The sequence below is a fragment of the Mucilaginibacter sediminis genome (assembly GCF_051903035.1).
Classification (GTDB): Bacteria; Bacteroidota; Bacteroidia; order Sphingobacteriales; family Sphingobacteriaceae; genus Mucilaginibacter.
Map to the genome: position 1 here is coordinate 6,110,252 of NZ_CP170602.1, position 230,686 is coordinate 6,340,937.

General features: G+C 43.6%; 194 protein-coding genes, 2 tRNA genes and 1 pseudogene (2 of these 197 cut by a window edge). 119 read left to right on the plus strand and 78 right to left on the minus strand.

The genetic code is table 11. The annotated features are described in order from the left end of the window. Positions 1 to 573, minus strand: the 5' portion of a protein-coding gene (locus ACFGVS_RS25285) for a SusC/RagA family TonB-linked outer membrane protein (protein WP_274209744.1). The gene continues 2,385 nt to the left of window position 1, outside the view; only the first 573 of its 2,958 coding nucleotides appear in the window; its start codon is at positions 571 to 573; its stop codon lies beyond the left edge, outside the window. A 316-nt stretch (positions 574 to 889) separates the two neighbouring features. On the opposite strand from ACFGVS_RS25285, the gene ACFGVS_RS25290 reads away from it, so the two are divergent. Next, positions 890 to 2,629 carry a tetratricopeptide repeat protein gene (locus ACFGVS_RS25290; RefSeq protein WP_439696038.1) on the plus strand — a complete coding sequence of 580 codons (1,740 nt, stop codon included), beginning with the start codon at positions 890 to 892 and terminating at the stop codon, positions 2,627 to 2,629. Positions 2,630 to 2,639: 10 nt separating this feature from the next. After that, positions 2,640 to 3,137, plus strand: coding sequence for a hypothetical protein (locus tag ACFGVS_RS25295; protein WP_274209742.1), 498 nt, complete (start codon positions 2,640 to 2,642; stop codon positions 3,135 to 3,137). Positions 3,138 to 3,153: 16 nt separating this feature from the next. Here the strand turns inward: ACFGVS_RS25295 and ACFGVS_RS25300 are convergent, their stop codons facing one another. Continuing rightward, positions 3,154 to 4,782: a DUF6377 domain-containing protein gene (locus ACFGVS_RS25300; protein ID WP_274209741.1), complete on the minus strand. Its 1,629-nt coding sequence runs from the start codon at positions 4,780 to 4,782 to the stop codon at positions 3,154 to 3,156. Between the two features lie 162 nt (positions 4,783 to 4,944). Here ACFGVS_RS25300 and ACFGVS_RS25305 point away from each other — a divergent pair, with 162 nt between their 5' ends. Further along, positions 4,945 to 5,796: a helix-turn-helix domain-containing protein gene (locus ACFGVS_RS25305; RefSeq protein WP_274209740.1), complete on the plus strand. Its 852-nt coding sequence runs from the start codon at positions 4,945 to 4,947 to the stop codon at positions 5,794 to 5,796. A 76-nt stretch (positions 5,797 to 5,872) separates the two neighbouring features. Then, on the plus strand, positions 5,873 to 6,583 hold the full coding sequence (locus ACFGVS_RS25310; RefSeq protein ID WP_274209739.1) for a siderophore-interacting protein: 711 nt from the start codon (positions 5,873 to 5,875) through the stop codon (positions 6,581 to 6,583). Here the strand turns inward: ACFGVS_RS25310 and ACFGVS_RS25315 are convergent. Next, complete coding sequence (locus ACFGVS_RS25315; protein ID WP_439696039.1) at positions 6,558 to 8,057, minus strand: PLP-dependent aminotransferase family protein; 1,500 nt, start codon at positions 8,055 to 8,057, stop codon at positions 6,558 to 6,560. The two genes, ACFGVS_RS25310 and ACFGVS_RS25315, sit on opposite strands and share 26 nt — an antisense overlap. An 82-nt stretch (positions 8,058 to 8,139) precedes the next feature. On the opposite strand from ACFGVS_RS25315, the gene ACFGVS_RS25320 reads away from it, so the two are divergent. Continuing rightward, the gene (locus tag ACFGVS_RS25320) at positions 8,140 to 8,586 is read left to right on the plus strand and encodes a DoxX family membrane protein (protein WP_439696040.1); all 447 of its coding nucleotides are present in this window, start codon (positions 8,140 to 8,142) and stop codon (positions 8,584 to 8,586) included. 7 nt (positions 8,587 to 8,593) lie between these two features. Then, complete coding sequence (locus ACFGVS_RS25325) at positions 8,594 to 9,589, plus strand: EamA family transporter (protein ID WP_439696041.1); 996 nt, start codon at positions 8,594 to 8,596, stop codon at positions 9,587 to 9,589. A 188-nt stretch (positions 9,590 to 9,777) separates the two neighbouring features. Here the strand turns inward: ACFGVS_RS25325 and ACFGVS_RS25330 are convergent, their stop codons facing one another. The 5 genes from ACFGVS_RS25330 to ACFGVS_RS25350 all read right to left on the minus strand — a co-directional run bounded on the left by ACFGVS_RS25330 (position 9,778) and on the right by ACFGVS_RS25350 (position 14,799). Continuing rightward, positions 9,778 to 10,569 carry a (Fe-S)-binding protein gene (locus ACFGVS_RS25330; protein WP_439696042.1) on the minus strand — a complete coding sequence of 264 codons (792 nt, stop codon included), beginning with the start codon at positions 10,567 to 10,569 and terminating at the stop codon, positions 9,778 to 9,780. A gap of 10 nt (positions 10,570 to 10,579) precedes the next feature. Next, positions 10,580 to 11,026 (minus strand): DUF2750 domain-containing protein, encoded by a 447-nt coding sequence (locus ACFGVS_RS25335; protein ID WP_439696043.1) that lies wholly within the window; start codon positions 11,024 to 11,026, stop codon positions 10,580 to 10,582. A 24-nt stretch (positions 11,027 to 11,050) separates the two neighbouring features. Further along, a complete protein-coding gene (locus ACFGVS_RS25340; RefSeq protein ID WP_439696044.1) occupies positions 11,051 to 12,352 on the minus strand; it encodes a 4Fe-4S dicluster domain-containing protein in 1,302 nt (433 codons plus the stop codon). Between the two features lie 63 nt (positions 12,353 to 12,415). Beyond that, on the minus strand, positions 12,416 to 14,137 hold the full coding sequence (locus tag ACFGVS_RS25345; protein WP_439696045.1) for a M28 family peptidase: 1,722 nt from the start codon (positions 14,135 to 14,137) through the stop codon (positions 12,416 to 12,418). Positions 14,138 to 14,244: 107 nt separating this feature from the next. After that, on the minus strand, positions 14,245 to 14,799 hold the full coding sequence (locus tag ACFGVS_RS25350; protein WP_439696046.1) for a hypothetical protein: 555 nt from the start codon (positions 14,797 to 14,799) through the stop codon (positions 14,245 to 14,247). 212 nt (positions 14,800 to 15,011) lie between these two features. Here ACFGVS_RS25350 and ACFGVS_RS25355 point away from each other — a divergent pair, with 212 nt between their 5' ends. The 3 genes from ACFGVS_RS25355 (at position 15,012) to ACFGVS_RS25365 (ending at position 22,999) form a co-directional block, all read left to right on the plus strand. Next, positions 15,012 to 15,869 carry a universal stress protein gene (locus tag ACFGVS_RS25355; protein ID WP_439696047.1) on the plus strand — a complete coding sequence of 286 codons (858 nt, stop codon included), beginning with the start codon at positions 15,012 to 15,014 and terminating at the stop codon, positions 15,867 to 15,869. 150 nt (positions 15,870 to 16,019) lie between these two features. Further along, the gene (locus tag ACFGVS_RS25360; RefSeq protein WP_439696048.1) at positions 16,020 to 18,554 is read left to right on the plus strand and encodes a cation-translocating P-type ATPase; all 2,535 of its coding nucleotides are present in this window, start codon (positions 16,020 to 16,022) and stop codon (positions 18,552 to 18,554) included. Between the two features lie 290 nt (positions 18,555 to 18,844). Next, positions 18,845 to 22,999, plus strand: a complete 4,155-nt coding sequence (locus tag ACFGVS_RS25365) for a two-component regulator propeller domain-containing protein (RefSeq protein ID WP_439696049.1) — start codon at positions 18,845 to 18,847, stop codon at positions 22,997 to 22,999. 375 nt (positions 23,000 to 23,374) lie between these two features. Here ACFGVS_RS25365 and ACFGVS_RS25370 read toward each other — a convergent pair whose 3' ends face one another. After that, positions 23,375 to 23,773, minus strand: a complete 399-nt coding sequence (locus ACFGVS_RS25370) for a response regulator (protein WP_439696050.1) — start codon at positions 23,771 to 23,773, stop codon at positions 23,375 to 23,377. 362 nt (positions 23,774 to 24,135) lie between these two features. Here ACFGVS_RS25370 and gldG point away from each other — a divergent pair, with 362 nt between their 5' ends. The 6 genes from gldG (at position 24,136) to ACFGVS_RS25400 (ending at position 32,806) form a co-directional block, all read left to right on the plus strand. Next, the gene (gldG, locus tag ACFGVS_RS25375) at positions 24,136 to 26,541 is read left to right on the plus strand and encodes a gliding motility-associated ABC transporter substrate-binding protein GldG (RefSeq protein WP_439696051.1); all 2,406 of its coding nucleotides are present in this window, start codon (positions 24,136 to 24,138) and stop codon (positions 26,539 to 26,541) included. A gap of 33 nt (positions 26,542 to 26,574) precedes the next feature. Further along, a complete protein-coding gene (gene dnaN / locus ACFGVS_RS25380; RefSeq protein WP_090652439.1) occupies positions 26,575 to 27,699 on the plus strand; it encodes a DNA polymerase III subunit beta in 1,125 nt (374 codons plus the stop codon). Positions 27,700 to 28,212: 513 nt separating this feature from the next. Next, positions 28,213 to 28,935, plus strand: a complete 723-nt coding sequence (locus ACFGVS_RS25385; RefSeq protein ID WP_274209726.1) for a DUF4397 domain-containing protein — start codon at positions 28,213 to 28,215, stop codon at positions 28,933 to 28,935. A 4-nt stretch (positions 28,936 to 28,939) separates the two neighbouring features. After that, on the plus strand, positions 28,940 to 29,683 hold the full coding sequence (locus ACFGVS_RS25390) for a DUF4397 domain-containing protein (protein WP_274209725.1): 744 nt from the start codon (positions 28,940 to 28,942) through the stop codon (positions 29,681 to 29,683). A 416-nt stretch (positions 29,684 to 30,099) separates the two neighbouring features. Beyond that, on the plus strand, positions 30,100 to 31,965 hold the full coding sequence (locus ACFGVS_RS25395) for a CocE/NonD family hydrolase (RefSeq protein WP_439696053.1): 1,866 nt from the start codon (positions 30,100 to 30,102) through the stop codon (positions 31,963 to 31,965). 421 nt (positions 31,966 to 32,386) lie between these two features. Further along, positions 32,387 to 32,806 (plus strand): hypothetical protein, encoded by a 420-nt coding sequence (locus ACFGVS_RS25400; protein WP_439696054.1) that lies wholly within the window; start codon positions 32,387 to 32,389, stop codon positions 32,804 to 32,806. 42 nt (positions 32,807 to 32,848) lie between these two features. Here the strand turns inward: ACFGVS_RS25400 and ACFGVS_RS25405 are convergent, their stop codons facing one another. Continuing rightward, complete coding sequence (locus tag ACFGVS_RS25405) at positions 32,849 to 34,159, minus strand: polysaccharide deacetylase family protein (RefSeq protein ID WP_439696055.1); 1,311 nt, start codon at positions 34,157 to 34,159, stop codon at positions 32,849 to 32,851. Positions 34,160 to 34,329: 170 nt separating this feature from the next. On the opposite strand from ACFGVS_RS25405, the gene ACFGVS_RS25410 reads away from it, so the two are divergent. From ACFGVS_RS25410 to ACFGVS_RS25420, 3 genes are all read left to right on the plus strand, one after another. Next, positions 34,330 to 36,798 (plus strand): TonB-dependent siderophore receptor, encoded by a 2,469-nt coding sequence (locus tag ACFGVS_RS25410; RefSeq protein ID WP_439696056.1) that lies wholly within the window; start codon positions 34,330 to 34,332, stop codon positions 36,796 to 36,798. Positions 36,799 to 36,865: 67 nt separating this feature from the next. Then, positions 36,866 to 38,077: a PepSY-associated TM helix domain-containing protein gene (locus tag ACFGVS_RS25415; RefSeq protein ID WP_439696057.1), complete on the plus strand. Its 1,212-nt coding sequence runs from the start codon at positions 36,866 to 36,868 to the stop codon at positions 38,075 to 38,077. 46 nt (positions 38,078 to 38,123) lie between these two features. Continuing rightward, a complete protein-coding gene (locus tag ACFGVS_RS25420; protein ID WP_439696058.1) occupies positions 38,124 to 38,849 on the plus strand; it encodes a copper homeostasis protein CutC in 726 nt (241 codons plus the stop codon). A 36-nt stretch (positions 38,850 to 38,885) separates the two neighbouring features. Here ACFGVS_RS25420 and ACFGVS_RS25425 read toward each other — a convergent pair whose 3' ends face one another. Together ACFGVS_RS25425 and ACFGVS_RS25430 are read right to left on the minus strand one after the other, a co-directional pair. Further along, positions 38,886 to 39,218, minus strand: coding sequence for a hypothetical protein (locus ACFGVS_RS25425; protein ID WP_439696059.1), 333 nt, complete (start codon positions 39,216 to 39,218; stop codon positions 38,886 to 38,888). Beyond that, complete coding sequence (locus ACFGVS_RS25430) at positions 39,208 to 39,411, minus strand: hypothetical protein (RefSeq protein ID WP_439696060.1); 204 nt, start codon at positions 39,409 to 39,411, stop codon at positions 39,208 to 39,210. Before ACFGVS_RS25430 ends, ACFGVS_RS25425 begins: the two co-directional genes overlap by 11 nt. Positions 39,412 to 39,598: 187 nt before the next feature. Between ACFGVS_RS25430 and mraZ the strand changes: the two genes are divergently transcribed. The 16 genes from mraZ to ACFGVS_RS25510 all read left to right on the plus strand — a co-directional run bounded on the left by mraZ (position 39,599) and on the right by ACFGVS_RS25510 (position 58,022). Further along, positions 39,599 to 40,063, plus strand: coding sequence for a division/cell wall cluster transcriptional repressor MraZ (gene mraZ / locus ACFGVS_RS25435; RefSeq protein ID WP_090652428.1), 465 nt, complete (start codon positions 39,599 to 39,601; stop codon positions 40,061 to 40,063). Next, on the plus strand, positions 40,056 to 40,958 hold the full coding sequence (gene rsmH / locus ACFGVS_RS25440) for a 16S rRNA (cytosine(1402)-N(4))-methyltransferase RsmH (RefSeq protein WP_439696061.1): 903 nt from the start codon (positions 40,056 to 40,058) through the stop codon (positions 40,956 to 40,958). The genes mraZ and rsmH overlap by 8 nt, the downstream gene beginning before the upstream one ends. Then, positions 40,955 to 41,371: an FtsL-like putative cell division protein gene (locus ACFGVS_RS25445; protein WP_439696062.1), complete on the plus strand. Its 417-nt coding sequence runs from the start codon at positions 40,955 to 40,957 to the stop codon at positions 41,369 to 41,371. Before rsmH ends, ACFGVS_RS25445 begins: the two co-directional genes overlap by 4 nt. Then, the gene (locus tag ACFGVS_RS25450; RefSeq protein WP_369829652.1) at positions 41,358 to 43,472 is read left to right on the plus strand and encodes a penicillin-binding protein; all 2,115 of its coding nucleotides are present in this window, start codon (positions 41,358 to 41,360) and stop codon (positions 43,470 to 43,472) included. The genes ACFGVS_RS25445 and ACFGVS_RS25450 overlap by 14 nt, the downstream gene beginning before the upstream one ends. Next, on the plus strand, positions 43,469 to 44,929 hold the full coding sequence (locus ACFGVS_RS25455) for a UDP-N-acetylmuramoyl-L-alanyl-D-glutamate--2,6-diaminopimelate ligase (protein ID WP_090652424.1): 1,461 nt from the start codon (positions 43,469 to 43,471) through the stop codon (positions 44,927 to 44,929). Before ACFGVS_RS25450 ends, ACFGVS_RS25455 begins: the two co-directional genes overlap by 4 nt. Before the next feature lie 111 nt (positions 44,930 to 45,040). Continuing rightward, positions 45,041 to 45,385, plus strand: a complete 345-nt coding sequence (locus ACFGVS_RS25460) for a four helix bundle protein (RefSeq protein WP_090652423.1) — start codon at positions 45,041 to 45,043, stop codon at positions 45,383 to 45,385. 116 nt (positions 45,386 to 45,501) lie between these two features. After that, complete coding sequence (mraY, locus tag ACFGVS_RS25465; protein ID WP_439696064.1) at positions 45,502 to 46,743, plus strand: phospho-N-acetylmuramoyl-pentapeptide-transferase; 1,242 nt, start codon at positions 45,502 to 45,504, stop codon at positions 46,741 to 46,743. A gap of 106 nt (positions 46,744 to 46,849) precedes the next feature. Beyond that, on the plus strand, positions 46,850 to 48,226 hold the full coding sequence (gene murD / locus ACFGVS_RS25470) for a UDP-N-acetylmuramoyl-L-alanine--D-glutamate ligase (RefSeq protein ID WP_439696065.1): 1,377 nt from the start codon (positions 46,850 to 46,852) through the stop codon (positions 48,224 to 48,226). A gap of 111 nt (positions 48,227 to 48,337) precedes the next feature. Beyond that, positions 48,338 to 49,483, plus strand: coding sequence for an FtsW/RodA/SpoVE family cell cycle protein (locus tag ACFGVS_RS25475; protein WP_274209713.1), 1,146 nt, complete (start codon positions 48,338 to 48,340; stop codon positions 49,481 to 49,483). A gap of 126 nt (positions 49,484 to 49,609) precedes the next feature. Beyond that, the gene (gene murG / locus ACFGVS_RS25480; RefSeq protein WP_439696066.1) at positions 49,610 to 50,707 is read left to right on the plus strand and encodes an undecaprenyldiphospho-muramoylpentapeptide beta-N-acetylglucosaminyltransferase; all 1,098 of its coding nucleotides are present in this window, start codon (positions 49,610 to 49,612) and stop codon (positions 50,705 to 50,707) included. A gap of 63 nt (positions 50,708 to 50,770) precedes the next feature. Then, positions 50,771 to 52,129 (plus strand): UDP-N-acetylmuramate--L-alanine ligase, encoded by a 1,359-nt coding sequence (gene murC, locus ACFGVS_RS25485; protein WP_439696068.1) that lies wholly within the window; start codon positions 50,771 to 50,773, stop codon positions 52,127 to 52,129. Beyond that, entirely contained in the window at positions 52,122 to 52,982 is an 861-nt protein-coding gene (locus ACFGVS_RS25490) for a cell division protein FtsQ/DivIB (RefSeq protein ID WP_439696069.1), read from the plus strand. Before murC ends, ACFGVS_RS25490 begins: the two co-directional genes overlap by 8 nt. A gap of 1 nt (position 52,983) precedes the next feature. Further along, positions 52,984 to 54,324, plus strand: a complete 1,341-nt coding sequence (ftsA, locus tag ACFGVS_RS25495) for a cell division protein FtsA (protein ID WP_090652416.1) — start codon at positions 52,984 to 52,986, stop codon at positions 54,322 to 54,324. A gap of 127 nt (positions 54,325 to 54,451) precedes the next feature. Then, positions 54,452 to 56,062, plus strand: a complete 1,611-nt coding sequence (gene ftsZ, locus ACFGVS_RS25500; protein WP_090652415.1) for a cell division protein FtsZ — start codon at positions 54,452 to 54,454, stop codon at positions 56,060 to 56,062. Positions 56,063 to 56,312: 250 nt separating this feature from the next. Then, positions 56,313 to 57,557 carry an aminotransferase class I/II-fold pyridoxal phosphate-dependent enzyme gene (locus ACFGVS_RS25505; RefSeq protein ID WP_090652414.1) on the plus strand — a complete coding sequence of 415 codons (1,245 nt, stop codon included), beginning with the start codon at positions 56,313 to 56,315 and terminating at the stop codon, positions 57,555 to 57,557. A 225-nt stretch (positions 57,558 to 57,782) separates the two neighbouring features. Further along, complete coding sequence (locus ACFGVS_RS25510) at positions 57,783 to 58,022, plus strand: hypothetical protein (protein ID WP_439696071.1); 240 nt, start codon at positions 57,783 to 57,785, stop codon at positions 58,020 to 58,022. Between the two features lie 97 nt (positions 58,023 to 58,119). Here ACFGVS_RS25510 and ACFGVS_RS25515 read toward each other — a convergent pair whose 3' ends face one another. Further along, entirely contained in the window at positions 58,120 to 58,743 is a 624-nt protein-coding gene (locus tag ACFGVS_RS25515; RefSeq protein WP_090652413.1) for a LysE family transporter, read from the minus strand. A 153-nt stretch (positions 58,744 to 58,896) separates the two neighbouring features. Between ACFGVS_RS25515 and ACFGVS_RS25520 the strand changes: the two genes are divergently transcribed. The 3 genes from ACFGVS_RS25520 to ACFGVS_RS25530 are packed head-to-tail and all read left to right on the plus strand — an operon-like array spanning position 58,897 to position 62,714. Further along, positions 58,897 to 59,823 carry a cobalamin-binding protein gene (locus tag ACFGVS_RS25520; RefSeq protein WP_439696073.1) on the plus strand — a complete coding sequence of 309 codons (927 nt, stop codon included), beginning with the start codon at positions 58,897 to 58,899 and terminating at the stop codon, positions 59,821 to 59,823. A 37-nt stretch (positions 59,824 to 59,860) separates the two neighbouring features. Continuing rightward, complete coding sequence (locus tag ACFGVS_RS25525; protein ID WP_439696075.1) at positions 59,861 to 60,076, plus strand: hypothetical protein; 216 nt, start codon at positions 59,861 to 59,863, stop codon at positions 60,074 to 60,076. A gap of 58 nt (positions 60,077 to 60,134) precedes the next feature. Beyond that, on the plus strand, positions 60,135 to 62,714 hold the full coding sequence (locus ACFGVS_RS25530) for a family 20 glycosylhydrolase (RefSeq protein WP_439696076.1): 2,580 nt from the start codon (positions 60,135 to 60,137) through the stop codon (positions 62,712 to 62,714). 105 nt (positions 62,715 to 62,819) lie between these two features. Here ACFGVS_RS25530 and ACFGVS_RS25535 read toward each other — a convergent pair whose 3' ends face one another. Further along, positions 62,820 to 63,656: a sulfite exporter TauE/SafE family protein gene (locus ACFGVS_RS25535; RefSeq protein ID WP_090652409.1), complete on the minus strand. Its 837-nt coding sequence runs from the start codon at positions 63,654 to 63,656 to the stop codon at positions 62,820 to 62,822. Between the two features lie 261 nt (positions 63,657 to 63,917). Between ACFGVS_RS25535 and ACFGVS_RS25540 the strand changes: the two genes are divergently transcribed. The 3 genes from ACFGVS_RS25540 (at position 63,918) to ACFGVS_RS25550 (ending at position 68,729) form a co-directional block, all read left to right on the plus strand. Next, positions 63,918 to 65,291: a M16 family metallopeptidase gene (locus ACFGVS_RS25540; RefSeq protein WP_274209707.1), complete on the plus strand. Its 1,374-nt coding sequence runs from the start codon at positions 63,918 to 63,920 to the stop codon at positions 65,289 to 65,291. 90 nt (positions 65,292 to 65,381) lie between these two features. Further along, positions 65,382 to 66,686: a M16 family metallopeptidase gene (locus ACFGVS_RS25545; protein ID WP_439696079.1), complete on the plus strand. Its 1,305-nt coding sequence runs from the start codon at positions 65,382 to 65,384 to the stop codon at positions 66,684 to 66,686. Positions 66,687 to 66,881: 195 nt separating this feature from the next. Continuing rightward, positions 66,882 to 68,729, plus strand: coding sequence for a UbiD family decarboxylase (locus ACFGVS_RS25550; protein WP_439696081.1), 1,848 nt, complete (start codon positions 66,882 to 66,884; stop codon positions 68,727 to 68,729). Between the two features lie 89 nt (positions 68,730 to 68,818). Here ACFGVS_RS25550 and ACFGVS_RS25555 read toward each other — a convergent pair whose 3' ends face one another. From ACFGVS_RS25555 to ACFGVS_RS25565, 3 genes are all read right to left on the minus strand, one after another. Continuing rightward, positions 68,819 to 69,565 carry a DUF72 domain-containing protein gene (locus ACFGVS_RS25555; RefSeq protein ID WP_439696083.1) on the minus strand — a complete coding sequence of 249 codons (747 nt, stop codon included), beginning with the start codon at positions 69,563 to 69,565 and terminating at the stop codon, positions 68,819 to 68,821. Between the two features lie 373 nt (positions 69,566 to 69,938). Then, complete coding sequence (gene mmuM, locus ACFGVS_RS25560) at positions 69,939 to 70,865, minus strand: homocysteine S-methyltransferase (RefSeq protein WP_439696084.1); 927 nt, start codon at positions 70,863 to 70,865, stop codon at positions 69,939 to 69,941. Between the two features lie 208 nt (positions 70,866 to 71,073). Further along, entirely contained in the window at positions 71,074 to 71,406 is a 333-nt protein-coding gene (locus tag ACFGVS_RS25565; protein WP_439696085.1) for a hypothetical protein, read from the minus strand. Positions 71,407 to 71,560: 154 nt separating this feature from the next. Between ACFGVS_RS25565 and ACFGVS_RS25570 the strand changes: the two genes are divergently transcribed. From ACFGVS_RS25570 to ACFGVS_RS25580, 3 genes are all read left to right on the plus strand, one after another. Further along, positions 71,561 to 72,862: a hypothetical protein gene (locus tag ACFGVS_RS25570; protein WP_439696086.1), complete on the plus strand. Its 1,302-nt coding sequence runs from the start codon at positions 71,561 to 71,563 to the stop codon at positions 72,860 to 72,862. Between the two features lie 215 nt (positions 72,863 to 73,077). After that, positions 73,078 to 75,558 carry an AsmA family protein gene (locus ACFGVS_RS25575; RefSeq protein WP_439696087.1) on the plus strand — a complete coding sequence of 827 codons (2,481 nt, stop codon included), beginning with the start codon at positions 73,078 to 73,080 and terminating at the stop codon, positions 75,556 to 75,558. A gap of 341 nt (positions 75,559 to 75,899) precedes the next feature. After that, positions 75,900 to 76,760: a sigma-70 family RNA polymerase sigma factor gene (locus ACFGVS_RS25580; protein WP_090652399.1), complete on the plus strand. Its 861-nt coding sequence runs from the start codon at positions 75,900 to 75,902 to the stop codon at positions 76,758 to 76,760. Between the two features lie 247 nt (positions 76,761 to 77,007). Here the strand turns inward: ACFGVS_RS25580 and ACFGVS_RS25585 are convergent, their stop codons facing one another. Together ACFGVS_RS25585 and ACFGVS_RS25590 are read right to left on the minus strand one after the other, a co-directional pair. Beyond that, positions 77,008 to 77,199: a cold-shock protein gene (locus ACFGVS_RS25585; protein ID WP_090652398.1), complete on the minus strand. Its 192-nt coding sequence runs from the start codon at positions 77,197 to 77,199 to the stop codon at positions 77,008 to 77,010. A gap of 149 nt (positions 77,200 to 77,348) precedes the next feature. After that, complete coding sequence (locus ACFGVS_RS25590) at positions 77,349 to 79,292, minus strand: alpha-amylase family glycosyl hydrolase (protein ID WP_439696088.1); 1,944 nt, start codon at positions 79,290 to 79,292, stop codon at positions 77,349 to 77,351. 396 nt (positions 79,293 to 79,688) lie between these two features. On the opposite strand from ACFGVS_RS25590, the gene ACFGVS_RS25595 reads away from it, so the two are divergent. After that, positions 79,689 to 81,869, plus strand: a complete 2,181-nt coding sequence (locus tag ACFGVS_RS25595; RefSeq protein WP_439696090.1) for a TonB-dependent receptor family protein — start codon at positions 79,689 to 79,691, stop codon at positions 81,867 to 81,869. Between the two features lie 56 nt (positions 81,870 to 81,925). Here the strand turns inward: ACFGVS_RS25595 and ACFGVS_RS25600 are convergent, their stop codons facing one another. Further along, positions 81,926 to 82,294 carry a response regulator gene (locus tag ACFGVS_RS25600; protein ID WP_090652395.1) on the minus strand — a complete coding sequence of 123 codons (369 nt, stop codon included), beginning with the start codon at positions 82,292 to 82,294 and terminating at the stop codon, positions 81,926 to 81,928. 169 nt (positions 82,295 to 82,463) lie between these two features. Continuing rightward, complete coding sequence (locus ACFGVS_RS25605; RefSeq protein ID WP_439696092.1) at positions 82,464 to 83,036, minus strand: thymidine kinase; 573 nt, start codon at positions 83,034 to 83,036, stop codon at positions 82,464 to 82,466. Positions 83,037 to 83,291: 255 nt separating this feature from the next. Between ACFGVS_RS25605 and ACFGVS_RS25610 the strand changes: the two genes are divergently transcribed. The 3 genes from ACFGVS_RS25610 to ACFGVS_RS25620 are packed head-to-tail and all read left to right on the plus strand — an operon-like array spanning position 83,292 to position 84,987. Continuing rightward, entirely contained in the window at positions 83,292 to 84,299 is a 1,008-nt protein-coding gene (locus ACFGVS_RS25610) for a hypothetical protein (protein WP_439696094.1), read from the plus strand. 24 nt (positions 84,300 to 84,323) lie between these two features. Further along, positions 84,324 to 84,704, plus strand: a complete 381-nt coding sequence (locus ACFGVS_RS25615; RefSeq protein ID WP_439696096.1) for a DUF1634 domain-containing protein — start codon at positions 84,324 to 84,326, stop codon at positions 84,702 to 84,704. Positions 84,705 to 84,756: 52 nt separating this feature from the next. Continuing rightward, entirely contained in the window at positions 84,757 to 84,987 is a 231-nt protein-coding gene (locus tag ACFGVS_RS25620; RefSeq protein ID WP_274209691.1) for a KTSC domain-containing protein, read from the plus strand. 116 nt (positions 84,988 to 85,103) lie between these two features. Here the strand turns inward: ACFGVS_RS25620 and ACFGVS_RS25625 are convergent, their stop codons facing one another. After that, positions 85,104 to 87,542 carry a TonB-dependent receptor domain-containing protein gene (locus ACFGVS_RS25625; RefSeq protein ID WP_439696097.1) on the minus strand — a complete coding sequence of 813 codons (2,439 nt, stop codon included), beginning with the start codon at positions 87,540 to 87,542 and terminating at the stop codon, positions 85,104 to 85,106. Positions 87,543 to 87,819: 277 nt separating this feature from the next. Here ACFGVS_RS25625 and ACFGVS_RS25630 point away from each other — a divergent pair, with 277 nt between their 5' ends. After that, positions 87,820 to 89,139 carry a serine aminopeptidase domain-containing protein gene (locus ACFGVS_RS25630; RefSeq protein ID WP_439696099.1) on the plus strand — a complete coding sequence of 440 codons (1,320 nt, stop codon included), beginning with the start codon at positions 87,820 to 87,822 and terminating at the stop codon, positions 89,137 to 89,139. A gap of 93 nt (positions 89,140 to 89,232) precedes the next feature. On the opposite strand, the gene ACFGVS_RS25635 is transcribed toward ACFGVS_RS25630, so the two are convergent. Then, positions 89,233 to 89,730 carry a DinB family protein gene (locus ACFGVS_RS25635; RefSeq protein WP_439696100.1) on the minus strand — a complete coding sequence of 166 codons (498 nt, stop codon included), beginning with the start codon at positions 89,728 to 89,730 and terminating at the stop codon, positions 89,233 to 89,235. Positions 89,731 to 89,790: 60 nt separating this feature from the next. On the opposite strand from ACFGVS_RS25635, the gene ACFGVS_RS25640 reads away from it, so the two are divergent. Continuing rightward, the gene (locus ACFGVS_RS25640) at positions 89,791 to 91,575 is read left to right on the plus strand and encodes a DUF885 domain-containing protein (RefSeq protein WP_439696102.1); all 1,785 of its coding nucleotides are present in this window, start codon (positions 89,791 to 89,793) and stop codon (positions 91,573 to 91,575) included. A gap of 306 nt (positions 91,576 to 91,881) precedes the next feature. Here ACFGVS_RS25640 and ACFGVS_RS25645 read toward each other — a convergent pair whose 3' ends face one another. After that, positions 91,882 to 92,130, minus strand: a complete 249-nt coding sequence (locus tag ACFGVS_RS25645; RefSeq protein WP_090652387.1) for a hypothetical protein — start codon at positions 92,128 to 92,130, stop codon at positions 91,882 to 91,884. 152 nt (positions 92,131 to 92,282) lie between these two features. On the opposite strand from ACFGVS_RS25645, the gene ACFGVS_RS25650 reads away from it, so the two are divergent. From ACFGVS_RS25650 to ACFGVS_RS25660, 3 genes are all read left to right on the plus strand, one after another. Beyond that, on the plus strand, positions 92,283 to 93,188 hold the full coding sequence (locus ACFGVS_RS25650) for a DUF6263 family protein (protein WP_274209686.1): 906 nt from the start codon (positions 92,283 to 92,285) through the stop codon (positions 93,186 to 93,188). 121 nt (positions 93,189 to 93,309) lie between these two features. Beyond that, positions 93,310 to 95,325 (plus strand): NAD-dependent DNA ligase LigA, encoded by a 2,016-nt coding sequence (gene ligA / locus ACFGVS_RS25655; RefSeq protein ID WP_439696104.1) that lies wholly within the window; start codon positions 93,310 to 93,312, stop codon positions 95,323 to 95,325. A gap of 520 nt (positions 95,326 to 95,845) precedes the next feature. Beyond that, positions 95,846 to 96,826: a type I phosphomannose isomerase catalytic subunit gene (locus tag ACFGVS_RS25660; RefSeq protein WP_439696105.1), complete on the plus strand. Its 981-nt coding sequence runs from the start codon at positions 95,846 to 95,848 to the stop codon at positions 96,824 to 96,826. Positions 96,827 to 96,944: 118 nt separating this feature from the next. Here ACFGVS_RS25660 and ACFGVS_RS25665 read toward each other — a convergent pair whose 3' ends face one another. The 5 genes from ACFGVS_RS25665 to ACFGVS_RS25685 form a co-directional block, all read right to left on the minus strand. Further along, entirely contained in the window at positions 96,945 to 97,391 is a 447-nt protein-coding gene (locus tag ACFGVS_RS25665) for a response regulator (protein ID WP_439696107.1), read from the minus strand. Between the two features lie 16 nt (positions 97,392 to 97,407). Then, positions 97,408 to 98,889 carry a PAS domain-containing sensor histidine kinase gene (locus tag ACFGVS_RS25670; protein WP_439696108.1) on the minus strand — a complete coding sequence of 494 codons (1,482 nt, stop codon included), beginning with the start codon at positions 98,887 to 98,889 and terminating at the stop codon, positions 97,408 to 97,410. Positions 98,890 to 99,302: 413 nt separating this feature from the next. After that, positions 99,303 to 99,986, minus strand: coding sequence for a DNA alkylation repair protein (locus ACFGVS_RS25675; RefSeq protein ID WP_439696110.1), 684 nt, complete (start codon positions 99,984 to 99,986; stop codon positions 99,303 to 99,305). Between the two features lie 4 nt (positions 99,987 to 99,990). Then, positions 99,991 to 100,455 (minus strand): YciI family protein, encoded by a 465-nt coding sequence (locus ACFGVS_RS25680; protein ID WP_439696111.1) that lies wholly within the window; start codon positions 100,453 to 100,455, stop codon positions 99,991 to 99,993. Positions 100,456 to 100,762: 307 nt separating this feature from the next. Further along, on the minus strand, positions 100,763 to 100,945 hold the full coding sequence (locus ACFGVS_RS25685; RefSeq protein ID WP_439696113.1) for a hypothetical protein: 183 nt from the start codon (positions 100,943 to 100,945) through the stop codon (positions 100,763 to 100,765). Positions 100,946 to 101,247: 302 nt separating this feature from the next. Between ACFGVS_RS25685 and ACFGVS_RS25690 the strand changes: the two genes are divergently transcribed. Then, complete coding sequence (locus ACFGVS_RS25690; RefSeq protein ID WP_439696114.1) at positions 101,248 to 101,793, plus strand: pyridoxamine 5'-phosphate oxidase family protein; 546 nt, start codon at positions 101,248 to 101,250, stop codon at positions 101,791 to 101,793. Here the strand turns inward: ACFGVS_RS25690 and ACFGVS_RS25695 are convergent, their stop codons facing one another. Next, on the minus strand, positions 101,794 to 102,141 hold the full coding sequence (locus tag ACFGVS_RS25695; RefSeq protein ID WP_439696116.1) for a hypothetical protein: 348 nt from the start codon (positions 102,139 to 102,141) through the stop codon (positions 101,794 to 101,796). Between the two features lie 185 nt (positions 102,142 to 102,326). Between ACFGVS_RS25695 and ACFGVS_RS25700 the strand changes: the two genes are divergently transcribed. From ACFGVS_RS25700 to ACFGVS_RS25715, 4 genes are all read left to right on the plus strand, one after another. Continuing rightward, complete coding sequence (locus ACFGVS_RS25700; RefSeq protein ID WP_439696118.1) at positions 102,327 to 102,746, plus strand: pentapeptide repeat-containing protein; 420 nt, start codon at positions 102,327 to 102,329, stop codon at positions 102,744 to 102,746. Positions 102,747 to 103,110: 364 nt separating this feature from the next. Then, positions 103,111 to 103,470, plus strand: coding sequence for a hypothetical protein (locus ACFGVS_RS25705; RefSeq protein WP_439696119.1), 360 nt, complete (start codon positions 103,111 to 103,113; stop codon positions 103,468 to 103,470). 271 nt (positions 103,471 to 103,741) lie between these two features. Continuing rightward, complete coding sequence (locus ACFGVS_RS25710; RefSeq protein ID WP_439696121.1) at positions 103,742 to 104,119, plus strand: chorismate mutase; 378 nt, start codon at positions 103,742 to 103,744, stop codon at positions 104,117 to 104,119. A 297-nt stretch (positions 104,120 to 104,416) separates the two neighbouring features. Beyond that, positions 104,417 to 105,877, plus strand: coding sequence for a glycoside hydrolase family 30 protein (locus ACFGVS_RS25715; protein WP_439696122.1), 1,461 nt, complete (start codon positions 104,417 to 104,419; stop codon positions 105,875 to 105,877). A gap of 148 nt (positions 105,878 to 106,025) precedes the next feature. Here ACFGVS_RS25715 and purU read toward each other — a convergent pair whose 3' ends face one another. Then, positions 106,026 to 106,853, minus strand: a complete 828-nt coding sequence (gene purU, locus ACFGVS_RS25720; RefSeq protein ID WP_439696124.1) for a formyltetrahydrofolate deformylase — start codon at positions 106,851 to 106,853, stop codon at positions 106,026 to 106,028. Positions 106,854 to 106,982: 129 nt separating this feature from the next. On the opposite strand from purU, the gene ACFGVS_RS25725 reads away from it, so the two are divergent. Next, positions 106,983 to 107,399, plus strand: a complete 417-nt coding sequence (locus ACFGVS_RS25725) for a hypothetical protein (RefSeq protein ID WP_439696126.1) — start codon at positions 106,983 to 106,985, stop codon at positions 107,397 to 107,399. A gap of 125 nt (positions 107,400 to 107,524) precedes the next feature. Here ACFGVS_RS25725 and ACFGVS_RS25730 read toward each other — a convergent pair whose 3' ends face one another. After that, on the minus strand, positions 107,525 to 107,887 hold the full coding sequence (locus ACFGVS_RS25730; protein ID WP_439696127.1) for a hypothetical protein: 363 nt from the start codon (positions 107,885 to 107,887) through the stop codon (positions 107,525 to 107,527). Between the two features lie 126 nt (positions 107,888 to 108,013). On the opposite strand from ACFGVS_RS25730, the gene ACFGVS_RS25735 reads away from it, so the two are divergent. Together ACFGVS_RS25735 and ACFGVS_RS25740 are read left to right on the plus strand one after the other, a co-directional pair. After that, complete coding sequence (locus tag ACFGVS_RS25735; RefSeq protein WP_439696129.1) at positions 108,014 to 108,508, plus strand: TspO/MBR family protein; 495 nt, start codon at positions 108,014 to 108,016, stop codon at positions 108,506 to 108,508. Positions 108,509 to 108,560: 52 nt separating this feature from the next. After that, entirely contained in the window at positions 108,561 to 109,094 is a 534-nt protein-coding gene (locus ACFGVS_RS25740; RefSeq protein WP_090652364.1) for a hypothetical protein, read from the plus strand. 243 nt (positions 109,095 to 109,337) lie between these two features. Here the strand turns inward: ACFGVS_RS25740 and ACFGVS_RS25745 are convergent, their stop codons facing one another. Further along, complete coding sequence (locus ACFGVS_RS25745; protein ID WP_439696131.1) at positions 109,338 to 111,746, minus strand: BamA/TamA family outer membrane protein; 2,409 nt, start codon at positions 111,744 to 111,746, stop codon at positions 109,338 to 109,340. Between ACFGVS_RS25745 and ACFGVS_RS25750 the strand changes: the two genes are divergently transcribed. The 3 genes from ACFGVS_RS25750 (at position 111,737) to ACFGVS_RS25760 (ending at position 112,814) form a co-directional block, all read left to right on the plus strand. Beyond that, the gene (locus ACFGVS_RS25750; protein ID WP_439696133.1) at positions 111,737 to 112,486 is read left to right on the plus strand and encodes a TrmH family RNA methyltransferase; all 750 of its coding nucleotides are present in this window, start codon (positions 111,737 to 111,739) and stop codon (positions 112,484 to 112,486) included. The genes ACFGVS_RS25745 and ACFGVS_RS25750 overlap by 10 nt on opposite strands. Positions 112,487 to 112,536: 50 nt before the next feature. Then, positions 112,537 to 112,607, plus strand: a tRNA-Cys gene (locus ACFGVS_RS25755). Between the two features lie 33 nt (positions 112,608 to 112,640). Then, positions 112,641 to 112,814, plus strand: a complete 174-nt coding sequence (locus tag ACFGVS_RS25760) for a spore protein (RefSeq protein ID WP_090652361.1) — start codon at positions 112,641 to 112,643, stop codon at positions 112,812 to 112,814. Between the two features lie 178 nt (positions 112,815 to 112,992). Here the strand turns inward: ACFGVS_RS25760 and ACFGVS_RS25765 are convergent, their stop codons facing one another. Continuing rightward, complete coding sequence (locus ACFGVS_RS25765) at positions 112,993 to 114,048, minus strand: quinone-dependent dihydroorotate dehydrogenase (protein WP_439696135.1); 1,056 nt, start codon at positions 114,046 to 114,048, stop codon at positions 112,993 to 112,995. Between the two features lie 168 nt (positions 114,049 to 114,216). On the opposite strand from ACFGVS_RS25765, the gene ACFGVS_RS25770 reads away from it, so the two are divergent. From ACFGVS_RS25770 to ACFGVS_RS25790, 5 genes are all read left to right on the plus strand, one after another. Further along, a complete protein-coding gene (locus tag ACFGVS_RS25770; RefSeq protein WP_090652359.1) occupies positions 114,217 to 114,987 on the plus strand; it encodes an SGNH/GDSL hydrolase family protein in 771 nt (256 codons plus the stop codon). Positions 114,988 to 115,199: 212 nt separating this feature from the next. After that, positions 115,200 to 117,122, plus strand: a complete 1,923-nt coding sequence (abc-f, locus tag ACFGVS_RS25775) for a ribosomal protection-like ABC-F family protein (protein WP_439696137.1) — start codon at positions 115,200 to 115,202, stop codon at positions 117,120 to 117,122. Positions 117,123 to 117,247: 125 nt separating this feature from the next. Then, positions 117,248 to 118,609, plus strand: coding sequence for a DUF5103 domain-containing protein (locus ACFGVS_RS25780; protein ID WP_439696139.1), 1,362 nt, complete (start codon positions 117,248 to 117,250; stop codon positions 118,607 to 118,609). A gap of 317 nt (positions 118,610 to 118,926) precedes the next feature. Further along, entirely contained in the window at positions 118,927 to 121,359 is a 2,433-nt protein-coding gene (gene galB, locus ACFGVS_RS25785) for a beta-galactosidase GalB (protein ID WP_439696141.1), read from the plus strand. A gap of 150 nt (positions 121,360 to 121,509) precedes the next feature. Next, complete coding sequence (locus ACFGVS_RS25790; RefSeq protein ID WP_439696143.1) at positions 121,510 to 122,607, plus strand: AI-2E family transporter; 1,098 nt, start codon at positions 121,510 to 121,512, stop codon at positions 122,605 to 122,607. Between the two features lie 124 nt (positions 122,608 to 122,731). Here the strand turns inward: ACFGVS_RS25790 and ACFGVS_RS25795 are convergent, their stop codons facing one another. The 4 genes from ACFGVS_RS25795 to ACFGVS_RS25810 all read right to left on the minus strand — a co-directional run bounded on the left by ACFGVS_RS25795 (position 122,732) and on the right by ACFGVS_RS25810 (position 126,808). Continuing rightward, complete coding sequence (locus ACFGVS_RS25795; protein WP_439696145.1) at positions 122,732 to 124,069, minus strand: M16 family metallopeptidase; 1,338 nt, start codon at positions 124,067 to 124,069, stop codon at positions 122,732 to 122,734. A gap of 16 nt (positions 124,070 to 124,085) precedes the next feature. Further along, positions 124,086 to 125,465, minus strand: coding sequence for a M16 family metallopeptidase (locus ACFGVS_RS25800; RefSeq protein ID WP_439696147.1), 1,380 nt, complete (start codon positions 125,463 to 125,465; stop codon positions 124,086 to 124,088). Between the two features lie 120 nt (positions 125,466 to 125,585). After that, positions 125,586 to 126,284, minus strand: coding sequence for a hypothetical protein (locus ACFGVS_RS25805; protein ID WP_274209653.1), 699 nt, complete (start codon positions 126,282 to 126,284; stop codon positions 125,586 to 125,588). A 158-nt stretch (positions 126,285 to 126,442) separates the two neighbouring features. Then, positions 126,443 to 126,808 (minus strand): iron chaperone, encoded by a 366-nt coding sequence (locus tag ACFGVS_RS25810; protein ID WP_274209651.1) that lies wholly within the window; start codon positions 126,806 to 126,808, stop codon positions 126,443 to 126,445. A gap of 293 nt (positions 126,809 to 127,101) precedes the next feature. Between ACFGVS_RS25810 and ACFGVS_RS25815 the strand changes: the two genes are divergently transcribed. After that, positions 127,102 to 127,174, plus strand: a tRNA-Phe gene (locus tag ACFGVS_RS25815). A 586-nt stretch (positions 127,175 to 127,760) separates the two neighbouring features. Here ACFGVS_RS25815 and ACFGVS_RS25820 read toward each other — a convergent pair. Further along, positions 127,761 to 128,180: a winged helix-turn-helix transcriptional regulator gene (locus tag ACFGVS_RS25820; RefSeq protein ID WP_439696150.1), complete on the minus strand. Its 420-nt coding sequence runs from the start codon at positions 128,178 to 128,180 to the stop codon at positions 127,761 to 127,763. A 392-nt stretch (positions 128,181 to 128,572) separates the two neighbouring features. On the opposite strand from ACFGVS_RS25820, the gene ACFGVS_RS25825 reads away from it, so the two are divergent. Then, complete coding sequence (locus ACFGVS_RS25825) at positions 128,573 to 129,577, plus strand: NADP-dependent oxidoreductase (protein ID WP_439696152.1); 1,005 nt, start codon at positions 128,573 to 128,575, stop codon at positions 129,575 to 129,577. 64 nt (positions 129,578 to 129,641) lie between these two features. Here ACFGVS_RS25825 and ACFGVS_RS25830 read toward each other — a convergent pair whose 3' ends face one another. Further along, on the minus strand, positions 129,642 to 129,830 hold the full coding sequence (locus ACFGVS_RS25830) for a hypothetical protein (protein WP_439696154.1): 189 nt from the start codon (positions 129,828 to 129,830) through the stop codon (positions 129,642 to 129,644). Positions 129,831 to 130,725: 895 nt separating this feature from the next. Between ACFGVS_RS25830 and ACFGVS_RS25835 the strand changes: the two genes are divergently transcribed. Further along, complete coding sequence (locus ACFGVS_RS25835) at positions 130,726 to 133,875, plus strand: GH92 family glycosyl hydrolase (protein ID WP_439696156.1); 3,150 nt, start codon at positions 130,726 to 130,728, stop codon at positions 133,873 to 133,875. 530 nt (positions 133,876 to 134,405) lie between these two features. On the opposite strand, the gene ACFGVS_RS25840 is transcribed toward ACFGVS_RS25835, so the two are convergent. The 4 genes from ACFGVS_RS25840 to ACFGVS_RS25855 form a co-directional block, all read right to left on the minus strand. Further along, complete coding sequence (locus ACFGVS_RS25840) at positions 134,406 to 136,679, minus strand: GH92 family glycosyl hydrolase (RefSeq protein ID WP_439696158.1); 2,274 nt, start codon at positions 136,677 to 136,679, stop codon at positions 134,406 to 134,408. Between the two features lie 309 nt (positions 136,680 to 136,988). Beyond that, on the minus strand, positions 136,989 to 138,398 hold the full coding sequence (locus tag ACFGVS_RS25845) for a sugar porter family MFS transporter (RefSeq protein WP_439696160.1): 1,410 nt from the start codon (positions 138,396 to 138,398) through the stop codon (positions 136,989 to 136,991). A gap of 46 nt (positions 138,399 to 138,444) precedes the next feature. Then, positions 138,445 to 140,256, minus strand: coding sequence for a class I mannose-6-phosphate isomerase (locus ACFGVS_RS25850; RefSeq protein ID WP_439696162.1), 1,812 nt, complete (start codon positions 140,254 to 140,256; stop codon positions 138,445 to 138,447). 80 nt (positions 140,257 to 140,336) lie between these two features. Then, positions 140,337 to 141,071, minus strand: coding sequence for a GntR family transcriptional regulator (locus ACFGVS_RS25855; protein ID WP_274209623.1), 735 nt, complete (start codon positions 141,069 to 141,071; stop codon positions 140,337 to 140,339). Positions 141,072 to 141,361: 290 nt separating this feature from the next. Between ACFGVS_RS25855 and ACFGVS_RS25860 the strand changes: the two genes are divergently transcribed. The 5 genes from ACFGVS_RS25860 to ACFGVS_RS25880 all read left to right on the plus strand — a co-directional run bounded on the left by ACFGVS_RS25860 (position 141,362) and on the right by ACFGVS_RS25880 (position 151,016). Continuing rightward, positions 141,362 to 142,660, plus strand: a complete 1,299-nt coding sequence (locus ACFGVS_RS25860; RefSeq protein WP_439696164.1) for a hypothetical protein — start codon at positions 141,362 to 141,364, stop codon at positions 142,658 to 142,660. Positions 142,661 to 143,446: 786 nt separating this feature from the next. After that, complete coding sequence (locus ACFGVS_RS25865; protein WP_439696166.1) at positions 143,447 to 146,593, plus strand: SusC/RagA family TonB-linked outer membrane protein; 3,147 nt, start codon at positions 143,447 to 143,449, stop codon at positions 146,591 to 146,593. Positions 146,594 to 146,615: 22 nt separating this feature from the next. Beyond that, entirely contained in the window at positions 146,616 to 148,559 is a 1,944-nt protein-coding gene (locus ACFGVS_RS25870; protein WP_439696169.1) for a RagB/SusD family nutrient uptake outer membrane protein, read from the plus strand. Positions 148,560 to 148,612: 53 nt separating this feature from the next. Beyond that, entirely contained in the window at positions 148,613 to 149,782 is a 1,170-nt protein-coding gene (locus ACFGVS_RS25875) for a DUF5000 domain-containing lipoprotein (protein WP_177183905.1), read from the plus strand. A gap of 25 nt (positions 149,783 to 149,807) precedes the next feature. Next, the gene (locus tag ACFGVS_RS25880; protein ID WP_439696171.1) at positions 149,808 to 151,016 is read left to right on the plus strand and encodes a DUF4998 domain-containing protein; all 1,209 of its coding nucleotides are present in this window, start codon (positions 149,808 to 149,810) and stop codon (positions 151,014 to 151,016) included. A gap of 136 nt (positions 151,017 to 151,152) precedes the next feature. On the opposite strand, the gene ACFGVS_RS25885 is transcribed toward ACFGVS_RS25880, so the two are convergent. Next, complete coding sequence (locus ACFGVS_RS25885; RefSeq protein ID WP_439696173.1) at positions 151,153 to 151,635, minus strand: hypothetical protein; 483 nt, start codon at positions 151,633 to 151,635, stop codon at positions 151,153 to 151,155. A gap of 45 nt (positions 151,636 to 151,680) precedes the next feature. Between ACFGVS_RS25885 and ACFGVS_RS25890 the strand changes: the two genes are divergently transcribed. Continuing rightward, positions 151,681 to 152,166, plus strand: coding sequence for an ABC transporter ATPase (locus ACFGVS_RS25890; protein ID WP_090652337.1), 486 nt, complete (start codon positions 151,681 to 151,683; stop codon positions 152,164 to 152,166). A 53-nt stretch (positions 152,167 to 152,219) separates the two neighbouring features. Here ACFGVS_RS25890 and ACFGVS_RS25895 read toward each other — a convergent pair whose 3' ends face one another. After that, complete coding sequence (locus ACFGVS_RS25895) at positions 152,220 to 153,305, minus strand: alpha/beta hydrolase-fold protein (RefSeq protein ID WP_439696174.1); 1,086 nt, start codon at positions 153,303 to 153,305, stop codon at positions 152,220 to 152,222. A 111-nt stretch (positions 153,306 to 153,416) separates the two neighbouring features. Between ACFGVS_RS25895 and ACFGVS_RS25900 the strand changes: the two genes are divergently transcribed. Both ACFGVS_RS25900 and ACFGVS_RS25905 read left to right on the plus strand, forming a co-directional pair. Beyond that, positions 153,417 to 154,028 (plus strand): YdeI/OmpD-associated family protein, encoded by a 612-nt coding sequence (locus ACFGVS_RS25900; protein ID WP_439696175.1) that lies wholly within the window; start codon positions 153,417 to 153,419, stop codon positions 154,026 to 154,028. Positions 154,029 to 154,081: 53 nt separating this feature from the next. Next, on the plus strand, positions 154,082 to 154,471 hold the full coding sequence (locus tag ACFGVS_RS25905; RefSeq protein WP_439696176.1) for a hypothetical protein: 390 nt from the start codon (positions 154,082 to 154,084) through the stop codon (positions 154,469 to 154,471). A gap of 106 nt (positions 154,472 to 154,577) precedes the next feature. Here ACFGVS_RS25905 and mtgA read toward each other — a convergent pair whose 3' ends face one another. From mtgA to rpsF, 4 genes are all read right to left on the minus strand, one after another. Then, the gene (gene mtgA, locus ACFGVS_RS25910; protein ID WP_439696177.1) at positions 154,578 to 155,342 is read right to left on the minus strand and encodes a monofunctional biosynthetic peptidoglycan transglycosylase; all 765 of its coding nucleotides are present in this window, start codon (positions 155,340 to 155,342) and stop codon (positions 154,578 to 154,580) included. A 166-nt stretch (positions 155,343 to 155,508) separates the two neighbouring features. Beyond that, a complete protein-coding gene (gene rplI, locus ACFGVS_RS25915; RefSeq protein WP_090652334.1) occupies positions 155,509 to 155,952 on the minus strand; it encodes a 50S ribosomal protein L9 in 444 nt (147 codons plus the stop codon). Between the two features lie 15 nt (positions 155,953 to 155,967). Next, positions 155,968 to 156,231: a 30S ribosomal protein S18 gene (gene rpsR / locus ACFGVS_RS25920; protein WP_022833472.1), complete on the minus strand. Its 264-nt coding sequence runs from the start codon at positions 156,229 to 156,231 to the stop codon at positions 155,968 to 155,970. Next, the gene (gene rpsF / locus ACFGVS_RS25925) at positions 156,231 to 156,596 is read right to left on the minus strand and encodes a 30S ribosomal protein S6 (RefSeq protein WP_090652333.1); all 366 of its coding nucleotides are present in this window, start codon (positions 156,594 to 156,596) and stop codon (positions 156,231 to 156,233) included. The genes rpsR and rpsF overlap by 1 nt, the downstream gene beginning before the upstream one ends. Positions 156,597 to 156,726: 130 nt before the next feature. Here rpsF and ACFGVS_RS25930 point away from each other — a divergent pair, with 130 nt between their 5' ends. Then, positions 156,727 to 157,344, plus strand: a complete 618-nt coding sequence (locus ACFGVS_RS25930; protein ID WP_439696178.1) for a hypothetical protein — start codon at positions 156,727 to 156,729, stop codon at positions 157,342 to 157,344. Between the two features lie 68 nt (positions 157,345 to 157,412). Then, a complete protein-coding gene (locus tag ACFGVS_RS25935; RefSeq protein WP_439696179.1) occupies positions 157,413 to 157,661 on the plus strand; it encodes a hypothetical protein in 249 nt (82 codons plus the stop codon). Between the two features lie 15 nt (positions 157,662 to 157,676). On the opposite strand, the gene ACFGVS_RS25940 is transcribed toward ACFGVS_RS25935, so the two are convergent. Together ACFGVS_RS25940 and ACFGVS_RS25945 are read right to left on the minus strand one after the other, a co-directional pair. Next, positions 157,677 to 158,804 carry a hypothetical protein gene (locus ACFGVS_RS25940; RefSeq protein WP_439696180.1) on the minus strand — a complete coding sequence of 376 codons (1,128 nt, stop codon included), beginning with the start codon at positions 158,802 to 158,804 and terminating at the stop codon, positions 157,677 to 157,679. A gap of 32 nt (positions 158,805 to 158,836) precedes the next feature. Continuing rightward, positions 158,837 to 159,427, minus strand: coding sequence for a Uma2 family endonuclease (locus ACFGVS_RS25945; RefSeq protein ID WP_439696181.1), 591 nt, complete (start codon positions 159,425 to 159,427; stop codon positions 158,837 to 158,839). Between the two features lie 120 nt (positions 159,428 to 159,547). Between ACFGVS_RS25945 and ACFGVS_RS25950 the strand changes: the two genes are divergently transcribed. Continuing rightward, the gene (locus tag ACFGVS_RS25950; RefSeq protein ID WP_090652330.1) at positions 159,548 to 161,335 is read left to right on the plus strand and encodes a DNA polymerase III subunit gamma/tau; all 1,788 of its coding nucleotides are present in this window, start codon (positions 159,548 to 159,550) and stop codon (positions 161,333 to 161,335) included. 86 nt (positions 161,336 to 161,421) lie between these two features. On the opposite strand, the gene ACFGVS_RS25955 is transcribed toward ACFGVS_RS25950, so the two are convergent. Together ACFGVS_RS25955 and ACFGVS_RS25960 are read right to left on the minus strand one after the other, a co-directional pair. After that, positions 161,422 to 161,859 carry a hypothetical protein gene (locus tag ACFGVS_RS25955; RefSeq protein ID WP_439696182.1) on the minus strand — a complete coding sequence of 146 codons (438 nt, stop codon included), beginning with the start codon at positions 161,857 to 161,859 and terminating at the stop codon, positions 161,422 to 161,424. Between the two features lie 116 nt (positions 161,860 to 161,975). Continuing rightward, positions 161,976 to 162,680 (minus strand): hypothetical protein, encoded by a 705-nt coding sequence (locus tag ACFGVS_RS25960; RefSeq protein WP_090652328.1) that lies wholly within the window; start codon positions 162,678 to 162,680, stop codon positions 161,976 to 161,978. Positions 162,681 to 162,890: 210 nt separating this feature from the next. Between ACFGVS_RS25960 and ACFGVS_RS25965 the strand changes: the two genes are divergently transcribed. The 4 genes from ACFGVS_RS25965 to ACFGVS_RS25980 all read left to right on the plus strand — a co-directional run bounded on the left by ACFGVS_RS25965 (position 162,891) and on the right by ACFGVS_RS25980 (position 169,046). Further along, a complete protein-coding gene (locus tag ACFGVS_RS25965) occupies positions 162,891 to 164,120 on the plus strand; it encodes an NADP-dependent isocitrate dehydrogenase (RefSeq protein ID WP_090652327.1) in 1,230 nt (409 codons plus the stop codon). Between the two features lie 584 nt (positions 164,121 to 164,704). After that, positions 164,705 to 167,158, plus strand: coding sequence for a DUF5686 and carboxypeptidase regulatory-like domain-containing protein (locus ACFGVS_RS25970; protein ID WP_439696183.1), 2,454 nt, complete (start codon positions 164,705 to 164,707; stop codon positions 167,156 to 167,158). A gap of 109 nt (positions 167,159 to 167,267) precedes the next feature. Then, positions 167,268 to 168,146, plus strand: a complete 879-nt coding sequence (gene dapA / locus ACFGVS_RS25975; RefSeq protein WP_439696184.1) for a 4-hydroxy-tetrahydrodipicolinate synthase — start codon at positions 167,268 to 167,270, stop codon at positions 168,144 to 168,146. Between the two features lie 102 nt (positions 168,147 to 168,248). Further along, positions 168,249 to 169,046, plus strand: coding sequence for a Fic family protein (locus ACFGVS_RS25980; RefSeq protein WP_274209605.1), 798 nt, complete (start codon positions 168,249 to 168,251; stop codon positions 169,044 to 169,046). A 69-nt stretch (positions 169,047 to 169,115) separates the two neighbouring features. On the opposite strand, the gene ACFGVS_RS25985 is transcribed toward ACFGVS_RS25980, so the two are convergent. Beyond that, on the minus strand, positions 169,116 to 169,295 hold the full coding sequence (locus ACFGVS_RS25985; protein ID WP_090652322.1) for a histone H1: 180 nt from the start codon (positions 169,293 to 169,295) through the stop codon (positions 169,116 to 169,118). Between the two features lie 688 nt (positions 169,296 to 169,983). Here ACFGVS_RS25985 and ACFGVS_RS25990 point away from each other — a divergent pair. The 3 genes from ACFGVS_RS25990 (at position 169,984) to ACFGVS_RS26000 (ending at position 172,036) form a co-directional block, all read left to right on the plus strand. After that, positions 169,984 to 170,565 (plus strand): Crp/Fnr family transcriptional regulator, encoded by a 582-nt coding sequence (locus ACFGVS_RS25990; RefSeq protein WP_439696185.1) that lies wholly within the window; start codon positions 169,984 to 169,986, stop codon positions 170,563 to 170,565. A 293-nt stretch (positions 170,566 to 170,858) separates the two neighbouring features. Further along, positions 170,859 to 171,275, plus strand: a complete 417-nt coding sequence (locus ACFGVS_RS25995) for an ABA4-like family protein (RefSeq protein ID WP_439696186.1) — start codon at positions 170,859 to 170,861, stop codon at positions 171,273 to 171,275. Next, on the plus strand, positions 171,272 to 172,036 hold the full coding sequence (locus ACFGVS_RS26000) for a hypothetical protein (RefSeq protein WP_439696187.1): 765 nt from the start codon (positions 171,272 to 171,274) through the stop codon (positions 172,034 to 172,036). The genes ACFGVS_RS25995 and ACFGVS_RS26000 overlap by 4 nt, the downstream gene beginning before the upstream one ends. A 101-nt stretch (positions 172,037 to 172,137) precedes the next feature. On the opposite strand, the gene ACFGVS_RS26005 is transcribed toward ACFGVS_RS26000, so the two are convergent. From ACFGVS_RS26005 to ACFGVS_RS26030, 6 genes are all read right to left on the minus strand, one after another. Next, positions 172,138 to 173,577, minus strand: a complete 1,440-nt coding sequence (locus ACFGVS_RS26005; RefSeq protein WP_439696188.1) for a glycoside hydrolase family 125 protein — start codon at positions 173,575 to 173,577, stop codon at positions 172,138 to 172,140. A 310-nt stretch (positions 173,578 to 173,887) separates the two neighbouring features. After that, positions 173,888 to 174,838, minus strand: coding sequence for a sterol desaturase family protein (locus tag ACFGVS_RS26010; RefSeq protein ID WP_439696189.1), 951 nt, complete (start codon positions 174,836 to 174,838; stop codon positions 173,888 to 173,890). After that, positions 174,822 to 175,025, minus strand: a complete 204-nt coding sequence (locus ACFGVS_RS26015; protein ID WP_439696190.1) for a hypothetical protein — start codon at positions 175,023 to 175,025, stop codon at positions 174,822 to 174,824. Before ACFGVS_RS26015 ends, ACFGVS_RS26010 begins: the two co-directional genes overlap by 17 nt. 3 nt (positions 175,026 to 175,028) lie before the next feature. Then, the gene (locus tag ACFGVS_RS26020; RefSeq protein ID WP_274209600.1) at positions 175,029 to 175,196 is read right to left on the minus strand and encodes a hypothetical protein; all 168 of its coding nucleotides are present in this window, start codon (positions 175,194 to 175,196) and stop codon (positions 175,029 to 175,031) included. A gap of 125 nt (positions 175,197 to 175,321) precedes the next feature. Continuing rightward, on the minus strand, positions 175,322 to 176,797 hold the full coding sequence (locus ACFGVS_RS26025; RefSeq protein ID WP_439696191.1) for a RagB/SusD family nutrient uptake outer membrane protein: 1,476 nt from the start codon (positions 176,795 to 176,797) through the stop codon (positions 175,322 to 175,324). Positions 176,798 to 176,808: 11 nt separating this feature from the next. Next, entirely contained in the window at positions 176,809 to 179,943 is a 3,135-nt protein-coding gene (locus ACFGVS_RS26030) for a SusC/RagA family TonB-linked outer membrane protein (RefSeq protein WP_439696192.1), read from the minus strand. A 557-nt stretch (positions 179,944 to 180,500) separates the two neighbouring features. Between ACFGVS_RS26030 and ACFGVS_RS26035 the strand changes: the two genes are divergently transcribed. Then, complete coding sequence (locus ACFGVS_RS26035) at positions 180,501 to 181,061, plus strand: NUDIX domain-containing protein (RefSeq protein ID WP_439696193.1); 561 nt, start codon at positions 180,501 to 180,503, stop codon at positions 181,059 to 181,061. 39 nt (positions 181,062 to 181,100) lie between these two features. Next, positions 181,101 to 181,832 carry a lysophospholipid acyltransferase family protein gene (locus tag ACFGVS_RS26040; RefSeq protein ID WP_439696194.1) on the plus strand — a complete coding sequence of 244 codons (732 nt, stop codon included), beginning with the start codon at positions 181,101 to 181,103 and terminating at the stop codon, positions 181,830 to 181,832. An 85-nt stretch (positions 181,833 to 181,917) separates the two neighbouring features. Here the strand turns inward: ACFGVS_RS26040 and ACFGVS_RS26045 are convergent, their stop codons facing one another. Continuing rightward, positions 181,918 to 182,106, minus strand: a complete 189-nt coding sequence (locus ACFGVS_RS26045; protein ID WP_439696195.1) for a hypothetical protein — start codon at positions 182,104 to 182,106, stop codon at positions 181,918 to 181,920. Positions 182,107 to 182,248: 142 nt separating this feature from the next. Between ACFGVS_RS26045 and ACFGVS_RS26050 the strand changes: the two genes are divergently transcribed. The 3 genes from ACFGVS_RS26050 to ACFGVS_RS26060 all read left to right on the plus strand — a co-directional run bounded on the left by ACFGVS_RS26050 (position 182,249) and on the right by ACFGVS_RS26060 (position 184,135). Continuing rightward, the gene (locus tag ACFGVS_RS26050; protein ID WP_090652302.1) at positions 182,249 to 182,722 is read left to right on the plus strand and encodes a ribonuclease H-like YkuK family protein; all 474 of its coding nucleotides are present in this window, start codon (positions 182,249 to 182,251) and stop codon (positions 182,720 to 182,722) included. A 62-nt stretch (positions 182,723 to 182,784) separates the two neighbouring features. Continuing rightward, positions 182,785 to 183,621, plus strand: coding sequence for a sulfurtransferase (locus ACFGVS_RS26055; protein WP_439696196.1), 837 nt, complete (start codon positions 182,785 to 182,787; stop codon positions 183,619 to 183,621). Positions 183,622 to 183,661: 40 nt separating this feature from the next. Beyond that, the gene (locus ACFGVS_RS26060; protein WP_439696197.1) at positions 183,662 to 184,135 is read left to right on the plus strand and encodes an SRPBCC family protein; all 474 of its coding nucleotides are present in this window, start codon (positions 183,662 to 183,664) and stop codon (positions 184,133 to 184,135) included. A 56-nt stretch (positions 184,136 to 184,191) separates the two neighbouring features. Here ACFGVS_RS26060 and ACFGVS_RS26065 read toward each other — a convergent pair whose 3' ends face one another. Then, the gene (locus ACFGVS_RS26065) at positions 184,192 to 184,971 is read right to left on the minus strand and encodes a hypothetical protein (RefSeq protein ID WP_439696198.1); all 780 of its coding nucleotides are present in this window, start codon (positions 184,969 to 184,971) and stop codon (positions 184,192 to 184,194) included. A gap of 98 nt (positions 184,972 to 185,069) precedes the next feature. After that, positions 185,070 to 185,834: a hypothetical protein gene (locus ACFGVS_RS26070; protein ID WP_090652299.1), complete on the minus strand. Its 765-nt coding sequence runs from the start codon at positions 185,832 to 185,834 to the stop codon at positions 185,070 to 185,072. Between the two features lie 957 nt (positions 185,835 to 186,791). Between ACFGVS_RS26070 and ACFGVS_RS26075 the strand changes: the two genes are divergently transcribed. Together ACFGVS_RS26075 and ACFGVS_RS26080 are read left to right on the plus strand one after the other, a co-directional pair. Next, positions 186,792 to 188,105, plus strand: a complete 1,314-nt coding sequence (locus tag ACFGVS_RS26075; RefSeq protein WP_439696199.1) for a hypothetical protein — start codon at positions 186,792 to 186,794, stop codon at positions 188,103 to 188,105. 286 nt (positions 188,106 to 188,391) lie between these two features. Next, positions 188,392 to 188,787, plus strand: a pseudogene (locus ACFGVS_RS26080) (BsuBI/PstI family type II restriction endonuclease); the annotation flags it as partial. A 165-nt stretch (positions 188,788 to 188,952) separates the two neighbouring features. Here the strand turns inward: ACFGVS_RS26080 and ACFGVS_RS26085 are convergent. After that, complete coding sequence (locus ACFGVS_RS26085; protein WP_439696200.1) at positions 188,953 to 189,339, minus strand: hypothetical protein; 387 nt, start codon at positions 189,337 to 189,339, stop codon at positions 188,953 to 188,955. Between the two features lie 661 nt (positions 189,340 to 190,000). After that, the gene (locus tag ACFGVS_RS26090) at positions 190,001 to 191,341 is read right to left on the minus strand and encodes an alpha-L-fucosidase (protein WP_439696201.1); all 1,341 of its coding nucleotides are present in this window, start codon (positions 191,339 to 191,341) and stop codon (positions 190,001 to 190,003) included. Between the two features lie 520 nt (positions 191,342 to 191,861). Between ACFGVS_RS26090 and ACFGVS_RS26095 the strand changes: the two genes are divergently transcribed. Further along, a complete protein-coding gene (locus tag ACFGVS_RS26095) occupies positions 191,862 to 194,240 on the plus strand; it encodes an ABC transporter permease (RefSeq protein WP_439696202.1) in 2,379 nt (792 codons plus the stop codon). Positions 194,241 to 194,419: 179 nt separating this feature from the next. Here the strand turns inward: ACFGVS_RS26095 and ACFGVS_RS26100 are convergent, their stop codons facing one another. Both ACFGVS_RS26100 and ACFGVS_RS26105 read right to left on the minus strand, forming a co-directional pair. Further along, a complete protein-coding gene (locus tag ACFGVS_RS26100) occupies positions 194,420 to 195,523 on the minus strand; it encodes an NADH:flavin oxidoreductase (protein WP_439696203.1) in 1,104 nt (367 codons plus the stop codon). Positions 195,524 to 195,551: 28 nt separating this feature from the next. After that, positions 195,552 to 195,851: an ArsR/SmtB family transcription factor gene (locus tag ACFGVS_RS26105; protein ID WP_439696204.1), complete on the minus strand. Its 300-nt coding sequence runs from the start codon at positions 195,849 to 195,851 to the stop codon at positions 195,552 to 195,554. Positions 195,852 to 196,038: 187 nt separating this feature from the next. Between ACFGVS_RS26105 and ACFGVS_RS26110 the strand changes: the two genes are divergently transcribed. The 3 genes from ACFGVS_RS26110 (at position 196,039) to ACFGVS_RS26120 (ending at position 199,215) form a co-directional block, all read left to right on the plus strand. Next, positions 196,039 to 197,496 carry a serine hydrolase gene (locus tag ACFGVS_RS26110; protein WP_439696205.1) on the plus strand — a complete coding sequence of 486 codons (1,458 nt, stop codon included), beginning with the start codon at positions 196,039 to 196,041 and terminating at the stop codon, positions 197,494 to 197,496. A gap of 1 nt (position 197,497) precedes the next feature. Further along, entirely contained in the window at positions 197,498 to 198,442 is a 945-nt protein-coding gene (locus ACFGVS_RS26115; protein WP_439696206.1) for a hypothetical protein, read from the plus strand. 389 nt (positions 198,443 to 198,831) lie between these two features. Further along, the gene (locus tag ACFGVS_RS26120) at positions 198,832 to 199,215 is read left to right on the plus strand and encodes a hypothetical protein (protein WP_439696207.1); all 384 of its coding nucleotides are present in this window, start codon (positions 198,832 to 198,834) and stop codon (positions 199,213 to 199,215) included. Positions 199,216 to 199,281: 66 nt separating this feature from the next. Here ACFGVS_RS26120 and ACFGVS_RS26125 read toward each other — a convergent pair whose 3' ends face one another. Together ACFGVS_RS26125 and ACFGVS_RS26130 are read right to left on the minus strand one after the other, a co-directional pair. Next, a complete protein-coding gene (locus ACFGVS_RS26125; protein WP_439696208.1) occupies positions 199,282 to 200,451 on the minus strand; it encodes an MFS transporter in 1,170 nt (389 codons plus the stop codon). 6 nt (positions 200,452 to 200,457) lie between these two features. Then, positions 200,458 to 201,207, minus strand: a complete 750-nt coding sequence (locus ACFGVS_RS26130; RefSeq protein ID WP_274209583.1) for a DeoR/GlpR family DNA-binding transcription regulator — start codon at positions 201,205 to 201,207, stop codon at positions 200,458 to 200,460. A 91-nt stretch (positions 201,208 to 201,298) separates the two neighbouring features. Here ACFGVS_RS26130 and ACFGVS_RS26135 point away from each other — a divergent pair, with 91 nt between their 5' ends. Both ACFGVS_RS26135 and ACFGVS_RS26140 read left to right on the plus strand, forming a co-directional pair. After that, positions 201,299 to 201,859, plus strand: a complete 561-nt coding sequence (locus ACFGVS_RS26135) for a 5' nucleotidase, NT5C type (RefSeq protein ID WP_439696209.1) — start codon at positions 201,299 to 201,301, stop codon at positions 201,857 to 201,859. A 431-nt stretch (positions 201,860 to 202,290) separates the two neighbouring features. Further along, positions 202,291 to 202,653: a nuclear transport factor 2 family protein gene (locus tag ACFGVS_RS26140; RefSeq protein WP_439696210.1), complete on the plus strand. Its 363-nt coding sequence runs from the start codon at positions 202,291 to 202,293 to the stop codon at positions 202,651 to 202,653. A 184-nt stretch (positions 202,654 to 202,837) separates the two neighbouring features. On the opposite strand, the gene ACFGVS_RS26145 is transcribed toward ACFGVS_RS26140, so the two are convergent. Further along, positions 202,838 to 203,314: a DUF6702 family protein gene (locus tag ACFGVS_RS26145; RefSeq protein WP_439696211.1), complete on the minus strand. Its 477-nt coding sequence runs from the start codon at positions 203,312 to 203,314 to the stop codon at positions 202,838 to 202,840. A gap of 66 nt (positions 203,315 to 203,380) precedes the next feature. Here ACFGVS_RS26145 and ACFGVS_RS26150 point away from each other — a divergent pair, with 66 nt between their 5' ends. The 3 genes from ACFGVS_RS26150 (at position 203,381) to ACFGVS_RS26160 (ending at position 207,739) form a co-directional block, all read left to right on the plus strand. Next, positions 203,381 to 203,971 (plus strand): HupE/UreJ family protein, encoded by a 591-nt coding sequence (locus ACFGVS_RS26150; protein ID WP_439696212.1) that lies wholly within the window; start codon positions 203,381 to 203,383, stop codon positions 203,969 to 203,971. Continuing rightward, entirely contained in the window at positions 203,968 to 206,304 is a 2,337-nt protein-coding gene (locus ACFGVS_RS26155) for a M1 family metallopeptidase (RefSeq protein WP_439696213.1), read from the plus strand. Before ACFGVS_RS26150 ends, ACFGVS_RS26155 begins: the two co-directional genes overlap by 4 nt. Positions 206,305 to 206,443: 139 nt before the next feature. After that, positions 206,444 to 207,739, plus strand: coding sequence for a hypothetical protein (locus ACFGVS_RS26160; RefSeq protein ID WP_439696214.1), 1,296 nt, complete (start codon positions 206,444 to 206,446; stop codon positions 207,737 to 207,739). A gap of 269 nt (positions 207,740 to 208,008) precedes the next feature. Here ACFGVS_RS26160 and ACFGVS_RS26165 read toward each other — a convergent pair whose 3' ends face one another. Together ACFGVS_RS26165 and ACFGVS_RS26170 are read right to left on the minus strand one after the other, a co-directional pair. Next, complete coding sequence (locus tag ACFGVS_RS26165) at positions 208,009 to 208,536, minus strand: hypothetical protein (RefSeq protein WP_274209576.1); 528 nt, start codon at positions 208,534 to 208,536, stop codon at positions 208,009 to 208,011. An 82-nt stretch (positions 208,537 to 208,618) separates the two neighbouring features. Then, complete coding sequence (locus ACFGVS_RS26170; protein ID WP_439696215.1) at positions 208,619 to 209,788, minus strand: hypothetical protein; 1,170 nt, start codon at positions 209,786 to 209,788, stop codon at positions 208,619 to 208,621. Positions 209,789 to 210,169: 381 nt separating this feature from the next. Between ACFGVS_RS26170 and ACFGVS_RS26175 the strand changes: the two genes are divergently transcribed. Both ACFGVS_RS26175 and ACFGVS_RS26180 read left to right on the plus strand, forming a co-directional pair. Continuing rightward, positions 210,170 to 210,487, plus strand: coding sequence for a hypothetical protein (locus ACFGVS_RS26175; RefSeq protein WP_439696216.1), 318 nt, complete (start codon positions 210,170 to 210,172; stop codon positions 210,485 to 210,487). A 112-nt stretch (positions 210,488 to 210,599) separates the two neighbouring features. Then, the gene (locus tag ACFGVS_RS26180) at positions 210,600 to 212,786 is read left to right on the plus strand and encodes a TonB-dependent receptor (RefSeq protein ID WP_439696217.1); all 2,187 of its coding nucleotides are present in this window, start codon (positions 210,600 to 210,602) and stop codon (positions 212,784 to 212,786) included. Between the two features lie 306 nt (positions 212,787 to 213,092). Here ACFGVS_RS26180 and ACFGVS_RS26185 read toward each other — a convergent pair whose 3' ends face one another. Both ACFGVS_RS26185 and ACFGVS_RS26190 read right to left on the minus strand, forming a co-directional pair. Further along, positions 213,093 to 213,359 carry a putative quinol monooxygenase gene (locus ACFGVS_RS26185; RefSeq protein ID WP_439696218.1) on the minus strand — a complete coding sequence of 89 codons (267 nt, stop codon included), beginning with the start codon at positions 213,357 to 213,359 and terminating at the stop codon, positions 213,093 to 213,095. Beyond that, positions 213,349 to 213,984: an NAD(P)H-dependent oxidoreductase gene (locus ACFGVS_RS26190; RefSeq protein WP_439696219.1), complete on the minus strand. Its 636-nt coding sequence runs from the start codon at positions 213,982 to 213,984 to the stop codon at positions 213,349 to 213,351. Before ACFGVS_RS26190 ends, ACFGVS_RS26185 begins: the two co-directional genes overlap by 11 nt. 99 nt (positions 213,985 to 214,083) lie before the next feature. Between ACFGVS_RS26190 and ACFGVS_RS26195 the strand changes: the two genes are divergently transcribed. After that, the gene (locus ACFGVS_RS26195) at positions 214,084 to 214,980 is read left to right on the plus strand and encodes a LysR family transcriptional regulator (RefSeq protein WP_439696220.1); all 897 of its coding nucleotides are present in this window, start codon (positions 214,084 to 214,086) and stop codon (positions 214,978 to 214,980) included. Between the two features lie 16 nt (positions 214,981 to 214,996). Here ACFGVS_RS26195 and ACFGVS_RS26200 read toward each other — a convergent pair whose 3' ends face one another. From ACFGVS_RS26200 to ACFGVS_RS26210, 3 genes are all read right to left on the minus strand, one after another. Next, positions 214,997 to 215,794, minus strand: a complete 798-nt coding sequence (locus ACFGVS_RS26200; RefSeq protein WP_439696221.1) for a polysaccharide deacetylase family protein — start codon at positions 215,792 to 215,794, stop codon at positions 214,997 to 214,999. Further along, complete coding sequence (locus ACFGVS_RS26205) at positions 215,775 to 216,743, minus strand: glycosyltransferase family 2 protein (RefSeq protein WP_439696222.1); 969 nt, start codon at positions 216,741 to 216,743, stop codon at positions 215,775 to 215,777. Before ACFGVS_RS26205 ends, ACFGVS_RS26200 begins: the two co-directional genes overlap by 20 nt. Before the next feature lie 299 nt (positions 216,744 to 217,042). Next, entirely contained in the window at positions 217,043 to 218,215 is a 1,173-nt protein-coding gene (locus ACFGVS_RS26210; protein ID WP_439696223.1) for a glycosyltransferase family 87 protein, read from the minus strand. A gap of 208 nt (positions 218,216 to 218,423) precedes the next feature. Between ACFGVS_RS26210 and msrA the strand changes: the two genes are divergently transcribed. The 11 genes from msrA to ACFGVS_RS26265 all read left to right on the plus strand — a co-directional run. Then, on the plus strand, positions 218,424 to 218,975 hold the full coding sequence (msrA, locus tag ACFGVS_RS26215) for a peptide-methionine (S)-S-oxide reductase MsrA (RefSeq protein WP_439696224.1): 552 nt from the start codon (positions 218,424 to 218,426) through the stop codon (positions 218,973 to 218,975). Between the two features lie 303 nt (positions 218,976 to 219,278). Further along, positions 219,279 to 220,082, plus strand: coding sequence for a 5'-nucleotidase, lipoprotein e(P4) family (locus ACFGVS_RS26220; protein ID WP_439696225.1), 804 nt, complete (start codon positions 219,279 to 219,281; stop codon positions 220,080 to 220,082). A gap of 76 nt (positions 220,083 to 220,158) precedes the next feature. Next, positions 220,159 to 220,287: a DUF2256 domain-containing protein gene (locus ACFGVS_RS26225; RefSeq protein WP_439696226.1), complete on the plus strand. Its 129-nt coding sequence runs from the start codon at positions 220,159 to 220,161 to the stop codon at positions 220,285 to 220,287. 48 nt (positions 220,288 to 220,335) lie between these two features. Next, positions 220,336 to 221,631, plus strand: coding sequence for a DASH family cryptochrome (locus ACFGVS_RS26230; RefSeq protein ID WP_439696227.1), 1,296 nt, complete (start codon positions 220,336 to 220,338; stop codon positions 221,629 to 221,631). Positions 221,632 to 221,962: 331 nt separating this feature from the next. Continuing rightward, positions 221,963 to 224,791: a 2-oxoglutarate dehydrogenase E1 component gene (locus ACFGVS_RS26235; protein ID WP_439696228.1), complete on the plus strand. Its 2,829-nt coding sequence runs from the start codon at positions 221,963 to 221,965 to the stop codon at positions 224,789 to 224,791. A 115-nt stretch (positions 224,792 to 224,906) separates the two neighbouring features. Beyond that, complete coding sequence (gene odhB / locus ACFGVS_RS26240) at positions 224,907 to 226,508, plus strand: 2-oxoglutarate dehydrogenase complex dihydrolipoyllysine-residue succinyltransferase (RefSeq protein ID WP_439696229.1); 1,602 nt, start codon at positions 224,907 to 224,909, stop codon at positions 226,506 to 226,508. A 437-nt stretch (positions 226,509 to 226,945) separates the two neighbouring features. Next, on the plus strand, positions 226,946 to 227,764 hold the full coding sequence (locus ACFGVS_RS26245) for a hypothetical protein (RefSeq protein WP_439696230.1): 819 nt from the start codon (positions 226,946 to 226,948) through the stop codon (positions 227,762 to 227,764). A 468-nt stretch (positions 227,765 to 228,232) separates the two neighbouring features. Then, positions 228,233 to 228,667: a hypothetical protein gene (locus tag ACFGVS_RS26250; protein ID WP_439696231.1), complete on the plus strand. Its 435-nt coding sequence runs from the start codon at positions 228,233 to 228,235 to the stop codon at positions 228,665 to 228,667. A gap of 77 nt (positions 228,668 to 228,744) precedes the next feature. Next, on the plus strand, positions 228,745 to 229,629 hold the full coding sequence (locus ACFGVS_RS26255; protein WP_439696232.1) for a hypothetical protein: 885 nt from the start codon (positions 228,745 to 228,747) through the stop codon (positions 229,627 to 229,629). Between the two features lie 97 nt (positions 229,630 to 229,726). Further along, positions 229,727 to 230,131, plus strand: coding sequence for a hypothetical protein (locus tag ACFGVS_RS26260; protein ID WP_439696233.1), 405 nt, complete (start codon positions 229,727 to 229,729; stop codon positions 230,129 to 230,131). 145 nt (positions 230,132 to 230,276) lie between these two features. Further along, on the plus strand, positions 230,277 to 230,686 hold the 5' portion of the coding sequence (locus tag ACFGVS_RS26265) for a hypothetical protein (RefSeq protein ID WP_439696234.1). The gene runs 532 nt beyond the window's last position; 410 of the gene's 942 nt are visible here — the first part of the coding sequence; it begins with the start codon at positions 230,277 to 230,279; its stop codon lies beyond the right edge, outside the window.

Below are 230,686 nucleotides of genomic sequence, written 5' to 3' on the forward strand. Positions count from 1 at the left end.
GCCTTGAATGCCGTCAACAACAACCAAAGGATCATTGCCGCCCTGTAACGATGTTAGGCCACGTATGCGCACCGTTGGTGCCACACCGGGTTCGCTGCCTACCTGGGTAATGTTTACGCCTGCTGCTTTGCCGGCAAGTTGTTGTAATGGGTTGGTAACCGACCCCGGATTAAGGTCTTTAGCACCGATGGTTGCAACGGCACCCGTTAAATCAGATTTTTTAACCGTTCCGTAGCCCATAACCACCACTTCGGTTAAAGCCTTTGATGAAGGTACCAGCTGAATAGTGGGATTTTCGTTGGCTTTGATTACCCGCTCCAGCACATCGTAGCCAACAAAAGTAACCTGCACGGTTAATGCCTGTTGCGTATCGCCCGTAAGCGAAAACATACCATTAGCATCTGTTACTGTTGTTTGAGATGCACCCTTAACGTGCACTGTGGCGCCGGGTAATGGCTGGTTAAGATCATCAACCACCTTGCCCCTGAAAGCACCTTTTTGAGCAAACGAAGCTATCGCCGAGATTAAAAGGAGCACAGTCAGGCCGTACTTAAATAAGTAAACTTTTTTCATGTAAAATTGGTTTTAAAAATTGGTTTTTGCAGATGTACCATAGCTGGCAAATCCGAATCAAATAAAAGGAGGGAATTTTGGCTAATCAATAGCCTAAAAGCTCAATATAGAAAATATAGGCGGAATAATATTGTTAATTGATTGATTGTTAGGTACTTTTATTGTTGTTTTAGGAGTTGTAATATAGATTTAATATGGGGCGATATAGACGGGTTTTGAGGAGATGATTGGGGCTGTTGGGGGAAATAGTTGCAAAGCTGCCAATTATTCATCACATAAAAACTTAAATTGCAGTATCTTCAGCAATCCACAACAGATGAAAATAAAAAGAGCCCTGGTCATATGCCCCGCATTGGTCGTTATTTTTTTAACCGGTCAGTCTTTTTATCACCGGTATCAAAAAAAAGTCACAAAAACCGCGTTTTTGTATAAGGCTATTACACGTCCCGTGGTACTTTGCAGCGGCGGGTACAACCTGGCAGATGATTTAAAAGAAATTCCTGCTTTAAATGGCTGGGGAAATTATAAATGGAAAATCACTACCCCGTCTGACAGCGCCCAGTTTTATTTTAACCAGGGCCTGAGCATGTATTACGCTTTTCATTCTATTGAAGCTATAGCGTCATTTACCAAGGCAACCCGGTTTGATCCGGAATGCGCGATGGCCTGGTACGGCAGGTCGCTGGCTATGGGGCCAACCATCAATTACCCTAATGGCTACGCCCCGCCCACCGATGCTTACGAAGCATCAGTAAAAAGCCGCAACTTTGCCAATAAATGCACGCCGTTGGAGCAAGCACTTATTGCGGCAATGCAACAGCGGTATAGTAAAGATACCACCGTCACCGTGTTGCAGTTACGCAGCAATTATGCCAGGGCCATGCAAAAGGTTTACGCCAGCTACCCTAAAAATGCCGAGGTGATAACATTATATGCCGATGCCCTGCTATTGTTACATCCCTGGGATTTATACACCCACGATTTTAACCCCAAACCATGGACGCCGGAGATCCGCGCATTATTGGAGCAGGCTATTGCAATAAGCCCCAAACATCCGGGAGCCAATCATTTTTATATCCATACCATGGAGGCATCGGCCACGCCGCAACTGGCTTTAAAAAGCGCGCATTTGCTGGATACTTTAATGCCGCTGGTATCGCATATTACACACATGCCATCGCATATTTACATCCGTACGGGTAATTACCAGCAAGGTATTGCCAATAATAACGCAGCGGTTGCCGGGTTTAATTATTACGTGGGCCTTTACAACCCGGTGGTTAACGGGGCCGTGTTGTACCAAACGCATAACATTCACCTTAAAGTAAATTGCGCGCAAATGGGCGGTAACTATAAGGCCGCCATTAGCGGTGCCAATGAAGCAAAGGCTACCATTATACCTGATTACCTGGTCGCCAAAGGGGCTGATGGTAATTTTTTCCAATACGTTTATATGCAGCCTGCGCTAACCGATGTGCGCTTTGGCAAATGGGACGATATTTTAAACACCCATGTAGGCGATACTCTTGCCTATGCATCGGTATTGCTTCATTTTGCAAAGGGCATGGCCTGGTGCGGTAAGGGCGATTCACAAAAAGCTGCCTCAGAACTAAAACTGATGGAAGCCGGTTTAACTGATGCATCGTTAAAAGCACCAATAGATAATTTCAGTTCGGCATTTGAGGCCGCCGGCGTCGGCCACCTGATATTGCAAGGCAATATTGCTGCCACGCAAAAAAACTATGGTGCTGCAATCTCCACTTTACAACAAGCAGTTATAGCCGAAGATAAGCTCATTTATAACGAACCCCGCGACTGGCCCTTACCCGCCCGGCATTACCTGGGCAATGTATTGCTAAAAGCAGGTCGTTACAACGAGGCCGTGGCTGTGTTAAATAAAGACCTGCAAATAAACCCCAACAATGGCTGGGCGCTTACAGGCTTGCAATGGGCCTATCAAAATGAGGGGAATGCACTCGCTTTAAACAAAGTAAAACAACGTTTAAAAACCGCCTGGAAAATAAAGGATGTGGAGATAGACAGACCTGTTTTTTAATGCTTCTATAATGAAAATGCTTATCAATTTGACCTTTTTCTTCTTGTTAACCTCTGAGGGCTGTTTTGCACAATCAAAACAAGAGGTCGACAAATTATTGGCTGATATTTATAAAACAGGCAACTCAAAAAATATAATTACCAATGCTTCGGCAAAAAAGTTAAAAGCTTATGGAAGCAAATTGCTGCCCACCATAACAACCTATTTTGGCGACACCTCCACCACCGGTATTCGTTCCGATTGCCAGGACAGATTTTTAAATAAGGGAGAGGTAGCGATTATTATGGCCGACCATATAGAGCCGATGCCTTATTATACAGTAACAGGTATCCAGAATTGCATAATTGAATATTGTAAAGGCAATCCCAACCTTATAGAATATTATTTATGGGCTATAAAACGTGATGGGGTATTGTTATTTCAAAAACGCTATACTATCTGGCTAAGCAGTGCCGACAGGCAAACGTGGCCGCCTTATACTTATAATAAGAAGAGAAATAAAGTTTGAATTTAACAGCTTAAAACTACACCGCCTCTATCGCCATGATATGATCTTCAAACTCATCATTAGCGATAAATGATTTGTTTTTGATACGATTTTTGTAGGAGTAAATGGTATTTACCGAGTAGCCCAGGAGTTTGGCAATCCGGTCGTTATCGTGGATGCCCATGCGGATAAGGGCAAAAATGCGGTGCTCGGTGCTCAACAGCTGCCCATCGGCAATGGCAATTTTATCGTCTTTGTTAAACAGGGCTTCAAACTTTTCGATAAAATCAGGGAAAAGGGAAAGGAAAACCTTATCGAAAGTATGGAACAACTGGTGCCGCTCGTTCTCCAGGTTCAGGCTTTTAATGGCTGCCTGGGCATCTTCGTAGCGTTTGCTGCTCAATTTTTTATCCAGCGATTTCTGGAAGCTTTCCAGCTTATCAATGTAGATGGAATTGATATTGAAGTAATAGCCAATGTATTCGTTTTTGATTTTATTGGCCGTACTTAAATTTCGATTTAATGCTTCCAATGCAACGTTGCTTTCCTGTAACGATACATTGGCCTCCTTGATGAGGTTATCGGCAATGCGTAGTTTTTTAAGCTGGCGGAAGATGATGAAGGCAAACATTACCACAAAAAGCACCAACACCGTAATGATAGAAGCGTAAATAATCAGCGACTTGCGTTGCTGCTCAACCGTACTGATGCGCTGCGCCTCGATAATGGGCAATATACTGCTGATGGCAACCTGCCGGTGGCGTGCCCCATAAAAGGTGGCATCGTCCATAGCTTGTTTGATATAGACGAAGGCGCTGTTCAGGTCGCCTTTTTTATACAGGAAATCGGCCAGTTTATAAATGGCGACTGTTTCTTTAGTGGCCGACTGCAAGTCGGCAATGGCGGCCTGGATCAATAATTGGGTCGATTTGTCCTGCTCACCGAGCACTTCATAAATGTAGCTTAAAGAGCAGGCACTTATGGCAAACTGGTTGGGCGTTAAGTTTTTTAACTTAAGCAGGGCGGTATAATCTTTTACGGCACCGGTATTATCGGCCTTGCGTAAGGCTTGCAGCCCCCTTAATGCATAATAGTTGTAGGTTCCGGGCGAGGCTAATGAAAGGGCCGAATCGATAAACTGGATGCCTTTGGGATTATACATAGCCGAGTAATCGACATTACGGTCAAAATCGGACAAGTCGAAATAGCTGCGTGCTTTCAGGAAGTAATACTCCACCTTATCGTCGGTTGATAGGTATTGCAGGCTGATACCGTTCAGGGTTTCCAGCGTTTCTTTAAACATGCCCGATGAAATGAGCGTAAAGCCCAGTTCCATTTTAGCAAAAGCCATACGGTTAGGGTCGTTTAGTTTGGCGGCGGTTTCCTGTAGCTTTTTGGCGTAGTTATAGGCCGAATCGTAGCTGAAGTTTTTATACTCGTTATATAACTGCTGGTAAATATTATATTTTTTATCCAGATCATTGGCCTGGCTTAGCTGTTTGCCCAGTTCATCAATGCGGTTTGTTTTTTGCTTTACGTATACATCCTTATCGGCCAGTACCGCGTTAAGCTTGGTGAGTAACGAATCGGTAGCAACTGACTGTGCATAGGCCGGCCGGCTTATCGAAACAAATAAGAAAAATAAAAGATATAAGCCTGGCCTCATTTAAAGTAAAGGAAGTAATTGGATGTTCACCACTAAAGATAGGCAAACATATTAAAATATGGCGTATGGTTTTTGGTAAGCGGTGTATTTCGGCTACGCCCACAATTTTTCCACTCCGTCCATACATCCAATCGCAATAAGCCCTAACTTGCCATCCTGAACATGAAAGACATTCCAGTACATCTTTTAAAGGAACGTGCCTCATCGGGCCTGGAGATTAATCGCTTTTTTAAGGGCGATAAACCCAAAGCCGATGAACCCCTGGGTGCTCACCGCGATGATCATTATATATTTTTTGTAATCGAGGGGGGATGGGGATCGCTGATGGTAGACTTTAACGAGATCGTGATACAGGAATCCTGTCTTTACTATGTTTTACCCGGGCAGGTGCACCATCGCATCCAAAACGAAGGCGCTTATGGATGGTTCATAGCGGTGGATACCATGCTGATACCGCCCGATTATCGTAATGTGTTTGAAAATCAATTACTGTTGCAGCAGCCTTATACCTTAAACGACGTGCAAAAACGGCAGTGCGAAAGCTTGCTTAACCTGTTATTTGAGCGGTACCGCGAGGACGAGCAGGCTGTTTTTAATTTATCAGTTGTGCATTCACTGCTGCAATCGTTTTTGGGGATTGCTGCCGGGTGTTTTAGTCAAACGGGTAAACCGGGTATGCTGATGTCGCGCCCGGTGCAGTTGGCTCAGGATTTTAAGAAACTGCTGGTTGAGCATGTGCGTACGCTCAAAAGCCCGTCGGCCTATGCGGCTAAGCTAAATGTATCTGAAACGTACCTGAATGAGGCTTTAAAAAAAGCTACGGGACTGTCGGTAAGTTACTGGATTCAACAGGAAGTTATTTTGGAGGCCAAACGTTTGCTGTATTATAGCCAGTTGAATGTTAAAGAAATTGCGCACGCGCTGGGGTATGAAGACCATGCCTATTTCTCGCGCCTGTTTAAAAAAGCAGAAGGTGTAACGCCACTCGCCTTCAAAGCCGATTACCGCAAATAGTCCAATCATTACCGCAGGTATGCCATTTCATTGGGCATAGATAAGCCTTTTCTTTGTGATAATAATTCTACATCACATGGAAACATCCACTCTACAGAAATTAAAACAAAAAACCGGCAAGCTATTTGAAGGCCGCCTGCAAGCAGGTTATGTTTTGGAAGTAAGGTATTGGGAGCCCTGCACTTTAATTGAGGTTGACCTGCACCTGCCACAAATAGATATGACCGGCTGGACCGAAATTCCTTATATTAAATTTAAGGTAGATAACCTTACTTTCAGAGATTACACCCCATCGGGCTGGGATGCCGAAACCCAAACCTGCACCATTTATGTTGATGCCGCTCATAACGGTCCCGGCAGTAATTGGGCGCGATTGTTAAAAAAGGGCGATAAGGTAAATTATCTTAAAACGGGTACTACTAATCAAAGCCCCGTGGCTACATCGGCAATAGTTGCCCTTGGCGACGAAAGCAGCATGGGGCATTTACTCGCCCTGCAAAAAATGGTGCTGCCCCATACCCGGTTTTCGGGCGGTATTGTAATTGGCAACGAGCATCACCGTAAATTATTCCAGGAATACTTTTGGACGCCGCTGGAGCCAATAGCCCGCCGCGATGTTTATGGCCATCACAGCCTTATTGAATGGGTGCTTGATCAGCGTTATAGTTTAGAGAACACCGTATTTTATTTAGCCGGCAATAATACCATGGTAGCCCAGTTGCGTAAACTGCTCAAAGGGCAGGGGTATCCATCGGCACAAATTAAACTTCAGGGCTTTTGGGGCTGAGCTTTTTAAATACGCCGGCCAGTATTTTTACGGCCGTTTTCAGTTCCTTAGGGTTGAGGGATGCAAAACCTATCCTGACATAGGGATGATTGACGGTGTTATGGTAAAAATAATCGCGGCCGTTATTAATGGTGAGGCCCATAGCCGATGCTCTTTCGGCTACGTCGGCAGGGCTAATGCCATCGGCATACTTAACCCAAACCGCAAAGCCGCCATCGGGAATTTTAAAGCTTAACCAGCTGCCAAGGTGCTCTTTCAGCAGGGCGCAAAGTATATCGCGCCTTTCATGATACAATTTATTGGCCTTTTTAAGGTGACGGCCTATATCGCCATTTTTAAGGAGATTGGCTATGGCTTCTTCCAGCAGGTGCTCGCCCTGGCGGTCAATCATTTTACGTAGCCTGGTGGCCTGCACAACCAGGTTGGCCGGTGCAACCATAAACCCGATGCGAATGCCGGGCGCTATAGTTTTACAAAATGATCCTACGTATATCACGCTGCCATAGTAATCGGCACTGGCCAGGGGCAATATGGGGCTGCTGGCATAATGAAAGTCGTAATCATAATCGTCCTCAATAATGGCAAAGCGGTATTTGCGGGCCAGTTCCAGCAGGCGCATTCTCCTGTCGGCACTTAGGGTAACCGTAGTAGGGCGGTGGTGATGGGGGATAACGTATACCAGTTTTACTTTCTTCTGTTCGCATATCTCTTCTACTGCGTTTAAATCAATACCATGCTCGTCAACCGGTACCAGTTTTAATTTGGCCCCGGTTTGTTCAAATACTTCGTTGGCGCCCGGATATCCGGGGTCCGCGGCAATTACAACATCATTTTTGCTTAGCAGGATCTGGGCTGCCAGGTAAATGGCCATTTGAGCACCCTTGGTAATCAGGATATCATCGGCGCTAACCTGCAGGCCACGGGTTTCGCCCAGGAAACGGGCCAGCTCGGTACGCAGGTTTGCCGAACCTTGCTCGGGGCCGTAGGTTAAATACTTTTGAGTGAAATGGTAGTTGGCAAACCTGCGGTACTCCCGTACCAGTAATTCAACCGGGGCTACGCGGGTATCGGGGAAGCCATCGTCAAATGTTAGCAACCGGGGCTTATCATCGTTAAATAAGCCGGGGTAGGGTATTTTCTCGGCAACATCAAAATGGGTTTTTAAGGGATAAGCATTTTGTTTTACTGTGTTGTTGATTGGCCGGGGCGATACATCGGGCAGGTTTTTGGCTACAAAAAATCCTTTACGCGCGTAAACATCTACCCAGCTTTGGGCATACAACTCGTCATAGGCAGCCACAACTGTTTTTCGGTGAACTTTTAAAGCGGCGGCAAGCAGCCTGCTGCTGGGCAGGGGTGATGCCGGTTTTAATGTACCTTGCCTGATGTGCCCGATAATGCTATTGGTTATCTGCAGATAAACCGCTACCTGTGCATCCTTATCAATAGTAATTAATCCTGTGCTAAACTTCATGCTGGACTATCTTGTTTGTGTTTTCTGGACTATAAAGATAGGCCAACTGATGCGTAATTTTATACCAGTTAATAAAAAAGATATGCAACTTATTAAAAATTATGCTCTTCCGTCTGTCGCTTTGCGTGGTGCTTTGGCTACCAGCTACCTGTGGGAGGTGGCAGATCGCCTTGGTTTTTTTGGCGCCCACGGACGGCCCCATGTAGGCTGGGGCGATTGGCAGCACTTTATGGATTATGCCCGGCAGGTAATGAGCTTTTTGCCTTCGGGAATTATCCCAACACTGGCTGTGATAGCAACCATTGGCGAGGCCGGCGTGGGTTTGTTATTACTCGCGGGTTTGTTTACCCGTACCGCAGCATCACTTAGCTGCCTGCTTAGCCTGGCGTTTGCTTTGGCCATGGCTGTATCCGGCGGTATCGAGTCGCCGGTAGGTTATTCGGTTTTTACAGTGAGCGCGGCAAGCCTGCTGCTGGCCACACTACCCGATTATAAATGGAGCATAGATTCAATAATCAACAAAAACTAAAACTATCATGGCAACAGTTAAACAACAAAAAGCACCTGCGCTATTGGTAATCATAGCATTCGCTACGGTTTATATCGTTTGGGGCTCTACATACTTTTTTATCGGGATGGCGGTACACGGTTTCCCGGCTATGCTGATGGGGGCGCTCAGGTATACTACCGCCGGACTGCTTATGCTGGGCTGGTGCGCTTACAGGGGCGATAAAATATTGGTGAAACGGGATATCATCAATTCGGCTGTTAGCGGTATGCTGATGTTGTTTGCAGCCACCGGCATGGTAATTTGGGTTGAGCAAACTTTGCCCAGCGCAATGGTGGCCATCACGGTATCGGCCAGCCCCATTTGGTTTGTGGTGCTGGACAGGCCGAACTGGCGTGTTAACTTCAAAAGCAAATCGACCATTATCGGGCTAATTGTGGGCTTTGCCGGTGTTGTGCTGCTATTTGGCGAACAGGTAGCCAAAGCCCTTGCCGATAAACATCATACAACCACTTTTTTGGGCGTAGCCCTTTTGATTTTGGGGCCGATAGTATGGTCGGCCGGTTCATTGTATTCCAAACACAACGCAAACAGCGGCCCGGCAAGGTTAAATACAGCCTGGCAAATGATTATTGCCGGTTTGGCTTTTATCCCCGCAGGCATGCTGCATCATGAATTTGATGGTTTTAGTTTGGCGCAGGTACCTGCTTCATCATGGATGGCTATCGCCTACCTCGTTATATTTGGATCTATTGGGGCATTTAGCGCTTACGTTTGGCTGTTGCAGGTAAGGCCGGCTACGCAGGTAAGCACACACTCGTATGTAAACCCGGTTATCGCGGTGCTTTTGGGTGTATTGTTTGCCGGCGAGCAGGTATCTGTTTTACAGGTTGTTGGTTTGGTTATTATCCTCATCAGCGTATTGCTTATTAACCTGGTTAAATACCGTAAAACTGCGCCCCAAAAGAAGGTAGTGCCTATGCCGGGCTTACCAACCGGCGAGTTGCTGGTGAAAGCTTGTTGACGAATAGTCGCTACGCTTGTCATTATTCATTGGTCATTGTCGCTACGCTTGTCATTGGTCATTTCGCTTCGCTGTCATTGGTTATTGTCGGATCTATTTGAAATTTTTAAAACAGTTGTCAGCCAATCAAACTTTTCCCTAAATGACCAATGACCAATGACCAATGACCAATGACCAATGACCAATGACTATAAACCATTTGCCCTTACCGTTATTTCGGCAATATCCAACACCTGGATCTCGTCTTGTTTATCCTGTAGCTTAACACCATCGGTAAGCATGGTCATACAAAAGGGGCAGCCGGCAGCTACAATATTGGCTTTGGCTTCAATTACATCCTGCATGCGTTCAAGGTTGATGTCTTTTTTACCTGGTTCGGGTTCTTTAAACATTTGCGCGCCGCCCGCGCCGCAGCATAAACCATTACTTTTGCAGCGTTTCATTTCAACCAGTTCGGCATCCAGTATTTCCAACGCGGCACGCGGGGCCTCATAAACATTATTTGCCCGGCCTAAGTAACAAGGGTCATGAAAGGTGATCTTTTTACCTTTAAAGCTTTCGCCGCCCTCGGCTTTCAGCTTACCTTCATCAATTAGTTGTTGTATCAGCTGGCTATGGTGTATTACATCATAATTGCCACCCAAACCCGGATATTCGTTCCTGATGGTGTTAAAGCAGTGCGGGCAGCCGGTTACTATTTTTTTGATGTTATAGGCATTAAGCACTTCAATATTGGTCATGGCTTGCATCTGGAACAAAAACTCGTTACCGGCCCGTTTGGCAGGGTCGCCGGTGCAGCTTTCCTCGGTACCCAAAACAGCGAAGCTGATACCGACGTGATGCAGTATTTTACATATATCGCGGGTTATTTTTTGCGCCCGCTCGTCAAAACTACCTGCACAGCCAACCCAGAACAGTATTTCGGGTTCAATGCCGTCGGCGGCCATTTGGGCCATAGTGGGTATTTTGAAGTTTGTCATAAAATCCGGATTATAAGTCGTCGGGCAACTCGTTTATATTGGCTATAAAATCATCTACGCTACTGTAATTTTTAAATACAATTGCTGTGTTGCTGGCTTTTAAAAGGTTAAGAATATCAAGCGCAACCTCCAAAGCGGGGCTTTCTTTCCCAAACATACGGGCATCCCAGTTAGCGCCAACTAATACATTCTCTTCTGCCATTTCTACGCACCAACTCTCTAAAAACTCGGCCAACAGGATTTCGACGGGCAGGTAACGGTTCCAATCGTCGCGGGCGCAGGCCTTAGCATAAGCCCTATCCGACCAAAACGGAATTACACTAATTTCTTCGTCATCGTTTGAATTGGAATTGGCCCATCCTGTTTTACTTTTCAATCCCCATACCGATTTGGTAGCGGCTGCCCTTTCAATAAATGTATTATATTTCAGTTCGATGATTGCGATATCCTGCAGCATGTGTGTATTTAATAAAGCCTGTAATTAATCATTATTTGCCCAGTTCAACCTATCGGCCTGGCTGTATTTCCAGGGGGCCCCGTTATTTTCAACATTGCTAAACATATTGTTCAGGCTTGCCGGTGCCTGTGATTCTTCCATTACCACATAGCGGCGCATTTCCACAATGATCTCCAGTGGATTGATATTTACCGGGCAGGCCTCGGCACAGGCATTGCAGGTAGTACAGGCCCAAAGTTCTTCGCGGGTGATATAATTATCCAGCAGTGATTTGCCATCGTCATGATCCTTGCCGTGTTTATCCAGGTTGTTGCCCACTTCGGTAAGCCTGTCGCGGGTATCCATCATAATTTTACGCGGCGACAGTAGTTTGCCGGTAATATTTGCCGGGCATACTGATGTACACCTGCCGCACTCGGTACAGGTATAGGCCTCCATCAGGTTTTTCCAGGTAAGATCGGTTACATCCTTCGCGCCAAACCTTGCAGGCTCGCCGGTATTTTCCGGAACGAAAGCAGGATCGAGCATGGCCTTAACCTCGTTGGTAACCGATGCCATGTTTGTAAACTTTCCTTTGGTGTTCAGGTTTGAATAATACACATTGGGAAAAGCCAGCAGGATGTGAAAATGCTTGGAGTAGGGCAGGTAATTTAAAAACGCAAGGATACCTATGATATGAAACCACCAGCAGCCTCTTTCCAGCATCACCAATGACGCTGCGCTATCGGGCAATATCGGTGCTATAAGCGAGCTTACCGGGAAACTGCCGGCTTTTACATAATGTTCAAAATGCAATAGCTGCAATTTATAGTCGGCCGCGTTCATGGTTAAAAAAGCGGTCATGAGCAGTATCTCGATGCAAAGGATATAGTTGGCATCCGATTTTGGCCATTGGGTCATCTCGGTGCCCGAAAAGCGCTTCAGGTGCACAATGTTACGCCGGCTCAGGAAAACAATACAGGCAACAAGTACCAATACCGCCAGCACCTCAAAACCGCCTATCAGCAAGCTATACAAGCCGCCCAGCGGGGCTGAAAAAATACGGTGCGACCCAAAAATGCCGTCTATCATAATTTCCAGCACTTCCAGGTTGATGATAACAAAACCTACATAAATAAAAAAATGCATTATGGCAGCTACCGGGCGCTTAACCATTTTGGTTTGCCCAAGCGCTACTTTGGCCATTATTTTCCAGCGGGTTGCCGGCTCGTCGCTGCGGTCAACATCCTTGCCCAATAATATATTGCGCCTTATTTTGCCTGCGTTTTTGGCAAACAGGTAAATGGCGACCCCTAAAATGATGATAAATATAGCCTGTGCAATCATTATGCGTGCATAGTATTTTTATTCAAAGTTAGCTGAATTGTTGAAACGGCAAAATGTTACTTGTTATTTAAGATCGGCATCAATTTCTAAATTTAAATCCATCACTGCCTGCTTTGCTTGCGCTATCCTGTTATTTATTGGCACGGTGCTGCCATCAACGTTAATGTCTGTCATTTTGCTCAAGGCATCGGTATACCATTTTGCCCATACATCAATTTTATGTTTTTCGGAATGGGCAGGTAATCCTCCCTTAATAGCCTGCGCGCTTAAAGCATATTCGTCATTTATCCTGTCGGTCGCGTTTTTTTGCAGCTCGCCAATTAGCATTAACGTAGTCGGTTCATCTGCCGCGGTTAGTGTGTATGCTGTCGCTAACGCGCTTACACCCACATTTTTCATTTCCTGTGCCGAAACCATATTTAACCGGTCGGCATCGGTATGGTAAAATACATCGGTAAAATGCCACATCAATAAACCGGGAATTTTGGCCTGCAAAAATGGGGTATGATCGCTGCCGCCTTCAAAAGGATTGCTTTTTACTACCCAGCCATTATCCCGGCCTTGCTGCATGCAGCGGTTAAGCGTTAAATCATTAAAATAATGCGGAAATAAATCTGATTCCTGCAGGGCCCGGCCGCCCCACTCAGTATGTTTATCTTTACCGCGGGTCCAGATAGCCGAAGGGTCGGGCATTTTTTCAATCAGGAAACTGCCGCCGGTTTTGCTTACATCCTCGCCCACCATATCCAGGCTTAATCCCCATTTAATGCCTTTTGCCCGCAGGGTATCTGCGGTTATATACCTACCTGTCGACACAATTTCATCGCCCCATAAAAACGTGATGGTACGCTTAGGACTGAATTTTTTCTGGGTGACGAGTGTTGCGGTTACCCTTGCCATTTCGGCCAGGGTGCCTACGCCTGTGGCATTATCATTGGCACCGGGCTCCTGTACATGGGCGCTAAACACAAAACGTTCATCGGGTTTAATCGTGCCGCGGGCATTAGCTACAATGGTAAGCTCTTTTGAGGGATATATTTTGGCTTCCACATCAACATGTACTTTAACCGGGCCTTTTTGTAATGCCGCTTTAAGTCTTTCTTTAGCAGCATATGAAAGCAGGATCCCAAATTTCTGACTCAATGAATCCTGGTACCTGATGCCGCCAAACTGGATAGAGTTTACATTTTTTTCGGGTTGAGTATAAGCCGGCATGTTATAACCCATTGCACCGATTGCACCGTTTTTTACCGCAGATGAGTAAAACATGCCCACGTTAGCCTCGGCAAAAACAATTTTACCTTTTATGTCTTTACTGTCAAGGTTTTTCAGATCGGCCCTATCCACAAAAATAACCTGGGCAGTAATACCACCAGGCGGGGTACTTGCCGAATAAATAGCCAGCATGTTGCGGTTGTTAGTAAAGGTAAGTAACGGCTTTTGCTCTCCCTCGATAGTTACTATGGCGTTTACAGGCTCCCATGCGGGGCGTTGCATTTCGCGGGTTTCGATGCGATAGGTTAAGGGGCCATCAGCCTCACCTGTTGCTTCTTTTTTATAGCCGGCCTGCTGTAACGTTTTCTCCACTTCATATATGCTCTCGTTAAAACCCGCATTGCCCGGTAGCCTCCAGCGTTTTTCAACAAATGCTACTGTTTTGTAAGTATTGGCCTCAATAAATGTGCTTCGTAAAAGGGGGTAATAACCATCAATAGTATTTGAACTTTGCGCGTTTGCCACGCTGGCAGATAGTGCAAGCAGCGTTATTAATAACGGTTTAATCATAAGGGCAAGTTAGCGATTGACCGGTATAAAGCAAAATAGTTGGAGGTTGCGGCATGGCAAGTTATTTAAACGGACAGGGATAATTGCCCGGAACAAAGCCTTTCAGCTTACCTTTCTATCAATCGTCCGGTAGTTTTAAATGCCGTCAATAATTTTATATCACCACTGGGGTCACTTAGATTTTTGTCAAAATAATCATACGGTAGCCCTCTTTCAATTTTCAGTATTTTAGAATGGGAAGCAATTATGGTTAGCCACGTGCAGCCAAAGGAAGAAAATACATTCCAGAAATAACCTCCGTAAATCGGCGTTTTATCTACGGTTACAACAAACCGCTGTCCGCAACATAAGGGGATATTTCTGTTCAGCTTTTCCAATTTGCTTTGTGCAGTTGTGTCAAGATGTATGCGGTATATCTTACCCCTGTTATAACGCGTGGCAGTGTCGTTTATGATCTCGTACCCTGTAATTTCGTTATCCGTTATAAATGAATGGGTTATCAGTTTAGCTGTTTTGCAGTCAAAGTAACCGCCGCCGGTTTGCATAGCAGCAGGCTTTTCATCGACCAGGTAAATTTCAATTTTGGGTTTGTGTTGTGCGGATACTAATGATGGTATTAGCGGAAACAGGGTAAAAACTAAAATTCGCCAGGCTGTTGACATTGGTTTTCGGTTATATGCAGTGCTAAGTTACTTGATTTGAATAAGTTTTCAGACAATTTCCAGAATTCATTCTATAGTAGTAACCTCAATATAAATCTCATCCCAAGTCCTTACACAGTATTCATAAAGTGATAGAGATCAGATTTGTTAATGATTTGCATTACAAGTTGCGCTTTTATTTACGCTTATTTTTACTTAATAATTCAGGCGATATGAATAACATCCTCGTGCTTACCGATTTTTCTGAAAATGCAAACCACGCAGCCAAAGCAGCCCCGCCGCTTGCCGCGAAATTGCACAGCGACATAATCATTTTTAATTCCTACTACAACCATCCGGTAATACCAGCTTATGCCGGTGGCCCCTTAGCTGTTGATGAGCTTGTTTTTCGGAAGAAAGACAGTACCTCCGGGCTTCATCAGCTTGCCAGGCAATTGGGCCATTTGCACAACGGCCAGGCTAAAGAAGAATTTAAGCCCCAGATTCACACGCAATGTGGCGAAGGCCCGTTAGGAAACAATCTGGCGGCAATTATCAACGGGAAAAAAACAGCGTTTATAGTAATGGGCGGCAGTTTAAACAGCCCGGTTAATCATCTTTTTTTTGGTAGCGATACTATGGATGTAGTTGACCACGCGCCATGCCCGGTTGTAATTATTCCCCAAGAAGCCACATTGGAAAAGCTAAAGAAGATCACTTTGGCAACCGCATTTGAACCGTTTGATAATTTTGCCATCACCTACCTGGTCAATTTGAGCAAGAAACTGGATTTTGAGTTGGAAATTGTACATATATCGGTGTTTGAAAAATATGAGGATCCTGACAAGGAAAAAGCTTTGTTAAGGCATATCAAAAAGCTCGAAGATTCGGGTATAGTTTATAAACAGATACGCGGGAAAGATGTAATTGAAAGACTGAACCATCTTTGTAAGGAGAATTGGTCAGATATGCTGGCACTGGTTCATTATGAGCATGGTTTTCTTTCCGGTATTTTTAAGAAATCTACAACCGAAAAAGCGCTTGGCCATCAGCACATCCCACTGATGATAATTCCGGCAGATATCCAATAAGTAATGCTTGGCAAATTATGTAATGAAGTACGGTCCTTAGTCGACAGTTTTAAGCCAAAAAGAATAGATTTGACTCAAAGCTTACTACTACTAACTTAACAGTAGTTTGTTTGACGATTGTTTTGCTAACGCCGATTCAAAAGCCCACAAATGAAATTAAATAATCCGGATATAAAAGGACTAAGCGGCAAGGAGGTTATAGAGGCACGGAAAAAATATGGCGTCAATAGCCTTACCTATAAAAAAGAAAACGGTTTTATTGATGCCCTAAAAAGTATTGCAAAGGAGCCAATGGTTATTTTATTATTGGTTACGGCGGCTATTTATTTTATCAGCGGTAAAAATGGCGACGGCTTTTTCCTGGCATCGGCAGTTATATTGGTATCGGGCATTTCGTTATACCAGGATTCGCGGAGCAGGAATGCCCTTGATAAGCTTAAAGATTTCTCGCAGCCAACCTGTAAGGTGATAAGAGACGGTGTTATAGTAGAAATAAAAAGCGAAGACCTGGTTATTGGCGATTGTTTGATTGTTGAAGAGGGTACCGCAGTATCGGCCGATGGCGTAATTATACAATCAAATGATTTTTCGGTAAATGAAAGCATCCTTACCGGCGAATCGCTGCCGGTTTATAAAGATAAATCGTCGACAGATAATACAATTTTGCGAGGTACTACGGTGGCTGGTGGGCTGGCCATAGCAAGGGTAACTGCTATTGGTAATAAAACCCGCCTTGGCGCTATTGGCAAAAGCCTGGAAGCAATTAATGAAGAGAAGACCCCGCTCGAAATTCAGATTAATAATTTTGTAAAAAAAATGGTGATTGCAGGCGCCATTGTTTTCGTTATAGTATGGGCCATTAACTACACACATTCACGCAACCTTACTGATAGCCTGATCAAGGCGCTTACCCTGGCTATGAGCATCCTGCCCGAAGAGATACCTGTCGCCTTTACCTCGTTTATGGCCTTGGGTGCCTGGCGGCTGATGAAAATGGGCATAGTAGTTAAACAAATGAAAACTGTTGAAACGTTGGGCAGCGCATCTGTTATATGTACCGATAAAACCGGTACCATTACCGAAAATAAAATGAGCCTGGCTAAAGTTTTCGCACTCAAATCGGGCAAGGTTAGTGATGCAGGGGGCGCGTACGATGAAGCCGAACGGGAGCTCATCAGGCTGGCGATGTGGGCCAGCGAGCCTGTTCCCTTTGATCCGATGGAAATTGCCTTACATGAGGCGTATGCAAAAAACACCGCAGCCGATGAAAGGCCCCAATATAAAATGGTTCATGAATATCCGCTGGGTGGCAAGCCGCCCATGATGACGCATTTGTTTGAAAACGACAATAAGGAACGGATTATAGCAGCCAAAGGTGCGCCCGAGGCGATAATGAAGATAGCCGGCCTGGCTGAAACCCAAATACAGCTGTTACAAACTACTATTAACACGCTTGCATCCGAAGGTTATCGTATCCTGGCTGTGGCAGAGGCCCATTTTGCCGGAAACGATTTTCCTGCTACGCAACAGGAGTTTGAATTTGGGTTTAAAGGTTTGGTGGCTTTTTATGATCCGCCTAAAAAAAATATAAAAGCGGTACTTGAAACCTTTTATAAAGCAGGTATAACGGTGAAGATTGTAACCGGAGATAATGCCGCCACCACTGCAGCCATTGCCCGGCAAATAGATTTTAAAGGTGCAGATAAATGCATCAGCGGCGACGAACTGATGGACCTGGATAGCGAGCAGCTTGGGCATACTGTTCAAAAGCTAAACATTTTTACCCGGATGTACCCGGAGGCAAAACTCAGGATTATTAACGCATTAAAATCGCAGCGCGAGATAGTAGCGATGACAGGAGATGGCGTAAACGATGGCCCTGCACTTAAAGCCGCGCACATTGGCATAGCCATGGGCAAAAAGGGAACTGAAATTGCCAGGCAGGCCGCGTCGCTTATATTGCTGGAAGATGATTTATCAAAAATGACAGATGCTGTGGCTATGGGCCGCAGGATTTACACTAACCTTAAAAAAGCAATACAGTATATCATCTCTATCCACATACCCATTATACTAACAGTGTTTGTCCCCCTGGCGCTCGGCTGGATATATCCTAACATATTTTCGCCTGTCCATATTATTTTTTTAGAACTGATTATGGGGCCTACCTGTTCAATCATCTACGAAAATGAACCTATGGAAAAAAACACCATGCTGCAGAAACCCCGGCCGTTTACTACTACTTTCTTTAATTGGAAGGAGTTGGCCACCAGCGTTGTGCAGGGGCTAATAATAACCGCCGGAACTTTAGCTACCTATCAATGGGCTGTAAAAGCCGGGTTAAATGAGCCGCAAACCCGAACCATGGTTTTTACCTGCCTTATAGCTGCCAATATATTACTCACGCTGGTAAACCGTTCTTTTTATTATTCGCTTTTTACAACTATAAAGTATAAAAATAATTTGGTGTTGCAGATAATAGGCATAACCATAATTATCACAGGCTTATTGCTTTACATAAAACCTTTATCCCTTTTCTTTGGGTTTGCGTCTTTGAACTTATATCAACTGGCAATTAGCTTTGGAGCCGGATTTTTATCGGTTATCTGGTATGAAATTATTAAGTGGAAAAAGCGGTGCAAAAAACCAATTCAAGTAATAAATCCTCCTCATAACGCATCATGAGCAAATGCGAAATACAGAATGCGAATGCACTCGAAAACAAAGTCTGCAAAAATTAATTTTTTTTTAGCAATAGCCAACATCGACGGTATAACCGGCATGTGATTAAGCCGGTTTATCAGGTCAAAAAATACTCCTTGCTTTGGGCTTGCTGTTATGCCGATCATTGATTTTTACTGGCTTGTCGGGTAAATGTGCCCGGTTTATAGCATGAAACTTGTGGCAAAAAAAATACGTAAAAGTAGTTTCGGCACTGCACAAAATCAAAGTGTACGAACCTAATTACACTATTCGTGGTTACAGCCAAACAGATTATTCATTTATCGATTTGCGCCTTTTTAATTACAGGTGTGCCGCTGGCTTGTTTTGCGCAAAACCAAAGCCTGAAGTTTGACCACATCGGCACCGCCGAAGGGTTATCGCAGGTTGACGTGAGCAGCATTATCCAGGATAGCCGCGGGTTTATGTGGATTGGAACCGGGAATGGTCTTAACCGGTACGATGGTTATAAATTCATCAATTACCGTTTCGACCTGGCTAACAACAGTTCGCTAAGCAATAATGTTATCAGTGACCTGGCAGAAGATAAATCCGGAAATATATGGATAGCCACTAAAGGTGGATTGAATAAGTTTGACAGGGCATCCGGACGCTTTATCAGGTACCTGCATAATGACCATGCCCCGGCGAGTTTGGCTACTGATGTGGTTAACCGGCTAAGCTTTGATAGCGCCGGCAATTTGTGGGTAGCAACCCAAAACGGTGGTCTTGATTACCTCGACGTACATTCAAATAAGTTCAGGCATTACACACATTCCGACGTGGATAGTAATAGCCTGAGCAATAACAATGTATATACAGTTTTTACCGACTCGCACCACAACCTTTGGGTAGGAACGGCTGGCGGGTTAAACCTTTACCGGCCGGCAAGTAATAACTTTTCAAGATTTAAATATTCAAATACTGATGCAGGCACGTCAGGCGATCATATCTTCTGCATCTATGAAGATAGAACCGGCAACTTGTACCTTGGTACTATATCCGAAGGGGTTTTTGTATTTAACCCCGCAAAACATACCCTTAGGCATATAAAAAATAAAGATAGCCTGGGCAATAGCACTTCGATTAACACGGTCAATAGCCTGGGCCAGGATGATAACGGCAATATTTGGATAGGGGCCGAGCATGGTGGGCTTAGTTTGCTGGATGCTTCCGGTAATCTTTATAATTACCAGCATGACGATATTGACAATAACAGTATAAACGGTATCTCCATTAATGCCATCTGTAAAGATAAAAACGGCAATATGTGGCTGGGCGCTTTTGGTGGTGGAATAAATCTTTATAAAAAGGCAACTTCGAGCTTTGCACTTTACCATCACAATTCTTCACCATTAAGCCTCTCGAGCAATTTTGTGCTTGACTTGTTCGAAGATCGTGATAAAAATATATGGGTAGGTACCGATGGCGGCGGTCTTGACCTGTTTAACCGGTCAACCGGATCTTTCAGGCATTATAAACAGCCTCCGGCCGGTAAAAACGGTATTACCGGCAATTATGTGCTAACTACAACCCAACACCCCGATGGAAACCTATGGATTGGCACCTGGGGCGATGGATTCAGTATATTTAATCCCAAAACGGGCATATTCAAAAATTTTAAAGTAACCCCCGCTAAACCGGATGGGCCAGGCGGAAATAACATTTACGCCATACTACATAACAAAGATCAAAACACATGGCTGGGGACATTTAATGACGGGCTTGATTTTTATGACCGTAAAACCGGTAAGTTTAAACATTTCAGGTACGATGCGCATAACCCGCAAAGCATCAGCAGCAACCGCATTTATGATTTGTGCGAAGACCGTAACGGCAACTTATGGATTGGCACATATGATAACGGCCTTGATATGTTAGATAATAAAACAGGCGTTTTTACCCATTTCAGGCACCATGATGGCCAAAACAGCCTGAGCGGTAACACGGTCACGGATGTTTTTTTAGATAGCAAGGGTAAATTATGGCTTTGCACTATTAGCGGCCTTAATTTGTTTGACCCGGTTACTAAGCATTTTACGGTTTTTACCAAAAAAGATGGCCTGGCCAGCGATATTATTTATGCGATAAAAGAGGATGGTGCCGGTAATTTTTGGGTAAGTACCAATAACGGCATATCGATGTACAATCCGGTTGCCCGGTTGTTTAAAAATTATACTACCGAAGATGGCTTGCAGGGCGATGACTTTAAACCGCATTCGGCTTTAAAGACAAACAGTGGCGAGATTTTTTTCGGGGGTATCAACGGCTTTAATGCTTTTTACCCGGCACGGATAGCCCGGCCTGCACCATTTTCGCCGGTGGTAGTAACGTCATTGCTTATTTTTAATAAACCAATAAACACCGTAATAGGCGCTGATAATCTAAACGCGCTGAAGCAGGATATAGCTGATACCAGGAGTATTACTCTATCCTACCGGCAATCTGATATCTCGATGGAATATGCTGCCCTCGACTTTGCTTCTGCCGACAGGAAAAAATACGCCTTTATCCTGCAGAATTATGATACCCAGTGGAGTGAAGTCGGGAGCAGAAATACTGCCTCCTACACCAACCTGCCCGCCGGCGAATACTATTTTAAAATAAAGTACCAGAATAGCGCCGGGCAATGGTCGCCGGTGGCAACCGCACTTAAAATTACTATTGTACCGCCATTTTGGTTAACATGGTGGTTTAAATTGCTTGCCGTTATGTTTTTGGCTTCCGCCATTTACGGGCTTTTCAGGTACCGGTTAAGATCTATCAAACTACGGCAACTGGTGTTGGAGCGGCAGGTACAGGAACGTACCGAGCTGTTGGCCAAAATGACGATTGATGAGCATAAAGCACGCATGGAGGCCGAGCAGGCTAACGCAGCTAAAAGCCTTTTTATGGCTACCATGAGTCACGAGATACGCACCCCGATGAACGGTGTAGTGGGCATGGCCATGCTTTTATCTGGTACGCAACTTACCCCCGAGCAGGAAGAGTATACCGAAACCATTAAAAATTGTGGCGATGCACTGTTATCCGTAATTAACGATATTCTGGATTTTTCGAAAATAGAATCCGGGAAAATGGAGCTGGATGAAAACGATTTCGACCTGAGGAACTGTATTGAGGGTACCCTGGATGTGTTTGCAGGCGGTGCGCTTAAACCCAACCTTGAGTTGCTTTACCAGATTGCACCCGATGTTCCGGCAATTGTTTTTGGCGACGAACTGCGCCTGCGGCAAGTACTGCTAAACCTGGTGAGCAATGCCGTTAAGTTTACCGTACAGGGCGAGATTGTTATTAATGTAAGTATGCTGCCCGGGCACAACCAGGATTTTGCTTTATCGTTTAGCGTGCGCGATACCGGAATTGGAATACCAGCCGAAAAATTAGACAAGCTTTTTCAGGCTTTTTCGCAGGTCGACTCGGGTACAACCCGCAAATACGGTGGGAGCGGGCTGGGCCTTACCATTAGCAAACGGCTGATTGAATTGATGGGCGGCGAAATTAAAGTTGAAAGCGAATTTGGGGAAGGTACTACTTTTTGCTTCCATATTAAATCGGCAAAAGGGCACCAAAGCGGTATGGCCGAACATATGGAAAGCCACACCAGCTTGCAAGGAAAAAATATATTGATTGTTGATGATAATGAAGCAAGCCGCGGGGTATTGCAGGCGCAACTTGCACAATGGGAATTTGCTGCAACGGCGATAGCGTCGGGGAGCGAAGCCCTGGAAATATTGGCTGTGAATGATAAGATTGACCTGGTGTTGGCCGATTTTAATATGCCCGAAATGGATGGCTTTCAGATGGCAAGGCATATACGGGCCAGCTACCCCGCTGTGCGCGTGATTTTGCTTGGGCCTGCAAGTCACGAGCAAAATAAAAAAGAACCTGGTCTTTTTAACGCCGTAATAGCCAAACCTGTTAAATATCATGTGCTCTATAGCGCTATTATTAGCCAGTTAAAAAAGGTTGATGTGGCCCACGAACCCCATGTGCGCGGAAACCTGTTCACTGAAGAATTTGCCAGACAATATCCTATAGATATCCTGATAGCAGAAGATAACCTGATTAATCAGAAATTGGCCATGCGGGTCCTCACAAAAATGGGTTATGCGCCTGATGTGGCACCAAATGGGCTGGCAGCTTTGGATTCGCTTACCCGCAAAAAATATGGGCTGATTTTTATGGACGTTCAGATGCCCGAGATGGATGGGCTGGAGGCCACCAGGCGAATCAGGCTGGGAAATGTTCATCAACCTGTTATAGTGGCAATGACGGCCAATGCCATGCCCGAAGACCGTGGGGCATGCCTTGCCGCCGGCATGGATGATTACCTGAGTAAACCTATAAAAGTGGATGAGATACTATCGGCGATAGAAAAATGGTGGAAAAAAACACAGGATTATTAGGGTTAAGTTGAGCGGAGTGAATAAATAACGTGTTCTGATGATGAAAGTGCTTACGCCGCTCTGGTCAAACGCATCTAAATAGTTGACGGCGATAAGCTGTTAATTAATAATAGCTAAGGGAATAAGCTTATTGCGCGGGGAAGATATAAGCACCAAAAGCTACCTTGTTTTTATTGCCTGATACTGGTTAAATCATCCAGGTACCAAAGGGACTTGTATTGGCCAATAACAGACACAAATATTGGATGCGCCTAAATTTCGTGATTAGTTTAGTGTTAATTATGTTAAAATATAAAGTATTGATTATTAAATATTTATAAAAAATATTTTTGAAATATGTTAAGTTATGTTAACCCAATTAGATGCGTTGCTGTGTTACGCTGCGGAGTACCTTAAATAGGTATCGTTTAAAGTTTGTTTACTAAAAGGTTTTGAAACAAAGGATTTGACGAACGGATAATTTTTTGATCTTGAAAAGTCACTGGGATCAATTGACGATGATACGATGTACACATCAACCGTTTTGTTAAACAGTGGAATTAACTCCTTAAAGTGTTTCAGAAATTCCCATCCGTTAAAATCGGGCATATGAAGATCTAAAAATATCAAATCGGGAAGCTTATCGTTAAAACTGCTGTTTTCTCTAAGCGATTCAATTTGCACCCGGGCATCCGAGCTATGTGAAACATGTTGAAAGAGATTGCCGGAGTCAATCATCCGCTGTAAAATCAGGTGTTCAATCGGGTTATCATCAATTATCAAAAGCCGGCACATAATCTTTTCATTTAGCAGTTGGTATGCAATTTAGGTGCCAATTATAAATCGTTCATTAGTTCACTTGTTCATTGGTCTTGTCTGGTGGTTATTCGTTGACACACTTGCCGAAAGACTTACGAAGTTTTCAAAACTTCGTAAGTCTGTTACAGTCGACTGCTTTTTGCCCGCTATGCCCGCGTTCCAATGAACCAATGAACCAATGAACCAATGAACCAATGAACCAATGAACCAATGAACCAATGAACCAATGAACCAATGAACCAATGAACCAATGAACCAATGAACCAATGAACCAATGAACCTTTCCACTTTAAATATTATTGTTGTAATTTCGGCGTTTCAGCATATTATATACGGCAGTGCTTAGCATCCTCAAAAAAGAAATAACATCATACCTCAGTTCGTTGGTGGCTTACGTTACCATTGGCGTTTTTTTACTGGTTTTGGGTTTGTTCCTTTGGGTATTTCCTGATTCCAGCATCCTGGATTACGGTTATGCCGGCCTCGACAGCCTGTTTAGTACCGCGCCCTACCTGTTCATGTTCCTGATACCGGCCATCACCATGCGTTCGCTGGCCGAAGAACGTAAAGAAGGAACATTTGAACTGCTTTTTACCCGCCCGTTAAAAGATTGGGAAATTGTGTTGGGTAAATACTTTGCCTGCCTGCTCATTGTACTGTTTGCACTACTGCCTACGCTCATTTATTACTACTCGGTAAGTATACTGGGTACGCCACAAGGCAATATTGATACCGGTGCAGTTATAGGCTCGTACATCGGATTGTTCTTGTTGGGGGCAGCGTTCGCCGCTATAGGTTTGTTTGCATCGTCTATCACCAAAAATCAAATTATTGCTTTTACCATTGCAGTTTTCCTGTGTTTCTTTTTTTACAGCGGGTTTGATTCCCTGAGCCAGATGCTATCATTGCAAGATCTTGGCCTGCAAAGCCTGGGTATAACCCAGCACTACCAATCGGTAAGCCGTGGTGTGCTGGATACGCGCGATTTGGTTTACTTTTTATTGGTGGCCAGCGCTTTTATATGGCTTACCTTGTTTATACTGATAAAGCAGCGGCAAAAGCAGCTAAATACAACGGTTATGGTTGGCTTAATATCGGCTTTTATATTAATTGGTATTATAGCGCAGTTTGCCTTTACCCGGTTTGATTTTACTACCGAGAAACGCTTTACCATATCGCCCATCAGCAGGAAAATTATAAACGATTTATCAAAACCGGTAAAAATTACGGTTTACCTGCAGGGCAGTGGTTTGCCTGCCGGGATGAAACGCCTGCAAGGTGCCGCCCGCGATATGATAACCGATTTAAAGGCTTATAGCCATGGCAATATCCAATTTGAATTTGTCGATCTGTTATCAACTATCAAAAAACTGCCCGATGATAAGCAAAAAGAAGCTTATGAGGATTATGAATCTAAAGGGGTGGTAGGCCAAAACATCAGCTTTAAAACTGATGATGGCGTATCGCAAAAGTTAATATTCCCCGAGGCTGTTGTAAAATCGGGCGACAAAGAAGTGGTGGTTAACCTGGTACAAACCCGTATCGGATCATCAGATGAGGAGCAGATCAATATCTCGGTTCAAAACCTGGAGTATACCTTTACATCGGCCATAAAAAAAGCGGTAAGCGGCGGCAAACCGCAGATTGGTTTTACCGAAGGCCATCATGAGCTTACCGATGTGCAGCTGAATGATGCCATGAAATCGCTGTCGGATGGTTTCGAAGTTGGTAGGTTAAACCTGGCTACCATTCCGTTTAAGGCGTTACAAAACATTAAACTATTGGTTATCCCAAAACCCGACCGTAAATTTACCGAACTGGAGAAGTTTAAGCTCGACCAGTACATTATGCGCGGCGGCAAAGTGCTGTGGACGATTGACCAGGTAAGCGCCGAACTGGATAGCCTGCGCGGCCACGGCGGCGAACAAATGTCGTTCCCCAAGCAACTCAACCTGGATGATCAGCTGTTTCGCTACGGAGTGCGCATCAATTATGATTTGATTGCCGATATGAGCTGTTCGCCCATCCCGGTAAGTACCGGCGAGGTTGGCGGCCAGGCGCAAATTCAGATGCTGCCCTGGTTATATTACCCGCTGTTTATGTCCTATTCTAAACACCCGATAGTAAAAAACCTGGATGCCATACACAGTGAATTTGCCAGCACTATTGATTTGCTGGATACCAAAAACGTTAAAAAAACTATCCTGCTGGCATCATCGCCTTACAATAAAAAGATAAGCGCGCCACATATCCTGTCGTTACAGGCGCTGGAGCAGGAGCCAAACCCTAAAGACTTCCAGGGCACGCCCAAAACGGTTGCCGTATTGCTGGAAGGGAAGTTTACATCCGATTGGCGCAACCGTCCGCTGCCCGATAGTTTGGGCGAGACCGTAACCATTATGCCCGAAAGTGTGCCCACCAAAATGGTAGTGATAAGCGATGGCGACATTTTGAAAAATCAGATAGGCAGCGATGGTTCGCCGTATCCGTTAGGTTACGACCATTACACCCAGCAAAGTTACGGCAACAAAAACCTGCTGCTTAATATTGCCGATTACATGACCGACGATTCGGGCCTTATTGCCCTGCGTACCAAAGAGATTAAGATTCGCCTGCTTAACCGTGCCCGCATCCGTAACGAAAAATTGTACTGGCAACTGGTAAATACGGTTGGCCCACTTGCTTTAGTGTTAATATGTGCTATTTTTCAACATTATATCCGCAAGCGGAAGTATGCCCATTAAATTTTATATTTTTGATAGATTAATTAGACCCATATGAGATTTATTGTTTCTACCACAACTTTACTCAAACAACTGCAGGCAGTAAGCGGTGCTTTAAGCAACAGCACTGTTTTGCCTATACTGGAAAACTTTTTGTTCGAGATAAAGGAAGGAAACTTAACCATTTCGGCAACCGACCTGCAAACCAGCATGACCACTTCCTTAACTGTTGAAGCTAAGGAGAATGGCCGTATTGCCATACCATCGCGTATTTTGTTAGAGACCTTAAAATCGTTACCGGAGCAGCCGGTGGCTTTTTCGGTTGATGACCAAACTTTTGCTATCGAAATAAACGCCGGTGATGGTAAATACAAACTAAGCGGCGAGAATGGTGAAGATTTTCCGAAGATCCCTGTTGTCGAAAACGCATCGTCAGTAAACCTGCCGGCATCTGTTTTGGCCGAGGCTATTAATAAAACCATCTTCGCGGTAAGTAACGATGAACTGCGCCCCGCCATGACGGGCGTTTACTGCCAGTTAAGCACACAGCACCTTACTTTTGTAGCTACCGATGCCCACAAGCTGGTACGTTACCGCCGTAAGGATGCCAAAGCTGCAAGCACTACCGCGTTTATATTGCCTAAAAAAGCGCTAACGCTACTAAAATCGGCATTGCCAAACGATGATGTAAACGTATCTGTAGAGTATAACTCAACCAGTGCGTTTTTTAAATTTAACCATATTAACCTTGTTTGTAGGTTAATAGATGAGCGTTATCCTGATTACGAGGCTGTTATTCCTCAGAATAATCCTAATAAATTAACTATCGACAGGCTTACCTTCCTGGGCTCGTTAAACCGTGTGGCTATTTATGCCAACAAAACAACCCACCAGGTAAGGCTTAAAATAAATGGCAGCGAGTTAAACATATCATCAGAAGATATTGACTTTGCAAACGAGGCTCACGAGCGTTTAACCTGCCAGTATGAAGGTGATGACATGGAAATTGGCTTTAACGCAAGATTTTTAATAGAAATGTTGAAGAATTTAAGTTGCGAAGAAGTATCTTTGGAGATGTCGACTCCAAACCGCGCCGGCTTACTGCTGCCACAGGGAGGTGATGAAAATGAAGATGTGCTGATGCTGGTTATGCCGGTGATGCTCAATAGCTATGCTTAAGTGTAAACTTAAATTATAAATCCAAAAACAGAGTCCGGCTTTAAAAACCGGACTTTTTTGTTCGCCACGGATAACAAATGTTTCGGGCGGGAGTTATTAGTGATGGGAATGTAAAAGGGGGGAGTATAGAGGCGAAGACTCACCCCGACGAGGCTCCGCCCGTCTGCCCCTCTCTCCGACTTCGTCGCATAGAGGGGCGAAAAAAAAGAAAATTGGGGTTTACCCTCTTTGCGGCTTTAGCCGGAGAGAGGGTCGGCCAGCGTAGCGTAGCCGGGGTGAGTTGTAGCCGGCGTTCAAACGAATATGTGTGTAAATTACAACACGCCATGACTCGATACGAGGTATCTGTGAACTTTTGTCATACATGACTGATAGATCCTTCGTACCTCAGGATGACGGGAAAATTGGATATATCATGTTACCCCGGCTCTTCCGGTTAAAAAAAGGCCGCAGGCACATGAAAAGAATATTGATAAAACTTAAGACTTACTACTTAAGACTTTTGACGTAACTATGAATACCAGGATAAAGGTTTTGTTTTTTATTGCGGCAGCAGGCGCCTGCTGGGCATCCTGTAAAAAGAGCAACGATGCTCCTGCCAGTACGTCAACGGTTACGGCTTTTGTTGACGTGGTAAATGTATCAAGCGCCAATGTTAATTTTTATATAAACGGTACGCGTTTTAACAATACAACAACTTTTTATCCGGGCGGTTCGCTCGGTTATCTTACCGTGCCTGCCGGTACTAAAAATTACTCATTTAAGGTTGATGGCGCTTCCACGCCGTTTTATAACAAACCTTTCCAGGCCGATTCGGCATCAGACCACACCATATACATAGCCGGCCAAAACAGCGATGATGTATTTAGTACCCTTGATACCCTGGTACTTGATACTGACAGCGCAAAGAAAGCCACATACGCCAGGGTAAGATTTGTGAATGCCTCGGCCAGCGCAGGCAATATGAGTTTTATATTAAGAGGAACTACCGGAACGGTGCCGATAGATACCCCCTGGAAGACAAATATCGCTTTTAAAACGTCGACTGAGTTTACCCGTATTAAACAGGGTGTTCATTACATTGGTATATATCGGGCGGCTTACCCCACTTTACCTAAAGTTGATACAGTAACTTTGACCGCAGGTAAAATTTATACCTTTTATGGGTATGGAACGGCTTTGCCGGCCGGAAACGCTGGTATTCTTGTAGGTTTATTTAATAGTGGCAGTGAATAATAAGATGAATAATAAACATAAAAACGGCTTAATACTATCACTATTTACCGGCGCACCATTGGTGCTGCTGCTTTGCTTTATAGCATCGTGCGGTAAATCAACAAACATAACAGGTACAAATACGCAGTTGCAGGTCATTAATTTAAGTCCGGATGTGCAGCCTTTAAATTTATATCAAAACTCGATTAGGCAAAGCGCAACTGCATATACCTATCCAACCAGCTCGGGTTATTTTACATTGTCTACAATTACACCGCCATTGCAATTCCGTACGGCTACTGCGGCGGCTGTAAATATCCCTTTTGAAATTGATACCGTTTTAAGGAGTAATGTTAAATATACCATTTTTTTAACCGGCTACCTGGCCGATGGTAGTATAAAAAATTCCATATTATCGCTGGATACCGCTACTTTACCGCCAATAGGCAGGGCCAAGGTACGGTTTGCAAATACCTCCCCGTCATCGCCTGGTTTAGATTTAAGGGCCAATGATACGCTGGTAACCAGTACGGCAGGTGTTAAATTTAACACGCTGACACCTTACGTAAACCTGCCCACGGGCAATTATAACTTTACTATAAATGTACACACCACCCCCACAAAAACGGAATACACACTGAGCAATGTTAGTCTGCTGGATGGGCGGGCATACACTATTTATACCCAGGGAATAGTAGGCCGTGCAGACTCAGTTGCCTTTGGCGCGGCGGTGTTAACCAATAACTTGTTGATTAAAACATCCCAGTAGGATAAGGTTACTATTGCGATTGGCTGCCAACTAAGCCCGCAAACGGTAATAAAAGCGGGTATACTATAACCAACGCCGGAAATAGTAGGGGCGTGTTGGTTTTAGAACCAGCCATGTGTTACAAAGCTGAGAAAAATGGAGGACAGACAGGAGCGGGAAATTCGGGATCCAGGCTGGCCATGATATGATCAGGTATCTTAGCTAATCAGCTTATAGTTCCAATAGCCAATTCTAACTTGTTAATTTCAGAAATAGCAAACTTTTTTAGGGTAGTACCGGACGATTATAAATTGACTATCAATTTATAGTCGTTTCATCTTGTTAGCGAATAATCATCAGGTAACGTTTTCGATAGGCAAGCCAATTAGGTTGCCATTTTTGTTTTATTGGCTATTTTTAAGCTTTATTAAGTTGATATGAAAAAATCTCTCCTCATAGCTTTAAGCTTTGTGTTTTTAACTTTTTGTGCTTATGCTCAGCCAAAAGGCCCCGATGCTGATTATATAAAAGCAAATTACACCAAGTACGAATACAATGTGCCCATGCGCGATGGTAAAAAGCTGTTTACATCGGTATATGTACCAAAAGATCAAACCAAAAAGTATCCCATTATGATGGATAGGACGCCATATAGCGTAGCTCCTTATGGTGTTGATGCCTACAGGGGTAGCCTTGGGCCTTCATCGTTATTTGTGCGCGATGGCTATATTTTTGTTTACCAGGACGCTCGTGGCCGTTGGATGAGCGAAGGCATTTTTGAAGAGATGACTCCCGAAAAGGAAGTGCACAAAACCAAAAATGATGTAGATGAAGGTACCGACACCTATGACACCATTGACTGGCTGCTGAAAAACATTAAAAACAACAATGGCAAAGTAGGAGTTTGGGGCATTTCGTACCCCGGGTTTTATACAACGGCTGCATTGTTAAGCCGTCATCCGGCATTGGTGGCTGCATCGCCGCAGGCGCCAATGGCCGATTTGTACCGCGATGATGCTTTTCATAATGGCGCGTTTATGCTTACTGCCAATTTTGGCTTCTACCCGTTTTTTACCAACCGCCAGGATGATAAACCTACACAACGCCGCGGAACCGGTTTTAATGCCGGTACTAATGATGGTTATGCCTTTTTTATGAGAATGGGATCGGTAAAAAACTCAAACACTAAATACTACAAAGACACCATCCGGTTATGGAACGAAATGCTTGACCATCCCAACTATGATCAGCATTGGAAAGATCGTAATGTACTTTACCACTTGCACGATATTAAAACCGCGGTACTGGTTACCGGCGGATGGTATGATGCCGAAGACCTTTACGGCGCTATCAATACCTATAAAACACTGGTTAAAGAAAATCCTAAAACCCCGGTTTACTTTACCATGGGCCCCTGGGTGCATGGTGGCTGGGCCCGTGGCGACGGCGACCATTTAGGCGATATTGGTTTTGGCGGCCCTACAGGTCCGTTTTACCGCGAAAAAATTGAGTTTGCTTTTTTTAGTCATTACCTGAAAGGTACCGAACTGAACCTGGAACCCATTTCGACTTTTGAAACGGGTGTTAACCAATGGAAAACATATAAAACCTGGCCGCCAAAAGAAGCCGTTGATAAAAGCCTTTACCTGCTGCCCGGCGGCAAACTTTCATTTGATGCACCTGGCGCAGGTGATAGTTTTGACGAGTTTGTGTCAGATCCCAACAAACCGGTGCCATTTATCAGTACGATTGAAAACGACATGAAACGTGAGTATATGACCGCCGACCAGCGTTTTGCATCGCAACGCCCTGATGTGCTGACTTACGAAACCGATGTGCTTGACAAAGATGTAACCCTTGCAGGCAACATATGGGCCAACCTTAAAGTATCAACCACCGGTACAGATGCCGATTGGATAGTTAAAGTTATTGACGTATACCCCGACTCGACTAAGAACGACAAGTTTACCGGCAAGGATGTTTACCTGGGCGGCTATCAGCAAATGGTACGCAGCGAGGCAATGCGCGGTAAATTCCGCAATGGTTTTGATAAGCCCGAGCCTTTTGTACCCGGCAAAGTAACCCCTGTTAATTTTGAGTTACAGGATGTATTGCACACCTTTAAAAAAGGCCACCGCCTGATGGTGCAGGTACAAAGCAGTTGGTTTCCGCTTATTGACCGTAATACCCAGCAGTTCCAGGATATTATGAAAGCTAAGGATACAGATTTTAAAAAGGCAACCCACAAGGTTTATACATCTAAAGATGAGCCAAGCTTTTTAAAGGTTAGGGTGATGGAATAATCTATTCGGGGTAATCAGATAAAATAGTGCACTTAACATATCGCATTTAACTCTAACCGAACAAAAATAAGCGGTTAAGCCTTGTGCCTATTGCTTTTAGCTTGCGCATAAGGTAAGGAAAGTGTACCACCCCGTACCAGGGTGTTTCACCCTGTTTCAGGGTGTCTCAGGGCGTTTCAGGGCGTCTCATCTGTACCGGTACACACACCTTGTTGGTTATGCATAATAGCTAAAATAAGTAAAGGCGCCCCGTCTTCAATTAGTATGCATTTGATATAGCCACCTGATTAGTTCGGTTATAAATCAGGGATTGACGGAGTTTAAACTTTAAACAAAAAATGTTCGGTAATTAGTTTTGCGGAAACTGCAAAATTTGTAGCACGTTAGTCCCAAAGGCCGTAGTGATATAAAAACCAATATCATGATCAGGAGAATATTGCTACTACTATTATTTGCTGTATCCTTTACAGCGTGTAACAAAAACCGTCAGCAACCTGCCTGTGCTATTACCACCTGCACCCAGGAATTTGTTAGCGTTGGCGTTCGCTTTGTTGATAAAAACGGCGACGGGGTAACTGTAGAAGACTTTATAGCCAAAAATTTACGTTCCGACTCTGTTATTGTGGCTCCAGGCGTTATTGACCCGGGATTTTCGCCGGCATTTAAAACCATTGCTAATGATAATATTATCGATAAGTTTTCTACCGGTGGCGATAATGTACAAATTACTGCAACAAATCCGTCAAGTCATCAAACTAAAACAGCCATAGTAAAAATTGCAGGCGGATGTGCCTGCCACATCAGCAAGGTTTCGGGGCCTGATACAATAGTTTTCGATTAAGGATATTGGATAGCGGATAAATCCCCGATTGCTTTACCGGGTTTATAATTTTGTTATAATCGCAGGTGTGTTGGCTTTAACCTGGTAAAGCACATAATCGCCCTTTTTATCTCGAATCAACCTAACATCAACAGCCTTGCCGCCTTGCGTTACCTTAGCACTTTTCCACCCGGCAGGTAAATAGGTTTTAAGCGTTAGCGGCATATTGTAAAACCGCTTATCAAGCGGGTGGCTTACTTTAATTATCAGCCTGCCATTTTGCACTCCGGTAGTAAGGTTTGCACTTTGGCGTTCGCGTATGTATTTGGTAACATCGCCAAAGGTGGCAATCCAAAGTTTGTCTTCATGGTTTTTGATGTAGGTAAAATACTCATCCAGCTCGGTAGCAGGTAAGGCCTCCCAGCCAATGCCCTGCACGCCGTGGTGGGTAAGTACCAGCCATGTATCCTGCCTGTTCATGGTGGTATCAACCCAGGCTTTCATCATAGGCAGCGGTGTTTTGGTGGTGGCGCCGCGCTGGTACTGTACATAAGGTTTATCGGTATTGCCGGGCATTTCTTTACTCCCCCTGCTAATCTCTTTCAGCCAGGGTTCGGGCATGCGGTTGCGCAGTGCGGGGTAAACCCTGCTTAGGTACGCTACAGCCCGCTCGTTTTCGGTGCCAAAAGGCCCTTCGGCGCTAAAAGTGTATTGCAGGCCAAGGTTATGCAAAATATCCAGCCGGCTTTTCTCCATCTCATAAAGTATATTGGGCTCGTCGAGCGCGGCCAGGCGCGGGTGGGTAACCATGTGACTGGCAAATTCGTGCCCCTGTGCAGCGTATCGTTTAATTTGCGCCCAGGTTGTGCCGTGAGCATCATTGTACTCGGTGTTATGCTCAATACCTGGTTTAAAATCACCATGGCGCACTTTACTGTATAGCTCATCAATTACCTTATAGGCCGCTTCGGGTTTGTTATCGTCAATTAGCGAACCAGCTTTATAATGATAGTCGAGCGTGCCAATAAGTCCCAGGTGCCCCGCTGCCGATGCACGCTCGTAAAAATTCTCTTTGTTAGTAGGAATTGTTGCGGTTTCGGCAATTATCTGTTTCAAAGGCCTCCCGATAAATTTTGCCTGGTACCCGGAACCGGGTATTTGCCCCGTGATAATAAAAAACGTGCTTTTAATTCCCAGCCTGTTCAAAATAGGCAGCGCCACTTTAAACTGGTTGATGGATCCATCATCCCAGGTGATAGATACCGCGCCATTGCGGCCGTATTGCCATTTGGTTATCTCGGTTTTGCCCGGCTGTGCCTTCAAACAGTTCATAAACAACAGTATGAACAACAAGGGCGCGAAAAGTTTTTTCATTTGGGGGAGGTTTGTATAAGCTAATATATGCAGATGGCGGCTGCCTTTGGTGTTGTAACGAAATAGTTATTCTTTCATTGACTCTTCTTATTTAAACTAATTCCAAATAAAAGTTGTGAATTAAAATTGAGTTGTTATTTTTGCGCTTAATTAGACTTAATCTAAATAGTATGTCAAATCATATACACAACTACCTGCAAAAATTTACCCTCCTCTTTCTTTTCGTATTTATAAATATTTTAACCCTTAAGGCCGATGACGATGGCAATAGCGGCAAAATTAACGGCTTTGTAAAAACGACCGATGGTAAACCTGCTGCATACGTTACCGTAGGTATAAAAGGCTTAAACAAAAGTACCACTACCATTGACGATGGTTCGTTTACGTTTGTTAACCTTAAGCCAGGTGTATATACTTTAGTTGCCAGCTTTATGGGCGCCAAAACCGAACAGCAAACAGTTACTGTTGTGGCTAATCAAACTGCCCAGGTAAGCTTTACTTTAAGCGAAACTTCGGCCCAGCTTGATGAAGTTTTGATTTCATCTACAAAAACCATTAACCGTAAAAAGCTTACTATCGGTAAAATGAACGTAGCGCCTATGGATTTGCCGCAAAGCGTTATGGTTATCAGCAGCAATACGCTTGCCCAGCAGCAATCTATCAGGTTAAGTGATGTAATCAGGAATGTGAATGGTGTTTACTTATACAGTGCCCGTGGCAATACCCAGGAAACTTTTGGTGCACGTGGCTACAATTTTTCCAGCACCAATATGTTTAAAAATGGTTTCCGGGTAAACTCCGGTGTTGTACCTGAAGTGAGTTCGCTTGACAGGATTGAGGTATTAAAGGGCAGCGCGGCTTTATTATATGGCAACGTGGCACCCGGCGGTATTTTAAATATGGTAACTAAAAAACCATTGTTTGAGGCAGGCGGTAAAGTATCTATGACGTATGGCAGCTATGATTTGTACCGCCCCTCGTTTGATGTTTATGGCCCTATCACCTCAAAACTGGCTTACCGCTTAAACGGTACTTACGAAAAAGCAAACAGTTTTCGCGATAATGTAAAATCCGAAAGGGAGTATATTAACCCATCATTCCTGTATAAAATAAGCGACAAAACAACTGTTATTGTAGAGGGCGATTACCTGAACTATGATTTTACGCCTGATTTTGGAACCGGACAAATAAATAATGTAATAGCCAATGTGCCGCGCAACCGCTACCTGGGTGCTTCATGGTCGACAGGTAATACCAAACAGTCAACCGGTACTGTAACCATTAACCATCAAATTAACAGTTTGTGGCAAATAAGCGGCGGCTTAAATTACCAGCATTTTAACAGGCAATACCAAACTACGGAACGTGTACTGCCCGATGCAACCGGCGATTGGGGCCGTACCCTTAACCGCGCAAAAACGCTGGAAGATTATTACACCGGCCAGTTTAATGTTACCGGCCAGTTTAATACAGGCGCCATAAAACATAATATTTTAGTTGGTATTGATGCCGACAGGTACAACAACACGGCTTATACCTACGTGGCCACCATTAATAAGGTATCAAGCTATTGGGATAATGGCACGTCAATAAAACCTGCCGTTTACGATACCATCAATATTTTTAATGTAAATAAATATACCCTGCGCACCGATAAGCCGCAGATGAACCCTTTATACCGTATCCTTACAAAAACAAACCGCTTTGGTGCTTATTTTAATGATTTAATCAGCATATCAGATAAAATTAAGGTGCTTGCAGGTATCCGCTGGTCGTATCAGTATGTAGCGCCGACATCGGTTACCAACTATTATATTTCAAGCCCTGCTTTAGCTGTACAAGCTGCCGGTAAAGAGGATAAGGCATTTTCGCCCCGCGTTGGTATAGTTTATAAGCCGGTGGCCAATACGGCTTTATTTGCAAGTTACTCCAACTCTTTTATCACCAATACGGGTGTAGATGTTAGTAATAAGCCACTTTCGCCATCATTGGTAGATCAGTATGAGGCCGGTGTTAAAAATGATTTTCTGAATGGTAATTTATCAGTAAATGTAACGGCATACCGTATCATTAATAATAACCTGGCCCAAACAGCGCCATTTTTGGCCGATGGTACTACGGTGAACATTAACACCAATATTAAAGAGCTTGTTGGCCAAACCAAAAGCGATGGTGTTGAACTTGATATTGCGGGACACCCGGTAAAAGAGCTTGATTTAATGGCCGGTTACAGCTACACCAACGCGCGTTATTCAAAAACATCAACATCAGTTGGCAGCAATATAGCCGGCCAGCCTTTAATTAACGTACCTAAGCACACCGCCAATGCCAGCGCATTCTACAACTTTTATAACGGCGATTTGAAAGGCTTTAAAGTAGGGGCATCCGTGTATTACCTGGGCAACCGTACAGCGGGTAACGCCAACACGGTTGGGCAAACCCAAACCATATCAAGGCTGGTTAATGTACCGGGCTTTACTACGGTTGATGCCTCGGTTGGTTACTCCTATAAAAAGGTTTCCATCATAGGTAAAATCTCCAATATAGGCAATGTACTTAATTACAATGTGCACGAAAATTACAGCATTAACCCAATAGCGCCAAGGCAGTTTTTAACTACCGTGAGCTATAGTTTTTAATACACTAACATATATTAATAAACAAACCGGGATATGCCATAGCATACCCGGTTTTGTAATGAAAGCCATGAAAGTATTTTTCCGTACCATACACCTTTATTTGAGCCTTGCGGCTGGCATTGTTATTTTTTGCTCATGCCTCACGGGCACTATGCTGGTTTTTGAAAAAGAAATTGAGCATACCCTGCACCCCAAACTTTATTACGTGCAGGCCGCAGCTACACGGGTACCGCTGGAGCAAATGATTAAGGCAGCCCTTAAGCAGGTTCCCAAAGCAAAGCTGGCCTCGGCAATGGTTTATAATGATGCCACCAGAACGGTTGAGATTGGCTTAATTGTACCCGAGAAGAAAGGTAAAAAAGGTAATGCAGCCCAGGCCGAAAAGAGCAGGCCCGCAATGGCACAGGGCGATAAGGATAAAAAAGCTAAAGAGGCCGACCGGGCAAATTTAAGCGTGTTTGTAAACCCCTATACCGGCCAGATAACAGGGCAATACAGCCGCAGGCAATCGTTCCTGTACTCGGCCGAGATGTTTCACCGGTTTTTACTGGCAGGTAAAGATAGCCTGGGCGATTGGGTAGTATCAATCTCGACATTGCTTTTCCTGTTTATATTAATAACCGGGGTAATATTGTGGTGGCCTAAAACTAAAAACATTATGAAGCAGCGGCTAAAAATAAAATGGGGCGGCAGCACCAAACGGCTGGTACATGATTTGCACCTGGTTACCGGCTTTTACACTTCGATATTTTTAATTGTGATTGCGTTAACAGGTTTAATCATGACGTTTAAGCTGGCTAACCAGGCATTATTTGCTATAACCGGTTCAAAGCTGGTAAAAGAGCAGCCCAAAGCTCCGCAATCAAAGTACCAGGCCGGGGCCCAAGCTTTAAAGGTAGATGCAGCATTACAGGCCGTGGCAACACAAACCGCATTGGCAGATTATTATACAGTAAGGGTGCCTAAAGATTCGCTGGCCGTTTACAGCATAAACATTTTACCTAAGGGTGCAGTTGAAACCACCGCCAATACCTATTACGTTGACCAATATAGCGGCGGCATAGCAGGGGCGCAATTGTTTGCCGCCAAAAGTTTAGGCCAGCGGGCAAGGGCTTACGTAAAACCGGTGCATACCGGCTCGGTTTACGGCATGCCAACCAAAATAATCAGTTTTATTGTATGCCTTTTATCGCTCATATTCCCGGTAACAGGGGTAATGATGTGGCTTAACCGTACACGTAAAAAAACTAAAACCTATAGGAAGATGGAATTGGTTTAAATTATTTGATAGTTTGTATGTTTACAGCTTAGCAAAATAATAAAATATGCCTGCCAGGATCCTCGAAGTATGCGCCTTTACTATTCAAACCTGTATTATAGCCGAGCGCGCCGGTGCTGCGCGGGTTGAATTATGTGATAACCCTATTGAAGGCGGTACTACACCGAGCTATGGCACCATAAAACAGGTGCGCGATAAAATAGGGATCGATTTGTTCCCCATCATCAGGCCGCGGTCTGGAAATTACTTTTACAACGAGGATGAATACGCCATTATTAAGCACGATATACAAATTTGCCGTGAGTTGGGCTGCAATGGTATTTCGGTGGGCACACAAACCATAGATGCCGAAATTGATACCGAATGGCTGAAACGCATTGTTGAATGGGCCGGCCCAATGAGCGTTACCTGCAACCGCGCGTTTGATGGTACGCCCGATCCTTTTAAATCATTAGAAGAACTGATAGCCTGCGGATGTAGGCGGGTACTCACCTCCGGCCAAAAAAGCGCGGCGCCCGATGCCGGCCAGTTGTTAGGTGAACTGGTTAAACAAGCCGCCGGCCGCATTACCATTATGCCCGGTGCCGGTGTTAAATCAACCAATCTGCAAAAACTTATAGGCGAAAGTAATGCAACAGAATACCATTCGTCGGCACGCGCAATAGCGCCAAATCCTTTAACTTATATTAATAAAGAGGTAAGCGATTATGGCCATGTTTATATAGCTGATGAGGATGAAGTGAGGGCGATGGTGGCGGTTTTGAAGGGATAAAGATTCTGATTTTGACAAAAAAAGTGCAAGGTACTGTCAAATCTCCTTGAGGAAATTATTGATCTCACTAACAGAAATACTGTCCCTGTCAGCTTTATCATAAATTGACAGAAGATAGATTTTTCCTTCTGATTGGTCGACCGAAATAATATGGGTGATTACTCTTGCTCCACCACTTTTACCTTTGTTTTTTGTTGATATGGCCATTCTTACCTTATAGCAGGAGTTGCCCAGTGGTGTACCCATTTTAGGGTTTTGTAACAGTTGTACTTTTAGGTTTTCTAAATCGGCACGTAACGATTTGTGTTTTTTACTTAATTGTTTAGCTTCCCTTGCGAAATTAGGGATAACTCTGATCTCATAATTCATTTAACAAATCGTCGAAACCTATCGATTCCAGTTTTCCTGATTTTATTGCCTTCATCTCTTTCACGGCTGTCTTTAAACTTTCGGCCATAGACGACTTTTCGTTTACTTTTTTTACGGTAACCCCCAATTCCTTTAAAAGCAACCTGACAGCTTTTTCTTTTTTTTCAGGTACAGTGATTTGTAAAACAGTCATAATCTCGATTTTCTTCTATCAAATTTAACAAAAAATATTAAAAACTAAATGGTTTTAATGCCAATCTGATTTTGTCGCATAGCATCAAAAGCCACCAAAAATGTTGAAAACTTTTTGGTGGTAAAAAGTGGTAATTTGTGGTAAAAGAAAATTACTTTTACCTATTAAATTAAGCCATAGTCTTATAATGCCGCATTTAACCGGAGAATTTGAATGTAAACTGGATGCCAAAGGGCGGATGATGATCCCTGCGGGCCTCAAAAAGCAGCTTCCTGAAGCTGACGGCGAGGGCCTTATGATCAATCGCGGCCTGGAGAAGTATCTGGTTATTTACACAAAATCCGAATGGGACAAAAGACTTGACGAATTGAGCAAACTTAACGAATATGACCGGCAAAATCTGCGTTTTATTCGCTATTTCACCGGCGGCGCCACGGCTTTGATGCCTGATTCGGCCGGCAGGGTGCTTTTGCCAAAGAGTTTGCTTGATTTTGCCGGCATTGGCAACGATGTGGTTTTAACCTGTGTATTAAACAAAATTGAAGTGTGGGATAAGGCTGCCCATACCGAAATGATAAATAACGAGCCTGATAATTTTGCCGAATTGGCCGAAGCGGTAATGGGTAGTAAAGCAAGGAGGATAGATGAGTGAGTACCATACACCGGTTATGCTGCAGGAATGCATTGATGGCCTGGCTATAAAAAAGGATGGCACCTATGTGGATGTAACCTTTGGCGGCGGTGGGCATTCGCGCGAGATTATGAAACATTTGGGCCCCGAAGGTACTTTGCTGGCGTTTGACCAGGATACCGATGCGCAGCAAAATATAATTGACGATGAACGCTTTGTTTTTATAGATCAGAATTTCAGGTACCTGAAAAACTTTTGCCGTTTGCACGGTGCTATCCCGGTTGATGGCATACTGGCCGATTTAGGCGTATCATCATACCAGTTTGACCAGGCCGAGCGTGGTTTTTCAATCCGCTTTGATGCCGAGCTGGATATGCGTATGAATCAGGGCGGCGAGCTAACGGCCAAGGATGTGGTAAATAATTATACCGGTGCTGAACTGCACCGCATTTTTGGAGTTTACGGCGAGATTCAGAATGCCAAATCGCTGGCCGAAACTATTGTTACCGCCAGGCTTAATGCTCCAATAGTAACCATAGCCGATTTGAAGAACGCGATTATTAACCGCATCCCGAAGGGGAAAGAAAATAAGTACCTGGCACAGGTTTTCCAGGCGTTGCGTATCGAAGTTAACCAGGAGCTGGAAGCTTTGAAGGAATTTTTGGTGCAAAGTGCCGATGTGCTGGCTGTTGGGGGCAGGCTGGTAGTAATGAGTTACCACTCGCTGGAAGACAGGTTGGTAAAAAACTTCATTGCCAAAGGTAAGTTTAGCGGCGAGGTAGAAAAGGATTTATACGGCAATAACAAAAGGCCGCTTGATGCTGTAAGCCGTGGGGCTATAACCGCATCGGCAGATGAAATAAGTAAAAATAACAGGGCAAGGAGCGCTAAATTAAGGATAGCTGTAAAAATATGAGCAATCGTTTCCGTACAGAAATTCAGGAGGAGGAAGAAGAGGCAGAAGAGCTTATTGTTGAGGATAAACCCAGAAAAAGGGAGATCCCCGACAATTTCTTTACGCAATTTTTCACCAAGCGCTTTATTACAAGCGAGAAGGCCACCAGCGCCCTGCCTTTTGTACTGTTCATTGCTTTTTTGGGTATGGTGTATATAGGTAATATGCACCTGGCCGAAAAAACCATCCGCGATATTGATGACCTTACTAAGGAGGTAAAAGAACGCAGCTGGGATTTTAAAACTACAAAAGCCGATATGGCTTTTAAAAGTACATTAATTGAAGTGGCCAAACGTGCCGATACCCTTGGGGTGAGGCAAAGCGTTGAGCCGCCAAAAAAGATAACGGTGAAGGAGGATAATGATGAAAATTAGGACTAACATATTGCTTAGGGTATATATTGCCTTTGGCCTTGTGGTGCTTTTTTCGTTCGCGGTTGTGGTACAGCTTTGCCGGGTACAATTTATACAAGGCGCAAAATGGAAAGCCAAGGCAGTAAACATGACAGCCCAGTTCAGAGATGTCGAAGCCGCGCGGGGTAATATTTTTTCGGTAGATGGCAGCCTGCTGGCCACATCGGTACCCGAGTATGAATTGCATATGGATATGTTGGGAGCAGGGCTTGCTGTTGATAGTATTTTTAATGACAATGTTGATGTGCTGGCGGCAAATTTATCGCAGTTATATGGCGATAGAACGCCGCGCGAATATGCCAGGTTACTGCGCGATGCCCGTAAAGACGGATCGCGTTACCAGCTTTTGCACCGCAGGGTAAGCTATCAGGAGTTAAAAAAGATTCGTGAGTTCCCAATTTTCAAAAACAGGAAAACCAAAAATTGCCTCATTGTTTTGCAGCAAAACAAACGCATTTTGCCTTTTCATGCTTTGGCCGCACGCACCATTGGTTATAAAAACGAAAATATTAAAAATCCGGTAGGCTTAGAGGGGGCTTACTCGGCATACATCAATGGCGAAAACGGCAGGCGCTTGATGCAGCGTATTCCTGGCGGAACGTGGATGCCAGTAAATAATGATGAAGATGAGATACCGGCAAAAGATGGCGCCGATATCATGTCGACCATTAATGTTAACTTCCAGGAGATAGCACAGGCGGCTTTATTAAGGCAGCTGGATTCAAGCGCAGCCGATCATGGCTGTGTGGTGCTGATGGAAGTTGCTACAGGCGAAGTGCGTGCTATAGCCAATTTTACCCGTTCAAAAGAAAATACTTTTAAGGAGAGTTTTAATTATGCCATAAGCAACGCTATTGATCCGGGTTCTACCTTCAAGCTGGTGTCTTATATGACCCTGCTTGATCAGCATAAACTGGATACCAATACTATAGTAAATGCTGAGGGCGGTAAATACAAGTTCCCCAAGGGGCCAACCATTACCGATACCGAGCATGACAACTATGAAATGACGGTAAAAAAAGCTTTTGAAGAATCATCAAACGTGGCGGCAGCAAAGCTGGTATATGGTCATTATAAAGATAACCCATGGCAGTTTATCAATAAGCTGTACAGCTATCATTTAAATGATAAGCTGCAGCTGCAAATTCCCGGCGAAGGAAGGCCTGTTATAAAAAACCCGGGCAACCGCAGCTGGAACAAGTATTATACCCTACCCGAAATGGCCTATGGTTATGAAATGAACCTTACCCCGTTGCAAATGCTGGCGTTTTATAATTCGGTAGCCAACAATGGTAAAATGATAGCGCCGATTTTTGTGCGCGAGATCAGGAGGATGGGTAGCACCATCGAGCAGTTTAACGCCAGGGTAATTAATGAAAAAGTATGCTCGGATGCTACGCTTGGTAAAGTAAAAAGCATGCTTGAAGGCGTTGTACAGGAAGGTAATTGTAAGCGCGTAATTAAAAACCCCCGTTATACGGTGGCTGGTAAAACAGGTACAGCCCAGGTAGCCGATGGTACAAAAGGTTATAAGGTAAAAAAATACCAGGCATCGTTTTGCGGTTATTTTCCGGCCGATCATCCTAAATATTCGATGATCGTGGTGGTAAATAATCCCACCCGCGGATCGTACCTGGCGGCTAAGGTTGCCGGGCCTATTTTCAGGGAAATTGCCGATAAGGTTTATGCCAATGATATGGAAATAAACCAGCCATCGCCGGTAAGCCTTGTTGGCAATACATCAATGCCTAAGGTAAAGCAGGGCAATTTAAAGGCACTAAAACATGTATATACCAAATTGGGGGTTAAGCCACTATACGCATCGGCAGATGCAGCAGGCAACGGAGTTGATACCAGCAATGGTATACCATTTGAGGATACACGATATAAAGAAGGCACTGTTCCTACAGTAACGGGAATGGGCCTGAGCGACGCCCTGTATGTTTTGGGCAATGCAGGTTATAAAGTAACGGTACGCGGCAGCGGCATGGTAACCACACAATCGGTTACTGGCGGCAGCCTAATACCAAAAGGATCACGCATAACAATTGAACTGCAATGAGGTATTTAAGTGATTTAATAGATGGGTTAGCATTTACCGAGTTACAAGGCAGCGCCGATGTAGAAATTACGTCTGTAGCTTTTGATTCGCGCCAGGTAATTCCGGGGTCGATGTTTGTTGCCGTAAAAGGCACACAGGTTGACGGGCACGATTATATTGACCAGGCTATTAAACAGGGCGCCATCGCTGTTATATGCGAAGATTTACCTGCCCACACCGCAGCCGAAGTTGATTTTTTAATGGTAGCCGATTCGGCTAAGGCATTAAGTTTGGTGGCTGCCAATTTTTACGGTAATCCATCGGCACAGTTAAAGCTGGTTGGCGTCACCGGTACCAACGGCAAAACCACCATCGCTACGCTGCTTTATCAATTGTTTCGCGATCTGGGCTATAAAGCCGGTTTGCTATCAACTGTCGAAAACCAGATTAATGGCCAGGTGATACCATCAACCCATACCACGCCTGATCCTATTGAACTTAACCGTTTGCTGGAAGAGATGGTGACACAAGGCTGCGATTATTGCTTTATGGAAGTTAGCTCGCATGCGGTTGCACAGCACCGGGTAGCCAATTTGCATTTTTCGGGCGGGGTATTTACCAACCTCACGCACGATCATTTGGATTATCATAAAACCTTTGACAGTTATCTGAAGGCCAAGAAAGCCTTCTTTGATGGATTGCCGAAAAGCGCCTTTGCTTTAACCAACAGCGATGATAAGAATGGTAACATCATGCTGCAAAACTCGCAGGCGCACCGCAAGACCTACGGGCTAAAAAGCATGGCCGATTATAAGGCCCGCATCCTGGAAAACCAGTTTGGCGGCCTGTTATTGCATATTGATAATGAAGAAGTATGGTTTAAAATGGTGGGCACCTTTAATGCCTACAACCTGTTGGCGGTTTACGCCACAGCTATGTTGTTAGAGCAGGATAAAGCCAAAACGCTAACCAGCCTGAGCAAACTAACCGGTGCCGAAGGCCGCTTTGAATACATAGTGGCGCCAAATAAAGTAATAGGTATAGTTGATTATGCCCATACACCGGATGCTGTGCAAAATGTGCTGAGCACCATTCACGATATCCGCAAAGGCAACGAGAAGGTAATAACTGTAATAGGTTGTGGCGGAGATCGCGACAAAACCAAACGCCCTATTATGGCCCGTGTAGCCAGCGAATGGAGCGACAAAGTAATCCTGACATCAGACAATCCACGCTCGGAAGACCCTGCCCAGATCATCAAAGACATGATCGAGGGCGTTGACCCGGCGTTTAAACGTCACACAGTGAGCATAGTTGACAGGAGAGAGGCAATTAAAACAGCCTGCATGCTGGCAAATCCGGGAGATATAATCCTGGTAGCGGGAAAAGGACACGAGAAATACCAGGAGTCGCATGGAGTAAAGAATCACTTCGATGATATGGAGGAGTTGGAAGAGCAGTTTAAATTATTGGTGTAGGTGGATGTGCAGATTTCAGATGTGCAGATTTCAGATATGCGAATATGCAAATATGCAGATGAGGAATAGATGTTTGGATTGGGAATTAGTGATTGATGAATTGATAAAATAATGAGTGATAGACCTAACCTGATTGTTGATTTGACTTTCGAGTTTTCTTTAAAGATCATCAGCTTCACCGAGAAGCTGGAAGCGTTAAGGAAATTCAATATGGCTAATCAACTGTTCAGGAGCGGTACATCAATAGGGGCAAATGTTTGCGAAGCGCAGGGAGCGCAAAGCAAGAGCGATTTTAAACATAAATGTAAGGTAGCTTATAAGGAAGCCGAAGAAACCAGGTACTGGTTGTTGTTATGTCAGAAAGCAGAGAGTTACCCATTTGAACAATCGATGCTTGATGATGTGCAATCAATAGTAAAGGTTTTAGGAAAGATAATTTCCTCGATAAAAGAGTAAAACGTAATTAAATAGAAATAAGAAATTAAAACATAAATCGCAAATCTGCTTATCTCGAATCTGCAAATTATTAATCTGCACATTTGAAATCTGCACATCTGCACATCGCAAAGCCAATGTTATATTATTTGTTTACTTACTTAAATAAAAACTACAACATACCGGGACTCGGGGTATTTCAGTATATCACGTTTCGTACGGCTTTGGCTGTAATAACATCGTTGCTGGTTACAACCGTTTACGGTCGTAGGCTGATTGATTACCTGCGTTTTAAACAGGTTGGCGAAACGGTTAGAAATTTAGGTTTGGAAGGCCAGATGCAAAAATCGGGTACACCAACTATGGGTGGGCTAATCATTTTGCTGGGGATCCTGGTGCCTACTTTGTTGTTTGCTAAATTAGGTAACGTGTACATCATATTGATGATAGTTACCACTGTTTGGCTGGGCTCCATTGGTTTTTTAGATGATTATATTAAAGTATTTAAAAAGAATAAAGAGGGCTTAGCCGGCCGTTTTAAAATTGTAGGCCAGGTGGGTTTATCGCTGATAGTAGGATGGACAATGTATTTCAATACCAATATTGTTATTCGCCAGGAAGTAAAATTGCCGGTAATGGTCAACGCTCCGGTCGATTTTCACCTGAAAAAGAATGTACCGGTATACACCCAGGATATACACTCTACCAAAACTACTATGCCTTTTTACAAAAATAACGAGTTGGATTACGGCAAGGTATTAAAGTTTATCGGTCCCGGATATGAGTATTATGCTTTGGTGGTGTTCCTGTTTTTTGTGATACTTATTGTCACCTTTATATCCAACGGGGCAAACATAACGGATGGTATAGACGGCCTGGCGACGGGTACCTCGGCCATTATTGGTATTACGCTGGCCATACTGGCCTATGTATCCGGTAATATCGAAATCGCCGACTACCTGAACATCATGTTCATTCCTAACTCGGGCGAGCTGGTGATCTTCGCCGGTGCTTTTGTTGGTGCGTGTGTTGGCTTTTTGTGGTACAACTCCTACCCGGCGCAGGTATTTATGGGCGATACAGGCAGTTTGGCCATAGGCGGTATCATAGCTGTTTTTGCTATCATGATCCGTAAAGAATTATTGCTGCCGGTGTTATGCGGTGTATTTGTGATCGAGAATATGTCGGTAATTATGCAGGTGGGCTGGTTTAAATACACCAAAAAGAAATTCGGCGAAGGCCGCAGGGTGTTTTTAATGGCGCCGTTGCATCACCACTATCAAAAGAAAGGTTTCCACGAAGCCAAAATCGTAACCCGGTTCTGGATCATCGGGATACTGCTGGCGATAATAACGATAATAACGTTGAAGCTAAGATAGGAGAGGTAAGAATCAAGAGTCAAGAATCAAGACAAAAAAGGAACAAGTACAAAAGAGGAATCGGTGAAATCACAAATCAGTCAGTGAAATCACAAAAAATAAAATAATGAACCAACAGGAACTCACAACTCACAACTCACAACTCACAACTAAGCGCATAGCCATTTTGGGCGCCGGCGAAAGTGGTGTTGGTGCGGCATACCTGGCGCAAAAGCAGGGGTATGATGTGTTTGTGTCGGATTTTGGGGCCATTGCGGATAAATACAAAAAACAACTGGAAGACTGGAATATCAGCTTCGAGGAAAAACAACATACAGAGGATTTAATCCTGAACGCGGTTGAGGTGATCAAAAGCCCCGGAATTCCGGATAAAGCGCCGATCATCAAAAAACTTAAAGAAAAAGGGATCCCGGTAATATCCGAAATTGAATTTGCAGGCAGGTATTGCAGCGCGAAGATCATCGGCATAACCGGATCAAATGGTAAAACTACTACCAGCAGCTTAACCTACCATATTTTAAAAAATGGTGGTTTAAATGTTGGGCTGGCCGGCAACATAGGTAAAAGCTTTGCTTACCAGGTGGCTACCGAAAGCTTTGATTTGTACGTGCTGGAACTAAGCAGCTTTATGCTGGATGATATGTTTAAGTTTAAGGTTGATATAGCAGTATTGCTCAACATCACACCCGACCATTTAGACAGGTACGATTACAAGCTGGAAAACTACGCGGCATCCAAATTCAGGGTTACGCAAAACCAAACGGCGGCCGACTATTTCATTTACTGCGCAGATGACCCCGAAACCATTAAAGGTATGGCCAACCGGAAATTCGACGCGCAGCTATTGCCTTTTTCTATTGAAAAAAAGATTGAACCGGGAGCATATCTCGATAACGACAATATTGTCATTAACACAAATCAAGAACATTTTACAATGTCAATTCAAGAACTGGCCTTACAGGGCAAGCACAACATTTACAACTCCATGGCATCAGGTATTGTAGCAAGGGTGCTGGAGTTGCGCGAGGGAACGATCAAAGAGAGCATGGGCAACTTTAAAGCCATTGAACACCGGCTTGAATTTGTAGCCAATATATCGGGCATTCGGTTTATCAACGATTCAAAGGCCACCAATGTTAACTCAACCTGGTACGCATTGGAGAGCATGAGCAGTGATGTAGTACTGATACTTGGCGGCGTTGATAAGGGCAACGATTACGGAATGCTCAAGGATTTGGTAAAGCAGAAGGTTAGATCGATAGTTTGCCTGGGGAAAGACAACAAGCGTATACACGACGCTTTTGAAGATGATGTGCATGTTATAGTAAATACATTCTCGGCCCAGGAAGCGGCGCAGGTAGCATTTCACCTTGCCGAAAAAGGAGATACTGTATTGTTATCGCCAGCCTGTGCCAGTTTCGATTTGTTTAAAAATTACGAAGACAGAGGAAACCAGTTTAAAGCAGCGGTGAGGGAACTGTAAGCAGATGTGCAGATTTCAAATTTCAGATGTGCAGATGATAAATAGATAAGATGTTTTGTTCATGGTCCATGGACTATAGACCATGGACAAATAGTAAAGAATTAAGGTAAAATGCATAGGATATTAAACAACACAAAAGGCGACCGCTGGATATGGCTGATAGTGATATTGCTTTCTGTTATATCCTTGTTGGCTGTATACAGCTCAACAGGTACGCTTGCTTATAAACGTGGTGTTGGTGTCGAGTCGATTTTGATGAAGCACCTGGCTATGGTTGTGGGTGGAATTATGCTGATGTATATTTCGCATAAGCTGGATTACCGGTATTATGCAGGCTTGTCCAAAATCATGATGATCGTGACTATTCCGTTGCTCATCTATACCCTGGTATTTGGTAGCCACATCAACAATGCAAGCCGCTGGATAAATATCCCGCTTGTTGGTTTGAGCTTCCAGACATCAGATTTGGCCAAGTTAGCCCTGATTACTTACCTGGCACGCACCTTATCGCGCAAGCAGGAAAATATCAAGGATGTAAAAGAATCGTTTTTGCCTATCATGGGTTCGGTTTGTTTGGTTTTTATCCTGATTGCGCTGGCCAACTTATCAACCGCGCTGATGCTGTTTGGGGTAAGTATATTGCTATTGATCATAGGCCGCATCAGCATAAAACAGATAGCTATTGTATGCGGCGCAGGATTTATATTGTTATTGGGTGTTATATTTTTGGGGCCAAGGCGGCATACTTATGTTTCGCGCGTACAAACGTTCCTGCATCCCGATTCAACTAAAACAGATAAATCATTCCAGGCCGACCATGCCAAGATAGCCATTGCCAGCGGAGGCCTTTTTGGTAAAGGCCCCGGTAACAGCACCGAACGGAATTACCTGCCCGAGTCATACTCGGACGAAATTTATGCCATCATAGTTGAAGAGTACGGCCTGGTAGGCGGTTTCGCGCTGGTAGGCATTTACCTGTTTTTGTTGTACCGGTGTATAAAAATTATTACCAAGGCGCCCAAGGCGTTTGGCGCATTGCTGGCCTGCGGTTTAAGTTTTAGCCTGGCTATACAGGCCTTTGCCAATATGGCTGTGGCAGTAGGCTTGGGCCCGGTAACGGGTGTGCCGTTGCCGTTTGTAAGTATGGGTGGTACATCGCTGTTGTTCACCAGTGTGGCCTTCGGCATCATACTATCAGTAAGCAGGGATATAGAGGAACCGAAGAAAGTTGTGGTTGGAGAGATAAGTGTGGCGTAATTTAATTAGTGAATTATTGATTTAGTGAATTAGTGATTGGCCTGGGTTTTAGAGTTTGAAAATTAGAATTTTCCTATTTAGGATTTAGAGTTTAGAAATTAGGATTTAGAGTTTTAAATAAAGAGCATGTCAAAAAGAATCATCATAAGCGGTGGCGGAACAGGAGGACACATCTTCCCGGCTATTGCTATTGCCAATGCTTTGAAGGCTATCGACCCTAAAACCGAGATCCTGTTTGTGGGAGCCCTTGGCCGGATGGAGATGGAAAAGGTGCCCGCTGCAGGGTATAAAATTATCGGGTTAGATATCCGCGGCATTCAGCGCGATTCTATCTGGAAAAATGTGATGTTCCCGGTTAAACTGGTAGGCAGCGTGCGCAAGGCATTGCAAATTATAAAGGATTTTAAACCAGATGCCGCGGTTGGTGTTGGTGGCTATGCCTCCGGCCCGTTGTTGTACGCGGCATCGATGAAAAAAATACCATACCTGATACAGGAACAAAATTCCTACGCGGGTATCACCAATAAATGGCTTGGCAAGGGAGCGCAAAAAATTTGTGTGGCTTTTGATAATATGGAGCAGTTTTTCCCTGCCGGTAAAATCATCAAAACCGGTAACCCTATCCGTAAGGATTCGGTAAATATAGCCGGTAAGCACATGCAGGCCTTGGAGTTGTACAAGTTATCAACCTTTAAAAAAACTATACTGATAACCGGTGGCAGCCTTGGCGCACGTACATTAAATAACAGCATTATGGCTGGTTTGGATAAGCTGATAGCTGCCGATGTGCAGATCATTTGGCAAACCGGTAAGTTTTATTATAAAACAATCATCCAAAAACTGGGCGAAGATCATCACCCGGATATTAAGATAAGGGAGTTTTTAACCCGGATGGATTTGGCTTATGCCGCTGCCGATGTTATTATATCAAGAGCAGGGGCGGGCACCATTGCCGAATTATGTGTGGTGAAAAAGCCCGTTATCCTGGTGCCATCGCCAAATGTGGCCGAAGACCACCAGACAAAAAACGCGCTGGCACTGGTGCAGGAAGACGCTGCCATTTTTGTAGCCGACAGGGATGCCGAAGCGAAACTGGTGGATAGAGCGATTGAATTATTGAACGACAAATCATTGCAAAAAAAGTTAAGTACTAACATTGGCAAAATGGCTATGCCAAATGCCGATGAAGTGATAGCTAAAGAGCTTTTACAAATAATAAAATAACAATTAAAGTTATGGTCCTCCTTCTCCCAAAAAGGGGAGGACCTTTTTTAAAAAAACATTAAAATGGAATTACGCGACATACAAAGGGTTTACCTGGTGGGCATAGGCGGCATCGGGATGAGCGGCCTGGCCCGCTATTTCCAGCATTTGGGTTGTATTGTTTGCGGTTACGATAAAACAGTTACCGACCTAACCAACGATTTACACAATGAGGGTATCCAGATTTGTTTTGAGGATAATGCCGATTGTATCCCAATCAGCTTCCAGGAACCATCTGCAGATACACTGGTTATTTATACGCCGGCCATCCCTAAGGATTCGGCTGTGCTTAACTATTTTAAAAATAAAGGGTTCGAGCTTTTTAAACGCTCGCAGGTTTTAGGTCTCATCAGCAAAAGCTCATTCACCATAGCAGTTGCCGGTACGCACGGCAAAACCACTACGTCAACCATGGTGGCGCATTTGCTAAAGGCATCGGGTAATGATTGTTCGGCATTTTTGGGCGGCATATCATCCAACTATCAAACCAATGTGCTGTATGGCAAAAACAATGTAATGGTGGTAGAGGCTGATGAGTACGACCGTTCGTTTTTAACACTGTTCCCGGATGTGGCCATCATCACATCCATGGATGCCGATCATTTAGATATTTATGGCGATCACGAACATTTAACAGAATCGTTTAAGCTATTTGCATCGCAGATAAAAAACGGCGGTACACTGGTACACAAAAAAGGCCTGCCTTTAGATACCGGCTATACCTATGCATTGGAAGATGTGACTGCCGATGCGCATGCTGCAAACATCCGTATTGAGGGCGGCGATTTTTATTTTGATTTTATCAATGCCGATATCAGTATCCCCGGCATAAAAATGGGCATTGCAGGTACGCACAATATCGAAAACGCCGTAGCCGCTATCGAAGCTGTTTTGAGACTGGATATCCCGGCCGAATCCATTAAAGATGCGCTGGGATCATTCCGCGGTGTTAAACGCCGGTTTGAATACATAGTGAAAACACCAGGGCATATTTATATTGATGATTACGCGCATCATCCCGAAGAATTGCGGGCCTGTATATCATCAGTAAAAAGGTTATACCCTGATAAAAAGCTGACCGCCATTTTTCAGCCTCACCTGTACACCCGCACCCGCGATTTTGCCGATGGTTTTGCAGAGGTGCTGAGCATGGTTGATGAGCTGATACTGCTGGATATTTACCCGGCCCGCGAGTTGCCTATTGAAGGGGTTACTTCAAATATGCTGCTTAACAAAATGTCGCTGGTCAACAAACGTATACTGAGCAAGCAAGGTGCATTAGATGCGGTTAAAAATGAAAAACCCGAACTGCTGCTAACAGTAGGCGCAGGTGATATAGATACACTGGTACATCCATTAAAAGAGATAATGCAGCATGGATAAAAAACTCATTTGGAAGCGCCTTTTAATAGGATTTGCCTGGGTAATTTGCCTGGGTGGCCTTGTGGTGCTTATGGGTTTTATCGAATCGAAAAAAGCATCGGTGGTTTGCACCGCGGTAAAAGTAAACATTCCGGGCAACCAGTATTTTATAGATAAACAGGAGGTTGACCAGATATTGCAAACCAACAGCCATACGCTGGTAGGGCAAAAGCTGGAAAATATTAATATCCAGGACCTGGAAAACAAACTAAGGGCAAATCCATTTATTGAGTTTGCAAAAGTATACACCGAAATGGATGGGGTGCTGATGGTTGAGGTGAGCCAGCGCCAGCCAATTTTAAGGGTAATGAACCATTATGATATGGATTTTTATATCGATCAGCATGGCTTAAAAATTCCGCTGTCGTCAAACTTTACCGCAAGGGTATTGGTTGCCAATGGTTATATCGATGAGTTGTTTACCAATCACGTTGATTCATTGCATACCCAGCTGGCGAAGGATTTATATAAAACGGCCGATTTTATTCGCCGGGATTCATTATGGGATGCCCAGGTAGCGCAGATATATGTGAATACCGACCGCGAGATTGAATTGATACCAAGGGTAGGGAGCCAGCGGATTTTAATAGGTAATGCCGACTCGCTAAATGTAAAACTAAGGAACCTGCAAGCCTTTTATAAACAGGTGTTGCCGCACGTGGGCTGGGATAAGTACCGCACCATTAATATTAAATACACCAACCAGGTAATTGGTGTAAAAAACCAACTGACAAAAGCAGATTCGGCCAAAATGAAGGCATTAAAGCTGGATTCGCTTAAAATGAAAAAGGATACATCTCAAATAAAAATGTAATATGGACAAAAGCTCAACACAAGAAAAAAGTTCACCAATTGTAGTAGGATTGGATATCGGGACTACTAAAATATGCGTCATCGTTGGTCGCAGGAGCAAGAATGGAAAGATTGAGGTATTAGGAATTGGTAAAGCAGAATCTGCGGGCGTAACCCGTGGGATGGTTTCAAATATAGATAAAACCGTACAGGGTATTACCCAGGCGGTTGATATTGCCGGTGCGCAATCAAATGTTGATATCAAGGTGGTATTTGTAGGTATTGCCGGTCAGCATATTAAAAGCTTGCAGCACCGCGGCTTAATAACCCGCCGCGATTTGCAGTCGGAGATAAGCCGCAAGGATATCGACAAACTGATCGAGGACATGTACAACCTGGTAATGCCTCCGGGCGAGGATATTATTCATGTGTTGCCGCAGGAGTTTACGGTAGATAATGAGCCTGGGATTAAAGACCCTATTGGCATGGCAGGCGTACGTTTGGAAGCCAACTTCCACATCATATCCGGCCAGGTTACGGCTATTAAAAATATTGTAAAATGCGTTAACAAGGCCAACCTGGATAGCCAGGATCTGATACTGGAGCCATTGGCATCTTCTGAATCTGTTTTGAGCGAAGAGGAAAAAGAAGCCGGTGTTGTTTTGGTTGATATCGGCGGTGGTACTACCGATGTGGCCATTTTTCATGAAGGCATAATCCGCCATACTGCCGTTATCCCTTTTGGGGGTAACAGTGTAACCGAAGATATACGCGAAGGCTGCTCTGTAATGCGCAACATAGCCGAGCAGTTGAAGGTAAGGTTTGGATCGGCCCTGGCTGATGAGAACAAAGAAAACGAGATTGTTTGTGTACCCGGTTTACGCGGCCGCGAGCCCAAAGAGATAAGCGTTAAAAACCTGGCTTACGTAATACAGGCCCGCATGGAAGAAATTGTGGAGCATGTGTACTACGAAATAAAATCATCGGGCTACGAGAAAAAGCTGATTGCCGGCATAGTAATTACGGGTGGTGGCGCGCAGCTTAAACACCTGCGCCAATTGGTAGAGTTTGTTACCGGTTTAGATTGCCGCGTGGGTTACCCAACCGAGCATTTGGCCAAGAATGAAGTGCTGCCAAAAAACATTTACGAAGAGCTGCAAAGCCCAACGTTTGCAACCGGTATAGGCCTTTTGATAAAAGGTATCCAGAAAACGGAGTACATGAGTGTAGATGTGCCGGTTGAAAAAGCCCAAAAAACCAAGTTTGAGGGTAAAGGAAAAGAGGGTGGTTTATTTGACAGGTTGTTAAAGAAAAGCATCACCTTTATTAAGGATGATATAAACGATGAAGACTTTTTGAAATAATTATACACAATAGTTAAGATTTTCCACATTGTAGACATTTGTGGAAAACTCTTGTGGAAAAAGTACTATTATTACGATGGTTAAATCTAAATGTTGGTAAAATCACATATAGCTGAAAACGAAGATTATGCAGTTTGAGATGTTAAAAGAAAAATCGTCAATCATCAAAGTAATTGGTGTTGGCGGTGGCGGTGGTAACGCCGTAAACCATATGTACAGGCAGGGAATTACCGGTGTCGACTTTATAATTTGTAACACCGATGCCCAGGCGCTGGAGCTTAGCCCTATACCAAACAAGGTACAATTGGGCGCCAGCCTTACCGAAGGTATGGGGGCCGGTTCGATACCTGAGGTGGGAAAAAACTCTGCAATAGAAAATATCGACGATATAAAACAAATGCTGGGCGTTAACACCAAAATGTTGTTTATTACCGCAGGTATGGGTGGTGGCACCGGTACCGGTGCAAGCCCTATTATAGCCAAAGCTGCCCGCGAAATGGACATATTAACCGTAGGCATTATAACTACGCCATTCTCTTTTGAAGGTAAACGCCGCAAAATGCAGGCCGATGCCGGGATGGAAGAGCTGCGTAAATATGTCGATTCGTTCCTGGTGATCTCGAACGACAGGTTGCGCCAGATTTTTGGTAACCTTACCATGAGCTCGGCTTTTGGGCAGGCAGATGATATATTAACCACAGCTGCAAAAGGGATAGCCGAGATTATAACCTTACCAGGCTATATCAACGTCGACTTTAAAGATGTGCGCACCGTAATGAAAGATAGCGGCGTATGTATCATGGGCAGCAGCAGCGCCGAAGGCGAAGGCCGTGCCTTAAAGGCTGTTGAAGGTGCTTTGGCATCGCCATTATTAAAAGATAATGAGATAGAAGGCGCACGTTACATTTTGCTTAACATAAGCTCGGGCCTTAAAGAGGTTACCATGGATGAAGTGAGCATTATTACGGATTACATACAGGAAGAGGCCGGTTTGGCTGCCGACCTGATTTGGGGTAACTGTGTTGACGAAAACCTGGAAGATAAACTATCAGTAACTATAATAGCAACCGGTTTCCAAACCAAAGACGAGCGTGAAAAAGAGATCAGCAACAAAAAAATAGTATCGATGCTGGTACCCGAAAACGCACCGTTGGTGAAACCTGTAAATGAATTTATAAATCCGGTTAAGGCCAATACGCCTGCCCAGCCATATATTAAGCATAAAGAGGAGCCTAAGCAAACCGGACTGTTTGATATGTTTGGAGCCACCGAGAAAAGGGACGACGATGTAGTTAAGTTTAACCTGCATGAAGAGGAGCAGGAAGAAGAAAACGAGCAGGATATGGCTGGCTTCACGTTTAAAATGAGTGAGCCCGAAACTTACAGTGCGCCAGTACAGGAAGCCCGCAAGCCCGAGCCTGTGCCAACTCCCGTCCCTGAGCCGGAACCGGTAGCCCTTGCGGGCGCTGATGATAATAAAACAAACGAATCGATAGAGGAACAGCTGAAAAAATCGCGCGAGCGTATCATGCGCCTTAAAGATTTGAGCATGAAACTACGTACAGGCAACATCCAGGAGCTGGAAAATGTACCTGCTTACAAACGCAAAGAAGTTGCGCTGCAGGATACCCCAAAATCTGACGAAAGCGCCATCTCCCGTTTTAGCCTGATGCCCGATAACGAAGGCAACACCGAGATAAGGAGAAATAACTCGTTTTTGCATGATAATGCTGATTAGTATCAAGTAGTAAGTATCAAGTAGCAAGATAAAAAAGCGCAAAGCCGTTATAAGTAATTAATCATTCTTATAGCGGCTTTTGTGTTAGAGTAGGACAGGGTTCGTACTGCCATCAAAAGTCTTGCTACTTGCTACTTACTACTTGATACCCTTCCGCGGGTTATAAGCTATTCTAAAAAGTTATAGCTATTGTGGCAAGGCTTCTTTACAGCTATATTTGCATATTATTCACGATTAACGGTAAATTATTTTGGATTTATTTGATAAAATAACAAAAAGCTTGGGCGGGCCGCTGGGCCAGCACCAAAAATGGTCACATGGTTATTTTTCATTTCCCAAACTGGAGGGGGAAATTGGGCCGCATATGCAGTTCAATGGGAAAGAGCATTTGGTTTGGAGCCTTAATAACTACCTTGGCCTGGCCAACCATCCCGAAGTAAGGGAAGCCGACGCCAAAGCAGCTGCTGATTACGGTATGGCCTACCCTATGGGGGCCCGTATGATGTCGGGAAACTCCATTCATCACGAAGAACTGGAGAATAACCTGGCCGCGTTTGTTGGTAAAGAAGCCGCCTTTTTATTAAACTATGGTTACCAGGGAATGGTATCCATTATAGATACCCTGGTTGACAGGAACGATGTTATTGTTTATGATGCCGAATCGCATGCCTGCATTATTGATGGCGTTCGTTTGCACATGGGCAAACGTTTTGTTTACCAGCATAATGATATTGAAAGTTGCAGAAAGCAACTGGAGCGCGCAACCAAACTAACCGAGCAAACCGGTGGTGGTATATTACTGATTACCGAAGGTGTTTTTGGTATGTCGGGTGCGCAGGGTAAACTGAAAGAGATTGTAGATCTTAAAAAAGATTTCAATTTCCGTTTATTAGTTGATGATGCACACGGTTTTGGTACCATGGGCAAAACCGGTGCAGGCACACATGAGGAGCAGGATGTTGTTGAAGGTGTAGATGTATACTTTGCTACGTTTGCCAAATCAATGGCGGGTATAGGCGCTTTTGTTGCCGCTGATGAGCAGATAGTACACTTTTTACGTTACAATATGCGTTCGCAAACATTTGCCAAGGCTTTGCCGATGCCGATGGTATTGGGTTTAAAAAAACGCTTTGAACTGTTAGTGTCGCAACCGGAATTGCGTGAAAAACTGTGGCTCATCTCGTCAACCTTACAAAAGGGTTTAAAAGAGCGCGGCTTCAACCTGGGCGTTACCAATACCATGGTTACGCCGGTGTTTTTAGAGGGCAACCTTTACGAGGCCACCAGCCTAACCCGCGACCTGCGCGAAAACTACGGCATCTTCTGTTCCATAGTGATCTACCCGGTTATCCCTAAAGGATTAATATTATTAAGGCTTATCCCAACTGCCGCACACTCGCTCGAAGATGTGGAGCGCACCCTAAACGCTTACAGCGAAATGGGCGAAAAACTAAAAGCAGGACATTATAAAGAGAATAAGCTGGAGATAGCGTAATTTGTAGATGTGCAGATATGCAGATTTCAGATGTGCAGATTTTTAAGTATTAAAGTGAAGGGCCTCGATTTGAGGCCTTTTGCTTTAATATCCTCGTCATCGCGGGCTTAAAATCCGCTGATTCTGAAGGGAAATAATATTCAAAAATAAAAAACTGTCATGCTGAGTTGTAAAATTTCGCGAAATTCTGAAGGGAGAATGACAATCAAAAAATAAACGACTGTCATGCTGAGGTACGAAGTATCTATTAACAAACTTTGCTGGCGGTATGCATGGCGTACAATAGATCCTTCGCTATCGCTCTGGAAGACAGAAAATGAAACTTGTCATGGGGAGGAACGAAGCATCTATTGGCGAACTTTTATATCGGTCATGCACAAGCTAATAGATGACAGGAAAATCGGAGGTATCGTGGGCGAATACAAATCTCCAACGATGTCGGCCGAATTTAAAAATCCCCATTAGCGATTTGAAATTGTATCGGCGCAGTTGCTTTGCCGGGACTAATAAATCAAACAATCATCTGCACACCTGGAATCTGCATATCTGCACATCAGGTAGCTTAGTGCTTAAAAAAAGTCAGATAAACCTGTTTCACAATATGATAAGCAGCAAATGCGAAAAATAGTATGGCTATGCCCGTATTGATTAACCGGTTGCTAAGGGCAAATTTGCTTTGCATGTACCTGGCAAACTCTGCATATAAAAAGAGGCATAAAAAAGCGCCGGCTGCCGAGCCAATACTAAATATCACCAAAGCAACTTTACCGGTTAGGATCCATTCGTGCGTAATAAGGTAGGTGCCGGTTATCATCCAAAACGGCACTTGCACCGGGTTTAAAAAACCCAGTAAAATGCCGTACTTAATACTATCATGTTCTGACTTGCGGGGTTCTGGCGGTTTTTTGCGATTGGCCCAGGTAATTGTCCCCATCACGGTAAATAAAACAACCATTACCCAATCTATAATTACGCTTAAATGCATCTGGCTTGATAACCAGTCGGCAGCGTGCATAATAAAGTAAGTAAAGAAAAATTCTACACACGAGAAAGCTATAATAAAGCGCATGGCTTCTTTCATGCCGCGGTTTATAGTAAGTTGCAAAAGTGCCAGGTTGATGTTACCGGGCGGGATGTAACCAATAAAATTGGCTATAAGCCCGATAAAAAAGGTAAGGAATATCATTGGCGCAAAGATAAATTTAAAAATTTGAGAATTTGAAGATTTGAGAATTTGAAAATGACTGTCTTTGCTTTTAATTTTCAAATTCTCAAATTTTCAAATCTTCAAATCAATCTTCCGTACATTTGCATATCTGAAATCTGCACATCCGAAATAATGCCAACTGATAAAATAGTATCCCTGCTTCCGTCTGCTACCGAAATAATATGTGCCCTGGGGCTTCAGGATAACCTGGTGGGCCGATCGCATGAGTGCGATTATCCCGAATTTGTAAAACAGCTGCCGGTTTGTACCGAAGCTAATTTTCCTGATGGGTTAAGCAGTGCCGCTATTGATGTAAAGGTGAAGGAACTGTTGGCCGATGCTTTATCTGTTTACACCGTTAAACGCGAAGTGATTAAACAACTGACCCCTGATGTAGTAATTACGCAGGATCAGTGCGAGGTTTGTGCGGTATCATTGGCCGATGTTGAACTGGCATTGGATAATTACCTTGATAAAAAAGCCAGGATAGTTTCTTTACGCCCCAATAGCCTTGATGATATTTTTAACGATATCGCCACTATAGCCGATACCATGGGCGTGCCACATGCCGGTGCCGAACTGTTGGAGCTGTTGAACGAGCGGGTTGACATTGTTAAACACAAATTGAAATTTGCCGAAAGCAAACCTACTGTGGCCTGTATCGAATGGCTTGAACCCATGATGGTATCGGGCAACTGGGTGCCCGGTCTTGTTAGCATTGCCGGCGGTACGCCTGTACTGGCACAGAACGGTAAACACTCGCCCTACGTACGCTGGGACGATATCCGGCTACAGAACCCCGAAATTATAGTAGTGATGCCTTGCGGTTTTTCGATAGAGCGTACGTTAAAGGAGATTGACGTTTTGATGCAGTTGCCCGGCTTTGCCGAGTTAAAGGCTGTAAAAACCAATCAGTTGTACATAGCAGATGGTAACCAGTACTTTAACCGCCCCGGCCCACGTATAGTTGACTCAATAGAAATCCTGGCCGAAATCATCCGTCCTAAACAATTTGCTTTTGGGTATGAGGGTGAGGGATGGATTAAGTTTAGCCTATAACCCGCGGGATTTAATTTAAAGTTGTCGCGCTTTTTTAATGAATGGTTTGGTCATCAAGGTGTACCAGGGCGTTTCACCCTGTACCAGGGTGTTTCAGGCCGTACCAGGGCGTTTCACCCCGTACCAGGGTGTTTCAGGCCGTACCAGGGCGTTTCACCTCGTACCAGGGTGTACCACCTCGTACCGGTACACACAGCACACAGTTTGCGAAGATTTTGAAAAATACAGCGATAATAATATCCCAACTTATTAAAATTATTTAAAAAGTTCCTTATATTTAGCTGCCCATTATTATCTAACATAACCCAACTATGCGCAAAATCTTTATCCTGATGCTGTTTGCAGCATTTTTTATAAGTACAGCCTTCAAAACTACCGATGCTGTAAAATTTAATGCCGCCGATCTGCGCATCATCTGGGAGGTTATGGATAACAATTATCAGAATAAAAATGAAGCGTTAACCGCACTGGTAATTACCAATAACGGTAAAAATGTTTTGCCGGCGGGCGGGTGGAAGTTTTACTTTAACTCGGGCCGTGGTTTTACCGAGAATGCGGTAAGCGGCAACGCTAAAATAAACCAGGTAAACGGCGATTTATACAGTATTACCCCAACCGGGAGCTTTAAAGATTTGAAACCAGGCGAATCGGCCCGGATAGAATACGTAAACGAAGACCCCGTAGTAAACATTACCGATGCTCCTGAAGGCATATACATGGTTTGGGATGAACAACCCGAAAAAGGCTACAGCATTGGTTCTTTTGATATCAAGCCGTACAAACCAAGCTACGCCGGCCTGGTAACCCCCGAAATTGTTTACGACAGGAACAAAACGGTTACCGATATTCCCGCCGACCAGTTACCTAAGATATTGCCTACGCCGGTAAGCTATACCGAAACCGGTGGTACCTTTACCATCGACGGAAAAACGCCGGTTGCTGCCGATGGAGCCTTTGCCAGGGAAGCAGCTTACCTGGCAAACGGTTTTAGTAAGATATTGGGCAGGCCATTAGCTATTTTGGCCAGCACATCGGGTGCTGGTATCACATTAAAAAAAGTTGAGGGTATTGCTCCTGAAGGATATGAACTTAAGGTAAATGCGCAGGGTGTTGTCATTAACGCTTCTACGGCTGCCGGTGCTTTTTATGGCATCCAATCCTTAACAAACCTGGTTTCGCCCGCTGCATGGGCTAAAGCCGAAAAGAGCATCAAGATTCCTTGTGTAGATGTAAAGGATGCTCCCCGCTTTGCCCACCGCGCGGTAATGCTGGATGTAGCCCGTAATTTCCAGACTCAGAAACAAGTTATTAAACTGATTGAGGCCATGAGCCTTTATAAGCTTAATGTTTTGCACCTTCACTTAACGGATGACGAGGGCTGGAGAATTGAAATCCCATCGTTACCTGAACTTACTTCAGTTGGTTCAAAACGCGGGCATACGCTGGATAGCAAAAATCATCTGCCTGCATCCCACGGTTCGGGACCTGACGTAAATAATCCTTACGGCTCCGGTTTTTATACTAAGGCCGAGTACATCGAAATATTAAAATACGCTACCGATAGGCATATCATCGTAATCCCCGAAATTGAAACACCCGGCCATGCCCGTGCATCTATCAAAGCCATGGATGCCCGTTATGACCGGTTGGTTGCCGAAGGGAAAAAAGACGAAGCCACCAAATATTTACTGCGCGATTTGGACGATAAATCTGAATACAGGTCTGTACAATATTGGAATGATAATGTGATTAACGTATCGCTGCCGTCAACATATACTTTTGTTGAAAGGGTTGTTGATGATTTGATAGCCATTTACAAAGAAGCCGGTGCGCCATTGCCTGGTATTCACTTTGGCGGCGATGAAGTGCCGCCTCATGTTTGGGAAAAATCGCCGGCCTACCTAACTTTAAAGGCCAGCCACCCCGAAATTCAAAATACCGGCGATTTATGGTATTATTTTTACGGCCGGGTAAACCAGATATTAAAAGCTAAAGGAATTCACCTGACGGGATGGGAAGAAATGGCCCTGCGCAAAACAAAGATAGACGGTAACGACACCTATGTGCCCAATCCCGATTTTACCGGCGAACATCTGCAGGCCGATGTATGGAACAACGTTTTAGGCGGCGGACAAGAAGACCTGGCCTACAAGCTGGCCAATGGCGGCTACAAGGTTGTGCTTACCTGTGTTACCAACTTGTACTTTGATATGGCCAACTATAAATCATTTGATGAGCCGGGCTATTACTGGGGTGCTTTTTTGGGAATCGATAAATTTTACTCCTTTATCCCATATGACTACTTTAAAAATGCCGATGTTGACAAAAACGGCGCGCCCATAAACCAAAACATATTTTTAGGTAAGCAGCGCCTTACCGATTATGGTAAAGCCAATATCATTGGTTTGCAAGGCGCACTATGGGCCGAAACAGTTAAAGGTCCGGAGCGTATGGATTACATGATATTCCCCCGCCTGTTTGGCCTTGCCGAACGTGCCTGGGCGGCAGACCCGGCCTGGGCTACCGAAAAAGACCCCATAAAAGCAAAACAGGAATATGAATTAGCCTGGTCGACATTTTTAAATGTGTTAGGCAAACGGGAGCTACCTCGCTTAAGTTACTACAATGGGGGCTATAATTACCGGGTACCTAAGCCAGGCATTAGCCTGCAGGATGGTAAATATTCAAGCAATATCGAATTTCCAGGCTTAACTATCCGGTACACCACCAACGGTAAAGACCCCGATGCCAACAGCAAAATATACACAGGTCCTGTTGATTATAAAGGAGGCGAAATTAAATTCCGCGCCTTTGACCCTAAGGGTAGGGGAGGCAATGTAGCTACAGGGGGCGAAGCCGCAGAAGGAAAGAAACAAGGATCGACTTTATAAGTCTGAAGTCCGAGGTCTAAAGTCTTAAGTAAAAAAGATCCGCAGATCAAACAATTGACTGCGATTTTTTTTGCATCAATGACCAATTACAGCGCAGCGAAATGACTAAATCTTATGCGTAAATCCGTTATATATCATTTGCGACGCTAAAAAGGTTACCACTACCGCAAATACCCAACGCAGCCAGCCGGATGAGCTGGTATGTACCAATATTTTTGAGCCGCTTATCGCACCTAATAAAACGCCTATAGCCACTGGCATGGATAATCCGGGGTCAATATATCCGCGTTGCAGGTAAACCACCGCGCTTGCTGCAGCGGTAACCCCTATCATAAAATTACTTGTTGTGGTTGATACTTTAAAGGGGATACGCATAATGGTATCCATAGCCAGTACTTTTAACGCACCCGATCCTATGCCCAACAGCCCCGAAATTGTGCCTGCAAACATCATCATAAAAAACCCGCCGCCTACATTTTTTACTTTGTAGGCTACCGAACCACCGGCGGTTGGGTAGGTACTGTTTAGCTTCAGTTTTTCGGCCAGTACGCTGGGCTCCTGGTTTATGGATTCCACCTTTTTCTTTAACGACATGATGGCCGATAGGATAAGGATAACCCCAAACAAAATGGCGATGAAATGGGTAGGAATATAAACCGCTATAAGTGCGCCTACCATGGCGCCGGCAGTTGTAGCTATCTCCAAAAACATGCCCAGCCTGATGTTGGTAATGCCCTCTTTAACATAAGCAGCTGCCGAACCCGACGATGTTGCAATTACAGATACCAGCGATGCGCCGATAGCGTAATGAATATCTACCTTCAAAAGCAAGGTAAGCAATGGAATAATAACCACTCCTCCACCCAAACCGGTTAATGAGCCCAGCAATCCCGCAAAATACGAGCCGATAAGTATAATAAGCGTTAGTACAATTACCGACATAGTTTGCAGCGATATTGGACTACGAAAGTAATAATAACTTTTTTAGATAAGATGCTTCTTTTTGGTTCATTGGTTCACTTGTTCATTGATCTTTTGCATCGGCTACTCCTTTGCAATTGAACTGAATAAGCCAACTTGAAAATTGAAGCGACACTAATGAACCAGTGAACCAATGAACTATATTATATTTTGATAAATAACATAGATAATACAATCCCGATTAATTTGTTTTGCTATTTTAAGCCCTTTAAAATTAAATACATGAACAAAAAAGCCTGCCTGTTTACAATTTTATCTGCGCTGTTCCCAATGCTGCTTGTTGCCCAAATAAAACTACCGGCCAACATGTTTTTAAAAAAACTCCCCAATGGATTGGATGTATTGGTTGTTGAAGATAATAGCGTGCCCCTGGCCACCATCATGATAACTACTAAAAATGGTTCCTATACCGAAACGCCAAAATTTAACGGGCTAAGCCATTTATATGAGCACATGTTTTTTAAAGCCAATAAGGATTATAAAAACCAGGAAGATTTTTTAGACCGTGTAAGCGAACTGGGCATGCAGTTTAACGGATCGACAACGTATGAAAACGTAAACTATTATTTTACCCTGCCTAAGTTTAACCTGAACCAGGGGTTGGATTTTATGAATTCGGCCATCCGTTATCCCTCTTTTAACGCCGAAGAGATGGCGAGGGAAAATATTGTTGTTGATGGCGAGTTTCAACGCCAGGAATCGAGCCCGACATTTGCTTTGAGCGATGCTATGGACCACCACATGTGGGGCAATTTGTACAGCCGTAAAAATGCTATTGGCAACCATGATGTCATCCGTTCGGCTACGCCCGATTTGATGGACTCTATCAAAAATAAATATTATTATCCAAACAATTCCCTATTGACCGTTGCCGGCGATGTGGAGCACCAGGATGTTTTTAAAAAGGTGGAAGCCATTTATGGCAGCTGGAAACCATCAAAGTTTGATCCCTTTAAAAAGTGGCCCATACCGGAGTTTAAACCATTGGTAAAACCCGATTATTTTGTGGTAGAATCGGCGCTGAGCAACGTGCCCTTTATTATGATTGACTGGCAGGGGCCAGATACCCGCAACGATGTACAGTCAACCTACGCGGCAGATGTATTCAGTTATATTTTAAACCAAAACTCGTCAACGCTCAAAAAGGCGCTGGTACAATCGGGGCTGGCGCTTGATGTAAGCATCAGTTATTTAACATTAAGCCATGTTGGGCCTATCACCTTGTTTGTGGTACCCAATCCTGATAAAATTAGGGAGTGCATGGCCGAAATAAAACGACAACTGGAATTGATGGATAAAGCTGATTATGTAACCGATGAGCAAATTACCACATCTAAACAAAAACTGGGCATCTTAAAGGTGCAGGAAGAAGAAGTCGCGTCGGACTTTGTACAGGTTTTATCGTTCTGGTGGTCATCAGCATCCCTGGACTATTATACCACTTACAACACCAGGTTAAACCAGGTAACCCGGGCCGATTTGCAAAGCTATGTGCGCAAGTACATTAAAAACAAGCCCTACTGTGCCGGCATGCTCATCAACCCTCAACTGGCTGCACAGGTAAACCCTAAAACTTTTTTCAACGCATCAAACTGATTTAGGTCCGAAGTTTAAAGTCTGAAGTCCTAAGTATTTCAATTGCTTTCGATGATGACAATTTACAAATGATATAAAACATATATTCTAATGAAGAAAATATTTGTAACGCTTTTTTTTATCTGTGGAAGCCTGTCTGTTATGGCCCAGTCAGAAACAACGTCGTTTGATGTGGACGGGATAAAGGTAATTTTTAAGCCTACACTAAAAGATATTATCAACGTGCGCATGTTTTACCGGGGCGGCGTAACCAATTACCCGGCCAGCCAGGCAGGTATCGAAAAATTTGCACTGGAGGCTACTACCGAGTGCGGCACCAAAAAATATACGGGCAACGTATATCGCGACAGGGCCGATGTTTACGGCATTGACGTAGCGTCGGAAGGCGAATACGATTATGGTAATATCCAGATGCAGTGCATCACCAAATATTTTAACGAGGGCTGGGACTTATTTACCGAATCGGTTGTAAACCCTGTTTTTGAAGCAGGCGAAGTGGAATTATTGCGGAGTAAAATAGTAGCCAAAATGCGCGAAGATCAATCAAACCCGGATAAGCGTGCAGAGCAACTGGTTTTGCAAAATGCCTTCGAAGGCACGCCTTATGCCACCGACCCTGATGGCACCGAGGAGATCCTGAGCAAATTAACAGCGTCCGATCTTAAAAACTATTACGGCTCCATCTTCAATAAAAACAGGATGTTTATTGTAGTGGCCGGTAAAATCAGCAAAGAGGTGCTCATTGCCAAAATAAAGGCATCATTTGCCAACATCCCATCTGCACCATACACACCTGTTGCCTTACACGAACCGGCCTGGAACGATTACAAGGTGGTTAAGGAAGACCGCAACCTGCAAACCAACTACATAGATGCTATCATGAATGGCCCAACATTTAATAGCCCCGAATATGTGGCTTATCGTGTAGGTATTTCGGCGCTGGGTGGATCGTTATTCAGCGAGTTACGTACCAAGCTTAATCTGTCATATGATCCCGGTACGTATTCTGTAATGCAGCATATGCCTTATGCTTTAATGTACGTGAGTACAACCAGCCCAAAAGAAGCCGTAACAGCCATGAACGAGCAACTGAATAAAGTATTAAGCTACGGCTTAAGCCCGGAGGGACTTAAGCGCATAAAAAGCAGCTTTATTACCACCAACTATATCAAGCAACAAAGCACCGCCTCCATAACCGGCAGCCTGGGCATTGCCGAAATTTTGGGCGGTTGGCAAATTGCCGAGGACCTGCCCAAAGCCATCGAAAACGTAACGGTTGACCAAATAAACCAAGCTATGCAAAAATACATCGTCGGCCTGCGCTGGAGCTACTTAGGCGACCTGAAAAAAGCAGACGAAGCTGATGCTGCGTTTAAGATGGCCATTGGTCATTAGTTCACTGGTTCATTAGTTCATTGGTCTGGGCAGGGGGGCTCTGGCCATCGGATTTATTAGGACTAATAGGGTAATGTCATATAAATGTATAATCTATCAAACTATACCACCAATAAACTAATGAACCAGTGAACTAATGAACAAATTCCACCAATGAACCAATGAACTAATGAACCAATGAACTAATTTCGCCCCATGGGTTATAAGAGTTTACAGGCTTGTATTGCCGACCTGGAAAAACATGGTCATTTGGTGCGGATTAAAGAGGAAGTGGATCCTCATTTACAGATGGCTGCCATCCACTTGCGGGTGTTTGAAAACCAGGGGCCGGCCATACTTTTCGAAAATGTAAAGGGCAGCAAGTTCCCGGCAGTGTCTAACCTGTTTGGTACGTTGGAGCGGTCTAAATTTATCTTCCGGGATACGCTGGAAAAGATTAAAACACTCGTCGAACTGAAAAACGATCCTATTAAGGCCATTAAAAATCCTTTTAAATATGCCAATGTAGCGCTTACAGCCTTATCGGCATTGCCCATGAAAGGTAGTGGAAGGGGCGCCCCTGTAAACTTTGGCAAATGTAACATCAGCGATATCCCGCAGATAGTAAACTGGCCTATGGATGGCGGGCCTTTTGTAACCATGCCACAGGTTTACACCGAAGATGCCGATAAACCCGGCATCATGAATGCAAACCTGGGCATGTACCGCATACAATTGGCCGGTAACGATTATATTTTAAATAAAGAGATAGGCTTACACTACCAGCTGCATCGTGGTATTGGGGTACATCAAACCAAAGCCAATGCAAAAGGCCAGCCTTTAAAAGTGAGCATTTTTGTTGGCGGCCCGCCAAGCCACCCAGTGGCTGCCGTTATGCCGCTACCCGAAGGCTTATCTGAAATGACCTTTGCAGGCGCCCTGGGTAACCGTCGTTTCCGCTATTTTTATGATGATGAGGGTTTTTGCATTTCCTCGGATGCCGATTTTGTGATAACCGGCACTGTGATGCCAATGGAAAATAAACCAGAAGGCCCTTTTGGCGATCACCTGGGTTATTACAGCCTCGCCCATGATTTTCCTTTGTTAAAAGTGCATAACGTATATCATCGCAAGGATGCCATCTGGTCGTTCACGGTGGTAGGGCGGCCGCCGCAGGAGGATACCAGTTTCGGCGCATTGATCCACGAGATAAGCGGGGCAGCCATCCCGAAGGAAATACCGGGCCTGCACGCCGTTAACGCCGTTGATGCGGCTGGTGTTCACCCATTATTATTTGCAACCGGCAGCGAGCGCTATACGCCCTACATTAAAGAACGAAAACCACAGGAGATATTAACCATCGCCAACCACATTTTAGGTAAAAGCCAGCTAAGCCTTGCAAAATATTTGCTAATAGCTGCTCAGGAAGATGACCCGAGCCTGGATGTAAATAATATTGCAGCATTTTTACATCATATACTGCAACGCGTTGATTTTACCCGCGACCTGCACTTTTATACCCGCACCACCATTGATACCCTTGACTACAGTGGCGACGGACTAAACACTGGTAGTAAAGTAGCCATAACCGTAGCCGGCGATATTAAGCGCGAACTTTGGGCGGAGCTACCATCGTGGTTTGATTTGCCCCGCCCGATAATCACTATTAAAATGGCCATGCCAGGCGTATTGATGGTTGAAGTGCCCAAGCATGTGAATCATAAGGATATCGATAATGTTATCAGCATTATTGAATACCGGCTGAAAGAGGAAGAAGAAGAACTGGGCGGACTGGCCCTCATGGTACTATGCGATGACGCAGCCTTTGCAGCAGCCAATATCAACAACTTTGTGTGGGTAACTTTTACACGCAGTAACCCATCGCACGATATTTATGGTATAGGCAGCTTCACCGAGCATAAACACTGGGGCTGCAGCGGCCCGCTTATTATTGATGCACGCATTAAACCCCACCACGCACCGGTATTGGAGCGCGAACCTGAAGTTGAAAAGCTGGTTGATAAAATGGGCGAAAAAGGCGGGGTTTTGCACGGATTGATTTAGGTTAGAATTGACGCAAGGGGCACATATTAATGCTAATTGAAAAAAGTACGTTAACCGGCTTGCCTGGAGTGTTTTTTGCAGGCAATATTCTAACCGGCGTACCGGTTCAACATTTGGAGGTTGTTTAAGGCATTGCCCATGGTGTTGTTAAAATAAGCATAAACCGTTTTGCCGTCTGCCAGCCATTCTTTTACATATTGTGCATATTCATATAAAAAGTCATCGGCATAGCTGCCGCGGTATCCCCCATCGGGGCCATGAAACCGCAGGTAAACTACATCATCATGAACAGTTATCAACGGGCTGGCAGATGCCGGCATATCATGCAATACCATGCCCATATTATACCGCGCCAGCAGTTCATATATATCGTCACGATACCAACTCCGGTGTCTGAATTCAACTGCCACCTTCCATTCACAGCCCGGGTCGTTTAGCCGGATTGTGCTGATTAACCGCTCAAGCGCATGCAGGTTATTTACCTGTATACTGGCCGGGAACTGTACCAGCAGGCAACCTTTTTTATCACCTGCCTGGCCAACTGCCTGCATAAAACGTTCCACATCTTCGGGGTTAAAAGCCAGGTTTTTGTTATGCGTTATCTCGCGCCACAATTTATAGGTAAACTTAAAGTGATAGGGCACTTCGGCAGCCCATTTGGCAACGGTTTTACCAATAGGTAGTTTATAAAACGAACTGTTAATCTCTATAGAGTTGAACAAAGTAGCATAAAATCCTAACCTGCTCAGATGTCCCAATTCCGGCGGAAAATCGCGTTTGGGGATCGGGATTTGCAAACCGCTTATACCAGCGTAAAATAAATTATCGTTATCCACCCAATTATAATAGGAACCGCAGCCCAATTGTTTTATTCAGCACTATCATTCCAATAACTATTCAGCCCCTTTTCCAGGGCAAACGCATCTAATTGGGTTAACATAACTTAACATATTTTGGATATTTTTTTACATAAATATATAATAATCAGTATTTTGTATTTTGGCACGGTTAACACTAAATTGATCTCGCAATTTAGGCGTATCCAAATAAAAATAAGGTATCGTTTGATGCTTATATCTTCCCAACGCTATAAGCTTATTCCCTTAGCTATTATTAAACAACAGCTTATCGTAGTTAACTATTTAGATGCGTTTGCCCTGGCCCCCTTTCATCTCTAACTTTTTACCCGTTCGCCTTTTACCTTTCACCTCACCCCAACTGCAGCAATTGCTTAATATCTTCAGGTGTTGTTTTACAGCAGCCGCCAATAATTTTGGCGCCTGCCAAATACCAGCTTTTTGCCCCGTCATAAAAATGAGTATCGCTTGTGTTAGCCGGCAGCCAGCATTTATTCACAGCATCCCAAACTTCGCCCTTGTTTGGATAAACCAGGATATACTTACTGGTATTCGTGGCCGCTATCTTTACTAATGAAGCTATATGCTGTGGCGCGGTGCAGTTAACACCAACCGCTACTACCTGTGCCGATTGATTTAACAATTTTACAGCATCGGCAAAATCTTCCCCGCTGCTCAGGTGGCTTTCATCTTTACAGCTGAAACTGATCCAGGCTTGTACGCCGGGAAACTCCGCTAACAATTCCTGCAACGCAACGGCCTCATCTATACACGGAATGGTTTCGCATGCCAGTACATCTGCCCCGGTTTCTATTAATACCTGCATCCGGCGGCGGTGAAACGCTTTCAAATCTTCAATGCCTACACCGTAATTGCCCCGATACTCTGATCCATCGGCCAATGACGCCCCATAAGGCCCTATCGAAGCCGCTACCAATGGCCTTTCACGGCTGGGGAACACTTTCATAGCATCATCGCGTGCATCAAAAGCCAATTGTACACTCAGCTGCATCAAGCCGATAGCTTCTTCGGTTGTATATCCGTGCTTTGCAAAACCTTCAAAGCTGGCCTGGTAGCTGGCGGTTGTTATGACATCGGCGCCTGCCATTAAATAATCATAGTGTACCTGCCTAATCAGCTCCGGGTTCTCGTTTAACAATTTTGCCGACCATAAACTATGATTAAGATCAGCGCCCCTCGCCTCCAGCTCAGTTGCCATTGCGCCATCAAGAACAACCAAGCCTTTTTTTTGAATAAAATTATCGAAGATGTTTTTCATGCCTAAAATTCCGGGCTGCAATGTAGCAATTGTATGTGTTCCAGTTTAAAACTTGCTATTTAAATTTAGGAAAATGTATCCTGCGGCGAAACAATAATCCTTTATCAAAGCACTCACATATTGCCGGTTTCTTAAAAACCGGGCGAGGCCTAAGCCCACCCGTATCATGCCCTGTCTGCCTCTGTACCCGGTTTTTGAAGCATCCCAGTTATTTTACCACCTTAATTTTAGTGACGATGATATAATTGTATGTAGCAAAAATGCCCGTATCTTTTTTGTAATTTAAATTAACGTTTATCGGGAACCGGGTATTTTCATTAATTCCCAATTGCGCCAGCGAGGAGTTGATATGATAATAGGAAGGTGGATTTTTTGCGGTATCGTTTTTAATGGTGATCAGTAAGCCACCACATAAAGGCGAAGGGCACATACGAAGGTCGTAGCCTGTTAAAACCCCATTGCTTTGATACGGGGTTTCGTTATTCTTTTTACAGGATGCAAATAGCAATCCTAAACAAAAGATGATGGCAAGCAATTTCATGATTAGTTTTAGTATTAATACGGATTTAGTATCCGCAGCGATACAGACTATTAAAAATAATTCAAAACCAGTACTTTATCTGCAAATATCAACGAAATAACTTATATTGGTGTTTGTATTTAATTTAGTACTACATCAACCTTATTGCCTGTAAATGACATCTACCCAAACCAATGCCACATGGCCCTTATGGCGACGGATAGCCTTCCGCTTTTTTTTCATTTACCTTACCCTGCAGATAGCGCCGCTGGCCTGGCTGGCCGAAATCCCGGGAGTTGGCAAGTTATTGTCTTTTTACTATTCCTTTGTTGATTGGGCTGTAACTACATCTAACAAGCTATTTTTTCATGTCCGAGAGGTTTTGGTGCAACCCAACGGCAGCGGCGATACATCATGGGCCTGGGCGCAACTGTGGGCAATATTATGCGTAGCGCTCATTGGCTGTCTGCTGTGGTCGGTAATTGACCGTAAGCGAGCCAGTTACACCCATCTTAACTACTGGCTTTGCCTGGCAGCCCGTTATTACCTTGCTTTTTTTGCCTTAAGCTACGGTATACTTAAAATATACGCCTTGCAAATGCCGTTTCCAAATCTGCATCAGCTAGCTACCCCGTTAGGCGATTTGCTGCCCATGCGTTTATCGTGGATGTTTATCGGTTACTCCAAAACCTACCAGGTATTTTCGGGCGTTATGGAAACCTCGATTGGCTTGCTGCTGCTAAACCGCCGTACAGCAACCCTCGGCGTATTTATGGCGGCCGGCGTATTTGGCAATGTAATGATGCTTAACCTGAGTTATGATATCCCGGTTAAGCTATTTTCTATGGAACTTACTTTGGTGAGTTTGTTTTTACTGGCTAACGAGGCAGGTCGGCTTTATTACTTTTTTGTACTCAATAAGCCGGCGCCAGTTGCCGATGCCTATCATTTTAGATACACCAAAAAATGGATGCGCTGTGGTAGGATTGTATTCAAATGTATATTTATAATACTGGCAGTTTTTATGCAAATTATAAATAACTGGCAATACTACCACGAAACAAATGCAGCACCGGCTAAGCAGTCGCTAAAAAACGGTGTATACGAAGTTTTCATTTACTCGGTAAATAATAAGGAGGTTCCTTTATCCATTGCAGATACTTTACGATGGCATGACTTGATTTTAGAAAATGGCACCGGCAGTATCAAAACTGCCGACACCGCCTTCAGGCAGCGCTATAAACGGGGGTATTTTGCCTACACTACCGATGAGGCAAAACATATTTTAAAAATAAAAAAAATGGCCGGTGACAGCTTATGGATGGCCAGTTTCAGGTATGAACAGCCTGATAGCACAACCATAAAGTTATTGGGCAAATTGCATAATGATAGCCTGTATGTAGTACTGAAACGGACAAACCGTCACTTCCAGCTGGCCGAACGGCAGTTCCACTGGCTAAGCGAGCGCAACAGGTAATTGTGAGATCTGTTGTCTGAGGACTGTGGTGTGTGGTCTGTAGGACGTGTAGTGCGGGCCGAACTTTTACCTTGGAGAACTTCCGATCTCAGAACACAGACCCCTGACCTCACACATCAGGCCACTGACCCCAATTGTAACAACTTTAGTGTTTAAATCTGTAGCTATCAAACAATTAATCAACATCCGCGCTTTGTATGATAAAATAGTTAGCAATGACTAAATGGAGTAAAGTAGTATTAAAAGTGTTAGGGTCATTGATAGGTGTTGTAATCATCGCGTTTGCAGGCGTTTCCATGTACATCATCTTCAACAAAGAAAAGGTGTTAAAAATGATGACCGCCGAACTCAACAAAAACCTTAATGGTACGCTTACCATTGGTAAACTCGATCCTGCATTTTTCAAGGGCTTCCCCGGTGTTTCGGTAAGCCTCAAGGATGTGGTTATAAAAGATAAGCAATGGCCGGTACACCGCCATACCCTGTTAGATGCCAAAAACTTCGATGTATCTGTAAATGCCGCGGCTTTACTGCATGGCAGCGTGGAAATCAATAAAATAGATATCAGCAATGCTGTTATTGATTTGTTTACCGATAGCTCAGGGTACAGCAACACCGCCGTTTTTAAAAACAAACCAACGGATTCTGTTAAAATAGAGAAAAACACCAGCCCCTCTACCCAGATCAAACGCTTTGGTTTAACCAATGTGAATTTTACCGTTGACGACCGCAAGGCCTTCAAGTTATTTAAGTTTGAGGTACAGGATGTTGATGGCCGCATGCAGTGGCCTGTTACCGGCTGGCACGCCTTCATCAGCCTGAAAACAATGGTTAAAAGCTTTTCTTTTAACACCAGGAAAGGTAGCTTTATGAAAGATAAACTACTCACCGGCGATTTTGATATCAGCTACCATCAACCATCAAAACAAATTACAGTTGTCCCTAAGGTTTTAAATATCGGTAGTGATGCCTTTACTATAGGCGGTAAATTTGACCTGGGCAAGCCGAACGTGAATTTTGCGCTTAACATTGCCAACGATAAAATTTTGTGGACAGATGCATCCAACCTGCTGGCGCCCAACATTACCAAAAGCCTTAAAATGTTTAATATTGATGCCCCGATAGCCGTAACTTGTAAAATTGCAGGCACTTTTGGCGGCGGGGGCGATCCATCCATATTTGTTACTGCCCGGATAAGCGATAATATTGTTACCATGCCGGGTGTTACGATTGAAAACTGCAGCTTTAGCGGGGTGTTTTCTAATAATTATATTAATGGCAGGGGACTTAATGATGATAACTCCGTTATCAAACTCTATCATTTTAACGGTACCTATAAAAAGGTGCCATTTACCATTGATACGGCTTTTATAAATAACCTGAATACCCCGGTGGCCACGGGCATTTTTAAAGCGAATTTTGATATCGCAAAACTAAACGGCGCCATTGGCGACGATGACCTGCGCTTTACCAAGGGTTATGCCGATCTTAAGCTGGCCTACAAAGCCGACCTGGTTAATTATAGAATCTCGAAACCGCAGTTAGGCGGTACTATCAATATAAAAAATGCCAATGTAAGTTACCTGCCCCGTAACCTCAACTTTAAAAACAGCGCCATCACTATCAAGTTTGCAGGTAACGATTTGCTGCTGAATAACATCCGCATGCAATCGGGCCAAAGCATTGTTTACATGGATGGCCGGATGAACAATTTTTTAAACCTGTACTATACCGCTCCCGAAAAAATAGTACTTAAGTGGCAGGTGCATAGCCCACAATTGCATTTGGCCGAATTCCTGGGCTTTTTAAACCGGGCCGAACCGATTGAAAAGGTCAAAACCAGGAGCAAAAAAAACAACATGAACGATGCCTTAAGTATAGCATTTGAAAAAGGCAGGGCCGAGATCCACCTGCAGGTTGACAAAGTATATTATAAAAACTTTTTGGCCACCGATGCCACTGCCGACTTTTTAATGGCCGATAACAGCATCAAGGTTAGTAATTTGAGCGTTAAACATGTAGGCGGCTCATTAAAACTCAATGGTAATTTTGTGCAAAATGGCAAGGTTAATGATTTTACCATTAATACTAAAGTTGATAACGTAAATACCAGTAACTTTTTCCTGGCGTTTAACAACTTTGGGATGAATAGTTTTACATCAAAAAACCTAAGCGGGTTTTTATCGGCACAGGCTCACCTCACCGGCAAAATAAATGGTGCCGGCGACATTGTGCCCGGCAGCCTGAAAGGCCTAACAACAGTTGATTTAAAAGAAGGCGCATTACTTAACTTTAAACCCATTACAAGCGTAGGTAAATTTGCTTTTCCGTTCAGGGATTTAAAGAATATCCGCTTTCAAACGCTTAATATGAAGTTTGATATTGATGGCGATAAAATAAACATCAGTCCCATGCAAATTAATTCAAGTGCTATTAACATGAATGTAGCCGGCGTTTACTCACTATCAAGGGGCACAAATATAGCATTGGATATACCTTTGCGTAACCCAAAAGGTGATACGGCAATAATAGACGCAACCGAACGTAATAAAAAGCGTATGAAAGGAATAGTATTGCACATTTTAGCCGCCGATGGCGATGATGGCAAAATAAAAATCAAGTGGAACAAAAACCACGATAAAGACAAAAAAGATGACAAAAAAACAGAAAATACCGATGAAAAAACGGGCTACTGACAATTATAAAAACGGCACGATATGTGCCTCATTTATAACAAATAAAATAGATGTATTTTTGACACAATAATAGCAATTGAATGCGTATCTTTGTGAATCCATTTAAGAGAGATCACGATTGATTATACACTTACCGGTAACTGCAACATATTTCAATACGGTAAACACCGCGCATCCTACTGCAATAGTATCAAAAAGCCAACCCCTGCATCATCAGTATCCCGGGTTCAGAAAAAATTTAGGAGCACCGTTAAATGATCATATTTTTATAAGCAGGTTAAACCAACCGTGTGTTTTCTTATCGGACATATAATTAGCTGAAATAAATCTATTCAATAAAAATGAGACAACTCAAAATATCCCAATCCATTACCAATCGTGAATCTCAGTCACTTGAAAAATACCTTCACGAGATAGGTAAAGTAGATTTAATATCTGCCCAGGAAGAAGTGATCCTGGCGCAAAAGATCCGTGAGGGCGACCAGGCCGCATTAGAGCGTTTGACAAAAACAAACCTTCGTTTTGTGGTATCTGTGGCAAAGCAATACCAAAACCAGGGTTTAACCCTGGGCGATTTAATTAACGAAGGTAACTTAGGTTTAATTAAAGCGGCTAAACGTTTTGACGAAACAAAAGGCTTTAAATTCATTTCATACGCAGTATGGTGGATTCGCCAATCTATATTATCTGCCGTTGCCGAGCAATCACGTATTGTGCGTTTACCATTGAACCAAATTGGTTCATTAAGCAAAATTCATAAAGCAGCTTCAAAATTAGAGCAGGAATTTGAAAGACAACCAACACCGGAAGAACTGGCCGAGGACCTTGAAATATCTGTTGATAAAATTGCCGATTCACTAAGCAATGCAGGCCGCCAAGTATCTATGGACGCTCCGTTTATACAGGGCGAAGAAAATACCTTGCTTGATGTTTTGCAAAGCACCGATGCAGCAACCGATACCGAACTGATGATGGATTCATTATCACAAGAGATCAAACGCTCATTAGGTATCCTTGCCGAGCGCGATCGTGAGGTTATTATCCTTTTCTTTGGTTTAGGTGGTTATGCCGCCCATTCGTTAGAAGAAATTGGCGAGAAATTTAACCTTACCCGCGAGCGTGTGCGCCAGTTAAAAGATAAAGCGTTGATGCGTTTACGCCACAACTCAAAATCAAATCTTTTACAATCGTATTTGAACTAAACGATTTAGCAGATTATAAGGAACGCGAATGATGAAAATTGTTCGCGTTTTTTTTGTGATTACCTTTATGTCATTGCGAGGAGGAACGACGTGGCAATCTCGTCGCCAATGCAGTTCGATATGCAGATTCACCAGGCAATGGCGACGAGATTGCCGCGCTACGCTCGCAATGACATGACATAGTACAAAAAAAGCATCTGCCCTTTTTAGAACAGATGCTTGTACGATTATGATAATAGTTTATTTATTAACCTACTTTTACATTTACCGCATTTAAGCCTTTTTTACCTTGTTCTACATCGTAGGTAACGCTATCGTTTTCACGGATAGTGTCGATAAGGCCTGAGGCATGTACAAAAACTTCGGCACCACCATTTGTTGGTACGATAAATCCGAATCCTTTGCTTTCATTGAAAAATTTTACTGTTCCTTGCATTATATTTTTATTTAATTAGGCGAATGTACAGTTAAATAATTAACAATCTGTTATAAATAAGGCAATTAAAGTTTTATCGCGTAAAAAAAAATCAAATAACAAAGGCCCCGGGATTACCGCGGGGCCTTTATTATTAGCATGTTAGCCTGCTATTAGTGTGTTAAAGCAGCGCTGCTGTACACATGATACTCGCCTGGCGCAAGTGTTACCGGCATGGTTGCCGAGGTAACATTTAGCGTTGCCCCCGTTAATGCATCGGTATAAGCGCCGGTTGACGGGAAGGTAATGTTGGCAGTTTGCGTTGCCACATCAAAATTTCCTAAAACCTCCACATTGACGCCGGCATCCTTTAACTGGATGCTTTTTACAGCGCCCGACAGGCCGTACACAAAATTGGTACTGGCAAATACTGCGTTCTTTTTACGCAGGTTAATCATGGCCGAATAAACTTTATACAATTGTATACGCTGCGCCTGGGTAAAATAGTTCCACAAAATGGGTTTATTGCTGGTGCGCCCCCCGTTGGAGTCGATAGATTGATCGTAGCCTAACTCGCCAAACTGCCATAACATTTTAGGGCCGGGCACCGAAAACAGGAACGCAGCAGCCATTTCTTCGCGTTTCAGACCGGTTGTAATATCCTTAACATTATAACCGCCCGATGCGTTTCCGTAGCTTTCATTTTTAAACATCAGGCGTTCCTCGTCGTGACTTTCAAAATAGCCTACCAATTGGTATGGCAGGGTAAAGGTATGCTGATCATAAAATATTCCCTGGAAATTTGAATTAGTTAGCCATCCCATGGTAGCTTCATTGGCATTATAATTCAAATTGTTCCACAACATCATGCCCTCGCCGGCCAGTTCCTTTTCTTCCTGGTTAGCCGCAAAGTGTTCCAATATCACATAAAAGTTATTATTGTCGATGCTTTTAATGTAGCTATTGTAGTCTTTCCAGATAGCTACGCGGCTGGCGTCATACTGGCTCCAGGCGGTAACTGCAGCATCGCCGCTGGTACCATAATTAACCTGGGTAAATCCCTTGGAAAGATCGAACCGGAAACCATCTATCTTATACTCCTGCATCCAGAATTTGATCACGTTTTTTACAAAATATTTGGTAGCAGCGCTTTCATGATTAAACTGGTACCCTACGTTGTATGGGTGTGTAGGGTCTACATTGTACCAGGGATTGTTTGCTGCCGGCTTGCCAGCGGCGGTATTAAAATACATTTGCACCATTGGCGATTGACCAAACGAATGATTTAACACCATATCCTGGATAACCGCAATACCTCTGGAGTGGCATTCGTCGATAAATGCTTTTAAGGCATTCTTAGTGCCATAATATTTATCGGGAGCGAAGTAAAACGAAGGGTTATATCCCCATGAAAGGTTGCCTTCAAATTCATTTATAGGCATCAGTTCAATGGCATTTACACCAAGTTTGGCCAGGTAGTTTAATGAATCTTTTAAGGTTTGATAATTGTGATTGGTTACAAAATCGCGCAGCAATAATTCATATATCACCAGGTTCTTTTTTTCCGGCCGTACAAAGTTTGGCACCTTCCAGCTATAAGCGGGCTGGTTGGCCTGCATCACACTTACATTTCCTGTTGTTTTGCCGGTTGGGTAAGCTTTTAAACCAGGATAAGTAAGGGCATCTATATAGCTGTCATTATTAGGATCGAGCATTTTTTGGGTGTACGGATCGGCCACTTTAAGTGTGCCGTCAATCAGGTACTGGTAGGCATACTCGATGTTTGGATCAAGGTTGTCAATCTGAATCCACCAGTTTTTGCCATCGGGTGTGTGGTTCATCGCATATTTGGCATCGGCTGTCCAGTTATTGAAATCGCCAATAACGCTTACAGATGTTTTTGATGGCGCGTATAAATTTAAAATAACCGACTTGCCCGAGTTGATGTAAGTAACTCCATCAACAGCGCCCGAAGGCAGCGCTTTCCCTCCCGGTACCACTGTTGTGGTATCTCCGGGAACGTTCCCGGAATTATCTCCGGAAGAAGGCTTCTTGCATGAAGTAGATCCAATCACCAAAAAGGTGACCAGCAAAAAGTAAACATTTTTGATTATCATATATTTTGTGTTTATAAAATTGGCCGTATAAAAGTAACCTGAATTTTCTATTTTAAGTATAACAACACCTAAAATAAATTTCTCAAAAATAGCAACTGGGGTTATGCTATGAAAACCAAGCGTTTACAAAAGTATATAATTAGGTTTTAAGAAACAATAGGCGCTGCCATTTTCAGATAACCGGATATAGTGGGTGAAAATCTGTGCAACATACCGGACGATTATAACCCTAACCTTGACAGAGGTGACGAAGCATGAATATTTTTAAATAAACCTGTCAATCCACAAAAATTATACTTAGCATTGTGCTTATTTAGAATCATTCTTGAAAAGAACATTCGCCATAGTATTGCTTAATCATGCCAGGTTATACGCCTATACTATCAATTTAAACTTATGAACAATTTTTATAAAATAACCCTATTTATACTATCCATCATGGCATCCGGCTATGCCCAGGCGCAAAAGAGCACCAGGGATACCCTGCACCTGGATAGTGTGATTATTAAAGAAAGCAGAGCAAAATACCTGTCCAATGTGCAGGGTACTTATATTTTTGCAGGTAAGCGTACGCATTTAATTTACCCTGATGCTGGTAAAATTACCCTGGTCAATAACTCCGCCCGAATGCTGTTTGCCAAAGTACCCGGCCTTAGTGTTTGGGAAATGGATGGCGCCGGTTTGCAATTAAATATAGGCAGCAGGGGGACCGATCCGCACCGGTCTATCGAGATGAACATGCGGCAAAACGGATACAATACCAACTCCGACGCATTTGGGTACCCGGAAAACCATTACAATGTACCCTTCCAGGCCATTGGCGAAGTGCAGTTTGTACGGGGTTCGGCCGCTTTACAGTTTGGCCCGCAGTTTGGCGGTATGGTAAACTATAAAATTAAAGAGGGCGACAGCACCAAAGTTTTTGGTTTTGAGAGCGAACAAACCGCCGGTTCAAATAACTTTTTTAACTCCTACAATGCCATTGGCGGTAAAGTTGACAAACTGAGCTACTATGCCTTTTACTCAACCCGCCGGGGCGACGGCTGGCGGCCTAATGCGGCTTTTGATTACCACTCGTACTATGCCAATATCAAATACCAGTTTAATAGCAAGGGCAGCATAGCATTGCAGTTTTCACGATCAGATTATGTGCAGCAAATAGCTGGCGGCTTAACAGATGCTCAATTTGCGGCTGATAACCGGCAATCATTCAGGGCCAGGAACTTTTTTAACCCCGAAATTAATATCCCGGCTTTGTTATTCAATTACGCGTTTAACAGCAATACCCGGTTAGAGATTACATCGCATGTGGTATTTGGCCAGCGTAACAGTGTGCAGTTTATCAATACGCCTAACATTAAAGATACCGTTAATGCCGGCCTGAAAACATTTAACCCACGCCAGGTAGATAGGGATTATTATGCAGGCTTTACCACCGAAGCACGTTTACTGCATATCTACAAATTGGGCAATCTTAAAAGCACCTTTACCACCGGGGTAAGATATTTTGAAGAAACCACCAAACGCAAGCAAAAAGGTGTAGGCACCATCGCCTCCGATTTCGATTTAACGCTGGTTAAACCTTATGGAATAGATTTAAGGCTCCACTCTATCAATTATGCAGCCTTCGCCGAGAACATTTTCCAGGTTACACCACAATTTACCATAACACCGGGAGTACGGTACGAAGTCATCAAATCTACAACATCGGGCGTTATCAGCAATGCAACCTTCCCCATTGGCTATAAAGGGAACCGCAACTTCCCGCTATTTGGCACGGGGTTACAGTACCAGTTCGGGAATGGCAGCCAGCTATACGGCAATATATCGCAGGCTTACCGTCCCTACCTGTATGCGGCCGTTACTCCTGCTGATAACCTGACAGTGATTGACCCTAACATTAAAGATAGCCGGGGATATGACATAGATATGGGTTACCGCGGCAACGTAGGTGCTATACTTAGTTTTGATATTAATGGCTTTTATGTACGCTACAACAATAGGGCAGGAACGCTCACCCAAACCGACGCCCAAAATGTAAGCCATTTGTATTTAACTAATATTGGCAATGGTGTGGCCAAGGGGATCGAGGCTTATACGGAAGTATCATTACTCCGTTCGTTTAATGCCCGTGCCGGCAGCGATATCCGTTTGTTTAATTCACTGGCTTATACGCACGGGCGCTACATCACCGGGGCAATTAACCAGGCAGGTAAAAACATCAGCCTGGCCGGTAACCACCTTGAAAATGTGCCCGACTGGATAAACCGTACCGGCCTTACTTTTTTAAGCGGTCCTGTGAGCAGTACCCTGCAGCTGAGTTATACCAGTAAAAGCTACAGCGATGCCAATAATACGGTATTCAACTCAACCGGTGCTACTGGGATAGTACCCGCTTATCATGTGGCCGACTGGGCGTTCAACTACCGGTTTTTTAAAAACTACCATATCAGCGCAGGCATCAATAATTTGTTTAATGCCCAATATTATACACGCCGTATTAACATGTACCCCGGGCCGGGCATTTTGCCGGCAGATGGCCGCACATTTTATGTAGGCTTTGGAATTAAGCTTTAAATAAAAAAGGCCTTCCGAGACTGTGGAAGGCCGTTTGGGCTTTATTGTTTTACAAACTATTCTAAGTGTTTTTTTACTGTCCTGGTTAGTTCGGTTAAATCGAAAGGCTTTTTAAGGTAGCCGTTAGCACTGCCCGCTTTGGTAATTTCTTCAATATTGTTTACTGCAGATATCATGACAACCGGTATATGACTTGTGGCTGGGTCGCTTTTAAGGCCCTTGCTTATTTCCTGGCCGCTGGCATCGCTTTTCCAATCAGTAAGCCAGTTATCCAGCAGAATAAGGTCCGGGTTTATCTCTAAAAGCTTTTTAAGGATCCGGGCATTGTCCGAGGCCACAACTTCGTAACCTTCCTCTTCCAGAACGTACGCTATGGTATCCCTGATGTCTTTATCATCTTCGATCACTAAAATTTTCTTAGCCATAAGGTATTGATAGTTAAGACCGAATATAGTTAACTTTAATTAAAAATTATAAAATTTTCCTATAATTCATTTAAAATTAAACAGGACCGGTGCTATAATAACAAACAGAATACCTTTTGTTTTGGCAATTTGGCTTATACCCCAAAAAAACTTTAGGCTATAAATTACCTTAGCTATTATAACAAATGCGGCAGCGAGGTTCGTAGCTTTCTTTTTCGCCCAAAAGGATTCGGGCGTTATCGGGTACAAGGCGATAGGAATACAAAGCGGGGTTGCCGCATTGCACACAAACGGCATGCAGTTTGGTAACCGATTCGGCAATGGCCATAATGGCTGGCATGGGGCCAAAAGGGCGGCCCTTAAAATCCATGTCCAACCCGGCAACTATTACGCGGATGCCTTTATTAGCCAGTATATTGCAAACCTCGGGTAATTGGTCGTCAAAAAATTGCGCTTCGTCTATCCCTATCACGTGGGCATCATTGGTGAGCAACAATATAGCCGATGCACTATCAACAGGTGTTGAGCTAAACCTGTTGGCATTGTGCGAAACGATGGCATCGTCGCTGTAACGTGTATCTGATTTTGGGCTAAATATCTCTACTTTTAGTTTAGCAATTCGTGCACGGTTTAGCCTGCGGATAAGCTCTTCGGTTTTGCCCGAAAACATCGATCCGCATACCAGTTCAATACTGCCATCTGATTCACTTTTACGCCTAAAAACATCTTCGTGGTAAACCATTCTTTAAATAAAAACCTAAATATTAAACTCTAAATCCTAAGTCCCAAACGCTAAATCTCAAAAACCTGGTGTGATTGCCAAATCTCGATATTAAAACCTTGCCTCCTTAACCCGAAAAGAAAAAAACGGAAGATGTAAAACAAAGCAACTGATATTCATATTGTAACTAGAGCATACAACGTGTATGGTATAGCACGGCGCCAAATATCAGAATTTTATCCTATTTTTGGTAAGCATTTTCCCAACATTGAAGCCATGAAGCAAATGGATATTTTTAAAAAGATTGGTGGTATTTTACAAGAGCTTAATGACCAATATGATTACCTGAAAGCCGAAAACAGCGATTTGAATGAACTTGAACTGGAGCTTTTTGTAGCTAATGCCCATTTTTTAAAAGATCATGCCGAAATACTGCGCAAAATACATGAGCGCAAAACCACGCCAGCCGATAAACCGGAACTGGCTATAATTAAGCCGGAGCCTGCAATTGAAAAGCCCAGGCCCGTGGTTATAGCCACACCGGTAACAAAGCAAGAGCCATTACACGAACGTCGCTTTTTTGAACCTATGGTTCAGCAGAAACCGGTGGTTGAAACCAGGCTGGAATTGACCAATGAAGCCGAACCTCCCGCTCACGTACCCTATAACCCGGTTAAACCCGAAATAGAGCTGCCTGCCCCTGCTAACGAAGAACCAACCCCGGTAATTAACCTGGAGGCAGATAGCACCGAAGATCCCTATACATTTGAAAGCGAGGGTTCAGAAACTCCGGAACAAGAAATAGTGTTGGATGAAGCCGGTGAACCAGAGGAAGAAGTAAAACCATTGGAATTCGTTACCCTGGCCAAGCCGGTGATTGAAAAACCAGCACCCGCGCCACTACCAGACCTATTTAAACCGATGGTGGCTAAAGTTGAACCTGTAAAAGAAGAGGCTGATAAAGTACTCACCTTTAATCAAAAAATATCGGCGCAAATAGCAGAGCGGGACAAAAACCTGCCGACAGCAGCTAATGCACTGCCCATTACCGACCTAAAATCGGCCATAAACCTGAATGATAAACTACTTTATATTAAAGACTTGTTTAACGGTTACAGCCTGGCCTACAGCGAAGCTATTGAAATAGTAAACCGCTTTAATACCTATGAAGAAGCCGAGCGCTTTTTGAAAACTAATTACGTTGCCAAAAACAACTGGGAAGGTAAAGCCGCAACCGCAGAGAAGTTTTATAACTTGCTGAGGAGACGGTATCCTGCTGTTTAGTCGATGAATAATGACCACAACTAAATGACCAAATTTAAGGATACCGACATGCAAGCCATTATAGGCTGGATATTGCGCGCAGGCGTATTAATATCCATGAGCGTTGTTTTTATTGGGGGAGTGTTGTACCTGTACAGGCACGGGCAAACCCGGGTAGACTATAGCACCTTTAAAGGTGTGCCCGATTTTGTGGGGAGCATTGGGGGAATTTTGCATGGTATTTTCACCGGCCGTGGCCGTGCCATTATTCAGGCCGGTATTATATTGTTAATAGCTACCCCCATTATACGGGTGGTGTTTTCGGCCATTGGTTTTGTAATTGAAAAGGATTACCTGTACCTGGGCATCACCATGCTGGTGTTGCTGATTATCGTGGCCAGCATGCTGAGCGGGCATGCAGGATAAAAGTATTTAAAACCTTTTTATCTTTTGCGCATTGTATTAACTATAAAGTATTATGCAAAAGCAAGTTATGCAAAGGCAGTCGGTACAGTCATCGGCACTAAATAGCGCCGGCTATGATCCCTCTTCAAAAATATTAGAACTCGAATTTAGGGACAGCGGAGGGGTATGGCAATATTTTGGCGTTTCAAATGCTTCGTTCAAAAAATTCATGGGTGCCGAATCATTAGGGCATTTTTTTGTTACCCAGATAAAGGGTAAATATCCGGAGATCCGGATCAGGTAAACTCAATTTGCAACTCCAAAATATATAATTCTAAGCCCGGGTCTCTGTTTTTTACCCTTGACTTCGGGTTTTCGACTGAATACTATCCTCCATTTCACTGTTAACACAACATTACCTTAATTACCGGTACGGCGCTGCTCATCATCGCTACCTGTATTGTGTTTAGTGGCCGATTTAACCGATGTTTTACCAAAACGATACGAAAATCCAATTCGCACTATCCGGGTTTCTTTTTTATTGTATTCCGATAGATCGATGTTTTGGTACATGGCATGATTGCCGTCGCGGTCAGTATTAAAAACATCATTTAAATTTATTTTAATACTTGCGCGTTTGTTAAAAATACTTTTGCTGATGCCGGCATTAACCGCATAGCTTTGTTTAAGTTGGTTTACACCGTATAAAGTTGGCGATTCGTACCTGCCGGTAATTTCGGCAGCTATGGTGCTGCTAATTGCAAAGGTTTGGGTGCTGTTAAAAATAATGTCCTGCGATGCTTTATTAAAACTGCCATTAACCGGGTAAGCCTTGTAGCGTATATATGATGCATCTAAATTAAAATTTGCCGACCACCATTTGGTAAATTGTACAGGCGCGTAAAATGATATTCCGTATACGTAAATATGGCCAAAGTTTTTACGCTCGGTTATATTAACCTTGGTGGTATCGTTTTGCCGGTAAACCGGAAAATCGTATGCATCATTGGTTTGGTTGTAATATAACGTAGTGATAAAGGTATCGTTGTAAGTATGCGATAGCTGGATGGTATTGGTATACTCGGGTTTTAAATTTTTATTGCCCGACCGGTAATCGTACGGATCGGTGTAATATAAAAACGGGTTGATGTCCTGGTAATCGGGCCGGTGGATGCCGCGGTTGAAACTTATGCCGAAGACGTTTTTGGGGTTGTAAGTATAACTTACCTGTGTTTGCGGAAACAGGTCAAAATAGTTATATGAAGTGGTTGTCCGTGTGCTGCTTATCGAACTTCCTTTTGAATTGGTGTTTTCGGCCCGCAAACCGGCCGTAATATCCCACTTGCCAACTTTGTTAATGTAATTAATATATCCTGCGCTTACTTTTTCGACATACAAAAAACGGTTGCTAAAATCAGGATCAGCTTTATAAACATTGCCAACCCTGGGCCCAAATGTAAGGTTGTTATCGCTTTTGGCATAGTTGTATTTTGCACCTGCCTCAATGCGCGAAGTTTTGGTAAGCGGGTTTACGTAGTCGGCTTTAAACGTCCAGATGTGGATGCCGGAGGGCGAAATATTTTGCAATTGCTGGGCATCCCGGTAATTGCTGCCACCGGGCGTGTAAAAATTGTTGGTAATAAACTCATTGGAGTGGCGGCTATAAGTAGAGTAGGTAGCATCGGCCGAAAGGCTTTTGCCGCTTTTATCCAGTTCGGCGTTATAATTGATATTATAATTTAAAAAGCTGCTGCCCCTGTCAAGGTTGGATTGTGAAATGATGATAGAATCCAGCTTATTTTGATTGGATATTTTTAAAGTATTATCTTTTATAAATTTACTATCGGTTACTATACCGCCCACCAAAAAACCAATACTTTGCCCTGGCGACAACGAATAATCGAGCCCGGCTTTAAAATTGTGGTTTTGTGTTTTTTGGATATTATGATAGGCTACATTGTAGTTACTTAAGGTGTCGTGGTAGCTGATATTCCTGTCGGTGTTAATGATGCGCGTAGTTTTATTATCATCAAAAGTATAATTGCCAAATACGTTAACCTTTGTCGTCCGGTTATTGAAAACAATGCCGGCCCTGCCTTTGGCATATTTGCCATATCCGGCCCCGGCAGTTAAAGTACCGTTGGTTCCTACATTTTTTCCCTTTTTTAGCACAATGTTGATAATGCCGCCACCCGATGCATCATACTTTGCCGATCCACTATTGATGATTTCTATCTGATCGATGGTGCTGCTTTGCATGCTGCGTAACAGGTTGTTAAGGTCGTCGCCGGTTAAATTAGTGGCGCGGCCATCAATGGTAATAAGGGCGGGTTGCCTGCCGGTAATGCTTAATGATTCTTTATCGCCCCCCACATGTACACCCGGCGACTGGCGCAGCACCTCGTAGGCCGAATTGCCATCGGCCAGGATACTGTTTTGTACATTAAGCACAATTTTGCCCGGCTTAACCTGTATGTATGGCCTGCGGGCTATTACGGTTACATCCTTAAGTTGGGTGCTGGTTTGTTTGAGGGTAATGGGTGGCGCTCCAAATATTTGCCCGGCAACTAAACTAAATGGCCCTGCATAAACTTTAGCGCTGCCTATCTGGCTTGCCAAAATAATGTAACTGCCAGGTTTTATATTGGTTAGCTGGTAAGACCCTGTTTTATCGGCCAGGGTTGATTTAATGATGGCAGAATCGGCCGCCAGCATGAGCACAACAGTGGCTGCCTCGGCAGGGCTGTTGGCTTCTGTCAAAACTTTACCCTGAATTACCGAAGATTTTGTTTGTGCAAAAGAACCATAGCACATTCCGGTAAGGATTGCAAAAAAAATGCCTCCGAATAAAACCTTCATTAATAGTTGATGTAGAAATTTGCGATAAAGTAACGTTTAGAAAATGTATCGCAATATAACACAAAATACTAAACTGATAATATCATTATAATTTGTTTTTCATGATATATTAATATTGGCGTTGCCAGCCCTGCTATTTATGATTTGTGTATAATGCTGCAAGTGTTCATAACAATGCTTTATCAAAATAAATATAGTAAATCAATAAAAAGGAAACCGATACGATTTTTCTTAATTTCGCATCAAACCGGCAATAGCCCTTTTTGAATATCATAACATGAAGAAAGTTAGTTTTTTAGTATTGCTGCTTTGTTTTGCAGGCCGCATATTTGCACAAACAGAACCTGCAAATTATAAAGTTGCGCTTAACAGGTTTATACATTTGTATAACACCAACCAGCCCGATAGCATTTTCAACTACTTTAGCCCCGAAATGAAAACCAGCCTGCCGCTTGAAAGTTTTAAAACCACCACGCTGCAGTTAAAAGCGCAAATGGGGAGCCTTGATCGTACCGATTTTGTAAAGTTTGCAAGCCCGATAGCTTCATACAAAGCAGCGTTTAGCAAAGGGACCTATTTATTAAATATAGCGTTAAATGATAAAAACCAGTTTACAGGTTTGTTTTTAAAGCCGTTTGAAGGCGTACCTGCCGATGTAACAGCTTCAACTACCAGTAGTCCTGCTGTTACATTTGCGATGGATCCATCTGTTGAAGAGACACCTGTATTGGTGAAAAATCTTGCCGGCAGCATATCGGGCACTTTAACTATGCCCAAAAACGTAACCGGGAAAATACCTGTAGTAATTATTATTGCCGGATCGGGCCCTACAGACAGGGATGGCAACAGCCCCAAATTGGGCCTGGCCACAAACGCCTATAAAATGATTGCTAATGAATTGGGAAAAAGCGGTATAGCGTCCCTGCGGTATGATAAACGCCTGGTAGGTAAAAGTGTAAGTTCGACCACAGAAGACCAGCTGCGTTTTGAAGATTATGTGGAAGACGGCGTAAACCTGATTAATTTTTTAACAGAGGATGAGCGTTTTTCGAGGATCATTATACTGGGGCATAGCGAGGGCTCGTTGGTGGGTATGCTATCGTCAATAGACCAGCCGGTTAAAGGATTTATATCCGTTGCCGGTGCCGGCGATTCGGCTGATAATATTCTTACCGAGCAAATGAAATCCCAGCCAACCCATATCTCGGAAGGTTTCAAGCGGATGCTCGACAGTTTAAAAAAAGGTAAAACAACCGATAATATCGACCCCTCCCTTTACTTTATAGCAAGGCCGGGCATTCAAAAATACCTGATGTCGTGGTTTAGGTACGATCCTACCAGGGCCATCAAAAGGCTTAAAATTCCGATACTGATAGTGCAAGGCACTACAGATCTACAGGTAAAAGTATCCAATGCAGAAAAACTGAAGAAAGCCAAATCAGATGCTGTGTTGGATATCATCCCCGAGATGAACCATGTTTTAAAAGAAGCGCCGGCCGATAAGGATAAAAATCTGGCCACTTACAAAGACCCTGATTTGCCCCTCAAACCCGAATTTATAAAGTCGGTTATCAGTTTTGTAAAGAGGGTGAGGTAAGCGCCTCACCTAAATCCTCTCCAAAGGAGAGGACTTTAAAAATGAATAGCCAAAATTCAACCTTTCGTTCCCCCTTCAGGGGGTTAGGGGGCTTCACCACGCGCCCAGCAATCTCCTGATTACAATAATCTCTGCCACGTGGTAAGCCATATGATCGGCTGCTTGCAAAGCTTCGCGTAATATGTTTTGTCCGTCGCCATGAGGGATTTTGGTAAACAAATTGCCGGTTTTAACAAGGTTTATCAACTCATCAAGGTCTTTGTCAATCTGTTTTACCGATTTTTCCCATGTCTCGTCGCTTTCCGGCCCGGTTTCTTTTGGCCAGTAACCTTCCGGCCATCTTGGCGATTGGTGGCTGCCATCTTTACAAAACTCCAGCATATCCCATTGGGCAATCCGGATATGCTCTAATAGTTGCCAGATGCTATACGGGAGTTTATCAGGTTTTACACTCCTTAACGCTTTGGGCAAATTTTGTAATGCTTTTTTTATGTCGGCATGCGCATTGCCGCCTTGCAACAGATGAACTACCTCATCTATCAATATTTCATGATCATTATTCATCATATCCAAGGTAACAAAATAGTTCACGGTTTGATTTATTCGGCTTAAATGTTTTAAGTTTATGCGGCATTTTAATTCAATCATCCCGTGATCAAAAACGTTTTATTAAAAATAACACTGGCCGTTGTACTTTTCATGGTGGCTTTAACCGGTTGCAAAAAAGAAAGCGCCGGCCGGGGGCCCGATTTCGCTAAAGACGATGCGGCTTTCACCGTTTATGAAAACTCGTTCCTCGAAAATTTATGGAAGCTAAACCCCGATTGGGCAACAACTGCCGGATACCATAAATACGATAGCTTACTATATATCCCTAACGATCAAAGCCGCGATAAAATGCTTGATTTTGCCAAAGTGCAAATGGACTCCCTGAGCCGCTTTGATGTAAATACACTTAACGAAGGTAACCGCATTGATTACAACATGATGCAAAATCAGTTGGATTATGCACAGTGGCAGATAAAGCAATTAAAAAGCTACGAGTGGGATCCATCATCCTATAATGTAATCAGCACATTTGCTTATATCCTTAACGAGCACTATGCGCCGCTGCCAAAGCGCCTGCGCAATTTTTACCAGCGGATGCTAAACGTGCCCCTGTTTTATAAAGATGCCGAAAAGCAGATTAAAAACCCCGTGACCGAACTGGTGAGCCTGGCCATTGAACAAAACCTGGGCGGATTGGATGTGATAGGAAAAGATTTTGCCGATTCGCTGCAAAAAACCACTATCCCCAAGGCCGAACAAAAGCTGATGGTTGACAGGGCCGCGGTTACCGTTAAAGCGATAAAGGATTACGTCGAATGGCTGAAGAATTTAAAAAACGAACATCCCCGCAACTTTAGGCTGGGGCGGGAACTGTACGAAGATAAATTTAAGTACGAGATTGTGGCAGCCAAAACCGCGCAGCAGGTTTACAATACTGCTGTACAGCGTAAAAAATATGTTCATCAGCAAATGGCCAAAATAAGCAGGCAGCTATGGCCAAAATATTTTGGTAAAAAGGCGATACCTGCTGATAGCCTTGAAATGATAAGCCAGATGATAGATACCCTATCTGGAAATCATGTTAAACCGGATGATTTCCAATCGGCCATTGTGCAGCTGATCCCGAAGCTGAATAATTTTGTGCGGACAAAAGACTTGTTAACACTTGATGCAACAAAGCCGCTCATCATCCGCAAGGAGCCTGGCTATATGGCCGGTGTTGCCGGCGCGTCCATGAGCGGGCCCGGTCCATATGATAAAGATGGTAATTCGTACTATAATGTGGGTAGCCTTTCGGGCTGGCCTAAAGAAAAGGCGGAGAGCTACCTGCGCGAGTATAACCAATACATCATCCAGATATTGAGCATTCATGAAGCCGTTCCTGGTCATTATGTACAGGGGGTGTATGCCAACAGGTCGCCAAGTATTATAAAAGCGGTATTTGGCAACGGCGCAATGCAGGAAGGCTGGGCCGTATATGCAGAAGAAATGATGCTGAACGCCGGTTATGGTAACAATGAGCCCGAAATGTTGCTCATGTGGTACAAATGGAACCTGCGATCGGTATGTAATACTATTTTAGATTATAGCGTACACAGTGGCAACATGACTAAAGAGCAGGCTATTAAAATGCTCACCACCGAAGCTTTTCAGCAACAGGCCGAAGCTGATGGCAAGTGGAAGCGTGTAACCGTGAGTAGCGTACAGCTCACCAGCTACTACACCGGCTATAAAGAAATTACCGATTTGAGGGACGCCTACAAAGAAAAAATGGGCGATAAGTACAAGCTAAAAGAGTTTAACGAGAAATTTTTAAGCTACGGCAGCGCACCGGTAAAATTTATAAAGGATGCCATGCTGGCCAAGCAGCCAGCGAAGAAGGAATAAGGAATAAGGATACTCTGTTTATGGCTAATGGAGTTGCAGTGATTAATTGGAACCATTGAGGCCGAAGAAACTAAATTCTGTTAATTTTAAAATCCTGAAAATTCTGATTCAGACAAAAGCGTTAGGGATAGAAGCCGATACCGGCAAACGTGCTTAAGGCTGTGCAGTATGAGCGTATAGCCCGGCCGAAGGCAACGCCATAAACATGGTCGAAAAAAAAGATAGCCCATGAACAATAAATTCCCATGGACTATGAACCATGAGCCATTATCCATGAACTATCAAAGTCTTTGTTACCTGTTTTACTTAGGATGCGTAATGGTTTTTTATTTGGTTGGCCAGTTGAGCCATAACATTGGCGCCTAACTTTCCGCGGCTGCAAACCACATCGCTGCGGTTTTTGTCAAAATTAATTTCTGCAATAACTTTACCCTGGTCAACCACGCGGAACTTTCCTGCTTCGTTGGGTAAAACAGCTACCGCGCGCTCATCATTTTTAAAATTGATTAACACGTGGAACTGATGCTGTGGTATAAATGCTATTTGCTGTAACATAAATGCCTCCTTTCGGTCTTGAAATGCCTGAAAAATTAAAGTCAAATTGGTTACTATAAAGTTAACGAAATTAGTTTTAATAAATTGCTATGTTTTAGCATATTTTTTAGCCAAAATATTATAATATCTTAGCCTATTATAAGCTACCAACTATGAAGTACCTGTTTAACTTGTTTTTGCTGTTTTTTGCTGCAATTTCGTGCCAGGGGCAAAAGCTGAAACTTGTTTTAAATTTAACAAAAGGGAATACCTATAACATGGTTACCACCACAAAATCGGCCATAACGCAAACCATAAACGGACAGGTAAACCATATTGATGTAACAGTAACGGGTACAACAGCCTTTAAGGTACTTAGTGCTGATGATTCGCTGTACTATATGGAGGTTACCTATAAATTCCTGACCATGAAGATGCAACTGCCCGAGGGGCCTGTTAGTTTTGATTCCGAAAAAAGAGATCCGGCTGATTTGATGTCGTCCATGTTGGGCGCGTTAATTGATAAGCCATTTACGGCTACGTTTACCAGGAGCGGTAAAATTCGGTCGGTTAACAATGTGGAGCGGATGATATCATCTGTACTGGATGGTTTCCAGGAAATTCAGGGCGTGCAGAAGGAGGAACTGAAGGCAAAGTTTATCCAATCATTTGGGAGTAATGCTATCAAAGGCAGTATCGAAATGTCCACAGCCGTATTCCCCGAAACGCCGGTTGCCCGGAATGATAAGTGGACAATAAATACTACCCTTCAAAGCACCATGAAGGCCAATGTAGCTATGGTATACCAGTTAACCGATGCCACTACCGCCAGCTACATAATTCATGGCGAAGGCAGCATAACTACTATCCCCGCCCCGCCAGATGCACAGATGAAATATAATATGAAAGGCACCATGACATCAGATGTTAAAGCCGACAGGGTTACTGGCTGGATCACCGAATCGAAAATAAAGCAAAGCATAGGCGGCACGGTTGCCATAAAAGACAATCCAGATGCCCCCGGCGGCGCTACCTTCCCGATGAGCATGGTGAGTGAGACGGTTATTACTGATAAGTAGTTCATTCGGTTCATGGCCTATGGTTCATAGTTCATGGTAGAAAAATTTACCAACCTCAAAAAAGCCATGAACTATGATCTATGAACCATGAACCAATTGACTAATTTATTACCTTCGTACCATGTCACCCGCCGAAGCTAAAAAACAGATTAAGGCCCTTAGCGCCGAATTGAAGCAGCACAATTACAATTATTATGTGCTGGCTATGCCTACCATCAGCGATTTTGATTTTGATAAAAAGCTGGAAGAACTGAACAAGCTTGAAAAGGAATTTCCCGAATTTTTAGACCCCGATTCGCCTACGCAAAGGGTGGGCGGAGAGGTTACCAAAGAATTTGTAACGGTAAGGCACCGCTGGCCCATGCTATCGTTAGGTAATACCTATAACGAGCAGGAACTGGTGGAGTTTGACCAGCGCATTCGCAAAGCTATCGGTGATAGTTTTGAATACGTTTGTGAGCTTAAGTTTGACGGCCTTAGCATGAGCTTAACCTACGAACACGGCAAACTGGTGCGTGCAGTAACCCGGGGCGACGGTACACAAGGCGATGAAGTAACCACCAATGTACGCACCATACACAGCATACCCAAAAAACTGACATCCGGCGATTACCCCGACCTGTTCGAAATTCGCGGCGAGGTGTTTATGCACCTGAAAGCTTTTGAGCGTTTAAATAAGGAGCGTACAGATAATGGCGAAATGACATACGCCAACCCACGCAATTTTGCATCGGGTACTATGAAACTACAGGATTCGGCCGAGGTGGCCAGGCGCCCGCTGGATTGTTTTCTGTATGGTTTATATACTGAAAAAACATTGTTTAAAACCCATTGGGAAAGCCTGGAAGCTGTTAAAAGCTGGGGCTTTCATGTTGATAACCACAGCCAGCTTTGCAGCGATATTAGCGGCGTGCTGGAATTTATAAGCCATTGGGATAAAGAGCGGTTTAACCTGAGCTATGATATTGATGGCATTGTTATTAAAGTAAACAATTACTCGCAACAGCAGGAGCTGGGTTTTACATCCAAGTCGCCGCGCTGGGCCATATCCTATAAATTTAAAGCCGAGCGGGTAGAAACCGAATTATTACAGGTAACTTACCAGGTAGGCCGCACCGGCGCGGTTACCCCGGTTGCCAACTTAAAGCCGGTATTGCTGGCCGGCACAACCGTAAAGCGTGCCACCCTGCACAATGCCGATGAAATTACCGAACGCCTTAAATTGCACGAGCACGATACCGTATTTGTTGAGAAAGGAGGGGAGATCATCCCCAAGATCATTAGCGTTAATTTAGATAAGCGCAAGCCTGATGCCAAAGCTATTGCTTACATAACCCATTGCCCGGCCTGTGATACGCCTTTATTGCGGACCGAAGGCGAAGCTGCATGGTATTGCCCGAACGACGAAGGTTGTCCGCCGCAGATAGTAGGTAAAATGCAGCACTTTATTGGCCGCAAGGCCATGAACATTGATGGCCTGGGCGACGAAACTATAGAAACGCTGCACTCTCGCGGGTTTATAAACCACATCAGCAATATTTATGATTTGCATACCCACGCGGCTGAATTAAAGCAAATGGGACGTTTTGGCGAAAAATCCATCAGTAATATGCTGGATGGTATCGAAAAATCAAAACAGATGCCTTTTGAAAAAGTACTGTTTGGATTGGGCATAAGGTATGTTGGCGAAACGGTGGCCAGGAAACTTGCTTTCCATTTTAAAACCATTGATAAACTGATGGCTGCCACCGAAGAGGAACTTACCGCAGCCGACGAAATTGGCGGCCGGATAGCCCAAAGTATTGCGGAATACTTTAGCGATGAAAAACATAAGCAGGAGATAGAGAAATTAAAAGATGCCGGGCTGCAATTTGTAGCCGAAGAAAAAGAAGTAACCCTGGCCAGCGAAAAATTGGCTGGTCAAAGCTTTATTATTTCGGGCGTGTTTGAAAAATTTTCGCGCGATGAACTGAAAGATATTATTGAACAAAATGGTGGCAAAATTTTGAGCAGTATTTCGGCAAAGCTAAATTATCTTGTTGCCGGTGATAACATGGGGCCGGCCAAGCTCGAAAAAGCGCAAAAACTTAATATTCCCATCATTAGCGACCAGGAGTTATTGGATTTGATTGCGTAATTGTAAGGTTGTTATTGATGATGTGAGATTTCCTGTACTAAGGACTGCTGTGTGCATCTTTCAGATTCTTATCAATATATAAACCGAATGTCGAATACCCACCAGCTAAGTTGGAAAAACATGAATGACGCATTGGGTTTAGTACTCGACAACAATTATGTCATACGGATATCTATCAGGTAAACCTAAAAAAAGATTATGACGCGCAACGGATATAGTTAAACGAATGGTCTAAACTACCGTCATTGCGAGGCACGAAGCAATCCCCTACGTGCTTAGTCCCACATAGTCCGGGATTGCTTCGTGCCTCGCAATGACGGTATAGAGGAGGTTATGCTATCCATAGTCGTCATTACTATTTTTTCCAGCAGGGCTGGTGGATACTCGCAATCACTGGTATTCAATATTGATAGTTTTGCCTATTTCTGCATTAAAAGCCATTACTCCCTGCCGATTTAAAAGTTATTTGGGGCTTTTTATATTAAACTTTTAACTTAGCGGGCAAAAGCAACAAACTACTATGTCGGCATTATATCCTTTAAAGTTTAAAACCATATATAAAGATAAAATCTGGGGCGGTCAAAAGATCAAAACCTATTTGCATAAAGATTATGGCGATTTGCCAAACTGTGGCGAAACCTGGGAATTATCGGGCGTAAAATCGGATGTATCTGTGGTAAATGGCGGCGTGCTGGATGGCGAATCATTGGCTGATTTATTGGAGCAATATAAAGACGAGTTGGTTGGTAAAAAGGTTTACGACCATTTTGGTAATATTTTCCCTTTGTTAATTAAGTTTATTGATGCCAACGACGACCTGTCGGTACAGGTACACCCGGATGATAAACTGGCCAGGGAACGCCATAACTCATTCGGTAAAACCGAAATGTGGTATGTTATTGAAGCCGATTCGGGTTCGACGCTAATAGCCGGTTTTAACCAGGAGATGACGGAGCAAAAATATGTTGACGCGTTAAACAGCGGCCATATTATGGATATATTGAATAAAGAGGATGTTGCCGCCGGCGATGTATTCTTTTTACCAGCCGGTCGGGTACATACCATAGGCAAAGGTTTGCTAATTGCCGAAATTCAGCAAACATCCGATATCACGTACCGCATTTACGATTTTGACAGGGTAGATGATAAAGGCAATAAACGTGAGCTACATACCCAGGAAGCATTGGCTGCTATTGATTACAAACACTACCCGGAATATAAAACCATATACCAGCCACAAAAAGACGAAACCGTTCATTTGGTAACCTGCCCTTACTTTACTACCAACATACTTGATTTTAACAAAAGCACCGCGAAAGATTATTCGGCGCTTGATTCGTTTGTGGTACATGTTTGCGTTGAGGGCGCTTATAACGTAACCTATAACGGCCAAACTTACCCTGTAAAAATGGGCGAGTGCATCCTGCTGCCAAAAAGCATTGATAAAATTGAACTGGAGACCACCGGTGGCTTTAAAATATTAGAAAGTTATATCGAATAACAAGCATAATATTAATATAGTAAGTGCTTTTTAGACTAAAAAGCTGTCTGAAAAATGAAAATTATTCGTATCCGTTGATTTAATCAACGAATGCGAATTCTATGTCATACGTAAATCATTAAGCTTTATACTTACTTATATTTGAACCAGCATCCTGTTCCCTGAGCACGTTTATGATTGCGTGCAGTTGGTATTCATTTATGGGCTTAAAAATATAATCTGCTACATCGGCAATTTTTTTTGCCCGGTAAATATCGTTTAGATTGATAGATGAGCTAAGCATATATATTGTGATTTTTTTGCCCAATTGGGACTTTATTTCCGCAAATTCCCGCAAAAAATCCCAGCCATCCATGTTAGGCATATTAATGTCCAGGAATATTACATCTGGTAAATTGTGGCTGTTATGCGGGTTTGTTAACCAGGTAATGGCCTGGCTTCCGTCGCAAAAATTAATTACCCGGCTATTGAGCCCCCTTAAATTGATTAGTTTTTTAAATCCGAAAGTATAAACCTGATCATCGTCAATTAAGCACACCCCCACGGGATCCTTCTCTGCTGTCATCTGCTATTGGTATTATTTATACCAGCCTAATAGTAAATTTTGTGCCAATGTTTACGGTGCTGTCTACTTTTATAGTGCCGCCCAATGCCTCTATCTGGTTGCGGGTTATAAATAGCCCAATACCTTTTGCGTCGGGGTTTTGATGAAAGGTTTTGTACATGCCAAACATTTTATCGCCGTATCGCTCCATATCAATGCCAATACCATTGTCTTCAAAAAAGAGGTAAATATGGTTCCGTTCTTTTATGGTGTGGCATTTTATAATGGGCTTTCGCTCCGGCGAACTGTATTTAAGTGCATTGGTAAGCAGGTTTTGCAAAATACTCTCCATATAGGCCGGGATATAATGTATTTGCGGGCACTTGCTAAAATCATACGTTATGGTGGCGTCAAGCGTATCGATATTGCTTTTTAATGCCGATATGATATTTTTAAATACTGTCTCAAAATCAACTACCGTCCGCTCATTGGTAATTTCGGTTTGAATTTGAACTATCTCGTTTAAATGCTCAATGGTAGCACTTAAGCTATCGCTGATTGATTTAATATGCGACAAAATTTCGGCCCTGTCCTCAGGAAGCTCGGTTTCATCATGTAATGTTACCATGAACTGTAAATTGCCTGCATGCGACCGAAGGTTATGCGATACAATGTAAGCGAAATTTTGCAGGCGCCTGTTTTGGTCTGTCAATAAATTTAATGACGATTCCAACGCAAGGTGCTTGCGTTTTTTATTATCAATATCCTGTATAATTCCCCTTATGGTAATGCATTTGCCAAAATCATTAATAATGGGTATCCCTTTGGCTCTTACCCAAATTACATTGTTTTTTGCCGATCGGAAGAGCAATTCCAGGTCATAAGGCTGGCAATATTCTATTGCATTATCAATGGCGTTTTTAATCACCGGGCGGTGCGGCGGCTCAAAAAAACTGATAACCTCATCCAGTGAAAGCTTAACATGGTTTTGCAACTCATAAATATCATAAAACTGTTTTGATAAGGACAGGCCCATGGTAAGTGCGTTCAGCTCCCAACTGCCCAATTTGGCAATTTTAAGGGCCTCGCTATAAACTAAATCATTGTGCGTCGCCTGTATCTGAGCCTGTTTATACTGGTTAATATTAATGATCGATCCGTAAATGATTTGCCCGGTTTCGTCATTGTATTTTTTTACCGTACTCTCAAACCAATGATAGCCCGACTGCTTGGTGAGTAGCCTGATTTGTAGTGGTTGGGTTGAAGTTGAAGGTTGGTTGTTCAGGGCGGTTAAAAAAGCAGGTTTATCCTGGTGATATAGTAAATGTTCAAAAAATATATGGTTCGAACATTCTATTTCGTCTGGCTCGTATCCCAAAACGGTGTAAAACCCTACCGACCATTTGATGTTTTTTGTTGTAATGTTGTATTCCCAAATGCCGGCATTTATATTATCGATGATTTGGGCAAGGTGTTGCTTGCTATCGTCAGAAAATTTGTGCCCTTCAGAAAAACTCATACTAATACTATAAAATAGCCCCTTTATTTAGTTAATGCAACATGCTATTAATAAAATATGTGCCATAATTATAAAATAACTTTAATTACAACCTTTGGTTGTTTACGTTTAACCAAACCACTAATTTTTTTTGAACAATTATGGGATTTCAAATATAGTATTTGGTATCATATAAATCACTCTGATACTGATAATTACAAAATAAAAATTGCGCACCGGAAATTCAGGCATTTATAAGGGAGATATTGTGAAATAACCGCCTTTAACGGTAACCGGAAGTGTATTTTTTGCACTTTAAACGCTAAAATGGAATTGGATAATACTTTGCTGCCCTGAATTTTTTAATAAATAATGAAAATTTTTGCAAAAAACCGAAAGAATGGCCCTTTTTTAGGCTTATGTCCTTTGTTTTTTTATGAGGGTTTATATTTTTTTAGGAAGTTTTTATCAATTATCAGCTCGGCCAGGGCGTTGGAGCCAATCCACCTGGCCGATTTGCAATTTTGGTTTGCAATACGGTTGGCCGCGGCAATTGCTACGGCTTTTAAAGTGCTGTTTCTTTTTCCTATTTGTCGCAGGGCCCAGTTTATTGCCTTTTTAACAAAATTGCGGCTGTCCCAGGCCTCACGCTCCATAATGGCAAAAAAAGGTATAAAAATATCGTCGGGTGCTTTTTTATTATGTACAGCGTATTCGGCCATTAAAACAAAGCCCGCGCGTTTAACAAACTCTTCTTCCCGGGCGCTAAACTCAATGGCCTTGGCAACAACAAAAGATGTCCGGTCAAAAAGGTTTCCGCATACCTGGTCGCACAGGTCCCACGAATAAAAATCTTTTGTCCAGCTATCTATTTGTTGTTCGGTAACCCATGCTGGGTCGTCAACCAGCGAGGCCATAATTCGCGCCTCATGAACGCCGGTGTCCCAAAGTTGCTGTGCAAGCACATGGTCTTTTTTTAAACCTTTAGCCAATTTGCGTACAGCAGGGAGTTTAACGCCAAGAGCCCTGGAACTGTCTATACCAAAACGCTGCATACCGGTAAGATAGGTTGGGTTGGCCTGTTGCTTAAGTAATCCTAAAATTTCGTCAACCTGCATTGTTTTAATCGGTAATGCTTGCGTTCTCGAGCGTGTGGTGAATTTTTACCACTTCCATTAAGGCGGCCGAGCAATAAAACGGGTGCAATTCCATTATTAACGAACCGGCTTTTATTGCCGGGTCGGTTTCGGTAAGGGTTTTTGCTTCTTCAATGGTTGCCACATTGAAAATGAAGATGCCTTTAATGGGCTGATCATCCAAAAAAGGACCGGCAACCACTAATTTGCCTTCATCGGCCAGTTTGGATATGTTTTTTAAATGGGCCATTTGCAATTGCATGCGCGCTGCCGAATCTGTTAAACGGGTTGGCCCTTCCTTTAAAAAAGCCATAATATACTTTTTCATCCCATATTTATCGGCGCCCAGTTTTTTGGAAAGTGCAGCATCATAAACCGGTTTGGTTTGCTTTTGAGCAAAACAATTGATACTTAACGTAGCTATTGCAATGATGAGGATAAGCTTTTTCATGTAAGGGTTTGTTGGTTTATCAAATATACATTTATCAGGATGAATGATGCAATTCCTTAGTCATTTCGCTTCGCTGTTGTTGGTCATTGGCGCTTCGCTTGTCATTGGTCATTTCGCTGCGCTGTCATTAGTCATTTACGTCCCCTCGGGTCTCTTTGCAAAAGGACCCTGAGGGTTTCGGGAAGCTCCTCCAAGGGTCGTGTCCTAACAGATCGCTGTTTCCAATGTTTTCGGTTCGTGGGGGAGGGGTAGGCAATTTTATATCCGGAAGATGCTTGTGGGGATATAGCTATCGGGGAAGTGAATCCTAACCCTCGATTCCCGTAGCCCCGTTAACGATTGAAACGGATACCGGCCAGGCGCCTAACCCCTTGTGACGTATGTATGTAAAGCGCGGGCCGCAGGCAACGGCATTATTGGGGTAAGGTGCACTGCTTACTTTGGTTCCAATGGCAAAAAGTTCATTAATAGATGCTTCGTTCCTCAGCATGACAAGACATATTTTCAAGGTGTGTAGGTTCGTCATCCCAACCCTGTCAAAGGGTCGCACGGAGAGGTCTTTGCACGCTATGGTTCGACAGGATGACAGCCTTTTATGATGTAATTCTCCCTATGCAAATGACTATCTTGTTACGAATTCCGGGCCTCAATTCCTGTATCTCCCGTTACATCATAAGTACTTGTTACCAGTTTGCCTACGCGGATTGCCTCCCTTGACAATAAGTTAACACTGAAAATGCCCGGCGACTACAATTATTGGTTAAATTTGATTAACGGGAAAAATAAACCACAATGGGAAAGTTTTTTGAAACCATCCAGCCTGTACACCAGGCCTTTATTGAGAAGCAAAAAATGTTTTTTGTAGCCTCGGCACCGCTTGCTGCCAATGGGCACGTTAATTTATCGCCCAAGGGGATAGATAGCTTTAAGGTATTATCGGCCACCAGGGTAGCTTACATGGATATTATTGGCAGCGGTAACGAAACATCGGCGCATCTGCTGGAAAATGGCCGAATCACTTTTATGTTTTGCGCTTTTGAGGGGCCGCCAAATATTCTGCGTTTATATGGAAATGGCTATACCGTGCTGCCCGGCGATGAAGAATGGCCGCAGCTGGCGCAGCATTTTGATATCCTGCTATCAACCCGGCAAATTATTGTGGCCAACGTTTACCAGGTGCAAACATCATGCGGCTTTAGCGTACCCTATTACAGTTACGAAGGCGAGCGCGACCAGGCTTACAAATGGGCCGCCAATAAAGGTGCCGAAGGACTGGAGGCCTATAAAAAAGAAAAAAACCTAATTAGCCTTGACGGATTGCCAACGGCGCTGTACTAATTAAATATCATCAATTGGGTGCCAAAAGGGTGGGTTATCCCTGAATTTGGTTAACAGTTCAATTACTTCTTCAACTTCTGCAATGCTTAATTCATGCTGGCCGGCCGTGTAAGAGAATACGTTGGCGGGTTGTTCAAATGCAACAAAACCTAAATAATCAGGGTCGGTAATTTTGTCTAAATGCAGGGTGCTCATTTTATCTAAGGCTTGCTCTTCGTGACCCCTGTCCCTGTCGATAAACAGGCTGTAGGTATAACTAATAAACGGGTGTCCGTCCAGGTGCGCTTCGGTGTCGGGTATTACCATTAGCTGCAACTTGCTGGTTAGCGTGAAAAATATCGGTCTCATAATTGGTTTGTTACAACTTAACGTTGTGGACGCTAAATAGCTTGATACAAATATGGTCAATTTTATCATAGAATCGCCTACAGGCAAACAATGCATCAGTTGTCGCAAAACACCCTTAAAATGTCCGGGCCGGCCATTGCTATTTGTGGGGGCATTTGTAAATTCGATCAACAAACAAAACTATTATGGCAAGTGCAAATAATCAACCCGAAAAGCTTAACATCATCGAAACCGCCAAAATAATCGATGCCAAATATTCGCACCTGGATGGATCGACGTTTTTGATGCTTAAAATGAGTAACACCAGCTTTAATGATGTTGACCTGAGCAAACTTAAAATTACCAATGCCAACCTAAGCGACCTGGAGATTGAAGGTGCGCAGCTTGGCGGAGCTTACATTCACAATATTGGTATGCCGCCGGTGGGCCACCCGGCATATGATGCGGCTGCAAAACAACGCCCCCTGCGCTTTGACGATTGCGACCTTAACCACAGCACCATTAACAACTGTAACCTGCAAGGCGTAGCCATAACCGACTGTAATATTACCGGTATGACCATCAACGGTATTTTGGTTGAAGAGTTGCTGAATGGGAAGATATAGGGGAGTGCTGCGGGGAAATGAGTACATCGCATGGTGGTGACGACTCACCCCGACGACCCCGATAAATATCGGGGCGTCTGCCCCTCTCTCCGACTGCGTCGCATAGAGGGGCTAAAAAAAAGAGCAGAAAGTAAAAAAGAGTTCAACCCTCTTTGCGGCTTCAGCCGGAGAGGTCGGCCAGCGCAGCGTAGCCGGGGTGAGTAGTAGCCGGCGTTCAAAGCCGATGTTTATTTGAACCACGATCACGTCATGGACAACCAATCATCAGCAATAAAATTATTTTCAATAAATATGGTACTATGTATTGTATAGTACTGTGTTTTGTATTAGCTTTGTGATGAGCGCAACATTACAACATATCATCATGAAAAAAATACAACAATTTATAGCCCTGGCAGGGCTTATGCTGCTGGCCACAGCCTGCCGCTTTGGCGGCCGGCACACCACCATTATTGAAAATGCCGGCGGCAGAACCGTAAAGATTGAATACCGCGGCCAAACCTACTTTACCGAGGATGGAAAAGGCATCAAAGCTATTTCGCCCCATGGGTCGGTATCCTGCAGTATCAACAGCGATGACCTGGTAGCCGAGAACGACAACGGGAAGATTGTTTACGAAATTAACGGCGGCGGCAAACAAACCAACCTTGACGATTACGGAAAAGAGTTTTTAGCCAGGGCCGTCCACGAGATGATTAAACGCGGGCACAATAGCGACAGGTAACCAGACTTGGGATGATCATCTTTACTAAAAACCGGGGACTGAGCTCCCTGGTTTTTTTAATTATAGGTTAAACCGATAAGGGTTATTAAAAAGTATCCAAATGTTGTTATTTATTACCCCAAAATTGATAATTAGTTGTGTTTTTTTGCATCATTTGTGTTGTTTTTTGTAGTTTTTTTGAAAGTTTTTGATTGGCTTTTAACCCTCCATTTTCAAATCTTCAAATTCTCAAATCTTCAAATTAATTAGATTAATTTTATTAAATTGTGATATGAAAATACTCACCCGACTTGGAGTTTTGTTATTGATGTATTTGTTTAACCTCAATTTAGCCACCGCGCAATCTGTACCGATGGAGACCCCTAAAAGCACCGATCAAACCCTGAAGATAAGCCGTAATAAAATTGATTCGCTGGATAAGCAACTCATAGTGCTGCTGGGGCAGCGGGAGCAGGTGGTTAAAGAGATTGGTATTTACAAGGCCAAAAACAATATAGCCCCGTTACAGGCCGATAGGTTTAAGCAGGTGCTTGAAAAGGCCGTTGCCGCCGGTAAAAAAGAAGGCCTGTCGGAAACCTTTATTACCGAGCTGATGAACGCCATCCACAAAGAAAGCTTGCGGATTGAAGAGGAACTCAAAAATCAATAAATTGATTGAAAGAAGGCAAAATCAGGCGTGCAGAGTGTATAAAATACACAAATGTGCTTTAGCGTATCAAAACATATTTCCGGTATCGTTACCGAATTTTTAACTGTTTGATTATTAGCGATATTTAAAATTATTTTATTGGTATTAAACCGTATCATTTGATCAATAAATTGGTATAAATCAATTATTTATTGCACTGCATATTTGCTTTATTCAAATTAACTTTCTTAATTTGGAATACCGGAACCGCTTCCCCTAATGGCCGATTGCCCGCCGGTAAACCAATTAAGATAAATCATGAATAAAAAAGTAATATTTGCCTGTTTTATAGCAGTTGGCCTACTACAGTTACCATCGGCACATGCCCAGGTTAAAGTGCCGTTTTCTACTGCGAATAAAAAGGTGAGTGTTATAGTTTCTGATAACGAACCGGGCATGAGGTTTAAAACTACCGAAACCTTAAAGTTTCAGGATAGCCCCCAGCCCGGCGAAACTGAAGTATCTGTTTTTGTCGATCCGGCAAAATCATTTCAAACTATGCTGGGCATTGGCGGCGCGCTTACCGATGCCGCTGCCGAAACGTTTTATAAACTGCCTAAGGATAAGCAAAAGGAACTGTTAACCGCTTATTACGATAAGGATAAGGGAATAGGATACACCCTGGCCCGTACCAACATCCAAAGCTGCGATTTTTCGAGCGATAGCTACTCTTATATCAAAGAGGGTGATGGAGCACTTAAAACTTTCAACATCGGTCATGACAGGGCTTACCGCATCCCATTTATCAAAGAAGCCATGGCTGCGGCCGGTGGTAAGCTTACCTTGTTTGTATCGCCCTGGAGCCCGCCTGCTTTTATGAAAGATAACAACAGCCTGCTGCATGGCGGTAAACTGTTACCAAAATACTATCAAAGCTGGGCCAATTTTTATGGCAAGTTTATAAGGGCTTATGAAAATGAAGGTATCCCTATCTGGGGCTTATCGGTACAAAATGAACCTATGGCATCGCAAAGCTGGGAATCATGCAAATACACAGCCGGGGAACAGCGCGATTTTGTAAAGAACTTTTTAGGGCCAACGTTAACCAAACAAGGCTTAAGCAGCAAAAAACTGATTGTATGGGACCACAACCGCGATTTGTTATATCAGCAAGCCAGCACCATTCTGGAAGACCCCGCAGCCGCTAAATACGTGTGGGGCATAGGTTTCCACTGGTATGAAACATGGACGGGAGCCGGCCAGCAATTTGAATCGTTAAGGCGCACGCACGAAGCTTTCCCTGCTAAAAACCTCATTTTTACCGAAGGCTGTATCGAAAAATACGACTTCAATAAAATTAACGATTGGTCGCTTGGCGAACGCTATGGGCTGGCGATGATAAACGACTTTAATGCCGGTACCGTAGCTTGGACAGATTGGAACGTCCTGCTTGATGAAAAAGGCGGCCCTAACCATGTTGGTAACTTTTGTTTTGCACCGGTACACGCCGATTTGCGCAACGGTAGCCTTATTTACACCAGTTCGTACTATTATTTAGGGCATTTTAGCAAGTACATTCAGCCTGGTGCTAAGCGGGTTGCAGCCGTAGCCAGCCGCGACAAATTATTAACTACCGCTTACCTGAACCCTAACGGCAAGTTATCCGTAATAGTAATGAACCAAACCGACGAAAAAATTGAATATAGCCTGTGGATAAAAGGTAAAGCTGCCAAAACAACCAGCCAGCCGCATTCCATTGCCACACTTGTAGTAGAGTAACAAAGATCTTTTTATAATCAACTAAATCTCAGATGTATGGTGGATCATTTATGGTCCACCATTATCGTTTTAAGTCAAAATTCAAAATTAAAAAGTCAAAAAAAGTCGTCTCTTGACAGTTGTATTTTTCTTGGATAACAGGATGTGCTTATTCAAAAATAACAGTCTTGTTTTTTGATACGAAGACCCGGTCTTCAAACACCAGCTTAAGAGCCCTGGCGAGTACGGAGGTTTCAATTTCCTGCCCGGCTTTTACCATGGTTGCTGCTGTAAAAGTATGGTTTACCGGGATAATTTGCTGAGCGATGATTGGCCCTTCGTCAAGCTCATTTGATACAAAGTGGGCGGTTGCACCAATTAACTTAACACCGCGTTCGAAAGCCTTGCGGTAAGGATTTGCGCCAATAAAGGCAGGTAAAAACGAGTGGTGGATATTGATGATGCGCATAGGGAACTTGCTGACAAAATTTGGCGACAGGATACGCATGTATTTGGCTAACACTACATAGTCGGGCGTGTACTGTTCAACGGTTTCAATTACCTTTTGTTCAAATTCTTCTTTGGTGCCTTCTTCATGGGATATGTGGTGAAAAGGCATATCAAAGCGTTCGCAAATGTTTTGTAGTGTGGCATGGTTACCAATAACACATTGTACACTTGCCCCCAATGTTTTAAAATAGTTGCGGATAAGGATATCGGCAAGGCAATGATATTCTTTAGTTACCAGCACTACCACCTTTTTGTGGGGTAGGGGGTTTACCAGCACCATGGCACCATCGGGCAGCAGCCGTTTTAATAGTTGCTCCAGTTGTGCGCTTTCGGGGTTATCATCAACTTCAACCCGCATAAAAAATAAACCTTCGTTTTGATCCACGTGTTCGCGCATGGATACGATGTTCAAATGCTGTTTAGCCAATATGGCTGCTATGTAGGCAACCAGGCCCACCTGGTCTTTACATTGAATGACTATAATCATGGTTTAATGATACAAAGAATTTGCTGCAAAATAACATAAGTAGTTATATAAAATAATTTTTCGGAAAAATTGTAATGTGCTGTAGCAAAGCTTTAAATGCCTGCGTAATGCTTTATATAACCTAATAAAATGAAATACTTTATCCTGTTATTTGCCGCGCTGGTGCTTTGCAGCGTTAGTTCATGTAATAAAGATGGCTTGCCGGGCCCAACATCTACACAAATAACGGGCAGTTGGCGGTGGGTAAAATCTGTTGGCGGTATAGGTGGGGTTACACTCACCCCACAAAGTCTGGGTTACTCATTTACACAGGTTTATGGTGCCGACAGTACCTTTAAAATGTATAAAAAAGATTCGCTTACCTTATCGGGCAAGTTTTCGATAACCAGGAATTATAAATATTCGGCTACCGAAACGGTAGACCTTTTGAAGATTAATAACCAAAACCCTACCGCTTTTATTATCCGCAACGATACCTTATACCAAAACGATGTGTTCATTTCTGATGGCTTTAGTACTGTTTACGTACGGATTAAGCCTGATTAAAGAAGTTTAAAAGTCATCCGGTAAAGCCATCGGGGGCAACATCCGGGCCCTGCAAGCAAGGCAAACCGATTGTTTTGCAGGCAGGGGGCTGGTTTGGCAGCATTGCCAGGCCAGCATGGCTTTTTTTACACTCCGTCCGGCACAAAATTTATTTCATGGCCGGCATCAAAAGCCACATATGCTCGTCGCCATGGTTGGTCATCAACCAGTTTCCACTTATGGGCGGTTCCGGTGGTATCCAGGGCAATCAGTATTTCGCCCGGGCGCACAATAAAAGTTTCGCCGGGGCGGGTTTCAAACTCAAGGGTGCCTGATAAGGTTATCACATACTGCTCGGCAGGGGCATTGTGCCAATCAAAAAACGAGTGAGGCGGCGATTCCTGGAACCTAATGCTTGATGCCTGGTTAAAAAGGCCTTCGGCCACGGTGCCGGTTTGTACATGTGAGTGCCCGTCGGCTCCGGTATATAGTTTAAAAGTTTTTATCATTGTGTTTTTGCCAGCTTTGGCAATTACCGCTAAACTAACACATTTGTGTTTTTTAAAATGCTTGTTTGGATAATCGTATTGTAAATATTTGGCAAACTTATTGCATTTTTGATGGTTAACTAAACGATGATCCCGGCCGTACCCAGAAAGTTTCAATTTTTTCCGTTCCTGATCAGTTTAATAATAACACTGGCAATTGGCTTTGTGGCTTCGCTATTTACAAGGCCCGAAATTGCCGGTTGGTACAGCACACTCAAAAAACCATCATTTAATCCTCCGCCATGGCTGTTTGCTCCGGTGTGGACTGCGCTATACATTATGATGGCTACTGCGGCTTACCTGGTGTGGAAACACCGCAGCCGTAAGCCTGTATACATCATAGCACGCAATATTTACTTTACGCAACTTGCCCTGAACTTTTCGTGGTCAATAGTTTTTTTTGGTTTACACCAGGTAGGAGTGGCGCTCATTGTTATCATTTTGCTTTGGCTAACCATTATTTTGAACATTAACTGGTTTTACAAGTTTAGCAAGGCTGCAGGCCGGTTGTTATGGCCTTATTTGCTTTGGGTAAGTTTTGCCGCGGTACTTAATGCTGCTATTTATTTGCTGAATAAGTAGTGTAAAAAACACTATTTTTATTGCGTACATTTTACTGAAGGTTTATTGACAGATGAAAAAATTATTGCTTTTATTTTGCTTTGTTATAGCAGCCCACAGTTTTGTTTTTGCTGATGCCATAACCATAAATCATTTTGTAGTTAAAGAAAATCCTTTTGCGGTTGACCAGGTTGCCATAGTAGCAACCGACACGGCTGGCGTAACGCAGGAGAAAGTAAATGGCCTGTTCACTTTTGTAATGAATGGGTTTGAGTATCAGCTTAAATTTGAAAAAGGGGTTGCTTTTTATCGCCAAAAGATAGACCGATCGACTTTTTTGTATGCCAAGCACATGAACGAAACCGGTACCCACGCCATACTTTATTATATATATAAGCATGATAGTAAACTAAGCCCATGGCACATAAGCTGGGTGCTTTTAGTTGCCATACCGTTAATATTGGTGTTGCTGGCTTATATGTTTAAGCGGTTTATTATTATAGCGGTAATCATCTTTTGTATCTTCCTGTATTTTAATTACCACAACAACCTCAGTATCCCAACATTTTTTGAAAGTATAATTGACGGATTGAAGAATATGGTGTAGGGGGGAGAAGAGAGCCAATAATCAAGATAGATTTTTTGATAGGGAATTGAGGACTTTGAGATTATTGGACAGGCGGCTGCGCTTCTTATAATGCAGTTCAATTCTGTTTGAGAATTATTGCAATTTTAGAAGAAGAGAAGGACGAACTATTGGAATTTTAGATTATTAGACGGGAAATCAGATAAGTTACAAATTGAATAACCCAACCAACCTTCCCAATTCACTAAATCAATAATTCACTAATTAAAAAGGCAGCCCTATCCCAAAGTTCAGCTGCATAAAATTGTAGCTATCGCCAACAACGTTGCCTTTGCTATCAACACCGGTAGCGTTGGCTTTTAGATAAGCCTCTTTGAAGCTGCCCGATTTAAACAATTCATCGGCGTGTTTAATAAGCACCCATTGATCGCTGCCGCTAAATTGTGGATCTTTAAACTTAAAGGCCATATCCAGCCTAAATACAAAGAAACTTAAATCAAATCTTAAGCCTGTGCCTATCCCAATTGCGGTTGATTGCAAAAGATTATCAAACCTGAATTCGCCGTTCGGGCTTTCGGCTTTTTTGCCCAGGCGCCAAACGTTGCCAGCATCAACAAAAACTGCCCCTTTAAGCTTTGCGCCAAAAAAATTATTAATCAATTTATAACGGTATTCGGCATTGGCTACTAATTTAATTTCGCCAAATTGGTCAAGATACTTTAAACGTGCGCGTGATATTGGATCGTCTTTTTTCGTCAGGCTGTTATAATAGGCAGTTGCCCTGTTAAACTGTCCCGGCCCCAATGTGCGGGGCAGCCACGCGCGCATATCATTTGCACCGCCTGCGTAAAAATTCTTTTCAAATATCAGTTGGTCGCTGTTACCATAGGGTACACCTATGCCAGGATTAACGCGGAATACGAATTGTTTTTCTCCGCCAAGGGTACGGTAAAAACGAAGGTCCCCTTCTGCTTTGGCATATTGGCTAAAGGTGTAGCCCAGAAATTTGCGCTGGCCGGATGTATCCCTGCCTGTGTTAAAAGTGCTGCTTAACAAATTCAGGAAATTGCCGCCAATGTCAAGGCTTCCGCGGAAATATAAAAAGTTATCGTAAGAGTTTAACTCAATGGCATTGTACTGAAAAGTGTACTGGCTGCCTGTTGTGAAAACGGTGCGGCCTATTAATTTTATATAAGCAAACCTGTTATAAGACAGTAAGCTGTCATAGGCAGCAGGATCAATAACCCCCTTTGAAAATTCGATGTTGACAGGTGTAATGGTGTGAAGTTTACGGGCAGTTTCGTAAAAATCATAGCTTATGGAGTTTATAAAGCTTTGGCGCGTAACCAATCCCTTTTGGTAAAATAAAGAATAGTTGGTTGAGAACGTAGTATGGGGTACGCCAAATTTTCCTAAAAGCGGGAAGTTGAAAGGCGATATAATACGAGGGTAAATTAAATTAGCCCCGGCCCTAAACTCCTGGTTTTGTATATTATCATTATTGGTAGTGTTTGAGCCGTTATCAAACAAAATACTCCAGTTGAGTTTTAACTGCAGGATTGCCGCCTGGTTAAAAAGATTCCGGTTGGTAAAGGTATTACCCACGTTGTAGCCATACCTGCCGTTGGCAAACAGGAACTCACCTTCAACCCGGTCTGAATAATGTTTAAGGGGTATTATATCAATTTTGGTATCCAGGCGGTGCGTACTATCGCCCAGTTTTTCATAGGTGGGGTTAGGCACATTGCGGAAAACGTTTAACTCCGAAAGCCTGGTTGTAGTTAATGTCTGTTTGTCGATGTTATATAATTGCCCTTTTTTTTGAAAAGTATAATCAATTACCACCCTCGGCTTAAACCGATGCGAGAAATCTACATACCTGAATTGCGAATCGACCTGCAAGGTATCGGCTTTGCCGGTTGTTTTGCCGTTACTGGCAGATATGGTTATCAGCGTATTATTAATTTTATAAACCGGGTGTTCTGTTTTACCTGCCGGGTTATCAATCATCATTTTAATATCAACCACGCTGCTGTTGAAGGTAGAATCGTAGGTGAAGTTTACGTACTGGCGGTAAAAGTCAAAATAGCCATTACGTTTCATCAGCAGGTAAAGTTCATCGCGGTCATGCGCCAGGCTATCCATGTCAAAACGCCCGCCGGGTTGTATGTGCGACATGCTGTTACGGTTGGCGTGGTAAAGGTTGGCAATGTTTTTATCCGGGATACTATCAACCAGCTTACGGATGTGGAACATCGGGCCTTCTACAGTGGTAAAAACTATTTCGGCGCGTTGCTTTTTGATGATAACACTATCAGTAACTTTTGCTTTTAAATAACCACGGTTTTGGATGAACTTTTCCATCTGGAAACGCGAGTACTCAACCAGGTTGCTATCAAGTAAGGTAGGTGCTTCGCCTATGTTGCGTTTGCCATGGTTGCTAAACCAATAATAAAATTGCAGGTTAAGCTTGTTATTGGGCTGCTGTTCTTTATCAACATAATTTAACGCGGCTTCTTCAAATTGCTCATCAATACCTTTGATGGTAATTTTACGCACCAGGGTTTGATTTTTGCCAATGCCACGGGTAAGGCTACAGCCCGAGCCTATTATGAGCAGTAAAATACTTAATATTGCAAGACGGTAACCAGCAGGTTTTTTGTATGCTTTCAAAATCACAAATCAGTTTATTAACATCCTTACAACATAAAAAATTTCGCAGGGAGCATGGTTTTTTCCTGGTTGAAGGCTATAAATCAGTTGTTGAATTTACAGGTTCGCGTTACCAGGTTGATACGGTATACCATACCGGCGCAATTGCCCCAAAAATGCTGAATTTATCCCGAAAAATAAACTTTCAGGAGATTTCGGCGAAGGATATCGAAAAAATCAGCACTTTGAAAACGCCGCAGGAGGTAATTGGTTTGGTTAAAATACCAATATGGCCAACTTTAAATTATGATAGCCTTAAACAAAGGTTTTCTTTGGTGCTGGATAATATACAGGACCCGGGCAATATGGGTACCATTATCCGCACTGCCGATTGGTTTGGTATTAATGATATTGTATGTAGCGAGGATACCGTTGACGTATACAACCCCAAAGTAGTGCAGGCCACCATGGGCTCGTTGGCGCGTGTAAATGTGCATTATACCAACCTGGCGCAAGCGCTGCCACAAATTAAATTACCGATATTTGGCGCGATGCTGGATGGCGAAAATATTTACAACACCCCTTTTGGCACCGAAGGATTATTGGTAATGGGTAACGAAGGCAACGGCATAAGTGCTGATATTGAGCGGTTAATAACTACCAAAATAACCATCCCAGGAGCCGGCCATGCCGAGTCATTGAATGTGGCAATAGCCACTGCCATACTATGTTCTGAAATAAAAAGAAATTCAATGAAATAAATATTGGCATTGCAATAAATAAATTACTATTTTTGCAATCCTAAAATTAGGGTCGGGTGGCCGAGTGGCTAGGCAGAGGTCTGCAAAACCTTTTACAGCGGTTCGAATCCGCTCCCGACCTCAAGGGTATTAAAAACATTAAAATAACAACACCATGGGCGTTACACGTTTAAAAAGAAAAGATAGAAAAAACAAAACTACTTCACGTTTAGAAGTTCAGTTTTTAAAACTGGCTACTAACCTTGAGTACGGAAGCCGTTCTGCCGAGAAAAAAGGCAACCAAATCCAAAAAAACAACGAAGCTTTAGCTATCGCTGCCGGTAAATAATCTATCTGTTTTCAGGCGCCTGGCGCTTAAAAAGATCTTATAAATCCTGCCGGTTTCAGAAACCGGCGGGATTTTTTTTATGTCTGAATCAGAATTTACAGGATTTTAGAATTAGCAGAATGAAGCTTATTCTAAAATCCTGATTTAATTTTTCAACTTTTAAGATTCTGGCTATTCTTTAATTCTGCAAATTCTGATTCAGAAGGCGTTTATTTATCCTCCCAATCAACCCCGGTCCTTCGTAAATAAAACCGGTATACAGCTGTACCAATGATGCGCCTGCATTTAGTTTTTCGATAGCATCATCGGCAGAGTGTATGCCGCCCACTCCAATTATCGGGAAAGATCCGTTTGATTTTTTGTGAATATAGCTGATAACCTCGGTTGAGCGTTTGGTCAGCGGCATGCCGCTTAGTCCGCCCATTTCGTCTTTTAAGCTGGCTGGAGACCTTAAATTCTCCCTGCTGATGGTTGTATTGGTGGCTATAAGGCCGGCAATGCCGGTTTGCTGTACAATCTCTACAATATCATCCAACTGCGAATCGGTGAGGTCTGGTGCTATTTTGAGCAGGATAGGCCTGCTGATGCCGTTTTTTGAATTACGTTGCTGTAGGGTATTCAGCAGGTTCATTAAAGGCTCTTTTTCCTGCAACTCGCGCAAGCCGGGCGTATTGGGCGAACTTACGTTCACCACAAAATAATCAACCACATCAAAAAGGCGGTCGAAACATTTGATATAGTCGCTTACGGCATCTTCATTGGGGGTAACCTTATTTTTGCCAATGTTACCGCCTATGATCAGGCTCCTTTGCACGCCTTTGGCATTTTTGCGGAAGGTTGCTATCCGTTCGGCAGCTACGTCAACTCCAAAATTGTTAAAGCCCATGCGGTTAATGAGTGCACCATCTGCCGGCAGGCGGAACATGCGAGGCTGTGGGTTACCGGGCTGGGGCAGTGGGGTAACTGTGCCAATCTCTACAAAACCAAAACCTATGTTGGCCATTTCGCCCATCAGTTCGGCATTTTTATCAAAACCGGCGGCAAGGCCAACGGGATTTTTAAATTTAAGGCCAAACACTTCGCGCTCCAGTTGCGGGTTGTTTACATCCCATATGGCCCGGCTTAACGCGGCGCCACCCGGAAAACGATTAAAGCGCTTTAAATTTCGGGTTACAAAGTAATGTACTTTTTCGGGATCGAACTGGAACAGGATGGGTTTTAATAAAAAATACATGGCGCGAAGTTAACAAATACTAATAGCTGTATAAACCAGAATTTTATGAAAATTAAAACGGCAGATTATATTATTAGGGCAAATGCTGGTACAAAGTTCAACAAAATTTAAAAAAGCCGGGTAAATCAGTAAATTCGGAAATCCAAAATCAAATCCATCAAACCATTTATGAATAATATTTTTAAACGCAATCGCCGTGATTTTTTAAAAACAGCATCGGTGGGTACCATCGCTGCAATGGGCTTGCCGCAGATAGTTTCGGCTGCATTAGCCAACACTAAACCATCAAGAAAAATCAGTTTTAATACCGATGATGTGGTGCTTTTCCAGGGCGATTCCATTACCGATTGGGGCCGCGATCATAATAATACCGAATTTAATACAACCAGTGCCTTAGGGTCGGGTTACGCGCTTATCGCCGCATCGCAGCTATTGCTTACTCATGCCGATAAAAACCTGAAAATTTATAACAAAGGAGTTAGCGGTAACAAAGTATACCAGCTGGCCGAACGCTGGGATACCGATTGCCTGGCGCTAAAGCCCAATGTATTGAGCATTCACATAGGTGTAAATGATTTTTGGCATACCCTTACCAATGGCTATACCGGAACTATAGATAATTATATTGCCGATTATAAAAAACTGATAGACCGTACCAAGGCTGCACTGCCGGATATAAAACTGGTTATTTGCGAGCCCTTTGCCGAAAAAGGCGTTAAAGCGGTTGACGATAAATGGTACCCAACGTTTGATTTGTTCCGCAAGGCAGCCAAAGATGTAGCCGAACAATATGAGGCCGTTTTTGTACCCTATCAATCGGCATTTGATAAAGCCGAGAAAATTGCCCCGGCCACCTACTGGAACCGCGACGGCGTACATCCCAGTGTAGCCGGCGAAGCCCTGATGGCCCAAACGTGGCTGAAGGCAGTAGGAGCGTAATCTTGAGGCTAAAGGTAAAAGGCTAAAGGCAAAAGGTTTTTGGGAAGGGACTGAAGGTGATTTTTTTTACTAAGTCTTGAAGGCCATTCTCCTTTTCCCTTGCGAATGAAAATATCATTTTTCTATCATCTTAATACCTTTCACCTTTAGCCTTTTACCTTTCACCTCGGGCCTGCCAAAATACGGCTCAAAAACCGTATCTTTGCGCCCAAATGATTGCTATAAATAACCTTACGTTTGAGATTGGTGCGCGGGCCCTTTACGATGAAGCCAACTGGCATATAAAACCTGGTGAAAAAATTGGTTTAATAGGTGCCAATGGAACAGGTAAAACTACCCTTCTGAAAATTATTGTAGGCGACTATAAACCTACATCGGGCACCATATCAATGGCTAAGGACCTTACCATGGGTTACCTTAACCAGGATTTGCTGTCATACTCATCTGATAAAAATATTGTGCATGTGGCCATGGAAGCTTTTGAGCGCCAAAACCAGTTGCACGACGAGATAGAAGTTTTACTAAAAAAACTCGAAACCGATTATACCGAAGACCTGATAAACAAGCTAAGCGATAAACAGCATGAGTTTGAACTGTTGGATGGTTATAACATTGAATACAAAGCGCACGAAATTTTGGCCGGTTTGGGCTTTAGCGAACAGGATTGCCAGCGTAAGCTAAGCACTTTTTCGGGCGGATGGCGTATGCGGGTAATGCTGGCCAAAATCCTTTTGCAGGCACCAGATATCCTTTTACTGGATGAGCCTACCAACCACCTTGACTTACCATCCATCCAGTGGCTGGAAGATTATTTGAAAGCTTTTAACGGTGCCATCATCATCGTATCGCACGATAGGTGGTTTTTGGATAAGGTTATTAACCGCACGGTTGAATCGCGCAAAGGTAAGCTGACTGTTTACGCGGGCAACTACACTTTCTACCTGGAAGAAAAAGCGCTGCGAGAAGAAATTCAACGAGGTGAGTTTAAAAACCAGCAATCAAAAATAAAACAGGAAGAACGTTTGATCGAGCGTTTCCGCGCCAAGGCATCCAAAGCAAAAATGGCGCAATCGCGTATCAAAATGCTTGATAAAATGGAGCGGGTTGATGACGTGGATGATGATAACCCATCGGTAAACTTTGCCTTCCGTTTCTCTAAACAATCGGGCAGGCACGTGGTAACCTTAGAGGATATTGTTAAAAAATACCCTGCCATTGATATTTTGGATGGTGGCGAAGCTGTAATTGAAAAAGGCGATAAAATTGCTTTGATAGGGGCCAACGGTAAAGGTAAATCAACCTTGCTGCGCATTATTGCCAATGCCGATCATGATTACACCGGCAAAGTAACCACCGGCCATAACGTAACTACTACCTTTTTTGCCCAGCACCAGCTGGAATCATTACACCTGGAACACCAGATTTTACAGGAATTGCAGGCATTTGCGCCAAAACATACCGATACCGAACTACGTACCATTTTGGGCTCATTTTTGTTTACTGGTGATGATGTGTTTAAAAAGATTAAGGTATTATCCGGGGGCGAAAAATCACGCGTGGCTTTAGCCAAAGCGCTTACTGCGGATGCCAACTTCCTGGTACTGGATGAGCCTACCAACCACCTGGATATGCAATCGGTAAATATCCTGATACAGGCCCTGGAACAGTACGAAGGTACTTTTATCGTGGTATCTCACGATAGGTATTTCCTTGATAATGTGGCCAACAAGATTTGGTTTATTGAAGATCAGAAAATAAAGATATATCCTGGAACCTACGCCGAATTTGACGAGTGGTATTCAAAACGCAAGTTAGAGCCAAAAGCGGCAGCACCTGCACCTCAGCCTAAGAAAGAGGAGAAGAAGCCCGAGCCCGCTAAACAACAGCACGGCGAAAACAAGCATCAGCAGTTAAAAAAACTGAACCAGGACCTGGCCAAAATGGAAGAACAAATTGCCGCGCTTGATAAAACAGTGAAAGAGTTTGAAGCCAAACTGGGCGATACAAAAATATACACCGACAGCCAAAAGCTAAAAGAAACCAACGCCGCTTACAACCAAAAGCAAGCCGAGCTGAAACAAATTCAGCAAAAATGGGAGACTTTGGCGGAGCAGATATTGGAGTTGGAAGCATAAGTATTACATACCAGAAACATGTCATTGCGAGGAACGAAGCAATCGCGAACTGTGCATATTCGCTTTGCATCCGACGAGGTTGCCACGCTGCGCTCGCAATGACGTAGTATTATAACTAATTATCTATGAAACCCGTCATTGCGAGGTACGAAGCAATCCCCAACTATACAAGGCAACCTTGCAAGGCCACTTTGCATATCGGGGATTGCTTCGTGCCTCGCAATGACGCTCGGTTTTTGAGGCTGGTTTACTTATTCTTCTTCACCTGCCTCTCCCTTCAAACCCTTGCCCAATCCCCTTATGATAACAATGTTTACAACCCTGCTATTAAAAGTGTGGAGTTTAACGGCACAGGCAAGCAGCCATTCCCGGTTATAAACCTGGGCAGCGATGATAAAGTGCTTCTGGCTTTTGACGACCTGCGTGGCGGCACCCGCAATTACAATTACACTATCGAGCATTGTGATGCCAACTGGAACTCTTCAAACCTTTCGCCGGCCGAGTACCTGCAAAGTTTCCAGGACGATAGGTTTTATACCTTTAGCTACTCCATAGGTACGTTCCAAAAATATACGCATTACGAGCAGCAGATCCCTAATGATAATATCGCGCCCAAAATATCCGGCAATTACATCCTGAAGGTTTATGAGGATGGCGATCAATCCAAAATGATCCTTACCCGGCGTTTATACGTGGTGGGTCAAAAGGTTTCAATTGCGGCCAATACGCTTGCTTCGCCAAGTACGCAAACTCGCCAAACCAATCAAAAGTTAAACTTCACTGTCGATTATGGGAGCCTTAGGGTGCAAAATCCATCTTATGATATCCGGGTTTTTGTAATGCAGAATGCACGTACATCAACGGGTATTTTAAATACCCGGCCTACCAATATCCGCGGCACTTCGTTAGTTTATAATGATGTAGCTATTAACGATTTCCCGGGCCGTAACGAATTCAGGCTGTTTGATTTGCGTACGCTTAAGCTCAATTCGCAAAGGGTGGCCAGGATTTATAAAGATACCGCCAACATAGTGGTGCTGATTGGCGACCCCTGGCGCAATAACCCCAATTATGTACAGTACTTTGATAACAACGGGAAGTTTTATATCCTGAACCAGGACGGCAGCGACCCACGTAACGACGCTGACTACGCCCGCGTTTATTTTAGCCTGGCCGCAAATACCACGGGGAACGACGGCACGCCATACATTGTAGGTATGTTTAACGATTACAAAATTGACGAACGCAGTAAACTTACACGCGACGAGAATGGCCGCTATTATATCAACCTGTTGCTAAAGCAGGGCGTATATGATTACGAATATGTTTGGGTTGACAACGCAACTAAAAAAGCCGACGATGTACCCATTGAAGGTAGCCACTTTGAAACCGAAAACGATTACCAGCTACTGGTTTACTACCGCCCCGCAACAGCCCGCTGGGACGAGCTGGTAGGCTTTAGTATGGTGAATACGGTGAAGAAGTAATCGTATTCACCATATCACGTCCCGTCCGGTTGTAGTTTATACTACTGTTATTCTGAGTGGTAAAATTTCGCGAAACTTTGAACGGGGAAATGACATTCAAAAATAAACTACTGTCATCCTGAGGCACGAAGGATCTATTCGCGGACTTTGTTGGCGGTTATGCATGGCTTACAATAGATCCTTCGCTATCGCTCAGGATGACAGAAAATGAAGTTTGTCATTCTTTCGTGCGTTAGGATGAAAGGTTCTTTATTTCTAAATCCCACAATTATTTATAATTTAGTGTCGTAATTACATTTAATCCAATTGTTGCCTTTATGTACGCTATAAAATCTTTCCAAAAGGTCATTAAGCTTAGTGGCCTGTTGCTTGTCGCGCTGTTTTTTAGCGCCAAATCGTTTGCTCAGCAAACCCGTCAAACACTGGATTTTGACAAAGGATGGCGCTTTAACCTGGGCGAGGTGGCTGATGCCGAAAAGCCCGCCACCAGCGATGCCAAATGGCGCAGCCTTAACCTGCCCCATGACTGGAGCGTTGAAGGCAAATTCAGCAAAGATAACCCTGCAACACCCGAAGGCGGTGCACTGCCGGGCGGCATAGGCTGGTATCGTAAATCATTTACCGTTCCGGCATCATCAAAAGGCAAATTGGTATACATTGATTTTGACGGCGTTTACCAAAAAAGCAAAGTGTGGATTAACGGGCACCTGCTTGGTTTCAGGCCTAATGGGTATATTTCATTTCGCTATGAGCTAACTCCGTATCTAAATTTTGGCGGTAATAACGTTATAGCTGTTAAGGTTGATAACTCGGTTCAGCCAAATTCGCGCTGGTATTCCGGTTCTGGTATTTACAGGAATGTGTGGCTGGTTACTACCGCTAAAACTGCTATTAACCATTGGGGGACCTTTGTAACCACTACAGATGTAAGCAATGCATCGGCAAAAGTAAATATCAAAGTAAGCGTAAAACACGGATCATCTGCTGCTGGGCTGGTTGTAAAAACTACTTTATATGATGCTCTTGGTAAAGCGGTTGCAGGCGGCGGAGCGATACCATCTAAAGCACAATTACAGGATACTTTATTTGAAACAAGCACTACCCTTGCAGTAAAAAATCCAACCTTGTGGAGTGTTGATAAGCCTTATTTATACAAAGCGGTTACGCAGGTACTGGCTGGCAAAACTGTTATTGATGAGTATACTACCCCCGTAGGTATCCGCTATTTCAACTTCGACCTGGATAAAGGTTTCAGCCTGAATGGCAAACCCATGAAAATTTTAGGCGTATGCGATCATCATGACCTGGGCAGCCTTGGCGCGGCCATTAACACCCGTGCATTGGAGCGCCAGCTACAAATTTTAAAGGCGATGGGTTGTAATGGTATCCGTACCTCGCACAATCCGCCAGCGCCTGAATTGCTTGACCTTTGCGATAAAATGGGTTTCATTGTAATGGACGAAGCTTTTGATTGCTGGGAATGGGAAAAGGTTAAATACGATTATCACCTGTTTTTTAAAGAATGGCATAAACGCGACTTAGAAGACCAGGTACTGCGCGACCGTAACCACCCAAGTGTAATGATATGGAGTATTGGTAACGAAATTCCGCAACAGCATGATTCCACGGCTTTAAGGATAGCACCGGAGCTTGCTGCCATAGTGCATAGCCTTGATACTACCCGCCCTATTACAGCAGCCAACAACAACCCGGATGCAAAAAATAAGATCATAGCTTCAGGCGCGTTAGATTTAGTGGGTTACAATTATCATGAAGGGGAGTATGCCGGTTTTCATGACCGCTACCCCGGTAAAAAATTCATAGCTACCGAGACAACATCCGGGCTGGAGACACGCGGATTTTATGAGATGCCATCAGATAGCATCCGTGTATGGCCCGAAAAATGGGATAAACCATTTGAAAGAGAAGGTAATAATGTGTCGGCTTATGACAACGTACGACCACCATGGGGATCGACCCATGAGATGACCTGGAAGGTGATGAAGAAATATGATTTCCTTTCGGGGATGTTCATTTGGACAGGCTTTGATTATTTAGGCGAACCTACACCATATAGCTGGCCGTCGCGCAGTTCGTACTTTGGTATTGTTGATTTAGCCGGTTTCCCTAAAGATGTGTACTACATGTATCAAAGCGAGTGGACAAATAAGCCGGTACTGCATATTTTCCCGCACTGGAACTGGACTCCGGGCAAAATGGTTGACGTTTGGGCTTATTACAATAATGCCGATGAAGTGGAGCTTTTCCTGAACGGCAAATCATTAGGCACCAAAAAGAAAACCGGCGACGATCTGCACATCATGTGGCGCGTAAAATATGAGCCAGGTACGCTAAAAGCCGTATCGCGTAACAATGGCAAAGTAGTGTTAACCAAACTTATCCATACTGCCGGCGAGCCGGCTAAGATCGAACTATCGGCCGACCGCAAGCTCATCAAAGCTGATGGAAAAGACCTGTCGTTCATCACCGTAAAAATATTAGATAAAGAAGGTAACATGGTACCCGATGCAGATAACCTGGTCGACTTTAAAATAAGCGGCCCTGCCTTTGTAGCCAGCGTTGATAACGGCGATCCTGTTACACACGATTCTTTCAAGGTATCGTACCGTAAAGCTTTCCACGGCTTAGCACTGGCCATTGTACAGGCAAAGGAAAAAGCAGGCGCTGTTACATTTACAGCAACATCAAAAGGCTTGCCTACTGCTACAATTACGTTGACTGCGAAATAACCAACCGCAATCTAAAGAAATACCGATATGTCATTGCTTTTGTTAGACCAAAGGCAATGGCATTTTTATTTTAAATGCATAAACATTTAATATCCGTAAAACAATTGGGCGTTTAACCCATTAATTGGTAATACTTTATTACCTTGTTTTATGCCTGCCAAAGAATACCCGTTTTATCTTAAGAGCACCGTTATCATGTTCGGGCTCATTTTATTGGTTTACATATTTTACCAGCTGGCCGATGTTTTTGTACCCGTAGCATACTCCTTATTTATCGCCATTTTGTTGAACCCGGTTTGCAATTGGCTGGAAAAGAAAAAGGTGCCTAAAGCAATAGCTATTTCCATTACCTTGTTGTTGGCATCCATAGCCATAGCGGGGTTGTTTTATTTTCTATCTACCCAAATAATCCAGTTTGGCGATTCGCTGCCCGTGCTGAAGCAAAAATTTGCAACTATCTCGGCCTCGGCGCAATCATGGGTGGCAACAACTTTTGGTTACCCCGTACAAAAGCAAAACCTGCTTATTAAAGAGGCAATGAATAACAGCCAATCACTGTTGGGTAGTACCCTGGGTTCGGTATTAGGTATATTTGGGTTGGTATTTATTATACCGGTTTATGTTTTCCTGGTACTTTATTATAAAACTTTACTGCTCAACTTTTTTTACGAAGTGTTTTCTGAGGAGAACTCCAAACGCGTAGCCGATGTATTGCAGGAAACTAAAGCCGCTGTGCAAAGCTATATCATAGGTTTGTTAATTGAGATGATAATTGTGGCGGCGCTGAATTCGCTGGCGCTTATACTGCTTGGTGTAAAGTATGGCATCCTGATTGGAGTTATCGGCGCTATCCTTAACCTGGTGCCCTATTTGGGCGGCATTATTGCCATAGCCTTGCCTGTATTGATGGCTACAGTTACCAAAGATGGCTACACAACACAATTGGGCGTAATTGGGGCTTACCTGGTAATCCAGTTTATTGATAACAATATCCTGGTGCCCAATATAGTATCATCAAAGGTTCAGATCAACGCACTCATGTCTATAATCGTAGTATTTTTGGGTAATATGCTGTGGGGGCTATCTGGCATGTTCTTATCCATTCCGTTCCTGGCCGTGTTGAAAATTATTTTCGACCGGATAGACGGCCTTAAACCATGGGGCAAACTACTTGGTGACACTGTACCCACCCGCCACAAAGGTGAGATATGGAAGAGGAGGAAGAAAGTTATTCTACCTGTGAAGTAAGTAAAAATTCAAAAGTAAAAATTCAAAAAAGGAAGCAAAGCGGTCAATATAATGGAGGCTATAAAAATCAAAAGCCAAAACCGCTATGCAATTTTGACTTTTGATTTTTAAATTTTGACTTAAATTAGTGATTGACACCGTTTTCGCCTTTGTTCAGGGTTCCGTTGATGTATAAAACCTGGTTTACTTTTTTAGGGTCGCCCTGGTATACCCACACAATATTGTTGATGTAGGTTTTAAAGGCGTTGTTAACCTGCTCAACAGTTAATTTTTTAACATCATCAACCAAAGTTAATGAGCGTTTCCAGTTATCAAATAACACTTCGTTTGATGCGATAGATGATGCCTGGGCGCTATTGGTTTCGTTTTTATAATAAAAACCGGTTAGGTAGGTAACCTTCATGTTGGCTACTTCTTCGGGTTTAAAGCCTTCTGTTTTTACTTTATCAACCAGTTTATCAAACACGGCTATATATTTATCTGGCTGCGTGGTTGATACCGAAAAACGTGCGGTTGATGTTTGCCCAACGCTAAACCAGGCCTGCGGTGCATATGATAAGCCATTATTGGTACGCACATCTAAAAAGTGGCGGTTAGCAAAAATTCGCATGGCTACGTTAAATGCGTCAAAATCTTCGGTACCCGGTATAGGGCCGCTCGTGATACCTTCAACATAGTTGGTGGCTAAATCGCGCTGCTCCACATTAATGCTGTTTTTGTAAACCTTGAATGATGCTTTTTTAAACGCGAAAGCGGGGCCTTTTTTAACACCATCCAACATCGCTTTTACTTTGGCCTCGATAGTAGCCTGATCAAGATCGGCCACAACAACTATCAGTAAGCGCGATTTGGTGAAGATGGACGTATAATAAGCTTTGGTTTCTTCGGGCGTTAATTTGGTCAGTATGTCTACTGTTCCCATCGGATCTTTGGCATAGTCGCGATTTGCAAATGCAACTTTATCGGCAAACTTATCAATGGCATTGTCCGGCCTGGAGTCAAGGCTTTTTAAATTAGTAATGGCGTCCTGTTTAATACGGGCAAACTCCTTGGCGTCAAAACGTGGCTGGGTCATGGCCTCAACATATAGCGGCCAAACCACGTCTAAATCGCTTTTAATGCAATTCATGCGTACTACCGAATAGTTTTTGTTACTATAGCCATAAACTGTAGCGCTTACTTTATCCAATATATCTTTAAACGCGTTTTTATCGTGTTTAACAGTACCGCACTCGGTAAGGGCATTCATCGCCATCGATTCGATCCCCATTTTCTCAGCAGAGTAGTTTTGTACGCCGCCTTTAATAATGGTTTGTATCTCTACAATATCGTTGCCGCTTGGCTGTACAATCACCTTAACGCCATCAACCGAAGTTTCGTAAGCTGCTTTTTGTGCCTGTACTGTTTTTATATTTCCTATCGCCGCTATAATCAGCAGGCCCAACATATATTTCTTCATCATGATAAGATCTTTTAAATTACTTAGCTACAAAAAATGAAGCTGCATTCAGTTGTTTACTCAAATCGGGCGATATAATCAAGCCTGCAGCGTATGGTTTACCGATGATATAGGTATCCACAAACTTTTTGATATCGGCACGGGTTATCTTTTGGTAATTACTATCAAGGTCGGTAGCAAAATTGAGCGATGTGCTGCACCATTGGTAACTCAACTGGCTGGCCAGGGTTGACGGCTTTTCTTTACGGTGAATGCTGTTACGCAATAATATAGCCTTTGCGTCTTTCAGTTGCTCGTCGGTGTAGTAATCATCCTTTGCCCATAGGCTTATCTGGTTTATTACCTCGTCATAGCATTCTTTAAGTTTGGTTGGGTTCGGCTCAATACCCATATCAATAGGCCCAACGTATTTGCTGGTTGTGTAGCTTACATATACGCTGCTTGCCAGCCCTTTATCAACCAAAGCCTGCTGTAATTTTGATGAGTTTAAACCTACAATGGTGCCAAACAAATCGGCAGCAACGGTAGAGGCCGAATCTGTTAAATACGACGGCCCCTGCCATGAAATTTGCATTGATGGTGTTTGCGCTATAGTGGTTTCTTTAATAAAATATTCTTTTTTGGTTAATGGCTTAAATGCGGGGATAGGGTATTTTTCGTGCGGGTTGAAACCACTGCTTTGCCAATCGCCAAATATTTTTTCGGCCATGGCAAAAGCTACATCATGTTTTACGTCGCCGCAAATAGTAAGCAAACTGTTGTTAGGGAAATAATATTTGTTTTTGATGACCATCATTTTCTCGGGCGTAGCGGTGTTAATCACTTCGTGAATACCGATTGGATTTTTACGGGTGATGAGGTCGCCCCATAACTTTTGCTGGATACCGTACCATAACTGGAAACCCGGATCGCTTTCGGCACGCTGAAACTCGCCGTCCACAACAGGACGTTCCTTTTTCATATCCTCCTCGCGGTAAATAGGAAAGCGGATGGCTGCGTTCATGAATTTTAAACCTGCGCTAAGGCTATCCCTGTCAAAAGTAAAAAAATAGTTTACGCGCTCTACATCGGTAGTGCCATTCCATATGGCGCCAAGTTCTTGCGTACGTTTCAGAAATGATGCCTGGTCTGGATAATCTTTGTTGGCTTTAAAAAACATATGCTCGAACATGTGCGACAGGCCGCTGAATTCGGGGCCCTCGGTATAAGCACCGTTTTTTACGGCAATTTCAATAGTAGCCAAAGGCACTTTGCTATTTTCAATAACAACAACTTCCAGTCCGTTTGGAAGCTTTTTCCAGAAGTAGCCTTCCGGCAGCCGGGGCTGGGCAATTGCAAGGCAAAAGCTAAAAACCCCGATAACACTCAGTGTTAAGGTTTTAATAAGATTTTGGGTCATAGATATATTTATAATGTTTTAAACACTATAAATATATTGGTATAAATTAGGAAAAGGAAAAAATTATCCTTTTTTAACTTAATTTTTAGTTAAAAGGTATAAACTGATTACGTATATTATTTATAAGCCCGATTTAATACTATTGTAAGGCATGCCTAAATCATCAATAGAGTATTGGGTGAGTATGCTATCTTTTATGGTGATATAATCTCCACGATCAGTCACAAACCATTTTTCGATACCATCCTTAGTAACCACAGTTGGGATTGTTGCAGATACCACTTTGCCTGTTGTATCCAATTCCAGTATATAATACTCCTTCTTCGGATCGGTTAAATCCCTGAAGGGAATAATAACGGTATGGTTGTTATCATCAATAAAGTGCCCGAAAAAGTTTTGGTCTTTTAATTCCTTTGGATGAAAATTAACCAGTTTTTGGGCCATCTGTGCAGATACGCCGGTTATTTTCAGCCTTACAACGTTGCCTTCCGAATCTTTTAATGTATCCTGCATAGTTGCCGTTTGGGCACTGGGATATTTGGCAATGGCGTAAAAATTGTTCGATCCGGTATTTTTATCATTATGGCCGGGCAGCATATAACATAGTTGCAGGTTAGGCAAAGCTGCACTGTCTGATTTTATTTTTCCGGCGATGCCAAGCAGTTGTTCTTTCGTCAGTCGGGTTTTGATATTAACGATAACCTTACTGGCCGTGTCTGATTTAGTTACTTTGGATATGCTGTACCAGGCAACGTCTTTTTTTGTGCAGGCGGATGCAAAGAGGGCAACAGACAAAATATAAAAAGATAGATTTTTCATAGCGTTACAAAGATAACACGATTTTACTCAGTTTTATTTTTACAACGTTGTTCAGGAAGATGATGCCGTTCAAAGATTTGAAAGGGTTTACCGGGCCTTTTGTATGTGAGACAACTATTAAACCCTGCGGCAATATGAATTATTTAAATAAAAAGGTTTTACTTTTTTGCTTTTTCCAGGTTCCGTTTTACCAGGAATTTGGTAATCCTGGTTATCAAATCTAAAGGCATTGGTTTATCCAGGGGGAATTGAACCGATCCTTTGGCACCTTTGTAGTTGGATAGTTCTTCTTTAAATTCATCTATTCCGCCCGGTGTAGGGTAAAGTCCAATATGGTTTTTATAGCCCGCAAAGTAAATAAGGTTGCCGTGGAGGGTAAAGGCAGGCATTGCATAGCTTATTTTTTCTTTGGCTTCGGGAGCCGCTTTCTGGATGGTAGCACGTACCTGTTGCAGTATTTGCTGAACATCATGGGGGAAGGCTGCAATATATTCATCGATAGAGGCTGGTTTAGTTGTCATCATAACATTGGTTTTAGGCCTTGATAGCCAGGTTTGTAAATGTTTTAAACACCTAAATATACAAAACCTGTACAAAATGTAGTAGTTAGATTATTTTTATACATCGGTTTTTTATATTGGGGAGAATGCTGACTAAACAGAAAGATAAATGGTAATTAAGGTAATGAGCAAGGGTAATGGTGTCATAGTAAAAATAATACCCTTTGTTACAGTATGTTGAGCGCTTTTTTTAAACTATTTTCAAAAAATAATTCTCAAACACAAAAAAAAAGCTACATTTGCACTCCCCAAAAGGAGGTATCATAGCTCAGTCGGTAGAGCAAAGGACTGAAAATCCTTGTGTCGCTGGTTCGATCCCAGCTGATACCACACTTTCAAAAGCTTCTTAGTTAATTCTAAGAGGCTTTTTTTGTGGAGAAAGAGCCTCTGTATGCTCCAAACGTAGTTTTAATGAAATTACCTTTTAAATAACTATTTTTGTACGTGCTTTCATAGCATTTGCTGCAACCCAAAAGTCAGCTAACCCCTGGGTCAATTTCGCCCGAAACAGGGTGTCACATCTCCATTAATATACACATTGCAGAAATAGCGTTTCTTTTAGGCTTTGAAAATCCAATCTGTTTCTCCCGTTTATTAAAAAAAGAGGTTGGCGTTCCTCCAAATGTGTTCAGGGACCAACGCTTAAATTAATTGAATTCCATCAGCAAACGGGAATGTGTCGCAACGCCCTATTTAAATAAAATTCAAAAGTAAAGGATAACTCAATCGGCTTCGGACGGTAATTAATTTACCGCTGGTCAGGGTTGCATATAACATAACGGTTCTGAGCTTGGCGATGTGGCGGATTTTAGCTCAACAGTTTATTAGAACCGCTGCTGTTGAACCTTGCACAAATATTTCATAGAAGCACTTCTGTCGTCATATTGCCAAACCAACGTTAGCCGTTCGCCCTTTTTCAGGGTGCAATTTGTTTCTTTAATTGTCGTGTCGTTAACTTAATAAATTCATTCTTGTCTTTCTTTGCTTCCTTTATCATTACTTTTAACTCGGCTGGAATGTCCAAATACTTTTCTGCCCACAAATGAACTTCTATAATTATTGGTAATAAGTCTATTGCCTTTTGAGTAAGTTTATATAACACTTTTGCCTTACTGTCCGGGTGTTCTAACTTTTCGATGAGTTTGTTTTCTTCTAAACTTTGAAGTCTTGATGCTAAAATGTTTGTCGCTATACCTTCTGCTGATTTTAAAAAGTCGCCATAAGTTGATTTATTATGGAACATCATATCTCTAATAATCAATAGCGACCACCTGTCGCCAAAAATGTCAAGTGAACAACTGATAGGGCAGTCCGACCTTTTTTTTACTGTTTCCATTCTCTTATTCATAAACTTCTTAAAAAGAATTCAATAATTGCTTGCATTTTGAAAGTTGTTTATATATTTGCACTTGCAAAATGAAAGCAAATTTATAAATAAATAGTCAAAGTATAAAATGAACAATCGCTTCGTTAGGCTTTGGTTTGACAGTGGCAACCAAGCTACACGAAAGTGGTTACAAGGAGTTGGCACAAGTCGCAACCCAAGTAGATACAAGTGCCATTTAAAATATTGGCGTTGGATATTGCTGATGATAATTCTGTAAAGTCATTCGTAAATCCATCCTGTTAGCAAGGTGCTTCGTTGTTTTTGACAATACAGCATTTCGCTTACAAAACATTTGAAAATTCTATTATCAAAATATAAACAAATCTAAAAAATCAATAAAAATGAAAGCATTTACAGTAGAACGCTACGGCAAAAAAGAAAAATTACATTTAACCGATTGGGCACAACCAACAATAAATGAAAATGAGGTATTGGTTCAAATCAATGCAGCAGCCATAAACTTGTCAGATACAATGCTTAAAAATGGCGACTTTAAATTATTTCTGCCCTACAAAACACCGTTTGTAAATGGACAGGATATGGCAGGCGTTGTTACAAAAGCAGGTGCAAAGGTTGCTCAATTTAAAGTTGGCGATGAAGTTTATGCAAGGCCATCTGATTTTAAAATTGGCACTTTTGCTGAATATATTGCTGTAAATGAAAATGATTTGGCTTTAAAACCAAAAAATCTTTCCATGGAAGAGTCTGCATCTATTCCTGTGGTTGGGCTTACTTCCTGGCAAGTACTTGTTAAAATTGCAAAACTAAAAAAAGGTCAAAAAGTATTTATACAAGCAGGTTCTGGTGGTGTTGGTACATTTGCCATTCAGCTGGCAAAACATATTGGTGCTTATGTTGCTACAACCACAAGCACAACAAATATTGAATTGGTTAAAAGTTTGGGTGCTGATTTAGTAATTGATTACAAAAAAGAAGATTTTGTCAATATTTTAAAAGATTATGATGTTGTGCTACATAGCATTAAAGATGCAAAAGTGCTTAAAAATTCTTTGAAAATTTTGAAACAAGGTGGTACATTGGTTTCTCTTACAGGTCCACCAACAGCCGAATTTGCCAAAGAAATCGGTTTGGGCTGGCACCTGCAAATGCTCACCAATTTGTTGAGTTTGTCTACAAGACGAAAAGCAAAAAAATTGAATGTCAATTTTAAGTTTTTGTTTATGAAGCCAGAAGGCAAACAGTTAAGCGAAATTACAGCTTTGATTGAAGCAGGAAAAATCCGTCCAATAATTGATAAAGTGTTTCCGTTTGAACAAACAAACGAAGCAATGGCTTATGTTGAAACTGGTCGTGCCAAAGGAAAAGTTGTTGTCAAGGTTAAGTAGTTTGTCTGGCTGCGGAAAGTTTGAACGGTGAAACATTTTGCAATTGGATTCATATTTCTACTATTTAAAGGCTAAACTGTGATTTTATACTGCCTATAAATGCAGGGTCATCGTATTGCTGACAGTTTGCCGTAAGCATTTTGGCATCTTCTCCCGTTGTATAGCTTAATTGATCTGTTGCGGCTTTAAATATTACTCCGGCCACCACACTTGCAGGTGAAGCATTTTTAGCCATTGCGGACGTTGCTACCATCAAAGAATTAACAAGCTATTGATATTCAGTCATATTTTCGTCGTTACTATAGGCCTCATACCTGGCTCAACAATTTTTACTTATCGCCAAATTGCGCCATTTCATAACTAAGCGATTCTGAAATGCCTTCGACGGTAAATTTTGTTCCGTGGTATAATGAACCCAAAGGAAAAGTGATTAATAACCTCTGAAAATTCTAACAAATGTTAAAAGCATTCCCTTTTGAGGCTAACGAAAGATTCTTATCGAACTTGTAATTCTATAAATATACCCCCAATTTATAAGTCTAAATCGGCGATTAAACGCAAATCAGAGAGGAAATAGTTCAAGATTTGTACAGTAGCCGTCACAGAAAAAGTAGAAAGCCTTTAGTCGAAAGATTAAAGGCTTTTTTATTACTCTGCCTCGTAATTATTACGCATGCAACATCTGAAATAGTGGATCATGTTGAAAAGTTGGGGAAAAAGGAAAAGTCATTGTTTTCCGATGAACAACAAGCGAGAAAAACTTGTCAAACGCCTGCGAAACCCTGACTGGGGTGAGCTTACCCGAGGATCTTTTAACTATTTTGAACTGGCCGTTCAATTGGCTTAAACTTAACTTCGGTGAGTTTTATATTTTTTTCTCGTATGTATTTTATTTTCAGGTGCTTAAATATGCATAAATACATGATCTTACTTAATTTCTTATCGCTTTTTTCTGATTAATAATCAAACTCTGGCTACAAATTTATTCGACATACTTCATTAAAATTTGCATATTGAAATATTTTATGTATTTATGTATGTACATTATTAAGCCAATCTGTTAGATTGGGGAATTTATTAATGTTTAGAGAAGCATATCTCTGCATATTTAACTGAAGTAAATCAATTTTGAATATATGATTATAAGGATGAATGGGAAAAGTGCATTTTTAATGGCGGCCTTGTGCTTTACACTTAACCGGGCTGTTGCTCAACAGGAAGCGATTTGGCAAATAGGCAAAGCCGACCGCTGTAGTTCGGGAATGGCATTGGCTCCTGCAGCATATCAACATTTTTTAGACCATGATTTTGGATGGGAAGACCGTTTTTTTCTGATCGGGCTATCTAAACCCGAAACTGATTGGCCATATGTATTGCCTGGGCCAAATGATGACTGGGGCGGCACTGGTGGTACTTCGGGCATCCACTCGCAGGTGCTGAATATTTTATTCGGTGTAAAAACCATGCCAGTTAATGGGGCTTGTAATTTTACCATAAGCATGGTTGGCTATAATGCAGCCCTGCCGCCATTGGTAAAGGTGGTTATCAACGGTAAGTCGTTTGAAACCCGGCTTCCAAAAGGTAAAGACAATAAGGTTGTTGAAGGTGACCTTAGTGAAGCCAATCCTTATGCGCTAACCATTCCCATAAAAAACGGGCTGTTGCACAAGGGGGGCAACGAAATACAAATTACCTCCATAGATGGCTCATGGTTGGTATTTGACCAGGTTAAACTGGATGGACCAAAGGAATTGCAGCTAATTGCTCCAAACAGTGCCTTTTTGCGCAGCGTTAAACCTGCGACGTATGAAATTGAACAAGACAAAAAAAGATATCAGCCATTATTGGTCGATGTACAACACCTAAATGGTAAACCTAAGTTGCAGGTTAAGCTGGACGGCAAGATAATTTTTTCAGATAAACTCGATTCGGCGAGGTATGTGTTTGAAGCGCCTATGCCAGCTGTTGCAGCCGCGAAAAAAAGCAGCTATGAAATTTTTTGCAACGATACTTTGCTTGAAAAAGGGATAGTGCTGCGGTTGCCCAATAAACTGCAGACACCTGCAGATTATGTGGATACACGCCTGGGATCGGCACACTCCAGGTGGATGATTGCACCTGGCCCCTGGATGCCTTTTGGAATGGTTAAGCTAAGCCCCGATAACCAAAACGGGGGCTGGATGGGCGGGTATGACCCCACTTTTGAAAGCATAGGTACGTTTAGCCATATTCATGAATGGACAATGGCTGGCCTGGGTATGATGCCCACCAGCGGCCCGCTGCAAACCCGCATAGGCGACGAGCGTAAACGCGATGGCGGTTACCGCTCGCAGATTGATAAATCGAGCGAGGAAGCGCCGCTGGGCTATTATAAAGTAATGCTGACCGATTACCACATTAAAGCCGAGCTTACGGCAACCACCCGGTGCGGTTTTGAGCGTTACACTTACCCCAAAGTTGAAAACGCAAGGGTGATGATCGACTTGAAAATTCCGGCGGAATATGGTTATAACCTGAAGAATGTTACGTTAAAGAAAGTTAGCGATACCCGGATAGAAGGATCAAGCAAGCAATTCACAAAGGATGCATGGTCGGGCGGGGTCGATCAAAACTACACGGTTTATTTTGTGATTGAGTTTGACCGCCCTATACGCAAATTTGGCACATGGGTAAATAATAAAGTAGGGGATGGTGATATTATTGGCGCCATCGACCCCAAAAATGCAGGTGCTTATGTGGAGTTTGATACGCGGGAAAACCAGGTGGTACAAACCCGTAGTGGCATATCACTGGTGAGCCTTGATAATGCAGCACAAAATTTAACAGAAGAAATTACCAAACCATATAACTGGAGCTTTGAGAAAGTACGGGAAGGCCAAAAGGAAACCTGGAATCAGTTATTGGGACGCCTGGAGATAAGCACCAACGATAGCCGCGAGAAAATGCGGTTTTATAGCAACATGTTCCGTGCGCTGGCCAGCCGCAATACCTGGAGCGATGTAAACGGGCAATGGATTGATGCCTCGAAAAAACTGCAGCAATTAAAAGACCCCAAATCGCCGGCAATGGGTTGCGATGCGTTTTGGAACACCTTTTGGAACCTTAACCAGTTTTGGAACCTGGCAACGCCCGAATGGTCGTCAAACTGGGTAAAATCTCAGCTGGCTATGTACGATGCTGATGGCTGGCTTGCAAAAGGCCCCGCCGGCATGAACTACGTTCCGGTGATGGTAGCTGAGCACGAGATACCGCTGATGGTGGGCGCGTACCAGATGGGCATCCGCGATTATAATTCAAAAAAGGTGCTTGAAGCTGTGGTGAAAATGCAAGCCACGCCGGCGCAAAAAGTGGGCAAGGCTGGCTTTGCAGGGAATGAAGACCTGGAGGCCTATTTAAAATACAAATATGTACCGTATGATAAAGGCCGGTTTTCAAATACAATGGAGTATGCCTACGACGATTGGACAGTTTCGCAGCTGGCAAAATCATTGGGCCGGAATGACATTTACGACACCTTTAAAACCAGGTCGGGCTATTGGAAAAATGCGATGGACACAACGATTGGGTTTTCACGGATGAAAAATTCGGATGGTACCTGGTATCCAAATTTTGACCCGTTCCGGTCAGGTGCTAATGAACATTATGTAGAAGGAAATGCCTGGCAGCTTACGTTTTTTGTACCCCAGGATGTTCCCGGCCTGATACAGAAGATAGGCCAGGATAAGTTTATCGACCGCCTAAGCTGGGGCTTTAAAGAAAGCTATAAGCTGAGGTTTAATGCCCCCGGCGATCAGTATTGGGACTACCCGGTGATACAGGGCAACCAGCAAAGTATGCAGTTTGCGTTCCTGTTTAACTGGGGCAAACAGCCCTGGCTTACCCAAAAATGGAGCCGCTCGGTGGTCGACCGTTTTTATGGCTTTGGGGTAGCCAATGCCTACCTGGGCGATGAAGACCAGGGGCAAATGAGTTCGTGGTTTATCATGAATGCATTAGGGCTTTTTCAAACAGATGGTGGCGCCAGTGCAAATCCGATATACGAAATAGGAAGCCCTATTTTCCCCAAGGTAACCATTCACCTTAACGGCGCGTACGGCAGGGGGCAAAGCTTTACCATCGAGGCTAAAAACGTATCGAGGGATAATAAATATGTACAAAGCGCTACGCTTAACGGTAAGGCGTTACAATCCTTCTGGTTTCCAGCGTCAGAATTGTTAAAAGGAGGGGAGCTAAAGCTGGAAATGGGGCCGGAACCAAATAAGGCATGGGGTATTAAGGACTTGCCGGCTGCTCAGTAAGTAATTATAGCTTCTCGTAACCCGCTTGGGACTAAACTTGCGAAGTTTCGTAAACTCGCAAGTTTTTTTGGCTTTGAGGAATATCTGTCACCCATCAATCGAAGGATTTATATTTAAGCACATCACGATTTGCGTTAGGGGGAGTAGCGGATACCGGCCATGAGCCTAACGCATGTGCTGTATGAGCGGATAACCTGGGCCGCAGGCAACGCCATGATTTATAACGCCATTATTTATAGGAAACAATAGGTGTTTTTTTGTAGAGACGCAATACTTTGCGTCTCCCACATGCAAATCAAACCATGCAAATCCTGAATTTCTTTGATTTCTTTATGACGGAGAAACGCAATATTTTGCGTCGACCGTAGGGCATTCAAAATAATAAGGCTGATTATAAATGCAAGTTTGAATTGCACATAGGCAACATAGCCTTGGCCCTTGCAAATCGGAACTAAACGCGGGAGACGCAATTATGCGTCTCTACAAAAAAGCAAAAATGGCTTACGCCGTTAGATATTTGGCATCTGAAATTAATTAGCCGTGACGCTCATATACAACTCCAGTTTGCCGCCGTTTACAATATCTTTAAAGCTGATATGATTATCCTTTAAAGTTTTGCCGTTTAACTTTGCCGTGCGGATGTAGATGTTTTTGGCCGAATTATGATAAGCCTTAATCTCGAATGTCTTTCCCTTGAAATAGGATGGGTTTAAATTGATTTTAATATCGCTGAACAGCGGGCTCGTAATATCAATCCTTAAATCGGGCGATGTACCGCCGTTCATTTCAAATAAACCCATCGAGCTTAATACAAACCATGCACCCATCTGGCCTTCGTCTTCGTCACCATTCCAGCCAACATAGGGCGAGGCATCATAAAAAGTGTTCAGGATCTTCCTGGTGTAGTATTGGGTAAGGGATGGCTTGCCTGCATAATTAAACAGGAAAGCTGCCTGCATATTTACCTCGTTGCCCTGGTTAATATAATATTCGGCCGATTGCCCCATGGTACGGTCAAGCGCGTGTGCCGCAAATTTGTGTACCTCAGATTTTTGAAAGCCGATGGTTAGCCGCTTTAAAAATTCATCCTTATGGATATAATTGATTAAACCCGGAACATCATGCGGCACATATAACGAATATTGCCAGGAGTTGCCCTCCACAAAATGACTAACAGAAAAAAGGTCGAAATCAGGTATAAATGAGCCATCTGCTTTCCTTGGCGTAACGTAGCGGCTTGCAGGGTTAAAAACGTTTTTCCAGCTTGCAGATCGCTTTAAAAAAAAGTTATAATCATCATCCTTATGCAGCAATTTGGCCATCTGGGCTACACACCAATCATCATAAGCATAATCTAATGCTTTTGAGGTGGCACCTTTTTCAACAGGTACAAAGCCCAATTTGGCATAATCAGTTATCTGTGGGTTGCCCGGATTACCTCCGCAGGTTGGGCCGGGTTCAACCTCCATAGTCTTTTTCATGGCGCGATAAGCTATCTCAGCGTCTTTGGTTACTATCCCTTTTAAATACGCGCTGGTGATTAATGCCATTTCATGCGAACCTTCCATAATGCCCGAGTACTCAACTCCTGCAGGGCCTTTGGATAGCCAGCCTGTTTTTTTATACATTTCCAGCTGCGTATCTACCAGTTGCTGCACCATATCCGGCGATGTTAAGGTCCACAGCAGGTTTAAATTCCAAAAGGTATTCCAGTAAGCATCGCCGCCTATCATCGCGGTGCGGCCGGTAGGTAATTGCTGTACGTTTTCGCAGGCATCGGTATATTTTCCATTGGCATCGCTCATGATCATCTTGGCGGTGAAACAGCGGTAAAAATTGGTGTAAAATTTCTTCTTATCGGTTTCGCTGCCACCGGTTACTGCAATGCTTTTTAGGGTATTGTTCCAAATTGTTCTGTTATGCTTTACCAGGGCATCAAAATTCCAGTCGAAACCTTTTAATTCCGTTTTAAGATTGAGCCGGGCTTGGTCCATGTTAACAAACGAGATGCCGGTTCTTAGTATCACCTGTTCGGTTTTCGAGGTTGGGTAGGTAACGTATGCGCCCAGTTCGCCCGATCCTTTGATCTCTTTATTGCTCTTAATTACCGACTGGTTTCCGTATCCCTCAAAATCATGAAAGGGTTTGCTAAACTGCATCACAAAATATAAGGTATAGTCATTAAAGTTGGCCGATGCGGTTTTGGCATAGCCCTGTATCTCGGAGTTGGATACTTTGGTAATAACGGCATCTTTCAGGTCGTAACCATATTCCGCCGGAATGTTAAGCTGGATCATGATCCTGTTCGAGCTGTCTTTGGCAAAGGTATAGCGCTGCACGCCGGTACGTTCGGTTGCAGTCAGTTCCACCTTAACCTGCGGATCCATCAGGAAAACAGAATAATACCCCGGCGAGGCCTTTTCATCCTCGTGCCTGAACCTGGAGTGGTAACCGGCCCCGGCCCCTTTAAATGGCTCATCGGCCGCGCCCGGTGATGTCGACAGATCGCCGTTGGCAGGCATGGTCAACAGGCCCGCCATGGTCCATCCGTGTAAAAAGCTAAAGCCATGTATGCTCCCTACCGCGTACTCATAACCGCCCTGCCAAACCCCTCTTTGGTTATCAGGGCTAAGCTTAACCATCCCGTTGGGCATTGTAGCGCCCGGGAACAGCATCCACCGTGAATTAGATGTCCCGATAAACGGATCAACGTAATCAACCGGTTGCTTTGTTTGCGCGCCGCCGCTTAAATAGGCGCATGAAATTGCCAGGAGCAATGCAGTGGTTTTGCGTATACTTATCATATTGCTATTTTATATATCGTTAAGAGCCTCACCTAAATCCTCTCCAAAAGGGAGAGCTTAAAAAACATGCAAATCAAGAACCCTCTCCAAAAGCTGCTGGGCACACACAAGTCCCTATAAAAAGAAGTTGTCATTTCGAACGAGGTACGAGGAGAAATCTTGAACGCCCTGCATCAACATAGCCCCTCGGAATGCAAATCGCATAAGATTTCTCCTCACCCCCTCACATAATCCCACTCTGTTCGTTCGAAATGACAATTTCTTTTGGTAAATGTGTACTCACAGTAGTCTTTGCGGGCAGGGTGAGGCTCAATGCCCAGCCCAAATCTCCTGAACCTCTTCAAGCGATTTACCTTTAGTTTCGGGTACCATTTTATATACTACCCAAAATGATAACAGGCAGCAGGCCGAGAAAAACCAAAAGGTAGCCGCCGGCCCAACCGATCCTAAAAACATGGGGGTAAGCTGGCCCACAATAGTATCGGCAATCCACATGACCATGATACTTAAAGCCAAAGCCCTGCCGCGTATTTTGGTAGGGAAAATTTCTGAAGCAATAACAAATTTAAGCGGCCCTATAGAGAATGCGAAACAAGCCAGGAATAGTATAATGCTGATGACTAACGAGATACTGCTGGTTGTACCTGCATAAAAACAAATGCCGGTAAATGCCAGGCACACTGTAGCACCCAACGAGCCTGCTATGTATAATGGCCTGCGCCCCATTTTATCTACCTTCCAGATGGCTATAATGGTAAACAGGAAGTTGGCTATGCCAAAAATGATTTGCCCAAGCAGTGCATTGGTAATGTTGATGCCCGCATCGCTTAAAATACGCGGCCCATAATATATTACCGCGTTAATACCGCTGAATTGAGAAAACAGGGGCAGCAGCAGGCCGATAAGCAGGGGCTTGCGCATGGCCGGCGAAAACACTTCTTTATATGATCCTTTTTCCTGGCTTTTGGTATTTTGAATTAGTAAGGCATCTTTTTGCGCCGAGGCCATATTGGTGATTTTTGCCAAAATTGCTATCCCCTCATCATTTTTACCTTGCTGGATAAGCCAGCGCGGGCTTTCGGGCACAAAACATATGCCTACAAAAAATAGTAGCGCGGGTGCTGTACCTAAACCTAACATGCCACGCCATACTTCCTTAACCAGTACCAGGTTTAAAATGTCGCCCAGTCCGCCGCCTTTATAATTTAGCGAAAAACTTAATAAGCTGGCGTTGGTCAAATAAGCCACCAGTATGCCCGCTGTGATAGCCAGCTGGTAAAAGGTGACCAGGCGGCCCCTTACGTTTGCGGGGGCAATTTCTGAAATATACAAAGGCGCTACAATTGATGCCACCCCAACGCCCATACCGCCAAGCATGCGTGCCAGTATGAGTAAGGTAAAACCCGATGATAACGCCGAGCCAATGGCCGAAAGCAGGAATAATATGGCCGCTAACATCAGCATCTTTTTACGGCCTATCCGGTCACTTAAGTCGCCCGAAAAGGATACGCCGATAATACAGCCAACCAATGCCGATGATACAAACCAACCTTCTGTAGCGGACGATAACGAAAACTGGCTTTTTACAAAAGGCAGCACGCCCGAAATTACGGCCATATCGAAACCGAAAAGTAAACCGCCCAATGTTGCTACCAAAGTAATGGCCACCAAAAATAGGGTAGACCTGCTTTGTACCGACTTTGAATTTTGCTGGTTCATGAATTGGTAATTTAGGTAATGGTTTATTTTTATTTTAGGTTTTTAATTAACAGCATTCATCCCTAACAAAGGCTTTTACCACTTTTGCCCTGCTTTTGCCGGTATTAGTCATGGTATAGCTTAGTGCATCGGCCGGTATAATAAATGTTTCGGCATAATGGATAACTTGAGTTAATCCATTGGTGGTAACTTTTATGCTTTCGCCTTCTACCAGGCTTAATACATGGCATTGGTTATCGGTGTTTTCTTCAACAATGGTGTCAAATTCAAAACGTTCAACGGCATAAAAATGGTCGGGATGAGTGGTAAGGTTAATTACCTGCCAATCTTTACCTTGTTTGGCTATGGTTTGTTTTGATATTAAGGTGTCGGTGACCACATCGCCTTTCCTGTCGAAGTTCAGGTTTTCAAATGCCCTGTCGATATTCAATGTGCGTGGATTTCCATTCAGATCCGGGCGAAGCCAATCGTACATTTTAAAGGTGAAAATATAGGGCGTGGCGCTTATTTCAAGCACCATATTGTTTTTGCCCGAGCAATGTACCGTACCATTTGGAATCAGGAAAAGGTCATGTTTCTTTGCCGGGAATGTTTGCACATAGTCCTTTATTTCAACGGGTTGGTTGTTTTGAAAACTATCTTCCAGTACAGCTTTAAAATCCTGCTTGTTAATGTTATCATGGAAACCAAGGTATACCTCTGCACCCGGTTCGGCATCAAGTATGTAGTAGGTTTCGTCCTGCGTAAAATCTTCGCCAAAATTTGCTTTGGTGTAGGCTACCGTAGGATGACATTGCAGCGAAAGGTTGCCACCATCAAAGGTATCCAGGAAATCAAACCTGATGGGGAAGGCATCACCGAATCTATCGGCTGCTTTACCTAAAATAGCCTTGCTGTTGTATAAAAACAGGGTATCTAATGATACTTCAAGCATATGTTCATCATATTGAAGTATTATGCCGTTTTCGGGTGCTATCAGCTCAAACGACCAGGCATAGTTTACCACGTTTTCGTTTAAACCATTAATATTATCTTTTATCCAGCGGCCACCCCATACACCGGGCTCAAACCATGGCCGCGCCCTGAACATATGGCCGGATAGCTGTTTTAACGCGTTCCTGAGGGTATCGCCGGTCGCCCAGCTAATATCTTCAATCCTTTGCTCGTCAATAATGATGTCAACGGCAGGCAGTAATTGCTTTTTATGTTTATTAAATACCGGCCAGTCAACAAAATAGAACCGTTTGTACTGTATTTTAGGGTCTGCAGGCTGATGATCGCCAAGGTTACAGATCTTGTTTGCCCTCGACCTGAACTGGATTTCGTTTTTGGGAACATCCAGGTAAATAAGGGGCGCCTGCCAACCGCTTAGCGCCGCGCCGCAGCCGTAAATAATATTCAGGCAGTTGTTTACCGGTTTTAGTTCGCTCAGCACGTCGCTGTCAAAAAAATCTGCCAGGGTGCCTTCGTAAATCTTCCCAAACAAAGGGTCGTCGCCACCCATAAATGGCTCTATTGTGGCATGGATAACCAATTCGGGCTTTAAGGCTTCATTAATGTTTATCCAGTTTACGCTTGCTCCCATATCAAGAAGCTCGGCATTAAGGTGTTGTACAAAAATATCCCAGTACACACCCGAGTATCCATCAATAATGATGTTTTGTTGCTGCGCTATAATCCAGCTTGCCAGCTTTCCAAATCCGTTAAAAATAGGCCCGTCAATTTTAAATGTGGGGTAGATATCGTATTCAGAGCTTTGCGCCGATTGCTTTTCAGCCGGAATGAGGAACTGGCTGGTCGACCTTAGTTCTTGAATATCTGGTTTGACGTCATTTTTTAAAACGGGACCTCTGCTCATATAATCGTTATATGTTATAATGTGCAAACATATTAGATTTCATGTAAATTCCAAACAAGTAATTAATATTTAGTTTCGGCTTAACTTGTTCTTCGGCTTTCTACTGTATACTCAAAACTTTCGGCTTTGTAGTATCCCAGGTTATACTCCATTGGCCGGTCGCCCTGGTCAAATACAAAACGCTTTCTGAAAAGTACCGGGCTGCCAATATCAATCTCCAGTTTGCCGGCAATAAATTTATCCGCCGCCTTGGCACTAATCTCTTCTTTTGATAGGTCAGCAACTACAGAATGTTCATTTTCAAGCATTTCGTATAGCGGTTTTTTGAAATCCTCATCGCCGGTAAGGCCAATCCTGGGGTGAAAATAGGATACAAAATAAACAAAAGCTTCGTCGGCATTTCCTCTTAAGCGTTCCAGTTTCAGTATCTTTTTTTCAGTTTTTATATCAAAAAAGTTGGCTATATAATCGTCGGGGTACACCCAGCTTACATGCAGTTCGTAATTTTTTATGATAATACCGCGTGCCTGCATTTCCTGGGTAAAACTTAGCCAGTTCATCGCTTTTGAGCTCATTTTGGGCTGCGCCACTTTTGTTCCCAGCTTTTTCTTCCTGATCAGGAGTTCCTCATAAACCAGTTTATTGATAGCCTGGCGCAAGGTGGTCCTGGAGATGGCCAGCTTTTTTGCCAAATCTACTTCGTTGGGTAAAAGCTTACCTGCCTGGTATTCAGGGTCTTTTATCAATTCTCTTAGCAGGTTCTCGGCCTGTATATGAAGCGGAACGCCGCTTTTATGATCTATTGAAAATTTCATGTTGGTATTTATCCAGGTTTTATGAACAGTATAGTGCAAATTAAATAATTAGTTAATTAACGGCCATTGTTTTATTAATATGTTTATCCCTTATGTGTTAAATGAAACACTCGGCTATTTTTACAGGAATTGTCTAAAACTTAAAGATAGCTTTATATTTTCTGCAAATAAAACGCATAATAAATTTGGATTAAATTTTAATGTTGTTATGTTTGTACATATTATTATCAATGCCGTATAACAGTGTTATTATATCCTAAAATTACTTTCATTTATAAAATAAACTCTGCATGAAAATACTTTTGCCTTTTTTTATCACGCTTTCTACGCTAATTGGCTTATCTGCCAGCGCTCAAACAACCGGTAAGGCGGCGCTTGCCAAAGCTATCATTGCCGATGAACGGTTAGATACTATCCAGGCGATGGCTTTAAAATTACTTTCGGGCTTTTCTGCAGGCACATCCTACAACGAGGTTTGGATTCGCGATTTTAATACTTTTATTAAGGGATCGCTCCGGGTACATCCTAAGGATGAGGTTAAAACAAATATACTACTATTTTTTAAGATTCAGGGTGACGATGGTAATATAGTTGATGGTGTGGTAGATAGCGCCAAGGCAAACGTGGGCTACAAATACCGCTACTCGCCTTTATTGCGTGGCTGGGCGGCCCATAAGAATACGGTGGAGACTGATCAGGAATCATCGTTGGTGCAGGCTGTAAAAAAATATATTGATGTTACCGGCGATAAAACCATTTTGAATGAAGTGATAGGCGGCAAAACAGTATTGCAGCGTATGGAGGATGCTTTTATATACCTGCAAAAAGACCGCTGGTCGGCAAAGTATGGCTTGGTAACCGGCGCCACCACCATTGATTGGGGCGATGTGCAGGCCGATGGCGGCTGGGGTGTGGCTATAAACGATAAAACCAAATGGGCTATTGATATATATGATAACGCCATGTTTGTGATGGCCCTGCACGATTTTGTGGCCATGCAGCCTAAAGGATACAAAGCCAAACAAAACTGGGCGCTGGTAGCGGCTAATGTTACCAAAAACGTGCGTAAATACCTGTGGGATAGCAAGGAACAAAAGTATATCCCTCACCTGTACCTGAATGGCAGCCCCTTTGCGCCCGATTTTAATGAAAAAGAGATATTGTATTTAGGCGGATCGATATGCGCTATACAGGCTGGTTTTAATACCCCGGCCGAGGTTAAAGAAATAAACCGCCAGATGGTGGCTGCGGCAGCTAAAGAGAAGCATGCAACTATCGGTATTACCGTTTACCCGCCATACCCAACAGAGCGCTTCCCGAACATGCATTCCTATGACTATCAGAATGGCGGCGACTGGACATGGTTTGGCGGCCGCATGATAGCTCCCTTACTGTCATACGGTTACTCCAGGGACGCTTATGCCGAGTTATCGCCCATGCTGGATAGGGTTATTGCCAACAACGGCTTTTTTGAGTGGTACGATGTACGAAGCGGCGCCCCAAAAGGCTCAGGCGATTTCAGGGGCGAGGCTGGAGTGCTTTACGATGCCATTACCGTTTTAAAACAGTGGGCCGCTAAAAATAAGTAAGAGGCTGATTACCAATAGAAAAGATCGTCATTACTTCGTACTTACCCATGAAGTGTTGGAATTTACGAAGACATCCGATTGAACGCTGGCTAAGACTCACCCGGTCGAGGCTACACCCGACCACCCTCTCTTCACCTGCGGTGGAAAGAGGGTTTTGTGGTTAATTAGCTTTTATTCAGCTATTTATTAAGGATATCGTTCAAAACCCTCTTTGCGGCTTCAGCCGGAGAGAGGGTGGTCGGGCGTAGCCTCGACCGGGTGAGTCTTCGCCGCCATGCGATATACGTCATTGCCACTTTCATTGTTTCGTGAAATTTTATCACTCCCAATGACGCATGATTGAAAGGCCGCAAAGCGGCCTGTTTTGCGTTATGCCTTTTTGCCCCCCTCACATGCAAAAACTTATCAAGGATGGGTAATTTTTAAGTGGTTAATTCTAATTTTTTACGAAAAAAGTGCGAGAAAATTCAAAAAAGCTACAAAAAATTACAACCTCCTTTTTTTGTGCCTATTAATGCCGGTTTCCCTGCTTCATCCACCCATTTTTAATGCTTCTTTTTAAAATATTTTATAATGTATTAACATTTAATAAATATGTTCGAATGTTTGTTGTTGGAATTGACATTATGAGCACCTAAATCATTAAAGTAAAGGGTAAAAGTGACGTTTTAAGCACTCATTAGCAATTTGTTAAAATTTTATTGGAAAAAAATTTGTTTTTGTTATTTTAATATGTAATTATGTACATACAAATACTATATAATTTTAACTTTACTCAAACCCATTATGAATGAAAGAATTTTTACCTATTTGAAGGTGAAGTACCTTTGTTGCTTACTGTTTTTATTGATGCTGGGGAAAGTATCCCTGGCGCAAACGGCATTTACCGTGAGCGGCAAGGTAACCGACAATAAAGGGTTAGTAATGCCCGGCGTAAGTGTTGCCGTAAAACATACCAAAAGCGGTACCATTACCGCGGTTAGCGGCGATTACACCATTAAGGTGCCCAACGCCACCGATACGCTTGTATTTTCGTTTTTGGGCTATGCCAAACAGGAGGTAGCCGTAAACCAGCGGCACACTATTAACGTGGTTTTGCTTGACGATAAAAACGACCTGAACGAGGTGGTGGTAGTAGCGTACGGTACCCAGAAAAAGGAAAGTATGGTTAGCTCTATCACTACCATTAACCCTAAAGAGTTAAAGGGGCCAACCAGCAACTTAACCACCATGCTTGCCGGCCGTATTGCCGGTTTAATTTCGTACCAGCGCAGTGGCGAACCGGGGGCAGATAATGCTTCGTTCTTTATCAGGGGGATAACCTCGTTTGGCTCGGGTAAAATCGATCCGCTGATATTGATTGATGGTATGGAATCAACCACCAACACGCTTGCCCGCCTTCAGCCCGATGATATTGCCGGGTTTTCTATCCTGAAGGATGCGGCAGCTTCATCACTATACGGTGCGCGTGGCGCCAATGGCGTTATACTGGTTACTACCAAATCGGGCAAAGTGGGCGATACAAAAATGAATGTGCGGTTTGAAAACTCAACCTCGTCAAACACGCAAAACTTTGCCCTGGCCGATAATATCACCTACATGAAATTATCAAACGAAGCTGCCCTTACCCGCAACCCGCTCTCGCCGTTGCCATACACGCAAAACAAAATTGATCATACCATAGCCGGGGATAATCCGCTGCTTTATCCCAGTAACGACTGGATTGGTTCGTTAATTAAAAACTACACCAATAACCAAAGGCTTAATTTAAACATCAGCGGCGGCGTTAACCGGGCGCAATATTATATATCGGCGTCGGCCAATAAGGATAATGGCGTGCTAAAGGCGCAAAGCGGTAACAATTTCAACAACAACGTAAGCCTTAAAAGCTACGAGATCCGGTCGAACGTTAATGTAAAGCTTACCTCAACTACCGAGGCTATCGTACGCACATCCGGCGATTTTGATGATTATAACGGCCCAATAGGCGGTGGCGGCGCAGTTTTCGGCAGCGCGCTAAATGCTAACCCCGTGTTGTTCCCGGCAACCTTCCCCGCATCTGATCTGCCTTTGGTGAAGCACCCTTTATTTGGTAACGCGCCAAGGGGTTCAAACGGCGATGTTTATGATAACCCTTTTGCCGATATGGTATCGGGATTTCAGCAGTACAGCACATCAACCCTTAATGTACAGTTGGAAATTAAACAGGACCTGAAATTTATCACCGAAGGCCTTTCGGCAAGGGCCATGGCTTATACCCAGCGCTATGCTTACTTTAACCTGAGCAGGCAGTATACGCCGTTTTATTACGCGGCCAGCCCCTCGGCTACCGATCCTAAGGGGTATACATTATCATTACTGAACGAAAAATCGGCTACCGAATACCTTAACTACAACCAGGGCAATAAAATAGTAAACAGCACCAACTATGCCGAGGTTGCCCTAAACTATAACCGCACTTTTAATAAGGTACACAATATAAGCGGCCTGCTCATTGGTATCCAGCGTAATTATGTTACGGGTAATGCCGGCGAATTGCAATCGTCGCTTCCTTTTCGCAACCAGGGTGTTAGCGGCAGGCTAACCTATGGTTATGATAACCGTTACCTGTTTGAAACCAACTTTGGCTACAACGGATCGGAGCGTTTTGCCCGCAACAACCGTTTTGGCTTTTTTCCGTCGGTAGGCGTTGCCTGGAATGTTAATAATGAAAAGTTTTTTGAGCCGCTATCACACACCATCACCAAGTTAAAATTCCGCGCCACTTACGGTTTGGTTGGTAACGACCAGATTGGCAGCGTTAACGACAGGTTTTTTTACCTATCCAACGTAAACCTTAACGATGGTACTTTCGGATCGTACTTTGGCGAAAACTATGCCTATAACCGCCCGGGCGTTTCTATCTCCAGGTATGCCAATGATGGTATCACCTGGGAAAAATCAAAGAAAACCAATATCGGGATGGATTTGGGTTTGTTTGATGCCCTGAATATAACCGTAGATGCCTATCATGAACGCCGCAGCAATATTTTAATGCAGCGGGCATACATACCTACAACCATGGGCCTTACCGCCCCGGTGAGTGCCAATGTGGGCGTAGCCGAAGGCAAAGGTGTTGATTTTGCTATGGATTACAACAAAAACTTTGGCAGCAGCTGGCTGCAAATGCGGGGCACATTTACCTATGCCGCCAGTAAGCTACTGGTAAACGAAGAGCCTGCGTACCCGGCAAATGAACAATACCTGTCGCGCGTGGGGCAGTCATTGGGCGAAGTGTACGGCCTTGTTGCCGAGCGTTTGTTTGTTGATGACGAAGACGTAAAAAACTCGCCCAAGCAAAACTTTGGCGAGGTTAGGGGAGGCGATATCAAATACCGCGATTTAAACGGCGATGGCCAAATAACTGCGCTTGATATGATTAACGGCCTTGGTTACCCAACCACGCCCGAAATTATTTACGGCTTCGGCTTCTCATTCGGCTATAAAAACTTTGATATCAGTACATTTTTCCAGGGATCGGGCCGGTCGTCATTTTTTATCGATCCTACGGCAATTTCGCCCTTTGTTGCTAACGGCGCTTACCAGCACGGCTTGCTTAACGTAGTTGCCAATGATCACTGGTCTGAGGATAACCGGAACTTATATGCTTTTTGGCCAAGGCTTGGTTTAACACAAAATACCAACAACAACCAGCCATCCAACTGGTGGATGCGCAACGGGGCCTTCCTGCGCATGAAAACCGCCGAATTGGGGTATAGTATTAAAGATAAAACCTTAAAAAGGTTCCATATATCGGGCTTAAGGATTTATGCCAATGGTACCAACCTGTTCCTCATCAGCGGCTTTAAGCTTTGGGATCCTGAGCAAGGGAGTAACGGGCTTGGTTACCCGGTTCAAAAAGTGTTTAACGTGGGGATAAATGTTCAACTGTAAATCCTGCTAAAATTTAATCGAGATGAAATTGTTAACTATATACACCCGATATTCAGGCCTTTTAGGTCGAAAATCTATGGGCCTTGCCTTGTTGCTGCTGATAGTGGCAGGCATGCCGTCCTGTAAAAAAAGTTACCTTGATGTGGTGCCCGATAACGTGGCAACCATTGATAATGCCTTTGCCAACCGCAACGAGGCCGAAAAATATTTGTTTACCCTGTACTCGTACCTGCCGCAGGAAGGGCATCCCGATAAAAACCCCGCTTTCAGCGGTGGCGACGAGGCCTGGACCTACTGGCCCATGACGGAAGATTTCTTTTACCTTGACCCCTATAACATTGCCCGCGGTAACCAAAACCGGGCCGACCCTTACATGAACTATTGGGATGGCTATGATGGCAAATCGTTATGGCAGGGCATAAGGGCATGTAATACCTTTTTAGATAATTTGGATAAGGTAACCGATTTGCAGCCCTACGTTAAAGCACGCTGGGTAGCCGAGGCCAAATTTTTAAAAGCATATTTTCACTGGTACCTGTTCAGGATGTATGGGCCAATACCCATTATGGATAAAAATATTTCCATAACCGCTCCGCCAGAGGAGGTTAAAGTATACCGCCAGCCGGCCGATTCGGTAGTGAATTACATTGCCCGACTACTTGATGATGCTGCCGCAGGCGATGATAACACCGGCTTGCCAAGCGTAATTACCAGTGCATCAACCGAGCTTGGGCGGGTTACCAAGGTGGCGGCGCTTGCCATTAAAGCGCGCGTGTTGGTTACCGGGGCCAGCCCATTGTTTAACGGCAATAACGATTTTGCGGGCTTAAAGGCCAATAATGGCAAACTGCTTTTTAACCCGCAGTATGATGCCACCAAATGGGCAAGGGCCGCTGCCGCTTGTAAAGTTGCCATTGATGCTGCCGCGGCGGCGGGGTTAAAGCTGTATTATTTTACGCCGGGTATTACCGCTGTTGATGATGTAACCAAGGTAGAAATGAACATCCGCAATTCGGTTTGCGAAAAGTGGAACAGCGAACTGATCTGGGGCTTAACATCAAGTGGCAACCCAACCTTTTGGTTACAGGAGTTTGCCATTCCGCAGCTTGACCCCAACAACATCAATCTTGATTTAAAAGGCAAGCTGGCGCCGCCGCTAAAAATGGCCGAGCTGTTTTACACCAAAAACGGCGTACCTATTGAAGAAGATAAAACCTGGGACTACGCCAACCGCTTTAAACTGCGCACTACCACAAGCGCCGATGCCGGTATGCAAAACGGTTACCAAACCGTGGGCCTGCATTTTGACAGGGAGCGCCGCTTTTATGCCGATATGGCCTTTGATGGCTCAACCTGGTTTATGAAAAATGGCACTTACAACGTGCAAAGTAAACTGGAGCAGTACACAGGTAAAAAGCAAAGCCGTTTATATTCCATTACCGGCTATTACACCAAAAAAATTGTGAACTGGAACCTGGTATTTTCATCTACCAACGTAACGCTCGAATCGTACCCATGGCCGGTAATGCGCCTTAGCGATTTGTACCTGTTATATGCCGAAGCTTTAAATGAATCGGGTAATTCGGCTGCTGCTTTGCCTTATCTAAACCAGATCAGGACAAGGGCAGGCTTAAAATCGGTAGAGAGCTCATGGACCAATTTTTCTACCAATCCGGCCAAATATACCAGCGTTAGCGGCTTGCGCGACATCATCCGCCAGGAGCGCGGTATCGAGATGGCGTTTGAAGGCAGCCGCTTTTGGGACCTTCGCCGCTGGAAAACCGCGCCGCAGGTATTAAGCGCGCCAATTTACGGCTGGGATATTTTACAAAGCAGCTATGAAGATTATAACCGCAGGGTGCTGCTGTACAGCCCCAGGTTTGTGGCCCCGCGCGATTATTTCTGGCCAATTAAAGAGTACAATTTGCAGGTTAATCCAAACCTGGTTCAAAACTCTGGATGGTAATTAAAATGTAAATGATGTCGGAAAAAAATTATATCCATCTAAAATATAAGATAATGAAAAAGATATTATTAATGTGCCTGGTGAGTTTGGCTGTACTGGGCCTAAACTCCTGTAAGCAGGATAAGCTTGAGCCTGTTACAAAAGATGGGGTTGCGCCGGGGCCGGTAACCGGCGTAAGCGTCGAGAACCTGCATGGCTCGGCAAAAATAAGCTATGCCCTGCCTAACGATGCCGATTTGTTATACATCAGGGCAGTGTACACCACCAAACAGGGCGCCGTGCGCGAAACCAAGGTGAGCCGCTATAACAGTAATTTAACGGTAGTTGGCTTTGGCGATACCGATGCTTATCAGGTTACGTTGTATGCGGTTGATAAAAGCGAGAACGTATCGGCCCCAACCGTTGTAACGGTGCACCCTTTAACGCCCTCGGTGAGCCTGGTGCGCGATAGCCTGGTGGTATCGCCCGATTTTGGCGGCATCAACGTAAAATTTGTAAACGCTACCGAAGAAAGCCTGGCTATTGTTGTGCTTGCTAACGATTCGCTTAAACAATTTGTGCCCATCAACACCGATTATACCAGCCTTAAAAAAGGCGATTTTTCAACAAGGGGCCTCCCGGCAACGCCTACCAAATTTGGCATTTTTGTGCGCGACAGATGGGGCAACCTTTCAGATACCCTTATAGTAACGGTAACCCCATTGTTTGAGCAATTGCTTGACCGTACAAAAATGAAAGGCATAGTTTTACCTACCGATGCCCCGCTTGGCTACGGCGGCAACATAGCCGGCCTTTTTGATGGCAATGTAAATGATGGTTATTACCACACCGGTGATGCATCGCGGATGCCGCAGCAATTTACTTTTGATATGGGGGTAACCGCCAAACTGAGCCGCCTGGTGTGGTTCATGCGTCCGGGTTTCTTTTATACGCTGCACAACCCAAGGGTGGTTGAAATATGGGGATCAAACAACCCTAACCCCGATGGCAGTTACGACAGTAGCTGGACGCTGCTGGTTTCGCATACACAAATCAAACCGTCAGGCTTGCCCGAGGGGCAGCTTTCGCAGGCTGATATAGATGCGGCGCTTGCTGGCGAAACCGTAACCTTCCCGCTAAATACACCCAAAGTACGTTACATCAGGTTCAAAACATTAAAAAATTGGTCAAACGGATCGTACGTCAATTTTTATGAGCTGATGATGTACGGGGATGCCCATTAATTAACTATTTAAAGAGACGAGTTTTATGAAGACGATAAAATATTTTGCCCTCCTGTATGTGCTTGGCCTTATTGCCGGGTTAAGCTCCTGCACAAAAACAACGGGCGATGCTTACAAAAAATATGAAAAGGGCGGAGAGATTACTTACCCCGGCCGGGCAGATACCATGCTGGTACATGCGGGGTACAACCGCGTACAATTAGCAGTAGTTTTAGGCAACGATCCGCTGGTTACAAAAATCAGGGTATACTGGAATAACCAGGTCGACTCTACTGATGTAGCTGTAACGCATTCGGGCGGTAAGGACACTGTTAAAGTGATTGTTCCTAACCTCACTGAAGGCAACTATAATTTTACGGTATACACGTTTGATAGCCAAAACCACAAGTCGGTGGTTATTAACGGATCGGGTATAGTTTATGGCCCAAGCTACCTTACATCATTAACCAACAGAACGTTAAAATCGTTAACTGAAAGTGCCGATGGCAATAAGATAGAACTGAGCTGGGGCGAACCTGCCGGCGGAGAGTTAGGGGTGGAAATTAATTATACCGGGCAAAACGGCGCGGCCCGCAAAATAGTGATACCGCCAACCGAAACCGGTACCGAACTGCCCGATTATAAAGAAAGCACACAGCTTACCTACAAATCATTATACAAGCCCGATTCAACCGCGTTTGAAACGTTTTCGCCCCCGGTATCAACAGTTACTTTGCCAAAGTTTGAAAGGCAGCTTGATAAATCAAAATTCGCCCTGGTTACTTTACCTACCGATGTAGATGAAGGCGGCTACGGCTGGCTGCAAAGCTACCTGTGGGACGAAAATTATAACCCGCCGGGCTTTGCCACGCAATCTATCATCCCGTGCTGGTTTACATTTGATAGCGGGGCATCAGCATCCATAAGCCGTTTTAAAGTTTGGCAGGCAAATGACAGGCTGTATAACCTGGAGAGCGTGAAAACCTTTGAACTGTACGGTAGCAACAGCCCATCTTCAGATGGTAGTTTTTCCAGCTGGACAAAAATAGGCTCCTATACTTCGGTAAAACCGTCGGGCTTGCCACGGGGACAAAACACAGCCGCCGATATCGCCTTTGCATTGGCCGGCGAAGAATTTACCGTGGCCAATGGTACGCCCAAATTCAGGTACTACAGGTTTAAATTACTCACTAACTGGGGCGGCGGCAATTTCATGACGATGGAGGAAATTGCGTTTTATACCCATGATCGTTAATTGCCGACACAAAATATTAGGGGGGTAAACAAATAGCTATTCGGCATTCGCCGGGTGGCTATTTGCTTGTAACGGGTAGCTCAGTTATTTAAATGTTAACACGTAAACAACATAAGTTTTAAGATCAGCCCGAATCTCATAAATCCCTCGTCTTAAAATAATTCAATGCTGTTTTTAAGCTATCCAACCTTGCCGGGCTCATGTGTTTTACAGGCAGATCAATGGTGGTAGCCATCGAGTCAAGGTCGCCCTTCGGGTCTTCGTAGGTTTGTACAATAATATCGTCGGTTAGGGTGCTTAGTTTAAGAATTCCGGTGGTATCGCTGCCCAGGTATTCTACATTGTTGAGGCGGTGTAAATTAAACGAAAAATACTCTTGCCTGTCGTGTTGATAAGTTTTCCTTAAACGCAAAAAATAATCGTTGGTAAGTGTTAATTCCCACTTTTTCAGTGCAATATCCGGCGGCGGGTTAAACGACTCGGTAAGGCATTTATTGCTCCAATTAAGCCATTCCTGATCGCCCATACCCGGTTTAAAACCGTAAATAAAGCAACTGGAGGCCAAAATTGCTATAATTACCGCAGCTTTTTTTATTAACAGCGAGATTGATGTTTTCATGACAACAAAATGTTACCCTAAGTTAATAAATTGATATTTTTGTAAATGGAATTTTCTCAACACTCAAGAGTTTGGATCTACCAGGCTGATAAAAAATTAACCGACGATGTGGTGCAACAAATTCAGCAGGAACTGGATAAATTCACCACCGGATGGACTGCGCACAACAACCAGCTAAAGGCTAAAGGCGAGGTACGGTATAACCGTTTTTTAATACTGATTGTTGATGAAAGCCAGGCAGGCGCCAGCGGCTGCTCTATCGATAAGTCAGTTCATTTTATGCAGAATATCGGGCAGCATTTCAACATCAACCTGTTCGACAGGTTTAACCTGGCCTACCGCGATGGCGAAGAAATTTTGTCCCTGCCCCGCCATGCTTTTGAGGATATGCTGAAACAGGGCAAAATAAATACCGAAACTATTGTATACAACAATATGGTACAAAACCTTACCGAACTGGAAACCAAATGGGAGGTGCCGTTTAAAAACAGCTGGCATATCCAGTTGTTCAGGGATTTGGTTAATGGCTGATAATTGTTACCGCTGTTTCGGGCCGTTAAGCACGTTTTGTATTAAAAACGGCATCAATTAACCCTATCCAATCGCACCGGCTTTTCACCTGGGAAATTAAATACTAAATACTTTTTGCCGTCTTCTGTTTTAAAATTGATGTCGGCTTTTTCATCTTCATACATAAAAAACGAATCTTTGGCATAAGGTGCAAATTCCTGGGGCAACTGGTCGTTTTGTTTAAAGTATAGTTTACCTCCCGACAGGTACACTTTAAACGTGTCTTTTTCATCGCCGGCTACCTTGTAATTACCGCTATACGATTCAAGTTCCTTTGCAGTTAGCAGTATTGCTTTATGCTTTTGGCAATACGCAAATGCTATGGCATTTTGCATTACCTGTGCCAGGGCAGCACCATGGTTTGCGCCCGGGGTAATAGCAAAATCAATATCCAGGTTTTTGCAGTTTTGCTTTTTCATGTAAGCGGTAAACTGCTCAATGTTTTTTGCGTTTTCATGCTCATATGATCCAACACCTAAAAACACCCGGCAATTAAGGTCGGTATGGGTTGTAAAGTATTTTTGTGCCGATGGCATTAGTTCCCTCCCGGTATTACCGGGAGCGCCTATAAATATCATATTAAACAAACCAGGATGGTTAAACAATACCATAGTGGTAAACATGCCCCCAAACGAGTAGCCATATAAAGCCTTATTATCATTAACCCTGTATTTGCTTTGTATAAAGGGTATTACCTCCTGCTCAATAAACGATATGAATTTTGGCCCGCCGGTTTCGGGGTTAAGGTCGCGGTTGCGTTTGTTTGGGCGGTTGCCGTAACCTATGCCTACTATCAGCGCTTCGGTAGTTTTATAATCCTGCCTGAGCATGTTAAAGCAATTCATGGCAACGGTCATGTTCCAGTCGCCATCTGTCATGTACAGTACCGGGTATTTGGTTTTTGTGGTATCGTATCCCGGCGGGAAATGCACATAAATGGTATAATCTTCGCCAATGGTTTTTGAGGCGTAATCCCACGAAACCATATCCTTATCAGTAAAGGGGCTGGGCGAGGTGGTTTTTTCCTGGCCGAAAACGGTACTAACAGTAAAAGCCAATATAATGATTCCTGTAAATAATTTGAATACGCTTATAGTCATAGTTTTATATGATTTGGTGTAACGGAATTACCTGCTTTAGCTAAGATGCAAAATATCTCTTAAACGTTGCAAGCCGGTTGCGATTTAACAATTTGTTACTAAATTTATTTTATGGAACAATACGATAGCCGCGTTGATGCTTTTATTGAAAAAGCCGCCGATTTTGCCAAACCAATACTGGAGTATATCAGGGAAATTGTTCATGAAACATCTCCGTTATTGATGGAGACCGTAAAATGGGGCTTCCCGTTTTTTGATTATAAAGGCCCGGTATGCCAGATGGCTGCTTTTAAAGAGCATTGTTCATTCGGTTTTTGGAAGGCAACATTATTGAATGATCCTCATAACGCATTAAGCATCGGAGATGGTTCTGCCGGCAGCTTTGGCCGGATAACTAAAATAGAAGATTTGCCTTCGAAGGAGATTCTACAGGATTTTATCCTGCAAGCTATTGCCTTAAATGAAAGTGGCAAAAAAACACCCGAAGCAATAAAAAAGGCATCGGCCCCCAAAACCGAATTGGTTATCCCCGAATATTTTACTGAGTTTTTGAAAACTTACCCCAATGCCAGCCTTAACTTTGATCGTTTTAGCTACTCGCATAAAAAGGAATATGTAGAATGGATTGTAGATGCTAAAAGCGAGACTACCCGTCAGAAGCGTATGGAGACCGCGGCTGAGTGGCTTGCCGAGGGCAAATCGAGACATTGGAAGTATAAATAATCTAAGACAGTTTTTCAGGCCAAATTCATTTTATTAACAATGTTTTATAATGTATGGGAAGTAAAACGTACATAATTTCCAAAGAAATAGCGGATACTCCAACTGATATCAACTTTGAAATCATGGAAGGCGTGTATTGTTTCAGATTCTATGCGGACTATTGGGAAATGCAAAATTTCCTTTCTATATGTAAAGTTATTACTGATATAAACGAGGTCTATCTTTCGTGTTCTGTTCCTTTGATTGAGTTAGTACACCAGCTTCAAATAAAAAATTATTTGATAGAATTTGAGAATGACTTTGCTGGAATACCTGATGAGTCAGGATTTATTATTCCTGTTTCAAACGGAATAATTTTACATAAATTTATTGTAGACGAAGACAACGATGATTTTGCTGCATTAAAACGTGCTTATAATGCTGTAGGATTAGAATATCCTTAATGCTTATCTAAGAGCAAGTTTGTGCATTGGGCAAAAGGGCTGGCTTGGCTAATTTGTGTTATAAAGATAGCTAACTAATATTCCCCCTTGAGGGGGGTAGGGGGGCTTAAAAATCCAATGGCCCCAGCCTCTTCATGTTTTTCATGATCAGGTACTGCCGGTGTTTTAAATACCTTGTAGGGTTTGTGGCCGACCATTTAAGCGGACTTGGGAATATTACTGCTATGGCAGCGGCTTCGTGCCTGGTTAGTTCCGATGCATGTTTATGAAAATAGGCCTGCGATGCAGCTTCGATACCGTAAATACCGTCGCCCATCTCAATCTCGTTCAGGTACATTTCCATAATTCGTTTTTTGCTCCAAAAAACTTCTATCAGCACGGTAAAATAGGCCTCGATGCCTTTGCGCAGCAGCGAGCGGCCTTCCCACAGGAAAACGTTTTTAGCTACCTGCTGCGATATGGTGCTGCCACCTATAAGTTTTTTGCTGTGCGCGTTTTTTTCAATTGCCTTTTCTATGGCATGGAAATCGAACCCATGGTGCTCTAAAAAGCTTTGGTCTTCGGCAGCCACGGCGGCGCGTTTCATATTGTCAGATATCTCATCAAAGCTAACCCATTGCTTATCTATTTTCCAATCTACGCCCCGTGCTTTTTGCTGAAAGCCACGCTCAATCATCAGCCAGGTAAAGGGCGGGCGTACAAACCGAAACAACAGCACGCCAAATAAGCTAAGCCCGAAAAAGAGGATAAACCCCAGTTTAAAAAACCGGAAAACCAGTTTAAAAACACCATTAAACCTGCTTTGGGATATCGAACTTTTTTTACCCGGCTTTGAATTGGATAATTTTGATGAGTTGTAATTGCGCTGCACTATTGTAATAAGTTTCTATAAAAATGAAAAGGTGTTTTGCATTGCAAAACACCTTTTAAAATTCTAAATTTTTTCTGACAATCCGAAACTGCGAAGCATTCTTGAGTACCAATTAAAATAATAATTAATACACGAAAAATCAAAAATCCGAATTCCGAAATATAAATTACTCAGCTACTACCGAGAAAGGAACTTGCACCTTAACTTCTTTGTGCAGGTTAATGTTTGCGATGTAATCACCAACAAACTTAGGCTCCTGATCAAAGGTGATACGGCGACGGTCAACATCAAAACCTTCTTTTTTCAATGCATCAGCAACCTGGATGGTATTGATAGCACCGAAGATTTTTCCGCTTTCACCGGCTTTAGCGCCAATGTTAAGTTTAACGCCTTCTAAACGGGCTGCAATTGCATCAGCATCCTTGCGGATTTTTTCTTGTTTAAACTGAGCTTGTTTCAGGTTTTCAGCTAAAACTTTGCGTGCGCTTGGTGTAGCTAATATGGCGAAGCCTTTAGGTAAAAGGTAGTTACGGCCATAACCTGGTTTAACGTTTACTACATCGTCTTTATCACCCAGGTTTTTTACATCTTGTTTTAAAATAACTTCCATTTCTTAAATCTCCTATTATTTTAATGAATCTGTAACGTAAGGTAATAAACCAATGTGGCGTGCACGTTTAACAGCCTGGGCCACTTTACGCTGGAATTTTAATGAAGTACCAGTTAAACGGCGTGGTAATACTTTACCCTGATCGTTAATGAACTTTAATAAAAAGTTAGCGTCTTTGTAATCGATATACTTAATACCATTCTTTTTAAAACGGCAGTATTTTTTACGGTTATCCTCCACTTTTGGAGCGGTAACGTATTTAATTTGTTCGTTTGCCATTATTTTGAAGCCTCCTCTGTTGCTTTAGGTTTCTTGTTAAAGGCACCGCTGCGTTTTTTGTCGTTGTACGCAACAGCATGCTTATCTAAAGCAATGGTCAGGAAACGCAAAACACGCTCATCGCGCCTTAATTCAACCTCCAATTTGTTAATTAATTCACCCGGAGCCTTAAATTCAGTTAAGTGATAGTACCCTGTAGTCTTTTTTTGAATAGGGTACGCTAATTTTCTCAAACCCCAATTATCCTCCTGGACAATTTCGGCTCCGCCATCAGTTAAGATTTTGCTGAACTTGGCGTTAGCCTCGGCAGCAACTTCTACTGATAACAACGGGGTTAGAACGATCACGATTTCGTACTGTTGCATTATTATACTTTGATTTTTAATTAATTACCCGCTATTACGGGGCTGCAAATGTAATTAATATTTTATTATTTTCAAAGCTATAATTATAGTACTTTAAGGGCATTAAAATAAAGCATTAATAAACGTACACATGACCAAATTTTTCACCCTGATTGCATTATCTGTTTTGTTTATTGAGGGAGCAAAAGCCCAAACCGAAGCCCTTGCAACCCAAAAACAACTGACTGACTCCATTTGTAACTGCCTTACCAAGACTGATATTAGTAAAATAACTGATAAACAGCAAGCTGTAGGCGTTTTTACCGATTGCTTTTCGAAAAAAACCGATCTTTTAATGAAACTGGCCGATGAGAAAAAAATAAATCCCAGCGACCAACAGGCCATGCGGCAAATTGGTATTGATATTGGTAAAGATCTGTTTAAACAAAACTGTGATGCCTTTACCAAAATATCGGTAATAATGGCTAAAAGTGAAGAAAGTAAAGAGGAAGGGAACGGCACAACTGAAGGCACATTTTTGCGCATAAACCCTAAAGGGTTTAATTATTTAGTTATAAAAGATAACAAAAGTATTGAAAGATCATTTATATGGCTTGAGCACTTCGCGGGATCAGAAAAATTTATGAGTGCAACCGGGCAGCTTGTGGGTAAAAAATTAAAGATCGGCTGGCACGAAATTGAAGTTTATATGCCCGAGGCAAAAGGATACTACGCTGTTAAAGAAATTCTCTCGGTTGACTTTCTTTAACCCATTCTTTACTCGCAAAATAAGTTTCTTACTCTTTGTAATGCATACCACATTAATTACTTTACTATATGATCATAATTGCAGCACAATCGGCAATTACCGAACGTGAGGGATTATTAATCGAAAAAAAAATCGCCCTGACATATTTTGGCGGCGGCGATGATGATATTGAAGGCGATTGGGATGACGAAGACGACGAAGATTTTGACGACCAACTGGATGCGGAAAGCGACCTGCGTGAAATACAAACGGGCAATGATATTGACGAACCCGGCCCCGAAGATGATGACCACCTGCCTGATGATGATTTGCAATAAAAGCTTTACATACTATCAGAAGTCCGTATCAAACATGTCGGCAAACATATCTTGCATCATGTTTTGCATAACAACATCTTTCGTCATCATCAATTGATCCTTAAACCACCCTTTGGGCCTCTTTTTTGAGTTTGCGAGTGTTGATTTGAGTATTTCTACCTGTTTTTCGATATGTCTGCGGCTTGCTGCGAATTTCTGCGGACTAAACTTGCCGTTTTTGTCAATGAAATCTGCAATGGCTGTGCCGCTGGTAAAATGGGTTTCGTGTATGGATGCATTTAACTCTTCCAATTGTTTCGTTAATAATTTAACATATCGTTTAAGCATATCATCGGCAACCGAAGCTGCATCAGTTTCATTATCGTCAATATAGGTTATCTGCAATTTTAATAGTGTAAGAAAGTCATTTTCCTGATAGGCGCGGGTTACCTGTTTTATAATTTCTGTTTTATGGTTTCTCGCTTCCTCGTCTGTCTCCAGATCGGGATGGAACTTTTTGATGAGGCGCATATAAATACTCCTGGCATCATTTGCAATCCGGTCGGTTTCGTCCACTGCCCTTTTGTTTGCTGCTTTTGGGCTGTTAACTGCGCTTTCGGCGTCCGTAAAGTCCTTCGGATTACTATTTATATGTTCAATAAATTTTTCTTTGTATGCTTCAATAAATTCTTCCTGGCCCTTTTCTAACAGTTCTTTAATGTTTATCTCAACGCCTAACATTGTGGCCATTGATTTCGCTGCTTCAATCAAATCTTCATCGTTTTCCAGGTCATCCATCGAAACCTCGGCGTATTTTTGAAATAAAGCCGATAAAACGGTGTCTTGATGACCAAAAGTATTTAGCAATTGCTGAAGTTCGTTGGTCATGTATGATTGAAGGTATTCTTTATTGAGTTTCCCCACGCCAAATTCTGTTGCAAGTTCGTCTAAACGTATCAAAAAATCGCGTAAAAGCAGCTGTAGCTCATGATCCATTGGTGCTAATTCGGTTTCAATTTTAGCGTAAGCTTTTCGGAGCCCTTCCTGAAGATTAAGTTTAAATTGTTTTTTCTTCTCTATATCAGCCAGCAATTTTTCGTATTTTATATAGGCTTTTGAACGTTTTACCTGTTCCTGATCTTTAGGAGCTTTAACGAGTTTCATATAAATGGGCAGATGTGGGTAGAAATGTTTTATCAATTGTTGGTTACTGCAAAAAGCTCATCCAGGTTTAATACAAAACCTGGCAACACAGGTGTTGTTACTTCGTCGCCAGTAGTAAGTAACCGCGATGCCTGGTAGCTATTTCCGATCAGGCTATATCTAAGAAATGTTTTTTCGGATGGATGGATAATCCAGTATTCAAGCACGCCATTTTCCTCGTAAACTTCATATTTGTTTTGCAATTCCTTTTTATTGTTGCCGGGCGATAAAATTTCGACAACAATATCAGGAGCTCCCAGGCAGCCACGCTCATCAATCTTAGCAGGATTGCAGATAACACAAATGTCGGGCTGAACTACCGTTAGTATATTCTTATTATCTTTTTTCGATCTGGTTGTTAACCGCACATCAAAAGGGGGGTGGAAAACTTTGCAGGGTTTTCCTTTAAGATAATTATAAAGTTCGTTAAAAATAGCGCCAGATATTAGTTGATGAGCAGATCCCGGAGCGGGACTCATCCTGAAAATTTTCCCTTTAATCAACTCCAATCGCTCGTCAAAAGCCCACTTCAGGTAGTCGGCATAAGTGTACGTTTTGGAAATATCTAAGTCTGCTATCTGCATTGATCATTAAATCTTATTCAAAAATACTGATTTTATTGATTTGTCGTATCCTTTCAATCCAAATCAAAATTTTACCAACAGCACCTTAAACAATTCTAATTTCTCATTAACTTAGCAGCTGTGGATAATTTCATTGTTTCGGCCCGTAAGTATCGCCCGGCTACTTTTGAAACCGTTGTTGGTCAGCAGCATATAACCAATACGCTCAAAAACGCTATTAAAAACAACCAGCTGGCACAGGCATTTTTGTTCTGTGGCCCGCGTGGTGTGGGTAAAACTACGTGCGCCCGTATACTGGCCAAAACCATTAACTGTACTAATTTGCAGCAAAATGGCGAGGCTTGCGGTGAATGCCCAAGCTGCAAAGCCTTTGAAAACGGCAACTCTTTTAACGTTCACGAACTGGATGCTGCATCCAATAACTCGGTTGATGATATCCGCAGTTTAATTGAGCAGGTGCGCATACCGCCACAAGCTGCCCGTTACAAGGTTTATATTATTGATGAGGTGCATATGCTATCGCAGGCGGCGTTTAACGCCTTCCTGAAAACGCTGGAAGAACCACCTCATTACGCCATATTTATATTGGCTACTACCGAGAAACACAAAATACTGCCTACTATATTATCCCGTTGCCAGATATTTGATTTTAACCGCATCAGGGTTGATGATATGGCCGGCCACTTGGGTGCTATCGCCGGCAAAGAAAACATTAGTTATGAACCCGATGGCCTGCATATTATAGCCCAAAAAGCCGATGGCGGATTACGGGATGCGTTATCGATGTTTGACCAGATCGTAAGTTTCTCTGGCGGTAAAGTTACTTATCGTTCGGTTATTGATAACCTTAACATACTTGATTACGATTACTATTTTAATATAACAGAAAGCCTGCTTAAAGAGGATACGGCCAAAGTACTGTTATTTTTTGACGAGATATTGTCGCGTGGTTTTGATGGGGCACACTTTATTGCCGGCTTAAGCGAACACTTTCGTAACCTGCTGGTGAGTAAAGATCAATCAACTTTAAAGTTACTGGAGGTAAGCGAGGGGATAAAAAACAAATACCTGCAGCAATCACAGGCGGGCTCGGTATCCTTCCTGCTATCAGCTATGAATATTGCCAACCAATGCGATATCAGTTATAAGTTAAGTAAAAACCAACGGCTGCAGGTTGAGTTGGCACTGCTCAAAATGTGTCACTTGCCTTCGGCCTTTAATTTGGCGGTAACTCCCATTACAGATGGGGGATTAAAAAAAAAACCTGATACCCCAACAATAACGCCACTGCCGGCAAATAAAGCAGCTAATGATACGCTTGTTTTAAGCGATGCGCAGCCAGTTTATAATAAGATAGCCCCTGAAGCCAACGGGCACACTGCACCGGTTACCCAGCCTGTACAGGTAAAAGAAGCTGTTGCCGAAAAGCCTAAGATTATTATGCCGCTTAGGAGTACATTAACTCCGTCGTTAACAGATACCGCCAAAACAGAAGAAGAAATACTTGAAGAAGAAGATCCTTATTTAAAAGGAGATGCCCGGGATGATTTTACCATGGATAGCTTTTTAAAATACTGGAGTGATTTTGCCGCTAAAGTTAAAGCCGATGGCAAAAAAAACCTGGTAACTATTTTTACGTCAAACGCTCCTCGGATGATAAAGCCATACGAGTTTGAAATTTTAGTAGGCAATAAAGTACAAGAAAACCTATTCAGGGAAGAGCGCCCGGGGATGCATAACTTTTTACGCAGTAAGCTAAATAACTTTACCATTGAAGTAAACGCCCGGGTTGATGAGCAAGAGGTTGTCCGTAAGCCCTATACATCGATAGAAAAATTTCAGTACATGGCTTCGCGAAATCCGGAACTGATGGAATTGAGGAATCGCTTTAATCTCGATTTTGATTAGCCAGGGTGATTTGTGGATAGTGAGTTGTTATTTTTTCAATTAGTCATCCAGCTTTTAACTAATCACTCACTATTCACCACTCACCATTAAATATTTTTAGGATACCCTTCTTCATCCAGATCGTCTCTGTCATCTTCTGGCGTATGTGCAAGTGCGGCATCAGCGGCATCCACTTCAACAATGTCGCCATTGTCAATATGCATCCCCAGGTCGTCAACGTCTGTTTCAATGGATCTTTTGTTGGCATATTCACCATCTGCAGCGTCATAAGGGTTGGCTTCATCATACGTTGAATTCATATCTTCGCCGTTTTTTACCGATGTTTTGTAAGGGTCGGGGTGGTCGTAATCCGGGTCGTCACTTTTTACATCGTATTCAAAGCTGTCCTCTTCTTCGTTATAACTCAGATCTTCTGTATCAATAATTTCACCAAGTTCATCTTTTAATGTTAGGTCACGATCACTGGCATTATCGGTTAATGCATCGTCATCTTCATCGCCGGGGTTGATATTTTGAACGTTCATAGATTTTGTAATTTGTAATTAAAGATACGGTAAAAACCTTGCCAAAAAAACAACAAGTAATAAGATATTGCGTGCAAACAGTGTAAAGGAACCAGAACTAAGATTTATCTGTCTTATCAATAATGAATTTGCTTACGGTATGAGGTAACACCGCCAATGGCAAATTTTACACCGATGGTAAATTGGGCATAGGCATCATTATTGTGTGCTGATGTATAACCATCTAAATTATCGCCAAATATAAAATTATATTGATACCCTATATCTATTTTAACGCTTGGCTGACTATATTGATTATACAACTTAAATTCATATCCAATTCTTACTGGTAAAAAAGGCACCTGGGCGTTATTGTCTCCTGCAGGAGTATATCTAAGGCCGCGTTTGTCGTCTGTTTTAGACACAATATGGTTTGAAATATAGCCAATGCCGACTGAGGTATACCAGTTTTTCATCACATTCATGAACGGGCTCGAAGAATAATCCAAAAACTCGCCGGCCTGTAACTGGCCTCTGAATGAAAAAGCTGTAAAGTGGTTTTCAAACTGCCTGCCCGATGACGATGCCAGTGTGCCCCCCTCTAAACGACCAACTTGCAGTTCAAATACGTAATTAATAAAAGGGCTTTGGTTGTAATTAAAATTAAAGTGGACAGATGGAGTAACAGTAAATGTATTTACATCGGCCATAGCGGCAATATTAACACCAACTGCTGTACCCACATCATATTGGGCATAGTCATATCCAACCTGTGCTTTAGCTAAAAAGGAAACTGTACAAATGGTTATTATCAGAACGGTTTTAGTGATGAATTTTATCATAATACAAGTAACAGGGCGTTGGTTTGCCAGCCCGTTGGGGTAATAACGTTTAATTTTATAAAAATAGCATCAAAGTTTATAAAAACAATAAACTGTCGTAATAAATCGTCATTATATAGCCATCAATTATTTTCATATGCTATTTAGTTAGTTTGGTAAACTCAAATTAATATATTTGAAGCCATTAAAATAAAGAAAACAACGTCAGCTATGTCAAAAATTAAAGTAGAAAATCCGGTAGTTGAGCTGGATGGCGATGAAATGACCCGGATCATCTGGAAATTCATCAAAGACAAATTGATCATCCCTTATCTTGACCTGGATATCAAATATTACGATTTAGGTATCGAGTACCGTGATGAAACCAACGATCAGGTAACCGTTGATGCCGCAAATGCTATTTTAAAATATGGTGTAGGTATTAAATGTGCAACCATTACACCCGATGAAGCGCGTGTTGAAGAATTTGGCCTAAAACAAATGTGGCGGTCGCCAAATGGTACTATTCGTAACATTTTGGATGGTACTGTTTTTCGCGAGCCTATTGTTATGGCAAATGTACCACGTTTAGTACCAAACTGGACAGCCCCAATATGTATTGGCCGCCATGCTTTTGGCGATCAGTACCGTGCTACCGATTTTGTTACCAAAGGAAAAGGTAAATTAACAATCACTTTCAGTCCGGAAGATGGCGGTGCAGAACAATCATTTGAGGTATTTAATTTTAAAGGCGACGGTGTAGCTCTGGCTATGTATAATACTGATGAATCTATCAAGGGCTTTGCACATGCATGCTTTAACCAGGCGTTAATGAAAGGCTGGCCTTTATATTTATCAACCAAAAATACTATCCTTAAAAAATATGACGGCCGTTTTAAGGATATTTTTGAAGAAATCTACCAAAACGATTATAAGGCAAAATTTGCTGAAGCCGGTATTACTTACGAACATCGTTTAATTGACGACATGGTTGCATCTGCCCTTAAATGGAATGGTAACTTTGTTTGGGCTTGTAAAAACTACGATGGCGACGTACAATCTGATACGGTAGCACAAGGTTTTGGTTCCTTGGGTTTAATGACATCAACGCTGGTTACACCTGATGGTACGGTTATGGAAGCTGAAGCTGCACACGGTACAGTTACCCGCCATTATCGCGAGCACCAGGCTGGTAAACCAACATCTACCAATCCAATTGCATCCATTTTTGCGTGGACAAGAGGCTTGGAGTTCCGGGGAATATTGGATAAAAATCAGGAGCTGATAGATTTCTGTAAAGCTTTGGAGCAAGTTTGTATTGAAACTGTGGAAAGCGGTAAAATGACCAAAGATTTGGCCATTACTATTAAACCGAAAGTTGAGCACGGCACAGATTATTTATACACCGAAGAGTTTTTGGCAGCGATAGACGAAAACTTAAAAGCAAAGTTAGGTAAATAAGCCTGGTAGCTTTTAATATTGACCGCCCGTTCTTCAAAAAGGACGGGCGTTTTATTTAGATGGTATTTACTGCTTGTATAAAAAGCCAAAGGCTTACTTTTAGGCCAAATCGGAGAGGAGACGACAGCAATTTTTGCTATAATAATGACTTAAAATGCTTTTTTTGATTGAGTCAAAAACCGGACAGTAATATTTACGTAAGTTTATAAAGTTATTTGCCTAATACTATGTTTATAATTACAGCAAAAAAAATCCGGTTATGAAAGGTTTCATACAAATTCAGGCAAACATTTTTGTTGAGCCTTGTAAAGATTGTGGTGCAAGGCCAGTTATTGAGCAGAAAAAGGGGACATTTATAATCAGGTGCCCCAAACACGATAATCATTACCAAACCAAACCGGGATTAGTTGACATAGCGGATTGGAACCTTAAAAACAAGGTTCACAATTCATTAGGCACTAAGGATGTTAACCCTTCGAAGGAGGCTTCCTGAAATTACGTCGTTATACATATTTCACATAATTTAACAATTAACTGTTGTAACATTTAGTAAATAAGCTACATCTTAGTGTAAACTAAACTAAATGAAATTAAGCTTACTGTTAATACTGCTTTTCGGTTTAAGTGTCCATGTATTTTCACAACAGTTTAGTATTATCAGCGGTAAAATTACCGACGAGCATAACCACCCCATTCCGTTTGCTTCCGTATATGTAAAAAATACTACTAAAGGGGTCTCGGCTAATAGCGAGGGTGTGTATTCCCTGCAATTAGCACCCGGTAATTATGAGCTGCAATTTAAAGCTGTTGGTTATACACAACAAATTAAACAGATAAACCTTAACCAAAATCAGGTGATTAACATCAGCCTGAAAACAGAAACATACCAGCTTAAAGATATTACCATACGCGCAGGAAGCGAAGACCCCGCCTACGCAATTATCCGTAAGGCCATCAAAAAACGTAAAACCTATTTAAACGAGGTGAAAGCCTATACCTGCGATATTTATATAAAAGGTTTGCAAAAATTGCTGGCTGCGCCTAAAAAGTTTATGGGTTTTGATGTACAAAAAGCCACCAGCGAGGCCGGGCTTGATTCCAGTCGCACAGGCATCGTTTACTTGTCGGAGTCCGAATCGAAATACAGCTTTATGCAGCCCGACCTGATGCACGAGGTGCAGGTATCCTCAAAGGTATCGGGCTATAACCGGGCCTTCAGCTTTAACCGTGCTTCAGATATGCTGGTGAACTTTTACCAGAATTTTGAAAGCTGGAAACGCCTGAGCAACCGCCCGCTGGTATCGCCCATTGCCGAAAATGCCCTGTTTTATTATAACTATAAACTGATAGGGATGACCATTGAGAACGGCGAAACCATCAACAAAATACAAGTAACACCCAAACGCGGTTATGATCCTTGTTTTGAAGGATATATTTATATTTTGGACGATAGCTGGCGTATTGCCGCGCTACAACTTTTTATTACCAAAAAAGCCAATATCAACTACGTAGATACGCTGAAGATAAGCCAGCAGTTTTATCCCGTTGATGCCCGAACCTGGATGCCCGCCACTATTAAGTTTGAATTTACAGGTGGTGTTTTTGGCTTTAAGCTGGGTGGATATTTTATAAGTGTATATAAAAACTACAACCTGGCTCCTGTGCTCAACAAAAAGGATTTTGCCGAACGCATTAACATTACCAAAGGGCACGATAAAGATTCGGTTTACTGGGCACAGGAGCGGCCCATCCCGCTTACTGATGAAGAGAAGAAAGATTACCACGTAAAAGGAAAACTGGCTGTCAAACGGGAATCAAAACTATACCTTGATTCATTGGATAAGGCCAATAACACCTTTAAATTAAGCAACCTGTTGCTCACGGGTATTGATACCCGTAACCGTTACAAAAAGGAGTCTTTTCATTATAGCAGCGTACTCAACTCGGTTTTATACAATACTGTTGAAGGTTTGGCCATCAACTACGGGGTAGGGTTTACTAAGATGATTGATACGGTTGATAGCCGCTTTATAGCTGTAAACGCTCGGGTGCGCTACGGCTTTGGTAACCACTTGTTTGGCGGCGTTGCTGGTGTCTCCGTCCCTGTAAAACAGATGACGTTGAGTTTTAACGCCGGATCAGACGTTACCGACCTTAATAACCTGCAGCCTTTATCAGCATTTGTAAATTCGGTTTATACGCTTTTCAGGCGGGAGAATTTCCAGAAACTTTACCAAAAACAATTTGCATCGGCATCACTTACCGGCCGTATCAGCGGTGGCTGGCAGGCAAGTGCCAATGTAGAATGGGCCAACCGTAAATGGTTGCCCAATACAACCGATTACAGTTTTTTTAATAAAAATAACCGGCAGTTTACTTCAAACAACCCGCTGTTACCAACACCGGATGTGCCGTTGTTTCCAGAAAACCAATCTTTTAAAATAGGCGTCCGCACCAGTTATGATTTTAGCAATAGGTATGAAACCTATCCGTTCGGCCGCCGTTATCTACCCTCAAAGTATCCAACAATCGGAATTAACTATACAAAAGGCATAGGCGGTGTGCTGGGCAGCGATGTAGATTACGACCAGCTAAGCGCCGACATTTCTAAATCGGATATCGACCTTGGATTCTACGGCCAAACGTCGTTTTTTATTGGCGCCGGTAAGTTTATCAACGCAAATAAAATATACTTCCCCGATTACAAACACTTTGATGGCGACCAAACCCATGTGTACAAACCATCGCTCAACCGCTTTTTGTTGTTAGATTATTACAACTTTAGCACAGCCAATAAATACCTTGAAGGCCATCTGGAACATAACTTTTCGGGTTTTATAACCAATAAGATCCCCGTTTTAAGAAACCTGAAGTTACAGGAGATCATCAACGTAAACTATCTCTCGACCCCAACGCTTAAAAATTATACCGAACTGGGCTTCGGCATGCAGCGTGGCCTGGTACGCGTAATGTACGGCCGCAGCTATAATACGGGTAGTAATATTAGGAATGCGTTAAGGATGGGGATATCTTTATAGTTTTGAGTGGTGAGTTTTGAGTTCGGATTTACGGAATAATAAAAAACTCACCACTGATTGCCCACTACTCAAAACTAACTCCCTATATTAGCATCCTTTAATTTAACTCATGAATATATTTTACGGAACAGGGGTAGCCATGGTGACCCCTTTTCAGGCGGATGGTCAAGTTGACTACGACGGGTTGAGCAACCTGATTGAACATTTGATTGATGGCGGGGTAGAATACCTGGTATCATTAGGTACAACCGGCGAAAGCGCCACATTGAGCGAGGCTGAACGAAAGCAGGTTTGGGCCTTCACCGCTAAAGCAGTAAATAAGCGTGTGGGTTTGGTTGCCGGCATTGGAGGCAACAATACACACGAAGTTGTTGAGCAAATAAAATCATTTAACACTGCCGGTTACGATGCTATTTTATCGTCAAGCCCGCATTACAATAAACCAACGCAGGAAGGTATTTACCAGCACTATAAGGTAATAGCTCAAAATACGCAACTGCCCATTATTTTGTATAACGTGCCCAGCCGTACGGGCAGTACCATTAGTGCTGCCACAACCGTGCGACTGGCAAACGATTTTAAAAATATAATCGGCATTAAAGAAGCATCGGGTAATTTTGATTTGTTTAACCAGCTGATGAGGGATAAGCCCGAAGGGTTCTTATTTATATCGGGTGATGATCCGGTTACGTTGCCTATGATGGCTTTAGGCGCTGTGGGCGTTATATCGGTAATTGGTAACGCCCTGCCCCGCCAACTGTCAGATATGGTGCGCCTGCTGCTTAATAACGATTATAAAGGCGCCCACAAGGCCCATTATAGCCTGATAGAATTTACCCGCTTAATGTTTGCCGATGGCAGCCCCGCCGGTGTAAAAACGGCGTTAAAAGAATTAGGCATTTGCGGCGATGCTGTAAGGTTACCGCTGGTGCAAGTGGGTAGCGCTACCGCCGAAGCGATAGTTAAGGAAACGAAAGCTTTAGCGTAAAATAACTAAACTAATTTAGCAAAAAAGCCATATCAGTTTTGATGTGGCTTTTTTGTTGGGATGTAGTTAATAACAATTTATACCTATTTTAGTATCTATAAAATGGATTGTGTTAAACTCATAGCAAAATATAATGATCTTGGTATAGCCGGGGTGATAGATCATGACAGGTTTAACCTCATCGCTATCGATCACCACTCTACCCGCATTGAAGGATCAACCCTCACCGAGATAGAAACGCAGGTGCTTATTAACGAGGGCCGCACACCTAATGGTAAACCTTTGCAGGAAAGCCTCATGGTAACCGATCATCATGCCGCGCTTTTATTTACCATTGAAAACGCAAAAGCAAAAAATAAACTTTCGGTAAGCCTTTTGCAACAGATAAACGCGTTGATAATGAAAAACACCGGAAAGGTATATAATACCATGCTGGGTACCGTCGATCCGGCAACCGGGGTATTTCGTAAAGGGAACGTTACCGCCGGCGTTTCTTATTTTCCGAATTTTGATAAGGTGGAAAGGCTAACCGGCGATTTGGTGGCGAAACTAAATGACCAGATGGACAAGCCCCTATCTGTGGCGGGGCAATTGAACCTTTCTTTTGATGCCCATTTTAACCTGGTAAGCATCCATCCTTATTATGATGGCAACGGGCGCACCTCGCGTTTGTTAATGAATTACATTCAGGCTTATTATAATTTGCCTCTGGCTATAGTACAAAGCGAAAACAAGGCGGCTTATATTCAAGCCCTGGTTGATACCCGTGAGCAAGAGGATATTCAGGTCTTTCGCAATTTTATGAACAGTGAATATGCATCGCTGCTTGGTAAAGAGATTGAAAAGTTTGAGGAGATGAAGAAGCCATCAAAGAGCGGCGGGTTTACTTTTCTTTTCTGAATAAAAAACCCGGCTATTGATTGTAACCGGGTTTTTATCAGGGGAATAAGATTGATCAAAAAATCTGCCTTAGCTTTCTTTGTTTTTCGCCTCCTGAACCTCAAGGCGGATTGCCTGTGCCAGGTTTTTAAGATCTTGCATGCCTTTGCGAACACGGGTTCCGGCAGCGCTGTTTCCTTTGTTGTAGAATTTGTCGGCGTCAGCCTCTAAAGAAGCTACAAGCTCCTTTACTTCAGTAAATTTTTTCATTTAATTACTCCTTTTAAATTATGAGGTCTATTGTTTTTAATTAAAGCTAAGCTATAAGGTTTTTTTTTAATTAAAAATTTTTAAAGTCGAAAAATAGTGCCTTTACAGTGGTTTTTTTCCACATTTTGAAGTTAGGGCGGGTATTTAGTGCTAATTATATAGTATGAAAACCGGTATTCTATCTATATATATCCTGGCTATACCTGGCTGATAAATTAAATATTTTAATAATATATATTTTTAATATTATTAAAGTAGAATTTTTGTATCAATTCGGTATATTATTGCCTTTTTCTGTGTTTATTAATTAAAACCATTAAATGTATGCGATGTTTGCGAAGTTATCGATCTGCAGTTTGAGCAATCGCATTTAAAATTTCACAGTCAAATGATGTGGTACTATTCCCGTTAGGGCAAATAATAGTATCCTATTTAAAGGCATTAGTGCAAAGATCGCGAATGCGCCAACAAAAACCGATAAAATGCCTGGTGCCTTCGGGCTAAATAGATCTCTTGCAACGCCGTCAAGTGAACAGTAATACCTGTTGGGTGCTTTTTTTACAGCAATGCCAGTGGTTTTGTATTTCGTTACCGCTGCCTTCGGATCCAATAGTCATTTCAATTATTCACGTATATTTGATACAGTAGTTTTTTATTAAAATTTGGCTGCTGGCAAGCAGGTTTTACAATGTACGAAATCATTACCAAATCATTACGCGCGCTGGTTGATTTTACCGACGAGGAGCTTTTTTTATTTATGCAAAGGCTTAAACCGTTAAGCTTAAAAAAGTATGCTTTTTACCTGAAACAGGGCCAGGTTTGCAAAAGTATGGTTATTGTATTCAAAGGCGGGCTACGATATTTTTCGCGCAGCGAGAAGGGCGATAACACTTTAGGCTTTGCATTTGAGGGCGAGTGGATTGGCGATTATGAAAGCTTTTTATTGCAAACCCCATCGCCTGATTTTATTGAAGCCCTGGAAGATTGTGAACTGTTTACCCTAAGCTATGCCGACATGCAGGCGCTGTATAATCATAGCCAGCGCTTTGAACGGTTTGGCCGCATCATAGCCGAAAGACTGTTTATTAACACCGCCAGAAACAACCGGAATTTAAAACTACAATCAGCGGAAGACAGGTATCTCGACCTGCTTACTAAACAGTCCCATATATTTGAAAGGTTGCCCCAGCATTTAATTGCTTCGTACCTGGGCATTCAGCCGCAAAGTCTTAGCCGCATCAGGGCCAGGCTGGCAAACGCTAAAAGTTAACTTAGGTTAATAAACCAGCTTCTTTTTTTAACCCCAAATCATTTTTGGACTAAGCTATTAGCCCCAGTTTTGTGCTGCGCATTATAAAGCTTAAAGCGGAAGGCACAAAGCTTAAAGCGTTTTAGTTTTAGCTTGATCAAGGTTAACGTGCTGAAGGTTAATCAGCAGGTTTTTACATCGAGTCTGATAGTTAAATAGGTCGACCAGGCTGAAAATCAATCTATTGGCTTTAAGCTTTATGCCTTCCGCTTTTAGCTTAATAAATAAAATAACATCACAAAATCAAAAATAATATGAATCCGGCACAGGTTTTTTCTATCGTTAACGCTATGGCTGCTTTGCAGTGGCTTTTGTTAATTGTAATGCCAAAATGGAAAGTTACGCAGTGGTTGGTCAACCACGCTGCTGTCCCCTTATTGCTTTCTGTAATTTACTGCATTTATATTGCAGGCTTTTTTAGCATTAACGGCGGTGGTTTTGGGTCGATACAGGAAGTCCGCACCCTCTTTGGTAATGATAACCTGTTACTGGCGGGCTGGGTCCATTACCTCGCTTTTGATTTACTGGTCGGTTTTTCCATCATTAAATCGGCGCAGGCCTCGGCAGTTTCGCATTGGCTGGTTATCCCCTGCCTGGCGCTCACCTTTATGTTTGGCCCTTGCGGCTATTTACTTTATCAAATCATCAACAAAATCAAATCATCCAAATGAAAAGCTTATTGGCCCGTATAAAAACGATCAGTCCCGTTCTTTACTATTGCGCCTTGGCGCATTTAGCCTTATTTATGGTGATGCTCATCATCGCGCAATTTGATCACCGACAGCTGATGGGCATTAACTTGTGGACAAAGCCCATCAAATTTGCTATCTCCATCGCCATATATTGCCTAACATGGCCTCTGCTACTGCAATACCTGCCTTATGAACGGCTCAATAACCGCTTTGCCAATTTTACGGTGTTCGCTATGGGTTTTGAGATGCTGGCCATAGCCACACAGGCCGCAAGGGGGCAGCTATCGCATTATAACACTTCGGGGACTTATAACGCGTTGATATTTAGTGCTATGGGGATAGTTATTGTTTCGCAAACCGTGTTTGCACTTTATATGGGTATTATGTTTTTTAAGGTGAGGGCGGTACAATTAACACCAGCCTTACTATGGGCTATCCGCCTGGGCATAATTATGGCCTGTATCTTCGCATTCGAAGGTGGCATCATGGCGTCGCGCCTGGCGCATACCGTGGGCGCTGCCGATGGTGGCCCCGGTTTACCGCTTTTTAATTGGAGCCGTATAGCCGGCGATTTACGGATAGCCCACTTTATGGGCCTGCATGCATTGCAAATAGCGCCCCTGTTTGTGGTTTTTACCGGGGTTAAAAATGCCAGGTCGGCGGTTGTTTTTGCCTTAATTTATTTTGCGCTGGTTTCGTTGTTGTTTTATAATGCGATGTTGGGAAGGCCGGTATTTTGATGAGGCACGGGCAATCATGGGCAATTTAGATTATAGGTCATAAAATGCAGAAGCTGCCGCTTAAAAAGTGACAGCTTCTGCATTTTAATTTTATAGCTTTTTTAAAAAATCTTCTGCAACAAGTCCGGATGGTGAGCATGCAGTTTCACAATTAGTTCGCCAAACAGCGTATTGGCCCAGGCAAACCATTTGCGGGTAAAGTTACTGGCATTATCCTTATGGAAACCTTCGTGCATAAAACCGGTACCTGCATGGGTGTTTTTAAGCATATGCAGGCAGCGGGTAATCTCTAATTTATCTGTCGAGGTAAGGGCGCGCATGGTGATAGCCATAGGCCATATGAAATCAATCCCTACGTGCGGGCCGCCAATACCTTCGGCAACTTTGCCTTTAAAAAAGTAGGGGTTATCCAGGCTTAACACAAACCGGCGGGTATTTTGGTACAACGGATCGGTAACCGGCAACGAATCCAAGTAGGGCAGGGCCAACAGGCTGGGTACATTGCTGTCGTCCATCAGCAACTGGTTGCCATAACCATCCACCTCGAAAGCCAATATTTTGCCATATTTTGGATGATTTACCACCGCGTATTTTTTTAGCGCAGCATCTACTTCGGCGGCAAGGGCTTTGCATTCGGCGGCTGTTTTGGCATCCTTACCTATCACACTATACATTTCGGCCATTTGCCTTAAGCTGGTTACCGCAAAGTAATTTGAAGGGATAAGGAAAGGATAAATCGTGGCATCATCTGATGGGCGGAAGATACTGCAAATCAGTCCAACGGGTTTTACCGGGTTGCCGTAACCCCTGTTTGGCGCGGTATCGCTGGCGGTTTCAGTTTTACGCTGAAAATGGTACGGGCCTTTGCCGTTTTTGCGTTGCTGTACCTTAAAGGTATCCAGTATGGTTTTACCTGCTTTTTGCCAGGTTTCGTCAAAAAAGTCGGTATCGCCGCTTATTTTCCAGTAATTGTAGGCCAAACGTACAGGATAGCAAAGCGAATCAATTTCCCATTTACGCTCGTGCAGTTCTGGTTTCATATCGGTAACATCGCTGTCCCATTCGCTGCCGGTTGGGCCTTCGTTAAAGGCGTTGGCATAAGGGTCAATCAGCACACATTTTGCCTGGCGGCTCAACACACCCTGGATCACTTTTTTAAGCGCCGGGTCGTTTTTTATCAGCGGCAGGTATGGCCAAACCTGTGCCGATGAATCGCGCATCCACATGGCAAAAATATCGCCGGTAATTACAAACGTATCGGGTTTGCCGTCTTTTTCTGAATAATTTACCGTGGTATCTAAAGTATTGGGGTAGCAGTTTTCAAAAAGCCAGGCTATTTCCGGGTCTTTAATATCTGCCTTAACTTTTTGAATGGTGGCCTCAACCGCTTTACTGGTAAACTTGCGGTCGGCCGGTTTGGGGCGATGGCTTTCAAAAACCGGTGCGGCTTTGCCCAGCCAGCTTGTTGCAGGCACAACGCCCAGGCCTAAGGTGGCGGTAGCCACACTGTTAATTTTAATAAAATGTCTCCTGGTAATCATAAGTAGTTTAAATGGTAGCTGTAAAAATATAAAAGTGTTTTACAATCCGAAAACAACGTGCTAAATTAATTTACCAGGGATATTATCATGCATTTAGTGTTACCTATCCAAATTGATTCATACAACCAATCGACGTGGTTTCACGCAGTTGAGTTAGCTGGCGGAACCATCGTTGAAGTGCAAAGAAGTATCTGTTTTTATAATGGATCGGGGGGAGCATCAACAAACCAACAGACCGATTTAAATAGTAAAGCCTTCGCGAATTCGTGAAGGCTTTACTATTATAAAAAATCGTTGGCACCCATGTAGGCTATTGCGCTACCAGTACTTTCAGTTCCCGCTGTAACTCTTGAACAGGAAGCCCGGGTTTTTCTTCCTTCACAAAGTCGTCCGTCCTTACCACGGGGCCGTTGGCTGCCAGTTCGCTGCCTTCAACTTTCGATTTAAATATCGGCCACAGTAATTGGGCGTACCATTGGTCGCCTTCGTAATGGGAAATGCCATATGCTTTTGGGTATTGGCGCGAAATTAAGGCGGTACCAAATATGATATCCCACAAAAAGAACATATTGCCAAAATTGCCTTTGTAATAACCCACGCCATCATCGGTGGTAGCCGCGTGGTGGGCGTGGTGGGTAGCCGGTGTCGAGATCACCCTTTCCAGTACCCAGGCTATGGGGTGCAGCACCTTGTATTTATAAAAAGGCTTATCCCATGGTATGCTGGAGTGGGCCAGCGTGGTAATGGTGCCTTTTATGGCTTTAACTATTACAGCCGGTACACCCAGGCCCAGGTATACCAATGCGGTTGTTAAATAAGTTTGCGAAAAAAACAGGGTATAAATGGCGTTTTGTCTGCTGGCCATAGCCATACCCATGTACGATGCCGAGTGATGGGTACGGTGAAACCTCCACAACCACGGAATTTCATGATGCAGGCGGTGGTACCAGTATTGGGTAAGGTCGTCGGCTACGGCTATGATGATAAAACCCCAGAAAAAAGGCACCCAGCTAAAAGTTTCTTTAAGCCCGGGCAATGCCGATGGTAAAAATTTAAGCCCGAAATAAGCTACCGCAGGCCTGATGATGAGCCTTGGCAGGGTAAAGCAGGCAATATCAACCCAACGTTCGTTTTTTGGCCATTTCTTTTTATACAAGCCAAATGAAAATTCCAGTACGCCTATAAAGAATACTAAAAAAGGGAAACCATAAGTATCCAGGTGGTTGTAGATGTTTTTGATAAAATTAATCGTTGCTTCCATTACCGTCGGTATTTTTAGTGTTTACTGATTTTGTTTGTTGTGTTTTTGCGGGCAGTTTTTTATTCCATGGCCTTTGGCCTGTTATGGCAAACGTGATAAACATGGCTGCAATTGGCAGTATGTAAATGAATAGGCTCAAGACAGCATTCTTAGCTATCCGTTGCCGGGTGGCTTGTTCCATTTTCATGTTTTATGGGGTTTTAGTTGGTTTAACATTGCTCGATTTTTCGGCGGGCGGGCTGCTCAGCAATTGCCGGGTAAGGTACAGGCCGCCAAAAATGATTACAAAAGGCACCAGGGTGACAATGATGCCAACCAGTATCTTTTTTCCTAAAATTGTTACATCTGATAGTGTCATATTTTGTTTTTTTAGTGTTTAGTTTTTACTCCGTTTAAAGGGCCTCGCCTAAATCCTCTCCATAGGAGAGGACTTTGAAAATCATACCGATCAGAACCCTCTCCTTTGGAGAGGGCAGGGTGAGGCTAATACCCTGGATTTTGTGTTAACTGGCTGTTCAGCAGTATCTCTGCCTGTGGTATGGGGTAAAGGTTGCACCTGGCGCTTACACCGGTTTTTGCAGGTACTTTATGCAAAGCATCAACCAGCACCGTACCGCCCTGCCTCACCAGGTCAAACCAGCGGTGGCCTTCCTGCATGAGTTCTTTGCGCCGTTCAAGGAAAATCGAATCGCGAAAAGCAGTTTGACTTAAACCTGTTGTAAGGCCGGCCACATTTGCACGGGTGCGTACTTTATTGATAGCTGTGTAAGCATCGTTTGTAGGCCCGTTTAATTCATTTACTACTTCCGCATACATCAGCAACACATCGGCATAACGTAATACCGGGTAGTTAACCCCGCTTTGCGATTGTATGGTTAGCGGCGACAGGCTGTAATCAACAAACTTGTTAAAATACGGCGTATAGGCATTTTTGAATACCACGTACTTGCCCGTGGCGGCGTTGTAAACCGAATCGTAAAAAGTTACCGCCCTTCGCGTATCCGTTTTGGCAAATAGTTTTGATACGCTGCTATCGGCAGGTACGTCAATAGGGAAAGTACCGGTATTAAATGATGTAAAGCTCTGGCTTAGATTTTGGGCGCTGTTGGCTTCGCCCAGGTTGGTTTCAAACTGAACGGAAAAAATATGTTCCACGCCGTTTTTGGTTGCCTTTTGAAAAACATCCCTGTAGTTGTTAAAAAGGGCATAACCGTAACCGCCGTTAATTACGGTGTTAAGTTCCGTTAAGGCCTTACTGTATTCTTTGCGGGTTAAGTAAACTTTTGCCAGCAGCGTATGCGCTGCCCCGCCTGTAGCACGCCCCAGGTCGGTACCGCTGAATGATTTGGGCAGGTTGGTAGCATCCTTCAGGTCGCTGATGATTTGCGCATACACCTCTTCTGCAGCAGTGCGTTTTACAAACAGCTGGCTTAAATCAAGGCTTGCCGGGTTGTGTAAAACCAATGGTACATCGCCCCAAAGCCGCACCGCGTTAAAGTATAAAAGGCCTCGTATAAATTTCGATTCCCTTACCAGGCGGGCACGAAGCGCTGTATCTATCTGCACATTAGGGATATTATCAATAGCGATATTGGCGCGGTTAATACCATAATAAATTTGCTGCCATACCTTTTGCACCCGGCTGTTTGATGCAATGTAGGTAGCGGTACCCAATGCCCGTACATCGGGGTTGGTATTACTTGGGCTAAATACCTGGTTGTCGCTGGCGTTTTCAACCAGCAGGTTAAGCTGGCGGCCATAAAGCGGGAAATCGCCTGCCGGATCGCTGTTCAGCGTGCCGTAAATAGCGTTTACAGCCGATGTGGCATCTGATGCGGTTTTAAAAAACTGCGAAGCTACGATTACCGACGTGGGGTTTTCATTCAGTTTGTTGCAGGATGACAGTGCCGTAGTCAGCAATACAGGAATCAGGAGGATATATGTGGATAATTTTTTCATGTTGATGTATATTAAAAGGTAACCGATAAGCCCGCCAGGAAAGTGCGTACCGATGGATAGGTACCGTAATCAATTCCCTGCTTGGTGTTGTCGTTATCATAAAAGCTTACTTCGGGATCCAGCCCTTTATATTTGGTTATGGTAGCCAGGTTTTGTGCCGATACATAAACGCGAAGGTTTTTGGCATGAATTTTTGAAAGCGCCGGGCTGGTAAAGCTGTAGCCCAGCGAAGCGTTTTTAAGTTTCAGGTACGATCCGTTTTCGATATACCTGTCGGTAACCTGTGGCACCGGCGAGTTGGTAGCGCGGGCTACAGTACCGCTGGTGTTATCGGCCGTCCATCGGTTTAGCAACGCTGCCGATGCGTTATTGCTTAGCGTAGGCCGCTCCAGCGTTTGCTGCAGCAGGTTAAATACCTTGCTGCCATATGAGCCCTGGAAAAATACCGACAAATCAAAATGGCCGTAAGTAAATGTATTGGTAATGCTACCGGTAAACTTAGGCTGCGAGCTGCCAAGGCTATGCTTATCGGCAGTGGTAATTACACCATCATGATTGGTATCTACATATTTGGTATCGCCGGCTTTTTGCGGTACACCGGCCAAAACGGGCGTGCCGTTGGTCAGGTCGGCTGTGGTAAGCAGCCCGTTGGTGTTATATCCCCAAAAAGTACCTACCGGCAAACCTATCTGTACAATTACCGGCGATAGCTGGCCGGTAGCTGCCAAAGGGAAAAAGCTTTGAATGCCCTGGCCAAGGTTTAAAACCTTGTTACGGTTAAGGGCAAATACAATGTTGGTTTTCCAGCTAAAAGTTTCGCCCTTAATGTTATCGGTATTTAATGCCAGCTCGATGCCTTTATTGGATACGCTGCCCACGTTTTCGAGCGCGCTCGCATAACCGGTGTAAAGCGGCAGGGGCACGTACAACAGCAGGTCGTTTGTTTTTTTGTAATAAGCATCAAACACCAGGTTAACCCGGTTATCAAACAAGCCAATATCAAGCCCGGCATCATATTGGGTTGTGGTTTCCCATTTCAGGTTGGGGTTGGCCAGTTGTACCGGCGATACGCCGGTTACCAGCTTGCTGCCAAAATAATAGTTGGTAGGCGAGAGGGCGGCAAGCGAACTGTAGGGCGGCACTTCGGAGTTGCCGGTTTGTCCCGCGCTTAACCTTAGCTTTAAGTTGCTGATGGTATTGCCGAGCGGTTTAAAAAAATCTTCGCGGCTGGTATTCCATGAAAGGCCTGCCGACGGGAAATAGCCCCATTTGTTGTTGGCGCCCAGTTTTGACGAACCATCGGCACGGCCGGATAGGGTAACGTTGTATTTATGCAGATAAGAATAATTTACCCGGGCCAGGTAAGAGTTTAAGGTTGACTGATGTGCCGATGATGAAGGCAGGTTGGCTATGCCGGCGTACGACAGGTTATCGAACGATGTAAGATCATTTGGGAATTTTTGTGCCGATGCTACAGATGCATTGTCGCGGTTATATTGCGTGGTGTACCCGGCCAGTACAGTTAAAAAATGTGTTTTGTTAAAAGCATGGTCGTAAGTAAGCGTGTTTTCATTAAGCCAGCTTAACGTATGCCCCGAACCTATAGAGGCGTAACCCACAGCGGCATAACCGGTTGAACCGCCCGCAGGCGAACCCGTGTACGATGGCGCGTAATAATGCTGTTCGGCATTAAGTATATCAACACCTGCGGTTACTTTTAAGGTAAGATCGGTTAATAGCTTGTATTCGCCGGCAACGTTGCCCAGGATGCGGGTAAGCGTAGTGGTGTTTGTGGTAGCAACGATGTCCTGCAGGGGGTTGGTAGCCGACGCGTTATAGGGGTTGGAGGTATTGTAACTGCCATCGGGGTTTTTAATAGGCGCAACAGACGATGTCAGGATCAGGCTGGCAAAAGCGTTGCTGAAATTGTTGCTATTGTATGAACTGCCCGCCAGCTTGTTTTCGGTAGACTGGCTGCCGAATATATTGGTAGATACCTTGAATTTTTCGGATACATTCCTTTCGTAATTGGCCCGGGCCGAATATCTTTTAAAACCGGTGTTTAAAATAGTGCCCTTTTGATTAAAGTAATTGCCCGAAATAAGGTAACGCGATTTTTCATCGCCGCCCGAGATGGATAGTTCGTCATTCAATACCGGCGCGCTGCGCAGGGCCGAACTTTGCCAGTCGGACCCGGCGCCAAGTGCGGCTATCTGCGCATCGGTAAAGGTTTTGGCTACACCATCGCTTATGTTGATATCGTTTACCAGCGAAGCCCATTGCCCGGCGTTTAGCAGGTTTAGCTTTTTAGCAACCCGCTGGGTACCGTAGTAGGTATTAAAGCTCACATTGTTTGTACCTTTTTTACCCCGTTTGGTAGTGATGATGACCACCCCATTTGCCCCGTGCGACCCATAGATAGCCGTAGCCGAAGCGTCTTTTAATACCTCGATAGATTCGATATCATTTGGGTTGATGGTTGAAAGCGCGTTTACGCTGGTACCTATAGAGCCGATGTTGGCGTTATCGTTATTGTTGTACACAATAAATCCATCTATTACATATAAAGGCGCATTGCCAAACGAAATGGAATTGCCTCCGCGTACCCTGATGGTGGCGCTGCTGCCCGGCTGCCCGGAGTTTTGGGTTACCGCGACACCCGATACGGCACCCTGCAGTAAATTATCAAAACCCGCCGCCGGCTGGTTCAATATGTTTTTAGGAACTGATGCGATGGAGCCGGTGATGTCGCTCTTTTTTTGGGTACCGTAACCCACTACCACCACATCGTTCAGCTGGTTTAAACTTTCGGTAAGCAAAACGGTGATGGGACTGCCGTTTGCCACTACCTCTTTGGTTTTGTAACCAATAAAACTAATAACAAGTGTATAAGGAAACTTTTGACCGGTGATAAACGAGAAACTGCCGTTTTGTGCCGCGGCAACGGCATGCGTTGTGCCCAGGATTTTGATTACCGCGCCTGCTATGGGTTGTTTGGTAGCCGAGTCGATCACCTTGCCCTCCAGGCGCGAATTAATGGTTGGGGGCGGTTCGGTTTGGGCCTGCAACAGGGCCGGAATGGTTAGGAGAAGCAGGAGTACAAAGAACTTAAAGGATATACTTTTTGCATGGATATATATTTCCATATATTTAACTGTTTTATGTTAATGACGTTAGTTGTTAGTAAAGCGGAAGGATAAGGGCCGGTGGTGATTGGCGTTACAGCCGGCTTTTTATCCTGATGACCGGCAAGGCTTCCTTGCCGGTTTTTTTGTATAATTATTTGTTATTTGTTCATTTTAATTGCAGTTTTTTTGAATAAAACCGGATTAATCTTATGCCTTTTTTGGGAGTATCCGGTAATTCCTGATAATCAATAGGAGTATTAACTGGGGAGGGTGCCTGTTAGCAACAACAGGTACAACACATTCGCGCAGCACCGGCAGGTACATGCATTGCGGGTAAAGAATGGAGATGTAAAAAAGTCTTCATTACGGTTGTTTAACAGCGCAAATATATAAATTATTTTCAATTACTATAAAGTCTATGGTTTTTATAGTAATTAATTGAATTTTTATGAATTTGATAATTACCACTCATTAGCTACCTGTTTTTAAATTCAAAACTCACCATTCATAACTCACTACTGACAACTCACCATTCACCATTTGCTACTCTACCATCAAAATGCTAATTTCCACCCATGCATCACCCTGAAGATAACCCCTGGAAAATAACCTCCGAGAAATCGGTTTACGATAACCCCTGGATCAATCTTACCGAGTACCAGGTAATTAATCCATCCGGCAACCCGGGCATCTACGGCAAAGTTCATTTCAAAAACCTGGCTATAGGCGTTTTGCCATTGGACGACGAACTGAATACCTATTTGGTTGGTCAGTACCGCTTTACCGTCAATGCCTACAGCTGGGAAATGCCGGAAGGGGGAGGCCCTGAAGGAACTGATCCGCTCGAATCAGCCAAGCGCGAACTTCTCGAGGAAACAGGCCTGAAAGCTGGTAACTGGACAGAGTTAATGCGGCTGCATTTAAGTAACTCGGTGAGCGATGAATTGAGTATTATATACTTAGCCCGTAACCTTACGCAGCACGAAGCCGAACCGGAAGATACCGAGCAGCTCATCATCAAAAAAATCCCTTTCGCCCAAATGTATAAAATGGTTTGCAACGGCCAGATTACCGATGCCATGACCGTTGCTGCGGTGCTTAAAGTACAATTATTGCTTTCAGAAAACCTTTTGTAACCCCGCACGTTTGCAAAAAATGCCTAAATTTGGCAGTCGATGAAAAAGTTTTTAGGCTATTTTCTTACCCCCGTGGCAACGGGAGTATTTTTATTGATACTGGTTATATTTCAGCCTATTCAATGGGTGTGTTTTCGTTTTTTTGGCTATTCGGCGCACAAAAAATCGGTTGATATCCTGAACCTGTTTTTGTTGCGGTCGGTTTACTTACTGGGTAATACGGTAACTTTTATCAATAACCAAAACCTGCCGGTTGGCCGTCCCATTATATTTTTGGCTAACCATCAGGGCTTGCTTGATATACCACCTATGATATGGTACCTGCGTAAATACCACGCCAAGTTTATTTCTAAAATTGAACTTACCAAAAATATCCCCTCCATATCCTATAATCTGAGGCATGGCGGCGGTGCTAATATCGATCGTAAAGACCAGCGGCAATCCATCACCGAAATTATGAAGCTTGGTGTGCGGATGAAGGAAAATAAATGGTCGGCCGTGATATTTCCCGAAGGGACGCGCTCAACAGACGGAACAATAAAAACCTTCCAGGTAGGAGGTATAGCCACGATATTGAAAAAGTGCCCCGAGGCGTTACTGGTGCCTATAGCAATCAAGGATTCATGGAAGATGATCCGCTATGGCCAGTACCCGCTGAATACATTTACACCCATGAGGTGGGAAGTACTTGCCCCCATTGAACCAGCCGGCCGCCCGATAGAAGAAGTGGTATTGGAAGCCGAGAACCAGATTAGGGCTGCGCTGCGTTAGATGTGCAAATTTCAAATTTCAGATGTGCAGATTTCAGATATGCAGATGTGCAGATTTCAGATATGCAAATTTCAAATTTCAAATTTCAAATTTCAAATGTGCAGATGATTGTAGATGCTTCTATACTCATATAATTCCCTACTTTGATATTTCCCTGTGTAATTAAACTCCGGTCAATAATCTTTTTTAATTCGGGTTCAAAAAAAAATACCTGCACATCTGAAATCTGCATATCTGCACATCCATTCACAATCTGCACATCTGAAATCTGCATATCTGCACATTTAACAAAATGTTGATATTCAGCTAAATGTTAACAAATAAATCACACCATCTTTACGTTTATATGAAACGTTATCGCTTATTTTTATAGACCTATAAAATGGGTCGGCTAAAATTTACTAAAAACAATTTTTATGACCTGGAGAAAATTTAGTGGAGAGGTGATCCAAACACCAATCATGGAGGAGGTTGAAAAGGCGATTGAACGCGAAGCCGCCCTCGGCAACAAGCTCAAAGTATGTATCGGAACAGATTCGCAGGTAAAAGGTAGTGTAACTGATTTTGCCACAGTTATCGTTTTTTTACGCGAGAAACGTGGCGCGTTCATGTTTATCCACCAGGAGCGTACCTCGCAAAAAATGACCATTAAGGAAAGGATGCTGAGCGAAGTACAAAAATCAATTGACATAGCCTACAAACTTTGCGATTTGCTTGACCTATATGATGTGGAACTGGAAGTACATGCCGACATTAACACCAACCCAATGTTTAAATCAAATGCCGCGCTGCACGAAGCAATGGGGTACATTTTGAGCATGGGTTTTGTATTTAAAGCCAAACCCGAAGCTTTTGCAAGCTCGTACTGCGCCAATAAAATAGTGCAGTAAAAGCCTTGAAGTAAAGGGCGTGGTATTTATATTTGGTCTTTTACTACAAGACCGAACAAACTATGTCGCCATTAATTGAAATTAACGATCCGGCCCTTGCCGGCCCGAACACTATACTTATCGACGCCCGCGCCGGTAAAGATACCCATGACCGCTACCTTGCCGGCCATCTTAAAAACGCTGCGTATGTTGACCTGGACCGCGATTTAGCAACCCACGTTACCGATGCCTCGGAAGGCGGACGCCACCCTTTACCTCCAATTGAAAATTTTGCCGCCCTTTTGGGCCGTTTGGGTATTACACCAACAAGCCATGTGGTGGTTTACGACGATAAATCTGCAACTTTTGGCGGTGCCCGCTTTTGGTGGATGCTAAAGGCAATTGGTCATAACAATGTACAGGTATTGAACGGAGGCCTGCAGGCTGCCAAAGATGCCGGCATTGAATTAAGCACTGAAGAATATACCCCAACCCCGGTTGATACCTACCCGGTACCTGCAGCCTATGCAGGTACCGCAACCATTGGCGAAGTAGCTATTGCCGCTCATGATGCAAACCGGATTGTGATAGATGTGCGCGAAACGCCGCGCTATTTAGGCCAAACCGAGCCTTTAGATTTGATTGCCGGCCATATACCAGGCGCATTTAACCTGCCTTATGTTACCAACCTGGGTGCCGATGGTAAATATCTGGATGCTGATACATTGCGCAAAATTTATGATGACGCTGTAGGCGATGTTGCCCATCAGGATATTATAGTACACTGTGGATCAGGGGTTACGGCTTGTCATACCTTGCTGGGTATGGAGTATGCCGGCATTACCGGGCCGCAATTATATGTAGGGTCGTGGAGCGAATGGTCCAGACGAAAATTGCCAATTAGTACAACTATGAGATAAAAATGTATATTTACAACAATATTGTACTTGATATTTGATTGTGAAAACATACGTTTTAAAAACCGAACAAAAGATCCCGATTGGATTAGATGAGGCCTGGGACTTTTTTTCCTCGCCCTTAAACCTGGCTAAAATTACACCACCCGATATGAGCTTTGTGGTAACATCCGATTATACTGCCGATACCAAAATGTATCCCGGTATGATTATTACCTACAAAATTTCGCCGGTGGCAGGTATCAAAATGGACTGGATGACCGAGATTACCCAGGTTGCCGATAAGCAGTATTTTGTTGACGAGCAGCGCTTTGGTCCGTATGCTTTATGGCATCACCAGCATCATTTTAAAGCCATTGAAGGCGGCGTACAGATGAATGATATTTTACACTATGCCATACCATATGGCTTTATAGGCACTATTGCAAATAAGGTTTTTGTGGGTAAGGAGGTGAACAAGATTTTTGCCTATCGCGAACAAGCGATTGACAAGTTATTTGGCGTTTATAAAGGATAGCAAAATCGCAGGCTTTGCTATCCTTTAAATATCCGTTTATGATCTATTGGTAATCATTACCAGATAAACAACGGTACCAGCCAAATTGGCGAGATGTAATAAGGATCATAGTAGGGTTCGTAGTACTCGATGGTTTCTTCTTCAACAATGGTAGTGGTGGTAGTGCCGCCTCCATAATTGTTGTTATTGCTATTCTGTTTTTGCTCTTCCTCCATCAGTTTAATCATCAGTTCCGATCCCTGGTTTATCATATCTACCATGGCATCTTCGCCAACATCTTCGGGCTTTATGGCGGTGTTGCAAATTTCTTCTATTTCGCCCCAGGCGGTGTCGGCCATCAAATCATTTTGCCAGCCCGATACGCTGGTATCAAACCTGTTTTCGTTGATGAACGACATAAATACAATTTCGGCCGGATCGGCTTTTTTAAACATCGCTACGGCAATGCGCAAATCGTCAAAACGCTCATTGTCGGTAAAGTTGAACCAGTCGTCGTCGTTATCAAAATCGAAATAGCTGCTAAAAGCAAATTCGCCTTTTTCCAGGTCGACAAACGAAAAAACGTCGTAAACTTTCAGGTATTCGGTATAGCGCTTCATAAAGGTATCAAACACGCCACGTCCCTTTGAGCTTACCTTATAAACCGAACCCGAGCTGATGATGTAGCCGTTGGCAACAAGCTCATGAAACAGCGGCTGTAATACGGCATCGTCGCCATAAGCGCTGCTGCTAAACTGGTGGTTGCCATTTATCATTTCGTTTAAAACGATAATTGCTTTAAACGTTTTTTTATTATCGTCAGATAAAACGGTATTTTTTCTTAATTGGATAGCCATAATTTAAGTAAATGTGAGCCCCCGCTAAATCTCCCCCGGTAGGGGAGACTTCAGGATTCTGTCTAATTAGAATATAAAAATTAATGAGATTGAAAATATTATCGCCTGCGGCCAAAACCACCGCGGCTGCGCCCGAACCCCGATCTGCTGCCCGAACTTCTGCCGCTGCCAAAGCTGCTGCCCGAACTGCTGCTACCAAAGCCACCGCTCCGAACCCGGCTGCCCGAGCTGCGGTTGCTGAATGATCTTTGCGACCTGGTTGGCTGGCTCAAACTGCTCCGGCTGCTGCTTCTTGACGACATGTACGACGAGGTAGTTGGCCTGAACGTAGTATAAGTACGCGTACGGGTATAATAATGTGGATAGTATCCGTAATGGTACACCGGCACATAATAAGCATGAGGGCGCATAAAATAGCTTAAGATCAAAAAGTCGGTTAACCCGAACGACGAGTGGTAATAGTTGTTATACCCCACATAGCTTGGATTACCCTGGATATCCAGGTTGGCGGTGTTGTTATTGCCCGTTGGCTGAACGTTAATGCTGGCCACCGTTACCGATTGCGAATTGCTAACATCATCAATTACGTTCAATTTGTTGTTGTCGGCCTCCTGTACCTTCAGGTAATCAATGTTGCCGTCCTTATCCAGGTCCAGGTTGTTGATCTGGTTGGCGGGGTTGTTAATGGCTTTTTCAAGGGTTTGCGGGTCGGTACTGTTTTTTACAAACTGGGCAAGCTTATTTACGTCAAACCCGGCAGTGGTATTGTTTTCGATAGTAACATTGTTTTGCTGCGGCGGGTTTTGGCTGCATGCCGAAAGACTAACCACTAAACCTGTAAGTGCAATAAATATTTTTTTCATGATAATTTTATGAGTTGTTTGCCGGCACGGCGGTTTTTTGGTTTGGGTTACGCCGGCTGGCTTTTTTTGTATTTGTTTTTTTATTTAGATGCAGGATGTAATACGATGTTACAAATTTTTTTGAATAGCGTCAAGAATTAAGCGTCGAAATTTAAGACTGTGGCAACAACGGGGGTAAATAAAAGCACTGTCATGCTGAGGAACGAAGGATCTATTAGCTAACTTTTCTATCGGTCATGCACAGCTGATAGATCCTTCGTACCCCAGGGCCAGCGAAATAAAATATGTCATAGTCAGGAACCAGGCAATCTAATAAAGCTTGATGTTTTGCAGATTACAACATTACTTTGTAAAAGCTTCAACATCGGCCCGCTCATGGCCGCGGGTGGCCTAGTCCTTTTTGTCTTGAAACAAAAAGGACCAAAAGACCGAGCGTAGCGAGATAATGAGCACCTATAAAAAACAAACGACAGCGAATAATTCAAGTCAGCAGAAATGCTTCCCGCACGAGCCTTTGCCCCACAAGACGGCCAAAACCTGGGCTGGAATTATTTGCCCCCATGCTTTGCCCGAACAAGCCCGCCCTTCTGGCAAAACTTCCTATGCCCTGCAACCGCACTGCCCACCATCGTTTTGGCCGTTTTCGCCCGAAGCTCCCTCTGCTGACACTTTGGGGAAAACGAGATACTTTCGACAAAACAAAGAAATAGCGCGTCGCATACTGGGGCAAAAAAAACAAAAAATGAGCTCAACCCTCTTTCCGGCGCAGCCGAAGAGAGGGTGGTCGGGCGTAGCCTCGACCGGGTGAGTCTTCGCCCGCGTTCAAAGCCAAGGTTTGTAAAACCAACTCCTTCGGGTAACACCACCCACTTCCCCCTCACCAATTTGCCATTCCATCAAATATTAACTATTTTACCAACGCAGTCACCTATCAGTTACACATTAAAAACATTACCTGTGTTAAAATATTGCCGCCTTATCGCTACCCTGTTTTTGTTGTTTACGGGCCCGGCATTTGCCCAGGTAACCGATTTTAGCAGCATTCCTAAAAGCGATTTAGACAAGTTGTTGAAAAACGGCCAACCTGCCGAACTCGGCTACAGCCATTTTCCTTTACTCGGGGAGTACCGGGATATGCACATTTTTACCATCAACGATTCGGTTTTTGGCGCGGTGCCCTTCCGGTTGTTTATCCCCCAGGCGTACGACCCGTCGGTGCCAACGCCGCTGGTGTTGTTGCTGCATGGCGCTGTCGGGGCATCTCATTTTAGCGATGCCATGGGACAGCATAAGGCCACCGAGGCCGACGACGACCCCTTTATTGGCAAATTGTGTAAAACAGGCAACATCATTATTATGCCCTATGGCGATGCAACCAAAAAGTTTAGCTGGGTGGTTAACGAATGGAGGCCCGGGGATAATCTCACTTTTAAAACATTGCTCAATATCATCAATGAAGTTAAACGATCTGTAAATATTGATGATAATAAGGTTTTTGCAATGGGGCATTCTGATGGGTCCGACGGTGCTTTTGCGTTAGATATATATAACCCCACACCATTTGCGGGCTTTTTGTGCTATAATTCCATGTTAACCAACCTGGCGGTTGATGATATTTATTTACGAAACACCGTCAACAAGCCACTGTATGCCGTCCATTCCGATAAAGACGATATTCGCCCCATCGAGCAAGCCCGGGTGATTATCAAACTATTGGATTCCTTAAAAACCAACTTTAAATATAAAGAGTATTACGGCTACCAGCACTTCGACAAACATTTAGACCTCGATTACCCCAACGCCCTTAAATTTATCGACAGCACCCGCCGCAACCCTTACGCTAAAACTTTATTTTGGGAAACCGCCAGCCATTTATACAGCAGCTGCAATTGGTTGGTTATCAATAACTGGGATCTTACTTTGAATGCCGCCCCCTGGCATAAGCCATACAATACTGGCAGTTATTATAAAAATACCAAAACATGGAAGAGCTACCCTTACTATCGCATAAACCCCAGCGCCGCTATAACAGGGACTTATAACAACAACACATTTGAAATTTCCACCTCGCGGGTAACCGCTTTTGAAGTTTTAATAAGCCCGCAAATGGTTGATATAACCAAAGAAGTAAAAATAATAGTAAACGGAAAAACGGCCTTCGCCGGCAAGGTGAAGGTGGATGGCAATTTTTTCAAAAAGCAATTTGCGAAAACGCACGATAGGATGGCAGTTTGGGTTGCTGCGGTGCCGGTGAAAGTGGTGTATCAATAAATGTTGAAAAGATTAAAAAGAGCCGGGGACACGTGCGATTCCTTCCCTTGGGAAGGGAAGGTAGGGGTTAATTGAACTATGCAGGTAATGATTATTATGGCGTAACACCGCTGGTAGAAGCGGTGCCGGGCTATGCGCTTATACTGCACAAGCATTAGCCGCGGGGCCGGTATTCGCTGCTATCCCTTACGCTGGGGATGGAAATATTACTACCTTATTAAACTAAAGGTATCTGCCCGGAGTGAGCCCCAAAGACTTGCGTTAAACGGGCAGCAATGATGACAAATTAAAAGGCTTAGGTTTTTTTGAACTGACTCATGACTCTCTGCCTGATATTGTCGCTTACGATCAAAAGAAGAACTGGCTTTTTCTAATTGAGGCATTTTTTACTTCAGGTCCAATGAGTGAGGAACGAATATTAGAATTAAAAAAAGCATTGAAGGATTGCACTGCCGATTTGATTTTTGTTACAGCCTTCACATCGAAAGCTGATTTTCGAAAAAATGTCGTTGACATTGGTTGGGAAACCGAAGTTTGGACTGCTGATAATCCAGATCATTTAGTTCATTTCAATGGAGGTAAATTTTTAGGGCCCTATAATAAACGCATCTTTAAGGTGTTTTCCATATCATACATTTTCGTCCTACTACTTTTAGCGCAGTCTTTAGTTGCTGACCGATGAACTGCGGCCTTGTGATCGCGACTCGTTATCTTATGGTACCTAAAAAAAGACACATAAAACCCCCTTAGCGCAAATGTTGTGTGGCTGCTTGTGCGTTAGCTCACTCGTGACTTATTGAAGTTTGAAAAAAAATGAGCTTGTTAACGCCTTGGTATTACGTTGAAATCATTTAATAACACCCTCATAATAATTGTACTTCACTTTATCCCAACTGATAAAATAATAAATGCGATCATTTTCTATTTTATCAAGGTGTAATACGTGGTTCATCTCTCCAAAAATCCGGATACTTAAGTCTTTTAAATCTACTATCCCTAATTTGAAGCACCAACCGAAAGAAGATTCTTTTAAATATGCCGGTATGTACAAATTGAAGTTTTGATAGATTAATGGCCCTCCAAATCCATATCCAGGCATTTGTTTACCATTAATCAGTAAGTCGCCTATTAACGGTGCGCCCTGACCAATTTCACGGAGGTTTTCATATTTTATCTTATAGCCCTCTATCTGCATTGCTTCATCGAAATCCCATGGCGTTTGATTGTAATTCATCCTGATTCATTTAGCGTTTAACACCCATTTTACAAAACCTATCACGGTACCACCACCGTATTCGACCAGATTAGGTTATTCTCACCGGTTTCAGCGAATTTCCGTCCCCGCGGTTGTACAAAGTTAGCAGTAATTCCAAAGCGGCGTCGATGCGAGATGATTGGGTACCTCAGGGTCCCCTACGAGAGACCCTGAGGGGACGAAAAATTTTGGGACGAGACAATCACAAGTCCCCCTTGCGCCACCCCCCACACAATGCTTCCGCTATATCCGAAATTTCGCCCGGATTAAAAATATTAATCATCGGTAGTGTACCACCCCGTACCAGGGTGTACCAGGGTGTACCATCCCGTACCAGGGTGTACCACCCCGTGTCAGGGTGTGTTACCCTGTTTCACCTTGTACCGGTACACACACCTGCAATTAAACCCGTTCACCATTTAGCGCGTTGCGGACATAGCAGCGGGTTAGCTCAATGTGATGGTTACCCGCAATATCGTGGTCGGGCGGCATAACGAATCCATATCAAACGCAAGATCGTTTTAACCCCTAATCCCCCGCAATAGGGATGGAAATGGATACCGGCCCGGCGCTTAAGGCCCTGTGCGCGTATGAATGTACAGCCCGGGCCGCAGGCATTGCCATGAAGGAGAGTAAAGAGTTACAGCCCGCCCTGCCCATGATATAATTGCACAGGCTTGTCTAATTGTAGTTTGATTACGGTTATGTAGGGGTCTTTATATTTGTCGGGCACGTTGATGAAAACAAGGCCGGGTACCGGGCTCCAGGAAATTTTACCTACAACTTTGGGCTGTAAATGGGCGGTTGTTCCCACTACCTGTACATCTTTAATGGTGTTTTTCAAGCCCTTTAGCATAATGTTTCCGGTGGTTTGTCCCGGTAAAAAAAGATAAATGGTTGTTGAGTCTTTTGATAGGGTGGTAGGCCCGTAAAAATGGCCCTGGGGCAAACCGGGTAGTGTTCCAAAAATGGCTTCTCCATTTTTTTTGTTCCAGGCGCCAAGCTCTTTTAAAATATTTACCTGTTCGGCGGGGATGGTTCCATCGGCCTTGGGGCCAATATCTAATAAAAGATTGCCGCCGTTACTAACCGCATCAACAAAAATGCTGATGACTTCAAAAGGCGTTTTATAATTGGTATCGTCGGGATGATAACCCCAGTTATTATTGGTTGTCATACACAACTCCCACCAATTAAAGTTAGGGCGGCTAACCGGGAAGTTTTGTTCGGGTGTTTCGTAATCGCCATATCCTTGCAGCCGGCCGTTAATGATAGCCGCCGGGTTGAGGTTTAAAATTTGTTTCCTTACTTTTTCCGACTGCCATTCGGCAGCGCTGTGTTCCCAGTCGCCATCAAACCACCACAAGTCTGGTTTATATGCTTTATTTACCTCATCAATTTGCGCTTGAAAAAAATGCTGAAAGCGTTGCCAGCGCCCGGGATCATCGGCAACTTTATACCGGCTGCTGTCTTTTAAAAAACCGGGATAATCCGGATGGCTCCAATCTATCAAAGAAAAGTAGGCGCCGCGTTTAATCCCTTCTTTATCCAAAGCATCATAAAACGGTTTTAACACATCCTTTTTTGCAGGCGAATTATCAACCACGTTGAAATGATGCTGTTTTGTGGGCCATAGTGCAAAGCCGTCGTGATGCTTGGTAGTAATAACGGCATAGCGGGCCCCGCTTTGCTTAATTAAACCGGCCCATTCGCCGGGGTTATACCGGGATGCCGTGAAGCCTTTTAACTGCTCCATATAGCTTTTGTAGCTTATTTTTTTGTTATGAAAGCTCCAGCTTTCATCAACCCCATTTACCGAGTAAATGCCCCAATGAATGAAAATGCCCAGTTTTGCATCGGCAAACCATTGCATTTTTTTCCGGATAGAATCGGGTGCGGTTTTTTGCTGGGCGCAAACAGTTAAGGAATACGAAAAGAAACAGGCAGCAATTACAATGCGTAGTGAGTTGTATTTAGGCATAAACAAAATTTGAAAAATAAAATTTATATAACTGGCTTGATCCCAATTGAAACCGGTGGTATACCTTACCCCGATAGACATTATTGTATTCGATCATCACAAAGGTAAACAAACCGCTAATTGAGTTTTAGTTATTGAAATCATTTATCTAAATCAAACAATAGGAAGAGTGGAGGTTGCTTCGTGCTTACCGATGACATGTTAGGTGTTATACAAACATTGGCTTTGAACGCTGGCTAATACTCACCCGGCGGGGCTGCGCCCGCCACCCTCTCTTCACCTGCGGTGTAAAGAGGGGCTTGAACGCTTAATATCAATATATTATAAAAAAATAATAAATTTTCAAGCCCCTCTTTCCGGCGAAGCCGAAGAGAGGGTGGCGGGCGTAGCCTCGCCGGGTGATTGTTCGCCGATATACGATATACGCCATTTCCTCTTTCAGAAACAGCGGATTCGCCACTCAGCATGACAGTCTTTTAAGAAAATAACCCTAATTTAGGGTGTACAACATCTACCTACCATGCTCAAAAACTACTTTAAAACCACATTGCGATACCTGTGGAAGAACAAGGTTTTCTCCCTCATCAACATCACCGGCCTGGCTACCGGTATTTGCGTTTGTTTTTTCGCGTTGTTGTATGTGCATTTTGAATTAAACCGCGATAGTTATAATGAAAAGGCCGATAATATTTACCGCCTGGTAACCGATGTGAAAACGCCGGTAGGTATTAACTACGAAAGTGCATCAACCCCGATGGGGCCGGCTATGAAAGCAGCCTTCCCCGAAGTAAAAGATATGGCCAGGGTGTTTATGGACGATATGATTTTGCAAAGCAACCCCGACAACGCGGTGAAGGAAGAAGTAGCCTACGCCGATTCGTCGGCCTTTAAAATATTTTCATGGCCGCTGCTGCGGGGCGACATCAGCCACCTGTTTAATGCCCCCTGCGATGTGGTACTATCCGAAACCGCCGCCAAAAAGTACTTCGGCAACGCCGACCCGATGGGTCAAACCATGCTCATCAACGGCAAAGCCAAATGCAGGGTAACCGGCATTATGAAGGATATTCCGTACAATTCGCACCTGCGGGTTGATGTTATTTTTTCTATCTCGACCCTGGTTGATGAAAACTGGAACCACTGGACCCGCTTTGGCTTTTACACCTATCTGTTATTACAACCCGGTGCATCTGCGGCGGCTTTGCAGGCCAAGTTGCCGGCTATGGTAAAAGCCAATATGGATCAAACCGATTTTAAATACCAGCTATCTATCGAGCCATTGAAAAAGGTTTATTTGTATGGCAAACCACGGGGGCACCGTACAGGCACATCGGCCAGCGGCAGCATTACCAATGTGTATATTATATCTATCATAGCGTTGCTGGTGCTGTTTATTGCCTGTTTTAATTTTATTAACCTCACTACCGCGTTTTCGTTACAAAGGGCCAAAGAAATTGGCGTGCGCAAGGTGCTTGGCGCATCAAAATACCAGCTGATGCTGCAATTTTTTATGGATGCGGTAATACTTTGTTTGGTAGCATTTATCATAGCCCTGCTGTTTGCATCGCTGTTATTGCCCTTATTTAACCAGCTAACGGGCACTATTATAGCCGACGGTATTTTTCACAATGTGCAGCATGTATTATGGCTGCTGGCGTTGGCTGTTGGGGTAGGCATATTATCCGGAGCGTACCCGGCTTTGTTTTTATCGGGCTTTAAACCCATCAGCAGCCTTAAAGGCAAAACGGGCTCGTCGGGTACGGGGCTTATGTTACGGCGGTCGTTGGTGGTGGCGCAGTTTTGTATTTCTATATTCCTTATCCTGGCTACTACCATTGTGCATATGCAGCTTAACTTTATGCAAAACCAGCAGCTGGGTTTTCAAAAAGATCATAAACTGGTGATTGATTACCAGTTTAGCAACAGCATTAACCAGCATACCGATGGGATAAGGCAGCAGCTGGCGGCAATTCCGGGCGTTGGTATGGTCAGCCTGTCGTCGTCTATTCCCGGCACGTCAAACAACCAGTTTAATACCATGATTGAGAACAGCAAAGGCGAAAAGCAACAGCAGCGGCCCGACGTTTATTTTATTGACGATGTATTCCTGAAACAATACCATATCGACCTGGTTGCCGGGCGCGGGTTTCAAAAAAACCTGGCCCTCGACTCGATGAAGGCCATGCTCATTAACCAGGCCATGTTAAAAAGCCTGGGCTTCAAAAAACCGGAGGATGCCATTGGTAAACATTTTAAACAGCTTAACCACACCGGCGAGATTGTTGGCGTGATTGGGGATTTTCATAACCATTCCTTTTTAGAAACCGTGCAGCCGCTAACGGTGCGGGTTGATTCCAGCCATTTAACCAACATCACTATCGATATCACATCCACAGATGTACGGTCGACAGTGCATCAACTGGAAGCCACCTGGAAAAAAATACTACCCGATGTGCCGCTGGTATACTTTTTTGCAGATGAAGCCTACAACCAGCAATATATAGCCCAGGAACGCTTTGGCAAGCTGTTCATCTGCTTTGCCGTTGTGGCCATCGTTATCTCCTGCCTTGGGCTGTTGGGCCTGTCGGCTTATAACATTGCCCAACGTAAAAAAGAGATCAGCGTACGTAAAGTACTGGGCGCCTCGGTAAGTAACATTACACTCCTGTTATCTCAGGATTTTATTAAGCTTATTGTAATTGCCCTGCTCATTGCATCGCCGGTATCATGGTGGTTAATGCACAACTGGCTGCAAAATTTTGCCTACCGCATCAATATCCCGGTATGGGTGTTTGTTTCATCGGGCCTGGCAGCTATGTTTATCGCGTTGGTGACCATTAGTTTTCAGTCGATTAAAGCGGCTATCGCCAACCCGGCGAGGAATTTAAAGGCGGAGTAGGGGAGCGGTTTGGGCATTTCCCCGCCGGTAGAGGCAGGGCCGCGCTTTCCGTTCATACGCGCACAAAGCCTTAACCACGGGCCGGTATCCACTGCAATCGCTTATGCGGGGGAAAGGAGGTTTTGGGAAGATTAAGGACTTGCGAAGTTTTAGAAACTTCGCAAGTCTCACAGATGTCATTACACCAATTGCGCCAAAGCTTCTTTACTAAAACCTTTCAGTTCTTCGTTACGGTTATCACGGATTTTTTGAGCCCAGTGTGGGTCGGCCAATAGGGGTCGGCCAACGGCTACCAGGTCAAAATCCCCACGGTCCATGCGGCGCAGCAATTCATCTAACGAGCTTGGGTTTGAGCTTGCGCCACCAAAGGCAGCCAAAAACTCACCATCTAAACCAACAGAACCAACGGTAATGGTTGCTTTACCCGTTACTTTTTTGGCCCAGCCTGCAAAGTTAAGGTCCGATCCTTCAAAATCGGTTTCCCAGAAACGGCGTTGCGAGCAATGGAAAATATCCACACCTGCATCGGCCATCGGGTTTAACCATGCTTCTAATTCCTGTGGGGTTTTGGCAAGCAGGTTGTTATAGTCGGCAGGCTTCCACTGCGACAGGCGGATGATGATGGCAAAATCCTCGCCAACCTGTTTCCTTACCTCTTTAATTACTTCAACTGCAAAACGGCTGCGTTCGGGCAGGGTTTTACCGCCATAAATGTCGGTGCGTTGGTTGGTACCATCCCAAAAAAACTGGTCGATGAGGTAACCGTGCGCGCCATGAATTTCAACACAGTCAAAGCCCAATCTTTTGGCATCAGCGGCAGCGCGGCCAAATGCGGCAATGGTATCGGCAATATCAGCATCGGTCATGGTGTTGCCATTGGTATTGCCCGGCCTGTTTAAGCCCGATGGCCCTTCAAATGGCTGCGACGGTACCCAGCCGGAGCGGTGGTTATCCATAATACCCATATGCCAGATTTGCGGGCCCATAGCGCCGCCGGCCGCATGCACACCGTTAATTACATTTTGCCAGCCGGCCAAAGCTTCGGTACCATAAAAGTGGGGAATGTTAGGATCATTTGATGACGATACCCTGTCGATAACTGTGCCTTCGGACAGTATCAAACCCACTTCGCCTTCGGCGCGTTTGCGGTAATAGGCGGCAACATCGGCTGTAGGCACACCGCTTGGCGAAAATGAGCGCGTCATGGGCGCCATTACAATGCGGTTTTTGGTATTTAACGATTTCAGGCTAAACGGCCTGAACAAGGTGTTATTAGTACTCATGGTATAGTTTGTGTTTTGTAAATGCTTATTATAATTCCGATTCAATCAGTTTACTTAAGGTTGCAAAGGCTTCTTCGTTTCGTTTGTAGTAAGTCCACTGCCCAACACGGGTAGCCGTAACCAGCCCGGTGCGCTGCATTAGTGCAAGGTACTCTGATACGGTAGATTGTGTAAGCCCGGCCTTAGCCTGAATTTGGCCTACGCAAACGCCATTGGCAAACCCGTATTCCTGTTGGGAGGGAAAGTTGACTTCGGGTTCTTTAAGCCACTGCAAAATTTGCAGCCGGGTTTTGTTTGATAGCGCCTTAAATATCTCTAACTGATCCATGGCACAAAGATATATCGACTTTTCCCGATATGTCAATTAATAGTGGAGAGATGACATTGGATTGATAGTTAATGCCATTACATAATGTGCGTTTTTCTGTTTGATAAAATTTTATTCTGTTTATTTTTATAATACGGAATTAAATTTTGATATTTGAATTTATAAACATCTAAACCAAATAATTTGTATGAATACATTTTTTAAATTATTCGCTTTAATTTTACTGTTATTAACAACGTTAACCGGGTATGCCCAAAACAACACAAAAGAAAATATTGCCAAAGTTGAAAACGGTTTGTTTGCGCCTGTACAAATAGAGGGCGAAAAAAACTGGAATATATTGGATAGGATGGCCTTTTATAAAACGCCGGGGTTAAGTATAGCGGTTATTCAAAACTATCGGCTGGTTTGGGCAAAGGGCTATGGTTTTGCCAACGATAGTTCAAAAACGCCGGTTACCACGCAAACGCTTTTCCAGGCTGGTTCCATAAGTAAATCGTTAAACGCTGTTGGCGTACTTAAACTGGCGGAGGAAAAAAAAATCGATTTATATACCGATATCAATACCTACCTAAAAAATTGGAAGTTTCCATATGATAGCCTATCCAAAGGAAAAAAGATCACCATGGCAAACCTGTTGAGCCATACCGGTGGGATAAACCTGCAAGGCTTTGGAGGTTATCTGCCAGGCAAGCCACTGCCAACCATAGTGCAGGTTTTAAATGGCGAAAAGCCGGCCAACAGTCCCCGTATACGTTCTGCTTTTGAACCTGGATTACGACCTGAATATTCCGGCGGTGGGGTCATCATTTCGCAGCAAATTGTAATGGATATTACCGGGCAGGATTATGCGGACTACATGGAAAAAGCCGCGCTAAAACAGTTGGGCATGAATAACAGCACCTTCAGCCAGCCTCCTGCCGCCGTTTATGAGGGCAAGCTGGCCACCGGTTATAATATAGTTGGCAACCCTATACCCGGAAAGTACCGTATTTTTCCGGAGCAAGCCGCCGCCGGCTTGTGGACGAATCCTACCGACCTGGCTAAATTTGTTATCGGAATGCAATTGGCTTACGAGGGTAAATCGGTTAAAGTTTTAACACAGCAAAGCGCCAGGCTGATGTTTACATCGTACCAAAATAAAATGGGAATAGCACTTGGTGTTTTTATTAATGTATTGGATAGTACAAAATATTTCACCCATCCGGGATCGACTGTAGGTTTCCAGAGTATTTATTATGGCAGCCTGCGGGGCGGTAATGGCGTAGTAGTTATGCTTAATAGTGGCAGCCAGCAATTGGCAACCGAAGTGGTAAACAGTGTGGCAAAGGTTTATGAGTTTAAAGATCTGTATCATCCAAATATTAAAAAAAGGATTTCTACACCCGCAGCCGATGTATTGCAAACGTATACCGGGCAATTTCAGCTGGCACCCAACAGGGTTTTAACCATTTTATTTGAAGAAGGCCACTTTTATGTAAGGATGCAGGGTGAAACGAAACGCGAACTATTTGCCGAAGCACCAAACAAATTCTTCCTGCGCGACTTGCCTTATGAACTGGAATTTGCAAAGGATACCGATGGGAGTGTTAATTTGGTATTGTATGCCGATGGGCAAAAAGTACAAACCAAACGGGTGAAATAAAATGGAAAGGCAAGGGATCTGGTTAAAACATAGCGTGCATCGCTTTACATATTATACCATTTTTTTCTTTTTTATAACAAGTACTTCGTCATGTTTAAGTAACAGCAAAAAGAAAATAGCGCTGCCTAAAGGAGAAAGTCGCGATGAATGGTGGCAGCGTATGCTTAACCGGGCCGAAAAAGATCATGAAATATATGGTGCTTTTGACGTATCTAAAGATACCATAATATTGCTAAGGCGTTCTGTCGGTATCGAGTTAAGTGCAGATAATGGTAAAACATGGAAGTGGTTGGGTAAAAAAATATTCCGCATAGATGAGTTTACAATTGATGATAAAGGAATATGGTGGGGATTGGAACGCTGGATGGGCATTCATGAACCAAGTTATTGCAGGATGCACTCCTCCAACGATGCTGGACAAACCTGGACAACATATGAGTTCAATACGAGTATCTTTTTTCCGTTTCATATTAATTCAAACCCTCGCCGGCCACTTGAAGTAATTGATGGTTGGAGCAAAAAAGTTCATAGGCTCGTAGGTGGCGATGCCTCCCGTAACTGGCGGTTTATAAAACAACTGCCTGATAACGATAACGACATAACAGATCTGTCGGTGGGGAATTATTTTATCAGCAATGACAACGATCACAATAAACTTTATGTAAAAAGGCAAAACGGCAAAACAGATACTTTGATGAGCTTTACCAAAGCCTATAATATATATGAAATGGAGCTGAGCAAAAATACCATATATGTTGCTGGCCCGGATACCAGTGGCAAAAACTCCTATTTTGCAGTGATAAAAAATGAAAAGTTATTACATGAATTTACCATTCCCGGTGGCGATATCAATTTGATAAAAACGCAGTTTAACCATATTTATTTGACCAGCACATATGGTGCACATCAATATAAAAACAGTGCCATAGTCAATATTTATAAATAGAAATTATATTACAGGCTTTAAATGTTTAGCCCTCATCGCGCGGATTTTGCCTTTCGCGTTAAGGACAAAAGTGGATACCGGCCCTGTGTGGACACCGCGGCCCGGCAGCGCCTAACGTTTGTGCAGTATAAACGGAGCAGGCAACGCCCTCTGCACCGTGTTAAAGACGTAGGCCGGTTGTTTTGAGCCCAAAGTCATAAATCCACAGCGAAAAGAAAGGTTGAACTCTGTACTTACTACTCGCACCCTTAGTGACATTATAACCTTAATTTATAAGGTATTGTATTAATTGGTTAAATTATTTTCTTAATTAGATAATTATTTAAATAAGTTTGCGTGCGTTCTGCAGGCGGTTGTACCTGCGGTGCCCATATCTATCAGCTTATACTATGAAAAAAACATTTCCAATTTTATCTTTACTTGCCGTTATGGCCATTACAGGTTGCAGTAAAAAGGATAAGGTTACCCCGGTAACCAGTCATGCATTAACCTTCACTACAAATGCAAGTGGTTACAAAACGGTTATCAGCCTTCAAGCCAGCGGAACCGCTGCCGAGAGCGCTAAGGTATTAACATCGGTTACCAATAATGGTACCAGTTTTACTTATAATACAACCATTTCAACCGGCGACCATTTACTGATTAGCATTAGCCCGGATGGGGCCAAAGGCGCATATCATTATCAAATTGATGATAATGCAACCAAAGCCGATGACGGTGATGTAAATGTTACTGCAGGCACATCATTGGTGTTGCATTATCCTAAAAATTAACCATCATATTACTAAATGCGTTTAGGCCAGGTATTTTTTTCCTGGCCTTTTTTTTAAGAAAACTATTTACGCCACCTCCAGCTCTCTTTTCACCGCTGCCTGTCTTTTAAACAGTACCACCGCAAACAACGCCCCGCTTACAGCCATTACAACGCCTACTAGCTCGGGCGAAGTAAAACCGTAGCCCATGGCGATGGGCAGGCCGCCAAGGAAAGCGCCTAAGGCGTTGCCGGTGTTAAAAGCGGCCTGTGTGGCTGCAGCGCCCAGCATTTCGGCCCCTTTGGCGGTGCGGATCATAAGGATTTGTATAGGGGAGCCGATGGCCATAGACAGGCTGCCGGTTATAAATGTCATGATGAGCGACAGCACCTGGTTGCCCGATACAAAATAGATGGTAATGAGCGCCACAGCCATGCTGATCAACAATATTAAGCAGGCTTTTACAGGGGCAAGCCAGTCGGCCAGTTTGCCGCCCATAAAATTGCCTATTACCATGCCAAGGCCGGCAATGATGAGCACCAACGGTACGGTATCTTTCGAAAAATGGCTCACATCGGTCATGAGCGGGGCTATATAGCTAATCCAGCAGAACAGGCCGCCGGTGCCAATAGAGGTGATTAGCAAAATGAGCCAAGCCTCGCGGGTTTTAAAAAAAACCATTTCTGATTTGATGTCGCCCTCACGACTTACCGGTAACGCCGGAAGCCAAAGCTGAATAAACAGCAGCGCCATTAGCCCGATAAAAGCGATAAGCCCAAACGTGTACCGCCACGAATAATGGTGACCGATATACGTACCCAGTGGCACGCTTAACAGGTTGGCAATGGTTAAACCGGCAAACATGACCGATATGGCCTGCGCTTGTTTACCTTTCTCGACCAGGCGGCTTGCCACTACCGAGCCAACGCCAAAGAACGCGCCATGTGGCAAACCGGACAACAACCGGGCGATAAACAAGGCATTATGATCGGGCGCGAAAGCCGAAAAAGCATTGAAAACCGTGAACATGACCATTAAGGCGATCAGTATTTTTTTAGGCGGATAGTTGCTGCTGATGGCCACCAGTAAAGGCGCGCCGATAACCACACCAAGCGCGTAGGCCGAAATGAGGTGCCCGGCCACGGGTATGCTCACCCGGAAATCTTTGGCGATATCGGGCAGCAGGCCCATCATTACAAATTCGGTGGTGCCTATGCCAAGGCCGCCAAGGGTAAGGGGAATTAAATTCTTTTTCAATGGGTGTTAAATTATGGTGATGCCTGCTTGCTTGTAAGCGGTTAGCCTTTCGTCGCTGGCTTCGGCATCGGTAACAATAATATCTATAGCTGTCGCGGGGCTTATGTAGTACGATTCGGCCGTGTTTAATTTATCAATGGTAGATAGGGCGATGGTTTGGCCGGCCATTTCCATCATGGTACGTTTTACCTGTGCTTCGTCGTGGTTTACGGTAGTTAAGCCCATGGTGGGGTGAATGCTGCAAACGCTCATAAGGCACAAGTCGGCCCGGAAGTTTTTGAAAGTCTGGATGGTTTCGTAACCTATAGTGGTAAAAGCGGTTTTACAAAGCCGGCCGCCTGCAAATATCACTTCGGCGGTGGGATGATCTTCCAGCACGCTCACTACGGGGAAGCTGTGGGTAACTACCGTGATCTTCATATCGGCAGGGATCAACTCGGCCAGTGCCTGGATGGAGGTACCGCCATCCAGGAAAATTACCTGCCCGTCTTTTATGAATTGTAACGCTTTGGAGGCTACAATACGTTTTTGCGCCATATCGTGCTTTTCCCTTGCGCGGAAGTGGTGTGGTATAGGTGAGTGTGCCACAGCCCCGCCGCGAACGGCTTTCAGCAGGCCCTGGTCCGACAGGATCTTGATATCGCGGCGGATGGTATCTTCAGATACATTGAGCGCGTTGCTGAGGTCGGTAAGTGATACGCTGCGCTGCCTTGCCACGTGCGCCAGTATTTGTTCTAAGCGTTCGTCCTTAATCATAGCTTAATTGCAATATTTTGCAAATTTAAAAATAATATTTGCAAAATATTGCAAAAAATGATTTTATTTACAGAGAAATATTGCAAACCAGATGAAAAAAACGATAGCAATTGACATGGACGGCGTAATGGCCGATACCGAGCCCCATTTTTTTGACTACTATGAAAAGGAAACCGGCATAAGGCTAACCCGGCAGGATATTGCAGGCATGACCGAGTATGATGCTTTTAAAGGCAAAGGCCACGCGATGGTAAACAAACCCGGTTTTTTCCGTACACTGCCGCTCATGGACGGAGCGGTTGAAGCCGTAAAATCATTAATGGAAGATTTTGACGTGTACATTGTATCGGCAGCAATGGAGTTCCCGCTGTCACTTCCCGAGAAGTATGAATGGCTTGCCGAGCACTTCCCGTTCATCCACTGGCGAAACATTGTTTTTTGCGGCGATAAAAGCATCATTAAAACCGACTTTTTAATTGACGACCACTGCAAAAACCTGGACTACTGCCACGGCAAGCCCATTATGTTTGATGCTTTCCACAATACCAACCTGCATCACCACCAAAGGGTTAATAGCTGGGCCGAGGTGCTGGAGTTGCTGGAGGGAGAGAGAACCAATAGTCAAGAATCAGGAGTCAAGACAGTTTTGTAAACTGCTTTGGAATAGGCCTGATAAAATAAAAGTATGTCTCTTGTTGTTCATGAAATATTCGGTTTTCCTGTCATCTTGAGGAACGAAGGATATATTTACCGCTTTGCGTTGTTGCCCGGTAAAGTTCGCGAACAGATGCTTAGTACCTACCCATGACATGTTATAAACAGCCCCTTTTGTCATTCTGAACGGAGTGAATAATCTATTAATCGACGTGCATCGCTGACGGAAAAGTTCGCGAATAGATCCTTCACTACGTTCAGGATGACAATTCTCTTATTGTACGTCATTGCCCCTTCAGAATTGCGAAATTTCACCACTCAGTATTACAATTACGAGAATAAAGCACCCCCCTTTTTCATTTATTAAACTACTTTAATTTTATTGCGGCTAAGCCTCAGTTCCTTTGTATCACATTAAACGTAATACAAATGAAAACATCACCAGAAGAAACCATTAAACAATACGTAGTCTCGTGGAACGTACAAGGCGAGGACGACATTAAAGCGGCATTTGCCAAATGCTGGGCCGCCGAAGCTACTTACACCGATCCTAACTATGAAAATGTAACCGGGGTTGACGGCATTGCCGCACTGTGTGTAGGCTCGCACCAGTTGGCTCCCGGTCGCATCTTTCACGTACATACCCTGCCCGAACACCACCATAACGTGGCTTTGTACACCTGGACGGTTGATATCCCCGGTAAAGAAACCAAGGGCGGTACAGATTATATTGAATTTGATGAAGATGGGAAAATAGCAAAGTTGGTGAGCTTTTTTCCGCCGTTGCAGTAGGGACGCGGTTGCATAACAATTTTACAAGCCATTAAATACTGTCATGCTGAGGTACGAAGCATCTATTCTACGCCTTACAAAGTACGCGCACAGTTTGCGAATAGATGCTTCGTACCTCAGCATGACAGGTGGCTTTTGCTATGATTAAAAAACATCTGCACATCTGAAATTTGAAATCTGCACATTAAAAAGTAAACCCCGCTTCACTATCCGGGTTATCCAGTTTATCACTCTTGCGCTCGCCGCCTACTGTTACGTGCAGCATGTTTATTTGCTGGGGGTGTTCGGTATAAAGCAAATCGTCGTGCACATCAATCTTTTTGGGTTTGCTGATGCCTTTGGCTTCAAAGTAGACCCAGGCGCCATCTTCCTGTATTTCGTAGCCCAGGTAGGTTAGGGCAATAACTTTATTATCGGCTTTTATTGCCAGGTGCTTTTTAATATAATCATTCAGCATCTCGTTTAGCTTCGCCTTGTCTTTGGGGTGCACAATATCAACCGGGGTTTTGTATTGCTTTTCTATGGTACGCTCCAGGTCGTCGTAAAAAATGCGGCAGCTTACCTCAACGCTTTGGGTTTTGGCGTTGTGGGTAATTTCGGTAACGCTTACAAAAAAGGGGTGGAATAAGCTGAACAGGCTTATCATCATCAACTGTAACATCTCTCGCTCGGGTGTTTTATTTTCGACAAAAAACGTTATTTTTATTGGCAATTGCGAATTAGCTCAATGACTGACTTTTCATTATACTTCCAGTTAGGATGGCAACACATCTGTAACTGGGAGGGGTACGACCATATTTTATTCGTCGCCGTGCTTTGCGGTACCTATCTGCTGGCCGACTGGCGCAAAGTGTTGGTACTCGTTACTGCTTTCACAATCGGCCACTCTATCACGCTGGCTTTAAGTGTGTTAAATGTTATTCATGTCAATACTTCGCTTATTGAATTTTTAATTCCTGTTACCATAATATTTACAAGTTTGGTTAATGTGCTTAATAAAAAGCGCACAACGGGTACTATGCGGCTTAACTATGCGCTGGCCTTATTTTTCGGCCTTATCCATGGCATGGGCTTTTCAAATTACTTAAAAAGTTTGCTGGGCAGTAGTACCAATATCACCGGCCAACTGCTCGCTTTTAACCTTGGGCTGGAGTTTGGGCAGATATTAATTGTAATATCTGCGTTACTTATCTCATTCCTGCTCGTCAAATTTGCCAAAACACCACAGCGCGACTGGACGATGTTCCTGTCGTCGGCTATATTTGGAATTGCTTTTATCATGTGTATCGAACGTTTTTTCCTAATTAAATTCAGATGAATAAATTTTACCCTGCCCTATTTTCATGCCTCATGCTGGCCTCGGCATCATGGGCACAACACGACAACAATCCCGGCTCAAACCACGGTAACCGTTTCGAGCAGCTGGGTACGATGCTAAGTACCCCAAACAGCTACCGTTCGGCATCTGGTGCGCCGGGCCCCAAGTATTGGCAACAAAAAGCCGATTACGAAATTAACGCCACCCTTAACGACGATAAGCAGCGTTTGGATGGATCGGAAACCATTACCTACAGTAACAACTCGCCCGATGCGCTTACCTACCTGTGGGTTCAGCTGGACGAAAACCAGCACATGAAGGATGCCGAAAGCTTTACCACTGCCGAAAGCAAAATGCAGGGCAAAATGACCATGCGCCAGCTGCAAGGCGTTATGGGCCACAACCTTGATTTGGGTAACCACATCGTGAGCGTAAAAGATGCCAATGGTGGCGCCCTTACCTACACCATTAACGAAACCATGATGCGTATTGAGTTGCCAGCTACCTTGGCACCCGGCGCAAAATTTAAGTTTAAAATTAACTGGTGGTACAACATATCCGACAGGATGACCATTGGCGGCCGCGGCGGGTACGAGTACTTTGCCGAGGATAACAATTACCTGTACACCATGACACAATGGTACCCAAGAATGGCTGTTTACAGCGATTTCCAGGGATGGCAAAACAAACAGTTTTTGGGCAGCGGAGAGTTTGCCTTAACCTTTGGCGATTTTAAAGTGAACATTAATGTACCTGCCGATCATTTGGTAGGCGGTACAGGCCAGTGTTCCAACTATGCCCAAAACCTTACCGGCGCGCAGCTAAGCCGCTGGAACAAGGCGCAAACAGCAACCACCCCGGTGCAAATAGTTACCTTGGATGAAGTGAAAAATGCTATGAAAGGCCATGCAGCAGCACGCAAAACTTGGAGTTTCCATGCCGAAAACGTGCGCGATTTTGCATGGGTATCATCGCGCCGGATAGTTTGGGATGCCATGAGCGCCCAGATTGAAGGCGGTCGCAAAGCGATGGCCATGTCGTACTATGGCCCCGAGGCTTACCCGCTGTACAGCAAATACTCTACAAAAGTAGTTGCGCATACCATCAAAACGTATTCAAAACACACCATCCCGTACCCTTACCCGGTTGCTATTTCGGTGGAGGCGGCAAACGGTATGGAATACCCGATGATTTGCTTTAACTACGGCCGTGCCGAAAAAGATGGCACTTACAGCGAGGCTACCAAAAACGGGATGATAGGCGTAATTATCCACGAGGTAGGGCACAACTTTTTCCCGATGATCGTGAACTCGGATGAGCGCCAGTGGACCTGGATGGACGAAGGCCTGAACACTTTTGTACAATACTTAACCGAGCAGGAGTGGGACTCTAAATACCCATCGTCGCGCGGCCCGGCATACAAAATTGTTGATTACATGAAAATGCCGAAGAATCAGCTGGAGCCTATCATGACCAACTCTGAAAATATTATCATGTTTGGCCCCAACGCTTACGCCAAACCGGCTACCGCGCTTAACGTACTGCGCGAGACCGTAATGGGCCGCGAGTTGTTTGATTATGCCTTTAAAACTTACGCCAAACGCTGGGCCTTTAAACACCCAACGCCCGAAGACTTGTTCCGCACTATGGAAGATGCATCGGCTGTTGACCTGGATTGGTTTTGGCGCGGATGGTTTTACGGAACCGAGCCTGTTGATGTATCGCTTGATAGCGTGAAATATTACAAATTAAACAGTAAAAACCCCGCCCTTGAAGGCGCTACCGACCGTGCCGCGTATGACCATAATATGGAAAATATCAGCACCACCCGCAACAAAGCGGCTGGTATGCAAACGACCGTAGAGGCTGATACTTCCCTGCAGGATTTTTACAGCAAATGGGACCGTTTTGCCCCAACGCCTTTAACCGCTAAAGCTTACCAGGATATGTATGCCGGCTTAAGCCCCGACGAGAAGAAGTTTTACGACAGCAAAACCAATTTTTACGAACTTACCTTCAGCAACAAAGGCGGACTGGTAAGCCCGATCATTATTGAGTGGACTTACACCGATGGCACCAAAGAAGTTGATAAATTACCCGCCTACATCTGGCGTAAAAACGAGTTTAAAGTGAGCAAGGTATTTGCCAAAGCCAAAGAAGTAAAATCCATTAAGCTTGACCCATACCGCGAAACCGCCGACATTGACGAAGCCAACAACAGCTGGCCCCGCGAATATGCCCCAACAAGGTTCGAACTGTTTAAACAACAGGTTTTACCACGGGGAGCCACATCGGGCAGTAACCCGATGCAGGATGCCCGGAAAACGAATTAATATAATGAAGCCCCCGATGATGAGTTGGGGGCTTTGTTTTGTGAGTATTACAGCCTTATAATACCGATCACGGGCTGAATAAAATAATTTTGAATACCTGCTGTAACGTAATCAAAATAAGATTGGTCTATAAGCTATTATGAAACATATTTACCTGTTGGCCATCACGCTTTGTTTTCCCCTGTTAATTCAAGCTCAAAAGCGAGATTTCAAAATCGTTTACACATCTGACATTGATAGGTTTTGGGTAGCATATGATAGTGTGGCCACCACCAGCGATACAACAAAGCAAACTGATTTTATCCAACGCTTTTATGTGGATAAGGCCACGCCGGGGTTAAATGCCTTTATGAAAGCCCGTGACTATAATGCAAAGTTGTGGACTAAATTAATTAATAAGTATCCTAAGTTCTGGAAAAGTATCAGAAGTAATACCTTGAGTATCAAAAATCAGGTACCTGCCATTACCAGCAGTATTGAAAACTTTCGGAAGCTATATCCCGAAATGCGCCCGGCTAAAATGTATTTTACTATTGGCGGCCTGCGCTCGGGCGGTACCACTACTGACGATATGGTGCTTGTTGGGGCAGAAATTGCAACAGCCGACAAAAACACCGATGCTTCGGAATTGAATGACTGGTTAAAGAACGTATTCAAAAATCAACAACCGTCAAATCTGGTTGCCCTTAACGTTCATGAATACGTGCACACACAACAAAAGGGTGGTGACGGGCAACTTCTGCTTGCGCAGGTAATTACAGAAGGGGCTGCCGACTTCATTGCCGAACTGGTGACCCGTAAGAAAAACAATAATGCTTACATGATTTACGGATGGGAGCATGAGCAGGAACTCAAAGAAAAGTTTTTGATTGAAATGTTTAGCGGAGCAACAGGTAACTGGTTATATAATGGTTCCAACAATCCCCATGCAGATTTAGGGTATTTTGTGGGTTATAACATTTGCCAGGCTTATTACGAGCATCATGCTGACAAAAAACAGGCAATAAAAAAGATTATCGAACTGGATTATACCAATGAACAGCAAGTTACAGACTTCCTTAGGCAATCCGGATACTATACGGGGCCTATTGATAAACAGGAGCTATTAAAGAAATTTGAAAAGCTACAACCACGGGTAGCCGGGCTAACACCCGAAATAAACGGACAGGAAGATGTTTCATCGACGCTCACAGAACTCTCCATAAATTTTTCGGAACCCATGGGTGAAGGTTATTCTATTAGTTTTGGTGAAGGCGGTAAAGAGCATTTCCCCATTTCTGGTGTAGCAGGCTTTACAGAAGATCGTAAATCATTTAAGCTCAAATTAGCTTTACAATCCGGTAAAACTTACGATTTTGTAATTACCGACAAATCATTCAAGTCCAAAGCAAGTTATCCGCTGCTACCATATACTGTGCATTTTAAAGTAAAGTAGCATCCTTTTTTTTAGGGGAACGTTTTACAGTTGGTATAGCGGATGATCTAATATTTTACAGCCCGATAGCACCGACCACAGCCTGGAGGGATTACGCCACATCGAGGTTTGAGCGGTTTAGATAACAGGTTTTACCAAGAGGAGCCACAACGCCACAACCGGCAGTAACTCGATGCAGGATGCAAGGAAAACGAATTAATATAATGAAGCCCCCGATGATGAGTTGGGGGCTTTTATATTTCCCGTAACTTCTGAAGCAGGGAGTTATATTACGGCATTTCGATAGTGGCAAGGCCAATAAGGGCCAGCATATAGATAATCAAAATCGTTTTATCTACGAAAGTTACCTTAACGTTTTCTATTAAGTCGGTTGTACCTGCTTTAGATGGAACTACAAATTCACGATGTTGTATATTAAAACTAAAATATCTGAGTAATTGATAAAGCAGCAGTAAGGGTATGGTATTTATTAAGCCCCATGAAGCCTGGCCGTGGAAGAGTTTTAATTTCGGATCATCTTTAAAAATAGCGAACAAAATCAAGTGAACGATACCAAAGCCGAACCATACCATATAAGATCTGAAGTTTCTTAGTGATCGGTAGAGGAAGAAATATAATGAGAGATCAGTAATTCCCCAGTAAAATAATAGTAAAAGCTGATTAAACCCTCTGTCGAAAAAACTACAGGCTAAAACCACCCCGATAGTCAGTATAAAATAGATAATGGAGTTAACTATCTCCCAGTTTTTAAGATCTTCATAGTATATGAACGGTTTTGGTGTAGTTGATTTTGCCATGACTGTTGATAAGGTTTAAGCAAAACTATATAATATTGATGGTAATAATTTACAGTAATTACGTTTTTTATACTTTCGCCCCCTACAACTCATACGACGATTTTCTGCTCACCTCACTCACCAATTCCTTAATCAATTCCCGCCCGCTTTTCCAGCGTTTTAGGCGGTTGGTTTGTTGAATATCCAGCCGGGTTTTAATTTCATTGTTAGGTTGGTAGTAATCCCGCATTATTGTTTTCATGGCATCGTGTACATCAGTTGCCGGGGCGTTTAACAGGAGTTCCGGGTTGTTTTTTACCAGGTCGGCAAGGGCGTCGGCCATGCTGGTGGCGTAGTAGGGGCAGTCCCAGTCGTGGCGGTAAGGGTTGTCGCCTTTGATATTTACCTTTTGTAAGGGGTGCGACAGATCTTCCACTATCTCGGCTATCGCGTCGCCAAATACGTGCGAATATTCTGCAATAAAATGGTTCCACCAGCGCGGGTGATGGGGCAGGTCTTTAAGCAGGGTATCGCAAACCATTACACGGCGTGGGAAATCGGGGTTTGCAGGATCCATGATCACCAGCGATGTTCCAAAATGGCCTTCTTCGGGCGAATGCCTGCTGTATATGACAAAAAACTGGAGTTGGGTCTCGCCAGCTTCATGCATTTGGGCTGTAAGCCCTTTTACATCCTGTAAACGATCTTCCAAAAATCCGCGTTTAAAAAGCACGTGCAAATTGCCTTCCGACTTTGCCATGCAGTGCCTGCTATGTTCGTCAAAAACGTTCCCGTTTGCCGGGCGGCTACTAAAATGATTGCCGCTGTTATACCTGATTTCTTCCGATCCCTCGGGATAGGTGCCGATATCCGCCGTGTCGCCAGCCTCGGTCTGTTTGTTGGGATGAACCGAGCGGAACGGCACATGCATTCGTTCGCTGTCCATCCTGCGGGCGAGGTTATAAATGCGCTGTTCTGTGGGCGCCAATAAAGGGTCGCCGCTTATCGGGTCAAAGTAAACAGTCCGTGCACGCCGTCCCAGGTGGCAGGCGATGGAACGATTGGTTAATAATTGCTGTATAGGGTGCCGCATATTCAAAAATAAATCGCGCAGCGCGTCATTTGCTAAATAATCGTCTAATGGCTGATCAAACTGCAGCAGCGTTTTATCCTCGTGGTTATGCACCCATGCGCGCAAAAAATTGTGCACTTCCACCTCAAAACTGCGGTTGGCAGCTTCTGCTATCTCCTTAATACAAGTGCGTTGTTTCATAAACTCCATGGGGGCAACAGTATCGCGGTGAAAAGCACGATGAAGGCCAAAAGATACTCATAAATTATAGGATTCTCTTGTCTGAAACCGGAATTTATCGAATTAAAGAATTAACAGAATTTTTTCGTCTGGAATCAGAATTAGCAGAATTTTAGAATTAACAGAATTTAAAAAATCAATTCGACAAATTCTAAAAATTCGTTTAATTCCGGTTTAGGACAATATTCTGTACATTCTTAAATTCTGAAAATTCTGATTCAGACAAGTGCATGAGCGCCGCCCGCAGGGAATGCCATAATTGGAATTATCGATCTTCTATAAAATAAATTCATCCTGTTTGCAGGATTTTTACCTATCGCTAAATTATTTACCTTTGCCCCTGTGAAATTCCTTTGCTACCTATCGGCCATTATTGTGCTGCTGCTTACAGCTAAGCCTTGTTGTGCCGATAATGATTGTAGCATTAAAAACACTGCCGCAAAAAACGCCCCATCCAAATCGTCATCTAAAGAAAAAGATTGCCAGGGTTGTTCGCCATTTTTTGCGTGTGGCGCGTGTACCGGGTTTATTGTTGCCAAAGCGGTTGATCACAGTCTGTTTTTACTGCCCGAAACGCATGTTAAGCATATTATTGCTTATCATCGCCCATACCCCGAAGATGTTGCCCTTTCCATTTGGCAACCACCCCAGATAAGTTAGTACAACCCACCATTACAGCTATTCAGCTGGCCATTTTGTATTACATAGGGTCTATTAGCTTTAAGCTTTGTGCATTCAGCTTTTAGCTTCTACATAACTAATTAACTTATTTATGAAAAAAATTATAGTGCTTTTTACAGCACTTTTATATACCGCTACGGCGTATGCCCAGGATGCGTTTAAGGCAATTATTAAAGATGCTAAAACTAACGAAACCCTTATTGGTGCAACAGCATTAATACAGGGAATTAATAAAGGGGCTACTGCCGATGCCGCAGGCCTTATTATATTAACCAATATACCCGCCGGTAAACAGGTTATCCGCTATAGTTATATAGGTTATGAAACCCGGCTGGATACTTTAACTTTCCCGTTTACACAAACAGAACCAATGACTATCTTGCTACAACCCAAAGGAAAAGGTGATGGCGAGGAACTGGGCGAGGTTACCGTTTCATCTACCCGCAGCAGCCGCACCATTGCCAATATTCCTACCCGGGTGGAGGTGATATCGGGCGAGGAACTGGATGAAAAGGCCAACATGAAGCCTGGCGATATCCGGATGATGCTGGCCGAAAGCACGGGCATACAAACGCAGCAAACATCGGCTACCAGTAACAACTCCAGTATCCGCATCCAGGGGCTCGATGGTAAATACACGCAAATTATACGGGATGGTTTTCCGCTGTACTCCGGCTTTTCGGGCGGTTTGGGTTTGTTGCAGATAGCTCCGCTCGATTTAAAACAGGTAGAAGTTATTAAAGGTTCATCGTCAACCCTGTATGGTGGTGGCGCTATTGCGGGGCTGGTTAACTTAATATCTAAAACACCAACAGATCAACGGCAGCTCAACTTCCTGTTAAACGGTACATCGGCCCTGGGTTTGGATGCCAGCGGTTTTTATTCGCAGAAGTTTAAAAAGGTGGGCACCACCATATTTGCGGCCTATAATCATGGTACGGCTTATGACCCAGCAAATATCGATTTAACGGCCATCCCTAAGTACAATCGTTTTACGCTTAACCCTAAATTGTTTTTTTACCTTGACGATAAAACCACGCTGATAACAGGGATAAACAGCACTATTGAAAACCGCATAGGGGGCGACCTGCATTATATTGAGGGCGACGGCAACGCGCAGCATAGTTATTTTGAAAAAAATAAAACAGGCAGGTATAGCACTCAGCTGGAGCTTGACCGCAACCTGAGCGATAAAGAAAAACTGGTGATTAAAAACAGCGTAAGTTATTTTGACAGGGCTATTGACCTGCCTGGCTACCGCTTTTCGGGCCTGCAGCTTTCCACCTATACCGAGGCCACTTATTCGCGTAAAAGCGAAAGGTCTGACTGGGTTGCCGGGCTAAATTATCTTTCAGAAAAATTTACCGAGGATCATAACAGCAGTTTCGCGCTCCGGGATTACAGTTACAATACTATTGGCGGCTTTATACAAAACACCTGGGATGCTACCCAAAAGCTGATGGTTGAAAGTGGCCTGCGGGGCGACTATCACAACAGGTACGGCTTTTTTATATTGCCGCGCATATCGGCTTTGCTGAAGATCAACTCGCATTTTTCGACGCGTTTAGGAGGCGGGCTTGGTTATAAAGCGCCTACGGTGTTTACCGAGGATGCCGAACGCATTCAGTTTAGGAACGTGTTGCCTATTGATGTTAAAAATACCACAGCCGAGCGCTCATACGGCGCCAGCTATGACCTGAATTACCGTACCGGCTTGTTTGACGATAAGGTGAGTTTTAGCATCAACCAAATGTTTTTTTATACCCGGATAGAGAAACCTATCCTGCTTGCTTCGCTGCCGGATGGTAACCTCCAATACCAGCAAACCCGCGGCGACCTAAATACAAAGGGGCTGGAAACCAATGTAAAGCTAACTTATGCCGATTTTAAGCTTTTTATAGGCTATACGCTGGCAGATGTAACACAGCATACTGGCGACATTATTATAACATATCCTTTGGTATCCAAACACCGCCTAAATAACGTGTTGGTTTATGAGCTGGAGAATAAGTTGAAAATTGGTTTGGAAGCTTATTATTTTAGTCCGCAACGTTTAAATGATGGCGGCACCGGCAGGAGCTACTGGACAACCGGGCTGATGGCCGAGAAGATCTGGGAACGTTTTTCGCTATTTATCAACTTTGAGAACCTGACCGATACCCGGCAAACCAAATTTGACGCCATTTATATCGGCAGTATTACCAACCCTGTGTTTAAGGATATTTATGCGCCGTTGGACGGTTTTGTTATAAATGGGGGGATTAAGATAAGGTTGTAAGCTGTTGGGGTTGGATGACGGTTTTGGGCCAACGCCTATCTTTGATTACAACTTGTAAAGTCTGGGGGAGTCTGGTGCTATATCGTACGGCGGCGAAGACTCACCCGGTGAAGCTACGCCCGCCCCCCCTCTTCGGCTTCGCCGGAAAGAGGGACTCGGAAGTTCATTATTTTTGTAATATGTTAATAATGAGCGTTCAAGTCCCTGTTTCTGACGCAAATAAAGAGAGGAATGGAGCAGTACAGAGTCGGCCGGGTGAGTATTAACCGTCGTTCAACCAAGTGTTTGTCTATACCCCCCTGCCGCTTAAGCTATCCTGTCTGTTTTATAAATGGTAACTCCGCCATCTAGTATTGGGCTGGCCTGTACTACAAATTTTTTGATGTGCGGCTGCTGGTTGTGCACATCCAAACCTTCCTGGCTGGCCCAGGTTTCATGGAAGATGAACTGGGTATCATCATCTGTCGATTGGTACAGTTCATATTGTAGGCAGGCATCCTCTTTGGTCGATGCTGCTACCAACTGATTAAGGTAACCTTTTAGCTCGTCGGTATTACCGGGTTTACACTTCACTAAGGCTGTTAAGTACACTTTCATGGTTGTTGTTGTTGATAAATAGCTTGGTTAAATGCTCCTGGTAATTTTGCAGGTTGGCTTCAATGTTGGCGTTTTTCATCACATCATAAAAATGAATGCTTTCTAAAGGTTCCATGCCTGTAAAGGCATTCATACGGTGAAAGCCAAACAGCGGGCCTTCATCAACACTGTGCTCATTAAAAAATTCGCCGGGTAGGGTAAAGGCTGTTACCGGCGCGTTCCATGAGGTGGTTAGCAGGTATTTTTTGCCATGCATTAAGCCGCCGGTACCATAGTTAATGCCGGGGTTTTCGGCTGTGCGGCCGTCGCTGCGGTAAATGCCGTTTTGATAGCCCGCTGTAAAAACTTCATCAATATACTTTTTAAAACCATGAGGTAGCTGAAACCACCAAACCGGGGTATGGTAAATAATTACATCGGCCCATTTATAGTTTTCGGCCTCCTGTGCGGGGTCATAAGGGTTGTTGATATCGGTCGACCGCACTTCAAAATTAGGTTTTTCTTCAAAGTATTTTACGGTTGTGTCCAGTAATGTTTTATTGAACAGGCCGCCCGAATGGGCGAAGATTTGCCCGCCATTTATAACGAATATATTTTTCATTTTTTATCTCGTGTTAACTGGCATCAAAATTACAGCACTGTTTAATATAATTAAAATAACATAAGTTATACATTTGTATTATAATTATGATGATTGGTTATGGTGAATTTAGAATGGTTCCGTACGTTTAAGGCGATATATGAAACAGGTTCGTTAACCGGCGCGGCCGAATCCTTGTTTATTTCGCAGCCGGGGGTAAGCCTGCATTTAAGCTCGCTTGAAAGTTATGTGGGCTACAAGCTGTTTGATCGCTCATCGCGCAAAATGGTATCAACCGAGCGGGCTAAGATATTGTATAACTACATACAGGAGTCGATTTGTAAATTGGAGGAGGCCGAGCGGCATTTTCATAAAAGTACCGAGAAGGATGTGCCTACCATCAGTATAGGCATGTGTTTTGAAACTTTTCAGTTTACACTGGAATCGTACCTGCCCACGCTGCCATTTAACGTGATCATTAAATTTGGCGAGTACCCCCAAATGCTGGCCGATTTAGACAGCGGTATCCTTGATATGATCATTACCCCGCAAAAAGGTGATTATAAGGGTTTAGAATATAAGCCGTTTTTTAAAGAGCGTATTGTGGTACTGGCGGGGCCGCAAACCGATGTGGATGAATTTAACAAGTTGCTCCTAACAAAAGATTTGCCTCAAATACAGGATTGGCTAAAAAACCAAACCTGGTACGGCTCATCGGGCGATATGGAGCACCTGCGACGCTTCTGGCACACCAATTTTGGCAAACGCCCCGATTTTAAACCCAATTTTATAGTGCCCAACATGGGTTCCATCATTCGCTGCCTGAGCGGCGGAAAAGGTATTGCGGTGATCCCCGATTTTTTGTCAAAAACTGAGCGCGACCTGGGTAATATTAAACTGCTTTGGGAAGGTTATAATATTATAGAAAACACGCTGTATTTTGGCACACGCAAAAAATCAATCTATGCCAGGGAAGTGGCTATGGTACAGGAGATTTTTGAAAGGGAAATGGTGTGAATAAAAAGGTAACCGCTTAAGCAACCTGGTTTAGCTTTCTTTTATCTACCCGTTTTACAAACTCATCCGTCCGCATAAATTCATAGCCTTTTGATTTTCCCCAACTGATAAAATCTTCCAGCCGTTTTGCAAAAGGCTGCCCCGAGTTTTTAACCACATATTTGGGGAACCCAAACCGGGCATCGTTCAGATTGGTAAATTCCCAGGGGTGAAAATACAGGTTAAGGTAGCCATCTTTTTTATGGGTGATACCGCTCATCCGCTTTAACAGGCCCATAGGCAGGTTATGAAAGCTGAGCCAAAATAACGGAAAACGAATCAACGGCGATACGGATGCCGGTATCTGCAACACATCCTGATCGTAAAACCAAGTACGGGGCTTGCCAAAGTTATTGTACCTGCCGGGGATAAATGTGGGGTTGATGGATGAATTGTAAGTATAGCCAGCTTTAGCTATTTCGCGTTCGTCCACCGGCATCATCCTCGCCATGCGAAAGCCGGTTACTTCGGCCCCGGATATTTCTTCGAGTTTGGTTTTCGATTGCGCCAGGTGCTCGGGTTTAAAATCTGAATGATAATAACCGTGCGAGGCTATTTCATGGCCTTCGCTTACAATCTGGTTAATAACTTCCGGCTTATGCACAGCATAATTTGCTGTACAAAAAAAGGTAGCCTTTATTTGTGACGATTTTAGGATGGCCAAAATAACGTTAGTGCCCTCGGTTGATATGGATAACTGCTCTGCGAACGATATTTGTTTACCATATTCCAATGGCATGTCAAACTCTTCGATATCAAACCCTAATAAGATCATTCTTTACATTTACAAGGTTGGTAGACCTGATGAGATAATTTGGACGTGCTTTTGACTGCATAAATATTTTGCCCACATATACGCCAATAATGCTTAACACCATCAACTGTAGACTCCCAAAAAACGCTATAGTAGCTATAATAGATGCCCATCCGTTAACAGCGTAACCTTCGGCAAAGCTAATTAAAACATAAGGGATGTAAAAAACAGCCATCAGGGAAACTGTTAGGCCCACGCCGGTCATGATATATAATGGCCTTGCGCTAAATGCCATAATGCTGCCCACTGCCAGCTTCACCAGTTTTATAAATGAATAGCTTACTTCGCCGGTATGCCTTTTTGAGGGGGTGTACGGTATGCCGTATTGTTTAAAACCGGCCCATTTTATGATGCCCCTTAAAAACAACTCATGTTCATCAATTTGTTTTAATTGCCTCACAACCTTTTCGTCCATCAGCCTAAAGTCGGCAGTGCCATCTTCTAATTTAATGTCCGATAGCATATTTATGCCTTTGTAAAAAAGTTTTGAAGTAGCTTTCTGATAAAATTTTGCATGCGGATTTGCGTTTTCGCGGTAGGTATAAACAATATCATAGCCTTCTTCCCAAAACTGCAGCATTTTCAAGATCAGGCTGGGTGGGTGCTGCATATCTGCATCCATGGTTATAACGGCGTCGCCTATAGCTACGCCAATGCCGGCCTTAAGGGCATTGTCTTTTCCAAAGTTCCTGGAAAGCTCAATGAAAAATACGTTTGGATATATCTCGGCATTGAATTTTATTTCGTTAACGGTGTTGTCGCTGCTGCCGTCATCAACAAAAATCAACTCGAAATTATATTCGGTTTCGTTTAGGGTTTTGGTAAGCGCCTGGATCAGAAACCCCACATTATTCTGCTCATTATGGCAGGGGATAATGACCGAGAGTTTCATCTTTAAATCGGAAATCATATTGCTCAGTAGGTTTTAAGGTTGCTGCAGGTCAGCTTATACCGTATGAATATTTTTATTGGTCATTAAAAAAACACATAAATCAATAGCAATTGCGTTTGTTTTACTGTTAGGATTCCAGTACACTAACGCCATGCTTTCCTCAATACGTAGTTTTTTGTATAAATGTAACTTTCTCTTTACAAAAATAATAATTTATGTATTATTTTAATTACAAAGCGCATTTTAACACTTTAATCTGAAGAAATTCTGAAGTATTGAGGGATAGAGGAAAAGGTGCAAAAAAACAGGCATTTAAATTATAAAGCAGCTTTGGTTTCTGGCTTCACGAAGTTCCTGCTTAGGGTTTCGTACACTATCTTCAGCCAGATTAAAAAGCAGGGCAGCGACTTTAATTTGTAAGGCAATACGTACGTTTCGCGGATAGATCTGGGGAAAAGATCGGATGGCGATAGGGTGGTTAAAATGATGGCCAGTACCAGTAAAAATATTTCGAAACCGGTTACGGGCCTGTTTAAATTCATAAACCAGATGCCTACACCTGCAAACGCGATAATATAAGTAGGCGACTCGGACCCGCTGCTGAAAATTACGGCAAATATTAATGCCGATGACAGGATAAGTAAACGGTAAGGCGTCGATTTAAAACAATTTATCCGCAGGTATGAAAGGGCGAACAACGCCATTGCCGGGATAATTACCAATGTGTTTTTTAGCCCTGGGTAGTTTAATATCCTGCGAAAAAAGCCCATAACGCAAATATCCTGCATAAGGGAGCCTTCGTTTTGTAAGTTTTTACCTTTCAAATCTACATACCAATCGCGGTAGGTTTGCACAATAAACGCCGGCGACGAGATGAGCATCGGCAACACAAACATTACAACCGACCAAAAAATAAAGCTGGCAATAAACTTGGGTTTGTTATCGGAAAAGAAGAAGAACGCCAGGCCTACAATACCGTACAATTTGATGAACGTGCCCAGCACAATCATCAGCGCGGCCCAAAAATCCTGTTTTTTATTAATGAAGTTAAAGCTTAAAATAATAAGCCCAGCCACCATGGGGTTGCTTTGCAGGTTTGCCGATGCCGTCATTAGTTCATGGGCGCAAATAAGCAATACTATTAAATATTGGTTCGGCTTCAGCGGCAGCAACCGGATGGCTTTAAAAAGCACAAAGGCATTAAACATTACCCAAAGCATAATGCCCACGTAGTCGGGAAAAAACGTAAAGGGCGCAAATATGATGGAAAAAATGGGGCCGTAATGGTTCAGATCGTTATATTGTTCCGGATAGGCTGCATACAGGTTTTGCTGGTGCAGCGTATGTAAAAAATTATATTTAAAAATGGTGTAATTGTTAAAACCCTGGTGGTTTAGCATTTCCTTAAGTACGATGAGGAAACTTAAACCAAACCACACCGAATATACAAAGGGTTTATTATAAATGAGTTTGGATAGTTTTTGAATCATGAGGGATAAAGCAGGGCTCAAATATAGTAATCTATCAAGAATGTTACGTGGATTTTAATTGGTTGATAGTTTACCTGGATTCCCCGGGTGTTCTTGGTGCTCAAAATCCTTACACAGCAATGAAACAAAAAGTATCGCAAATGAGTACTTTTACATCATGTAACGGCCGTTACTATGTAGCTGTTTATCAATTAAACAAAACAATAAAATGCCTTCAAATATTCAAAAAATAACTTTCGGCAATGGGTGCTTTTGGTGCACCGAAGCCGTTTTTCAATCGCTTAAAGGAGTAATTTCGGTAACATCGGGCTACATGGGCGGCCATGTTGATAATCCAACTTACAAACAAGTTTGCACCGGCACCACGGGCCATGCCGAGGTTATTGAACTGGAGTACGATGCCGATGTATTATCGCTGGATGAACTGTTGCTGGTTTTCTTTAAAACTCACAACCCTACAACTCTTAATCGCCAGGGCAATGATGTAGGTACGCAATACCGATCGGCCATTTTTTATACAACCACTGAGCAAAAGGACGCAGCCATTGCCATGATTAATACCCTAACCAATGAAAAGGTTTTTGACAGCCCTATTGTAACCGAGGTAACCCCGGCCAGCCAGTTTTATAAGGCCGAAGATTATCACCAGAATTATTTTAACGATAATCCCGGTCAGTCGTACTGCGCGTTTGTTATCCAGCCTAAACTCAATAAATTTGCCAAAGAGTTTACGGATAAAATTAAGCCGGAGCTGTTGTAAATTTATTGGGGTGCTGGGATGTGGGGTTTAGTAAAATTCGATAGACCGTCTTGGCTTTGAACGCTGGCTACGACTCACCCCGGCTACGCTACGCTGGCCGACCCCTCTCCGGCTTAAGCCGCAAAGAGGGCATCCCCAATTTTTTATCTTTTTGCCCCTCTATGCAACGCAGTCGGAGAGAGGGGCGGACGGGCGTAGCCTCGTCGGGGTGAGTCGACTCGCCGCCATGCGCTATACGCCGTTCCCCACCAGCATTTGACAATTTTTTACAACTTAAGAGCAATAAAAAGAACATAACTACAAATGAAAAACACACACCTACTTCCCGTAATCCTATTGTTTACAGCCTGTGCCGCAACAAAACCCATCGCTACAAACAGTGCTGCATCCATCACCAACAATGGCAAAGTATGGGGCTCCATTTGGCAGCAACGTGCCGCCGAATATAAGGCTTTATGTTTCCAGGCTTATAATATTGCCAGGGTTAGGGTTGATGAAGGTGTGAAAAATCCCGGCAGTAAGCCGCTGGCCATTGTTACCGATATTGATGAAACCCTGTTGGATAATAGCCCCTATGATGCAGCCCGCGCCCTGCAAAACAAAGATTATACCGATGCAACCTGGAAGGAGTGGACCGATAAGGCAGTGGCCGATACGGTACCCGGCGCCCCTGCATTTCTAAAATACGCCGCATCAAAAGGCATCGCTATTTTTTACATCACCAACCGTAACGAAAATGAGCGGGCAACAACTCTTAAAAATCTGCAATTATATGGCTTGCCAAACGCCGACGACGCACACCTGCAATTAAAAACGGGTACATCAAGCAAAGAAGCCCGGAGGTTAAACGTGCTGAAAACCAACAACATCCTGCTGCTTTGCGGCGATAACCTGCCCGATTTTGATATACTGTATGATAACCACCCAACAGAGGAAAGCCGGGCGGCCACCACCCAAAAACTGGAAAAAGAGTTTGGCAGCAGGTACATCATCATCCCTAATCCATCTTATGGTGATTTTGAGGGGGCGCTTTTCGGGTTTAATTATAAGCTTACCAACGCGCAGAAGGACTCGATCATCAGGGCTAAAATCAAGACGGATAAGTAAGTTTTTATTCAGCTTTTTTGGCATTTGATAATGATCAACGTGTTTTTTTGACACAGATAGTCTATCTTTAGCCATTATGTCTGCAAAAAATTTGCCTCATAAAACCTGTTCCGTTTGCAAAAAGCCTTTTAGCTGGCGCAAAAAATGGGAAAAATGTTGGGAAGATGTCAAATATTGCAGCGAACGATGCAGGAGAAATAAATAAATTGCAAATTTGTAGCCTGCATTAATTCAGTTAACTCCCTGTTTAACTATGAGCGATAGAACGATACTGGTTTGGTTTAGAAATGACTTGCGGATACATGATAACGAAATTTTGTTAGAAGCCGTGCGCAAGGCTGATAAAGTTCTGCCGGTGTATTGTTTTGATCCGTATTATTTTCAGCAAACAGCATCTGGTGCCAGCAAAACAGGAAGTTTCAGGGCCCGGTTTTTATTGGAGGCAGTAGCCGATTTACGTAAAAACCTGCAGGGCTACGGCGCCGAGTTGATTATCCGCATAGGCAACCCGGCCGAAATTATACCCCAGCTTGCAGGCCAATACCAGGTAAATGAAGTATATCATCACCGCGAGGTAGCCTACGAAGAAACAGCAAAATCGGAAGAGGTTGAAGCCGCCCTTTGGAAACTGCGGCTTAACCTGAAGCACTTTATTGGGCATACGATGTACCACAAGGAGGATTTGCCCTTCCCGATAAAAGATATCCCGGATAGTTTTGCCGTATTTAAAAAGAAGGTTGAGCGCGACAGCAACGTGCGCCCATGTGTGCCCACGCCCGAACATATTTATACCCCCGATATTGCCGAAGCTGGTGAATTGCCAACTCTGCAACAGTTAGGCTTAAACCAACCTGTTGACGATGTACGGGCTACCAACTATTTTCAGGGTGGCGAAACGGCCGCGCTGGTACAGCTGCATAAATATTTTTCGAAAACCGACCTTGCCGTTAAAGCAAAAGGAAAAGCTGGCATTATTACCAATACCTCAAAATTATCACCCTGGCTGGCGGTAGGCTGTATTTCGCCAAGGCAGGTTTACTGGGAAATATTTAAGCATAACGATGCCCAAAGCAGCATGCTGAAACTGGAGCTTTTATGGCGCGATTATTTCAGGTTTATGTTTAAAAAACACGGCCAGAAATTCATCCAGGCAAAGGTTACTGAAGAAACGGGGGCAGCAAACAACGAAAACTTTGATAAATGGGCGGCAGGCAAAACCGGCATCCCGTTCATTGACGCCTGTATGCATGAGTTAAACGCTACAGGTTATATTTGCAACCAATGCCGCCAGATAGTAGCCACCTACCTGGTAAACGACTTAAAAGCCGATTGGATTAAAGGGGCCGCCTATTTTGAAGAAAAACTGATAGATTATTCGCCTGCAAGTAACTGGGGCAACTGGGCCTTCATTGCCGGGGTGAATGATGCCAAAGTAAGCAAATACACCATCGCCGCAATCCCGCAAAAAGAACTGGATACCAAAAGCGATTTTGTGACTACCTGGGAGTCATCACCTGTAGATGAAGCCGGGGATTTGGTAGGGGTGTGAGGATTTTTATGCCTGAAAATTTAGGCAATCGTCATTTCGGGTATCCATCTGAATGATCCTGAAAAAATGGGGATGACGTGTTGGCTTTAGAGCCTCACAACAGCCATGTCATTGCGAGCGCAGCGTGGCAATCGCGAACTGTGCGAGTCCGCCTGTATTGTTCGCCATTGCTTTACTACACTCATTTCAATCCTAACCAACCGTATTTTACCCTCCAAACCATCCATTCCCATCAAAACTGCATCATTTTTAACTGAATTTCTTTACAATTAATTGTGAAGTATATTACCGTATATGCTTACTTTTGCACTGTTTTAAAGATCATTTTCACATGGATCGTCTAAATTATATCAATAGCGGCAACGCAGACTACATCAATTCCTTATACGAAGCATACAAACAAGACCCCGAATCGGTAGATTATGGCTGGCAAAAGTTTTTCGAGGGGTTTGAATTTAACATAAATACAAATGCAACAGGCACGGTGGCTTCAACAGCTGCACCGGGCGTTGATGATAAAACTTATGATCACTTTTTAAAAGAGATCAAAGTACTTAACATGATAGATGGATACCGCTCACGTGGCCACCTGTTTGCTAAAACCAACCCGGTTCGCGAGCGCCGCCACTATTATCCTGGTAAAGAGCTGGAAACATTTGGCTTAAGCGAGGCCGACCTGGATACCGTTTTTAACTCTGGTGTTGAAGTTGGCCTGGGCGCTGCTAAGCTGAGCGACATTCGCCAGTTACTGGAAGATACTTATTGCCGTGCCATTGGTGCCGAATACAGGTACATCCGCAATCCTATCAAAATCAAATGGTTTGAGGATAGGATGGAAAAAAACCGTAACACACCATCTTTCACCATCGACGAGAAAAAATCGATGCTGAACAAGCTCAACGAAGCCGTTACTTTCGAAAACTTTTTGGGTACTAAATTCCTGGGTCAAAAACGCTTTTCGCTCGAAGGAGCCGAAGCGCTGATCCCGTCCATGGATTCGGTTATTAAAAAAGGGGCCGATTTGGGTATCGAGGAGTTTATCATCGGTATGGCTCACCGCGGCCGTTTAAATGTGCTTACCAATATTATGGAGAAAACCTATAAAGAGGTATTCTCGGAGTTTGAAGGTAAAAACTTTGATTCCGAATCACCTTTTGGTGGGGATGTTAAATACCATTTAGGCTTTTCAACCGATGTAACTACATCAAACGGAAAAAAGGTGCACCTGAGCCTTTGCCCCAACCCATCGCATTTAGAGGCGGTTGACCCGGTTGTGGAAGGTATCACCCGTTCAAAAATCGACTTTAAATATAACGGCGATCATTCAAAAATCGCCCCTATATTAATCCATGGCGATGCATCTGTTGCAGGCCAGGGTATTGTTTACGAAGTTTTACAAATGGAAAAACTGGATGGCTACCGCACCGGCGGCACCATTCACCTGGTTATCAATAACCAGATAGGTTTTACCACCAACTATAAAGATGCCCGTTCAAGTACCTATTGTACCGATGTGGCAAAAACGGTGTTATCCCCGGTATTCCACGTAAATGGCGATGATGTTGAGGCTTTGGCCTACGTTGTTAACCTGGCCATGGAGTATAGGCAGGTATTTAATGAGGATGTGTTTATTGATATCCTGTGTTACCGCCGTTATGGCCACAACGAGGCTGATGAGCCAAAATTCACCCAGCCGCTGTTGTACAAAGCTATCGAGGCGCATGCTAACCCGCTTAAAATTTACAATCAAAAACTGATTGATGAAGGCAGCATTGATGCCAATTACCTGAAAGGGGTTGAGAAAGCATTTAAGGATGAGTTGCAGCAAAAGCTGGATGAATCAAAAGCTGAAGACAGGTTTACCGATACCATTGCCATGTTTGAAGGCGCCTGGAGCGGTTTACACCTGGCCAGCCATAAAGAGTTTGTAAAAGCGATTGATACATCGGTACCTGAAGAAGAATTATTAGCGATAGGTAATAAGTTAACCACACTGCCGGCCGACATGGAGTTTTTCAAAAAAATTGAAAAACTTTTTGAAGACCGCAAAATTATGGTGAACAAGACCAAGGTTTTTGACTGGGCCATGGGCGAACTTTTAGCTTACGGAACTTTATTAAAAGAAGGCTACCCCTTAAGGTTAAGCGGAGAAGATGTTAAGCGCGGTACCTTCTCGCACCGCCACGCGGTATTAACCCTTGCCGATTCGGAGGATGAGTATACGCCATTGGCGACCATCGAAACGGATGCTAAATTGAGTATTTACAACTCCCTGTTATCTGAATATGGCGTGCTTGGTTTTGAGTATGGTTACGCTTTGGCCAACCCTAACGCCTTAACCATTTGGGAAGCGCAGTTTGGCGATTTCTTTAACGGTGCACAAATCATTGTTGACCAATATATTGCCAGTGCCGAAACTAAATGGCAGCGCGGTAACGGTTTGGTGATGTTGCTGCCTCACGGTTATGAAGGCCAGGGCCCAGAGCATTCATCGGCCCGTGTTGAACGTTTCATGGAGCTTTGTGCCGATGATAATATCCAGGTAGCTAACTGTACTACGCCGGCAAACTTCTTCCATATATTAAGGAGGCAGATGCACCGCGATTTCCGCAAGCCGCTTATTATATTTACGCCTAAGAGTTTATTGCGCAGCCCTAAATGTGTATCGCCGATAGAAGATTTTACCAGCGGTAAATTCCACGAGCTGATAGACGATACTTACGCCGATCCTAAAAAGGTAAAACGTGTATTGCTTTGTACCGGTAAAGTTTACTATGATTTGCTGGATAAACAGCAAGCCGATAAACGCAAAGACGTAGCCATTGTACGTGTAGAACAACTATACCCAACCCCGGTTACACAGATACTAAAGGTAAAAGCCAAATACGAAAAAGCTACCGAGTTTTTCTGGGTACAGGAAGAGCCCGAAAATATGGGTGCATGGCCATACATTTGCCGCAAATTCCACAACGATACGGTAATTAACCTGAATGTGATATCGCGTAACGAGGGAAGTAGTACCGCTACCGGTTTTGCCAAACAGCATGCCGCGCAGCAGTTATACATTGTTTCAAAAGCATTTGAAGCACCAGCCGGTAAAGTGGTAAAAGAAGCAATAAAAAAGACAACCAAAAAAATGGCTGACGCCGGAGCGGATTGAGTTAGGTTATACGTTTTACGTGGTACGTTATACGTGATCATGCAAAACGTACAACTTAAAACGTACAACTTAAAACGTATAACGTACAACCATCTAAAATATACAAAACTAAAATATGAGTTTAGCGATCAAAGTGCCTACCGTAGGTGAATCAATAACAGAAGTAACCCTGGCAAGCTGGAAAAAAAAGGATGGCGATCACGTGGAAATGGATGAGGTTATTGCCGAGTTAGAATCGGACAAGGCCACTTTTGAACTTACTGCCGAGCGTGCAGGTACTTTACAAATTGTTGCCAAAGAGGGCGATACTTTAGCCATTGGCGCATTGGTTGCCAATATTGAAGAGGGCGAAGGCGCTGCTGCTCCTGCACCGGCTGCACAACCACAGCCCGAAGTTGTTGCTAACGCACCTGCACCGGCCCCTGTTGCCGCTGCCGCGCCTGTTGCTGCTCCGGCACCAGCCCCTGTTGCAGGTGGTGGCTCTTTAGAAATTAAGGTGCCAACCGTAGGCGAATCAATCACCGAGGTTACTTTATCCCGCTGGATAAAAAAAGACGGTGATGCGGTTGAAATGGACGAGGCCATTGCCGAACTGGAATCAGATAAAGCCACATTTGAATTAACTGCCGAAAAAGCAGGCGTATTAAAAACCATAGCCAAAGAAGGCGACGTATTGCCAATTGGCGCTGTTGTGTGTACCATTGAAGGTGTAGGCGCTGCCCCTATTACAGTTACTCCCGCAGTAGTAAGCGCAACCGACGAATCGCCTCGTGGCGGTGCGGCGGTACAGCCCGGAGGTGTTACCTATGCATCCGGTACCCCATCGCCTGCGGCTGCTAAAATATTAGCCGAAAAAGGCGTTGACCCTAAAGCGGTATCCGGTACAGGTGTTGATGGTCGTATTACCAAAGGCGATGCATTAGGCGCGCAAGCTGCAAGCCCTAAGGCTGTAGCCGAAAGTCCAAAGCCAGCAAGCGCAGTTCCAACTCAAAACTCAGAACCCGCAACTCAAAACTCAAGAAGCGAGAAACGCGAGAAAATGACCTCGTTGCGTAAAACTGTTGCCAAACGTTTGGTAGCTGTTAAAAACGAAACAGCCATGCTTACCACTTTTAACGAAGTGGATATGCAGCCTATCATGGAATTGCGCAGCAAATACAAAGATAAATTTAAAGAGAAACATGGCGTTGGTTTAGGCTTCATGTCGTTTTTCACCAAGGCTGTTACCGAGGCGTTGAAAGATTGGCCGGCTGTAAACGCCCGCATTGAAGGCGAAGAAATTGTATACAGCAATTATGCTGATGTTTCTATCGCGGTATCGGCCCCTAAAGGTTTGGTAGTTCCGGTTATCCGTAATGCAGATAGCTTGAGCCTTGCCGAAATTGAAAAAGCCATTGTGGTATTAGCCGGTAAGGCCCGCGAAAACAAACTCACCATCCCGGAAATGACCGGTGGTACCTTCACCATTACCAACGGCGGTGTATTTGGATCGATGATGTCGACCCCGATATTAAACTCGCCGCAATCGGCTATCCTGGGTATGCACAATATTATTGAGCGCCCCGTTGCCGTAAACGGGCAGGTGGTTATCCGCCCGATGATGTACCTGGCCCTGTCATATGATCACCGCATCATTGATGGCCGCGAATCGGTAAGCTTCCTGGTACGCGTAAAACAACTGCTGGAAGATCCTGCAAGGTTATTGTTAGGGGTATAAATTTCCTGAAATTATAATATTTGAGAAGCCCGGCAAAGTCGGGCTTTTTGCATTGATGATATTTTTATACGAGCGACGAGTTGCAAAGCGGGCGTAAACAGCTGATTTAACCCCTGCCTCCCCCTTCCCCAAGGAAGCAATCGCACACACCCTGCACTTTTTTTATTTCTTCCGAACACCTATGGAGGCGACAACACCAATAGGAAACATAGGGATTCCTATGGAGGACCATCACAATGTACCTCAAGCCGAACGAGTCGATTTCGGCAGGATAGCGTGTGTGGACTGTCCCATATTGTATAAACTGTTCGATGAGTAACGGGAAACTGTAATATGAAAAACTTAAGGGAATGTTTGTTTTTAACAATTAATTGTAATTAACTTTAGTAAGTTACTACTTAACTGATATTTAGTACTTAAAACCTGACTTTTTCGCTATGCGCTACTTCAACAACACGGGCAATGTGTCGCTGTTCCTTTACCTTTTATTTGTGGGTATTGCTATATTGGGAATGATCTTTATCTGTTACCTTATTTTTAAAAGTAAGTTGGAAATGGAAAGGATTGACAAAATAATTGATGTTTTTAAATCTGTAATAGTTACGACGGCCATTGGCACGGTTACGCTTATTATTACCGACCTGTTTAAAGAGCGCAAACAACAACTGGAGGAAATGAGCGCTTTTAAAGATTACCTTCCGTATGTAACCGATAATAAAAAAAATCTCAATGACATGAAGTTTTTGTGCGATTTTATGGTATCTGTGGCGCCGGAGGGTCTGAAAAAATCGTGGGAAGATTGGCGCACAAAACTAAATGGCAAAGAGGATACCCTTAAAACAATAGCTGCCCTGCAGACGGCTATTGTTAAACAACCCGATAAACCAAGCATACAGCAAATAAAAGATTATAATAAGTTGGAGGATAAAAAGCAAGCAATTTACCAGGACCTTAATTTAAACGTAAATAATAGCTACCTGGTTGTAATAGGCGCCAATAAAACTGTTGGCCCGGCGGCGACTGAACTGAAGTTTGCAAAAGATAGTATAAGCCAAAATGCCGCCATTTATAAAAAAGGAAACTGGTACCGGACAGTGATCCCGGTAACCACCAATTACGATGATGCCAAAGCGATAGTTAGCCTTGTAAGCGAAAAATCCAAAGGTAAAAAAGCAGCCTACATTGTATCGCTTAAAAGCTGGTGTAATTCGCCCACCTTTTCCGCAACCGAAAACTGTTACATTTGCAACCTGTGAACGGGCTTAGCAACATTGGGTGAGGAGAATTGCATTCGAAAAATCGCTATTCTTTTACCAGCTCTTGCCGCCACCTCGATAAACATCGGGATGGCCCGCATGCTAAGTATACGCCGTGCTTTTAGGACAATTGACTATTATCTCTCGTCAACATCGATCCTTTCGCTTTACAAATTGGGGTTCCGTTTAAAATACAAAATATCGGATATGAATTAACATCCGGGATTTGCATATTCATTACTTAAAGGCTAAAACCATTATATCATCCTTTAGGTTCCGAGCCTCAATCTCCCAAAAATACAAACTACTTTGTATTGCACGCCTTACCTCCGCGCCGTAAAATTGTATCAACAAACAACCAAAACCACCATGACAAAAACATATTTATTTAGTCCCTGATCTGCGCAAGTAAATTGCATACACAATCGCTCCCTACACCCCTTTTTAAAACCCAGTTAGCCTAAAAAAATGGAATACCTGATAGCTACAATTGTAATCATGCTGTTTTGCATAACAGCGCTTGCGCAGGAAAACTCGTCAGAAAGCGCAATAATAATATCGAGAGATACTCCCAAGTCTTCAAAAGCAGGAAAGGAGCACGCAAAGCAAATGACAAAGCACATTTGCCTCCCAGCCTTTACAGGTTTGCCTAAGTTTGCGGGCCTGCTTTGTTTGGATGTAGTCCCGATAAACGGACACAAGGCGGTAAGCATATATTTACCGGCCTGGTATGGCAATGTAACGGTGCCACAATCGTCGTGGGCAAATCGTTATGAGCGGCCATTCGCCGTTGGTATTGCAACAGAAACAGGAGGCTATATAGCTATATTGCCGCAGTTTAAGCTTGTTAATTTATTTGGCAAAGCATTGTGTTTTGTCGTGAAAAAATTACAACTTAGTTAAAGCATAACCAGCCTGTTGCCAATTACCAGGCGCTATAATTATCAACCTACTTATTACTTAACCTAATTTTCCTCACCATGACTTGCAAAACACGGCTACCATTCATGTATTGCGCGTTAATAGCACTTTGCCTGTTAGCTCAATCAGCATTTAGCCAAAACACATTCGAAAAAGAATTAAAGCAACAAATTGATTCGTTTTTAGCGGTGAAACCTAATGTGGTTGCACCGCAGGAAATACCGCAAGTAGGCCAGCGCGAACTTTACCCCAGCGATGCGCCGTCTGCACTTTTAACGCCTACCGGTTTTGGAGGCTATGGCATGTATATTTTTGGCGGCCTGGGTGGTGCATACCCGGAAGTATACAGAAACAATAAAGCTGATTTAATAGCCTCGGTAGGCGCTTGCGTAGGCGACCCGATTGAGGCTGTAAATTTTGCAGCCAGTTTAAACATGACGGATGTACACAGGTTCAGAGACTTTTCGGGAAACTTTATCCTTAGCCGGAAACTGTTTGCCGGTACAAGTATAGCGGCAGGTGCGCTTCAAGTGTTTGCGAACAACAAACAATCAGACTCGCCGGGTTCGACTTTTTTTATGGCGATAAGCCACGCGGTACAAACGCTTCCATCGTTAACGCCCGGTAGTTCGAGGCTTAGTTATACCATTGGATTAGGAAGCGGCCGGTTTTATGAAAAAAGCCCCAAAGATATTGCAGCCGGTAAAGGCAAACATGGTACCGCCGTATTTGGCAGCATATCATTTGAAGTAATACGCCATTTAACCTTAAATACCGAATGGACAGGGATGAACCTGGGCCTATCGGCGGGTATACGTCCATTCAAAACGCCAATTAGCCTGGGCATTGGCGTGGCCAACCTAACAAAGTATTCATCAGACAGGGCCAATATGGTTTTTTCGATTGGACTACCACTCTCACTTACCCGATTAATGACCAAATAATTTACATTATGAAAAAGATAATCATCACATCAATGTTTGCTGTGGCAACATTACTGGCAGGTGTAAAGCATGCCAAAGCACAAAGCAACCGCTCGGATTGGAATGTACCACCGCCAATACCGCCCGTACCGCCTATAAAAATGCCGCCGCCGATACCAACGCCGCCGCCAATACCAACGCCGCCGCCGATACCAACGCCGCCGCCGATACCAACGCCGCCGCCGATACCACCGCCGCCACCGATAACACCGCCGCCGCCGATACCGACGCCGCCACCAATACCAACGCCGCCACCGATACCGACGCCGCCGCCAATACCGACGCCACCACCAATACCGACGCCGCCGCCGATACCAACGCCGCCGCCGATACCAACGGTGCCGCCGATACCAACGCCGCCGCCGATACCAACACCGCCGCCGATACCAACGCCGCCGCCGATACCTGGCTTAAAACCATTGCATTGATAAGAAATGGTTGTTTGCTTATGATTCATGGTTGATAGCTCATAGCCCTTAGGCGATCTGGTAGAAAACGTTTGCGACAAATTTTTTCGCCACGGGCTATAAGCTACGAACAAAACCATGAACCATGATCTATGAACCATGAACAAAATAAAACTACGGCCCAATCATAAAAAAGATAAAATGAGAACATACATAAAAAAACTAAAAGTCATTTTAACGCTGTTGCTTGTAGTGGTTGCGGGGATGTGCTTTGCCCAAACGGCCCCCCTGAAGCTTGAGCTGAAAAAGATGACAGAATTACCGGCCAGCGCTCTTTTAAATACTACATCGGTTACACCTTTTACAACGTCTGCGATTGTTGGGGACGAGCACCGCCTGCTGGCATTTAAAAAAGGCGATGGGTATCAAAAAACAACACTGGTAAACTCAAATACTATTTTGGCGCGGTATGATCAAAAATTTACTATCAGCAGCAACTCATCGGTAACAAAAAACTATAACGTTACCGATGCTACAAAATCGGGTTTCCAGGTTGCGGTTACTACCAATCGCATTGCCGATACTATATTTGCCATGGGCAAATCGATGGC

What these genes read in the sequence shown, in the direction of transcription:
- ACFGVS_RS25290 (WP_439696038.1), top strand. Translation starts at nt 890, where the DNA reads ATGAAAATAAAAAGAGCCCTGGTCATATGCCCCGCATTGGTCGTTATT.
- ACFGVS_RS25295 (WP_274209742.1), top strand. Translation starts at nt 2,640, where the DNA reads ATGAAAATGCTTATCAATTTGACCTTTTTCTTCTTGTTAACCTCTGAG.
- ACFGVS_RS25300 (WP_274209741.1), bottom strand. Translation starts at nt 4,782, where the DNA reads ATGAGGCCAGGCTTATATCTTTTATTTTTCTTATTTGTTTCGATAAGC.
- ACFGVS_RS25305 (WP_274209740.1), top strand. Translation starts at nt 4,945, where the DNA reads ATGAAAGACATTCCAGTACATCTTTTAAAGGAACGTGCCTCATCGGGC.
- ACFGVS_RS25310 (WP_274209739.1), top strand. Translation starts at nt 5,873, where the DNA reads ATGGAAACATCCACTCTACAGAAATTAAAACAAAAAACCGGCAAGCTA.
- ACFGVS_RS25315 (WP_439696039.1), bottom strand. Translation starts at nt 8,057, where the DNA reads ATGAAGTTTAGCACAGGATTAATTACTATTGATAAGGATGCACAGGTA.
- ACFGVS_RS25320 (WP_439696040.1), top strand. Translation starts at nt 8,140, where the DNA reads ATGCAACTTATTAAAAATTATGCTCTTCCGTCTGTCGCTTTGCGTGGT.
- ACFGVS_RS25325 (WP_439696041.1), top strand. Translation starts at nt 8,594, where the DNA reads ATGGCAACAGTTAAACAACAAAAAGCACCTGCGCTATTGGTAATCATA.
- ACFGVS_RS25330 (WP_439696042.1), bottom strand. Translation starts at nt 10,569, where the DNA reads ATGACAAACTTCAAAATACCCACTATGGCCCAAATGGCCGCCGACGGC.
- ACFGVS_RS25335 (WP_439696043.1), bottom strand. Translation starts at nt 11,026, where the DNA reads ATGCTGCAGGATATCGCAATCATCGAACTGAAATATAATACATTTATT.
- ACFGVS_RS25340 (WP_439696044.1), bottom strand. Translation starts at nt 12,352, where the DNA reads ATGATTGCACAGGCTATATTTATCATCATTTTAGGGGTCGCCATTTAC.
- ACFGVS_RS25345 (WP_439696045.1), bottom strand. Translation starts at nt 14,137, where the DNA reads ATGATTAAACCGTTATTAATAACGCTGCTTGCACTATCTGCCAGCGTG.
- ACFGVS_RS25350 (WP_439696046.1), bottom strand. Translation starts at nt 14,799, where the DNA reads ATGTCAACAGCCTGGCGAATTTTAGTTTTTACCCTGTTTCCGCTAATA.
- ACFGVS_RS25355 (WP_439696047.1), top strand. Translation starts at nt 15,012, where the DNA reads ATGAATAACATCCTCGTGCTTACCGATTTTTCTGAAAATGCAAACCAC.
- ACFGVS_RS25360 (WP_439696048.1), top strand. Translation starts at nt 16,020, where the DNA reads ATGAAATTAAATAATCCGGATATAAAAGGACTAAGCGGCAAGGAGGTT.
- ACFGVS_RS25370 (WP_439696050.1), bottom strand. Translation starts at nt 23,773, where the DNA reads ATGTGCCGGCTTTTGATAATTGATGATAACCCGATTGAACACCTGATT.
- dnaN (WP_090652439.1), top strand. Translation starts at nt 26,575, where the DNA reads ATGAGATTTATTGTTTCTACCACAACTTTACTCAAACAACTGCAGGCA.
- ACFGVS_RS25385 (WP_274209726.1), top strand. Translation starts at nt 28,213, where the DNA reads ATGAATACCAGGATAAAGGTTTTGTTTTTTATTGCGGCAGCAGGCGCC.
- ACFGVS_RS25390 (WP_274209725.1), top strand. Translation starts at nt 28,940, where the DNA reads ATGAATAATAAACATAAAAACGGCTTAATACTATCACTATTTACCGGC.
- ACFGVS_RS25395 (WP_439696053.1), top strand. Translation starts at nt 30,100, where the DNA reads ATGAAAAAATCTCTCCTCATAGCTTTAAGCTTTGTGTTTTTAACTTTT.
- ACFGVS_RS25400 (WP_439696054.1), top strand. Translation starts at nt 32,387, where the DNA reads ATGATCAGGAGAATATTGCTACTACTATTATTTGCTGTATCCTTTACA.
- ACFGVS_RS25405 (WP_439696055.1), bottom strand. Translation starts at nt 34,159, where the DNA reads ATGAAAAAACTTTTCGCGCCCTTGTTGTTCATACTGTTGTTTATGAAC.
- ACFGVS_RS25410 (WP_439696056.1), top strand. Translation starts at nt 34,330, where the DNA reads ATGTCAAATCATATACACAACTACCTGCAAAAATTTACCCTCCTCTTT.
- ACFGVS_RS25415 (WP_439696057.1), top strand. Translation starts at nt 36,866, where the DNA reads ATGAAAGTATTTTTCCGTACCATACACCTTTATTTGAGCCTTGCGGCT.
- ACFGVS_RS25420 (WP_439696058.1), top strand. Translation starts at nt 38,124, where the DNA reads ATGCCTGCCAGGATCCTCGAAGTATGCGCCTTTACTATTCAAACCTGT.
- ACFGVS_RS25425 (WP_439696059.1), bottom strand. Translation starts at nt 39,218, where the DNA reads ATGAATTATGAGATCAGAGTTATCCCTAATTTCGCAAGGGAAGCTAAA.
- ACFGVS_RS25430 (WP_439696060.1), bottom strand. Translation starts at nt 39,411, where the DNA reads ATGACTGTTTTACAAATCACTGTACCTGAAAAAAAAGAAAAAGCTGTC.
- mraZ (WP_090652428.1), top strand. Translation starts at nt 39,599, where the DNA reads ATGCCGCATTTAACCGGAGAATTTGAATGTAAACTGGATGCCAAAGGG.
- rsmH (WP_439696061.1), top strand. Translation starts at nt 40,056, where the DNA reads ATGAGTGAGTACCATACACCGGTTATGCTGCAGGAATGCATTGATGGC.
- ACFGVS_RS25445 (WP_439696062.1), top strand. Translation starts at nt 40,955, where the DNA reads ATGAGCAATCGTTTCCGTACAGAAATTCAGGAGGAGGAAGAAGAGGCA.
- ACFGVS_RS25450 (WP_369829652.1), top strand. Translation starts at nt 41,358, where the DNA reads ATGATGAAAATTAGGACTAACATATTGCTTAGGGTATATATTGCCTTT.
- ACFGVS_RS25455 (WP_090652424.1), top strand. Translation starts at nt 43,469, where the DNA reads ATGAGGTATTTAAGTGATTTAATAGATGGGTTAGCATTTACCGAGTTA.
- ACFGVS_RS25460 (WP_090652423.1), top strand. Translation starts at nt 45,041, where the DNA reads ATGAGTGATAGACCTAACCTGATTGTTGATTTGACTTTCGAGTTTTCT.
- mraY (WP_439696064.1), top strand. Translation starts at nt 45,502, where the DNA reads ATGTTATATTATTTGTTTACTTACTTAAATAAAAACTACAACATACCG.
- murD (WP_439696065.1), top strand. Translation starts at nt 46,850, where the DNA reads ATGAACCAACAGGAACTCACAACTCACAACTCACAACTCACAACTAAG.
- ACFGVS_RS25475 (WP_274209713.1), top strand. Translation starts at nt 48,338, where the DNA reads ATGCATAGGATATTAAACAACACAAAAGGCGACCGCTGGATATGGCTG.
- murG (WP_439696066.1), top strand. Translation starts at nt 49,610, where the DNA reads ATGTCAAAAAGAATCATCATAAGCGGTGGCGGAACAGGAGGACACATC.
- murC (WP_439696068.1), top strand. Translation starts at nt 50,771, where the DNA reads ATGGAATTACGCGACATACAAAGGGTTTACCTGGTGGGCATAGGCGGC.
- ACFGVS_RS25490 (WP_439696069.1), top strand. Translation starts at nt 52,122, where the DNA reads ATGGATAAAAAACTCATTTGGAAGCGCCTTTTAATAGGATTTGCCTGG.
- ftsA (WP_090652416.1), top strand. Translation starts at nt 52,984, where the DNA reads ATGGACAAAAGCTCAACACAAGAAAAAAGTTCACCAATTGTAGTAGGA.
- ftsZ (WP_090652415.1), top strand. Translation starts at nt 54,452, where the DNA reads ATGCAGTTTGAGATGTTAAAAGAAAAATCGTCAATCATCAAAGTAATT.
- ACFGVS_RS25510 (WP_439696071.1), top strand. Translation starts at nt 57,783, where the DNA reads ATGCTGAGGTACGAAGTATCTATTAACAAACTTTGCTGGCGGTATGCA.
- ACFGVS_RS25515 (WP_090652413.1), bottom strand. Translation starts at nt 58,743, where the DNA reads ATGATATTCCTTACCTTTTTTATCGGGCTTATAGCCAATTTTATTGGT.
- ACFGVS_RS25520 (WP_439696073.1), top strand. Translation starts at nt 58,897, where the DNA reads ATGCCAACTGATAAAATAGTATCCCTGCTTCCGTCTGCTACCGAAATA.
- ACFGVS_RS25525 (WP_439696075.1), top strand. Translation starts at nt 59,861, where the DNA reads ATGAATGGTTTGGTCATCAAGGTGTACCAGGGCGTTTCACCCTGTACC.
- ACFGVS_RS25530 (WP_439696076.1), top strand. Translation starts at nt 60,135, where the DNA reads ATGCGCAAAATCTTTATCCTGATGCTGTTTGCAGCATTTTTTATAAGT.
- ACFGVS_RS25535 (WP_090652409.1), bottom strand. Translation starts at nt 63,656, where the DNA reads ATGTCGGTAATTGTACTAACGCTTATTATACTTATCGGCTCGTATTTT.
- ACFGVS_RS25540 (WP_274209707.1), top strand. Translation starts at nt 63,918, where the DNA reads ATGAACAAAAAAGCCTGCCTGTTTACAATTTTATCTGCGCTGTTCCCA.
- ACFGVS_RS25545 (WP_439696079.1), top strand. Translation starts at nt 65,382, where the DNA reads ATGAAGAAAATATTTGTAACGCTTTTTTTTATCTGTGGAAGCCTGTCT.
- ACFGVS_RS25550 (WP_439696081.1), top strand. Translation starts at nt 66,882, where the DNA reads ATGGGTTATAAGAGTTTACAGGCTTGTATTGCCGACCTGGAAAAACAT.
- mmuM (WP_439696084.1), bottom strand. Translation starts at nt 70,865, where the DNA reads ATGAAAAACATCTTCGATAATTTTATTCAAAAAAAAGGCTTGGTTGTT.
- ACFGVS_RS25565 (WP_439696085.1), bottom strand. Translation starts at nt 71,406, where the DNA reads ATGAAATTGCTTGCCATCATCTTTTGTTTAGGATTGCTATTTGCATCC.
- ACFGVS_RS25570 (WP_439696086.1), top strand. Translation starts at nt 71,561, where the DNA reads ATGACATCTACCCAAACCAATGCCACATGGCCCTTATGGCGACGGATA.
- ACFGVS_RS25575 (WP_439696087.1), top strand. Translation starts at nt 73,078, where the DNA reads ATGACTAAATGGAGTAAAGTAGTATTAAAAGTGTTAGGGTCATTGATA.
- ACFGVS_RS25580 (WP_090652399.1), top strand. Translation starts at nt 75,900, where the DNA reads ATGAGACAACTCAAAATATCCCAATCCATTACCAATCGTGAATCTCAG.
- ACFGVS_RS25590 (WP_439696088.1), bottom strand. Translation starts at nt 79,292, where the DNA reads ATGATAATCAAAAATGTTTACTTTTTGCTGGTCACCTTTTTGGTGATT.
- ACFGVS_RS25595 (WP_439696090.1), top strand. Translation starts at nt 79,689, where the DNA reads ATGAACAATTTTTATAAAATAACCCTATTTATACTATCCATCATGGCA.
- ACFGVS_RS25600 (WP_090652395.1), bottom strand. Translation starts at nt 82,294, where the DNA reads ATGGCTAAGAAAATTTTAGTGATCGAAGATGATAAAGACATCAGGGAT.
- ACFGVS_RS25605 (WP_439696092.1), bottom strand. Translation starts at nt 83,036, where the DNA reads ATGGTTTACCACGAAGATGTTTTTAGGCGTAAAAGTGAATCAGATGGC.
- ACFGVS_RS25610 (WP_439696094.1), top strand. Translation starts at nt 83,292, where the DNA reads ATGAAGCAAATGGATATTTTTAAAAAGATTGGTGGTATTTTACAAGAG.
- ACFGVS_RS25615 (WP_439696096.1), top strand. Translation starts at nt 84,324, where the DNA reads ATGACCAAATTTAAGGATACCGACATGCAAGCCATTATAGGCTGGATA.
- ACFGVS_RS25620 (WP_274209691.1), top strand. Translation starts at nt 84,757, where the DNA reads ATGCAAAAGCAAGTTATGCAAAGGCAGTCGGTACAGTCATCGGCACTA.
- ACFGVS_RS25625 (WP_439696097.1), bottom strand. Translation starts at nt 87,542, where the DNA reads ATGAAGGTTTTATTCGGAGGCATTTTTTTTGCAATCCTTACCGGAATG.
- ACFGVS_RS25630 (WP_439696099.1), top strand. Translation starts at nt 87,820, where the DNA reads ATGAAGAAAGTTAGTTTTTTAGTATTGCTGCTTTGTTTTGCAGGCCGC.
- ACFGVS_RS25645 (WP_090652387.1), bottom strand. Translation starts at nt 92,130, where the DNA reads ATGTTACAGCAAATAGCATTTATACCACAGCATCAGTTCCACGTGTTA.
- ACFGVS_RS25650 (WP_274209686.1), top strand. Translation starts at nt 92,283, where the DNA reads ATGAAGTACCTGTTTAACTTGTTTTTGCTGTTTTTTGCTGCAATTTCG.
- ligA (WP_439696104.1), top strand. Translation starts at nt 93,310, where the DNA reads ATGTCACCCGCCGAAGCTAAAAAACAGATTAAGGCCCTTAGCGCCGAA.
- ACFGVS_RS25660 (WP_439696105.1), top strand. Translation starts at nt 95,846, where the DNA reads ATGTCGGCATTATATCCTTTAAAGTTTAAAACCATATATAAAGATAAA.
- ACFGVS_RS25665 (WP_439696107.1), bottom strand. Translation starts at nt 97,391, where the DNA reads ATGACAGCAGAGAAGGATCCCGTGGGGGTGTGCTTAATTGACGATGAT.
- ACFGVS_RS25670 (WP_439696108.1), bottom strand. Translation starts at nt 98,889, where the DNA reads ATGAGTTTTTCTGAAGGGCACAAATTTTCTGACGATAGCAAGCAACAC.
- ACFGVS_RS25675 (WP_439696110.1), bottom strand. Translation starts at nt 99,986, where the DNA reads ATGCAGGTTGACGAAATTTTAGGATTACTTAAGCAACAGGCCAACCCA.
- ACFGVS_RS25680 (WP_439696111.1), bottom strand. Translation starts at nt 100,455, where the DNA reads ATGAAAAAGCTTATCCTCATCATTGCAATAGCTACGTTAAGTATCAAT.
- ACFGVS_RS25685 (WP_439696113.1), bottom strand. Translation starts at nt 100,945, where the DNA reads ATGCTGAGGAACGAAGCATCTATTAATGAACTTTTTGCCATTGGAACC.
- ACFGVS_RS25690 (WP_439696114.1), top strand. Translation starts at nt 101,248, where the DNA reads ATGGGAAAGTTTTTTGAAACCATCCAGCCTGTACACCAGGCCTTTATT.
- ACFGVS_RS25695 (WP_439696116.1), bottom strand. Translation starts at nt 102,141, where the DNA reads ATGAGACCGATATTTTTCACGCTAACCAGCAAGTTGCAGCTAATGGTA.
- ACFGVS_RS25700 (WP_439696118.1), top strand. Translation starts at nt 102,327, where the DNA reads ATGGCAAGTGCAAATAATCAACCCGAAAAGCTTAACATCATCGAAACC.
- ACFGVS_RS25705 (WP_439696119.1), top strand. Translation starts at nt 103,111, where the DNA reads ATGAAAAAAATACAACAATTTATAGCCCTGGCAGGGCTTATGCTGCTG.
- ACFGVS_RS25710 (WP_439696121.1), top strand. Translation starts at nt 103,742, where the DNA reads ATGAAAATACTCACCCGACTTGGAGTTTTGTTATTGATGTATTTGTTT.
- ACFGVS_RS25715 (WP_439696122.1), top strand. Translation starts at nt 104,417, where the DNA reads ATGAATAAAAAAGTAATATTTGCCTGTTTTATAGCAGTTGGCCTACTA.
- purU (WP_439696124.1), bottom strand. Translation starts at nt 106,853, where the DNA reads ATGATTATAGTCATTCAATGTAAAGACCAGGTGGGCCTGGTTGCCTAC.
- ACFGVS_RS25725 (WP_439696126.1), top strand. Translation starts at nt 106,983, where the DNA reads ATGAAATACTTTATCCTGTTATTTGCCGCGCTGGTGCTTTGCAGCGTT.
- ACFGVS_RS25730 (WP_439696127.1), bottom strand. Translation starts at nt 107,887, where the DNA reads ATGATAAAAACTTTTAAACTATATACCGGAGCCGACGGGCACTCACAT.
- ACFGVS_RS25735 (WP_439696129.1), top strand. Translation starts at nt 108,014, where the DNA reads ATGATCCCGGCCGTACCCAGAAAGTTTCAATTTTTTCCGTTCCTGATC.
- ACFGVS_RS25740 (WP_090652364.1), top strand. Translation starts at nt 108,561, where the DNA reads ATGAAAAAATTATTGCTTTTATTTTGCTTTGTTATAGCAGCCCACAGT.
- ACFGVS_RS25750 (WP_439696133.1), top strand. Translation starts at nt 111,737, where the DNA reads ATGCTTTCAAAATCACAAATCAGTTTATTAACATCCTTACAACATAAA.
- ACFGVS_RS25760 (WP_090652361.1), top strand. Translation starts at nt 112,641, where the DNA reads ATGGGCGTTACACGTTTAAAAAGAAAAGATAGAAAAAACAAAACTACT.
- ACFGVS_RS25765 (WP_439696135.1), bottom strand. Translation starts at nt 114,048, where the DNA reads ATGTATTTTTTATTAAAACCCATCCTGTTCCAGTTCGATCCCGAAAAA.
- ACFGVS_RS25770 (WP_090652359.1), top strand. Translation starts at nt 114,217, where the DNA reads ATGAATAATATTTTTAAACGCAATCGCCGTGATTTTTTAAAAACAGCA.
- abc-f (WP_439696137.1), top strand. Translation starts at nt 115,200, where the DNA reads ATGATTGCTATAAATAACCTTACGTTTGAGATTGGTGCGCGGGCCCTT.
- ACFGVS_RS25780 (WP_439696139.1), top strand. Translation starts at nt 117,248, where the DNA reads ATGAAACCCGTCATTGCGAGGTACGAAGCAATCCCCAACTATACAAGG.
- galB (WP_439696141.1), top strand. Translation starts at nt 118,927, where the DNA reads ATGTACGCTATAAAATCTTTCCAAAAGGTCATTAAGCTTAGTGGCCTG.
- ACFGVS_RS25790 (WP_439696143.1), top strand. Translation starts at nt 121,510, where the DNA reads ATGCCTGCCAAAGAATACCCGTTTTATCTTAAGAGCACCGTTATCATG.
- ACFGVS_RS25795 (WP_439696145.1), bottom strand. Translation starts at nt 124,069, where the DNA reads ATGATGAAGAAATATATGTTGGGCCTGCTGATTATAGCGGCGATAGGA.
- ACFGVS_RS25800 (WP_439696147.1), bottom strand. Translation starts at nt 125,465, where the DNA reads ATGACCCAAAATCTTATTAAAACCTTAACACTGAGTGTTATCGGGGTT.
- ACFGVS_RS25805 (WP_274209653.1), bottom strand. Translation starts at nt 126,284, where the DNA reads ATGAAAAATCTATCTTTTTATATTTTGTCTGTTGCCCTCTTTGCATCC.
- ACFGVS_RS25810 (WP_274209651.1), bottom strand. Translation starts at nt 126,808, where the DNA reads ATGATGACAACTAAACCAGCCTCTATCGATGAATATATTGCAGCCTTC.
- ACFGVS_RS25820 (WP_439696150.1), bottom strand. Translation starts at nt 128,180, where the DNA reads ATGGAAACAGTAAAAAAAAGGTCGGACTGCCCTATCAGTTGTTCACTT.
- ACFGVS_RS25825 (WP_439696152.1), top strand. Translation starts at nt 128,573, where the DNA reads ATGAAAGCATTTACAGTAGAACGCTACGGCAAAAAAGAAAAATTACAT.
- ACFGVS_RS25830 (WP_439696154.1), bottom strand. Translation starts at nt 129,830, where the DNA reads ATGGTAGCAACGTCCGCAATGGCTAAAAATGCTTCACCTGCAAGTGTG.
- ACFGVS_RS25835 (WP_439696156.1), top strand. Translation starts at nt 130,726, where the DNA reads ATGAATGGGAAAAGTGCATTTTTAATGGCGGCCTTGTGCTTTACACTT.
- ACFGVS_RS25840 (WP_439696158.1), bottom strand. Translation starts at nt 136,679, where the DNA reads ATGATAAGTATACGCAAAACCACTGCATTGCTCCTGGCAATTTCATGC.
- ACFGVS_RS25845 (WP_439696160.1), bottom strand. Translation starts at nt 138,398, where the DNA reads ATGAACCAGCAAAATTCAAAGTCGGTACAAAGCAGGTCTACCCTATTT.
- ACFGVS_RS25850 (WP_439696162.1), bottom strand. Translation starts at nt 140,256, where the DNA reads ATGAGCAGAGGTCCCGTTTTAAAAAATGACGTCAAACCAGATATTCAA.
- ACFGVS_RS25855 (WP_274209623.1), bottom strand. Translation starts at nt 141,071, where the DNA reads ATGAAATTTTCAATAGATCATAAAAGCGGCGTTCCGCTTCATATACAG.
- ACFGVS_RS25860 (WP_439696164.1), top strand. Translation starts at nt 141,362, where the DNA reads ATGAAAATACTTTTGCCTTTTTTTATCACGCTTTCTACGCTAATTGGC.
- ACFGVS_RS25865 (WP_439696166.1), top strand. Translation starts at nt 143,447, where the DNA reads ATGAATGAAAGAATTTTTACCTATTTGAAGGTGAAGTACCTTTGTTGC.
- ACFGVS_RS25870 (WP_439696169.1), top strand. Translation starts at nt 146,616, where the DNA reads ATGAAATTGTTAACTATATACACCCGATATTCAGGCCTTTTAGGTCGA.
- ACFGVS_RS25875 (WP_177183905.1), top strand. Translation starts at nt 148,613, where the DNA reads ATGAAAAAGATATTATTAATGTGCCTGGTGAGTTTGGCTGTACTGGGC.
- ACFGVS_RS25880 (WP_439696171.1), top strand. Translation starts at nt 149,808, where the DNA reads ATGAAGACGATAAAATATTTTGCCCTCCTGTATGTGCTTGGCCTTATT.
- ACFGVS_RS25885 (WP_439696173.1), bottom strand. Translation starts at nt 151,635, where the DNA reads ATGAAAACATCAATCTCGCTGTTAATAAAAAAAGCTGCGGTAATTATA.
- ACFGVS_RS25890 (WP_090652337.1), top strand. Translation starts at nt 151,681, where the DNA reads ATGGAATTTTCTCAACACTCAAGAGTTTGGATCTACCAGGCTGATAAA.
- ACFGVS_RS25895 (WP_439696174.1), bottom strand. Translation starts at nt 153,305, where the DNA reads ATGACTATAAGCGTATTCAAATTATTTACAGGAATCATTATATTGGCT.
- ACFGVS_RS25900 (WP_439696175.1), top strand. Translation starts at nt 153,417, where the DNA reads ATGGAACAATACGATAGCCGCGTTGATGCTTTTATTGAAAAAGCCGCC.
- ACFGVS_RS25905 (WP_439696176.1), top strand. Translation starts at nt 154,082, where the DNA reads ATGGGAAGTAAAACGTACATAATTTCCAAAGAAATAGCGGATACTCCA.
- rplI (WP_090652334.1), bottom strand. Translation starts at nt 155,952, where the DNA reads ATGGAAGTTATTTTAAAACAAGATGTAAAAAACCTGGGTGATAAAGAC.
- rpsR (WP_022833472.1), bottom strand. Translation starts at nt 156,231, where the DNA reads ATGGCAAACGAACAAATTAAATACGTTACCGCTCCAAAAGTGGAGGAT.
- rpsF (WP_090652333.1), bottom strand. Translation starts at nt 156,596, where the DNA reads ATGCAACAGTACGAAATCGTGATCGTTCTAACCCCGTTGTTATCAGTA.
- ACFGVS_RS25930 (WP_439696178.1), top strand. Translation starts at nt 156,727, where the DNA reads ATGACCAAATTTTTCACCCTGATTGCATTATCTGTTTTGTTTATTGAG.
- ACFGVS_RS25935 (WP_439696179.1), top strand. Translation starts at nt 157,413, where the DNA reads ATGATCATAATTGCAGCACAATCGGCAATTACCGAACGTGAGGGATTA.
- ACFGVS_RS25940 (WP_439696180.1), bottom strand. Translation starts at nt 158,804, where the DNA reads ATGAAACTCGTTAAAGCTCCTAAAGATCAGGAACAGGTAAAACGTTCA.
- ACFGVS_RS25945 (WP_439696181.1), bottom strand. Translation starts at nt 159,427, where the DNA reads ATGCAGATAGCAGACTTAGATATTTCCAAAACGTACACTTATGCCGAC.
- ACFGVS_RS25955 (WP_439696182.1), bottom strand. Translation starts at nt 161,859, where the DNA reads ATGAACGTTCAAAATATCAACCCCGGCGATGAAGATGACGATGCATTA.
- ACFGVS_RS25960 (WP_090652328.1), bottom strand. Translation starts at nt 162,680, where the DNA reads ATGATAAAATTCATCACTAAAACCGTTCTGATAATAACCATTTGTACA.
- ACFGVS_RS25965 (WP_090652327.1), top strand. Translation starts at nt 162,891, where the DNA reads ATGTCAAAAATTAAAGTAGAAAATCCGGTAGTTGAGCTGGATGGCGAT.
- ACFGVS_RS25970 (WP_439696183.1), top strand. Translation starts at nt 164,705, where the DNA reads ATGAAATTAAGCTTACTGTTAATACTGCTTTTCGGTTTAAGTGTCCAT.
- dapA (WP_439696184.1), top strand. Translation starts at nt 167,268, where the DNA reads ATGAATATATTTTACGGAACAGGGGTAGCCATGGTGACCCCTTTTCAG.
- ACFGVS_RS25980 (WP_274209605.1), top strand. Translation starts at nt 168,249, where the DNA reads ATGGATTGTGTTAAACTCATAGCAAAATATAATGATCTTGGTATAGCC.
- ACFGVS_RS25985 (WP_090652322.1), bottom strand. Translation starts at nt 169,295, where the DNA reads ATGAAAAAATTTACTGAAGTAAAGGAGCTTGTAGCTTCTTTAGAGGCT.
- ACFGVS_RS25990 (WP_439696185.1), top strand. Translation starts at nt 169,984, where the DNA reads ATGTACGAAATCATTACCAAATCATTACGCGCGCTGGTTGATTTTACC.
- ACFGVS_RS25995 (WP_439696186.1), top strand. Translation starts at nt 170,859, where the DNA reads ATGAATCCGGCACAGGTTTTTTCTATCGTTAACGCTATGGCTGCTTTG.
- ACFGVS_RS26000 (WP_439696187.1), top strand. Translation starts at nt 171,272, where the DNA reads ATGAAAAGCTTATTGGCCCGTATAAAAACGATCAGTCCCGTTCTTTAC.
- ACFGVS_RS26005 (WP_439696188.1), bottom strand. Translation starts at nt 173,577, where the DNA reads ATGATTACCAGGAGACATTTTATTAAAATTAACAGTGTGGCTACCGCC.
- ACFGVS_RS26010 (WP_439696189.1), bottom strand. Translation starts at nt 174,838, where the DNA reads ATGGAAGCAACGATTAATTTTATCAAAAACATCTACAACCACCTGGAT.
- ACFGVS_RS26015 (WP_439696190.1), bottom strand. Translation starts at nt 175,025, where the DNA reads ATGAAAATGGAACAAGCCACCCGGCAACGGATAGCTAAGAATGCTGTC.
- ACFGVS_RS26020 (WP_274209600.1), bottom strand. Translation starts at nt 175,196, where the DNA reads ATGACACTATCAGATGTAACAATTTTAGGAAAAAAGATACTGGTTGGC.
- ACFGVS_RS26025 (WP_439696191.1), bottom strand. Translation starts at nt 176,797, where the DNA reads ATGAAAAAATTATCCACATATATCCTCCTGATTCCTGTATTGCTGACT.
- ACFGVS_RS26030 (WP_439696192.1), bottom strand. Translation starts at nt 179,943, where the DNA reads ATGGAAATATATATCCATGCAAAAAGTATATCCTTTAAGTTCTTTGTA.
- ACFGVS_RS26035 (WP_439696193.1), top strand. Translation starts at nt 180,501, where the DNA reads ATGCATCACCCTGAAGATAACCCCTGGAAAATAACCTCCGAGAAATCG.
- ACFGVS_RS26040 (WP_439696194.1), top strand. Translation starts at nt 181,101, where the DNA reads ATGAAAAAGTTTTTAGGCTATTTTCTTACCCCCGTGGCAACGGGAGTA.
- ACFGVS_RS26045 (WP_439696195.1), bottom strand. Translation starts at nt 182,106, where the DNA reads ATGCAGATTTCAGATGTGCAGATTGTGAATGGATGTGCAGATATGCAG.
- ACFGVS_RS26050 (WP_090652302.1), top strand. Translation starts at nt 182,249, where the DNA reads ATGACCTGGAGAAAATTTAGTGGAGAGGTGATCCAAACACCAATCATG.
- ACFGVS_RS26055 (WP_439696196.1), top strand. Translation starts at nt 182,785, where the DNA reads ATGTCGCCATTAATTGAAATTAACGATCCGGCCCTTGCCGGCCCGAAC.
- ACFGVS_RS26065 (WP_439696198.1), bottom strand. Translation starts at nt 184,971, where the DNA reads ATGGCTATCCAATTAAGAAAAAATACCGTTTTATCTGACGATAATAAA.
- ACFGVS_RS26070 (WP_090652299.1), bottom strand. Translation starts at nt 185,834, where the DNA reads ATGAAAAAAATATTTATTGCACTTACAGGTTTAGTGGTTAGTCTTTCG.
- ACFGVS_RS26085 (WP_439696200.1), bottom strand. Translation starts at nt 189,339, where the DNA reads ATGAATTACAATCAAACGCCATGGGATTTCGATGAAGCAATGCAGATA.
- ACFGVS_RS26090 (WP_439696201.1), bottom strand. Translation starts at nt 191,341, where the DNA reads ATGCCTAAATACAACTCACTACGCATTGTAATTGCTGCCTGTTTCTTT.
- ACFGVS_RS26095 (WP_439696202.1), top strand. Translation starts at nt 191,862, where the DNA reads ATGCTCAAAAACTACTTTAAAACCACATTGCGATACCTGTGGAAGAAC.
- ACFGVS_RS26100 (WP_439696203.1), bottom strand. Translation starts at nt 195,523, where the DNA reads ATGAGTACTAATAACACCTTGTTCAGGCCGTTTAGCCTGAAATCGTTA.
- ACFGVS_RS26105 (WP_439696204.1), bottom strand. Translation starts at nt 195,851, where the DNA reads ATGGATCAGTTAGAGATATTTAAGGCGCTATCAAACAAAACCCGGCTG.
- ACFGVS_RS26110 (WP_439696205.1), top strand. Translation starts at nt 196,039, where the DNA reads ATGAATACATTTTTTAAATTATTCGCTTTAATTTTACTGTTATTAACA.
- ACFGVS_RS26115 (WP_439696206.1), top strand. Translation starts at nt 197,498, where the DNA reads ATGGAAAGGCAAGGGATCTGGTTAAAACATAGCGTGCATCGCTTTACA.
- ACFGVS_RS26120 (WP_439696207.1), top strand. Translation starts at nt 198,832, where the DNA reads ATGAAAAAAACATTTCCAATTTTATCTTTACTTGCCGTTATGGCCATT.
- ACFGVS_RS26130 (WP_274209583.1), bottom strand. Translation starts at nt 201,207, where the DNA reads ATGATTAAGGACGAACGCTTAGAACAAATACTGGCGCACGTGGCAAGG.
- ACFGVS_RS26135 (WP_439696209.1), top strand. Translation starts at nt 201,299, where the DNA reads ATGAAAAAAACGATAGCAATTGACATGGACGGCGTAATGGCCGATACC.
- ACFGVS_RS26140 (WP_439696210.1), top strand. Translation starts at nt 202,291, where the DNA reads ATGAAAACATCACCAGAAGAAACCATTAAACAATACGTAGTCTCGTGG.
- ACFGVS_RS26145 (WP_439696211.1), bottom strand. Translation starts at nt 203,314, where the DNA reads ATGTTACAGTTGATGATGATAAGCCTGTTCAGCTTATTCCACCCCTTT.
- ACFGVS_RS26150 (WP_439696212.1), top strand. Translation starts at nt 203,381, where the DNA reads ATGACTGACTTTTCATTATACTTCCAGTTAGGATGGCAACACATCTGT.
- ACFGVS_RS26155 (WP_439696213.1), top strand. Translation starts at nt 203,968, where the DNA reads ATGAATAAATTTTACCCTGCCCTATTTTCATGCCTCATGCTGGCCTCG.
- ACFGVS_RS26160 (WP_439696214.1), top strand. Translation starts at nt 206,444, where the DNA reads ATGAAACATATTTACCTGTTGGCCATCACGCTTTGTTTTCCCCTGTTA.
- ACFGVS_RS26165 (WP_274209576.1), bottom strand. Translation starts at nt 208,536, where the DNA reads ATGGCAAAATCAACTACACCAAAACCGTTCATATACTATGAAGATCTT.
- ACFGVS_RS26170 (WP_439696215.1), bottom strand. Translation starts at nt 209,788, where the DNA reads ATGAAACAACGCACTTGTATTAAGGAGATAGCAGAAGCTGCCAACCGC.
- ACFGVS_RS26180 (WP_439696217.1), top strand. Translation starts at nt 210,600, where the DNA reads ATGAAAAAAATTATAGTGCTTTTTACAGCACTTTTATATACCGCTACG.
- ACFGVS_RS26190 (WP_439696219.1), bottom strand. Translation starts at nt 213,984, where the DNA reads ATGAAAAATATATTCGTTATAAATGGCGGGCAAATCTTCGCCCATTCG.
- ACFGVS_RS26195 (WP_439696220.1), top strand. Translation starts at nt 214,084, where the DNA reads ATGGTGAATTTAGAATGGTTCCGTACGTTTAAGGCGATATATGAAACA.
- ACFGVS_RS26200 (WP_439696221.1), bottom strand. Translation starts at nt 215,794, where the DNA reads ATGATCTTATTAGGGTTTGATATCGAAGAGTTTGACATGCCATTGGAA.
- ACFGVS_RS26205 (WP_439696222.1), bottom strand. Translation starts at nt 216,743, where the DNA reads ATGATTTCCGATTTAAAGATGAAACTCTCGGTCATTATCCCCTGCCAT.
- ACFGVS_RS26210 (WP_439696223.1), bottom strand. Translation starts at nt 218,215, where the DNA reads ATGATTCAAAAACTATCCAAACTCATTTATAATAAACCCTTTGTATAT.
- msrA (WP_439696224.1), top strand. Translation starts at nt 218,424, where the DNA reads ATGCCTTCAAATATTCAAAAAATAACTTTCGGCAATGGGTGCTTTTGG.
- ACFGVS_RS26220 (WP_439696225.1), top strand. Translation starts at nt 219,279, where the DNA reads ATGAAAAACACACACCTACTTCCCGTAATCCTATTGTTTACAGCCTGT.
- ACFGVS_RS26225 (WP_439696226.1), top strand. Translation starts at nt 220,159, where the DNA reads ATGTCTGCAAAAAATTTGCCTCATAAAACCTGTTCCGTTTGCAAAAAG.
- ACFGVS_RS26230 (WP_439696227.1), top strand. Translation starts at nt 220,336, where the DNA reads ATGAGCGATAGAACGATACTGGTTTGGTTTAGAAATGACTTGCGGATA.
- ACFGVS_RS26235 (WP_439696228.1), top strand. Translation starts at nt 221,963, where the DNA reads ATGGATCGTCTAAATTATATCAATAGCGGCAACGCAGACTACATCAAT.
- odhB (WP_439696229.1), top strand. Translation starts at nt 224,907, where the DNA reads ATGAGTTTAGCGATCAAAGTGCCTACCGTAGGTGAATCAATAACAGAA.
- ACFGVS_RS26245 (WP_439696230.1), top strand. Translation starts at nt 226,946, where the DNA reads ATGCGCTACTTCAACAACACGGGCAATGTGTCGCTGTTCCTTTACCTT.
- ACFGVS_RS26250 (WP_439696231.1), top strand. Translation starts at nt 228,233, where the DNA reads ATGGAATACCTGATAGCTACAATTGTAATCATGCTGTTTTGCATAACA.
- ACFGVS_RS26255 (WP_439696232.1), top strand. Translation starts at nt 228,745, where the DNA reads ATGACTTGCAAAACACGGCTACCATTCATGTATTGCGCGTTAATAGCA.